General features: G+C 47.8%; 217 protein-coding genes, 3 pseudogenes and 1 other annotated feature (2 of these 221 only partly in view). Of the genes and pseudogenes, 169 read left to right on the forward strand and 51 right to left on the reverse strand.

Annotated elements, in window-relative coordinates:
• The 7 genes in view from HMPREF0980_RS00945 to HMPREF0980_RS00975 are tightly spaced (at most 28 nt apart) and all read left to right on the forward strand, a layout consistent with a single transcriptional unit that may run on beyond the window.
• A protein-coding gene (locus tag HMPREF0980_RS00945) for an ABC transporter permease (RefSeq protein WP_049727293.1) crosses the window boundary here: on the forward strand, positions 1-736 show its 3' portion. It extends 185 nt beyond the left edge of the window; only the last 736 of its 921 coding nucleotides appear in the window; its start codon lies beyond the left edge, outside the window; it ends in the stop codon at positions 734-736.
• Positions 733-1,560 (forward strand): ABC transporter permease, encoded by an 828-nt coding sequence (locus tag HMPREF0980_RS00950; RefSeq protein WP_242847315.1) that lies wholly within the window; start codon positions 733-735, stop codon positions 1,558-1,560. Before HMPREF0980_RS00945 ends, HMPREF0980_RS00950 begins: the two co-directional genes overlap by 4 nt.
• Position 1,561: 1 nt before the next feature.
• Positions 1,562-3,409 carry an ABC transporter ATP-binding protein gene (locus HMPREF0980_RS00955; RefSeq protein WP_049727295.1) on the forward strand — a complete coding sequence of 616 codons (1,848 nt, stop codon included), beginning with the start codon at positions 1,562-1,564 and terminating at the stop codon, positions 3,407-3,409.
• A gap of 11 nt (positions 3,410-3,420) precedes the next feature.
• On the forward strand, positions 3,421-5,043 hold the full coding sequence (locus HMPREF0980_RS00960) for a peptide ABC transporter substrate-binding protein (RefSeq protein WP_049727296.1): 1,623 nt from the start codon (positions 3,421-3,423) through the stop codon (positions 5,041-5,043).
• A 28-nt stretch (positions 5,044-5,071) separates the two neighbouring features.
• Positions 5,072-6,055: a bifunctional adenosylcobinamide kinase/adenosylcobinamide-phosphate guanylyltransferase gene (locus HMPREF0980_RS18430; RefSeq protein ID WP_084002608.1), complete on the forward strand. Its 984-nt coding sequence runs from the start codon at positions 5,072-5,074 to the stop codon at positions 6,053-6,055.
• Positions 6,052-6,711 (forward strand): precorrin-8X methylmutase, encoded by a 660-nt coding sequence (locus HMPREF0980_RS00970; RefSeq protein WP_049727297.1) that lies wholly within the window; start codon positions 6,052-6,054, stop codon positions 6,709-6,711. Before HMPREF0980_RS18430 ends, HMPREF0980_RS00970 begins: the two co-directional genes overlap by 4 nt.
• A complete protein-coding gene (locus tag HMPREF0980_RS00975) occupies positions 6,704-7,174 on the forward strand; it encodes a precorrin-2 dehydrogenase/sirohydrochlorin ferrochelatase family protein (RefSeq protein ID WP_049727298.1) in 471 nt (156 codons plus the stop codon). The genes HMPREF0980_RS00970 and HMPREF0980_RS00975 overlap by 8 nt, the downstream gene beginning before the upstream one ends.
• Here the strand turns inward: HMPREF0980_RS00975 and HMPREF0980_RS00980 are convergent.
• Complete coding sequence (locus tag HMPREF0980_RS00980) at positions 7,171-7,716, reverse strand: methylated-DNA--[protein]-cysteine S-methyltransferase (RefSeq protein ID WP_049727299.1); 546 nt, start codon at positions 7,714-7,716, stop codon at positions 7,171-7,173. The two genes, HMPREF0980_RS00975 and HMPREF0980_RS00980, sit on opposite strands and share 4 nt — an antisense overlap.
• Positions 7,717-7,917: 201 nt before the next feature.
• On the opposite strand from HMPREF0980_RS00980, the gene HMPREF0980_RS00985 reads away from it, so the two are divergent.
• Genes HMPREF0980_RS00985 through HMPREF0980_RS01005 form a run of 5 tightly spaced genes read left to right on the forward strand, consistent with a single transcriptional unit; the run spans position 7,918 to position 12,535 of the window.
• Complete coding sequence (locus tag HMPREF0980_RS00985; RefSeq protein ID WP_147629765.1) at positions 7,918-8,394, forward strand: hypothetical protein; 477 nt, start codon at positions 7,918-7,920, stop codon at positions 8,392-8,394.
• On the forward strand, positions 8,391-9,731 hold the full coding sequence (locus tag HMPREF0980_RS00990; protein WP_049727301.1) for a TrkH family potassium uptake protein: 1,341 nt from the start codon (positions 8,391-8,393) through the stop codon (positions 9,729-9,731). The genes HMPREF0980_RS00985 and HMPREF0980_RS00990 overlap by 4 nt, the downstream gene beginning before the upstream one ends.
• A gap of 16 nt (positions 9,732-9,747) precedes the next feature.
• Positions 9,748-10,401 carry a potassium channel family protein gene (locus HMPREF0980_RS00995; protein ID WP_049727302.1) on the forward strand — a complete coding sequence of 218 codons (654 nt, stop codon included), beginning with the start codon at positions 9,748-9,750 and terminating at the stop codon, positions 10,399-10,401.
• A gap of 17 nt (positions 10,402-10,418) precedes the next feature.
• Positions 10,419-11,846 (forward strand): sensor histidine kinase, encoded by a 1,428-nt coding sequence (locus HMPREF0980_RS01000; protein WP_049727303.1) that lies wholly within the window; start codon positions 10,419-10,421, stop codon positions 11,844-11,846.
• Positions 11,843-12,535, forward strand: a complete 693-nt coding sequence (locus HMPREF0980_RS01005; RefSeq protein WP_049727304.1) for a response regulator — start codon at positions 11,843-11,845, stop codon at positions 12,533-12,535. Before HMPREF0980_RS01000 ends, HMPREF0980_RS01005 begins: the two co-directional genes overlap by 4 nt.
• A 32-nt stretch (positions 12,536-12,567) precedes the next feature.
• Here the strand turns inward: HMPREF0980_RS01005 and HMPREF0980_RS01010 are convergent, their stop codons facing one another.
• The 5 genes from HMPREF0980_RS01010 to HMPREF0980_RS01030 are packed head-to-tail and all read right to left on the reverse strand — an operon-like array spanning position 12,568 to position 15,805.
• A complete protein-coding gene (locus tag HMPREF0980_RS01010; protein ID WP_049727305.1) occupies positions 12,568-13,302 on the reverse strand; it encodes a PHP domain-containing protein in 735 nt (244 codons plus the stop codon).
• On the reverse strand, positions 13,299-13,628 hold the full coding sequence (locus HMPREF0980_RS01015; RefSeq protein WP_049727306.1) for a hypothetical protein: 330 nt from the start codon (positions 13,626-13,628) through the stop codon (positions 13,299-13,301). Before HMPREF0980_RS01015 ends, HMPREF0980_RS01010 begins: the two co-directional genes overlap by 4 nt.
• Before the next feature lie 2 nt (positions 13,629-13,630).
• A complete protein-coding gene (locus tag HMPREF0980_RS01020; protein WP_049727307.1) occupies positions 13,631-15,013 on the reverse strand; it encodes a [Fe-Fe] hydrogenase large subunit C-terminal domain-containing protein in 1,383 nt (460 codons plus the stop codon).
• A 21-nt stretch (positions 15,014-15,034) separates the two neighbouring features.
• Positions 15,035-15,457 (reverse strand): ATP-binding protein, encoded by a 423-nt coding sequence (locus HMPREF0980_RS01025; RefSeq protein WP_049727308.1) that lies wholly within the window; start codon positions 15,455-15,457, stop codon positions 15,035-15,037.
• A gap of 3 nt (positions 15,458-15,460) precedes the next feature.
• Complete coding sequence (locus HMPREF0980_RS01030; protein ID WP_049727309.1) at positions 15,461-15,805, reverse strand: DRTGG domain-containing protein; 345 nt, start codon at positions 15,803-15,805, stop codon at positions 15,461-15,463.
• Between the two features lie 309 nt (positions 15,806-16,114).
• On the opposite strand from HMPREF0980_RS01030, the gene HMPREF0980_RS01035 reads away from it, so the two are divergent.
• The 11 genes from HMPREF0980_RS01035 to guaA all read left to right on the forward strand — a co-directional run bounded on the left by HMPREF0980_RS01035 (position 16,115) and on the right by guaA (position 27,619).
• On the forward strand, positions 16,115-16,609 hold the full coding sequence (locus HMPREF0980_RS01035; protein ID WP_006442449.1) for an NADH-quinone oxidoreductase subunit NuoE family protein: 495 nt from the start codon (positions 16,115-16,117) through the stop codon (positions 16,607-16,609).
• Between the two features lie 2 nt (positions 16,610-16,611).
• Entirely contained in the window at positions 16,612-17,169 is a 558-nt protein-coding gene (locus HMPREF0980_RS01040) for a sensor histidine kinase (RefSeq protein ID WP_049727310.1), read from the forward strand.
• 22 nt (positions 17,170-17,191) lie between these two features.
• Complete coding sequence (locus HMPREF0980_RS01045; protein ID WP_049727311.1) at positions 17,192-17,566, forward strand: (2Fe-2S) ferredoxin domain-containing protein; 375 nt, start codon at positions 17,192-17,194, stop codon at positions 17,564-17,566.
• A gap of 20 nt (positions 17,567-17,586) precedes the next feature.
• The gene (gene nuoF, locus HMPREF0980_RS01050) at positions 17,587-19,374 is read left to right on the forward strand and encodes an NADH-quinone oxidoreductase subunit NuoF (protein ID WP_049727312.1); all 1,788 of its coding nucleotides are present in this window, start codon (positions 17,587-17,589) and stop codon (positions 19,372-19,374) included.
• A gap of 15 nt (positions 19,375-19,389) precedes the next feature.
• A complete protein-coding gene (locus HMPREF0980_RS01055) occupies positions 19,390-21,132 on the forward strand; it encodes an NADH-dependent [FeFe] hydrogenase, group A6 (protein WP_049728278.1) in 1,743 nt (580 codons plus the stop codon).
• A gap of 161 nt (positions 21,133-21,293) precedes the next feature.
• Positions 21,294-22,388: a glycerol dehydrogenase gene (locus HMPREF0980_RS01060; protein ID WP_049727313.1), complete on the forward strand. Its 1,095-nt coding sequence runs from the start codon at positions 21,294-21,296 to the stop codon at positions 22,386-22,388.
• A gap of 19 nt (positions 22,389-22,407) precedes the next feature.
• The gene (locus tag HMPREF0980_RS01065; protein WP_049727314.1) at positions 22,408-23,055 is read left to right on the forward strand and encodes an HAD family hydrolase; all 648 of its coding nucleotides are present in this window, start codon (positions 22,408-22,410) and stop codon (positions 23,053-23,055) included.
• Between the two features lie 146 nt (positions 23,056-23,201).
• Positions 23,202-24,080 (forward strand): helix-turn-helix domain-containing protein, encoded by an 879-nt coding sequence (locus tag HMPREF0980_RS01070; RefSeq protein WP_049727315.1) that lies wholly within the window; start codon positions 23,202-23,204, stop codon positions 24,078-24,080.
• A gap of 352 nt (positions 24,081-24,432) precedes the next feature.
• Entirely contained in the window at positions 24,433-25,629 is a 1,197-nt protein-coding gene (locus HMPREF0980_RS01075; protein WP_049727316.1) for a coenzyme F420-0:L-glutamate ligase, read from the forward strand.
• Positions 25,630-25,679: 50 nt separating this feature from the next.
• Positions 25,680-26,279: a hypothetical protein gene (locus tag HMPREF0980_RS01080; RefSeq protein ID WP_147629766.1), complete on the forward strand. Its 600-nt coding sequence runs from the start codon at positions 25,680-25,682 to the stop codon at positions 26,277-26,279.
• 47 nt (positions 26,280-26,326) lie between these two features.
• Positions 26,327-27,619, forward strand: a complete 1,293-nt coding sequence (gene guaA, locus HMPREF0980_RS01085; RefSeq protein ID WP_049727318.1) for a glutamine-hydrolyzing GMP synthase — start codon at positions 26,327-26,329, stop codon at positions 27,617-27,619.
• A gap of 227 nt (positions 27,620-27,846) precedes the next feature.
• Here the strand turns inward: guaA and HMPREF0980_RS01090 are convergent, their stop codons facing one another.
• Positions 27,847-28,671: a DUF2971 domain-containing protein gene (locus HMPREF0980_RS01090; RefSeq protein WP_049727319.1), complete on the reverse strand. Its 825-nt coding sequence runs from the start codon at positions 28,669-28,671 to the stop codon at positions 27,847-27,849.
• An 11-nt stretch (positions 28,672-28,682) separates the two neighbouring features.
• The gene (locus HMPREF0980_RS01095; protein ID WP_049727320.1) at positions 28,683-29,141 is read right to left on the reverse strand and encodes a helix-turn-helix domain-containing protein; all 459 of its coding nucleotides are present in this window, start codon (positions 29,139-29,141) and stop codon (positions 28,683-28,685) included.
• Positions 29,142-29,320: 179 nt separating this feature from the next.
• On the opposite strand from HMPREF0980_RS01095, the gene HMPREF0980_RS01100 reads away from it, so the two are divergent.
• The 7 genes from HMPREF0980_RS01100 (at position 29,321) to HMPREF0980_RS01135 (ending at position 34,634) form a co-directional block, all read left to right on the forward strand.
• Positions 29,321-29,515, forward strand: a complete 195-nt coding sequence (locus HMPREF0980_RS01100) for a hypothetical protein (protein ID WP_049727321.1) — start codon at positions 29,321-29,323, stop codon at positions 29,513-29,515.
• Positions 29,516-29,517: 2 nt separating this feature from the next.
• Positions 29,518-30,633 (forward strand): site-specific integrase, encoded by a 1,116-nt coding sequence (locus HMPREF0980_RS01105; RefSeq protein ID WP_049727322.1) that lies wholly within the window; start codon positions 29,518-29,520, stop codon positions 30,631-30,633.
• Entirely contained in the window at positions 30,624-30,947 is a 324-nt protein-coding gene (locus HMPREF0980_RS01110) for a plasmid mobilization protein (RefSeq protein ID WP_049727323.1), read from the forward strand. Before HMPREF0980_RS01105 ends, HMPREF0980_RS01110 begins: the two co-directional genes overlap by 10 nt.
• Positions 30,948-31,053: 106 nt before the next feature.
• Positions 31,054-32,067 carry an AAA family ATPase gene (locus tag HMPREF0980_RS01115; RefSeq protein WP_049727324.1) on the forward strand — a complete coding sequence of 338 codons (1,014 nt, stop codon included), beginning with the start codon at positions 31,054-31,056 and terminating at the stop codon, positions 32,065-32,067.
• 390 nt (positions 32,068-32,457) lie between these two features.
• Positions 32,458-32,679: a hypothetical protein gene (locus tag HMPREF0980_RS01125; RefSeq protein ID WP_242847316.1), complete on the forward strand. Its 222-nt coding sequence runs from the start codon at positions 32,458-32,460 to the stop codon at positions 32,677-32,679.
• Between the two features lie 219 nt (positions 32,680-32,898).
• Positions 32,899-34,248 (forward strand): plasmid recombination protein, encoded by a 1,350-nt coding sequence (locus HMPREF0980_RS01130; protein ID WP_049727326.1) that lies wholly within the window; start codon positions 32,899-32,901, stop codon positions 34,246-34,248.
• 8 nt (positions 34,249-34,256) lie between these two features.
• Positions 34,257-34,634, forward strand: coding sequence for a TnpV protein (locus HMPREF0980_RS01135; RefSeq protein WP_049727327.1), 378 nt, complete (start codon positions 34,257-34,259; stop codon positions 34,632-34,634).
• Between the two features lie 63 nt (positions 34,635-34,697).
• Here HMPREF0980_RS01135 and HMPREF0980_RS01140 read toward each other — a convergent pair whose 3' ends face one another.
• The gene (locus tag HMPREF0980_RS01140; protein WP_049727328.1) at positions 34,698-34,979 is read right to left on the reverse strand and encodes a helix-turn-helix domain-containing protein; all 282 of its coding nucleotides are present in this window, start codon (positions 34,977-34,979) and stop codon (positions 34,698-34,700) included.
• A 114-nt stretch (positions 34,980-35,093) separates the two neighbouring features.
• Between HMPREF0980_RS01140 and HMPREF0980_RS01145 the strand changes: the two genes are divergently transcribed.
• The gene (locus HMPREF0980_RS01145) at positions 35,094-35,399 is read left to right on the forward strand and encodes a hypothetical protein (RefSeq protein WP_049727329.1); all 306 of its coding nucleotides are present in this window, start codon (positions 35,094-35,096) and stop codon (positions 35,397-35,399) included.
• Here the strand turns inward: HMPREF0980_RS01145 and HMPREF0980_RS18435 are convergent.
• On the reverse strand, positions 35,363-35,623 hold the full coding sequence (locus HMPREF0980_RS18435) for a helix-turn-helix domain-containing protein (protein ID WP_084002609.1): 261 nt from the start codon (positions 35,621-35,623) through the stop codon (positions 35,363-35,365). The genes HMPREF0980_RS01145 and HMPREF0980_RS18435 overlap by 37 nt on opposite strands.
• Positions 35,624-35,720: 97 nt before the next feature.
• On the opposite strand from HMPREF0980_RS18435, the gene HMPREF0980_RS01150 reads away from it, so the two are divergent.
• The 8 genes from HMPREF0980_RS01150 to HMPREF0980_RS18440 all read left to right on the forward strand — a co-directional run bounded on the left by HMPREF0980_RS01150 (position 35,721) and on the right by HMPREF0980_RS18440 (position 43,976).
• On the forward strand, positions 35,721-36,089 hold the full coding sequence (locus HMPREF0980_RS01150; protein ID WP_049727330.1) for a putative periplasmic lipoprotein: 369 nt from the start codon (positions 35,721-35,723) through the stop codon (positions 36,087-36,089).
• A gap of 229 nt (positions 36,090-36,318) precedes the next feature.
• Positions 36,319-37,578 (forward strand): TRM11 family methyltransferase, encoded by a 1,260-nt coding sequence (locus HMPREF0980_RS01155; RefSeq protein ID WP_049727331.1) that lies wholly within the window; start codon positions 36,319-36,321, stop codon positions 37,576-37,578.
• Between the two features lie 2 nt (positions 37,579-37,580).
• Positions 37,581-39,854, forward strand: a complete 2,274-nt coding sequence (locus HMPREF0980_RS01160; RefSeq protein ID WP_049727332.1) for an ATP-binding protein — start codon at positions 37,581-37,583, stop codon at positions 39,852-39,854.
• Between the two features lie 211 nt (positions 39,855-40,065).
• Entirely contained in the window at positions 40,066-41,145 is a 1,080-nt protein-coding gene (locus tag HMPREF0980_RS01165) for a PDDEXK nuclease domain-containing protein (RefSeq protein WP_049728279.1), read from the forward strand.
• Between the two features lie 285 nt (positions 41,146-41,430).
• A complete protein-coding gene (locus HMPREF0980_RS01170; RefSeq protein WP_049727333.1) occupies positions 41,431-41,904 on the forward strand; it encodes an ATP-binding cassette domain-containing protein in 474 nt (157 codons plus the stop codon).
• The gene (locus tag HMPREF0980_RS19990) at positions 41,835-42,212 is read left to right on the forward strand and encodes an ATP-binding cassette domain-containing protein (RefSeq protein WP_147629767.1); all 378 of its coding nucleotides are present in this window, start codon (positions 41,835-41,837) and stop codon (positions 42,210-42,212) included. Before HMPREF0980_RS01170 ends, HMPREF0980_RS19990 begins: the two co-directional genes overlap by 70 nt.
• A complete protein-coding gene (locus HMPREF0980_RS01180; protein WP_049727335.1) occupies positions 42,176-43,066 on the forward strand; it encodes an ABC transporter permease in 891 nt (296 codons plus the stop codon). The genes HMPREF0980_RS19990 and HMPREF0980_RS01180 overlap by 37 nt, the downstream gene beginning before the upstream one ends.
• 466 nt (positions 43,067-43,532) lie before the next feature.
• Positions 43,533-43,976 carry a hypothetical protein gene (locus tag HMPREF0980_RS18440; protein WP_242847317.1) on the forward strand — a complete coding sequence of 148 codons (444 nt, stop codon included), beginning with the start codon at positions 43,533-43,535 and terminating at the stop codon, positions 43,974-43,976.
• A 153-nt stretch (positions 43,977-44,129) separates the two neighbouring features.
• On the opposite strand, the gene HMPREF0980_RS01185 is transcribed toward HMPREF0980_RS18440, so the two are convergent.
• The gene (locus HMPREF0980_RS01185; RefSeq protein WP_330375796.1) at positions 44,130-44,429 is read right to left on the reverse strand and encodes a hypothetical protein; all 300 of its coding nucleotides are present in this window, start codon (positions 44,427-44,429) and stop codon (positions 44,130-44,132) included.
• Positions 44,416-44,934, reverse strand: a complete 519-nt coding sequence (locus HMPREF0980_RS01190) for a nitroreductase family protein (protein ID WP_049727336.1) — start codon at positions 44,932-44,934, stop codon at positions 44,416-44,418. The genes HMPREF0980_RS01185 and HMPREF0980_RS01190 overlap by 14 nt, the downstream gene beginning before the upstream one ends.
• A gap of 126 nt (positions 44,935-45,060) precedes the next feature.
• Here HMPREF0980_RS01190 and HMPREF0980_RS01195 point away from each other — a divergent pair, with 126 nt between their 5' ends.
• Both HMPREF0980_RS01195 and HMPREF0980_RS01200 read left to right on the forward strand, forming a co-directional pair.
• Entirely contained in the window at positions 45,061-45,390 is a 330-nt protein-coding gene (locus HMPREF0980_RS01195; protein ID WP_049727337.1) for a winged helix-turn-helix transcriptional regulator, read from the forward strand.
• 52 nt (positions 45,391-45,442) lie between these two features.
• Positions 45,443-45,787 carry a hypothetical protein gene (locus HMPREF0980_RS01200; RefSeq protein ID WP_049728280.1) on the forward strand — a complete coding sequence of 115 codons (345 nt, stop codon included), beginning with the start codon at positions 45,443-45,445 and terminating at the stop codon, positions 45,785-45,787.
• 87 nt (positions 45,788-45,874) lie between these two features.
• Here the strand turns inward: HMPREF0980_RS01200 and HMPREF0980_RS01205 are convergent, their stop codons facing one another.
• A complete protein-coding gene (locus HMPREF0980_RS01205; protein ID WP_049727338.1) occupies positions 45,875-46,459 on the reverse strand; it encodes a TetR/AcrR family transcriptional regulator in 585 nt (194 codons plus the stop codon).
• A gap of 197 nt (positions 46,460-46,656) precedes the next feature.
• Between HMPREF0980_RS01205 and HMPREF0980_RS01210 the strand changes: the two genes are divergently transcribed.
• The 7 genes from HMPREF0980_RS01210 (at position 46,657) to HMPREF0980_RS01240 (ending at position 56,163) form a co-directional block, all read left to right on the forward strand.
• On the forward strand, positions 46,657-47,979 hold the full coding sequence (locus HMPREF0980_RS01210) for a GntP family permease (RefSeq protein WP_049727339.1): 1,323 nt from the start codon (positions 46,657-46,659) through the stop codon (positions 47,977-47,979).
• A gap of 17 nt (positions 47,980-47,996) precedes the next feature.
• Positions 47,997-49,946, forward strand: coding sequence for an oxidoreductase (locus HMPREF0980_RS01215; protein WP_049727340.1), 1,950 nt, complete (start codon positions 47,997-47,999; stop codon positions 49,944-49,946).
• A gap of 11 nt (positions 49,947-49,957) precedes the next feature.
• Positions 49,958-51,019 (forward strand): zinc-binding dehydrogenase, encoded by a 1,062-nt coding sequence (locus HMPREF0980_RS01220; protein ID WP_049727341.1) that lies wholly within the window; start codon positions 49,958-49,960, stop codon positions 51,017-51,019.
• Positions 51,020-51,052: 33 nt separating this feature from the next.
• Positions 51,053-52,306: an MFS transporter gene (locus HMPREF0980_RS01225; RefSeq protein ID WP_049727342.1), complete on the forward strand. Its 1,254-nt coding sequence runs from the start codon at positions 51,053-51,055 to the stop codon at positions 52,304-52,306.
• Positions 52,307-52,326: 20 nt separating this feature from the next.
• The gene (locus HMPREF0980_RS01230; RefSeq protein ID WP_049727343.1) at positions 52,327-54,237 is read left to right on the forward strand and encodes an oxidoreductase; all 1,911 of its coding nucleotides are present in this window, start codon (positions 52,327-52,329) and stop codon (positions 54,235-54,237) included.
• A 20-nt stretch (positions 54,238-54,257) separates the two neighbouring features.
• On the forward strand, positions 54,258-55,016 hold the full coding sequence (locus HMPREF0980_RS01235; RefSeq protein ID WP_049727344.1) for an SDR family NAD(P)-dependent oxidoreductase: 759 nt from the start codon (positions 54,258-54,260) through the stop codon (positions 55,014-55,016).
• A gap of 220 nt (positions 55,017-55,236) precedes the next feature.
• Entirely contained in the window at positions 55,237-56,163 is a 927-nt protein-coding gene (locus HMPREF0980_RS01240) for a toll/interleukin-1 receptor domain-containing protein (RefSeq protein ID WP_198146138.1), read from the forward strand.
• Between the two features lie 48 nt (positions 56,164-56,211).
• Here HMPREF0980_RS01240 and HMPREF0980_RS01245 read toward each other — a convergent pair whose 3' ends face one another.
• Positions 56,212-57,093: a MerR family transcriptional regulator gene (locus HMPREF0980_RS01245; RefSeq protein WP_049727346.1), complete on the reverse strand. Its 882-nt coding sequence runs from the start codon at positions 57,091-57,093 to the stop codon at positions 56,212-56,214.
• Between the two features lie 195 nt (positions 57,094-57,288).
• Here HMPREF0980_RS01245 and HMPREF0980_RS01250 point away from each other — a divergent pair, with 195 nt between their 5' ends.
• Positions 57,289-58,140, forward strand: coding sequence for a MerR family transcriptional regulator (locus HMPREF0980_RS01250; protein ID WP_049727347.1), 852 nt, complete (start codon positions 57,289-57,291; stop codon positions 58,138-58,140).
• On the opposite strand, the gene HMPREF0980_RS18835 is transcribed toward HMPREF0980_RS01250, so the two are convergent.
• Positions 58,121-58,456 (reverse strand): hypothetical protein, encoded by a 336-nt coding sequence (locus tag HMPREF0980_RS18835; RefSeq protein ID WP_147629768.1) that lies wholly within the window; start codon positions 58,454-58,456, stop codon positions 58,121-58,123. The genes HMPREF0980_RS01250 and HMPREF0980_RS18835 overlap by 20 nt on opposite strands.
• Positions 58,457-58,650: 194 nt before the next feature.
• Here HMPREF0980_RS18835 and HMPREF0980_RS01260 point away from each other — a divergent pair, with 194 nt between their 5' ends.
• Complete coding sequence (locus HMPREF0980_RS01260; RefSeq protein WP_049727349.1) at positions 58,651-59,193, forward strand: prolyl-tRNA synthetase associated domain-containing protein; 543 nt, start codon at positions 58,651-58,653, stop codon at positions 59,191-59,193.
• A gap of 706 nt (positions 59,194-59,899) precedes the next feature.
• Here HMPREF0980_RS01260 and HMPREF0980_RS01265 read toward each other — a convergent pair.
• Together HMPREF0980_RS01265 and HMPREF0980_RS01270 are read right to left on the reverse strand one after the other, a co-directional pair.
• Positions 59,900-60,823, reverse strand: coding sequence for a PfkB family carbohydrate kinase (locus HMPREF0980_RS01265; RefSeq protein WP_049727350.1), 924 nt, complete (start codon positions 60,821-60,823; stop codon positions 59,900-59,902).
• Positions 60,820-61,821, reverse strand: a complete 1,002-nt coding sequence (locus HMPREF0980_RS01270; protein WP_049727351.1) for a LacI family DNA-binding transcriptional regulator — start codon at positions 61,819-61,821, stop codon at positions 60,820-60,822. Before HMPREF0980_RS01270 ends, HMPREF0980_RS01265 begins: the two co-directional genes overlap by 4 nt.
• 226 nt (positions 61,822-62,047) lie before the next feature.
• On the opposite strand from HMPREF0980_RS01270, the gene kduD reads away from it, so the two are divergent.
• The 27 genes and pseudogenes from kduD (at position 62,048) to HMPREF0980_RS01400 (ending at position 85,787) form a co-directional block, all read left to right on the forward strand.
• Entirely contained in the window at positions 62,048-62,812 is a 765-nt protein-coding gene (gene kduD, locus HMPREF0980_RS01275) for a 2-dehydro-3-deoxy-D-gluconate 5-dehydrogenase KduD (protein ID WP_049727352.1), read from the forward strand.
• 29 nt (positions 62,813-62,841) lie between these two features.
• On the forward strand, positions 62,842-63,852 hold the full coding sequence (locus HMPREF0980_RS01280; RefSeq protein WP_049727353.1) for a tripartite tricarboxylate transporter substrate binding protein: 1,011 nt from the start codon (positions 62,842-62,844) through the stop codon (positions 63,850-63,852).
• Between the two features lie 77 nt (positions 63,853-63,929).
• Entirely contained in the window at positions 63,930-64,385 is a 456-nt protein-coding gene (locus HMPREF0980_RS01285) for a tripartite tricarboxylate transporter TctB family protein (RefSeq protein WP_049727354.1), read from the forward strand.
• A gap of 18 nt (positions 64,386-64,403) precedes the next feature.
• Positions 64,404-65,933: a tripartite tricarboxylate transporter permease gene (locus HMPREF0980_RS01290; RefSeq protein ID WP_049727355.1), complete on the forward strand. Its 1,530-nt coding sequence runs from the start codon at positions 64,404-64,406 to the stop codon at positions 65,931-65,933.
• Positions 65,930-66,358: an HIT family protein gene (locus HMPREF0980_RS01295; RefSeq protein WP_049727356.1), complete on the forward strand. Its 429-nt coding sequence runs from the start codon at positions 65,930-65,932 to the stop codon at positions 66,356-66,358. The genes HMPREF0980_RS01290 and HMPREF0980_RS01295 overlap by 4 nt, the downstream gene beginning before the upstream one ends.
• Positions 66,355-67,260: a sugar phosphate isomerase/epimerase family protein gene (locus HMPREF0980_RS01300; RefSeq protein WP_049727357.1), complete on the forward strand. Its 906-nt coding sequence runs from the start codon at positions 66,355-66,357 to the stop codon at positions 67,258-67,260. Before HMPREF0980_RS01295 ends, HMPREF0980_RS01300 begins: the two co-directional genes overlap by 4 nt.
• A gap of 10 nt (positions 67,261-67,270) precedes the next feature.
• Positions 67,271-68,311 carry a hypothetical protein gene (locus HMPREF0980_RS01305; protein WP_049727358.1) on the forward strand — a complete coding sequence of 347 codons (1,041 nt, stop codon included), beginning with the start codon at positions 67,271-67,273 and terminating at the stop codon, positions 68,309-68,311.
• On the forward strand, positions 68,308-69,219 hold the full coding sequence (locus HMPREF0980_RS01310) for a dihydrodipicolinate synthase family protein (RefSeq protein WP_049727359.1): 912 nt from the start codon (positions 68,308-68,310) through the stop codon (positions 69,217-69,219). The genes HMPREF0980_RS01305 and HMPREF0980_RS01310 overlap by 4 nt, the downstream gene beginning before the upstream one ends.
• Positions 69,220-69,238: 19 nt before the next feature.
• A complete protein-coding gene (locus tag HMPREF0980_RS01315; RefSeq protein WP_049727360.1) occupies positions 69,239-70,219 on the forward strand; it encodes a phosphoglycerate dehydrogenase in 981 nt (326 codons plus the stop codon).
• Positions 70,209-71,057 carry a sugar phosphate isomerase/epimerase family protein gene (locus tag HMPREF0980_RS01320; protein ID WP_049727361.1) on the forward strand — a complete coding sequence of 283 codons (849 nt, stop codon included), beginning with the start codon at positions 70,209-70,211 and terminating at the stop codon, positions 71,055-71,057. Before HMPREF0980_RS01315 ends, HMPREF0980_RS01320 begins: the two co-directional genes overlap by 11 nt.
• Positions 71,058-71,123: 66 nt before the next feature.
• Complete coding sequence (locus tag HMPREF0980_RS01325; protein ID WP_049727362.1) at positions 71,124-71,456, forward strand: MmcQ/YjbR family DNA-binding protein; 333 nt, start codon at positions 71,124-71,126, stop codon at positions 71,454-71,456.
• A gap of 314 nt (positions 71,457-71,770) precedes the next feature.
• A pseudogene (locus HMPREF0980_RS19865) lies at positions 71,771-72,139 on the forward strand (phosphatase PAP2 family protein); the annotation flags it as partial.
• Positions 72,140-72,196: 57 nt separating this feature from the next.
• Positions 72,197-72,568, forward strand: a complete 372-nt coding sequence (locus HMPREF0980_RS19870) for a diacylglycerol kinase family protein (RefSeq protein WP_049728281.1) — start codon at positions 72,197-72,199, stop codon at positions 72,566-72,568.
• A gap of 28 nt (positions 72,569-72,596) precedes the next feature.
• Positions 72,597-72,977, forward strand: a complete 381-nt coding sequence (locus HMPREF0980_RS01335) for a phasin family protein (RefSeq protein ID WP_049727363.1) — start codon at positions 72,597-72,599, stop codon at positions 72,975-72,977.
• The gene (locus tag HMPREF0980_RS01340) at positions 72,970-74,586 is read left to right on the forward strand and encodes an ABC1 kinase family protein (protein ID WP_049728282.1); all 1,617 of its coding nucleotides are present in this window, start codon (positions 72,970-72,972) and stop codon (positions 74,584-74,586) included. Before HMPREF0980_RS01335 ends, HMPREF0980_RS01340 begins: the two co-directional genes overlap by 8 nt.
• 32 nt (positions 74,587-74,618) lie before the next feature.
• Positions 74,619-75,287, forward strand: coding sequence for a response regulator transcription factor (locus tag HMPREF0980_RS01345; protein ID WP_049727364.1), 669 nt, complete (start codon positions 74,619-74,621; stop codon positions 75,285-75,287).
• On the forward strand, positions 75,275-76,201 hold the full coding sequence (locus HMPREF0980_RS01350) for a sensor histidine kinase (protein ID WP_049727365.1): 927 nt from the start codon (positions 75,275-75,277) through the stop codon (positions 76,199-76,201). Before HMPREF0980_RS01345 ends, HMPREF0980_RS01350 begins: the two co-directional genes overlap by 13 nt.
• Positions 76,202-76,308: 107 nt before the next feature.
• On the forward strand, positions 76,309-76,998 hold the full coding sequence (locus HMPREF0980_RS01355) for an ABC transporter ATP-binding protein (RefSeq protein ID WP_049727366.1): 690 nt from the start codon (positions 76,309-76,311) through the stop codon (positions 76,996-76,998).
• Positions 76,991-79,477: an ABC transporter permease gene (locus HMPREF0980_RS01360; protein ID WP_049727367.1), complete on the forward strand. Its 2,487-nt coding sequence runs from the start codon at positions 76,991-76,993 to the stop codon at positions 79,475-79,477. Before HMPREF0980_RS01355 ends, HMPREF0980_RS01360 begins: the two co-directional genes overlap by 8 nt.
• 185 nt (positions 79,478-79,662) lie before the next feature.
• Positions 79,663-80,100 carry a LytTR family DNA-binding domain-containing protein gene (locus HMPREF0980_RS01365; protein WP_049727368.1) on the forward strand — a complete coding sequence of 146 codons (438 nt, stop codon included), beginning with the start codon at positions 79,663-79,665 and terminating at the stop codon, positions 80,098-80,100.
• Between the two features lie 2 nt (positions 80,101-80,102).
• Positions 80,103-80,597, forward strand: a complete 495-nt coding sequence (locus tag HMPREF0980_RS01370) for a hypothetical protein (RefSeq protein ID WP_049727369.1) — start codon at positions 80,103-80,105, stop codon at positions 80,595-80,597.
• Positions 80,581-81,426, forward strand: a complete 846-nt coding sequence (locus HMPREF0980_RS01375) for an ABC transporter ATP-binding protein (protein WP_049727370.1) — start codon at positions 80,581-80,583, stop codon at positions 81,424-81,426. Before HMPREF0980_RS01370 ends, HMPREF0980_RS01375 begins: the two co-directional genes overlap by 17 nt.
• Before the next feature lie 3 nt (positions 81,427-81,429).
• Positions 81,430-82,128, forward strand: a complete 699-nt coding sequence (locus tag HMPREF0980_RS01380; protein ID WP_049727371.1) for an ABC transporter permease — start codon at positions 81,430-81,432, stop codon at positions 82,126-82,128.
• Positions 82,129-82,236: 108 nt separating this feature from the next.
• Positions 82,237-82,890, forward strand: a complete 654-nt coding sequence (locus HMPREF0980_RS01385; RefSeq protein ID WP_049728283.1) for a response regulator transcription factor — start codon at positions 82,237-82,239, stop codon at positions 82,888-82,890.
• 3 nt (positions 82,891-82,893) lie between these two features.
• Positions 82,894-84,090 (forward strand): sensor histidine kinase, encoded by a 1,197-nt coding sequence (locus HMPREF0980_RS01390; RefSeq protein ID WP_049727372.1) that lies wholly within the window; start codon positions 82,894-82,896, stop codon positions 84,088-84,090.
• Positions 84,087-84,896 carry a hypothetical protein gene (locus HMPREF0980_RS01395; RefSeq protein WP_049727373.1) on the forward strand — a complete coding sequence of 270 codons (810 nt, stop codon included), beginning with the start codon at positions 84,087-84,089 and terminating at the stop codon, positions 84,894-84,896. Before HMPREF0980_RS01390 ends, HMPREF0980_RS01395 begins: the two co-directional genes overlap by 4 nt.
• 45 nt (positions 84,897-84,941) lie before the next feature.
• A complete protein-coding gene (locus tag HMPREF0980_RS01400) occupies positions 84,942-85,787 on the forward strand; it encodes a M15 family metallopeptidase (protein WP_084002615.1) in 846 nt (281 codons plus the stop codon).
• A gap of 79 nt (positions 85,788-85,866) precedes the next feature.
• Here the strand turns inward: HMPREF0980_RS01400 and HMPREF0980_RS01405 are convergent, their stop codons facing one another.
• Positions 85,867-87,243 carry a TrpB-like pyridoxal phosphate-dependent enzyme gene (locus tag HMPREF0980_RS01405; RefSeq protein ID WP_330375798.1) on the reverse strand — a complete coding sequence of 459 codons (1,377 nt, stop codon included), beginning with the start codon at positions 87,241-87,243 and terminating at the stop codon, positions 85,867-85,869.
• A gap of 174 nt (positions 87,244-87,417) precedes the next feature.
• Positions 87,418-87,681: a binding site (T-box leader), on the reverse strand.
• 189 nt (positions 87,682-87,870) lie between these two features.
• Between HMPREF0980_RS01405 and HMPREF0980_RS01410 the strand changes: the two genes are divergently transcribed.
• Both HMPREF0980_RS01410 and HMPREF0980_RS01415 read left to right on the forward strand, forming a co-directional pair.
• On the forward strand, positions 87,871-88,539 hold the full coding sequence (locus HMPREF0980_RS01410) for an ABC transporter ATP-binding protein (RefSeq protein WP_049727375.1): 669 nt from the start codon (positions 87,871-87,873) through the stop codon (positions 88,537-88,539).
• A gap of 7 nt (positions 88,540-88,546) precedes the next feature.
• Positions 88,547-91,120: an FtsX-like permease family protein gene (locus HMPREF0980_RS01415; protein ID WP_049727376.1), complete on the forward strand. Its 2,574-nt coding sequence runs from the start codon at positions 88,547-88,549 to the stop codon at positions 91,118-91,120.
• A 131-nt stretch (positions 91,121-91,251) separates the two neighbouring features.
• On the opposite strand, the gene HMPREF0980_RS01420 is transcribed toward HMPREF0980_RS01415, so the two are convergent.
• Positions 91,252-92,580 carry a replication-associated recombination protein A gene (locus tag HMPREF0980_RS01420; RefSeq protein WP_049728284.1) on the reverse strand — a complete coding sequence of 443 codons (1,329 nt, stop codon included), beginning with the start codon at positions 92,578-92,580 and terminating at the stop codon, positions 91,252-91,254.
• A 307-nt stretch (positions 92,581-92,887) separates the two neighbouring features.
• Here HMPREF0980_RS01420 and HMPREF0980_RS19995 point away from each other — a divergent pair.
• From HMPREF0980_RS19995 to HMPREF0980_RS01455, 7 genes and pseudogenes are all read left to right on the forward strand, one after another.
• Positions 92,888-93,079, forward strand: a pseudogene (locus tag HMPREF0980_RS19995) (ribonuclease domain-containing protein); the annotation flags it as partial.
• Positions 93,080-93,122: 43 nt separating this feature from the next.
• Positions 93,123-93,362: a barstar family protein gene (locus tag HMPREF0980_RS01430; RefSeq protein ID WP_049727378.1), complete on the forward strand. Its 240-nt coding sequence runs from the start codon at positions 93,123-93,125 to the stop codon at positions 93,360-93,362.
• A 112-nt stretch (positions 93,363-93,474) separates the two neighbouring features.
• Positions 93,475-93,720, forward strand: coding sequence for a (2Fe-2S) ferredoxin domain-containing protein (locus HMPREF0980_RS01435; RefSeq protein ID WP_049727379.1), 246 nt, complete (start codon positions 93,475-93,477; stop codon positions 93,718-93,720).
• Complete coding sequence (locus HMPREF0980_RS01440; protein WP_049727380.1) at positions 93,717-95,432, forward strand: [Fe-Fe] hydrogenase large subunit C-terminal domain-containing protein; 1,716 nt, start codon at positions 93,717-93,719, stop codon at positions 95,430-95,432. The genes HMPREF0980_RS01435 and HMPREF0980_RS01440 overlap by 4 nt, the downstream gene beginning before the upstream one ends.
• Before the next feature lies 1 nt (position 95,433).
• Complete coding sequence (locus HMPREF0980_RS01445) at positions 95,434-96,606, forward strand: SpoIIE family protein phosphatase (protein WP_049727381.1); 1,173 nt, start codon at positions 95,434-95,436, stop codon at positions 96,604-96,606.
• On the forward strand, positions 96,590-97,234 hold the full coding sequence (locus HMPREF0980_RS01450) for an RNA polymerase sigma factor (RefSeq protein ID WP_049727382.1): 645 nt from the start codon (positions 96,590-96,592) through the stop codon (positions 97,232-97,234). Before HMPREF0980_RS01445 ends, HMPREF0980_RS01450 begins: the two co-directional genes overlap by 17 nt.
• A complete protein-coding gene (locus HMPREF0980_RS01455; RefSeq protein ID WP_049727383.1) occupies positions 97,231-98,415 on the forward strand; it encodes an anti sigma factor C-terminal domain-containing protein in 1,185 nt (394 codons plus the stop codon). Before HMPREF0980_RS01450 ends, HMPREF0980_RS01455 begins: the two co-directional genes overlap by 4 nt.
• Positions 98,416-98,505: 90 nt before the next feature.
• Here HMPREF0980_RS01455 and aroA read toward each other — a convergent pair whose 3' ends face one another.
• Together aroA and HMPREF0980_RS01465 are read right to left on the reverse strand one after the other, a co-directional pair.
• The gene (gene aroA / locus HMPREF0980_RS01460; RefSeq protein ID WP_049727384.1) at positions 98,506-99,804 is read right to left on the reverse strand and encodes a 3-phosphoshikimate 1-carboxyvinyltransferase; all 1,299 of its coding nucleotides are present in this window, start codon (positions 99,802-99,804) and stop codon (positions 98,506-98,508) included.
• On the reverse strand, positions 99,794-100,888 hold the full coding sequence (locus HMPREF0980_RS01465) for a prephenate dehydrogenase (protein WP_049727385.1): 1,095 nt from the start codon (positions 100,886-100,888) through the stop codon (positions 99,794-99,796). The genes aroA and HMPREF0980_RS01465 overlap by 11 nt, the downstream gene beginning before the upstream one ends.
• A gap of 235 nt (positions 100,889-101,123) precedes the next feature.
• Here HMPREF0980_RS01465 and HMPREF0980_RS01470 point away from each other — a divergent pair, with 235 nt between their 5' ends.
• From HMPREF0980_RS01470 to HMPREF0980_RS01490, 5 genes are all read left to right on the forward strand, one after another.
• Positions 101,124-103,202, forward strand: coding sequence for an elongation factor G (locus HMPREF0980_RS01470; protein ID WP_049727386.1), 2,079 nt, complete (start codon positions 101,124-101,126; stop codon positions 103,200-103,202).
• 105 nt (positions 103,203-103,307) lie between these two features.
• Complete coding sequence (gene trkA / locus HMPREF0980_RS01475; protein ID WP_049727387.1) at positions 103,308-104,666, forward strand: Trk system potassium transporter TrkA; 1,359 nt, start codon at positions 103,308-103,310, stop codon at positions 104,664-104,666.
• 18 nt (positions 104,667-104,684) lie between these two features.
• Positions 104,685-106,130 (forward strand): TrkH family potassium uptake protein, encoded by a 1,446-nt coding sequence (locus HMPREF0980_RS01480; RefSeq protein WP_049727388.1) that lies wholly within the window; start codon positions 104,685-104,687, stop codon positions 106,128-106,130.
• A 28-nt stretch (positions 106,131-106,158) separates the two neighbouring features.
• The gene (locus HMPREF0980_RS01485) at positions 106,159-107,790 is read left to right on the forward strand and encodes a hypothetical protein (protein WP_049727389.1); all 1,632 of its coding nucleotides are present in this window, start codon (positions 106,159-106,161) and stop codon (positions 107,788-107,790) included.
• Positions 107,790-108,722 (forward strand): AEC family transporter, encoded by a 933-nt coding sequence (locus HMPREF0980_RS01490; RefSeq protein ID WP_049727390.1) that lies wholly within the window; start codon positions 107,790-107,792, stop codon positions 108,720-108,722. Before HMPREF0980_RS01485 ends, HMPREF0980_RS01490 begins: the two co-directional genes overlap by 1 nt.
• A 63-nt stretch (positions 108,723-108,785) precedes the next feature.
• Here the strand turns inward: HMPREF0980_RS01490 and HMPREF0980_RS01495 are convergent, their stop codons facing one another.
• Positions 108,786-109,958: a CapA family protein gene (locus HMPREF0980_RS01495; RefSeq protein ID WP_049727391.1), complete on the reverse strand. Its 1,173-nt coding sequence runs from the start codon at positions 109,956-109,958 to the stop codon at positions 108,786-108,788.
• Between the two features lie 107 nt (positions 109,959-110,065).
• Positions 110,066-110,488, reverse strand: a complete 423-nt coding sequence (locus tag HMPREF0980_RS01500; protein ID WP_049727392.1) for a hypothetical protein — start codon at positions 110,486-110,488, stop codon at positions 110,066-110,068.
• A gap of 171 nt (positions 110,489-110,659) precedes the next feature.
• On the opposite strand from HMPREF0980_RS01500, the gene leuS reads away from it, so the two are divergent.
• The 12 genes from leuS (at position 110,660) to HMPREF0980_RS01560 (ending at position 124,774) form a co-directional block, all read left to right on the forward strand.
• Positions 110,660-113,083 (forward strand): leucine--tRNA ligase, encoded by a 2,424-nt coding sequence (gene leuS / locus HMPREF0980_RS01505; RefSeq protein WP_049727393.1) that lies wholly within the window; start codon positions 110,660-110,662, stop codon positions 113,081-113,083.
• Between the two features lie 147 nt (positions 113,084-113,230).
• On the forward strand, positions 113,231-114,001 hold the full coding sequence (locus HMPREF0980_RS01510; RefSeq protein ID WP_049727394.1) for a MerR family transcriptional regulator: 771 nt from the start codon (positions 113,231-113,233) through the stop codon (positions 113,999-114,001).
• A 941-nt stretch (positions 114,002-114,942) separates the two neighbouring features.
• Positions 114,943-115,104, forward strand: coding sequence for a hypothetical protein (locus HMPREF0980_RS19065; protein WP_242847318.1), 162 nt, complete (start codon positions 114,943-114,945; stop codon positions 115,102-115,104).
• Positions 115,105-115,184: 80 nt separating this feature from the next.
• Positions 115,185-115,856 carry a hypothetical protein gene (locus tag HMPREF0980_RS01520; RefSeq protein WP_049727396.1) on the forward strand — a complete coding sequence of 224 codons (672 nt, stop codon included), beginning with the start codon at positions 115,185-115,187 and terminating at the stop codon, positions 115,854-115,856.
• 25 nt (positions 115,857-115,881) lie between these two features.
• The gene (locus tag HMPREF0980_RS01525; RefSeq protein ID WP_049727397.1) at positions 115,882-116,685 is read left to right on the forward strand and encodes an ATP-binding cassette domain-containing protein; all 804 of its coding nucleotides are present in this window, start codon (positions 115,882-115,884) and stop codon (positions 116,683-116,685) included.
• Positions 116,669-117,397, forward strand: a complete 729-nt coding sequence (locus tag HMPREF0980_RS01530) for a hypothetical protein (RefSeq protein ID WP_049727398.1) — start codon at positions 116,669-116,671, stop codon at positions 117,395-117,397. The genes HMPREF0980_RS01525 and HMPREF0980_RS01530 overlap by 17 nt, the downstream gene beginning before the upstream one ends.
• Positions 117,398-117,418: 21 nt before the next feature.
• A complete protein-coding gene (locus tag HMPREF0980_RS01535) occupies positions 117,419-118,126 on the forward strand; it encodes a DUF5131 family protein (protein WP_049727399.1) in 708 nt (235 codons plus the stop codon).
• Between the two features lie 153 nt (positions 118,127-118,279).
• Positions 118,280-118,882: a pentapeptide repeat-containing protein gene (locus HMPREF0980_RS01540; RefSeq protein WP_049727400.1), complete on the forward strand. Its 603-nt coding sequence runs from the start codon at positions 118,280-118,282 to the stop codon at positions 118,880-118,882.
• 35 nt (positions 118,883-118,917) lie between these two features.
• Positions 118,918-119,694 (forward strand): pyrroline-5-carboxylate reductase, encoded by a 777-nt coding sequence (proC, locus tag HMPREF0980_RS01545; RefSeq protein ID WP_084002617.1) that lies wholly within the window; start codon positions 118,918-118,920, stop codon positions 119,692-119,694.
• A gap of 42 nt (positions 119,695-119,736) precedes the next feature.
• Positions 119,737-120,906: an exonuclease SbcCD subunit D gene (locus HMPREF0980_RS01550; protein ID WP_049727402.1), complete on the forward strand. Its 1,170-nt coding sequence runs from the start codon at positions 119,737-119,739 to the stop codon at positions 120,904-120,906.
• The gene (locus HMPREF0980_RS01555) at positions 120,903-124,076 is read left to right on the forward strand and encodes an AAA family ATPase (protein WP_049727403.1); all 3,174 of its coding nucleotides are present in this window, start codon (positions 120,903-120,905) and stop codon (positions 124,074-124,076) included. Before HMPREF0980_RS01550 ends, HMPREF0980_RS01555 begins: the two co-directional genes overlap by 4 nt.
• 17 nt (positions 124,077-124,093) lie before the next feature.
• On the forward strand, positions 124,094-124,774 hold the full coding sequence (locus tag HMPREF0980_RS01560; protein ID WP_049727404.1) for a YoaK family protein: 681 nt from the start codon (positions 124,094-124,096) through the stop codon (positions 124,772-124,774).
• Positions 124,775-124,808: 34 nt separating this feature from the next.
• Here HMPREF0980_RS01560 and HMPREF0980_RS01565 read toward each other — a convergent pair whose 3' ends face one another.
• The gene (locus tag HMPREF0980_RS01565) at positions 124,809-126,416 is read right to left on the reverse strand and encodes a CTP synthase (RefSeq protein WP_049727405.1); all 1,608 of its coding nucleotides are present in this window, start codon (positions 126,414-126,416) and stop codon (positions 124,809-124,811) included.
• 101 nt (positions 126,417-126,517) lie between these two features.
• Entirely contained in the window at positions 126,518-128,011 is a 1,494-nt protein-coding gene (locus HMPREF0980_RS01570; RefSeq protein WP_049727406.1) for a DUF1846 domain-containing protein, read from the reverse strand.
• 166 nt (positions 128,012-128,177) lie between these two features.
• Between HMPREF0980_RS01570 and ftsH the strand changes: the two genes are divergently transcribed.
• The 4 genes from ftsH to HMPREF0980_RS01590 all read left to right on the forward strand — a co-directional run bounded on the left by ftsH (position 128,178) and on the right by HMPREF0980_RS01590 (position 134,101).
• Positions 128,178-130,148: an ATP-dependent zinc metalloprotease FtsH gene (gene ftsH / locus HMPREF0980_RS01575; RefSeq protein WP_049727407.1), complete on the forward strand. Its 1,971-nt coding sequence runs from the start codon at positions 128,178-128,180 to the stop codon at positions 130,146-130,148.
• Between the two features lie 187 nt (positions 130,149-130,335).
• Positions 130,336-132,174, forward strand: a complete 1,839-nt coding sequence (gene uvrC, locus HMPREF0980_RS01580) for an excinuclease ABC subunit UvrC (RefSeq protein ID WP_049727408.1) — start codon at positions 130,336-130,338, stop codon at positions 132,172-132,174.
• A gap of 52 nt (positions 132,175-132,226) precedes the next feature.
• Positions 132,227-133,153 (forward strand): HPr(Ser) kinase/phosphatase, encoded by a 927-nt coding sequence (gene hprK / locus HMPREF0980_RS01585; RefSeq protein ID WP_049727409.1) that lies wholly within the window; start codon positions 132,227-132,229, stop codon positions 133,151-133,153.
• 15 nt (positions 133,154-133,168) lie between these two features.
• The gene (locus tag HMPREF0980_RS01590) at positions 133,169-134,101 is read left to right on the forward strand and encodes an ROK family glucokinase (protein ID WP_049727410.1); all 933 of its coding nucleotides are present in this window, start codon (positions 133,169-133,171) and stop codon (positions 134,099-134,101) included.
• A 247-nt stretch (positions 134,102-134,348) separates the two neighbouring features.
• On the opposite strand, the gene HMPREF0980_RS01595 is transcribed toward HMPREF0980_RS01590, so the two are convergent.
• Positions 134,349-136,943: a transglycosylase domain-containing protein gene (locus HMPREF0980_RS01595; RefSeq protein WP_049727411.1), complete on the reverse strand. Its 2,595-nt coding sequence runs from the start codon at positions 136,941-136,943 to the stop codon at positions 134,349-134,351.
• 154 nt (positions 136,944-137,097) lie between these two features.
• Here HMPREF0980_RS01595 and HMPREF0980_RS01600 point away from each other — a divergent pair.
• Positions 137,098-137,771: pseudogene (locus tag HMPREF0980_RS01600) on the forward strand (YigZ family protein).
• A 74-nt stretch (positions 137,772-137,845) separates the two neighbouring features.
• On the opposite strand, the gene hpf reads toward HMPREF0980_RS01600, so the two are convergent.
• The 4 genes from hpf to typA form a co-directional block, all read right to left on the reverse strand.
• Positions 137,846-138,382: a ribosome hibernation-promoting factor, HPF/YfiA family gene (hpf, locus tag HMPREF0980_RS01605; protein WP_049727412.1), complete on the reverse strand. Its 537-nt coding sequence runs from the start codon at positions 138,380-138,382 to the stop codon at positions 137,846-137,848.
• Positions 138,383-138,485: 103 nt separating this feature from the next.
• Positions 138,486-139,097, reverse strand: coding sequence for a transporter (locus HMPREF0980_RS01610; protein ID WP_049727413.1), 612 nt, complete (start codon positions 139,095-139,097; stop codon positions 138,486-138,488).
• A gap of 125 nt (positions 139,098-139,222) precedes the next feature.
• On the reverse strand, positions 139,223-140,116 hold the full coding sequence (locus HMPREF0980_RS01615; RefSeq protein ID WP_049727414.1) for a phosphatase PAP2 family protein: 894 nt from the start codon (positions 140,114-140,116) through the stop codon (positions 139,223-139,225).
• Positions 140,116-141,939, reverse strand: a complete 1,824-nt coding sequence (gene typA / locus HMPREF0980_RS01620) for a translational GTPase TypA (protein WP_049727415.1) — start codon at positions 141,937-141,939, stop codon at positions 140,116-140,118. The genes HMPREF0980_RS01615 and typA overlap by 1 nt, the downstream gene beginning before the upstream one ends.
• 211 nt (positions 141,940-142,150) lie before the next feature.
• On the opposite strand from typA, the gene HMPREF0980_RS01625 reads away from it, so the two are divergent.
• The 14 genes from HMPREF0980_RS01625 to HMPREF0980_RS01690 all read left to right on the forward strand — a co-directional run bounded on the left by HMPREF0980_RS01625 (position 142,151) and on the right by HMPREF0980_RS01690 (position 159,213).
• Entirely contained in the window at positions 142,151-142,780 is a 630-nt protein-coding gene (locus HMPREF0980_RS01625; protein WP_049727416.1) for a single-stranded DNA-binding protein, read from the forward strand.
• A 106-nt stretch (positions 142,781-142,886) separates the two neighbouring features.
• A complete protein-coding gene (gene dapA / locus HMPREF0980_RS01630; RefSeq protein ID WP_049727417.1) occupies positions 142,887-143,783 on the forward strand; it encodes a 4-hydroxy-tetrahydrodipicolinate synthase in 897 nt (298 codons plus the stop codon).
• A 98-nt stretch (positions 143,784-143,881) separates the two neighbouring features.
• The gene (dapB, locus tag HMPREF0980_RS01635) at positions 143,882-144,640 is read left to right on the forward strand and encodes a 4-hydroxy-tetrahydrodipicolinate reductase (RefSeq protein WP_049727418.1); all 759 of its coding nucleotides are present in this window, start codon (positions 143,882-143,884) and stop codon (positions 144,638-144,640) included.
• Between the two features lie 17 nt (positions 144,641-144,657).
• Positions 144,658-146,610 carry a fructose-bisphosphatase class III gene (locus HMPREF0980_RS01640; RefSeq protein WP_049727419.1) on the forward strand — a complete coding sequence of 651 codons (1,953 nt, stop codon included), beginning with the start codon at positions 144,658-144,660 and terminating at the stop codon, positions 146,608-146,610.
• 106 nt (positions 146,611-146,716) lie between these two features.
• A complete protein-coding gene (locus HMPREF0980_RS01645; protein WP_049727420.1) occupies positions 146,717-147,070 on the forward strand; it encodes a hypothetical protein in 354 nt (117 codons plus the stop codon).
• 170 nt (positions 147,071-147,240) lie between these two features.
• Complete coding sequence (gene iorA / locus HMPREF0980_RS01650; protein WP_049727421.1) at positions 147,241-149,046, forward strand: indolepyruvate ferredoxin oxidoreductase subunit alpha; 1,806 nt, start codon at positions 147,241-147,243, stop codon at positions 149,044-149,046.
• Position 149,047: 1 nt separating this feature from the next.
• Positions 149,048-149,632, forward strand: a complete 585-nt coding sequence (locus tag HMPREF0980_RS01655; protein ID WP_049727422.1) for an indolepyruvate oxidoreductase subunit beta — start codon at positions 149,048-149,050, stop codon at positions 149,630-149,632.
• Positions 149,633-149,678: 46 nt separating this feature from the next.
• Positions 149,679-150,911, forward strand: a complete 1,233-nt coding sequence (locus HMPREF0980_RS01660) for a phenylacetate--CoA ligase family protein (RefSeq protein WP_049727423.1) — start codon at positions 149,679-149,681, stop codon at positions 150,909-150,911.
• Between the two features lie 9 nt (positions 150,912-150,920).
• Positions 150,921-151,691, forward strand: a complete 771-nt coding sequence (gene hisA, locus HMPREF0980_RS01665) for a phosphoribosylformimino-5-aminoimidazole carboxamide ribotide isomerase (protein ID WP_049727424.1) — start codon at positions 150,921-150,923, stop codon at positions 151,689-151,691.
• 121 nt (positions 151,692-151,812) lie between these two features.
• The gene (gene secA / locus HMPREF0980_RS01670) at positions 151,813-154,377 is read left to right on the forward strand and encodes a preprotein translocase subunit SecA (protein ID WP_049727425.1); all 2,565 of its coding nucleotides are present in this window, start codon (positions 151,813-151,815) and stop codon (positions 154,375-154,377) included.
• A gap of 34 nt (positions 154,378-154,411) precedes the next feature.
• Positions 154,412-155,519, forward strand: a protein-coding gene (prfB, locus tag HMPREF0980_RS01675; RefSeq protein WP_198146185.1) for a peptide chain release factor 2 whose coding sequence is annotated in 2 segments (ribosomal slippage) — positions 154,412-154,474 and positions 154,476-155,519 — 1,107 coding nt in all. Because the reading frame shifts where the segments join, the coding sequence is not laid out codon by codon here.
• Between the two features lie 12 nt (positions 155,520-155,531).
• Entirely contained in the window at positions 155,532-156,752 is a 1,221-nt protein-coding gene (locus HMPREF0980_RS01680; protein WP_049727427.1) for a homoserine dehydrogenase, read from the forward strand.
• Positions 156,753-156,770: 18 nt separating this feature from the next.
• A complete protein-coding gene (locus tag HMPREF0980_RS01685; protein WP_049727428.1) occupies positions 156,771-157,982 on the forward strand; it encodes a cofactor-independent phosphoglycerate mutase in 1,212 nt (403 codons plus the stop codon).
• 22 nt (positions 157,983-158,004) lie between these two features.
• Complete coding sequence (locus HMPREF0980_RS01690; RefSeq protein ID WP_049727429.1) at positions 158,005-159,213, forward strand: aspartate kinase; 1,209 nt, start codon at positions 158,005-158,007, stop codon at positions 159,211-159,213.
• Here the strand turns inward: HMPREF0980_RS01690 and HMPREF0980_RS01695 are convergent.
• Complete coding sequence (locus HMPREF0980_RS01695) at positions 159,210-159,620, reverse strand: helix-turn-helix domain-containing protein (RefSeq protein ID WP_049727430.1); 411 nt, start codon at positions 159,618-159,620, stop codon at positions 159,210-159,212. The two genes, HMPREF0980_RS01690 and HMPREF0980_RS01695, sit on opposite strands and share 4 nt — an antisense overlap.
• Positions 159,621-159,734: 114 nt before the next feature.
• Positions 159,735-160,178 carry a CYTH domain-containing protein gene (locus HMPREF0980_RS01700; RefSeq protein WP_049727431.1) on the reverse strand — a complete coding sequence of 148 codons (444 nt, stop codon included), beginning with the start codon at positions 160,176-160,178 and terminating at the stop codon, positions 159,735-159,737.
• A 152-nt stretch (positions 160,179-160,330) separates the two neighbouring features.
• Between HMPREF0980_RS01700 and HMPREF0980_RS01705 the strand changes: the two genes are divergently transcribed.
• The 11 genes from HMPREF0980_RS01705 to HMPREF0980_RS01755 all read left to right on the forward strand — a co-directional run bounded on the left by HMPREF0980_RS01705 (position 160,331) and on the right by HMPREF0980_RS01755 (position 172,651).
• Positions 160,331-160,879, forward strand: a complete 549-nt coding sequence (locus HMPREF0980_RS01705) for a DJ-1 family glyoxalase III (protein WP_049727432.1) — start codon at positions 160,331-160,333, stop codon at positions 160,877-160,879.
• Positions 160,872-161,573: a hypothetical protein gene (locus tag HMPREF0980_RS01710; RefSeq protein WP_198146139.1), complete on the forward strand. Its 702-nt coding sequence runs from the start codon at positions 160,872-160,874 to the stop codon at positions 161,571-161,573. Before HMPREF0980_RS01705 ends, HMPREF0980_RS01710 begins: the two co-directional genes overlap by 8 nt.
• 104 nt (positions 161,574-161,677) lie before the next feature.
• Entirely contained in the window at positions 161,678-162,964 is a 1,287-nt protein-coding gene (tig, locus tag HMPREF0980_RS01715) for a trigger factor (protein ID WP_049727433.1), read from the forward strand.
• A 31-nt stretch (positions 162,965-162,995) separates the two neighbouring features.
• Entirely contained in the window at positions 162,996-163,577 is a 582-nt protein-coding gene (clpP, locus tag HMPREF0980_RS01720) for an ATP-dependent Clp endopeptidase proteolytic subunit ClpP (protein ID WP_049727434.1), read from the forward strand.
• Positions 163,578-163,609: 32 nt separating this feature from the next.
• Positions 163,610-164,869, forward strand: a complete 1,260-nt coding sequence (gene clpX / locus HMPREF0980_RS01725; RefSeq protein WP_049728286.1) for an ATP-dependent Clp protease ATP-binding subunit ClpX — start codon at positions 163,610-163,612, stop codon at positions 164,867-164,869.
• 111 nt (positions 164,870-164,980) lie between these two features.
• Entirely contained in the window at positions 164,981-167,314 is a 2,334-nt protein-coding gene (gene lon / locus HMPREF0980_RS01730) for an endopeptidase La (protein ID WP_049727435.1), read from the forward strand.
• Between the two features lie 28 nt (positions 167,315-167,342).
• A complete protein-coding gene (gene yihA / locus HMPREF0980_RS01735; protein ID WP_049727436.1) occupies positions 167,343-167,948 on the forward strand; it encodes a ribosome biogenesis GTP-binding protein YihA/YsxC in 606 nt (201 codons plus the stop codon).
• The gene (gene ytvI, locus HMPREF0980_RS01740; protein ID WP_049727437.1) at positions 167,949-169,094 is read left to right on the forward strand and encodes a sporulation integral membrane protein YtvI; all 1,146 of its coding nucleotides are present in this window, start codon (positions 167,949-167,951) and stop codon (positions 169,092-169,094) included.
• 118 nt (positions 169,095-169,212) lie between these two features.
• Positions 169,213-170,307, forward strand: a complete 1,095-nt coding sequence (locus HMPREF0980_RS01745) for a TFIIB-type zinc ribbon-containing protein (RefSeq protein WP_049727438.1) — start codon at positions 169,213-169,215, stop codon at positions 170,305-170,307.
• A gap of 30 nt (positions 170,308-170,337) precedes the next feature.
• Entirely contained in the window at positions 170,338-171,324 is a 987-nt protein-coding gene (locus HMPREF0980_RS01750; protein ID WP_049727439.1) for a TPM domain-containing protein, read from the forward strand.
• A 19-nt stretch (positions 171,325-171,343) separates the two neighbouring features.
• A complete protein-coding gene (locus HMPREF0980_RS01755) occupies positions 171,344-172,651 on the forward strand; it encodes an SPFH domain-containing protein (RefSeq protein ID WP_049727440.1) in 1,308 nt (435 codons plus the stop codon).
• Positions 172,652-172,657: 6 nt separating this feature from the next.
• On the opposite strand, the gene HMPREF0980_RS01760 is transcribed toward HMPREF0980_RS01755, so the two are convergent.
• Positions 172,658-173,986 carry an MATE family efflux transporter gene (locus HMPREF0980_RS01760; RefSeq protein ID WP_049727441.1) on the reverse strand — a complete coding sequence of 443 codons (1,329 nt, stop codon included), beginning with the start codon at positions 173,984-173,986 and terminating at the stop codon, positions 172,658-172,660.
• Positions 173,987-174,102: 116 nt separating this feature from the next.
• On the opposite strand from HMPREF0980_RS01760, the gene HMPREF0980_RS01765 reads away from it, so the two are divergent.
• Positions 174,103-174,930 (forward strand): MerR family transcriptional regulator, encoded by an 828-nt coding sequence (locus HMPREF0980_RS01765; RefSeq protein WP_049727442.1) that lies wholly within the window; start codon positions 174,103-174,105, stop codon positions 174,928-174,930.
• Between the two features lie 104 nt (positions 174,931-175,034).
• On the opposite strand, the gene carB is transcribed toward HMPREF0980_RS01765, so the two are convergent.
• The gene (gene carB / locus HMPREF0980_RS01770; RefSeq protein WP_049727443.1) at positions 175,035-178,259 is read right to left on the reverse strand and encodes a carbamoyl-phosphate synthase large subunit; all 3,225 of its coding nucleotides are present in this window, start codon (positions 178,257-178,259) and stop codon (positions 175,035-175,037) included.
• A 156-nt stretch (positions 178,260-178,415) separates the two neighbouring features.
• Here carB and HMPREF0980_RS01775 point away from each other — a divergent pair, with 156 nt between their 5' ends.
• Positions 178,416-181,106, forward strand: a complete 2,691-nt coding sequence (locus HMPREF0980_RS01775) for a translation factor GTPase family protein (RefSeq protein WP_049727444.1) — start codon at positions 178,416-178,418, stop codon at positions 181,104-181,106.
• A 24-nt stretch (positions 181,107-181,130) separates the two neighbouring features.
• Positions 181,131-181,880 carry a GNAT family N-acetyltransferase gene (locus tag HMPREF0980_RS01780; RefSeq protein WP_049727445.1) on the forward strand — a complete coding sequence of 250 codons (750 nt, stop codon included), beginning with the start codon at positions 181,131-181,133 and terminating at the stop codon, positions 181,878-181,880.
• 67 nt (positions 181,881-181,947) lie between these two features.
• On the opposite strand, the gene HMPREF0980_RS01785 is transcribed toward HMPREF0980_RS01780, so the two are convergent.
• From HMPREF0980_RS01785 to HMPREF0980_RS01825, 9 genes are all read right to left on the reverse strand, one after another.
• Positions 181,948-182,994 carry an ABC transporter substrate-binding protein gene (locus HMPREF0980_RS01785; RefSeq protein ID WP_049727446.1) on the reverse strand — a complete coding sequence of 349 codons (1,047 nt, stop codon included), beginning with the start codon at positions 182,992-182,994 and terminating at the stop codon, positions 181,948-181,950.
• Positions 182,995-183,047: 53 nt separating this feature from the next.
• The gene (locus HMPREF0980_RS01790) at positions 183,048-184,058 is read right to left on the reverse strand and encodes a D-alanyl-D-alanine carboxypeptidase family protein (RefSeq protein WP_049727447.1); all 1,011 of its coding nucleotides are present in this window, start codon (positions 184,056-184,058) and stop codon (positions 183,048-183,050) included.
• Positions 184,059-184,185: 127 nt separating this feature from the next.
• The gene (locus tag HMPREF0980_RS01795) at positions 184,186-185,358 is read right to left on the reverse strand and encodes a sensor histidine kinase (RefSeq protein ID WP_242847319.1); all 1,173 of its coding nucleotides are present in this window, start codon (positions 185,356-185,358) and stop codon (positions 184,186-184,188) included.
• The gene (gene vanR / locus HMPREF0980_RS01800; protein WP_049727448.1) at positions 185,336-186,031 is read right to left on the reverse strand and encodes a VanR-ABDEGLN family response regulator transcription factor; all 696 of its coding nucleotides are present in this window, start codon (positions 186,029-186,031) and stop codon (positions 185,336-185,338) included. Before vanR ends, HMPREF0980_RS01795 begins: the two co-directional genes overlap by 23 nt.
• A gap of 316 nt (positions 186,032-186,347) precedes the next feature.
• Positions 186,348-187,277 carry an IS3 family transposase gene (locus HMPREF0980_RS01805; protein WP_147629769.1) on the reverse strand — a complete coding sequence of 310 codons (930 nt, stop codon included), beginning with the start codon at positions 187,275-187,277 and terminating at the stop codon, positions 186,348-186,350.
• A gap of 32 nt (positions 187,278-187,309) precedes the next feature.
• Positions 187,310-187,990 carry a helix-turn-helix domain-containing protein gene (locus HMPREF0980_RS01810; RefSeq protein WP_049727450.1) on the reverse strand — a complete coding sequence of 227 codons (681 nt, stop codon included), beginning with the start codon at positions 187,988-187,990 and terminating at the stop codon, positions 187,310-187,312.
• Between the two features lie 147 nt (positions 187,991-188,137).
• Positions 188,138-189,136 carry an asparaginase gene (locus HMPREF0980_RS01815; RefSeq protein ID WP_330375808.1) on the reverse strand — a complete coding sequence of 333 codons (999 nt, stop codon included), beginning with the start codon at positions 189,134-189,136 and terminating at the stop codon, positions 188,138-188,140.
• Between the two features lie 70 nt (positions 189,137-189,206).
• The gene (locus HMPREF0980_RS01820) at positions 189,207-189,683 is read right to left on the reverse strand and encodes a hypothetical protein (protein WP_049727451.1); all 477 of its coding nucleotides are present in this window, start codon (positions 189,681-189,683) and stop codon (positions 189,207-189,209) included.
• 36 nt (positions 189,684-189,719) lie between these two features.
• Complete coding sequence (locus HMPREF0980_RS01825) at positions 189,720-189,935, reverse strand: hypothetical protein (protein ID WP_049727452.1); 216 nt, start codon at positions 189,933-189,935, stop codon at positions 189,720-189,722.
• Positions 189,936-190,172: 237 nt separating this feature from the next.
• Here HMPREF0980_RS01825 and HMPREF0980_RS01830 point away from each other — a divergent pair, with 237 nt between their 5' ends.
• Positions 190,173-190,913 carry a phosphatase gene (locus HMPREF0980_RS01830; protein ID WP_330375809.1) on the forward strand — a complete coding sequence of 247 codons (741 nt, stop codon included), beginning with the start codon at positions 190,173-190,175 and terminating at the stop codon, positions 190,911-190,913.
• A 64-nt stretch (positions 190,914-190,977) separates the two neighbouring features.
• Positions 190,978-191,271 carry a YerC/YecD family TrpR-related protein gene (locus tag HMPREF0980_RS01835; protein ID WP_049727453.1) on the forward strand — a complete coding sequence of 98 codons (294 nt, stop codon included), beginning with the start codon at positions 190,978-190,980 and terminating at the stop codon, positions 191,269-191,271.
• Positions 191,272-191,293: 22 nt separating this feature from the next.
• Here HMPREF0980_RS01835 and HMPREF0980_RS01840 read toward each other — a convergent pair whose 3' ends face one another.
• Entirely contained in the window at positions 191,294-191,908 is a 615-nt protein-coding gene (locus HMPREF0980_RS01840) for a DUF1836 domain-containing protein (RefSeq protein WP_049727454.1), read from the reverse strand.
• 123 nt (positions 191,909-192,031) lie between these two features.
• Between HMPREF0980_RS01840 and HMPREF0980_RS01845 the strand changes: the two genes are divergently transcribed.
• The 7 genes from HMPREF0980_RS01845 (at position 192,032) to HMPREF0980_RS01875 (ending at position 198,741) form a co-directional block, all read left to right on the forward strand.
• The gene (locus HMPREF0980_RS01845; RefSeq protein WP_049727455.1) at positions 192,032-192,610 is read left to right on the forward strand and encodes an SOS response-associated peptidase; all 579 of its coding nucleotides are present in this window, start codon (positions 192,032-192,034) and stop codon (positions 192,608-192,610) included.
• Between the two features lie 87 nt (positions 192,611-192,697).
• A complete protein-coding gene (locus HMPREF0980_RS01850; protein ID WP_049727456.1) occupies positions 192,698-193,966 on the forward strand; it encodes a DNA polymerase Y family protein in 1,269 nt (422 codons plus the stop codon).
• 11 nt (positions 193,967-193,977) lie between these two features.
• Positions 193,978-194,298, forward strand: a complete 321-nt coding sequence (locus HMPREF0980_RS01855; RefSeq protein ID WP_049727457.1) for a hypothetical protein — start codon at positions 193,978-193,980, stop codon at positions 194,296-194,298.
• A 100-nt stretch (positions 194,299-194,398) separates the two neighbouring features.
• Positions 194,399-195,481: a radical SAM/SPASM domain-containing protein gene (locus HMPREF0980_RS01860; RefSeq protein ID WP_049727458.1), complete on the forward strand. Its 1,083-nt coding sequence runs from the start codon at positions 194,399-194,401 to the stop codon at positions 195,479-195,481.
• A gap of 11 nt (positions 195,482-195,492) precedes the next feature.
• On the forward strand, positions 195,493-196,119 hold the full coding sequence (locus HMPREF0980_RS01865; RefSeq protein WP_049727459.1) for a TetR/AcrR family transcriptional regulator: 627 nt from the start codon (positions 195,493-195,495) through the stop codon (positions 196,117-196,119).
• 3 nt (positions 196,120-196,122) lie between these two features.
• A complete protein-coding gene (locus HMPREF0980_RS01870) occupies positions 196,123-197,076 on the forward strand; it encodes an alpha/beta hydrolase (RefSeq protein ID WP_049727460.1) in 954 nt (317 codons plus the stop codon).
• A 249-nt stretch (positions 197,077-197,325) separates the two neighbouring features.
• Entirely contained in the window at positions 197,326-198,741 is a 1,416-nt protein-coding gene (locus HMPREF0980_RS01875; protein ID WP_049727461.1) for an MATE family efflux transporter, read from the forward strand.
• Here HMPREF0980_RS01875 and HMPREF0980_RS01880 read toward each other — a convergent pair.
• On the reverse strand, positions 198,706-199,992 hold the full coding sequence (locus tag HMPREF0980_RS01880) for a polysaccharide deacetylase family protein (protein WP_049727462.1): 1,287 nt from the start codon (positions 199,990-199,992) through the stop codon (positions 198,706-198,708). The genes HMPREF0980_RS01875 and HMPREF0980_RS01880 overlap by 36 nt on opposite strands.
• Before the next feature lie 198 nt (positions 199,993-200,190).
• On the opposite strand from HMPREF0980_RS01880, the gene HMPREF0980_RS01885 reads away from it, so the two are divergent.
• The 6 genes from HMPREF0980_RS01885 to HMPREF0980_RS01910 all read left to right on the forward strand — a co-directional run bounded on the left by HMPREF0980_RS01885 (position 200,191) and on the right by HMPREF0980_RS01910 (position 206,330).
• Positions 200,191-200,583, forward strand: coding sequence for a DUF3783 domain-containing protein (locus HMPREF0980_RS01885; protein ID WP_049727463.1), 393 nt, complete (start codon positions 200,191-200,193; stop codon positions 200,581-200,583).
• On the forward strand, positions 200,580-202,811 hold the full coding sequence (pcrA, locus tag HMPREF0980_RS01890) for a DNA helicase PcrA (RefSeq protein ID WP_049727464.1): 2,232 nt from the start codon (positions 200,580-200,582) through the stop codon (positions 202,809-202,811). Before HMPREF0980_RS01885 ends, pcrA begins: the two co-directional genes overlap by 4 nt.
• A 114-nt stretch (positions 202,812-202,925) precedes the next feature.
• On the forward strand, positions 202,926-203,168 hold the full coding sequence (locus HMPREF0980_RS01895) for a hypothetical protein (protein ID WP_049727465.1): 243 nt from the start codon (positions 202,926-202,928) through the stop codon (positions 203,166-203,168).
• A 142-nt stretch (positions 203,169-203,310) separates the two neighbouring features.
• Complete coding sequence (locus HMPREF0980_RS01900; RefSeq protein WP_049727466.1) at positions 203,311-204,252, forward strand: NYN domain-containing protein; 942 nt, start codon at positions 203,311-203,313, stop codon at positions 204,250-204,252.
• A gap of 25 nt (positions 204,253-204,277) precedes the next feature.
• Entirely contained in the window at positions 204,278-205,927 is a 1,650-nt protein-coding gene (gene rlmD, locus HMPREF0980_RS01905) for a 23S rRNA (uracil(1939)-C(5))-methyltransferase RlmD (RefSeq protein WP_049727467.1), read from the forward strand.
• Positions 205,928-205,958: 31 nt separating this feature from the next.
• Positions 205,959-206,330, forward strand: a complete 372-nt coding sequence (locus HMPREF0980_RS01910) for a TnpV protein (RefSeq protein ID WP_008689726.1) — start codon at positions 205,959-205,961, stop codon at positions 206,328-206,330.
• A gap of 77 nt (positions 206,331-206,407) precedes the next feature.
• On the opposite strand, the gene mobQ is transcribed toward HMPREF0980_RS01910, so the two are convergent.
• The 4 genes from mobQ to HMPREF0980_RS01930 all read right to left on the reverse strand — a co-directional run bounded on the left by mobQ (position 206,408) and on the right by HMPREF0980_RS01930 (position 209,858).
• The gene (gene mobQ, locus HMPREF0980_RS01915) at positions 206,408-208,117 is read right to left on the reverse strand and encodes a MobQ family relaxase (RefSeq protein WP_009243499.1); all 1,710 of its coding nucleotides are present in this window, start codon (positions 208,115-208,117) and stop codon (positions 206,408-206,410) included.
• 148 nt (positions 208,118-208,265) lie between these two features.
• On the reverse strand, positions 208,266-208,487 hold the full coding sequence (locus tag HMPREF0980_RS01920) for a hypothetical protein (RefSeq protein ID WP_008689723.1): 222 nt from the start codon (positions 208,485-208,487) through the stop codon (positions 208,266-208,268).
• A 40-nt stretch (positions 208,488-208,527) separates the two neighbouring features.
• Positions 208,528-209,358, reverse strand: coding sequence for an ATP-binding protein (locus HMPREF0980_RS01925; protein WP_008689722.1), 831 nt, complete (start codon positions 209,356-209,358; stop codon positions 208,528-208,530).
• Complete coding sequence (locus HMPREF0980_RS01930) at positions 209,355-209,858, reverse strand: replication initiator protein A (RefSeq protein ID WP_008689721.1); 504 nt, start codon at positions 209,856-209,858, stop codon at positions 209,355-209,357. The genes HMPREF0980_RS01925 and HMPREF0980_RS01930 overlap by 4 nt, the downstream gene beginning before the upstream one ends.
• 531 nt (positions 209,859-210,389) lie before the next feature.
• Between HMPREF0980_RS01930 and HMPREF0980_RS01935 the strand changes: the two genes are divergently transcribed.
• The 5 genes from HMPREF0980_RS01935 (at position 210,390) to HMPREF0980_RS01955 (ending at position 212,696) form a co-directional block, all read left to right on the forward strand.
• The gene (locus HMPREF0980_RS01935) at positions 210,390-210,941 is read left to right on the forward strand and encodes a DUF3793 family protein (RefSeq protein WP_008689720.1); all 552 of its coding nucleotides are present in this window, start codon (positions 210,390-210,392) and stop codon (positions 210,939-210,941) included.
• Between the two features lie 30 nt (positions 210,942-210,971).
• The gene (locus tag HMPREF0980_RS01940; protein ID WP_008689719.1) at positions 210,972-211,394 is read left to right on the forward strand and encodes a flavodoxin; all 423 of its coding nucleotides are present in this window, start codon (positions 210,972-210,974) and stop codon (positions 211,392-211,394) included.
• 157 nt (positions 211,395-211,551) lie between these two features.
• Positions 211,552-211,833, forward strand: a complete 282-nt coding sequence (locus tag HMPREF0980_RS01945; RefSeq protein WP_008689718.1) for a DUF2325 domain-containing protein — start codon at positions 211,552-211,554, stop codon at positions 211,831-211,833.
• Between the two features lie 61 nt (positions 211,834-211,894).
• A complete protein-coding gene (locus HMPREF0980_RS01950; protein WP_049727468.1) occupies positions 211,895-212,494 on the forward strand; it encodes a class I SAM-dependent methyltransferase in 600 nt (199 codons plus the stop codon).
• 7 nt (positions 212,495-212,501) lie between these two features.
• Complete coding sequence (locus HMPREF0980_RS01955) at positions 212,502-212,696, forward strand: hypothetical protein (RefSeq protein WP_008978798.1); 195 nt, start codon at positions 212,502-212,504, stop codon at positions 212,694-212,696.
• A gap of 97 nt (positions 212,697-212,793) precedes the next feature.
• On the opposite strand, the gene HMPREF0980_RS01960 is transcribed toward HMPREF0980_RS01955, so the two are convergent.
• Positions 212,794-213,153, reverse strand: coding sequence for a metal-dependent transcriptional regulator (locus HMPREF0980_RS01960; protein ID WP_008689715.1), 360 nt, complete (start codon positions 213,151-213,153; stop codon positions 212,794-212,796).
• 237 nt (positions 213,154-213,390) lie between these two features.
• Here HMPREF0980_RS01960 and HMPREF0980_RS01965 point away from each other — a divergent pair, with 237 nt between their 5' ends.
• The 7 genes from HMPREF0980_RS01965 to HMPREF0980_RS01985 all read left to right on the forward strand — a co-directional run bounded on the left by HMPREF0980_RS01965 (position 213,391) and on the right by HMPREF0980_RS01985 (position 219,036).
• Positions 213,391-213,603 carry a FeoA family protein gene (locus HMPREF0980_RS01965; RefSeq protein ID WP_008689714.1) on the forward strand — a complete coding sequence of 71 codons (213 nt, stop codon included), beginning with the start codon at positions 213,391-213,393 and terminating at the stop codon, positions 213,601-213,603.
• 101 nt (positions 213,604-213,704) lie between these two features.
• Positions 213,705-215,711 carry a ferrous iron transporter B gene (gene feoB / locus HMPREF0980_RS01970; RefSeq protein ID WP_008689712.1) on the forward strand — a complete coding sequence of 669 codons (2,007 nt, stop codon included), beginning with the start codon at positions 213,705-213,707 and terminating at the stop codon, positions 215,709-215,711.
• An 82-nt stretch (positions 215,712-215,793) separates the two neighbouring features.
• On the forward strand, positions 215,794-215,946 hold the full coding sequence (locus HMPREF0980_RS19350) for a FeoB-associated Cys-rich membrane protein (protein ID WP_242847320.1): 153 nt from the start codon (positions 215,794-215,796) through the stop codon (positions 215,944-215,946).
• A gap of 41 nt (positions 215,947-215,987) precedes the next feature.
• The gene (locus HMPREF0980_RS19355; RefSeq protein WP_242847348.1) at positions 215,988-216,170 is read left to right on the forward strand and encodes a heavy-metal-associated domain-containing protein; all 183 of its coding nucleotides are present in this window, start codon (positions 215,988-215,990) and stop codon (positions 216,168-216,170) included.
• A 31-nt stretch (positions 216,171-216,201) separates the two neighbouring features.
• The gene (locus HMPREF0980_RS01975) at positions 216,202-216,435 is read left to right on the forward strand and encodes a transcriptional repressor (protein WP_008689709.1); all 234 of its coding nucleotides are present in this window, start codon (positions 216,202-216,204) and stop codon (positions 216,433-216,435) included.
• Between the two features lie 209 nt (positions 216,436-216,644).
• Complete coding sequence (locus HMPREF0980_RS01980; protein WP_008689707.1) at positions 216,645-216,947, forward strand: DUF6110 family protein; 303 nt, start codon at positions 216,645-216,647, stop codon at positions 216,945-216,947.
• A 7-nt stretch (positions 216,948-216,954) separates the two neighbouring features.
• Complete coding sequence (locus HMPREF0980_RS01985) at positions 216,955-219,036, forward strand: heavy metal translocating P-type ATPase (protein WP_008689705.1); 2,082 nt, start codon at positions 216,955-216,957, stop codon at positions 219,034-219,036.
• Between the two features lie 59 nt (positions 219,037-219,095).
• On the opposite strand, the gene HMPREF0980_RS01990 is transcribed toward HMPREF0980_RS01985, so the two are convergent.
• Positions 219,096-221,417 (reverse strand): tetratricopeptide repeat protein, encoded by a 2,322-nt coding sequence (locus HMPREF0980_RS01990; protein WP_008689703.1) that lies wholly within the window; start codon positions 221,415-221,417, stop codon positions 219,096-219,098.
• Positions 221,418-221,617: 200 nt separating this feature from the next.
• Here HMPREF0980_RS01990 and HMPREF0980_RS19070 point away from each other — a divergent pair, with 200 nt between their 5' ends.
• The 6 genes from HMPREF0980_RS19070 to HMPREF0980_RS02015 form a co-directional block, all read left to right on the forward strand.
• Positions 221,618-221,782, forward strand: a complete 165-nt coding sequence (locus HMPREF0980_RS19070) for a hypothetical protein (protein ID WP_008689701.1) — start codon at positions 221,618-221,620, stop codon at positions 221,780-221,782.
• Between the two features lie 138 nt (positions 221,783-221,920).
• Positions 221,921-223,600: a recombinase family protein gene (locus HMPREF0980_RS01995; RefSeq protein ID WP_049727469.1), complete on the forward strand. Its 1,680-nt coding sequence runs from the start codon at positions 221,921-221,923 to the stop codon at positions 223,598-223,600.
• Between the two features lie 290 nt (positions 223,601-223,890).
• Positions 223,891-225,372: a P-loop ATPase, Sll1717 family gene (locus HMPREF0980_RS02000; RefSeq protein WP_049727470.1), complete on the forward strand. Its 1,482-nt coding sequence runs from the start codon at positions 223,891-223,893 to the stop codon at positions 225,370-225,372.
• Positions 225,373-225,887: 515 nt separating this feature from the next.
• On the forward strand, positions 225,888-227,279 hold the full coding sequence (locus tag HMPREF0980_RS02005) for an ATP-binding protein (RefSeq protein WP_049727471.1): 1,392 nt from the start codon (positions 225,888-225,890) through the stop codon (positions 227,277-227,279).
• A gap of 474 nt (positions 227,280-227,753) precedes the next feature.
• On the forward strand, positions 227,754-229,070 hold the full coding sequence (locus HMPREF0980_RS02010) for a reverse transcriptase domain-containing protein (RefSeq protein ID WP_049727472.1): 1,317 nt from the start codon (positions 227,754-227,756) through the stop codon (positions 229,068-229,070).
• Positions 229,071-229,257: 187 nt separating this feature from the next.
• Positions 229,258-230,686 carry the 5' portion of an RNA-directed DNA polymerase gene (locus HMPREF0980_RS02015; RefSeq protein WP_049727473.1) on the forward strand. Its footprint extends 632 nt past the window's final position, so 1,429 of the gene's 2,061 nt are visible here — the first part of the coding sequence; its start codon is at positions 229,258-229,260; its stop codon lies beyond the right edge, outside the window.

Below are 230,686 nucleotides of genomic sequence, written 5' to 3' on the forward strand. Positions count from 1 at the left end.
TGTGGTCTACCTCGGCAACCTCCTCCACGGCGACTTCGGGATGTCTTATAAAAAGCCAGGTGTATCTGTGGCCGAAGTGATCGGCCGGGCATGGCCGGTGACGGCCGTCCTGGGTTTTCTTGCCATACTCCTTGCCGCCGCGCTTGGGACGGCTGCAGGCATATGGCAGGCGGTTACGGACAAGAAGGCGGTTAAGGGCGGGATATTTCTGGGAACCATGCTTGGCGCAGGCGTTCCCAATTTCGCCGTCGCACTTCTGCTCGACCTGCTGTTTGGCGTAAAACTGAAGCTTCTTCCCATAGCCGGGCTCTCAGGTGCGGCGAGCTACGTGCTTCCAGTCGTTTCCCTGGCACTGTACCCGGCTTCAATAATTGCCAGAATGATTCATCATACATTGGGTGATGAATTGGGACGGGGCTATGTAGCGCTGGCAAGAGCGAAAGGACTTGGGCGGCGGCGGATTCTTCTGACACATGTATTGAAGAATGCCTGGCTGCCGATTCTTAATTATATCGGCCCTGCCGCCGCCTTTCTGCTGACAGGCAGCTTTGTCGTTGAGAGCATATTTACCATTCCGGGGCTTGGACGTGAGTTCGTCACATCCATCGGGAACCGGGATTACACGCTCATATTAGGACTTACGGTATTTATGGGTATCGTCGTCATCGGCATCAATATCATTACGGACATACTCGGCGCGTGGCTGGATCCGAGGATAAGGAGGACATGCAGATGAAGATATATATGAGAAAGAATTCCATGTTGGTCTCTGGTATCGTCCTGCTGGCTGTTCTGGTGCTGCTTGCAGTCCTCATACCGGCATTGTCCCCTTACCCGGTTACGGCTCAGAATGCGGAATTAAGGAACGCTCCGTCCTCCTTTTCACACCTTTTTGGCACGGATAAGTTTGGCAGGGATATCTTCGTGCGGGTGTTTGCCGGGACAAGAATCAGCCTTGCAGTCGGCATAGGCAGCGCCCTTATCTGCGGCATGGCAGGCATCCTGTACGGAAGCGCCGCCGGCTATGCGGGAGGAAAGGCGGACATGCTGCTCATGCGCGCGGCGGATGTCATCGACGCGATACCGTCCCTCCTCTATGTCATTTTGATTATGCTTGTCATGGGTGCGGGCATAGGCAGTATTCTGCTCGGCATCTGCATCGGCGGATGGGTGGGACTGGCGCGCGTTGTAAGAGGGGAAATCATGCGGCTGAAATCAGAGGATTTCTGTACGGCTGCCCGCCTCCTTGGTGTGGGAAACGGCAGGCTTCTCTTTATCCATCTCCTGCCCAATGCAGCGGGTCCTATTATTGTAAACGTTACCCAGCTCATACCGAAAGCGATGTTCACGGAAGCGTTTCTGAGCTTTGTAGGAGTCGGCATCTCGGCGCCGGCAGCAAGCCTTGGGACGCTCATACAAGAAGCGAGGAGCCAGATTCAGGTGGCGCCGTCGCAGATGTTATATCCGATGCTCGTATTGTGCATACTGATTCTCTCGGTCAATTTGACAGGCTTGGGCCTTGAGAAGTCCATCGGCCGGGCAGAAGGAGGAGGGTGGTAAGATGGGGCTTTTGCGTATACGTGATCTGAACGTACAGTTTCATGACGGACAGTTTCATGACGGACAGAAGGGTCAGGAAGCAGTACGGCATCTGTCCTTCGATGCAGCCCCCGGTGAGATCGTCGGTATCGTCGGAGAGTCTGGATCTGGGAAGAGCACGGCCATGCAGGCCGTTCTTGGACTGCTGCCGGACCGCGCGGAGATCGTCTGCGGGGGGATGTGGATTGGGGATGCCGACATCACTCCGCCGCTGCCGGGAGAAAGCAGGAAAGATTATGAGCGGAAGATGGATGCTGTCCGGGGAAATAAAATCGCCATGGTGTTCCAGAATCCTCAGACGAGCCTGAACCCGACCGTTAAGATTGGGCGTCAGATTGCAGAGACGATACGTTTGCACAGTCACTGCAGCCGTTCATATGCCAGAAAACGGGCGGCAGAGCTATTGGATATGGCTGGTGTCCATGACGGTGAATCACAGATGGGCAAGTATCCGTTTGAACTGTCCGGCGGCATGTGCCAGCGTGTAGGAATAGCCATAGCCCTGTCCTGTGAGCCGGAACTGCTCATCGCCGATGAGCCGACGACTGCGCTCGATGCGACGGTGCAGAAGCAGATGCTGGAGCTGTTCCGGCGAATCGTACAGGAGACGGGTACCGCCGTTCTCTTTGTGAGCCATGATCTCGGAGTCATCGCCTCGCTCTGTGACAGAGTCCTCGTCATGCACGACGGTACATTGGCGGAAGAAGGCTCGGTGGAAGATGTCTTTTATAACCCACGGCATGTGTACACGAAGACGCTTCTTGCACGGGCAAAGGAACTTCAGAAGCTGTCTGCCTGCAGGGGAGGTAAGAAGAAGCTTCTGGAAGTGTCCCATGTGAGCAGATGCTTTACCGGGACCGGCGGTCCCGGAAGGCAGGCTGCGGCAGAAGTGGTGCGGGACGTCACCTTTCATATACAGAAAGGCGAGACCTTTGGGCTTGTAGGGGAAAGCGGCTGCGGAAAATCCACACTGGCCCGTATGGTTACAGGAATCTTAGCGCCTACCCGTGGCGCCGTCCTATATGAGGGGGAAGCATTGTCCGTACGGCCGGGGAAAGGGAACCGGCGTGTCCAGATGGTTTTTCAGAATCCGTACACTTCCCTGAATCCGCGGATGACGGTGCGGGATATGCTGGAGGAGCCGCTCATCTTGAATATGGACGTCACAGAGCAGGAACGCAGAGAAAAGGTAGACAGTATGCTGAAGCTCGTAGGGCTGGATCCGGATGACGCGCAGAAGTACCCGCGTGCGTTTTCCGGAGGAGAACGGCAGAGGATCGGCATTGCCCGTGCACTTATCCTGGAACCAGGACTGCTCGTGTGCGATGAGCCGGTATCGGCGCTGGATCTGCCCATACAGGAACAGATATTGGAATTTCTGGAGGAACTTCAGAGCAGCCGCAAAATTACATGTCTGTTCATCTCCCATGACCTGAATGTCGTGAAACGAATCAGCAGCAGGATAGGAGTCATGTATGCGGGCTGCATCGTGGAGACGGGCAGTACAAAAGAAGTATACAATGACCCGTGGCATCCGTATACGAAAGCGCTGCTCTCATCCGTCCTCGTTCCAGATCCGGTAAAAGCAAGAAGGAAGAAGGGAATACCGCGCAGGGAGGAGCAGAAGGCGGAAGCCCTCGCTACAGAGGGGTGTCCGTTTGCGCTAAGATGTGGCTATGCGTTAGAGTGCTGCTTTACGGACAGGCCGAAGAGCTGCCGGTTTGGCGGGCGGGAGGTTGCCTGCTTCCTCTACTCGGAACAATATACGGGAAAGAGAAGCAGTGATTACAGGATGACATCACAGATATAAGGAGAACAGCCATGAAGAAAACAGTGAGCGTCCTCACGGCAATATCCCTCATCGGGATATTGCTGCTTGGAGGATGCACGAAGCAGGAGAAAGAGGTAAAAGACAGTACAAAAGAGATAGTCGTAGCAATCAACAGCGAGACAGGGGGGCTTGATCCGGCGGGGATGATAGCGCTTACGTATCTGGCATATTCGGTCTCGGCACTGGATGAACTTCTGACCTTTGATGAAGATGGCGAGGTGGAATACAGGGCAGCGGAGTCTTATGAGGTAAATGAAGAATCAACCGTATGGACATTCCATCTGCGCAAAGAAGCGGTCTGGTCCGACGGTACGCCGGTGACATCCAAAGACTTTTCCAATACGATAGTAAGGGCGCTGAAGCCTGAGAGCGGCAGCGGATATGCCAACTATCTGTTTCCAATCAAGAATGCCGAGGCGGTATATAATGGAGAGACGGATGCCGGAAGTCTGGGCGTAGATACACCGGATGACTATACACTTACATTTACACTTGAAAAGCCGTGCGTATATTTTCTGGATCTGCTCAGGCTGCCGGTGTATACGCCTTCCTGTTCCGCGTATGCCCGTGGCGCGTCGGACGGATGGGATAAGAATCCTGAGACGAGCGTTGCCAACGGTCCATTTTATCTGGATGAATATGTGCCGGAACAGTATTTTGTCCTGAAGAAAAACACAAAATACTGGAATGCAGATGAGATAAAGCTGGACAAGATTACATACCGCTTCTTCGCCGACCAGCAGTCTATGGCGAATGCCTACGAGACCGGTGAGGTGGATGTGGCGACGGGGCTGCAGTCATCGGTCATGGAGCTGTATGAAGGAACAGACGATCTGTATATTACCGATACGATAGCGACGCGATACATATACCCGAATCTGAACGTGAAGCCGCTAGACGACGTGCGGGTGCGTAAAGCGTTAAATCTCGCCATTGACCGGGAAGAACTCTGTAAGATTGTCGGGGATGACACAGAACCTACGGTAAACTTTATCGCAAGGTATATGAAGGACAGGCAGACAGGCGAATACTTCGTGGACGGGGCCAAAAAGCCATTTGAAGAAAATGTGGAGGAGGCGAGACGGCTGCTTGCAGAAGCAGGATACCCGGATGGAAAGGGATTTCCGGAACTCACATATCATTACCCTACCCTTGAAATGGACTCGGATACGGCCCAGGTCATCCAGGAACAGCTGAAGAAGAATCTGAACATAGACATCAAGCTGAATGCGCAGGAACTGCAGGTCAATTATACGGAACGCAGGGCAGGCCGCTTTGACCTGTGCAGGATGAACTGGACAGCCGATTTTGCAGACCCGTATACGTACCTGTCCATGCTCCTGTCCAACAGTACGTATAACTGCAGCGGGATCCGGGACGAGGAATACGACCGTCTGGTGGAACAGTCTGACACGGAGATGGATCCGGTAAAAAGAGCGCAGCTCATGCATGAGGCGGAGCAGCTTGCCGTGGGAGAGAAGTTCTATATCATACCGCTCTACACGATGAAGAGCTGCAACCTGATTCGTCCGGATATAAAAGGGATTGCCCAGATTCCAGCTACAGGCGCGCTGGAATACAGACATGCGTATACCGTAGAAGAGAACAAGTGATACGAAACAGCAGGGGAGGAATGGAGCAATGCTGCACCTTGTGACCGGAGGAAGCGGGAGCGGGAAATCTGCATTTGCAGAAGATCTCATCTGCCGCCTTCACAGTGAGAATGACGAGCAGGCGTCCGGGCCGTTGCTATATATCGCTACGATGATGCCTTATGGAGAAGAGACGGAAAAGAAGATTCTGCGCCACCGCCTGATGCGGCGGGAGAAAGGATTTGAGACAATCGAATGCTATACGGGAATCCATGCACTTGCAAAACAGGGAAGTCCGTTGTATGAAGCGGCTGTCAGAGGTGCCCCATCCAGCGTACTGCTGGAATGTATGTCCAACCTGACGGCAAATGAGCTGTACTGCCCGGATGGAGCGGGCTGCAGTACGGCAGATGAGTTGGTACGAGGAGTCGGGGAACTGTATACGATGTGCCATAATCTTGTGGTCGTGACAAATGACGTCTTTCGTGAAGGAAGGGCAGGCTCTTGCGAGATGCAGGCATACAGGGAGACGCTGGCGGACATCAATACGCGGCTTGCACGTATGGCCGACAGTGTGACGGAGGTGGTATGTGGAATCCCGACAGAGATAAAGGAAAACAGAAATGGGAAAAGGACAGGTGAACATATGATACTGATAACCGGAGGTGCCTGCCAGGGAAAAACGGCATATGCAGAAAGAACATATGGAGTAGACAGCTGGATTGACGGCGGAAGCTGCGGGTTTGATGAGATATATTCATGTGCCGCTATCCGGCACTTTGAACTGCTCGTGCGGCGGATGATGGAGTCGGGGACGTGTACGTCTGACCTTGCCGGCAATCTTGCCGCCAGGAACCCTGATGTAGTCATTATCGTGGATGAGATTGGCTGCGGACTCGTACCGGTGGACGGGTTCGAGCGGGCGTACAGAGAGCAGGCCGGACGCATATGTACAGAACTGGCCCATATAGCCGAACGGGTAGACCGGGCTGTCTGCGGTATTGGAATGTCGATAAAAGGAGGAGAGAGATGACGGAGCTTACTGGACTCGAAAAAGTTCTGCCGGCAGAGATTGAGGCGAGAAGTTTCGAGATTATAACAGAGGAACTAGGCAATACCCCGCTAATCCCGGGGACGGAACCGATAGTGAAAAGATGCATCCACACAAGCGCGGATTTTGACTATGCGCAAAGCCTTGTATTCTCAGACGGAGTAGTAGAACGTGTGCTGGAAGCGCTCAGACAGGGGGCATCCATCGTTACGGACACCGAGATGGGAAGAGCCGGAATCAACAAAAAGAGGCTGGCGGATTACGGAGGGGAAGCACTCTGTTTTATGGCGGATGAGGACGTGGCACTTGCGGCCCGAATCAACGGTACGACCCGGGCCGCTGCAAGCATGGACAAGGCGGCAGCCCTTGACAAGAAGGTGGTATTTGCGATAGGCAACGCGCCGACAGCGCTTGTAAGGATCTATGAGCTGGTCAGGGAAGGTGCGCTGAAACCAGAGGCTGTCATCGCGGTACCGGTCGGATTCGTCAATGTCGTGCGCGCAAAGGAACTTATTCTGGAGCTTAAGGAGACACCGTCCATCGTGGCGAAGGGGAGAAAAGGAGGCAGCAATATAGCGGCATGCATCTGCAATGCGTTTCTGTACATGCTCGGGGAACGGGGGGAGAAGGATGGATAAGGCTTATTTTCCCATGTTTGTAGATATATCGGATAAGGAGATCGTCGTGGTGGGCGGCGGGAGCATTGCGGTGAGGCGCGTAAAGACGCTCCTTCTGTTTTCGGATCATATCACCGTCATCGCTCCCGGACTCCACGAATCCCTTTTGGATCTTGAGGCAAGAGGCAGGATTGCCTGCCTGCACAGAGCATACAGGGAAGGTGACATTTCCAAGGCCCATATTGTACTGGCGGCGACAGACAATAAAGAATTGAACAGGAGCATCGGGGAAGAATGTAACGTGCTCGGGCAGGCATACGGAAGAAAGATCCTGTTTAACACTGCGGATGACAGGACGTTCTGCGACTTCTATTTCCCGGCTGTCGTCCAGAGCGATGATATCGTGATAGGCATCAATTCAGGCGGGAAAAATCCTGCAAAAGTAAAAGAAATCCGCAGACGGCTGGAGTCAGGCCCGTTTTAAAAGGGGCCTGACTCCAGCCGTTCTTTCTTCGGCACAAAAAACGAGGCCATATCTGCTTTTTCTAACGTGAGTAACTGCACTTTTCTATCAATGCCGCCTGCATAACCTGTTAGGCTGCCATTTGTGCCGACAACGCGGTGGCAGGGGATAATCAGCGAGATGGAGTTATGCCCCACTGCACCTCCGACAGCCTGAGCAGACATTTTAGAGCGTCCTTTCTTCCTTGCAATTTTGTCGGCAATCTCACCATAGGTCATTGTCTTGCCGAATGGAATTGCCAGCATAATATCCCACACCATTTTACGGAATGGTGTTGTTTTCATTAAAAGCGGCGGTGTAAAACCGGGAGCCCTGCCGCTGAAATAAATATCCAGCCAGCGGACGGCCTGCTCAAATACCGGCAACGATTTTTCTTCATATTCTTTCGGGAGCGTATCTCCAAAATATTTCTGACCGTCAAACCAAAGACCTGCAAGCTCTGTCCCGTTGCTTGAAAGTGTGATGCCGCCCAAAGGTGAATGATAGTGATATGTATAAGTCATAAGTTTTTCTCCATAATCTCTTGAAATCAAATCCCAATTTTTCTCATTATACCAGCTATAAAAAGATATGGACAGCCTTTTTATCATAAAGGTATGGAGCCTTGTTTCGTCTAAATACAATCTTAATGCGGGCCATATGAATATTATCACTGTCTTAATGAGAAATTGTATATGCTAAATGTAAGAAAAGAAGGTGATGATATGTTGGCTGATATTTTATTGGGAATGATCATATTGGGAGGCATGGCATACGGAATGTACCTGATGTTCCGTGTGGACTGCTGGACAGCAGAAGAGCGGAAGCTTCAGGAGGATGAAGAGACAAGGGAGCCGTTGCCCCAGGCTGTCGTCTTTGGAAGGGGAAGCCGCAGGAAACAGGTGGAAAAGTGGCTGAACGACAGGGCGGTGGAGGCCGTATATATAGAAGATGTCTGTATCAGAGATAACTGGGATAATGTACAGTATGTTATCGCGCTGTCAGAGTCGGATGCCGATAACCTGTCAATCTGTAATCTGATGAGGAAGATGTATGGGACGGCATATCTGTTCAGCATATGTAATGAAGGGGTCAATGAGAGCGTGTACCACAGATTCCATATACGTATTCTGAAAGAAGACGGAAAGATATGGGAACAGCTTGGTGCACTGCTTGCGGGAAAAGAGGTCTCGATAGCATGAGCGTGATGATGAAAAAACTCACCCATACCCAGATGATTGTGCTCGGGTATCTGATAATTATCCTTTGCGGGACGCTGCTTCTGATGATGCCCGCGGCAAGCCGGGACGGTCAGGCTACGCCGATGGTCGATGCCATGTTTACCTCTACCTCGGCGGTCTGCGTGACCGGGCTTGTCATTGCGGATACGTGGCAGAAATGGTCCATGTTCGGTCAGGTGGTAATCCTGTCTATCATTCAGATAGGCGGGCTCGGATTTATGACGATAGGCGTATTCTTTGCCATTTTACTGAGAAGGAAGATAGGGCTGTGGACACGCGGCACATTGCAGGAAAGCGTCAACATCCTTCAGATTGGCGGTGTCGTGCGGCTGGCAAAAAAGATTATCATAGGGACTCTCGTGTTTGAGGGGACAGGGGCGATTATCCTGGCGCTGCGTTTCCAGAAAGAGTTCGGATGGATGAAAGGAATTTACTACGGCATCTTCCATTCCATCTCCGCTTTCTGCAACGCGGGATTCGATCTGATGGGACAGGAGGAGGCTTACTCTTCCTTTACGGGTTATTATGATGACTGGACGGTCAATCTCGTAATCATGCTTCTTATCGTTATCGGAGGAATCGGATTCTTTGTATGGAATGACATTTCTATACATAAGTGGCATATAAGCAGATATTGCCTGCATACAAAGATTGTCCTGTCTGTGACAGCCGTCCTCATTTTCGGCGGGGCCATCCTTCTGTATCTGTTTGAGAAAGATAATACGCTGCAGGGTATGGACGCTTCCGGCAAGTTATTGTGCTCCCTGTTCGGATCGGTGACGGCCAGGACGGCAGGATTCAACACGGTAGACACGGCGGCGCTGACGGACAGCAGCAAACTGCTGACGGTGATACTCATGTTCATAGGGGGCAGCCCCGGATCGACGGCGGGCGGTATCAAGACGACCACATTTGTCGTACTGCTCGTTTATATGAAGGCAAATCTGAGAAACCAGATGTACTGCAACGTATTCGGAAGGAGGCTTGATGACGGCGCTGTCCGCAAGGCCAGCACCGTATTATGCACGAACCTGCTTCTCGTTATGACCGCGGTGCTCGCGATCATAACGATACAGGCAGAACCGGCTATAGACGCTGCATTTGAAGTGGTATCCGCCATAGGCACCGTCGGCATGTCTACCGGCATAACGAGAGGGCTTGCAGACGTATCAAAAATTATCTTGATATTTCTCATGTACTGCGGACGTGTTGGAAGCCTTACGTTTGCATTGTCGCTGCGGGGGCATAAGACGGAAGCTCCGGTGAAGGAACCGGTGGAACGTATCATAATAGGATAGCAAAGGGGAATGGAAAATGAAATCAGTATTAATTATTGGGCTGGGAAGATTCGGGCATCATCTCTGTGAAAATATGATTAAGCTAGGCAACGAAGTGATGATTGTGGATAAAGAAGAAAAAAATGTTGAAGATCTGCTTCCGGTTGCGACGGCCGCCAAGATTGGGGACTGCACGAATGAAGAAGTGCTGAAAAGCCTTGGTGTGGGTAATTTTGACATCTGCTTTGTATGTATCGGCTCTAACTTCCAGAGCAGCCTTGAGATCACAAGCCTTGTGAAAGAGCTTGGAGCCCGGTACGTCGTAAGCAAGGCGAACAGGGACATACATGCAAAATTCCTCTTGAGAAACGGTGCGGATGAAGTCATCTATCCTGACAGGGATATTGCAGAGCGGCTTGCGGTCAAGCATAGTGCGAACCACGTATTCGACTACGTGGAGCTGGCAGAAGGCTATTCCATCTTTGAGATACCTCCCGTGGCGGCATGGGTCGGCAGAAGCATACAGGAACTTGCTATCCGCACGAAATACCATGTGAGCATACTCGGTATCAAGTCAGGCGGACATCTCCAGATTCTGCCGCGGGCGGACAGGAAGCTGGAGGCCGGAGACCATCTGATGGTCGTGGGCCTTAAGAAAGACGTAGATAAAATATTGGCAAATATCAAGTAGGGTGCTATGATAAGTGCATGGAAAAGATAAAAGAAGGAATCAGAAATAAAAAGTTCATATATACGGTTCGGACGATGCTTATCGTGCTGACTGCCAGCGTTGTCTGCATCGTCCTGAAGAACGTGGGCGTGGAGAAGGAAAATGTACTTATGGTGTTCATGGTCGGCGTGCTCATCATCAGCACATGTACACAAGGGTACGAGTATGGGATTGCAGGCGCTGTCGTCAGTGTCATGATGTTCAACTACTTTTTTACGGTACCGGTCCATACTTTTGCCATCATGAACCCGAATGACGTGGCACTCATGGGATTCTTCCTCATCGCGGCAGTCATATCTTCTAGCCTGACCGTGCGGTTCCAGAAGCAGATGCTCATTTCCAAGAAAAATGAGGAGACGGCAAGGCAGCTCTATGAGATGTCTGAGCGGTTCATCAACGTCACAGGCAAGGAAAATATCATAGAGCTCGGTATCCGGTATATCTATGAGCACACAGGCTATGAAAGCGTGGTGGAACTGCTTGGGGAAGAGGCGAAGAGAGAGTCGGCGAAGGAATATATGTCCAAGGATTATGTGATGTTCCCAATCATCGGCATCGTCAAGCAGATAGGGATATTGAAGGTGTTCAACCACAACCAGGGATTTACCGTAGAGCAGGATCTGCTCGTAAAGACGGCGGCAAACCAGATAGGAATTGCCCTGGACAGGGAACTCATCTATGCGGAGCAGGAGCGGACGAAGGTCGAGATGGAGCGGGAACATATGAAGAGCAGCATGCTCAGAAGCATTTCCCATGATTTCCGTACCCCGCTGACAGGAATACTGGGCGACTGCAGCCTTATCCTAGACTCAGACGAGATGGACAGGGAAGAGGAGAAGCAGCTGTTGAAGGATATAATGGAACAGTCTATGTGGCTTATGAAGATGGTAGTCAATATCCTGAATATGACGAAGATTGAGAGTGGCCAGCAGTTTGTGGAGAAAAGCAAAGAAGTGATTGACGATGTCATCAACGGGGCAGAGCGTCACGTCATCGGTCTTGGGCAGAGAGACTTCCGTGTCGTGCTTCCCAAACAGGTCATCATGGCAGAACTAGACGGCAAGATGATAATGCAGGTACTCGTCAATATCCTGGACAATGCCGTGAAGCACACGCAGGAGGGAGGAAAGATCATCCTCACCGCCTCATTCCGCAGGAAACGGGTATATGTGTGCATAGAGGACGACGGCCCCGGCATCGAAGAGGGCATGGAAGAGAAGATATTTGACGAGTTCGTATCTCTGTCCGGGGAAAGCATGGACCAGAAGCGGGGCATCGGGCTTGGCCTTGCTATATGCCGGCAGGTCATCAGCGCCCACGGCGGAGAGATATGGGCGGAAAACAGAAGTGGGGGAGGGGCCAGATTTACATTCTGGCTGCCTGCAGAGCAGGCAGAAGAGCTATGAGTGAAACTATGACAATCATGATAGTAGAGGATGATAAATATATATTGAATTTTATCTCCATGACATTAAAAAAAGAAGGATACGGATATTTCGTCGCAAGGACGGTGGAGGAGGCACAGAGCCTTTTTTACGCGAACAGGCCGGATATGATCCTTCTGGATCTGGGGCTTCCGGACGGGGACGGTATGGAAGTCATCCGGAACGTAAGGGAAGTGTCGGAGATTCCGATTATCGTCGTCTCTGCCAGACAAGAGGAGAGGGAGAAGATAGAAGCGCTGGACGCGGGGGCGGACGACTACGTGACAAAGCCGTTCTATATGGGCGAGCTTATGGCAAGAGTCCGGGTTGGGATGCGCAAGCTCGGCACTATCCGTACCGGAGGCACGGATGCCGTATTTGTAAAAGACGGGCTTACGGTAGACTACGAGAAACGTAAAGTGACAGTGGGGGAAGAGGAAGTACACCTGACTCCCATCGAATACAAGATACTGCTGCTGCTCATCTCCAACCAGGGCAAAGTGCTTACGCACAACTATATCATAAGGGAAATATGGGGCTATTCCGGCGAGATAGATGCAGGGAATCTGCGCGTGTTCATGGCGACCTTAAGAAGGAAGATAGAAAAAAATCCGGCGGATCCAAGCTTCATACTGACAGAAATCGGGGTAGGGTACCGGTTCTGTGAATAAAAATGGGGGGCAGGCCTTTCTGCCGGCCCGTGTTATGTCCCCCCGGCACCTGGCGGCACTTGCAGATAGGCAACTACGTCGTCGGCTTTACGGCCGGAAGGGTGTATCTGATATTCCGCCTCGTGTATGTCAGGAAGGTAGTGGGCGTCGGAGCTGCTTAGCATCCTGCAGTTCAGGAAGTACGGGTGTTCGCGCTGTATCCGGTGCAGATTTCCGAAGTCGCGGATTTCTGCGCAGCAAAAGGTACTGTCCGGCGGCACGAAGCCGAGGTTCGAGAGCAGGCTTGTCGTCGTCTTGTCGATGTGCGCCGGATAGGCAGTGCCGTGATAGGATGCAACGAGCCCGAATACATGGTCGAAGGATATGTCAGTGGCGCTTATGAGCAGACGTTCCACCGTGCCTGCCACTTCATCCTCTTCGTTCATAATCTGCTGCTTTCCGAAGATATCCTCCTTATTCTTGATTGGGAGGATATGCTCATATATATAGCTGTCAAATGCCATGGCATCAGTCAGCGACGGAAAGAGGCAGACGACGTGGACTTCTTCGGATGTCGTAAGTTCCATGCCCGGAATGACGGTCACCCCATAGTTCCTGCCGTGTGTAACTGCCGCGGGGCAGTTTTTACAGGAATTGTGATCTGTGAGAGCGATGACATCCAATCCTTTGATGGCCGCCATGCCGACGATATTGGCAGGCGTCATGTCATCATCCCCGCAGGGGGACAGGCAGGAATGGATGTGGAGGTCGTAGTACAGCCCTTTCATGACAGCAGCTCCTGTATCTTAAGTCCCGCGTCAAATACCGGAAGTTCTGTCGAAAATACTGCAATCTGCTCTTTTACCGCACATGCCAGCTCTTCCTCCTGGAACCGGATGCCTTCTGCCAGGACGATGCAGGAGATGTCCGCCAGCGAAGCGACCGCCAGCGTGTTCTTGTTACCCATGACCGTAACCCAGGCACCATTCTCGGGCGCTTTGCCCATGGCGATGCTGAGAAGGTCGCAGCAGAATACCTTGCTGATTTCTCTGGAAGTGCTTCCGGGCACCTCTACCTTGAACAGGCCGGATTCAATCAATGTCTGTACCGTCATAACTAACGCTCCTTTCGCTCTAATTCCGTTGTCAGCTTCTTGATATAATCTTCCAATATCTTCATCGAATCATCATTGTTGCCGCACGACAGGTTCAGCGACTGGGTCAGGAACCCGATTTCCTTGGACAGGTTGTTGATATATTCATGGAAGGCATAGATGCAGTCATTCCGCGTCGCCTCTCCTCTGACGATATCCTCCGCCAGCGCCCTGCATGTAGGTGCCCCGCATGAGCCGCAGTCCAGCCCCGGAAGCTGTTCCGTAATATCCTCTACCGTACCCATCAGCTCCAGGCTCTCACGGAAAGATTTGCCGAGACGGAATACCGGCTCATATTCCACATAGGCCGACCAGTGATAATCGACACTTTCATAGGAGCTGGCATGCGTCTGCGCCACAGGCAGATAACGGTGCAGCTTTTTCGTCTTGGCTGTGGCGATATATGGGTTCTCCACAGTTAGCGGTCCCCCGACACAGCCCCCGTTACACGCATTGAGCTCTACAAACTTCAGGCCGTAGAACTTTTCATCCTCCAGATCGCTTAGCACCCGGAGCGCGCTCATAATGCCGTCACAGGCCAGATAGTTGTCTGTAATCAGACCGGCCGACTCTCCCCCGGCGTTGCTCCACCCGATGCCGATACGTCCGGAAGCAGCTATAGGCGAGAGCCTGCTCTCGTCGTGTGTCATGTGCTGCAGCAGGACGGGATACACGTCCTTGATGGCTACGACTTTATCAATCTGGCTTTTTTCCACGCCGAGAGGTGAACGCGCGTAGGTAACCTTGGAAGGACATGGGGAGATGAAGAAGATTCCGATATCCTCCGGAGGATAGCCCGTTTTTTCGATTGCTCTTGCCCGGGCAATTTCTGCGGCAATCTCCACCGGCGGCTTCAGCGGCAGCAGGCGGGGCAGCAGGGTGGGATACTTGACCCGTATGATTCTCACGATGGCCGGACAGGCAGTACTGATGAACGGCGCGTCGTCCCGGTGCTCGCTTATGTATTTCCGGGTGGCGTCAGACACGAGTTCAGCAGCTGCGCTTACTTCGAATACATCGTCAAAGCCCATGGAAATAAACGCATTCAATATGATATCCACATTGGTAAGGTTATTGAACTGTGAATATAACGAAGGCGCGGGAAGAGCGACCGTGTACCTGTAGTTCTTGATTTCCTCGAGGGAATCATATAATGCCACCTTTGCATGGTGCGGGCAGTATCGGATGCAGCGTCCGCAGTCCACGCAGAATTCGGGCGTAATCTTGGCTTTGCCATTGTGAACCCGGATAGCCTGCGTGGGACAATATTTGATACAATTGATGCAGCCTTTGCACGCATCTTCGTCCAGATGTACGGAATGAAAAAATTTGTCTGATTTATCCAACCGGAACCCCTCCTTGTCAAGTTACATGTGAATGTCCATCGTTACCGTAGTTCCGACTCCCAGTTCAGAGTCGATCTGCATACAGTCGGTATACTTTTCCATGTTGGGAAGTCCCATACCTGCGCCAAAGCCGAGTGCGCGGACTTCCTCCGGCGCTGTGGAGTATCCTTTCTGCATTGCTTTTTCGACATCCGCAATCCCGGGTCCTTTATCTGCCAGAACGATACGGATATTGTCCTGAGATATGTCGACGGTAATCTCTCCGCCGCCGGCGTGGATGACCATATTAATCTCACCTTCGTACATGGCGATGGCCGTCCTGCGGATAACGTTATTGTCAGCCCCTATCATCTTGAGCTTGTTTTTCAAATCGCTGCTTGCTTCCCCGGCCCTAGTGAAGTCGTCACCGGATATTATGTAATGGAAAGTCAGGTTGTCGCCCATGTATTATGCACCTCCAAGTAGTCCGTTGCTGTATAATAAGCCGCAGGTCGTAAACATGCCACGGGATGTGGCAAGTATAACAATGCCCCTATCCTCCGCCAGCTTCAGCATGTTCGGGTCCGGGTACTTTCCGCGGACAAATACGATACAGAGAATGTCGAGCATCTCCGCTGTCCTGATTACCTGCGGGTTGCACAGGCTAGTGAGAAGCAGGGACTGCTCCTCCGCGTACGCCAGGACATCACTCATCATATCGGATGAAAATGCGTAGTTAACATCTTCGTCCAGATACGCTTCCCCACACAAGACATCTGCTTCCAGTAAGGATTTTATCTTCCTGATTGTCATATCTTCCTCCTGTACACTTCTGATTTTAATACAGGGTAAAATACTTTTTGTACCCAATATCATATAAATATAGTATATCATCGGAAAAAAAGGAAATCAACACGTATTGTGAAAAACAACTAAAAATGAAAGTGATAATTTGTATATTTTTTAACAGGATGTTAGTCAAATATCAAACAAGAATGGTTTTCATTTAACAATATACACAATAAAAAGGTGTAGATTTTTGTATTTTTGTATGTTAGAATGGAATGGTAATTCAACGTAATAGTCACATGACTAAATAAGACAGTAAAGGGAGGTAAAAAAATGCTTTCTAAGAAAACAACAGTTCAGTTCACCGGAACAGAAGAACAAGAGAAAGAACTGTTAGGAGTAATCAATGAATTGAAAGATGAAAAAGGCGCCCTGATGCCTATACTGCAAAGAGCCCAGGATATCTACGGCTATCTGCCCATCGAGGTTCAGAAGATTATTTCTAATGAGACGGGAATTCCGTTAGAAAAGATATACGGAGTTACCACATTCTATTCCCAGTTCAACTTAAGCCCGAAGGGCAGATACCGCATATCGGTCTGTCTGGGCACGGCCTGTTATGTCAAAGGTTCCGGGGACATCTACAACAAACTCATGGAGAAGCTTGGCATCGTCGGCGGAGAATGCACGCCTGACGGTAAGTTTTCGCTGGATGCCTGCCGCTGTGTAGGTGCCTGTGGACTGGCACCGGTCATGATGATCAATGATGAGGTGTACGGAAGGCTTACGGTAGACGATATCGACGATATTCTGGCTAAGTATGAATAGCCATGATGACGGAAATATCACTGAACGTTCTGGATGTGGCGGAGAATTCCATCCGCGCGGGAGCAGATTACATAACAGTCGAGGTGCTCATAAGCAGCGGGGACGATACGCTCACGGTGGTGATTGAAGACAATGGATGCGGTATGGATGAAGAGCAGGTGAAGCAGGTTACGGATCCGTTCTATACGACAAGGACTACACGGAAGGTAGGGCTTGGCATCCCATTTTTCAAGCAGGCAGCCGAAAGTACGGGCGGTAGGTTTGACATTACATCTGGAAAAGGAATTGGCACAAGAGTAGAAGCAGTTTTTGGATTATCCCATATAGATAGAATGCCGCTAGGTGATATCAATACGACAATGCAGACGCTCATCGTATTCAATGAACCTGTCGACTTTCATTATAGATATGCTTATGACGAGAAGGAATTTGTGCTGGATACGAAAGAAATGAAAGAGATATTAGGAGGCGTGTCCTTTAAGGATGCGGAAGTGTCCGGATTCATCAAAGAGTATCTGGATGCGAACAAAGAAGAAACAGACGATGGTAAATCAGTTTAAATAGCAGGAATGGAGGATGCATATGAAGTCTCTGGAAGAACTGAAGGCAATAAGAGAGAAGAATGAAAGTAAAGTCGGCGTGCGGTCTGAGAGTGCATCACAGACGAGAGTCGTCGTCGGTATGGCGACATGCGGGATTGCCAGTGGGGCAAGGCCCGTCCTCACTGCACTTTCCAATGCGGTCCAGGAGGAGCACCTGGCTGAGAAGATCAGCGTGACCCCTACCGGCTGTATCGGGCTGTGCCAGTATGAGCCGATTGTAGAAGTATTGGAACCAGGCAAAGAAAAAGTGACGTATGTAAAGATGACACCTGAGAAGGCTATGGAAGTGTTCAGACTCCATCTGAAAGAAGGCCAGGTAGTCGCGAAATATACATTAGGCGCTGTACAAAAATAGAAAAGGGAGGTATACGAATTATGTATCGTTCACACGTATTGGTTTGTGGTGGAACCGGATGTACTTCCTCAGGCAGCCAGAAAATCAGGGAAAGGCTGGAAGCGGAAATCAAAAGGAACGGGCTGGAAGATGAAGTGGGCGTAGTAAAGACCGGTTGTTTCGGACTGTGTGCGCTCGGCCCGATTATGATTGTCTATCCGGAAGGTTCTTTCTATGCGATGGTCAAAGAAGAAGACATTCCGGAAATCGTATCTGAGCATCTGTTAAAAGGAAGGGTTGTCACCCGGCTTCTCTATGATGAGACTGTAAAGAACGAAGAGATCCTGCCGCTGCAGGAGACGAAGTTCTATAAGAAGCAGCACAGGGTTGCACTGCGTAACTGCGGCGTCATCAATCCTGAGAATATTGAAGAATACATAGGAACACGTGGATATGAGGCATTGGGCACCGTACTTACGAGCATGAAGCCGGAAGAAGTCATCCAGGTTATACTGGACAGCGGCCTTCGCGGGCGTGGCGGGGCCGGTTTCCCTACAGGGCTGAAGTGGAAGTTCGCAGCGGCCAACGCTGCAGATCAGAAATATGTCTGCTGTAATGCCGATGAAGGCGACCCGGGAGCGTTCATGGACCGTTCCGTCCTGGAAGGCGACCCTCACGTCGTGCTGGAGGCGATGGCTATCGCCGGATATGCGATTGGCGCTTCACAGGGCTATATCTATGTGCGTGCAGAATATCCGATTGCAGTTGAACGTCTGAATATCGCTATTAATCAGGCAAGGGAATACGGCCTGCTGGGAAAGAACATTTTTGATACAGGATTTGACTTTGATATTGACATCAGGCTTGGAGCGGGAGCTTTCGTCTGTGGCGAAGAGACGGCGCTTATGACTTCCATCGAAGGAAACAGAGGCGAGCCGCGTCCGCGTCCGCCGTTCCCTGCACTCAAAGGTCTGTTCCAGAAGCCGACGATATTAAATAACGTCGAGACTCTGGCCAACATTCCGCAGATAATCCTCAACGGGGCGGAATGGTTCTCTTCTATGGGAACAGAGAAGTCCAAGGGGACGAAAGTATTTGCCCTCGGAGGCAAAGTCAATAATACGGGTCTTGTAGAGATTCCGATGGGAACGACGCTTCGTGAAATAGTTGAAGAAATCGGCGGCGGCATCCCGAACGGGAAGAAGTTCAAGGCGGCACAGACGGGCGGGCCATCCGGCGGCTGTATCCCTGCAGAGCATTTTGACGTACCGATTGACTATGACAACCTTATCGCCATCGGTTCTATGATGGGCTCCGGCGGTCTGATTGTCATGGATGAAGATAACTGTATGGTTGATATCGCCAAGTTCTTCCTGGAATTCACGGTAGACGAGTCATGCGGCAAATGTACTCCTTGCCGTGTAGGTACAAGGCGGATGCTTGAGATACTGGAGAAGATTACGAACGGACAGGGTACGATGGATGACCTGGATAAGCTGGAAGAGCTGGCAGCCCATCTGAAAACCAACTCTCTTTGTGCCCTTGGGCAGACGGCGCCAAATCCTGTACTGTCGACGATGCGTTATTTCAGAGATGAATATGTGGCACATATCGTAGACAAGAAATGTCCGGCAGGTGTCTGTAAAGCGCTTCTCTCTTACAAGATTGATGCCGACAAGTGTAAGGGATGTACATTATGTGCAAGAACGTGTCCGAATGATGCAATCAGCGGCGCAGTCAAAGAGCCGCACGTCATCAACCAGGATAAATGTGTCAAGTGTGGAGCATGTATGGAAAAATGCCGTTTCGGTGCTATTTACAAAGAGTAATGGAGGATGGAGAATATGGAAAATATTAACCTTAAAATTAATGGACTCGACGTATCCGCTCCTGCCGGTTCTACTATCCTTGAAGCGGCCCGGCTGGCTGGAATCAAGATTCCGACGCTGTGTTTCCTGAAGGAAATCAACGAAATCGGAGCCTGCCGTATGTGTATCGTTGAGGTGAAGGGAGCAAGAAACCTCGTTGCAGCGTGTGTGCATCCAATCAATGAAGGGATGGAAGTATTTACAAATACGCCTCAGCTCATCGCATCGAGAAGAAGAACGCTTCAGCTTCTGCTTTCCAACCATGACCAGCAGTGCCTGTCATGCGTACGAAGCGGAAACTGCGAGCTGCAGCAGCTGTGTAAGGAATATGGCGTGGATGACGCCCACTATTACGAGGGAGAGACGACACACTACGAGCTGGATGAAACTGCAGCACATATGGTGCGTGACAATAATAAATGTATCCTCTGCCGCCGCTGTGTGGCAACGTGTGAGAAAACCCAGGGCATCGGCGTTATCGGCGCCAACAATCGTGGATTTGACACGATGATAGGATCTGCTTTCGAGATGGGACTTGGAGATACGAGCTGCGTATCATGCGGGCAGTGTATCGCAGTCTGTCCTACCGGCGCTTTATACGAGAAGGACTACACGCAGCAGATACTGGATGCCATCGCCGACCCGGATAAATATGTGGTCGTGCAGACCGCTCCATCTGTCCGTGCAGGACTCGGCGAAGAATTCGGCTACCCGATGGGTACAGATGTAGAAGGAAAGATGGCGGCTGCTTTGAGAAGAGTAGGATTTGACAAGGTGTTTGATACTGACTGGGCAGCGGACCTGACAATCATGGAAGAGGCCACAGAGCTTCTCGACAGGGTCAAGAACGGCGGAGTGCTGCCGCTTATCACTTCCTGTTCACCGGGATGGATCAAGTATTGCGAGCACTACTTCCCGGATATGACGGAGCACCTTTCCAGCTGTAAGTCGCCGCAGCAGATGTTCGGCGCCATGCTGAAGACATATTTTGCAGAAAAAGAAGGCATAGACCCGGAGAAGATCGTATCTGTCAGCGTCATGCCGTGTACAGCTAAGAAGTTTGAAATTGGACGTGACGACCAGGATGCGGCAGGTGTGCCGGACGTAGATATCGCCATAACGACAAGAGAGCTGGCAAGGCTGATCAAACGAAGCGGCATTGAATTTACGATGCTGCCGGATGAGAAGTTCGACGACCCGATGGGAGAATCCACAGGTGCTGCCGTAATCTTTGGCGCTACCGGCGGTGTTATGGAAGCTGCCCTTCGTACAGCGGTAGAAGTGCTCACAGGAGAAGAGCTTGCTAATCTGGACTTTACGGATGTCCGGGGAACGGAAGGTGTCAAAGAAGCATCTTACAACGTGGCGGGAATGGATGTGAAAGTGGCTGTCGCATCCGGACTTAACAACGCGAGGACGCTTCTCAACAAGGTGAAGTCAGGGGAAGCAGATTACCACTTTATAGAGATAATGGGATGCCCTGGCGGATGCGTAAACGGAGGCGGACAGCCGCAGGTGTCCGGCGACGTGCGTAACTTCACGGATGTACGTGGAATCCGTGCGAGCGTGCTGTATAATAATGACGCGGCCAAACCAATCCGGAAATCGCATGAGAATCCGGCCATCAAGAAGCTGTATGAAGAATATCTCGGCGAACCAGGAAGCCACAGGGCTCATGAGACATTGCATACAAGCTATGTAAAACGTTCCGTCAATTAAAAATACGAATTCAGCGATACAGAAGATGCCCTTACGGCTATATAAGTCCGGGGCATCTTCTTTTTTCAGTATTATCACAGATGTATGCGGAGATATTGACAAAGGAAGCAGGTGATGTATAATTAAGATGTGTTAAAAAAATAACAATGGAGGCACATACCATGGCACAGATTATAGGAAGTCCCAGCAGATATATACAGGGAAAAGGGGAGCTGAAAAACCTCTGCACATATGCGTCCAACTATGGAAGCAGGTTATTCGTCCTCACGAGCGTATCCGGCAGGAAGCGCGTAGAGCCGTCTATACAGGCCGGAATGCCAGGAACAGGGGTGGAGACGGTATATGAATCTTTTAACGGCGAGTGCAGCATGAACGAGATTGACCGCGTGATAGCGGCGGCAAAGGATGCAGGCTGCGATATGATTGCCGGTGTCGGGGGCGGAAAGATACATGACACAGCTAAGGCTGCAGCACATTATATGGGCAAACCGGTAATCATCGTGCCTACCATCGCGTCTACCGATGCGCCCTGCAGCGCGCTCTCGGTCATATATACGGATGAGGGTGTGTTCGACAGATATCTGTTCCTGCCGGCCAGTCCGAATGCAGTGCTTGTAGATACGGAAGTGGTAAGCAAAGCTCCGGCCAGGCTTCTTGTGGCTGGTATGGGAGATGCCCTTGCAACATACTTCGAGGCAAGAGCGTGCAGACAGTCATCTGCAGTGAACTGCGTAGGGGGGATGAGTACGCTGGCAGCGATGGCCCTGGCCAGACTCTGTTATGAGACGCTTTTGGAGAACGGAGTAAGCGCCGCGCTGGCAGTAACGGAAAATGTATGTACGAAAGCAGTGGAAAATGTCATAGAAGCAAATACATACCTCTCTGGAATCGGGTTTGAGAGCGGAGGGCTGGCTGGCGCACATGCGATTCATAACGGCCTGACCGTGATAGAGGAGACGCATGCCATGTACCACGGGGAGAAAGTAGCCTTTGGCACGCTCGTGCAGCTCGTGCTTGAGAATGCAGATTCTGAGGAGATAGAGGCTGTAGTGGACTTCTGCAACGCGGTCGGACTGCCGACGACGCTTGCGCAGCTCGGGATAAAAGAAGTGAAGGCGGAGCAGTTGATGGAAGTGGCAGAACTTGCCGCTGCAGAAGGAGATACGCTCGGCAATATGCCGTTTCCGATGACACCGGAAGATGTATATGCGGCGATAATGGCAGCCGACGCCATAGGCAGGAACTATGCAGAGTAACAGCAAAGGAGAAGGCTCTATGGATTACAGATATATTTTGTTCGACCTGGACGGGACGGTCACAGATCCGGGTATCGGAATTACAAACTCTGTCATGCACGCCCTGAGAAAGTTCGGCATCACAGAAGATGACAGAACGAAGCTGTACAAATTTATCGGGCCGCCGCTTGCGGAATCATTTCGGGATTTCTATAAGTTTTCCAAGGAGGACGCCCTCCTTGGAATCAAGTACTACCGCGAGTACTTCAGTGAAAGAGGAATATTTGAAAATATGGTGTATGAAGGCATGGAAGAACTGCTGTCCGCATTGGTGGATCAGGGGATGGAGCTGATCATCGCGACGTCAAAGCCGGAGGCATTCGCCAGGCAGATACTGGAGCATTTCCGCCTGGACAGGTATTTTGCTTTTATCGCAGGGGCAACGATGGATGAGAAAAGGGTAAAGAAAGCAGAAGTGATCGCGTATGCACTCGAGAGCCGCGGCATCCGTGACCGGTCCAGAGTGCTCATGATTGGAGACAGGGAACACGATGTCATCGGTGCACATAAAACAGGCGTTGACGTCATGGGCGTATTATATGGCTATGGGAGCCGGGAGGAACTGGAAGAAGCCGGAGCGGATTATATTGCGGAAAATGTTGGAGACATTAAAAAGTTTCTGTCCTGAATTGAAAGAAAACAGTGAAAACCCCGTAAAACCGAGAACGCAAACGCTAGTTGCGGCAGAACTACGCAAACGCAACATGAAATTGGTGGAGGTTTACACCATGCAATCGTATGATAAATCCATAAAAACTGAAGGAGGAAATCAAAATGGGTTTTGCGGAGAATTTACAATTTATGAGACAGAAAAAAGGATATACGCAGGAACAGATAGCAGAGCAGCTTCAAGTGTCGAGGCAGTCGGTATCAAAGTGGGAGTCGGGAGGGAGCTTTCCTGAGATGGATAAGCTCCTCCAGCTGAGCGAACTGTTCCAGTGCAGCATGGATGTGCTCGTTCAGGGGGATGCAAGAGCCTCCTATGTGGAAGAACATGAGGAATACGATAGGCATATGAATGAATACAGCAGGGCGGTCACATCAGGGGTGGGGCTCCTGCTGTTCGGAACGGCGGTGTATGAACTGCTGTCAGGGGTATATGTGGCAGAAAAGCTCTGCGATATGCTCTTTATGTTTTTTGTTGTGGCCGCCGTGCTCATATTTGTCGTCCAAGGTATGAAGCACAGCGCATTCACGAAAAAATACCCGGTCGTAGGAAACGTTTATACGGATAAAGAAACGGATGCGTTTCAAAAGCGGTACATAACCATGTGCGCTGCCGGAATTGGGCTTCTCTTCTGCGGATTCATCTTTGAGCTTGGCATGGACGGCGTAGCCCTGCCGCCCCGGTTCAATGAGGAGGCCGTGCATGGCGTGTTCATGCTCATCGTCACGGCCGCTGTCTCATTGCTCGTGTATGCAGGCATGCAGAAAAAGAAGTACAGCATATATGAATATAATGACGATAATATGCCGGGCGAAGCGAAGAGGCTGATGGGCAGAATCTGCGGTTCCATCATGATGGCTGCTGCTATCGTATTTCTGCTTGGAGGGTTTCTTGCCAATGCATGGAACGTATCATGGGTCGCGTTTCCGGTCGGAGGAATCTTGTGCGGCATCGTGAGCACGCTGCTGGTGAAGGAGAGGAAATAGCTGTCTTATATCTTTTTAAAGATAGGGCGTAACTCAGAGTGTGGATGCCAAACGGCAGAATGACACGGGGGGACATTGATTTCAATGTCCCTCCTTTTTTTGCATACGCTTTTTATGATTCGGATGAGCAGAGCTTTGCTGTCTGTCACATCTACAGCTATTCGATGTCTGAAGCCTTCTGTTATCAATTATGCGTCGGATTTCATATTAAAACTGTATAATAGATGCCTGGCTGTTCTTTGTCAGTAAATGTCGAAAAAGCGGGGAATGTTGAAAATGTGGTATTGAGCGGGAAAAGAAAATAAGGTACAATAAAAAAAGATGTAGAAAACAAAGTAAGGAGAAAATTGGTATGGAAAGAAGAGTTGGTACTGTATCAAGGGGAATCCGCTGTCCCATCATTCGGGAAGGGGACGACCTTGCACATATTATAGTAGAGAATGTTCTGGGTGCCGCGGAAAGCGAAGGCTTCGCCGTGCACGACAGAGACGTGGTCGCGGTTACAGAGTCTGTCGTTGCGAGAGCGCACGGCAACTATGCTTCTGTTGACGCTATTGCGCAGGATGTAGAAAATAAGCTTGGAGGCGGTACGATAGGAGTCATCTTTCCGATACTGTCCAGGAACCGTTTTTCCATCTGCCTGAAAGGGATTGCCCGCGGGGCCAAAAAAATTGTGCTCATGCTCAGCTATCCAAGCGATGAGGTGGGTAATGAGCTCGTATCGCTGGACCAGCTTGACAAGGCGGGTATCAATCCATATAGCGACGTACTTGATGTAAAGCGCTACAGGGAGCTGTTCGGTGAGAACATCCATCCCTTTACCGGGGTGGATTATGTCCGTTACTACAGTGACCTGATAAAGAGCGAAGGGGCGGAGGCCGAGGTTATCTTTGCAAACCATCCAAAAGAGATTCTCGCATATACGAAAAAAGTATTGAACTGCGATATCCACAGCAGGGAAAGGACAAAGAGAATACTGAAAGAAAATGGCGCTGAAGTTGTGTGTGGCATGGATGATATCTTGACGGCCCCGGTGGATGGAAGCGGCTGCAATGAAGATTATGGGCTGCTCGGATCCAATAAATCTACGGAAGAGGCGGTAAAGCTCTTTCCGAGGACGGGCAGATGTATGGATCTTGTTCTGGATATACAGAAGCAGATTCTTGATAAGACAGGAAAGCATGTAGAAGTGATGGTATATGGAGACGGGGCTTTCAAAGACCCTGTCGGAAAGATATGGGAACTGGCAGATCCGTGCGTATCTGTCGCCAATACTGAGGGGCTGGAAGGGACACCGAACGAAGTGAAGCTCAAATATCTGGCGGACAATGATTTCAAGGATTTGTCCGGGCAGGCGCTGAAGGATGCCATATCTGACCGGATTAAGGAGAAGAAGGAGGACCTGGTCGGAGACATGGCGGCACAGGGTACGACGCCGAGACGGCTGACCGACCTGATTGGCTCGCTGTGCGACCTGACAAGCGGTTCAGGAGATAAGGGGACACCGGTCATCCTCGTTCAGGGATATTTTGACAACTATACGTCATAACCCCTGCCGGATAAGAATTTTTAGTATAAGAAAAGGTAAAGGTGAACCGGGTGAAAAGATTAGCTGTCGTTCTATGCGTGCTGATGATGTGTCTGTCTCTTGCAGCCTGCGGAAAAGATTCCGACGAAGGCGGAACAGATGCATCCGGACATAATTCCGCAGAGGGAGAAGGGAATGATTCTGAGGAAGAAGTAAAAGAAGAAAAGAATACAGAAGATAAAGATACAAAAGCCGACAATTCTGTCATATCCGGAACGTCCTGGACAGCGCGTGACGGTTCTTGGATGACATTTACTGATGAGGAGAATTACGCATGGTATCAGGACAGGACTGTCACGGATGATAATTATTACGCCGGTACATATGAATTCTATATGGGAGATGATGCACTAAAGTATCTGACCGTAGATCTGAAAGATTACGGCGTCACGGAAGCCGAGATGCAGCGCGTATTTGACAGCAATGAAGAGTATTCTCTGGATAATCTGGTATGTATGACAGCGAGGAACCGTTCATTTATGCTGGACGGTGCGGAGCAGCTTAATGAGGAGAAAGAAGTATCTTATTATGGGTTCATGCTTCAGGATGGGGGATATCTTGATATCGCCAATATGACGACAGGAACCTATTATGGTTTTACAAAAGAATAGAAAGCAAAAGACTACAATAAGATGAATGTGAGAGAAGGAGACATTAGATGAGACAGGATATGATTGTGATTCTGGATATGGGAAGTACTGAGAATACCGTTCTGGCTCGGGCAATCCGAGACCTTGGCGTGTACAGCGAGATTCATCCGCATGACATTACGATGGAGGAGCTTGCCAGGCTTGAGAATGTGAAAGGTATCATATTGAACGGCGGCGAGAACCGTATCGTGGACGGACAGGCGGTGGAAGTAAGGCCGGAACTGTATGATTGCGGCTGCCCGGTGATGGCGGCAGACCATCCGGCTGCTAAGTGCGAACAGAAGCTCGACGCTCTTCCGGACGAAGAGACGTTAAAAGAATTTGTCTTTGGAAAGTGCAAAGCAGAAGCGAACTGGAATATGAAGAATTTTATCGAAGACCAGGTTGAATTGATTCGCCGCCAGGTCGGGGATAGGAAGGTTCTGCTCGCGCTGTCAGGCGGCGTCGATTCTTCCGTCGTGGCGGCAATGCTGCTGAAAGCTATCGGCAATCAGCTCACCTGTGTTCATGTGAACCACGGGCTGATGCGCAAACATGAATCCGAAGACGTCGTGGAAGTGTTCAAGAATCAGCTTCATGCCAATCTCGTATATGTAGACGCGACAGAAAGATTCCTCGGCAAGTTGGACGGCGTAGCCGACCCGGAGCAGAAGCGGAAAATCATAGGCGGTGAATTTATCCGGGTCTTTGAAGAGGAGGCGAGGAAACTGGACGGCATCGAATTCCTCGGCCAGGGCACTATATATCCAGATATCATCGAGAGCGGCACGAAGACCGCCAAGATGGTCAAATCACATCACAACGTAGGCGGACTGCCGGAGGACCTGCAGTTTGAACTTGTAGAGCCTCTGAAGCAGCTTTTCAAAGACGAAGTCCGCGCCTGCGGCATCGAGCTTGGCCTGCCTGCGGACATGGTATACCGTCAGCCGTTCCCGGGCCCCGGTCTTGGTGTGCGCTGCCTCGGTGCAATTACGAGAGACAGGCTGGAGGCAGTGCGGGAATCTGACGCTATTCTCCGTGAGGAATTTGCCGCAGCCGGCCTGAATGAGAAGGTATGGCAGTATTTTACCGTAGTGCCCGACTTCAAGTCTGTCGGCATGAAGAACCATGAGCGGAGCTTCGACTATATGGTAATCATCCGCGCCATCAATACGATAGACGCCATGACGGCAACAGTGGAGAAGGTGGACTGGGACGTGCTTGAGAAGATAACGGACAGGATACTGGCGGAAGTGGGGAATGTGAACAGAGTGTGCTATGACATGAGCCCGAAGCCGCCGGCGACGATCGAGTTCGAATAGTCGGCAGGGTTCCGGGAACCCGCATAAACACTAGGTTTGTCGAGGTTCATGGCCCTATTTGATAACACTGGCAAAAAGGCATTTATTCTAAGTTTGCCAGTGGTTAGCAAGTAAAAGATATTTAAACCAACGAAAAAGGTCTTACCGAATTGAGTGATATCAATTTGGCAAGACCTTTTTTGCATATTATTTTCAATGTACTTTTAAATTATTTAATATTGCTTACTTTATATCAATTTAATTAGTGCACTGTCAGAAATGATAGCAGAAGGATTATATTTTTCAATTAAGCTTTGAATAATAATTCGATTTCCAGTACTTATACGAGGACTTAATGTTATATGCATATTTTCAAAGGCTTCATCTGACAGGTGCATATCGTAGTATGATAAGGGTTGTTTTTCTGAATCAAGCCTAATTTTATTTGTAGTAATTTCAAAGTTTCTGAATAAATTTTCAATAGGCTGGTTCAAGTCTAAGGGAAGAACATTCAGTATATAACGCCATTCCCTTTGAAAAGCCCAATGCAAATTTTTGTATTTTCCAAGCTCATCTAATGCTATGGAAAATCCTTCTCCCTCATCCTTTAGTAATTGAGGATACAATTTATCTTTATCATCGGTATACTCAACCTTAAAAAGAATATTTTTATTTATTGCTTGGATTGTAAAGAACCCTTTTGAAAACATTTCAGCTAATGGGATTATACTTTGCAAAGGGGAACCATTGGAGGCATCTTGAACAGGATAACTAGTAACTTTTTGCAATTCTTCTGCCCTATTATCATATATCATGAAAGGGTTTTGGGGCAACATAATTCTAATGCCCCGTTCTAATGAAGCATACATATTCCACATTGGTATACTTTCAATCTCATTATCAGTCCAAGAACTTATATAACAAAATTGTCCAATATTTTTCAAGTCAGCAGTTTCCTTTTCCTGAAGATCATCCATTTTGTCAAGAGAGTTGAAACGGATTGTATGATTTCGCAGGATTAAAGCGAGGGTCTCTATATTTGTATAGTGGTAAAGATAATTCATAATTTGCATAAAAACTCCTTTTATTTATTTCTGGTTTCTAACTGAGGATAGGTATAACGCCACTCATCATACTCCTCTTTGGTAATCTCTCCGGTATCGAGTTTTGCAGCCTGTTTTTGCCACGCCTGAAACATATCGAACATAGAAAGATAGTCGCTACCCTTATTCTTATCCAGACGGAGGCAGGGTTCACCGTCAATCTCTCCAATATGCAGACCATAAAGGTCTTCTATGGCAAAAAGCGTATGCATGAGTCCGATATAGCTGTCTATATCGGGAACAGCCAGTGCATGGGGGGATACCTCAAAAATTTCGGCTAATGCGTTCAGATATTTTTCTTTCGGACTGCGGCTGCCCTTCTCATATTGAGCAATACGGACATCTGCCTGTGTATCACTGAAACCAAGCATCTGCCCCAGATATTTCTGTGTAAAACCATGCAGGAGCCGGAAGTGATGGATTCGTTCTCCAATAGCCATAACAATTCTCCTATCTATTCGTTGATGGATTTAGTATAGCATAAATGTATAGGAACAATCAAGACAAACCCATACAAAAAAGTTTAGAAATTTGTTTGCAACCACTTGACCAATACAAAAAAGTATAGTAATATATGACTATACAAAAAAGTATAGAACAGAAGAAAGAGAGGACGTATATGGAAAGAATGTATATGCGGGTGGATGAGGTAATGAAAGCATTAAGTGTTTCTGAATCCTATGCCTATAAACTGATACGCAAATTAAATAAAGAGCTTGCCAAAACAGGCTGTGTTACCATACCCGGACGCATTGACCGTAAATTCTTTTATGAACATTTTTACGGAACACAAAATTGCGAGAGGAGAGATTAGAAATGCCAGTTTACAAAAATGAGAAGAATGGAACTTGGTACGCTATGGTTCGTTATATGGATTGGAAAGGAGAACGGAAACAGAAGTGCCAGCGTGGATTTGCCACAAAGCGGGAGGCTCAGGACTGGGAACGGCAGTTTCAGCTACAGAAAAAAGCAGATATTGATATGACGCTGGAAGGTTTCTGTAAAATGTATGAAGCGGATGTGCGTCCCCGTTTGAAAGAAAACACATGGCTGACAAAGGAAAGTATTATCCAGAGTAAAATCCTTCCCTATTTGGGGAAACGAAAACTTTCGGAGATAACGGCAAAGGATGTGATTGACTGGCAGAATGAGATGCGAAGCCAGAAGGGAAAGACCGGGAAACCTGTTTCGCCTACCTATCTGAAAACCATTCATGGGCAGTTGAGTTCCATTTTCAATCATGCCATCCGTTATTACGATCTGAATATCAATCCGGCGAAGAAAGCAGGCACGATGGGTATGGAGGAAAGTAAGGAAATGCTGTTCTGGACAAAAGAAGAATATTTGAAATTTGCTGAAGCCATGATGGATAAGCCAATTTCATACTATGCCTTTGAAATGCTTTACTGGTGTGGTATTAGGGAAGGGAAAATGCTTGCCCTTACACCCTCAGATTTTGATTTTGAGAATCAGACTGTAATGATTAATAAGTCATATCAGAGGTTAAAGGGCAGGGATGTTATAACCACTCCGAAAACTAAGAAAAGCAACCGGGTAGTTGAAATGCCGCAGTTTCTTTCTGAGGAGATGGAGGATTGCATGAGGCTGTTTTACAGCCTGAAACCTAAAGACCGTATTTTCCCGGTGACAAAGCACTATTTATCCCATGAAATGGACAGGGGATGTAAGGAAACGGGAGTAAAGCGGATTCGGATTCACGATTTGCGCCATAGTCATGTCTCACTTCTTGTTGATATGGGATTTACTGCATTGGCAATCGGGGACAGGGTGGGGCATGAAAGTGAAAAAATCACATACCGTTATGCACATCTGTTCCCATCAAGGCAGACAGAAATGGCAGACCGCTTGAACATTGAGCGGGCAGGAAAGGAAGTAGAAAGCACTAATGGAGGAAAAGAAGTATGTCAGTAAAAGTGTTAGACCAGCAAGGACGTTGGAGAAATAAGACGGTGGCTTTCAGAGTATCACCGGAGGAAGATGAGCAAATTGAAGCGGCAGTCAGGTTGTCGGGGTTGACGAAACAAGACTATATTATTAAGCGTCTGCAAGAAAAGGATGTTGTGGTAGTGGGAAATCCAAGAGTGTACAAGGCTTTGAAAAATGAACTGGCAAGAGTGCTTGATGAATTGCAGAGGATAGATGGAGGAGGTGAGGTGTCCAGAGGTTTGATGGATACAATAGAACTGATTACGCTTACAATGCAGGGGATGAAAGATGAGAAATAAAAAGCCTTTAAGTGTCGGCAAACACCTAAAGGCAGAGACTTGGTGGAATATCCAAATCAATCTCTACAGGTATTCTACCAAAGCCTCCTGACGCTTTCAACTGGAAATGGAGGGAATTTTGGCTAATAAGAGAGCAGAAGTGAGTTTAAAACTGATTAACATGGAAACGGTGGAGGTAGAGCAGGTAGAATGGCTGCTCTATCCATTCATCCCCTATGGAAAGGTTACGATTATACAGGGTGATCCCGGCGAAGGCAAGACTACAATGGTACTTCAGGCTATTGCGAAACTGACCAAAGGGGAAAAAGTATTGCCGGATAATCCGGGGAACGAAGGTGAATTGCCGGAACATGAGACAGAGGCGGTAAATGTGATTTACCAGACCGCAGAGGACGGGTTAGGCGATACGATAAAGCCACGCTTGATTGAAGCAGGGGCAGACTGTTCAAGAGTGCTGGTCATTGATGACGGAGAACAGCCACTAACTATGATGGATAATCGGCTGGAAGAAGCGATTGTACAGACAAAAGCACGTCTAATTGTATTAGACCCCATACAGGGATTTCTTGGGTCGGAAGTGGATATGCACCGGGCGAATGAGATACGCCCATTGATGAAACGTGTGTCCGTACTGGCAGAAAAGTACCATTGTGCCATTATCCTGATTGGGCATATGAATAAAAACAGCACCGGAAAATCCTCTTACCGGGGACTTGGTTCGATTGAGTTTCAGGCTGCGGCCAGAAGCGTCCTCGTGGTTGGACGTATAAAAAATGAGCCGGAGGTCAGAGTCGTATGTCATGTGAAAAGTTCTCTGGCACCGGAGGGAAAGTCTATTGCTTTCCGATTAGATAAGGATAAGGGATTTGATTGGATAGGAGAATATGATATCGGTGCAGATGATTTGTTAAATGGAGGCAGCCGGGGGCAGAAGATAAAAGAGGCAAAGGAGTTCTTGTTAGAGACACTTGCGGAAGGTGCAGTAGAGCAGAATATGGTTGTCCAGGAGGCGGAAAAAAGAGGAATTAAGGGGAAAACCCTCTGGAATGCAAAGAAAGCTCTGAGGGTGCAGTCTATAAAGCCGGGAGGTCATTGGTCATGGAAATTGCCAGAGGAGTAAATGAAGATGGCAAGATTACCATTTTCTTAGGAATAGGTAATCTTGCCATCTTGAAAGGAGCCAAATTTGAAAAATGTACAGATAACTTATGAGTTGTTCGTGGCGTTGGTACAGTATCATCTGATGGGGAATGACGACTGTATAGACACAATTCAGCAAGGGTTAGAGAAAAAATTGGATCCGTTGGTGCTTCATGATCTGTATGCAAGGTCAAAAACAGCGCATACAGGAGAAGAACGTGAAAAAGCCAGACAGGAATATCTGGTTAGGCGTGGTGTGAGAGATAGCTTTCGTTGGTAGTTTTTCCTGATTATGACAGACAGGAACGTGTCACGTTCCTGTAGATAACAGACAAGGAGAAAGGTTGAACTCGATGATTATTCAACCGAAATGGGGAACACGCAATGTAAACCATATTTTTATGAGAGTGAAGCCCGGAGGATTGCCGCACTTAACGAAGTCTTTGGCGATGTAGAACTGACTGCTGCAGAGATGCGGACGCTCGTATGGCTGGTGGGATGGGAGGACAGTATGACGGCAAATCTGCTTTCGGCTATCCGTAAAGTAACGGTGGTGGAAATAAAGCGGATGGGACAGCCGCACCGTCCGTAGGACGGAAAGGCCTCCGTTCCGCTTCGGTCGGTGCAGAACAGACGTCCCCCGGACGTCTTGCACCCCGGCAGGGCGCAAAGGCAGCTTTTGATGGACGGAACGGCTGTCAAAAGTGCTTTTATATTACTTTCGGGAAAGTAACAAAGCCTTGTGCCGTATCCGGCGCTGATTTGATAAATGGAAGGAGGGAAAAGCCTATTGAAAAGGACGATTAGTGTTATGGTAGGAAAAGGTTCTGCCAATCACAACAGTAGAAAATTTCATGCAAAGAATACAGACCCGGAGCGAAGTGATTTAAATATAGAATACTACAATGAGAACATACGGGAGATATACCATGAACTGTTTGACGAAGCCCTTGCCCGGTACAATAACAAGCAGAAACGAAGTGATCGCCTGATTGATGATTACTATGAAAAAATTTTATCCAGTAAGCAGGAAAAGACATTCCATGAAATTATTTTGCAGATAGGCAATAAGGCTGATATGGGTGCAAAGACAGAAGACGGACGGCTTGCTGCAAAGATACTGGACGAATATATGAGCGGTTTCAGGGAACGGAATCCAACACTTAGAGTATTTTCGGCACATCTCCACATGGACGAAGCCACACCCCATCTGCATATTGATTTTGTGCCGTTTACGACAGGGAGCAAGCGGGGACTGGAAACAAGGGTATCACTGAAACAGGCGTTGGCAACCCTTGGGTTTTGGGGCGGTACAAGGAGTGAAACGGAGTGGAATCAATGGGTAGCCGCTGAAAAGAAACAGCTTGCTGCCGTTATGCTGCAGCATGGTATTGAATGGGAGCAGAAGGGAACGCATGAGAAGCATTTGTCTGTTCTTGATTTTGAGAAAAAGGAGCGGGCAAAGGAAGTAGCGGAGTTGGAGGTAAAGAAATCAGAATTGCAGGAAGAAAATGCTGCTTTTGAGGAAATCAATGAAACTATTCAGGAACAGTTGACAGGGATTGATGAAGAAATTCATTCACTGCAGAGTGATTTAGAGCAATCCCGCCAAGAAGCGGAGAAGGCACAGAAGCAAGTGGATAAGTATCAAAAACGTATGAATGAGCTGGCTCCGATGGTAAAGAACATGGAGCGGTTGGCGGCTGAGTTTTCCACTGACCCGGAGCAGGCACTTCCAGAAGTTGCAATCATGGAATCAGCGAAGTCATATCGGGAGAAGAAAGCCAAACCAATCGTGGCAAAACTGGTTCAAATCCTACGGTCTGTATATTCTGCATATTTGGATATTTCCAGTAAATTTGAAAAGTTACAACCAGCTTATTACAGAGAGCGGAGCGGAAACGAGCGGCTTACAAATAGGCTGGAAGAAGTCTTGGGAGAAAACAGCGATTTGCAGATGGCAGCGGCAGATTTGGGGCGTGTAAAAGCGGTATTTGGTTCTCGGCAGGTGGAGGATGCCATTAGCTGGGCAAAACAGCAGGAACAGCCCAAAAAGGAAACAAGCGTCAGGAAACGTCTGGAACAGGCAAAGGAAAATGTGGAAATACGTGAAAACAGGAAACATAATAAGAAGTCAAAAAACAGAGATATGGAAAGGTAGGAAATGTGATGAAAAAGCAAAATTACGATGTAAACAATGGATTGAGTTATACGCTGTATGGGGACTATTATTTGCCAGATTTGGCGTTACCAGAGGAAGAAAAACCTACTTATGGGAAATATGGTATGTTACGCCGGACATTCCTTAAAGAACATAGAAAGGGGCTGTACATGTCGATGTTCCTGCAGGGCAAGATGGTGGAACATTTGAATCAAATAGACCGGGCGGCAACTGAGAGAATGGAACTGTTGGTAGTGAAGATGACAGAGCGGCAAGGCGTGACGGAGCGGTTAAAAGCGGAAGATCAGTTATTGTGGGTAGGGATGATGAATAACATTAGAAGCGCTGCTGAGGAAATAGTGCTAAAGGAACTGATATATGTATAAATAATGGAAAGAAAACTTAGGGAAGACAAAAGGCTCGCTGATTCTATGCAGTGAGCCTTTTGTCTATAAATCGGGATATTTCTTAATATCTTCTTTTGTTGGTATGCCATCAAGCAGATAAGAATAGGATACGCCGAAAAACTCGGAAAAAGCCTTGATTTCAAAATCACTGACATATCGACTATTGGTCTCAATTCTGGTAATGAGGTTTTTGTCTACATTAAAACCTTCCAACTGTAATTTATCGGCTAAATCACGTTGGGAAAAACCACAGAGATTCCTTAATTTTATCAGCCGAGAAGCAATGATATTTTTCTCCTGATCATGTGTGCGAAGTTTCTTCATTTTTCCCCCTTATGCTACAATGATTTGTATCAGTTTTTGCACTTTTTCTTGATTTTACTATTGAAAAGTCTTATAATCGGTTGTAAAAGTGAGACAAGAGGAGGGAAATATGAAATGAAGAAAATGGATAAGGAATTCAAACAGTTGCTCTATGATTTGATGAACGGATCTCTGGACTTGGAGAACAATGCAATAGAGGAGAACAGATACGTTGAGAATGAATTTTCAGAGGGAAAAGTGTGCCAGATTGCATATGCTAAGATTCTGGATGCTTATCAGCGGATATGCGAAAGACTGGGAGTTGGCGAAGAAGATAAAGACATTGAAGTTATTATGAATAACTTTAATACAATTTTGAAACATCTCTGCATGAAAATGTACGATTATGGCTGCTTCTTCTCGCAGCCGTCTATTAAGTAATCATAGGAAACATGGAATATTTCAGTTAAGGCTTTCAGTTCTAAATCAGTTACATATCTTTTGTTTGTTTCTATGCGGGTAATGACATTTTTATCCATATCAAATCCGGCTAATTGTAGTTGGCGGGCAAGGTCACGCTGGGAAAGATGATGTTCTTTCCTTAATTCCTTTAGGTGCAGTCCTATTAGATTTTTCTCTCCGGTTTTAGTGCGTGGTTTTGGCATAAGTGAATCCCCCGTTTCTTGTATCATAATTTGCACTTTAAGTCTATCGTAGAACTGCGCCTTGACTGGTTGTAAAAGTGAGACAAAAGGAGAGCGTATGAAAAGAATTTTGATTGTGGTGCTATTTATAGTGTTGTTGAGTGGTTGTGCGGAGAAGGAGCAGGAAGGAAGTTCTTCTATTGTTGTGACAGCAGGAGGGGAGACGGTTTCGGCATATCGTGATGGGGAGGATGTGACGGACGAGAGGCTGGCGTTGGAGGAACAGACAGAAACGGCGGTTAGTAAGTTCTTGAACCGGGAGAGGGAGGAGCTGGAGTTTGATATGTTTTGTATGCTGGAGCAGGATGGTATGACGATTGAGGTTATAGTGGACGGGGTGTCGTATACGTTTACTTGTAGTATGCAGGGGGATATAATTGGTGTGGGGAGGACGGATGGGGAGCGGTTTGATTTGAGGGGAGAATAAGAAGGTATAAAATATAGTGCAATAAGAAGAGAATATTGTTGATTAATAATGCCTGAAAATGTTATATAAAAGAAAATCATATCTATCACTTTTTAGAGAAAAGTGGTATAATTTGAGCATGTGTATTCAGTACGAATATAAATTAGCCATGTGGTAACATTTATTGTTTTAATTATTCTAATAAGAATTTGAAAAATACTAAAGGCAAGAAATAGTGAGAGGTATTGAAATGGGCATATCGGACATATTGGATTCTTATAGTAAAGAATATTGGGATTTTAAAAATGCGAAAAATGAGGGGATTCATAAAATTGCAAATTATCCAGCGCCAATGGTTGCACCAATGCAACATGAGTTATTACAGTTGTTAGTAAATGAAAACCCCGATTATCGCAGGCTACTCGATCCCTTTCATGGTACAGGGGTGACACTTGTGGAAGGACAAGAAGTAGGGCTGGATGTGTTTGGAATAGATATAAATCCGTATGCTCATATTATTTCATTAGCCAAATTAGAAAAGTATAATCCTATAGAAGTTGAAAAAATAAATGAAAGAGTTTTAAGTCGTATCGTTCAGCTTAAAGCTAGAGGAAATTGGGAGAAGCACTCATTTGAAAATATAAATAAATGGTTTAGGCGAGATGTGATAGAGGATTTAAGCATAATAAGAACCGCTATAAAAAAAGAAACCGATAAAAGTGTTAAACATTACTATTGGTTATGTTTTGGCGAAATAGTAAAAAAGTATAGCAATACACGCACATCCACATTTAAATTGCATGCTAAAGAAGCCGAAAAGATAAATGCGATGGAAAATCATATTTTTGCGGATTTTCAGAACAAAATTTGTGAAACTTATAAGTTAATAGGATATCCTGCATTGGGGGATTTTCAATTAGAATGTGGGGATTCTAATATGATTATGAAAAAAATGGATAGCGAATCTTTTGATATAATATGTACTTCTCCACCATATGGGGATAATGGAACAACGGTAACATATGGGCAGTTTTCAACACTGCAATTATTATGGATTGATAATTCTGATTTTAGATATGATATTTCATGTATTGATAATTTCTCTCGCTTAGATTCTCTCAGTTTAGGGGGAACACTATCGAGAAATAATGCATTTTACTGTTCGCCATTAGTAACTCAATACATAGAAAAGATTTCACCGCACAAGCGTAAAAAAATAATACAATTTTACTCCGATTATGAAAATTCCTTTCGGACTATGGCGAGACTGTTGAAAGGCGGGGGGAGCATGGTTTTAACATTAGGAAATAGAAAAGTTGATGGGATTGAGTTTCCGTTTTCTGGAATAAATATAGACCTTGCAGAACAGTATAACATGAAGGTTGAATATGTGATTACAAGGAATATAATTAATAAAAGAATGCCACGAAGAGTTTCAAGACTTTCAGATGGGCAATCAGTAAGTTCTATGTCGAAAGAAACTACACTATTATTAAAAAAGGGATGCTAAAGATGAGAGAGATAGAAGCAGGTATTTTAGAGGGGAAGTATGAAGATATTTTAGCAGCGGTGCAAAGTCCGGTTATTGCTTTGACAGAATTGATAAAAAATGCAGCAGATTCTTGTCTGAATAAGGAAGATCCAATAACAGTAAAGATAGATTCGGCAAATAAGATTATTGAAATAATTGATACTGGTGAAGGAATTAGTGAATATGAATTACAGAATTTAGGGAGAGCTGGATATTCGTCAAAAATGGTTGGAAATAAAACCACATCACCTATTAATAATCCTTTAACGGGAAGTAAGGGATTAGGTTTGTTGACAGCATTTTTTATATCTGATTCGCTGGAAATAAGAACTTTTTCTACAGTTGACCAAAAAACATATTATGTAAAGTGGGCAAAAGGTGAACAGAAGTATACTTATGAAGAAATTGAGGAAAAAATAGTAGGGACAACAATCCTGTTAAAAAATATAGATGATGAAAAATTAAAGATGATTTTATTACCAGAAGAAAAAGTTAAATTGTTTATGACATCACTTAGATTTTTTACGAACGCGCCCCAATTACCAAAAATACGGTTGATGATTGACGGATTAGAAGAATGCTACTACCCGATTGAAACTTTAGAAGAATTCTATGACAAAAATAGAAGAGATGATTTGGGTTTTATTGCAAAAGCAACATTTACATATAATGCTAATAAAATAGTGTTGTCATATGAAGACAATATATCGGGATTTTATAATTTTGATAATAAAGTAATTGATTTAGAAGATAGAAATAGTGTAAATAAGTTTGCTTTAGACATAAATATGCCGGACAAAGGGATAGTGCCTATAAGAAAGATAGGTGAATCGGAAGTATTTGACGAAGTATTTAGGGATGTTTCTGTACCAGCATTTTCGGGAGTGTTTTATACATGGAGAAATAAGAAAGATGAAAAATTAGAGCAATGGCCAGTGGGGGTGCGAATTTACATTAATGATTATAGTTTATATAGATATCTGGATAAAGATAATGATTGGTTAAATTTATCGGAAATAAGTCAGAATGTAAAAGCTACAAATTATAAATTGAAAAACACATATGGATATTTGGATATTGATGGCTATAATGAAAATCAAGAAAGTTTAAAGATATCTAAGGAACGCAATGATTTTGTTGATTCACTTTCTCAGAGAAAACTCATGAAAATAATGCGGGAAGTAATTATGGTTGCGTTCACTCGAATAGATATGGCAGTAAAAAAACCACCTATTAAATCACTGGCTCTTAGAGATAGTAATGTAACAGTGCGCATGGGAGAAAAAATAGCTTTAGCAAGCCATATAATGTGTAACCACATTGGACTAAATGACATACAAGTATCGTATGATAAAACAGTATTATCTATGGATGAAGATTGGAATATTAGTTGCAAGAAACCTGGTACTTATGAGGTTGACCTATCATATGACGGAAAAGTTGTTAAGATAAAATTAAATTATAAAGAAAAAGTACCAGAATTTGCTCTTACAAAAGATTCTATTGTAGTATATAAAGGAAATACTGTTAATTTGCGAGATTATATTACACGGGACAAATGCAAAGACCTATCAGTTGAAGATATTGAGATTACACCACAAGCACAGTCTACTATAATTACAAATGACTATTTTACTAAAGACAATATGATAGGAAGTCATGTAGTATTATATAGATATGGTGATTTTCAGCGAACAATGAACATTAAGGTGAGGGAGATAGAGAAGCAGCCAGGTGGGGGTGCAAAATCACCACGTATTGATGCCCTTTTTACAAATTTAGATTTACTACAGAGTAAGTCGTTTAAGATACCAGAACTGATTGAGGGTATATCAAAACACTATTTAGAGTCACCTACTTTATGTATGGCGGCTATTCGTATATTAATTGAATCCTCATGTAAGACTTTCTTTCAATTACTAAAAGATGAAGAAAATCATTTTAGCTTTCCGAGTTTGGTTAGTAGAACTATGAATTTGCAAAGTTGTAATAAAGACGCTCCTGATTATAAAACTTATATTGAAGGGAAAGACAAAAAATTTATAGAACAATTTGTAAAGATTTCCAGTCGGTATAATATAAAGTTATCAAAGGATGTTAAAACAAATATAAATAATCATTTGGATGCAATAGATTTAGATATGTTTGTACATAATCCTTTAGCGGTTGCGTCTGATATAACCGTATATAAGTCAATGCAGATTTTTTCGCCGTTATTAAACTATATTTATGAAGTATTGTTGATTGAAGAGTAGTAATACCAGTGAACATATCAAGTTTGAGTGACATTGAATCTATGCAAATTATTAAAGGGTAGCCTTGTAGACAGTAGAGGATGTGTGCGCCTACTTAGTATGATAAGTTTCAATGTAGCAAACACAACGATTAGTGGATGTAGAAAAACGGAACTATAATAAAGAGATAACTATGCGAGGAAGCAAAAAGAAAAATACTGCGGAGGTGATTATGAAAAGAAAAGAGATAGGCTTTGTAGTGACCAACGAATATAAGGAATGGCTTACCGCAATTAAAGAAAAAATCCGAAGCAGTCAGATTAAAGCATCTGTAAAAGTGAATCGGGAATTACTGGGATTATATTGGCATATAGGGGCAGATATTGTAGAACGACAGAAAAATGCTAGATGGGGTGATGGCTTACTCAAGCAGATGAGCGCCGATTTGAAAAAAGCATTTCCAGATATGACCGGATTTTCAGAAACAAACCTAAAAACAATGCGTTTATGGTATCGGTTTTACGCTGATGTTATAAATGGTCAACAGGTTGTAGACGAAATGACTTCCGAGGAGATCATAAAATTAATAACAAGTATTCCATGGGGCCATAATCAGCGTCTTATATTCAAATGCGGAAATGTTAGAGAAGCCATTTTTTATGCGCAGCATACGCTAGAGAATAATTGGAGTCGTGATGTGTTGGTTCATCAGATAGAAGGAAAATTATATGAGCGAAAAGGAAAGGCAATTACAAATTTTAAAGAGAAACTTCCTTCGCCTTCCTCCGATTTGGCCATACAATCACTCAAAAACCCATATAGCTTTGATTTTTTGTCCATGCGAGAGAATTATGACGAAAAAGATTTAGAAGATGCATTAGTAAGTCAGATCACACAATTTCTATTGGAACTTGGGACAGGATTTTCATATGTTGGACGTCAGATACATTTGCAGGTGGGGGAACAAGATTTTTATTTGGATTTACTGTTTTACCATATCAAATTGCATTGTTACGTGGTTGTGGAATTGAAAACGAAGAAGTTTGAGCCGGAATTTGCTGGAAAATTAAATTTTTATGTTACTGCTGTTAATAAGCAGCTAACTGGAGAAGAGGATAACCCAGCTATTGGTTTGTTGATATGTAAAGACAAAGATAATGTGGTTGCGGAATATTCACTTGAAGAGATAGCACAGCCTATTGGCATTGCAGAATATGAACTTGAAATGGTGTTGAAGAAAGAATACCAAAAGAGTTTACCGTCAATAGAGGAATTAGAGTCAGAGGTGGCAAAGATGGGGGACGAAAATTAGTCAACAAGCTGTAGACTAATTTTAAGCGTGATAACATTAAGCTGATAACAAATTGATAACACTAGTTTGAATAGACCATAGGAATAGGACAGTTTAAATAAGATAAAGTCAAATAGAACCAAAACACCCATACAAAATTGTATAGAATCAACTTTGATTTTGCGAGTTCGAATAGTATACAGGTTCATGACGAAACGGATCTGCGGATGATACGGTTTAGAATTGTTTTCACAAAAGGTATGGACGGACTTCTTCATACATATATTGATATTATGGGGTGAAACAATGAACAATTGTATAAACGTAGAAGATCTAAGTAAAATATATAATCAGAAAGAAATTGTGAAATCTATAGGATTTACTGTAGACCAGGGACAGGTGTTTGCTTTTCTCGGTCCAAATGGAGCTGGGAAAAGCACCACCATGAATATGGTGGGAACTTTGCTGCCTAAATCCAAAGGCAGCATTTTTATCGATGGGCTAAATATGGATACGCATAAATCTGAGATTAAAAGAAAGGTCGGAATTGTATTCCAGGAGGATGTGCTGGATGAGGATTTGACAATTGAAAAAAATCTCGTATACCGGGGAGCATTTTACTGGAAGACTGATTTGGAATTGAGGAAACAAGTAGATACAATTGTCCGTAAACTGGGGCTCGGGGATATCCGGTATAAAAAGTACAAAGAATGTTCGGGGGGGGGCAAAAGCGGCTGGCACAAATTGCAAGAGCCATCATACCTAAACCCAGGCTTTTAATCCTTGATGAACCAACCGCAGGGCTGGATCCTGTCACCAGATCACATGTCTGGACGGTGCTGCAGGAATTAAAGAAGGATCAAAATATGACTATATTTTATACAACACATTATCTGGATGAAGCCTCCTATGCAGACACAATCTGCATATTGAAAGAAGGGCAGATACTAGTATGCGGAAATTTAAAGCAAATACAGCAGCAATGGAAAGGCAACCGAAAGGCGCCGACACTGGATGAAATATACTTTAATCTGCTGGAAGGGGACAGTCCATGCGTAATATCCGATATGTTGTGCAAAGAAATATAGATTTATTTTATAATAATAAGTTAAATATATTGTTATCCTTTGCATCGATACCTATTGTAATTGCACTGTATGCATTTTTCTTAAGAGATTTTCTTATAGACATCATAGGGCAGACTGCAGTTCCCCAGGAATATGTTCGTGAATTTACTGATCGGTTCATGTTTGCAGGATTGCTTGTGGTTATCAATACAACGACATGCTTTGGAATTATTCAGATTTTTGTAAATGATGCGGCTTCAGGCATACGCAGGGATTTCCTTGCTGCACCTATTACTATATTTTCACTAATGATGGGATACTGGATATCTGCTGGAATAATATCCGCTGCATTTACCTGTGCGACTGTTCTTGGCGGAGAGATATTCTTTAACATTTTCTATGAGAGTACGCTTTCGCCTGAATTGATTCTGAGAATTCTTTTGATTACTTTTTACTCTTCATGCATAAATGCCGGGATATTGTTATGTCTGGCAAAAAATTTGAAAAGCACCACTACTTTTTCCACATTTGCCAATCTTTATGGGACAGTAATCGGATTCCTTTCGGGATCTTATCTTCCCCATTATTTTTACCCTGAATGGCTTACCCCAATTTTATTCTGGTATCCGCCCACCCAGATTACAAGCATTCTGAGACAGACGTATGTGGATACATTGCTGCCGCTTATGGAAAAAGGGGCTAATGAACAATACTTAAATATGCTTTTAAAAGATTTTGGAATCTACATAACCCATAATGAAGCAGTTCTTACTATTTCTCAGCAATGTTCCATCATATTGATGGCATTGGCGGGTCTTTTTCTGTTCTTATGGGTGGGCTGCAGTGAAGACTGGGAGCATATAATGAAACCGTGAATTATTTCCAATGAATAAGAGCTCATCGAGTTAAAAGGATATATAATTTAGCTTATAGAATGGAAGGTAATTTCCAAAACGTCAGACGCCTGGTCACGGGTTGCGTTCCTGGTAAAAACTATAATAGTCTCATAAATCAAGACATTTTAGGGAGGTTTTATTGAAGTGGCGGTAAAGTATTACTTTCTACACTGCATAAAAATGTTGGATATTTATGTTTTGTACTGGTTAACAACCAGGCATACATTGAAAAATTTTTGAAAACTAGAAAAAGGGTACGCTGATTTTGAATCAAAAAACGGTCTTGAAATCCAATGAAACTAAACAAATATATTTAATAATACCAATAGACAGGCCGAGTTCAAGTGGTCTTGAACTGGTATAGGTTATTATATGTGACAGGTGGTCTTGCAGATTGCCTGTCATTTGCTTTTGCATTTTGTAGCATAAGATGATATAGGTACAAATGTATCTGACTATTTGTAGGAATAATGATTTATTTGTCACTTTGAATAGTGGTGATGCAGTTGTTGGCCGTCCTGGCTCTTTGATTACAGGGCCAAATGGGCGTACCGGAGTATTTGTAGTGATAAATCCTCAAAATTTTGATCAATATTTATCTACCTGCAGCATTGATTCGATTCAGATTAATAATGCAACGTATAATAATGCCATTGTTTATCTGCCAGAGCCGGTTCCCGCTCCGGCAGACTGTTGCGCTGATTGCGAATCAACTATTCGTTCTCTTCTTCCTGTTGGAACGCCTAACGCTACTATAACCACCAGTACTCAACCTCCATCAGTAGGAACGGTTATTAGAAATGAATACGGCATGATCGTTCTTGCTAATGAAGCTGAAAACAATATCACCTTTATATCATCATGTAGTATAGATGTGTTTTTCATCTGAAGCATAAATCGGGTGGACATAGAAGCCCTCCCGTCACACAGTAAAGAGGGTTAGTAAGATCATTAAAATTGTGGCAACTGTTGATAATACCATTAAAGAGCCTTGGCACGCTAATAAGCATTACAGCGTGTTCAAGGCCTTTTTTCCAATTTGCTACAAGTTGCCTTTTAACCCGATTTCCTCTGCCTTTTCTTTTCTGCCCTCAATCTTCTCCCTGATGACATCGTCCAACTCCATCCAAAGCATGTCGCATCCACTGCGGACAACATCCCGGTTGACGCCCGCGGCAATGAATTTATCTTTGAACTTCTTTTTCACCGACTTTACTTCCAGGTCCAGCACGCTTTTAGAAAGACGCATGAGACAGAGGGTATTGATAAGCCCTGTCAGCTCGTCGATAGTAAAGAGCATTACTATCCCAGTTAAGGGGAACTCTGATTTATAGCCTTTCATAAGATACCAGTTCCTCTAAAGGAATCCGGGTGGATGAATGGCGGTCTGGGCTTGCCGGTACTCCATCAGCATATCCGACAGCCAGGATATTGACCGGTTCCAGATGCTCCGGGAGCTGGAATTCTTTCTTGAGCACATCTGGCTTGAAATAGCAGATCCAGACGGAACCGAGGCCCAGGTCCGCTGCCTCCATCATCATATGGTCGGTCAGTATGGAAGCATCGATGTCTGTCGTTCTCATCCCGTCAAAGGGCCGTTCCCATGCCTTTGTCTTGTCTGTGCAGACGATGAGTGCCAGAGGTGCGTGGTAGATGTTGGCGGCCTTTGATATCCGTGACAGCCCGTCTGCTTCCTGGACGGCTATGATGTGCACCGGCTGCAGATTGGCTGCAGTTGGCGCGACATGTGCAGCAGTAAGGATTTTTTGAAGCTTTTCATCCTCCACCGGCTGGTTCGTATAGTTTCTTACAGAATAACGTGATTTTGCAATGTCTAAAAAGTTCATATCTTTCCTCTCCATTTTCCTATTGTGATTCAGGTTAACCTATACTATAATTATATCTAATATATATAAAAGAACAAGAACGCACAATTTAGGTAGATACTACCTAAAAAGAAAGTGAGGCAGCCTATGGCTATAGCATGCAATAGCTTTACCTGTCCGGTCGAGGCGACAATCCGGCTCATTGGCGGGAAGTACAAGGCGGTAATACTCTGGCATCTTATGAACAGTACGCTGCGGTACAGCGAACTGCACAGACGGATGCCGAAAGCTACGGACAAGATGCTGGCCCAGCAGCTCAGGGAGCTGGAGAAGGATGGGCTGATACATCGGAAAGTATATCCTGTGGTGCCCCCCCGAACCGAATATTCGCTTACAGATTTCGGAAAGAGTCTGGCTCCTATTCTGGAAGAGATGTGCAACTGGGGAGAACAGTATCTGAAAGATACTTATGAATGAAACAATCTACATAGAGTGTGGAAACTTAAATCGTGAAGAGGATACGGAAAGAATGAGAATAGCATATTTTATCTGTGCAGGCTTGTCTGCAGGTATTATCGGCGGCTCTTTGATTGGCAGCATTAAGTTGTTTACAAAAAAGAGTTATCCGGAAGAACGCAGAATCAAAATTAAAAAAATGATGGATAAGGCGGCACCTGTGATTAAATTTTTCACAATGCTTTTACTTGCGTTAGGACTCATCTGGTGCATCTATTTTTTAATTCTCGGAGCGGTGGTACCGGAGAAGACGGATTATGCCAATAATATGTCGGAGCTGATTGTAGCAGTTCTGACCGTCATATCTATCATCTTCGCCTTTGTAGAATTTTTGAGACGGAACAATGATAAAAAGTAAGTTACATCTGAATACAGATGCAAAGCCCCCTCGCAGCCGCTGTGAGGGGGCTTTGCGTACGGCGGCGCGTTTAACGGGGCCGCCGCTTTAATTTCTCGTAAGGTTCTCTATCACAATCGGTAGGAACCTTTCTTTTGTGATATCTTTCAATTCAATCGTACCATCCATCTGAAGCCAGTAAGAGACGCACCCCTGGAACAGTGCCTGCATAAGCCAGGCGGCATCTTCGGCGGAATAGTGTATCTTAAACTGCCCGGCTTCAATCCTTTTTTCCAGAAAAGGGGTAAGGCAGCGCACTCCTGAATACTCGTTATATTCATGGTTGCTCATCCAGATGCTGTTGAACTGGTCGTTGATATTCCTGCAGAGGATATGGCCTGCCTCATCCAGGATAGAAGCCTTATAAGTATAATATTCAGACAGGACTTCTACCGGATCTTCATCCAGGGCGCTGTCATCGAGTATCTGATGTCCTTTCGTGCCGAGAGTCTTGGCATAGTCCAGTAGAAAGCTCGCCTTGTTCTTGTAGTAGTGATAGATAGAGCCGACCGGCACCCCGGCCGCTTCGCATATATCACTGATCTTCGTCTTGTCATATCCTTGTTCCTTGAATAACGTGATGGCTACGTCGTAAATATGCTGACGGCGCTCAGCAGAATGTTTGTGCTCCATATAAGACCTCATTTGCTAAATAATACCTTTTTTGCAGTCCAAGTATACTACATCAAAAATAATTAGTCAAATAACCGGCAAACTATTACTTTATGCTTGACTAATGTTTCACAATATGATAGATTCAAATAAATAGAATTAGATTCTAGAATTATATTCTAAATGCAACTATTAACAAATTACAAAGGAGAACAGAGATGACATTAGGTATCATTGGATGTCTGCTTGGCTTTATCGTGATGGGCGTCCTGACTTACAGGGGGTGGCATATTGCAATCGCCTCTATCGCAGGTGCGTTGATTGTCGCTTTACTGAACGGTATGTCTGTTACAAATGCCTATCTGGAAGGCTATCTTCCGGGGATGGGAGGCTTTCTGTCTACTTACTTCGGACAGTTTCTCTTCGGGGCGCTGCTGGCGGAGATATACTCTGCCACCGGCGCGGGCCTGACTGTTGCGCTTGGAATCTCCCGGTTCTTTATCCGTGACAGTCTTACGGAGAGCCAGAAGAGGAGGATGGTCCTCTTCGTGCTGATTATCATCAGCGCGGCGCTTGAATTCGCCGGCGTAGGCGCCTCTTTGATCGTAATGGTCATATATCCTGTGGCGCTGTCCTTATTCCGGCTGGCCGATATCCCTAAGCGTTATATAGTGGCGGCAATACTGGGCGGCTGCCTCGGGTTTGCCAACGACTTGCCGGGAAGCCCGCAGCCGGGCAACACGATACCGATGAAGATACTGGAAACTTCATCCACCGCCGGTCTGGTTCCGGGAATCATAGGTGCTGTCGTGGAGATCATTGCAATGGTCTTGCTGCTGAGCCTGGTCATCAGTCGCGGCATCAAGAGAGGCGAGAGGTTCCATTCGGAGGTTGACATGGACAGGGCTGTTGACGAAGGGAAAAAGCGTCCGCATATGTGGAAGGCGCTGCTTCCCGTGGCAGTATTGTTCGTACTGTTTAATATCATGAAATGGGATATCAATATATCGCTTGCAGCCACCTGTACTTTCAGCGTTATGCTGCTATACCGATATTTCCCAAGCAGAGACATAAAAAGCATGGCAGGAAGAGGCATTGCCCAGGGCGTGACAGCGACCATCAGCATCTGCGCGGTTATCGGATTTTCCACTGTCGTACAGGATACGGCGGCTTTCCAGAGCATCGTGGACAGTCTGGTACACCTGGATATGAACCCGTATGTGCTGCTTATCGTATGCGTGTCATTCATGTGCATGCTCTGCGGCGGATCTGCGACGGGACAGGCCATAGCACTTCCGATTATCAGCCCTGTCATAAAAGCAGCCGGGGTATCTGCGGAAGCAGTCCATCGTATCTCATCCTTTGCAGGAGCGATATTAGATACGATGCCATATGCCGGAACGGTAGTGATGGCTCATGCTTATGCAAAGGTGAAGATTAATGACGGCTACCCGGCCGTGTTCGTGATATCAGTCATAGCGACCGCAATCAGCACGTTTACGGTGACGGCCATATGTGCGCTGTTTCCGGCGCTCGTATAACCAGTAAGGAGGGAAAAATGGAAAATTATGATGTATTGTTTACGCCATATAAGATTGGTGATTTGAAGATACGAAACCGTATCGTCATGTGCCCCATGGGGACGAATGCGGCCTATGGGGACGGCTCGATAGCAGAAAACCGCATTGATTATTATGCACGAAGGGCAAAAGGCGGGGTCGGCATGATAATCCTGGGCTGCCAGTTCATCAGTCCAGAATTGGCGTCCGGCTGTATCGAAGGGACGATAGAGCCCAGCACCTCCCTGCCGCGGCTGTCCGTGCTGTGTGAAAAGGTACATCAGTACGGGACCAAGATCTGTGCACAGCTGTCTTGTGGCGTGGGCCGGAATGCATTCCCGGAACGTTTTAGGCAGCCGATAAGCGCGTCTGCCATCCCTGCCGCGCTGGACTCGTCTATCATCTGCCATGAGATGACGAAGGAAGAGATAGCCCAGATGATGGACGCATTCACAACAGCGGCCCGGCATGCGGCCTCTGTCGGGTTTGATGCAATCGAAGTCCACGCCCATGCCGGTTATCTGGTGGACCAGTTCTTATCGCCGCTTTGGAATAAGCGGACGGATGAGTACGGAGGCTCTGTAGAAAACAGGACCCGGTTTGCCAGAGAGATTATCGCAGCTATCCGGAGGGGGATTCCGCGGAATATGCCGATACTGTTCCGCATCTCCATGGACCACAGAACGGACGGGGGACGTGACATAGCGGACAGCGTGGAGATAATACGCAGGCTGGAGCAGGAGGGAGTGGCGGCGTTTGACGTGGATGCAGGCAGCTATGAGACGATAGATTATATCTTCCCGACCGCTTATCTCGGCGACGCATGCATGGCCTATGCAGCACGGGCGGCCAAAGCGGCGGTATCCGTTCCGGTGCTGAACGCGGGTAATCATACGCCTGAGACGGCAAAGCGTCTGATAGAAGCCGGTGATGCTGATTTCGCCATGATAGGACGTGGGCTGATTGCAGATCCGGATTTGCCGAAGAAGCTCCGGGAGAACAGACGCAGGGATATCCGTCCGTGTATCAGATGTAATGAGGACTGTATCGGACGGACCGCGGCGTTCAAGATGTCGATGCTCAGCTGTGCGGTCAACCCGGAGGCCTGCCAGGAACAGTGGTTCCGGCTTGAAAAGGCGAGGCTGCCCAAGCGGGTCTGCGTCATAGGCGCCGGGCCGGGAGGGCTGGAGGCCGCACGTGTCGCGGCTGAATGCGGCCACACGGTAACCGTATATGAAAAGGAGGGGCAGATTGGCGGACAGCTCACGGCAGCAGCCACTCCGAAGTTCAAAAGCCAGTTAAGAGCGCTGCTGGCATATTATGAGGTACAGCTCGAGAAGCTTGGCGTGCAGGTGCTGCTGAAGCGTGAGGTAAAAGCAAATGACCCTCTGCTTGCCCAGTATGACAGATGGATCGTAGCGACAGGGGCTGTCCCGTTTACTCCGCCTGTAAAAGGAATGGACGGCAGCAATGTAATCAGCGTGCTCGATGCCCACCGCCATAAAGAGCTGGTGAAGGGGGAACGGATTGTCATCTGCGGAGGCGGCCTGTCGGGATGCGACTGTGCGCTGGAGCTTTCCATGGAATATGGGAAACGGCCCGTCATTGTGGAGATGATGGACAAGCTGGCGCCGAACATGATTATGATGAACCGGGCATCCATGCAGCGGATGCTGCAAGAGCAGGATATAGATGTCTACACAGGCTGCCGGGTGGAACAGGTGGAAGAAGGCATGGTACATATAGTGGATAAGGATGATAATTCCCGGATTCTGGAAGCGGATACGGTGATAAGCGCTTTCGGGATGCGTCCCGACCATGCTCTGGCAGATGCCTTGGAGCAAAAGTATGGATGGAAGGTACGCACAGTCGGGGACTGCAGCCGTATCGGACGGGTGGGGCTGGCAGTGCGCGAAGGATATTTTGCAGGGAGCACGTTAGATAATTGAGGAGGAAGAAGATGAAAGGATATGGAATAGCTGTTCCGGGAGAGCGGATGGGATGGATAGAAAAAGACATCCCCGGACCGGGAAGATATGAGGCGCTGGCAAGGCCCGTAGCGCTTGCGCCATGTACCTCGGATGTCCATCTATTTGAGAATCCGATGATGCCGGCAGAGCGGATACTCGGGCATGAAGTGGTAGCGGAAATCGTGGAGGTCGGCGAAGGTGTGACGCATGTAAAGCCGGGCGATATCGTGGCCACAGGTGCCACGACTCCGGACTGGCGGACATGCGAGGTGCAGGATAGCCTGCCCCAGAACAGCGGAGGCACAAATGCGGGTATGATATGGGCATCCAGGACAGATGGCGTATTTGCAGAATATTTTATCATCCGGGACGCGGACATGAATACGGCGGTCATTCCGGAAGGGGTCACAGTGGCTCAGGCCCTGATGACCGGAGATATGGTGACGACCGGTTTCTATGGAGCAGAACTGGGAGAAGTGTCATATGGCGATACCGTAGTCGTGTGCGGAATCGGCCCGGTGGGACAGATGGCAATCGCAGGCTCTGTGCTAAGAGGCGCCGGAAGAGTCATCGCCGTCGGAAACCGGCCCCATACATTTGAGCTCGCCAGATATTACGGGGCGACCGATTGTGTAGATTACAAAGCAGGGGGCATCAAAGAGCAGGTGCAGGAATTGACGAAGGGACATGCCCCTGACTGCTGTATCGTGGCGGGCGGTAATGCGCATACATTTACGCAATGCCTGGATTTGGTTAAGTCCGGAGGGATCCTGTCGAATCTTGTGGCCCAGCCAGAGGGAGTTGCCATTACACCGGCTCAATCCGGCAGATGGTGTTCACATAAGACGGTCAGAGGCGGGCTCTGCCCTGGAGGCCGAAGGCGGCTGGAGCGGCTTCTGGCCATGATAGCCTGCAGTCGGTTAGACCCGGAGAAGCTCGTGACACAGCGGTTTTACGGACTGGAGAAGATTGAGGATGCATTTGCGCTCATGATGCATAAGGATGACAGCGTGGTGAAACCCATCGTGTATGTAAATGGTACGGAATCTTAAGGAATGAGACAAATATAACGGAGGAATACACATATGAAGAAAAAGACAATTTATTATGCAGGCGTAGCCCTTGTCACGACGTGCATCATGCAGCTCGTGTTCACAGGAATGATTTACAATCCGCTCAGCCTGTATACAAGCTCTATCATCGAAGACATGGACCTATCCAGGACAAGCTATGCCCTTACGCTGACGACAATGAGTCTCGTCTGTGCAGTCGCGAACTGGACACTTGGCTGGTTCAAAAAGAAGATTAACCTGCGGGGTATCCTCGTGATGGGCGGCGCAGTCATGTCCGTATCCATGTTCGTCTATTCAAAAGCGAACAGCCTGGGAGTACTTTATCTGGCGGCAGTCCTTACTGGTATCGCATTTGCCTACTTGGCTTCTGCCGTGGGCGGGACGATTATAAATGCCTGGTTTTCAAAACACGCAGGATTTCTCGTTGGCGCTACGATTACGATGGCGGCCATAGGAGGCACCATATTCAGCCCTATGGTAGGCGGCTGGATTGCCGCATATGGCTGGAGGAAGTCATTTTTGATTGCCGCGGTCATCAGTATCATCACCACAGCCATCATCGGGATTTTCTTCCGCTCCGAGCCGTCGTCCGTAGGAGTGCGTCCGGCATTCCAGGAAGGAGCGGACGCAGAGGATGAGAAAGACACGGCAGCGGTGGAGGAAGAGGGGCTGACGCTGAAAGAGGGCATGAAGACGGTAAGCTTCTGGACAACCATCATCGTGTGGCTGCTCATCGGTATCATCGTCTACTCCATCATGAGCATCATCTCCATCTATGTCCAGGACCTGGGCTTTGACGCGGCGGCGGCCGGAAAGGCGCTGGCACCTATGTACACTGCGAATATGATTCTGCCGTTTATCCTCGGATGGCTGGCGGACCGCATTCCGGTTAAATATGTCGTCACAGGAGGGATGATATTATTTACGATAGCGTGTGTTATCCTGCTGACATCGCCCTCCAGCTTGAACATGATATATCTGGTGGCAGTCTTTACCGGTGTGGGCATCGCGACAGGCCGCTCCACGCTTCCGATGCATGTAAGACGCGTCTTCGGCAACAAAGAGTATGCAGCGTTCATCGGTATCTTCGTCGGCGTATTTTCAGGCGGAATTGCAATTGGGAGTACAGTAATCGCGGCATTTTACGATATGACGGGAACCTATGCTTCAGCCATGAAAATATACATACCGCTTATGATTGCCGCGATTGCCGCCATGTTCTTCTTGTCTGACAGAACGGATAAAAAGGGAAATGAAAAGAAATAAAAAGAAAATGAGGTGTATACATGAAACTATTTGAACCGATGAAGATAGGCAAGATGGAAGTAAAGAACCGCATCGTAATGGCGCCGATGGGAACCCAGAATGACGGGGACGGCGGCTATTCCACACGGACGGCAAGATATTTTGAAGAACGGGCGAAAGGGGGGACGGGACTGATCATCACCGGGCGGAATGCGTCTACGACGATATTTGAAGAATATTCCACCACACTTCTGGACAAGGCGCAGCATGTGCCGCGGCTGAATCTTATGATTGAAAAGTGCCATCTGTATGGCGCGAAGGTATGCGTACAGATTGGGCCGGGGCTTGGCCGGATCCAGTGGACTAACCCGTTCGACCCGCCGTATTCGGCGAGCCCGATTCCTGCTTTCTGGTTCCCGGATCTGACCTGCAGGGAGCTGACGGTGGACGACATCCACACGCTGACCGATAAGGTGGGATATTCGGCACAGCTAGCGCAGAAGGCGGACGCAGACGCAGTGGAACTGCATGCTTACGGAAGCTATCTGGCCGACCAGTTTCTGACCCCGCTCTGGAACAAGCGGACAGATGAGTACGGAGGGAGCCTGGAAAACAGAACCCGGTTTCTGATAGAAAATATCCAGGCCATCAAAAAATACTGTGGGGAGGACTTCCCTGTCATCGTGAAGTTCACGCCCGTACACTGCTATGAGGGAGGAAGGGAACTGGAAGAAGGGGTTGAGATAGCGAGGCTGCTCGAAAAAGCGGGGGCAGATGCGCTCCATGTAGACACCGGCTGCTATGAAGTGTGGTACAGGCAGATACCGACCGTCTATGAAAAGCCGGGCTGCCAGCTCTTTGCCGCAGAGGCGGTTAAGAAGGCTGTGGGCATTCCGGTCATCGCCCAGGGCAAGCTGAACCATCCTGACCTGGCAGAAGAGGTGGTAAGGGACAAGAAAGCAGACTTTATCGCCATAGGGCACCAAAGCCTTGCTGACCCGGACTGGGCCAACAAAGTTAAGAACGGAGAACAAGATGAGATTGTTCCGTGCATCGGCTGTAATAACTGCCTGCATATGGGGCATAAGAGCAGATATTATACTTGCTCAGTGAATGTTCACTGCCATCATGAAGAAGACTATCCGGTAACTCATGACGAGCAGAAACGGAAAGTGCTCGTCGTGGGCGGCGGCCCGGGCGGGATGATGGCGGCAATGACAGCCGCCAAACGGGGGATGGAGGTAGAACTGTGGGAGAAGTCGGACAGGCTCGGCGGTCTCCTGCTGGCAGCAGGAGCACCTGATTTCAAGCAGGATGTCATGGACTATGTCAACTATGCATCTAATCAGGTAAGGAAGCTGGGCGTAAATGTGCGGTTGAACTGTGAAGCGGTTCCAGAAGAAATCATCCGTGGCGATTATGACATGGTTGTGCTCGCATGCGGAGCGGAGCCGGTGATTCCGCCGATTTCGGGAGCGGATTCTCATATCGTGAAGAACTCAACGGAAGTGCTCTGCGGGGAAAGGCCGACGGGAAACGTGGTCATCATAGGCGGAGGCCTCGTAGGCTGTGAGACCGCCCTGCACTGTGAAGAGACTGCACAATCCGTAACAATCATCGAGATGATGGATAAGATTCTTGCGACAGTCGATGATTCCGCCAACAATCTGATGAGCCTGCGGGATGCCTTTGCCGCCAGTGATATAAAAATACATGCAGGCGCCACGGTCAGCAGGATTAATGAGGACAGCGTAGAATTCATCAAGGATGGCGGAGCACAGGAGGTTCCGGCAGACCTCGTCGTCATCGCCGCAGGCTACCGTTCCCGTAACCATCTGGAACAGGAGATAGCAGGGAAGGTAAAAGAGTACAAAGTAATCGGTGATGCCGGACAGCCAGGCAAGATTATCAATGCGGTACACGAAGGTTTTCATGCAATCCGTATGATGTAAAGTAAAAAAGGAGAACGATGATGTTTGATTTAAGAGGAAGAGTTGCAGTCGTGACAGGGGCCTCGGCAGGACTGGGCACGGAGATTGCAGACGGTCTGGCTCTGCAGGGAGCCAATCTGGCCATACTTGCAAGGCGGAGAGAGTTGCTGGATGAACAGGCCTGCCTTTTGAGAAAAAGGGGCGTGCGTGTATTACCGGTCGTCTGCGATGTGACAAAGCAAGAAGACGTGGCAAGGGCAGCCGAAACTATCCTGCAGGAATATGGCAGAATAGATATCGCAGTGAACAACGCCGGGGGAGGAAAAGGTGCAAAGGCAGAAGAGATGCCGGCGGAGAACTGGGATTATACGATTAACCTGTCTCTAAACGGGATGTACCATTGCTGCAAAGCATTTGGGAAAGCCATGCTGGAAGCCGGTTACGGAAGGATGATTAATATTGCTTCCATGTATGGGCTGATAGGGAACTTCAGCATCCCGTCTTCCGCATACCATGCAGCAAAAGGCGGAGTCGTCAATTATACACGGGCACTGGCGGCAGAGTGGGGAGGAAGAGGGGTGACTGTCAATGCAATCTGTCCCGGATTCTTCTGCTCTGAGGCTACAGAACGGCTGTGGGATAAGGAATTCTTTGCAGATTATCTGAATACATATTCACCGATGCACCGGGGCGGACGTCCGGGAGAACTGAACTCTGCGGTAGTATTTCTGGCGGCCGAGGAATCTTCCTTCGTCAATGGAGCGATACTTCCGGTAGACGGGGGGATGACCTGCATCTAGAAAAAGAAAAACATGTGCCAGAGGGTATTGCATTACAATATCCCTCTGGTTTTCTGCACCCTTTCTTTATTGGATTGCTGACATTTCACAGGTCTTGCTTATTGAACTGCTAACGTACAATAAGGTATACTTATTGAACTACTAATGTTCAATAAGGTATAATAGCATTATAGATAATACTGGTTCAGGATACGGGATGATAAAAAGGAAGGTGAATGATATGTGGGACTTATTTATATCGCATGCTTCAGAAGATAAAGAAACAGTTGTAAAGCAACTGGCAGACACGTTAAAGAAATATGGATTAAAAGTCTGGTATGATGAATTTGAGCTCAAAATCGGGGACAGCTTGTCAAGATCTATCGACAGGGGCCTTGCAGGCTCCACATTTGGTATCATTATACTGAGCAAAGCATTTTTTGAAAAGGGCTGGACCGATTACGAACTTCGCAGCCTGCTAAGCAGGGAAGTGTCAAAGCGAGATAAGATAATCCTGCCTGTCTGGCATGGGATAAAAGCAGAGGATGTACTGCATTACAGCCCTTACCTGGCAGATAAGTTCGCCTTGTCAACGGATATGGGGATTGATGAGCTGGCATATAAAATTATGGAAACGGTAAAACCCGATGTCATCAATTCCATTGGTATACAGAAGATGTTCCGGAAATTGCTGCCTTACAGTGAGTTAAAAGAGATAGAGCCGGACCATATCTATATGGAAGAGAAGGTGAGGCATAAGACGCTGCCGAATTATTTTGTGATAGCTACGAAGCTGATTTGTGATGTGCTAGGCGACATTACAGATATGGACTACAGGGACGTCTTATATGATTTTGCGAGAGATGCAGATTATGACCACGAGTTTCTCATATGGAATGCCATCGCATGTTCGTACATCAGCTTCATACGTGATAATAAAATAGATTTTAGCGATTTGGACATAAAAAGGGATATATTTTCCTTCTTACTCGGCTATACGACAGGAGCAGTCAAAGATATAGAAGATTGGCAGCAAAGGCACCCCAAGCTGGCAAAAGAGCAATACTATGAATTGATGATTCGCTATGCGCAGAATCATGATTTCATTATGGAGTATTCTAGTGATTCTATGAAATATACATACGGAAAGATACTGGAACAGGTATGAACAGCCGAACCCTGCCATCTGTACGATAGACAGGGCTCGGCTATTTTACTATTTTGAGGGCAGTTCTTTGTGGAAATAGTACTGTAGCGCGTCTGCGATATAGTCAGAAGCGCCTGCCCCATATTTCTTGTCGTATATCTCCCGGACAGCGTCATGGGAACAGCTCTCTATTACGATATCCCAGTACCCGTCCCCCATATCTACGCCAAGACTGTTCTTGGTCACATCTTCTATAATCTCATGGACGATGTCCTGAATCTCACCGGTGGTGACGTCTCTCGTCATATCAGAGGTCAGACGGGTGAAGAGAGCATCGCTTTTCTGCATTAGCTCATCTTTTCTTTCCGCAAGTTCTTCTGATTTCTCCATTAGTTCCGAGAAATGCTCCAGATTGTATTTCATGGCTTCCGTGTATTTCTCAACGCTGCCAAACTGCTTGACCGCAAGTTCCGCTATATGGCCGTCATCGTCCCTTATCTTCTGGATAAATTCGTTGAACTTCTCAACGCTCCCCCAGTATTTGATGACGTCGTCTGCCTTTTCACTTTTAAATGTTTCTAATGCCTCGACATATTCGCTTAAGTCAAATTCTTTAAAGCTCATGCACGGTTCTCCTTTCTCCAGCCTGCCCAAAAGCGCGATAAGCCTATCCAGCCGTTCCCGCTTTAATTCGAGCAGTTCTTTCTGCTTTCTGAAAGCATTGATGCTGTCAAAATCACAATCTTCCAGAATGTCTCTGATTTCTTTTAATTTAAAGTCCAGTTCTTTAAAAAATAGGATCTGCTGCAGCTTCTGCAAGGCCTCGTCGTCATACAGGCGGTAGCCTGATGGGGTAAGCATGGACGGCTTCAGCAGATTGATCTCATCGTAATATTGCAGCGTACGTGTACTGACGCCTGTCAGTTTTGCAACCTGTCTCGTTGTTTTCATCGTAATCAGCCCCTTGTCGTAAAGAGTAAAGAACGCGGCTCGGAAGTCTGCCGGCGTTTGTCCTGCGTTGTTCTTCAGTTATATGGTACACTATCACGCTACGTGTAAGTCAATAATTTTTTGCCAAATAGTGACGATTGATTGACTGTAAACATGGTTGATACCTTATAATGAATGGGAAGAAGGTGATAGTACATGACAATAAAAGAAGTGGAAGAGGTAACGAAGCTGCCCAGATCTAATATCCGTTTTTATGAGAGAGAAGGGCTCGTCGTGCCGGAGCGGAATGTCTCTAACGGCTACCGGGAATATTCTGAAACCGATGTAGATAACATCAGGAAAATAGCATATCTGAGGACATTAGGTATTCCGCTGGAGACCATCCGGGAACTGATGGATGGAAATCAGTCTCTCTATAGAGCGGTCAAGAGCCAGGCAAAGCGGCTGGATGAACAAATGGAAGATTTGGAAAATGCCAGACGGCTGTGTGATGCGATGCTTCAAGACAAAGAGATTCGTTTTAGCAATCTGGACGTGGAACATTATGTGCCTGATCTGCAGGAGCAGTGGAAGGATAACAGAATCATCTGCCAGACAGATTGTGCGGGATTCCTCTACCTGTGGGGAGGCTTGGCCATGTGGTGCGTCTTGTTTGTGGCAAGCATGATTGCAGCGCTGTTGTCCTACCGTCATCTTCCACCCGAGATTCCTATCCAATGGAGCCATGGAGCGGCCAGTTCGCTGGCAGGACGATACGTGATATTCCTCTACACGGCGGCTTGTATTATTATCAGATATGTGCTGCGCCCGTTTATCTGGAGATGGCTGTATACGCATACGGTCTATAGTGACAGCCTGGCGGATTATATCACGAACTCCTTATGCTTTGTCGCAGTATCTGTGGAAATATTTACATTGCTGTATGTACACGGCGCCGCAAAGCATATTACGGTAGTATTGTTTGCAGATATCATCGTTTTGGCGGCTGTATTCCTGGAAGGGCATTTCAGGCGGAATAAGAACTGTGCTAACTCCGATTGTTCTTAAAGAGTTCCGCAAGCGCATATATGACGAGAGCAATGGCTGTGATGACGGAGATCCATATGAGACGGATATCGATAATTATGCCGAGACCAGCCAGAAACCACATGAGCGCAATTCTAAAGGAGATTTTGGCTGCATACCGATAATCGGCATACTGCTCTTCTTTGGGCTGTCTTGCGAGAGCACGTTTTTCTTCCTCAGAAGCGAGCAGATACTTGTTCATGAGTATAGGGCCTCGGCAATGCCAGGCAAATATGCCGTATATAAGGCAGAGTACAGCCAGAAGGGCACATATTACAGTGATAATAAGTTCAGCCATATTCCAATATCCTTTCTGCTATATCATGCTTTACATATAGAAGCGTTCCTGCTCAATGGCAGAGAAAGCTTGTCTTTATTATGAGACACACCATCTGAAAAGGCAACGTTTTTCCAATAATCTGCTTTTCTTCTGCTTCTTTATAGAGTAGAATCATAGTAGCAAAACATAGGATTATACAGGGAGATGACAATATGATATTACAGAATGGACGTCCTGCCTCGGCAGAAGGACGGGAAGAAAAGGAAATGAAAACGTATGACGTGCTGGATGAACTTGGCATCAAGTATTCGAGGACAGACCACGGACCAGTAGGGACAATAGCAGACTGTCTGGAGGTAGATAAGGTACTCGGCCTCACGATATGCAAGAATCTGTTCTTGTGCAACCGGCAGAAGACGGCTTTCTACCTCCTCATGATGCCGGGACATAAAATATTGCAGACGAAAGAACTGTCTGCTCAGATTCCTACGTCCAGATTATCCTTTGCATCAGGAGACGACATGATAAAATATCTGAACGTTGCACCTGGTTCCGCAACCGTGATGGGGTTCATATATGATACGGACAACCAAGTGCAGCTGCTCGTGGATGAAGAAATACTAAGAGAAGAATACGTGGGCTGCCATCCGTGCGTGAATACATCAAGCCTGAAGCTGCGGACGGAGGATGTGTTTGGAAAGTTCCTGGAGGCGGTGCATCATGATTATAAGACGGTGGTGTTGGGAGAGAGATGACTGATGAACTGTGGGTTTAAGTAAAGTGGCTGCGGACCGGGAGCCGGGTGGCATCTGCTCCGATGCGTCCGAGGCTCTGACTATTTCACGTATCCCTAACCCTGCGGAATGCGCGCCGACAGCGGCTTACATCCCGCAGGATAAGGGCTACGGAAAGGATTCGCCGCCTCTTCCGCTTGCACCTGCGCATCTCCCACCCGGCTCCCCGCCCGCTATATACTTCACTTAACAAGGGCGAGTGCGGCTGTGTGGCGTTACTGGCCAGCGGATGGCCGCTGGCTGCGTAAGTTGAGTGATAAAATATAACAAGCTTAATGTGAATAACACAAAGAGCAGATGAATGATAAGAGTTTTTCTAGTCCAGATGAATCAGGCTGGCGAATATATTCGGATTTCTCTTCGGCAAAGGGCTTAGCTTGCTTAGCCCTTTATCACTATGCTGACATAACCAAATCCCTTCCATCAGCTAATAGTGTTACACGGCCACCCCCGCCCATGCCAGTAAAGTAGATAGCCGCTGGGGAGGTATGGGAAGATGCGCAGGTGTAAGCGGAAGGGACGGAGAATCCTCACCAGATTCCTTGGCTTGTGGGGTGAGAGCCGCTATCGGCGAACACCCCACAGGCTTAGGAATCTGTGTGATAGTCGCAGTTTCCGGACGCATCGGAGCATCTGCCCCATACCTCCCCAGCGGCGTCTTAGTTTACTAAACTCCCATCTCTTCTTCTGTAGGAAATGCTGTATACACGCCTACTTTCCCCGCGCATATCATAGCGGCCCTGTGTGCCTTGAGGGCAGCGGCAGACAGCGGAGCTCCTTTTACAAGCTCTGCGGAGAGTACGCCTGTGAAGAAATCAGTAACGCCTGACATGTCTGCAAGCTCAGATCCGGAATAGGCGTCAAGGACAGTGAACTCTTCCTGGGTGGCGACGAGGACGCCCTGATCATCCATTTGGACAAATATAGCCTTCTTTATCTGGTTCAGCAGCAGGTTGGCAGCTACGCGGGCTCCTTTCAGGTTGTCGATAGTCATATCGAGAAGGCTGGACGCTTTTGCATAATTTAAGACGAGATAGTCTATCTTCTTCAACAGATGTTCCTTCATATCGGTGGAAGAGGAAGGGTTCACGACCACGGTCTTTCCATATTTGTTAGCCAGCTCAATCAGCCGCAGGGCCGCAGGATAGGTTGAAAATCCAAGGTGGATTACGACCATCCGGCATGTTTCTATATAGGGTTCAAAGGTATCGATATCCTCCGGTGTCATATCGTAGTTGGCACCGAGAAAGTCGATATAGGTATTCTGCTTCTCCTTCTCAACCATGATAATTCCAAGCCCGGTGTTCGTAGACTTAGCGTCCAGGAGCAGCTGTAAGCTGACACCTTCTTTTTCAAGGGTACTTTTGATTTGTGTGGCAAAGGCATCGTCCCCCAGTTTCCCAAGGATGCCGACAGAGATCCCTCTTCTGGCGATGCCGATGGCCTGGTTGCAGCCGTGGCCTCCTGTGTTCAGGGAGATTTCTTCTCCTATGATTTTCCCGCCTATAATCTTATGGCTCAGTTCCATGACGATATCTACGTTCAGAACGCCTAGTGTCAGTATATCTGGGCTTTCCATATGTTCTGTCATTTGCTTGTCCCCCTTACGATGATATTGGGAAGCAGCATCTGTTCCAGCGTTTTTGTATCACGCAGGAAGTTCTTGCTGTCCTTCTGGATTAAGTTTAGAAGATGATTCGCTCCTGCCATGCCAATCTGGTAGCCGGACGGGGCGGCTGATGTAAGCGCAGGTTCGGTACATTGTGCCAGTGAAGTGTTTCCAAGTCCGGCCATAGAGATATCTCCGGGAACATTTATGCCGTTGGTCTTAAGCCAGTTCAGTATTCCCATTGCCTGGATATCGCTTTCCGTGATAACCCCGTCTGGGAGTTCGGTGGCATATGCCTGTCCAAATACACGGGACGCGTCTCTCTCATTGTCTGCAGAGGTAGCGATACAGTAGCTTCCGCCGGTTTCTTCGGCGGCCTTTTTTATGCCTTCGGCAAATGCATTATCATCTTGCCGGAAAGAACTCAACATGAGCAGCAGCTTTTGCCGTTTCAGGTCATACAGGTGCTTTGCGGCAACGTAAGCAGTATCTTTCCTGGAAAATGACAGGAAGTGGGTATTGTCTGTCTGCAGACCATTCCCGCCTGACAGGAACACCGTATCTGAGTTGGCGGGAAGAGAAGGGGCAAGTTCGTCCAGCGATTTGTGGCAGCAGTAGACGAGAGCACCTGACAATGCCATAGAGCGCATATTCTCAAGGCATTTCTTTTCTACCTGTATATTATTATCCGTATTGTTGAACAAGATGAAGTAGCTGCAGGTCGATAGGACATCATCAATTCCTCTGAGCATATCCGCGAAAAAAGGATTTGAAATGTCTGGCAGTATAACCGCGACCGCATTGATTTTCTCCTGCCGGAGTCCCCGTGCCAGCTCGTTCGAATAATAACCAAGCTCTTCGATTGCCTCCAGCACACGTTGTCTTGACTTGTCCGCAACAGCATCTGAATTGCTCATAACTCTTGAAACGGTGGCGATACTGACCCCGGCCCGTTTCGCGACATCTTTTAATGTAACCATATAAAGGTCTCCTCTTACTTTATTTAGATTTTCTCTGTTTCCATTATATATGCTGAAAATTGAAATGAAAACAGAGGAATGGAAAAAAATGTAAAATGTCGGAACTATTTTGAAATTATCCGTTCAAAAACTATTTGACAGTATTACATTTAAATGATATCATTATTTCATAAAAAAGTAAACGTTTACATTAAAAAGAAAAAAGAAATCAAAAGGAGGAAGCAAAATGACTTACGGGAATTTTGACTTGCAGGGCAAGGTGGCAGTTGTGACAGGGGCCACGAGGGGCATAGGACAGGGAATTGCCCTCGGGCTGGCACAGGCCGGTGCAGATATCGTATGTGTAGGGCGTTCGGACGATTCCGGGACAAAAGCCGAGGTAGAACGGCTGGGGCGCACGTATCTGAACATCCGGGCGGATATGGCATGCAAGGAGTCTCCGGACAGAATCGTCAGACAGACATTGGAGGCATTTGGGAAAATCGACATTCTGGTCAATGCGGCAGGAATTACGAGAAGGTCCATGGCTATCGATGTGACAGAAGAGGACTGGCAGGACGTACTGGATGTCAACCTTACAGCGGTATTTTTTATGTGCCAGCGTGTGGCCCGCCAGTTCATCAAACAAGGAGGAGGCGGCAAGATTATTAACATAGGCTCCATGACTTCCTACCAGGGAGGTATCAAAGTGATACCGTACACGGCTTCTAAGGCGGCGGTCAGGATGATAACGATGCACATGTGCAATGAGTGGGCGGAATATGGCATCCATATCAATGCTATCGCCCCGGGCTACATAGAGACGGATATGACTGCCGCTATGCGCAAAGAGCCGGAGCGTATGGCAGAGACGGCGCCCCGGATACCTATGAAGCGGTGGGGCAGGCCGGAAGATCTGGCTGGTGCGGCAGTCTTTCTCGCATCAGATGCGTCAGATTATGTCAATGGTTTTACGATAGCAGTAGACGGTGGATTTTTAGCAAAATCCTGATATATTCAACAGAACAGAAAGGGAAGATTATGAAGAAAATAATATCATTATTACTCGTTTTGGCAATGATGGGAAGTCTCGCGGCAGGATGCGGGAAAAAAGAAGAAAAAGACGCTTCAACGGATAAGAAAGAAGAAGTAGAGCTGGATTATCCGAAGCAAAACATTAATACGATTATCCAGTTTTCAGCAGGAGGTCCCACTGATTTATCTGTGCGCGCGGCGCTGGATGCAGCCGCTTCGGAACTTCCTTCGGGAGTGAACTTTATGGCTTCCAATGTAACGGGAGGAGCAGGGCTTGTCGGACTGAACCAGGTGGCCACATCTAAGACGGACGGATATACGCTTGGCTGTATCAATGTAGACCTGGCAATCAACTATGCGCTTGGCAGGACTGACATGTCCCCGGAGGACTTCGTACCACTGGCCTGTTCCATCGGTGACCCGTATGCTCTTGTCGTAAAATCAGACGCACCATATGACACGATGGAGGAGTTCGTGGAATATGTAAAGGAACATCCAGGTGAGATATCGATTGGAGATTCCGGAGTTGGCGCGGCTCCATATCTGTCTGCAATTGCGGTAGCCGATTATTTTGATCTGGACTACAAACAGGTATCGTATGACGGCTCTAGCGATGCGGTGACGGCGGTTGTCGGCGGACATATCGACGGTACATATACTCAGCTTTCACCTGCCATGGGACAACTGGAGGCAGGAGGGCTGAAGGCTATCGCCACCTTGTCAAATGACAGAATCGAAGCATGGCCGGACATCCCTACGGTCAAGGAGACATATCCTGACGTTGACTTTGAGATTCTAGGTTGGGTATTTATCTCGGCATATAAAGGCACGGACTCTGAGATCTGCGGCTATCTGGAAGATGTGCTTGGAAAGGCTGTGGAATCGGACAAATTCCAGAGTACGCTGAAAGAGCTGAATATGCAGAACATCCCGATGACGACAGAAGAGGCACAGGAATTTATCGCAGAACAGCTTGAATTCTACAAGGAACTTTGCAAAGATATCCAGGTTGAGTAATCGGTACAGGTGGACGGGCAGGGAGCGGGAATGTTGTTCCCGAACCCTGTCCGTCTGCATCATATGGAGGTAACAGCATGAAGAAATATAATATCGGCATATCGGTTCTCATGTGCATATTGGCGGGAGGCATCTTTTATTTTACGAAAGACTTCCCCAAATACTATGCAGGCGCGCCGGGGAGCGGATTCTGGCCCCGTGTCATAGCGGCCGGCATCTTGATCGTATCAGTGGTACTGCTGGCTGAGACGTTTATAAAAAAGGAAGAGAGAGGAGAGCCTCCAATCATATATACGTCCCAGGGAATCAAGAGAGTGTACATATTATTTGGGCTGATTTTGCTGTTCGGAATCGGGCTTCAGTATCTGGGCCTTGTCATCTCTGCAGTGCTATTCATTCCGGCGGTCATGTTTACGCTCGGAGAGAGAAGAGTCATATGGCTTGTAGCTGGGGGTATCGGAGTGACTGCGGCAATCTATGTAATATTCGCGGTAGGTCTGAATGTAGTCCTGCCGAAAGCATTTTTTATGTAGAAGGAAGGAGGGGAATACATGAGTACATTTGCAGATGTTTTTTTTAATATCATGCAGCCATATCATCTGATGTGTGTTGCCGGAGGGGTGCTGATTGGCATACTCGTAGGTGTCATGCCTGGGCTTTCATCTGTTATGGGGATGTCGGTAACACTGCCGCTCACCTTGTCGCTTGACGGATATGGGGGTATACTTATGATGCTCGGAATTTTCTGTGGGGCCATCTATGGAGGATCCATAACAGCGATACTAATCAATACGCCGGGGACGGCTAATTCTGCCGCCACCTGTCTGGACGGGCATCCGATGGTGACGAAGCTGAAACAGCCGGGACGGGCGCTTGGCATATCTACGACCGCCTCGCTCTGTGGAGGGATTTTTTCGGCGTTTGTCCTGCTGTGGACAGCACCACTGCTGGCGAAAGTTGCACTCAAGTTTAGCGCGCCGGAGTATTTTGCGCTTGGGGTCTTTGGCCTTAGTATCGTAACGAGCGTATCCAGCAAATCCATATGGAAAGGAATTCTGGGAGCATTTCTTGGCCTTTTCCTCTCAACCATTGGAATGGATACAATCAACGGCTCATACCGGTTTACATTTGACCGTATATACCTGACAGGAGGAATCAACTTCGTCCCTGTGCTGATTGGGCTCTTTGCCCTGTCGCAGGGGCTTATCTCTGTTGAAGAACAGTTTGGGAAGGCGAAGGAGAAGGTTAAGGGAAAGCTGGAGCGGGTGCTTCCTACGAAAGCTGACCTGAAAGCGATATGGGCTACCATCTTGAGATCCAGCATTCTCGGATCTGTCATAGGTGCCATACCTGGGACAGGAGGAGACATCGCATCATGGATAGGATACAATGAGGCTAAGAGATGGTCCAAACATCCGGAGAAGTTTGGGGAAGGTGTTCCCGAGGGTATAGCTGCCCCGGAAGCGGCCAACAATGCAGTGTGCGGGGGTGCCCTCATCCCACTTCTGACACTTGGAATCCCGGGGGATGCCTGTACTGCTATCATGCTCGGCGCATTGATGGTCCAGGGAATCGTGCCAGGACCGCTGTTGTTCGTAGAGCAGACAGACAAGGTGTATACGATAATCATAGGCCTGTTCGTCGCGAATATTGCCATGGGTATTCTCGGATATCTTGGTATCCGCGTATTTTCCAAGATTGTAAATGTGCCGAATAAGCTGATGGTGCCGATTATATTTGTGTTCTGCTTTGTGGGTACGTATGCCTTGAATAACAACATTTATGATGTGTTTTTGATGATTATAGCCGGCTTTATCGGATTTTTTCTTCTGAAGCTGGACTTTTCCATACCGCCCATCATATTGGGTATGATTCTAGGTAAGACGATTGAGAATAATTTCAGACGCTCCCTCGTCATATCCAATGGAAACCCGCTGATTTTCTTTCAGCATCCTATATCACTGGCGCTGCTTATAATAGCGTTTGCAGCAGTCTTTTATCCGTTCTTCCAGCCTGCCATCAAAAGAAAACTGGCGGCAGCAAGAAGAAAGAAGGAAGAGGACAAGGAGGGCAGTCTATGAGTTGCGTGTATTGTGAAGAAGAAATCAGCACGGATCTCATCCGGATAGGCAATGTGAAGAAGCATACGCTCTATCTGCACCGTGACCAGACATATCCCGGCCGCTGCATCCTGGCGGCACGGCAGCACATAAAGAAGGTGACGGATCTGTCCGGGGAAGAATATCTGGAATTGTGCGGGGAAGTATATACGGCTGCTGAGATTCTGAACCGTCTGTTCACCCCGGACAAGATTAACTTCGTCATATTGGGAGACTGTTCAGAGCATCTGCATGTACATATCGTCCCCAAGTATGTGGGTAAGAAGAACTGGGGAAAATTATTCGAGATGAATGAGGGCTCCCCTGTCTGCCTGAAGGAAGAGGAATACGAAGCTATGAGACAGAGAATCTTAAAAGAGCTGGAGAAGGAGGGGGCCGTACAGTGAAGCTAAAAGAAAAGTTCTATCCGTCTCTCCTTGCATCCGAATGTTTTTATCCATATATCAGTAATGAGGACATCCTGCTTGATGCCATAGAGAAGATGCTGGATGATGGATACTACAAAAGAGTTGAGGCTGGCACGTTCCATTCTGTAAAGCAGCGGACCAGGCTATCGCATATGGTTGAACGGAACCATATCGGTTACACGCAGTGGATAACGAGCGACATAGCTTCGCTTGGGCTGAATCCTGCTTCAGTCGATAAGGAGACAAGGCAAAAGACGATAGCCAAGATGATTGAGCTGGTGGATATGGCGGCTGAAAGCGGCGCAGACCGCATCGCTATGGTCAGCGGACCGGATCCAGGAGAACGGTTGAGGGAGGAAGCCCGGCTGGGACTTAAGGAAGTGCTCCAGTCTGTATTAGATAGAGTGGAAACGTATCCTCATATGGTCCTGCTGCTTGAACCGCTGGACAGAGAAGCACATAAGATGCATCTTATCGGCCCATCTGATGAGGCGGTACGACTGGCGGCACTGGCGGACGACGGACGCAAACGGTGTCTCCTGTCCTGGGACAGTGCTCATACAGCGTTGAATGGCGAATGCTTCGGCGAATCTCTGCGTGTATCGGCACCATGCCTGGGGCATATACATCTTGCCAATGCGGTTCTGGATCCAGAGCAGTCCGGATACGGCGACTGGCATATGCGGATGGGCAGGCCGGGCTTTCTGGATGTTCCATGCGGTACGGACATACTGACAGAGGCGGCTGCTGTTATGCAGGAGAACGTAATGCTTGGAGTATCCGTCGAGTGCAGATGTCCCGCAGATTGTAATCCATTCCGGATCGAGGCAGAATGTAGAGCGTTCTTGGAACGGATTCTGGAACACGATGTAAGGTTATGAGGAGGCACATATGGAGATTCAGAAAAAACGGATTGCGCATCTGGATAAGGTATATGCAGTAGCGGCAGTTCAGATTGACGGAAGAGATTATTGTATGGCGGCTTCTGAGAACCGGGATGGAACCTGCCTTCTGATTGATATAGAGACAGAGCAGTGTGTTACCGTGTGGGACGGACCTGGAGGAGTGATGTCTCTTGTACCGGTAAGACGTGAGCAGGCTGTCCTGTCCATTGAAGCATTTTACCCGGTGTTCGATTCAAAGGAGTCCGTCATCTGCAGGACAGAGCTGGCGTTTGAGGACGGAAAGCTTAAGGCAGAGAAGAAGAAGCTCTGCAACCTGCCGTACGTACACCGCATCGGTTTGGTGTACGAAGGAGGGAAGACCTTTCTCGTGGCGTCCATGTTATGTGCATACAAGGCTTATACAGAGGACTGGAGTCAACCCGGTTCCATTTTTGCAGGAGAATATAAAAAAGACCGTCCTTTGGAACTTACATGTCTTTATGAGGGGCTTACGAAGAACCATGGAATGTACATTGATGAGACAAAAGGCGGCACGGAGATATATGCGGGGGCCGCGGAGGGAATCCTACATATCAGAAAAGAAGGGGACTGGAAGGTACAATTGTGGAACGTAGGTGAGACGAGTGACATATGTCTGGCCGACGTGGACGGGGACGGAACCGAAGAGATAGCTGTTATCCAGGGATTCCACGGTGAGCATATCCGTCTGCTGAAGCAGCAGGCGGGCGGCTTCTGCTGTATTGGCGAGCTTCCGCTCCAGTTCGGTCATGTCCTCTGGGCGGGAGAGATATTTGGCAGCCTTTATCTTATCGGAGGCAGCCGGGGCGGCGATAAGGAGCTGTCTCTGTACCGCGTAGAGAGAGGGGAGAAGCCAGGCTTTGAGCTTGTCTATCGTGACGTGGGAACCGGAGCTGCTCAGATAGCGGTCTTACGCGGGAAAGACAAGGTCAGGATTCTGGCGGCAAGCCATGGAGAAGATGCAGTTGACATGTATACCTTGACCATCGGAAGGAGGCAAGAAAGATGAAGAGACTATATGGAATCACAGCAGCGATGATTACGCCCTTTACGGAACAGGACGCTGTTGATACGGAAGCTGCAGGGCGGCTGACAAGGCTTCTTATCGGCAAAGGCATAAGCTGCCTGTATCCTTGCGGGACGACAGGAGAGATGCTGCGCATGAGTCCAAAGGAGCGCAGACAGATAGCAGAAGCGGTCGTTACGGCGGCCAAAGGGGAAGTGCCTGTGTTCGTACATTGTGGCAGCATGTGCCAGGATGAGACGATAGAACTCGTGCGGCATGCACAGAAGATTGGCGCGGCCGGGGCCGGGGTCGTGACTCCGCAGTTTTTTATGTCGGACAGAAGGGAACTGTTAGAATACTACAGGACAGTGGCAGGTGCTGCCCCAGATTTTCCTATCTATCTGTATAACATACCACAGTGTGCGGCTAATGATGTCGAGGCAGAACTGGCGGAGCAGATTGCCGGAGACTGTCCGAATGTAGTCGGCATCAAATACAGTTATGCGGATATCAACCGCACGATAGATTACATCAATATAAATGGTGGGAAGTTCTCGGTGCTGCACGGGTGTGACCGGGCTCTGGTAGCGATGCTTGCTCTTGGCTGTGACGGGACAGTATCCGGTACGGCCGGTGTATTTCCGGAGCCATTTGTCAAAGTGTACAAGTCCTATGAGGAAGGCAGGCTCGCAGAGGCACAGAAATTGCAGAAGTTATGCGTCAGATTCTGTGATGTGCTCAGGTGCGGAAGCAATATATCTTATTTTAAAGAAGCCTTGAAATTAAGGGGAATCGATGTGGGATCAATGAGAAGGCCACAGCTTGACCTGGAGCCCAATGAGGTCGCCGCGCTTAGAAAGGAACTGGAGGTGCTCTGCGGTGAAGCGGACATACCTCTGAAACTGGTCTGACATAGAAAGGAAGCAGAAGATGGGGAATATATTAATAACGGCATCCCACTATCCGGCACTGTGCGCTGAGGCGAAGACGCTCCTGGAGTCCAGGGGGCATAAGCTGATTATCAATGAGAGCAGTATGCCATATTATACTTTTCATCAGCTTGCAGAAATCGTGGGAGATGTGGACGCGGCAGTCATAGGTCTGGATGAATGGACAGAAGAAGTGTTCCGTCTGGCACCAAAGCTGAAGGTGATAGCAAAGTTTGGAGTGGGCACAGATAATATCGACTGTGACGCGGCAAAGAATTATGGGATTAAGGTAATTAACGCACCGGGACAGAATTCCAATGCGGTGGCGGAGCTGACGGTCGGCTATATGATACAGCTGTTGCGCAATATATTGCCGCTTCATGAGAAAATGAAAGAGGGTAAATGGGAGCGGTACATAGGAAGAGAAGTTAAAGGAAAGACGGTGGGGCTTCTTGGCTTTGGTATGATAGCCAAACTTGTGGCAAAAAAATTAAGTGGATTTGACGCAGAAATAATAGCCTGCGATTTAAACCCCGATGCGGAATATGCAAAGAAATATGGGGTAAAGCTTGCAGACATGGAAGAGGTCATTAAAAAGAGCGATATCCTGAGCATCCATCTGCCGGCAACAAGTGCAACCTGGCATCTTATGGACAAAGCGATGCTTTCAAAGATGAAACAGGGTGCATATCTGGTCAATACCGCAAGAGGGGCTGTCGTGGATACGGAAGCGCTGACAGAAGCACTGGAAAGCGGGCATCTGTCGGGAGCCGCACTGGACGCCTTTGAGACAGAGCCGCTTCCGATGGATTCACCGCTGCTGGAGCGCGGCAACGTCATATGCACGCCCCACACAGGAGCGGAGACGTATGAAGCTTACAGGAATGTGAGCCTCTGCACGGCGCAGGGAGTGATAGATGTGCTGGAAGGCAGGGAACCATTACATTGGGTAAACAGGCAGGAGGTGCTGCATGAAGAATAAAATAGGATTCTGCGAGTGGGTCATGCCTGTCAAAGGGCCGTCCGTATTCGCCATAGCTGCCGGGCTTGGGGCGGACGGCATACAGGTAGATGACTGGGGGAGCTATTCCCAGAGCTTCCCCATGGCTGAGCAACGGATACAGAACATGTACATAGAAGAAGCAAAAAGATGGGGCATGGAGATTCCATCCATGGGATGCAACGGATTCTCAAGGGCGGGAGGACTGGTAAACCGCCTCGGAACTCCGGAAGGGGATATCTCGCTCCTGGCAATCCGCACGGGGATACGTGCATGTGCAGATATGGGAATCCCCCTCCTTATGCTGCCCTGCTGTTGGGACGGCTTCCTCAGGACGGAAGAAGATATTGAGAATGCGGCAAAGATGCTCCGTACGACCTGTAAAGAAGCAGAAGAGATGAACATTACGGTAGCGGTAGAATCCGTCCTGTCACCGGACAGATGGAAAGACATGGCAGGCTATGTCGGTTCCAAAGCATTCAAGACATACTATGACACCCAGAACAGCCAGTATTTTGCAGGAGCGAATCCGCCGGAGGAACTGAGGCAGCTGGAGGTTACCGATATTGCAGAGGTACATTTTAAAGAAGGGCTTTCAGATACGCAGGGCTGCCGTTGCTTCGGAGAGGGCGGGACGAATTTCTTCGAATCGGCTGATATTCTAAGGGAGAAAGGATATGAAGGCTGGCTCGTCATTGAGAACTTCTACAGAAAGCCGGCATTTCAGTCTGACTGTAAAGATGTCTATGAAGCGATGGGAAAAGACGTCGCGACATTGAGGCAGGTATTTGGCGTCAGACCAGAATCACATTCCGATTGATTTCCCCTCTCTGCCCGGCATCGTTTTCTGCTATAATAAGGACAGACGAAAGAAGGGGGCATCGATATGACAGAGAGAAAAGAAGTGATATCTTATTGTCTGACTTATAAAAATGTATATGAAGACTATCCGTTCCGGGATACGGACTGGTGCGTCATCCGACACAGGAACAGCAGGAAGGTCTTTGCCTGGATCTTTGAAAGAGAAGGCCATGTATGGGTTAATGTAAAGTGCAGCCCCGAATGGACAGAGGTGTGGAGACAGACCTTTGATTCAGTGCTTCCGGCATATCATCTGAATAAAAAGCACTGGAATTCCATCATATTGGACGGGACGGTTCCGGAGGAAGAGATATGCAGGATGATAGGCGAGAGCTATGATCTGACGACAGGAAAATAACGCTTTGTTTTGTCCTTTACGGAAAAGAGTGGTATAATAAGACCAAAGTGAGAAGACATTAAAGGTGGGATACCATGACAGGATACAAGGCCGGAAACAATACATTTCACATATGGAAACTCGCGGTGCTGTTCATCGGGCTGGCAGCTTTCGGCCTGCTCCTGGCCGATGTGGCCGGAAGTTATCGCCTGGAGGCAGTCGACACATTTGTGTACCGCGCCGTCCATGCGCTGCAGTGTCCGTTCCTCACCGGCTTCTTCAAGGTGATGACGAATATGGTACATCCGGTCGTGCTGCTTATCATCAGCATGGCGATGATACACACGCTCCGGCAGAAGCAGTATCTGGTCGCCTTGTTTGCCAACCTCGTTCTGGCCGTACTACTGGACTTGTCCGCCAAGGGATGGGTTATGCGGGAACGGCCTCCTCAGGCGCAGCAGCTTATCGCAGAGACAGGATACAGTTTTCCGAGCGGACACGCGATGCTGGCCGCTACGTTCTACGGTTTTATCTTGTTCCTCATATGGCAGACGAAGAAGAGCAGGACATATAAGGCAGCAGGCACCGTTATCTGTCTGGCAATGATAGCCCTCGTCGCGCTGAGCCGGATATATCTCGGCGTGCATTATGCGACAGATGTTGTGGGAGGTTTTCTTGCCGGGATTATATATCTTATCATATATACATCGATTGCCAGACGCTATTTTGCGAAGGGCATAGCGGTTCACGGACAGCCGGATGTGGAGATCAACCCTCTCTTGAAAAGCTTTGAATATGCATTTTCCGGTATCATAACCGGGCTTAAGACAGAACGGAACATGATGATACACTATTCCGCACTTGGATTGGTCGTAGTATTCGGAATCACGCTGAAACTGTCTGTGACGGAGTGGTGCATCTGTCTTATCCTGTGCGCCCTCGTCATCTCGCTGGAACTGGTCAATACCGCCGTGGAAGCTGTGGTAGATCTGGTGACGAAGGAGCAGAGGCGGCGTGCCAAGCTGGCCAAGGATACGGCTGCCGGAGCAGTGCTGATTGCGGCGATTACAGCGGCAGTCATCGGAGGGATTATCTTTGTCCCGAAGATACTGGCGCTGTTTGCACTAAACTAACATGGCAAAACGAAAGGAGAAAAAGAGGATGGATAACTTAGGGGAAAGCTTGAAAAAGGTAATGCTGGCAGGTGTGGGAGCACTGGCCACGACTGCGGAGAAATCCAAAGAGATTCTGGATGACCTCGTGAAAAAGGGAGAGCTTACGGTAGAGCAGGGCAAAGTGCTCAATGAAGAGCTGAAGCACAATGTAAAAAAGGCGGTAAAGGAAAATGTTACGGTTAAGGTAAAACCATCTTCGCCGGAAGAGCTTGAGGAGCTGCTTGACAAGATGACTCCTGAGCAGATAGACCAGTTGAAGGAAAAGCTGGCCGGGCTTGGGCAGCCGGCACAAGTAGAGCCGGAGGATGACGGGAAGCCGCAGGACGCCCCGGAGGATGAGAAGGGCTGCAAAGAGGCAGATGAGTAAAGAAGCGCCGGCAGCGTATGGGAACAGGTTGAAAGAGATTATGTCTGTCCTGAAAAAGCACAGCATTGCCAGAGGTGTGACGCCGGAAAAACTGCGGCTCATACTTGAGGATCTGGGACCTACTTATATTAAGCTCGGGCAGATTATGTCCATGCATTCCGATGTCCTGCCGAAGAGATACTGTGAGGAATTGATGCGGCTTCGCTCGGATGTGAGCCCCATGCCTTTTTCACAGGTAAAAGAAGTTATCGAAATAGCATATAATTGTCCGCTGACAGAGGTGTTTCAGGAGATTGACGAGACACCTCTTGGTTCTGCGTCCATCGCACAAGTGCACCGGGCAGTGCTGGAGAGCGGTGAGAAGGTAGTCGTCAAGGTGCAGCGGCAGGGCATCTACGGTACGATGTCGAGGGACATCGGCCTTCTGCACCGGGCAGTCAGGTTCCTGCCGCCAGTGAATATGAAGGGTCTGGTAGATTTGGACCTTGTGCTGGACGAGCTGTGGAACGTGGCCCAGGAGGAGATGAACTTTCTCAACGAGGCATCTAATATGGAAGAGTTCGGCAAGCTGAACAGGGACGTAGCATTCGTGGATGTACCCGTCCTGTACCGGGAGTACACGACCGGACAGGTGCTCGTGATGGAGTACATCGACGGATTTGGAATCGATGAGAAGGAAAAGCTCCTGGAGAACGGGTATGACCTGAATGAAGCAGGGGCCAAGCTGGCGGACAATTATATAAAGCAGATCATGGAGGACGGCTTCTTTCACGCAGATCCCCATCCGGGCAATGTGAAGATTCGGGAGGGTAAGATCATATGGATTGATATGGGCATGATGGGACGACTCTCCGCCAGAGATAAGGAACTGATTGCAGGCGCGGTGCAGGGTGTGGCCGATAATGATATCGGACAGATTCTGGAGTCGGTCATGGCACTTGGCGAATTCAAGGAGAAGCCGGATCAAAGCAGGCTTTATACAGATATCGGCAATCTGCTCACAAAGTATGGGACGACAGATATCGGCAAGATAGACATCGCCAGAATCATGGAAGACCTGATGGAGGTTATGAAGGACAACAAGATTATCATGCCTCACGGCCTGACGATGCTGGCAAGAGGCATGTCGCACATGGAAGGGGTAATTGCGGATATCAGCCCAGAGATTAACATGGTGGAGGTGGCTTCTGCGAGGATGGCGGGCAGCCTTCTATCCATAGACAACTGGAAGAAAGAGCTAAAGAGCGGGGGCAGAAGCATATACCGTTCTATCCACAAGGCGCTGGATATCCCGGCACTGGCAGCCGATCTGCTCCGGGGCTTCCTGAAGGGACAGAACCGTATCAACCTGGATGTCCATGCGACAGAGGATCTGAATGAGATGCTGACAAGGCTTATTAAGAAGCTTGTCATGGGCTTCCTCGTGACAGCGCTTCTCATCAGCTCCAGCATATTGTGTACTACGGACATGAAGCCTAAGATATGGGGAATACCCGCACTGGGAGCCTTCGGATATCTGCTGGCGCTCGGACTGGCAATCTGGATATTCCTGAGCCATATCCATACGGGAAAAAATAAAATTTGCAGTACCTTTTGGAGGACGGTATAATATAGCTAAGAAACATGAGTCAGAGGTGTACTATGCAAAAGATATTGATAGTGGAAGATGACATAGAATTGAACCAAAGCATATCCTATTCCCTTAAGCGGGAAGGATATGACACTATATCTGCACATTCACTGGGGGAGGCGGAGAGCCTCTTCCGGCAGGAATGTGCAGATTTGGTTTTGCTCGATGTAAATCTGCCGGATGGCGAAGGGTTCGAACTGTGCAGATGGATGAGGGGCCAGAGGAAAGTACCGGTCGTATTCCTCACGGCTAGAGACATGGAGGAGGATGCGCTCAAAGGATATGAGACAGGAGCGGAGGACTATGTGACCAAGCCGTTTTCCATGAAAATACTTTTGAGGAAGATCCATGTCATCTTAAAACGTGTGGATGCACACAGCAGGAACATATACGATGACGGGTTCCTGAAGATTGACTTTGACATGGCAAAAGCAGAGGCCGGCGGAAGCGATTGTATGATAACACCTACCGAGTTCCGGATGCTCCGTCTGTTTTCGGACAATGCGGGCAGGCTTCTGACGTATTCCGTGCTGCTGGATCAACTCTGGGACAGTGGAGGCCAGTTTGTCGACAAGCATACGCTGGCGGTGAATGTGAACCGGCTTCGCAGAAAGATTGAAGACGAAAGCCACAAATATATATCAAATGTATACGGGATGGGATATCAATGGCTGAAATGATAATTCCTGCGCTCTGTTTTGCCATAGCGGCTGCCTGCATGTGGTACAGGATGCGGATGCTTAAAAGAGACATATACATATTTACGGAAAAACTGGAAGAGAGCCTGGACGCGATGGCGGACGGAGAGGAGCTGGAAGAATGCGGCATTCCTGAAGATACGCTGTGGGGCAAGGTACACGGGAAGCTTGTGAGGGTCAATCACATGTGGCTTCAGAAAAATGAGCAGAACAACAGTGAGAAGAGACAGATGAAAGAGCTTATATCTGATTTGTCTCATCAGACACGGACTCCCATCGCCAATATGAAGCTGTATCTGGAATTGCTGCAGGCCGAAGGCCTGGACTCAGAAAAGGCGGGGGAATTCCTGACAAAGATGGAGGGCCAGACGGAGAAGCTGGATTTTCTGCTCCGGGGTATGGTGAAGATGTCCCGGCTGGAAGCAGGTATCATTGAGATACGGAGCCGGAAAAACTTCATATACGGAACGCTCGTACAGGCTGCCGGGGCTGCGGTGCCTGCTGCCGAGAAAAAAGGGATAAGAATCTGCGTGGACTGTGAGGAAAGCATAGAGGCGGACCATGACAGAAAATGGACAGGAGAAGCGATATATAACATATTGGACAATGCCGTCAAGTATACCGGGCCTGGCGGAACGGTATACATACGGGTTGCGGTGCAGGAATTCTTTACGAAGATAAGTATCGGCGACAATGGGAAAGGTATCGCGCGTGAACGGCAGTCCCTTGTATTCCAGCGGTTCTACCGCGAACCCGAAGTACATGACGAAGAAGGCATAGGCGTAGGTCTCTATCTTGCAAGGGAGATCATTACCCGTCAGAAGGGGTATATAGAAGTACGGTCAGAAGAAGGGAAAGGCGCGGAGTTCTGCGTCTACCTTCCAAATGGGAATTAGACATGATCTGCAGGGAAGAGTCACACGTTTGTGATTCTTCTTTCTTGTGAACGGTTTGTGATTTTTTTCAGATATGCTTGTTGTATAGAAGAAAGGAGACAGAAGAGATGGAGACGTGTATTGTAAAGACAAAAAATCTGAAAAAATATTATAAGCTAGGTGATAATACGGTGAAAGCGCTGGACGGTGTTGACTTTCAGGTGGAAGAAGGTAAATTTACCGCTATCGTAGGGAAATCCGGCAGCGGTAAGAGCACGCTGCTTCACATGATCGGAGGGCTGGACATACCGACGGACGGACAGGTTATCGTGGACGGGAAAGACTTGTCTCGTATGAATAGAGAACAGCTCGCTATATTCAGAAGAAGAAAAGTTGGTTTTGTGTTCCAGAGCTACAATCTCGTGCAGGATCTGAACGTGTATGAAAATATCATCCTTCCTGTAGAGCTTGACGGTGCCCGCGTGGACCAGGAATTTGTAGATGAAATACTGGACCTGCTGAAGTTAGATGCGAAGAGGGAATCGCTTCCATGTACGCTGTCAGGAGGACAGCAGCAGAGGGTCGCCATCGCCAGGGCGCTTGCTGCAAAGCCGTCTATCATTCTGGCGGATGAACCGACCGGTAATCTGGACACCGCGACAAGCCATGACGTGATGGGATTGCTTCGGGTCGTGGCAAGGCAGTACCACCAGACTATCGTTCTCATTACCCATGACCAGGATATCGCGCAGCTCGCGGACAGGATAGTCCGTATCGAGGACGGAAGGATTGTGAGAGGAAGTGAACGCCATGCTTAAGAATAACAACGGCGCTGTCATCACGAAGCTGGCGAAACGTTCCATGTCGGGAAACAAGAGGAGAAATATGGTAATTGCCATGGCTATACTGTTATCCTCCTTTCTTTTGTTTACCATATTGACGGTCGGCATCACCTACATTAAGATGCAGGCACGTCAGAATATGCGTATGAAAGGTGCCGTCTATGACGCGGTTCTCATCGGTGGATTTACAGAACAGCAGAAGCAGATCTGCGAAGAGAACGAAGATATCACTACCATCGGAATAGAGGCCAAAGCCGGCTATCCGGAAGAGACGGATGCAGATGACACGCTCCATACGGTCCTCATATGGAGTGACGACATTTACTGGGATGTACAGAAAGAGCCGGCGATGGATAAAGTGAAGGGAAGGTATCCGACGAAAGACGATGAAGTGATGGCGACGAAGGAGGCCCTTGAAGACTGCGGGAAGGGAGATCTGGGAATCGGAGATTCTTTTACGATGACGTATCAGGACAAAAACGGACCGCATACAAAGGAATTCCGTATAGCGGGCATGTGGGAAGGGTACGGAGATAACAAAGTATTCTACGTATCAAAGTCATTTTTTGATCAGTCGGGCCATGCATTTTCAGACGTGAACTGCGGAATCCTCTATCTTGATTTCAAATCCCAGATTATGACGGAAAAGACACAGACCGAGTTCCGGGATTCTCTGGATTTAGGAAAGCAGCAGAGGCTCTTTTTCACATCCGAGACGGAGCAGTCTGTGCAGCTGCTTGCGGGTCTTGCGGGCCTTGTCATCATGACGTGCCTGAGCGCATATCTGCTCATCTACAACATACTTTATCTGTCGGTAGCAGGTAACATACGCTATTATGGCCTTCTTCAGACAATTGGCATGACGGGTAAGCAGATTCGCAGGCTTATACAGAGACAGATGCTTATCATCGGGACGGCCGGAACGGCCGGAGGCATACTGCTCGGATTTGCAACCTCTTTCTTTCTGATTCCAGTAGTTGTAAAAACGCTCGGTGTACGAGAGGATGTAGACGTCGTATTTCATCCGGCTGTCTTTCTGCTCAGTATTGCCGTCGTTGGAATTACGATTTACCTTGGCAGCCGCAAGCCTACGAGGATCGCCGATTCCGTATCCCCTCTGGAGGCGCTCGGCTATCGTACGGTGTCAGGGAGAAAGGCGTCCCATAAGACGGGGCGTGGAAGCATCCTGTGGAGGATGGCGGGCGAACAGCTCGGCAGGGACAAGAAAAAGACTGGGGTAGTCATACTGTCTCTGGCGGCCTGCCTATCCGTATTCCTCTGCCTCGTTACAATGATTGAGAGCCACGGCGCGCGGACCATGATGTCCAATTATATGAATGCGGACTTGATTATTTCTAATGATACGATGAAAAAAGAGGACGAATCCGAATGGTACCGTATCATAGACAAGAAGCTTCTTTCTGATATGCGAGATATGGAGGGTGTTGAAAAACTGCATCCCATGACGAGCACACAGATAATCATACCGTGGGAACCGGAATTTTCTGATATGTGGATGAAGGAATTTTATGAGACATGGATGGATCACAGCTATGAGGAGGATATCGGGGAATATAAACAGCATCCCGAAAAATTTTATACGTTTATGACAGGGATTGATGAGGAAGAGTTCGACTATGTAAACAGCACGCTTGAAAAGCCTGTGGACAAAGAGCAGTTTCTGGATGGCAGGACATGCCTCATTTACCGCGACGGCCTGTCGCTTCATCTGGCTGACATCCGTGGGAAGAAGGTGTCATTTTCTCAGTATAAAGACCGCACGAAGTCATATACGATGGAGATTGGCGGCTATGTAGACGATGGCTATTATGCGTTCATGCCGGGCATGACTCCGGTGGTGCTTGTAAGCGACGCTTTTGTAGACAGGACGGTGGAGGATCCTTGGGTGTCCAGGGCGAGCGTGCAGTATAAGGAAGAATACGACGGACAGACGGAGACGCAGGTTAAGAAGCGTGCAGAGGAAGGCCCTCATGGAGGAGACTTATCATATGATTCTAAGATAGATAACATGAAATCGATTCAGAAGGCGCAGGGCAACATGATGGGCGTCGGAATCGGGATCACCTTGATTCTCGCGATGATTGGGCTCATGAATTATATCAATACGGTGTCGGGCAACATTCAGAACCGGCAGACAGAACTGTCTGTCATGGAAAGCGTCGGCATGACGGAGAAACAGGTCAAAGGCATGCTGATTCGAGAAGGACTGCTCTTTGCCGGAATCTCACTGTTTTTGACGGCAACGGTGGGGCTCGGAGTCACTTATGCATGCTACCAGTCTCTGAACTACATGGGAATCGCCTTCCATGTGCCGGTGCTTCCGGTACTGGCGATGGCGGCACTTGTTACATTCGTCTGCACGATGATACCTCTGGCTGCATACCGGATGATATCAGGGAAGAAATCGATTGTGGAAAGAATAAGAGAATTATGAACATAGTACCTTAATCAAGATATGTACAGGACAGACAGTACCCGATTCTGGGAGGATATCCTTGGCAAAAGGTAGAAACAGGGCTGGAAACATAGCACTAAAAATGGGCAACTTGCGGAACGCCATATTGTTGGAAGCAAGGTTCTCTGCTATAGTCTAAGTAGTTCAAAGAGGAGGGGGTCAAAGTGAAGATAACAATCAATACTGACCCGGCATTTTCAGGTACGGAGGTTACAGTAAACTGTGCGTACCTGACGCCGGAGCTGGAAAAGATCATCGCCATGCTGAGGATGCTGGAACAGAAGCTGACAGGGAGTAAGGACGGCGAGATACATCTGCTCGATATCGCCGCGATCCTGTATATAGACACGACAGATAAGAAGACATTCCTCTATACGATGGAGGCAGTATATGAGACGGAGCTGCGGTTGTATGAACTGGAGAACCAGCTGGAAGAAAGCGGTTTCCTGCGTATAGCCAAATCCTGTATCGTCAATGTCCGGCATATCGCTTCACTTCGCGCGGACATCGACAGGAAGATACGGGTCACGATGGACAACGGGGAGCAGCTTCTCGTATCGAGGCAGTATACAAAACGTCTGAAGGAAAGGTTGGGAATCTGATTATGGAAGAAAAGAAAACAATATTTAGCTATCTGTCACAGGTACTTGTCATATTTAGCATTACCGTGCTGTGTATGACGATGTTTACACATTTCTTCGGCGAGAGCGCCCGGGAGATATCTGCGCTGTACCGGATGGGCGGGGAGGGCATTCCGCTTGAGATTATACCGGAGCTTTTTCTTCTCTCCATCATCGTCGTCGTGCTGCAGTATCTGTTTGTTACGGACCTTCTGTTTAAGAAGATGCCGGTGCTTGCGCGGATTGTATGCATGGTCGTAAGCATACTGGTTGTGATGTGTGGGTTTATCCTGCTGTTTGACTGGTTTCCGGCAGATATGTGGCAGCCGTGGGTGCTGTTTCTCGTCTGTTTTGCAGTCTGCTTTTTTGTGAGTGCGGGAATATCGGCTTTGAAAACGAGGATTGAGAACAAGAAGCTCATGGAAGGGCTGGAAAATGTAAAAAGGCATTGGGAGGCAGAGTATGAAAAGACAGATTAAGGCAGAACGTGTCCGAATGGAATTCAAGAATAGAGAGGTGCTTAAAGGAATTGACCTGCACGTGTCCGAAGGTGAGATATTCGGGCTGCTTGGCCCCTCCGGGGCAGGCAAGACGACCCTTATCAAGATTCTGACCGGCCAGCTTAAGCAGACCGGCGGGGAAGCGTTTATCATGGGACAGGACAGCCGCCAGCTTGACAGCACGGTATGTGCAAGAATCGGAATGGTCATGGATAACAGCGGATTGTACGAACGCCTTACGTGCGCCGATAATCTGGGAATCTTTGCAGAAATCTACGGCATCTCCAAAAGAGAGATCAAGACCGCGCTTGATAAAGTGGGACTGTCGGAAGCTGTGAAGACACCGGTTCATAAGCTTTCAAAAGGGATGCGGCAGCGCCTTGTCCTTGCCAGGGCAATCATGCACCGGCCTGATGTGCTGTTTCTTGATGAACCCACGAGCGGCCTGGATCCGGCTACGGCTTCCAGCATCCACCGCCTCATCTGTGAGGAGAGGGACAGGGGAGCGGCCGTCATGATGACGACCCATAACATGGAAGAAGCGTCTAAGCTGTGCGGATATATCGCGCTTCTGCATGAAGGAAGCATCGTAGAAGAAGGAGCGCCGGATGACATATGCAGAAGATATAATCATCAGAATAAGATAAAGATATTTTTGAAAAGTGGCAGTACGGTCTTGCTGAACCATGATGTCAGCGAGGCAGCCGCGATTGCGGAATATTTCCGGACGGGCGCTGTAGCCGGCATACATTCGACGGAACCGGATCTTGAAACAGTATTTATGGAACTTACGGGAAGGGGGCTTTGACCCATGAGAGGAAAAAGAATCTATGCGGTTTGGAAGAAGCAGATGAAAGATACGTTAAAGAATAAGGCGGTTCTTATCCAGTTTGTCATGTTTCCCGTACTTTCAGTTATCATGCAGAATTCCATAAAGATAGAAGGGATGTCCGGCCGGTATTTTGTCATCCTGTTCGCAACGATGTATGTTGGGATGGCGCCGCTTACAGCCGTGGCCTCTATTATTTCAGAGGAAAAGGAAAAGAATACGCTCCGGGAGCTTCTGATGGCTAATGTCAAGGCGGCAGAATATCTGCTTGGAATCGGGCTTGGCATCTTCGTGTGCTGCATGCTGGGGGCTGTCGTGTTTGCTCTGGCCGGGCAGTATACAGGAAGAGATATGGCGGATTTCCTTCTTGTCATGGCGGCAGGGATTGTCATATCCCTCCTTCTTGGCGCCGTCATAGGCATATCGTGCAGGAATCAGGTGACGGAAGTATCTGTCAGCGTGCCCGTGATGCTCGTATTTTCGTTCCTTCCTATGCTGGCCTCTTTCAATGAGAAGATAGCGGCTGTTTCTAAATATGCGTTTTCACAGCAGATCAGCAACTATATGAGTGCGGTCGGGGACTCGGCAGCCAAGGACGGGAATCTGGTTGTGATATTGTGTAATGCCGGCATATTTGCGGTATTGTTCGGGGTGGTCTACCGGAAGTGCCGTCTGATTTAGTAGCATTGTTATGAGGCTTTGACGGAATAAGATGCAAAAATGATGCCATAATCATGTATAATATAAATAATATGAGAAAGTTTATGGAATATATGAGGTGGCTGTATGATGAACAAAATATTGATCGTAGAGGATGAGGTGCCCATATCCAACCTTATAAAGGAGAACTTAAGTGATGCGGGGTACCTCTGTTTCTGTGCATTTGACGGGATGCAGGCGGCAGATATGGTCGAGCGTGAACGCTATGACCTGGTGCTTCTGGATATCATGCTTCCTGAGATTGACGGGTATGAGCTTCTCGAATATATAAAACCACTCGGCATCCCTGTCATATTTCTGACTGCAAAGGGGGATGTCCTTGACAAGGTGAAGGGCTTGAAGTCAGGTGCGGAGGACTATATAACAAAGCCGTTTGAAATCGTAGAGCTGCTGGCAAGGGTAGAGACGGTGCTGAGAAGATACGGGAAGACGCAGCGGTATGTCTCGCTGTTCGACATTACAGTGGACACACTTTCACACACGGTCAAGAAGAACGGGGCGGCGGTTGCGCTTACCGCCAAAGAATATGATCTGCTGCTGCTGTTCGCGCAGAATCGGAATATCGCCCTGTACCGCGACTTCCTATATGAGAGAGTATGGGGAGAGACATATCTGGGGGACAGCCGTACCGTGGATCTCCATGTCCAGCGTATGCGTAAGAAGCTTGGGCTGGAGCACAAGATAGTGCCTGTATATAAAGTCGGATACCGTCTGGAGGCGTAGCAGTTGAAGTTTTTTTGGAAAATCTTTTGCAGTACAATTATTATCACCGCATTTACGTGCAGCGCAGGGGGCTATTATCTCATCCGTTCCCAGTTCCATCTGTCGCTGGACCGTGAGATAGCTGCTGCTTATTCTGAAAATGCTATTCTTTGGCAGATTATGGATGAGGAGCTGAAAGACCTGACTTCCATGAAGGAAGAAGTGCCTGATATCGCAGATAATATTACGGTCAATGTGTCAGGTGGCTCTATTCCGTTTGCCGTGATGCTATGCGTCCTTTTTGCCGGAGTCGGGCTTGTGTCTTTTATCGTATCCAGCCTGCTCCTGTCTCCGCTGAAAAAGCTGTCCTCCGCCACGAAGCAGATGGCAGATGGGAGTTTCAGGCAGCAGCTCAATATATCAAGGAATGACGAGGTTGGGGAACTTGCGTCCGATTTTGAACAGATGTCGGTAAAGCTTGAGGAAATGGTGAATGAGCTGAAAGAATATTCACGGCGTCAGAAAGACTTTGTAGATAATTTTTCCCACGAGCTTAAGACGCCACTGACATCTATCATAGGATATGCCGATATGATCCGCTCCAAGGAGATGGAGCCGGAGCGCAGGATGGCATGTGCCGATTATATCTATACAGAGGGGAAGAGGCTGGAGATGCTGTCCCTGAAGCTGATGGACCTTATCGTGCTGGAAAAGCAGGACTTTACATTCCGACCTGTCCATATGCGCGAGTTCCTCGGGCAGGTTGCAGATGCATTTTCCCCAGTGGTCTCAGGCAGCGGCATATCATTTTCAGCCAGGATTCAGGATACTGCATTAAGAGTGGAACCGGATCTTATGAAGACGGTCTGCATGAATCTGCTGGATAATGCACGGAAAGCCGTTGATTATGAAGGCAGCATCGTGCTCACAGGCAGAAAGATTCCGAACGGGGCGTATTGCATATCTGTGGAAGACAATGGAAAGGGTATTCCGAAAGAGGAGATTTCCAGGATTACAGAAGCGTTCTATATGGTAGATAAGTCAAGAGCCCGCGCTCAGGGCGGGGCCGGCATGGGACTTGCACTCTGCTCTAGGATTATAGAACTGCACCGGGGCAGGATGAAGTTCGTGAGCCGGGTAGGCAGGGGGACACGGGTGTCCGTCTATCTCAGGGCCGGCAGAAGAGCACCCGGAGATGCCGGGGAAAGGAGGCAGGGATGAAGAATAGGACATGGCTGGCAGTCCTCCTGCTGGCAGCGGTTCTTGGAGCGTCGGTATATGTGCCTGTCGCTCTGTCCGGATATGAGGAAAAGAAGCTGCTCGCAGATGTGCAGACAGAGCAGCTGAAGGAATCAGCAAAGCCGGAGAAGCCGTCGTCGGATACGCTCGAGAAGCTGTCTGTCATAAACAGGGCGCGCCAGACGGGAAGTGAAGTCATATCAGGCAAAGTCGTATATAGTGCGGCAGATAATAGACCGGCAGAACTGGTGGAAAAAGGGTTTAAAAAGCTGCTGCAGAGTGGCATCTTGACAGGTGAAGGGCTGACCGGAAGTATATCGATTAAGGAAGCGATGCGGATGTACTATACTGAGGCAGATGCAAAGATGTACTATACTGAGGCAGATGCAAATCAGAAGATTCGATGCTTTTACATCGTAGCCGAGTGTAGCGGACTTTTCTTCAGTCTCCTGATTGACGAAGAGACGGAAGCCTTGTATGAGATCAGCATATCTTCATCAGACACAGGAGCTGACATCAGGCTGACAGACAATGTCGGGGAGAAGTGGGCGGAGTATCTCGGCATTACGCTGAAAGAGATGGACAGACAGCCGCTGGATGGGGTATCCATATATGAAACGGGAGATTCGGACGTCCTATACATCATTTACCAGTCAGAGCAGAAAGATGGCGGCTATATCAGCCTGACGGATACTCTGTCGTTAGGGCTGGAGGGAGATCATGCAGCATCGACAGTAGATGATGCAACTTCGACGGGAGATAGCAGGGCAATAGATGCAACTTGGTAATACAATATCGGTGTAATAAAAAATCCTTATGAAAGGGGAGGCTTTATGAACCGATATAGATCAGAAGCTCGTTCCGCCCATTATCGTGTATCCGGGAGGGAGACGGAAAAGCACAGGAAGGCAGGCAGACGGCAGAAAAGAAAGGACAAGGCTGTATTTTATAGTGTTTCATTCATCATCATCTGCCTGCTCGTCTTTATCTGCGGGTTTACATGTGTAGATAAGTACAGAAGCAGACAGGAGCGTACAGTGGAAAGGACGGGTGTCAAAGCGTTTGAGGAAAGCGGTGCCGGAAAGAAAACAGGGACAATGCAGAACGGACAGGCAGATGCGTCCGCATGGAATCTTAGGCTTGTGAATGCGTCACATCCGATTCCCGCAAGTTATCCGATTGATATAACGCTGCTTAAGAACGGACAATCTGTGGATTCGCGTATATACAGAGACCTGCAGGACATGATGGACGCAGCGAGGAACCAAGGTCTTTCTCCCTTGATCTGCTCTTCCTACCGAACCGCAGATAAGCAGAAATCATTGTATGAGGCCAAGGTCTCAACCTGCATGGGCCAGGGCATCTCCAGAAAAGAGGCAGAAAAGCAGGCGGCCGAATGGGTTGCGCCGCCGGGTACGAGCGAACACGAACTCGGTCTGGCTGTCGACATCGTGGCACAGTCGTACCAGCTCCTGGACAAAGGGCAGGAAGAGACGTCGGAACAAAAGTGGCTTATGAAACACTGCAGCGAATATGGCTTCATCCTCCGCTACCCCACCGACAAAAGCGAAATAACAGGAATCGGCTACGAGCCGTGGCATTACCGCTATGTAGGAAAAGAGGCGGCAGAAGAGATAATGCGTCGGGGAATCTGCTTGGAAGAATACGTGCAAATGTGAAAAAACTGTGAACGGGGACGTGATCAAATTTAATTTTGTTACGTCCCCAATTGAGTTTTGACCTGTACCTAAATAGATATTATACTTCCGGCAGTCCAGCAAATCCTTTTGCCAGATCCTCGTCAGATGGGATATAATCGGTCATTTCGCCGTTGTTGAATTTTTCATATGCCATCATATCGAAATAGCCGGTTCCGGTAAGGCCGAAGACGATTGTCTTTTCTTCCCCGGTCTCTTTGCACTTTATAGCCTCATCCATGGCCGCCTTGATGGCGTGGCTACTCTCGGGCGCCGGGAGGATGCCTTCGATGCGGGCAAACTTGGTCGCGGCACCGAAGACTGCCGTCTGCTCGATGGAGATAGCTTCCATGAGCTTGTCATCGTACAACTGTGAGAGTACGGAGCTCATGCCGTGGTAGCGGAGTCCCCCTGCGTGGTTCGGCGACGGGATGAATCCGCTTCCAAGAGTGTACATCTTGGCCAGCGGGCATACCATACCGGTATCGCAGAAGTCGTAGGCATATCTGCCGCGTGTAAGGCTTGGGCAGCTCGCCGGTTCTACAGCTATGATCTGATAATCTTTCTCCCCTCTTAATTTTTCACCCATAAACGGGGATATAAGACCGCCGAGGTTGGAGCCGCCGCCTGCACATCCGATGATGACATCAGGCGTTATACCATATTTGTCAAGTGCTGCTTTCGTCTCTAGTCCTATGACCGACTGATGGAGCAGTACCTGTGACAGGACAGAGCCGAGTACATAGCGGTAGCCGTCTTGTGAGACCGCAGCCTCGACTGCTTCAGAAATGGCACAGCCAAGACTCCCCGAAGTACCCGGGTGCTCTGAGAGAATCTTGCGGCCGACGTTGGTAGTGTCTGACGGAGAGGGAGTCACATTGGCACCATATGTCCGCATCACTTCCCGGCGGAACGGCTTCTGCTCATAGGAGCATTTGACCATGTATACCTGACAGTCCAGCCCGAGATACGCACATGCCATGGACAGGGCCGTCCCCCACTGGCCGGCCCCGGTCTCCGTCGTCACGCCCTTGAGCCCCTGCTTCTTGGCATAATATGCCTGAGCGATGGCAGAGTTCAGCTTGTGGCTTCCGGAAGTGTTATTGCCTTCAAATTTATAATAGATCTTAGCCGGTGTCTGGAGCGACTCCTCCAGGCAGTATGCCCGGACAAGCGGCGATGGCCGATACATTTTGTAAAAATCCTGGATTTCCTGTGGAATATCAAAGTAAGGTGTCGTGTCGTCCAGCTCCTGCCTGACGAGCTCATCGCAGAATACACCGCGCAGCTCCTCAAATGTCATAGGTTCTAAAGTGCCTGGATTCAAAAGCGGTGCAGGCTTATTCTTCATATCGGCGCGTACATTATACCATTTTTTAGGCATCTCACTTTCTTCAAGGTAGATTTTGTAAGGGATCTTCTTCGTTTCTTTCATCATGTTTCCTTCCTTTCAATTGAGATTCATAAATGCTAAGTCCGACAGAGAGGTTTGGCACAGGTGTAAAATGTAAGAGCAAATAAGGTACCTTGGCACATTCTCAGCCTGAGGTTCCTAATTCGATAGAAGGTTTCCCAAAATATTTTATCGAATAAAAAAACTCCCGTCCTAAATCATTAGGACAGGAGTGATTCCTGCGTTGCCACCTAAATTCATTCTTATGGAATAACTAAATAAGAATGCGCTCAGCCATGTACTAACATACATGTTCCATGTGATAACGGTTGGATTCCGTCGCCCCTACTCTGACTTGATACATACCATTTTGGTTTGCCCTCGCAAGTCCATTCGCCAAATCGGATATTATCACGGTTCCACCATCACGTGACTCTCTGTAAATATGCCGTTAAAGCTACTACTCTTGCTCATCGGTTCTTGATTTTGCTTTATTATAATGCAGTAGTAAAGAAATGTCAACATAATTTTAGCTATTTGTAGAAGAAAAGAAGTTGAGATGTATAAGGATAAGCCTTAAAATTATATATAAGTTAATGTCGAAATATCTGATAATATAAAGGAAGAAGATAACGCTTGAAAAAGTGCGTAATATAGAAAAGGAGTATGCAAATGTCAAATGTTTTAGAAGCACAGAATCTTAGTAAAGTTTATAAAACGGGTGAAGTAAAAGTCTCTGCAATCAAAGGAATTCATTTAGCTATTGAGAGAGGACTGTTTTATTCTATTATAGGGAAGAGCGGATCCGGCAAGTCTACACTTTTACATCTGTTAAGCGGCCTTGACAAACCGACCAGCGGAAAAGTGCTGATGGAAGGCGTGGATATACATAAGTTAAAAGACAGCGAGCTGTCAAAATTACGCAGACAGAAGATGGGATTTGTTTTTCAATCCTATAATCTGCTGCCAGAATTTTGCGTGGAAGAAAATGTAAAGATGCCTTTGTATCTTAATAAGAATAATCCTGATAACAGATATATTAAAAAGATTATGGAAATGTTGGATATCGCAGACTTAAGGCTGAAATTCCCAAATCAGCTGTCTGGAGGTGAACAACAAAGAGTAGCTCTTGCCAGAGCGTTAGCTGCCAGGCCGAGCATAATTTTTGCTGACGAACCGACAGGGAATCTGGATGTGGAAACGAGTAAAAAGGTTATTTATCTTCTGAAGGCTATGCAGCGTGAGTTGGACCAGACAGTGCTGCTTGTAACCCATGACATGGAAATTGCAGAACAGGCAGACAAATCAATTCGTTTACAAGATGGAATGATTATAGGATGAAAATACGATGAGAAAAATCGCTTTAAAAAGTATAAGAGGAAAAAAAAGAGAGACGAGGCTGTTGACAGGAATGCTGATACTGATTTATGCTGTCAATTTTATGCTCGTTATATTTGCAGGAAGTTTTGATAAAACTTTGGAAGAGAACCGATATGAGAAATATGGGGAATGGTCCGGAGCAGCCATAGGTGCTGAGATTAATTTAAAGGACACTTTGGAAACTCAGAAAGATGTCTATAGTATAGGCGCAATGGAGACCGGTGGCAATGTACGTGTAGAGGGTAAGGAGTGCGGCAAAGTTGGTACTGTGGACAAGACAGCAAGGGAGCTTGCCCGTATGGAACTGGAAAACGGAAAATGGCTAGAGACAGAGACAGAGGCAGCGTTGCCGGCTTCAATTGTGAAACAGCTTGACGGAACGGTTGATATTGGTGATAAAGTATCTTTGGATTATGCTGAAGGAAGCCGTATGTCTGGGAGAGAGGTCATTATAACCGGTATTATAAAGACATGGGGAACAGACTGGACAGTAGACAGGTCTTTGCTCCCATCGGTGATTCAAGGAAAGAATTCCAAGACAGGTGCCGAAAGTGATAATAGCATCACTTATTTTTTCAAAACTTCAGATATGAATGCAGGCAGTCTTAACAATCTGTCTGCACGGATCGGTCAGAATAGTGAGGCAGAGTTTGTTTTTAATGAAGAGGCGTATCCCGGGAATATGAGCCTGGCAGCTACACTGTCTGAGGATGGGAAACAGGTCATGTTCTTGATTCTTGTCTCTACTATCATTATTGGATATTTATTGACGGTATTTGCAAAAAACGAGAGATACAGCCTGCTGATTCTCCGAGGTTTGGGAGCCGGAAGGGGACAGATATTGCTGCTAACCTTGTGGAAATGTGTATATTTCCTGGGCTTCTCTGTACTTGCAGGAGCCATGATTGGTTCTGCAGGAAGTATTGCTTTATTGAGTATTGTCAAATCAGTGATGGACATATCCGTATTTTATGAAATCAAGTGGCTGAACATATTGCAGATAGGGGGTGCCTGTGCTATTGTCTTCATGATGGGATATCTGGGCATGGCAATGCAGGTCTGTATGATGGAAATCATGTCCTCATATAAGGAAGACAGCGAGAGATACGAAAAAAAGGTATTAGATATTAAAAGAGCTGAATATCATACGATAAAAAGCATGGTGAAGCGAAATAGAAGGTTCTATAGGGACAGGATCGGCTTTAGGGCCGGCATTTCTATAACCGTTATTGTCATTTCAGCAGTCTGCACATACCTGTTTATAAAATCTGAGTCGGATTATCGTTTTTGGAAGGAACAGAAAGGATATAATTATCTGTTTCAAACGCCGGATCTGACAGAAGGGATATCTGATGTGGACATTGATAACATAAAAGATATTCCAGGCATAGATACGGCAGAATACGAAAAGTTTCTCAACTGTTCTGGGAAGGAACAGATGATTACGATTAGCTGGAATGGCTGGAAGGACAGCGAATATGTCAGGACATACCGGCGTTACGCTCAAGTCCACAATAGCACAGAGCCATACGATAAAGAGGGTGATTACTTTACGCTTAATGAAATCCGGGGAGTCAGCCCACAAGAGAAAGAAAGGCTGACCGGCTATCAGGATGCGGTTGCTGACGGTGAGCTGGATGAGGAGGCGTTTAATGAGGGGGAAGAATGCATACTGTTTTTATCTCCATATCAAATCCGGGACGTTGGCACGGACATCATTGATAAAGAGCCGGTTTATATAGACCCGGAAGGCTCGGTTGAGAAAAGACACATATATACATACGAAGAGGATAATTCTATACAGCCGGGAACATATATCGATATATCTTCTCCATGGGGGACGAGAAAGATAAAAGTAGGTGGTATCATATATGCCGCACCAGAGTATGGAGAACAGGTTATAGCCGTTGGGGAAAGATTCCTGGATAAACTTTGTGGAATTGAGGATGAAAACCTTTATAATTCCGTTCGATTTCCATATTCGGAGGATGCGGATTTTGAAGAAATGGACATTGCAATCGCAGATTTTTTCAGCACGATGCATAATGGTGAAGGGCTCGTCAATGAAAGAAACATATATGGGGAGATACGCGGACAGCTCGTTTCTGATATATTCCGCATGGTGGTGATTATTACGGCTGTCTGGCTGCTGTACTTATTGATTATGTATCAGGGCAATGCGGGCCATCTCAATTATGAAAGAAAAAGGATAGGCATACTCCAGACTTTGGGAATAAGTAAATCCGATTTGAAGAAAATGTACTATTATGGATATCTATATGAGTCAGTCATTATTACAGGGGCAGGAGCGCTTATCTGTTCTGCCTGGTTTGCTTACAGATTACGTGTCGCTACAAGTTTTGACAGCATGAAAACTTTTAAGCTTGCTGTAATGAGTAACACGGGAGATCTCTCCGATTTTGCTTTTTCTGTTCTGACAGCGGTTGTAGTATGTGCCGGAATTAGTCTAATTACGATACATGTACTGGTAAAGCGTATACTCAGAAACAGTATCATAACTAATATCAGAAGATTGCATTAGCCATTCATGTGGGTGATAGGAAACAAGAGTATGAATGACGGTGTGCAGAAGTGGAACAGGGCGTGTTGAAGTTGGGAAACACGCCCTGTTTTTGGCATGATGCTGCTTTTAACGGCATTATGGGTACTGCTTCAGAATCCGGGCTCTATTTGATTCCTATAGGTCCGGATCTGCTGCAGCCGTTGTTTGACAGGGGCTTCGGCTCCTTCTTCGGTAGGATGGTAATAGGTCGTGCCTACAAGGCTGCCAGGCATGCACTGCATGTCGGTCAGCTTATCGGCAGTATCATGGGCGTATTGATAGCCGTCTCCGTAGCGCAGGTCTTTCATCAGCGCGGTCGGCGCATTGCGCAGCTGGAGCGGCACCGGCTCCGCCAGACGTTCCTGGGCATCCCCGCGGCATGTCTCATAAGCGACATACAGGGAATTGGACTTCGGAGCCATGGACAGGTAGGTTACGACATGGGTGAGGTGGACATTACACTCCGGCATCCCCAGAAAATGGCAGGCCTGATAGCCCGCCACGGCCAGAGGCAGGGCCTGGCTGTCCGCCATGCCCACGTCCTCGCTGGCAAAGCGCACGAGCCGCCGGGCGACATAGAGCGGATCCTCTCCGGCCTCCAGCATCCGGGCCAGCCAGTATATGGCTGCGTCCGGGTCGCTGTTGCGCATCGATTTGTGGAGGGCCGATATGAGATTATAATGCTCCTCTCCATTCTTATCGTAGAGCAGTGATTTTCTGCTGATACATTGCTCGATGGATGTCTTCGTAACAAGCGTCTTTTCAGGGGTGATTTCCCCGTTGAGGACAGCCATCTCCAGCGTATTCAGAGCAGTGCGCGCATCTCCGTTGGCAAAGCCTGCTATCATACGCAGGGAGTCTTCAGAGATATCAACGTTCAGATTCCCGAATCCGGACGGAGAGGCGAGAGCATGGCGGAGCAGGTGAAGCAGATCGTCCTCTGACAAGGCGTGGAGCACGAACACCTTGCATCTGGACAGGAGAGCGGCATTGATTTCGAAAGAAGGATTTTCCGTCGTTGCCCCGATGAGGATGATGCTGCCCTTCTCCACATACGGCAGAAACGCATCCTGCTGGGCTTTGTTGAAACGATGGATCTCATCCACAAAGACGAGGGTGCGGATGCCGGCATGCCGGTCCTTTTCCGCCTTGGCCATCACTTCCTTGATTTCCTTTATGCAGCTGGTGACAGCGCTGAAATCGATAAAATCCGCTTTCGTCCTTCCTGCGATGATACGGGCCAGCGTCGTCTTACCGACACCCGGAGGTCCCCAGAATATCATGGAAGATATCTGGTCCTTGTCGATGAGCTGCCTCAGCAGCTTTCCGGGGCCGAGCAGATGCTCCTGTCCGGCGAATGCATCAAGGCTCCCGGGGCGGAGGCGGCTGGCAAGCGGGGTGACTGCCCGTTCATTATCAAAAAGTGAAATCTGTTCCATCATACTGGCGGCTCCTTATCTACATGATAAATCTATATTATCTATTATACCAAACATACGTTCAGAATGGAATAGGAATTGGGAAAAAAGATATGGGATGTTTGCAGTTGATACAAAGTCTCTGTATAATAGTAATATCGAACCATAATGAGCAGAAAGGGGAAGCATGAACAGAATGATACGTTATCTGGCAGGTATCGCCGCCCTGCTGCTCTGCCTGCTGGCCGGAGGCTGCGGCAGTCCGGCAACGGGCAGTACGTCCGGCGGCGGAAACGGTCAGGAGACAGGAAGAAGGAATGAGACGGTCACGGTAGAGGAAGCCGGCACATATACTTCAAAAGCAGAGGTTGCGGCTTATATCCATACCTATGGCCGGCTTCCGGATAACTTCATCACGAAGAAGGAGGCTAAAGCGTTTGGATGGGACAGCAAAAAAGGGAATCTGGGCGAAGCTGCACCGGGGAAAAGTATCGGAGGGGATCATTTTGGCAATTATGAAAGCTTTGAGTTATTATACGAAGAAGAATGACAGGAGGGTTAAGATGAAAGAAGTTACACTGGACGCGGGCAGACTCTGCCAGAAGGAAGAGGCTCATGCATACCTGAAAGAGCGGCTTGGGCTCCCGGACTATTACGGTGCAAATCTGGATGCACTCTACGACTGCCTCACAGAATTAGACGGTCTGAGAGTTATCATATATAACAGAACTGACATCGGATGCTACGTATCAAAAATAATAGAAGTAATGCAGGATGCAGATGTAGAAGTCGAATTGCGTTAATACGCCGGTAATGTTATAATGATTGCAAATATTTAAGTGCGGACCGGTCTTGCCATCCAAGCGGAGAGATTAATGGCGGGGCATCTGCACACAGAGCGGAAAGGGGCACATTATGAAAGTCCAGATATGTATCGGAAGTTCCTGCCATCTGCGCGGGTCGGAGGCGATTGTAAAGACATTTGGCAGGCTTCTCAAAGAAGAGCAGATGGATGCACAGGTAGAGTTGTGCGGTTCCTTTTGCATGGGAGCCTGTTCCAAAGGGGTAAGCGTGAAGATTGGAGAAGATATCTACCATGTGAAACCGGAAGATGCAGAAGATTTCTTCCATGAAGTCATTCAGAAGGAGGCGGCCAGGTGAGGGTAATTGATTTTAAAGATGCAAGCTGCAGACACTGTTATAAATGTGTGCGTAACTGCGAGGTAAAAGCCATATCCGTACAGAATGAGCAGGCGCATATAATGAAAGACCACTGCATCAACTGTGGACACTGCCTCGAAGTCTGTCCGCAGAATGCCAAGACATTTGCCAGTGATATGGAACGGGTAAAAGGGTATCTGAAGCAGGGGATGAAGACGGTCATATCCATAGCTCCTTCCTATCTTGGCGTCTTGGAATATGGAAAGCCGGGACAGGTGGTAGACGCACTGCTGAAGCTCGGGTTTTATGAAGTGCGCGAGACGGCTGAAGGGGCAGCCCTTGTGACTCAGGAGTACAGAAAGCTGCTGAAGGACGGTAAGATGAAGAATATCATCACGACGTGCTGTCCGAGCGTGAATGACCTGATCGAGAAGTATTACCCGACTCTGACTTCTCAGATGGCACCGGTCGTGTCACCGATGATTGCCCACGGACGTCTCATCAAAAGCATATACGGGGACGACACGAAGGTCGTATTTCTCGGGCCGTGCATCGCCAAGAAGGAAGAGGCGATTGGGGACAAGAGGGTCATCGGAGCGATTGATGCCATCCTTACATTTGAAGAGATTACAAAGTGGTGGAAGGCCGAGGGCATTGACGTATCAGCATGTGAGAACAGGCCGGTTGGGAATCCGGATCCAAGGGTAAACAAACTCTACCCTGTCGGGGGAGGGATTGTCAAGTCTATACTGGCAGATTCTGTGGAAGACAATTATTATAAGGTGTATGTAGACGGCCTGAAGCCTTGCATGGAGTTGTTTGAGGAGCTTGCCAGAGGTGAGGTGGAAGACTGCTTTTTTGAAGTAAATGTCTGCGAAGGGGGATGCATCAAAGGTCCGGCTTCCGATAAATGGCAGCAGACCGTCATCAAGGCGAAGATGAATGTGGAAGACCAGGTCGGGCACAGAGAGCCCGCGGAAGGGATTGCCTGTAATAGCATTTCCATGGAAAAGGAATTTCATGACCGCCACGTTGCGGACAAGACGCCCGATGGTAACGAGATGCGGGAAGTTCTGAAGGCTATGGGTAAATATACGGCTGAGGATGAGCTGAACTGCGGGGCTTGCGGTTATCCTACATGCCGGGCCAAGGCGGTTGCCGTGTATCAGAGAAAGGCAGAGATAGGAATGTGCCTGCCTCACGCGCTGGAACAGGCGGAGTCTATGTCTAACGTCGTCATGGATGTGACGCCGAGCATGATTCTTATCGTGGATAAGGACATGCGTATAAGGGAATGCAACAAGAAAGCGCAGGAGATGCTTGATGTTTCCCGGGAAGAAGCTCTGGAGCGGTACATATTCGAGTTCCTGGATGACAGGGACATATCAGAAGTGCTCCGAACGAGACGGCAGGTCATACATAAGAAGGTAGGGCTTGAGTCTATCGGAATGACGGTCGTAGAGTCCATCATTTATATCGAGAGCCTGGAATCCGTCCTTGTGACATACCAGGATATCACGAAGGAAGAAAAAGCGAAGGAGCAGCACTATAATTTGAAGATAGAGACGGTGGAGATGGCACAGAGGGTCATTGACAAACAGATGATGGTCGCGCAGGAGATTGCGGGCCTGCTCGGGGAAACGACGGCAGAGACGAAGGTGACGCTTTCCAAGCTAAGGGATTCTATTCTTTTTGAAGAAGAAGGAGAGTAGTATGAATGTAAGTGTAGATGTGGCATGGAAGAGCCTGAACAAGCACGGAGAAGAGCTGTGCGGTGATAAGGTGGAAGTGCTCAAGACCGAAGATTCTGAGATTGTGATTCTGGCCGATGGCATGGGAAGCGGTGTCAAAGCCAATATCCTCGCTACGCTAACATCCAAGATACTGGCCACCATGTATCTGGAGGGTGCGGCGATTGAGGATTGTGTGGAGACGATTGCGAAGACGCTGCCGGTCTGTAAAGTGCGGGAAGTGGCATATGCAACATTCAGCATACTGCAGATATTCCACAATGGAGATGCGTATCTCGTGGAGTTTGACAATCCGTCCTGCGTGTTCGTAAGAGACGGCAAGGTAGTAGACTATCCGTACGAAGAGCGGGTCATTGAAGACAAGGTAATCCATCTGTACAGATTCAAGGTTCAGCTGAACGACTGCTTTGTACTCATGAGCGACGGCGTCATCTATGCCGGCGTGGGGGAGTTGCTGAACTTTGGCTGGACATGGGACAGCATGGCGGAGTACACGCTGAAATGTACGAAAGAGACGCTTTCTGCTTCCCGGCTGGCAGCCATGCTCAGCAAAGCATGCGACGACCTGTACGGACAGAAACCGGGAGATGATACGACAGTTGCCGTAACCCGGGTAATCGAGCGACGTATCTTAAATCTGTTTACCGGCCCGCCGACGCAAAAAGAAGACGATGAGCGGGTGGTGAAGGACTTCATGCGCGGCGAGGGGAAGAAAGTAGTATGCGGCGGGACGAGCGCCAATATCGTTGCAAGAATCCTGCGCAAAGATATCGTCACTTCTTTGAACTACGCAGATCCGAACGTGCCGCCGACGGCAGCCATCGAAGGGCTGGATCTTGTGACGGAAGGGGTGCTGACGCTTGGGAAAGCGCTGAACCTTCTGAGGCGTTACGAACAGGACGAATTTGACGAGGCGTTCTTTGATGAGCTCGATGCGGAGAACGGAGCAGCCAAGCTGGCGAAACTGGTGATAGAAGAGTGTACGGAACTGAACCTGTTTGTAGGTAAAGCGGTCAACACGGCACATCAGAATTCCAACCTGCCGTTTGACCTGAGCATCCGCATGAATCTTGTAGACCAGCTGAAAGAATGTGCAGAGCATATCGGGAAAAATGTAAATGTCAGATATTATTAAGAGTATATGCAGGGACAGGGCGCAGTGGGCGTTCCTGTCCCTGTCTGCATGTGTAACATTTTCCGTATTCATACGTGTATATGTTAAAGGGGGTGATAAAGTGGAAAAAGATCTGCTTGAACAAGTGTATATGAAGTATATGAAACCGGTATATCTCTATCTTTTTTCCCTTTGTCACAGCCGGGAAACAGCCGAAGACCTGACGCAGGAGACGTTCCTGAAGGCCCTTTGCTCCCTCGAACAGGCAGAGCTGGTGCTTCCGTGGCTGCTTAAGGTAGCTAGAAATCTGTATATAGACCTGTGGAGAAGAGACCGCAGATTTGATGCCATAGAGGAGATGGCAATGACTGACGAGGCGGAAGAAGTGCTGGAACTGCTTATACAAAAGGAGCAGAACCGGAGATTATACGAGATGATCCTCCGGCTGGGCAGACGAGAACGGGAAGCGGTCGTGTTATATTACTTTGCCGGCCTTTCACAGGAAGAAATCAGCCGGCAGCTTGGAACAGGACATGGCAATACCCGGGTCATCCTTCACAGGTCCAAGCGAAAGCTTAAGAAGATGCTGGAAGAAACCGACGGGCGGCGTGCAGACGAAACGGATTCAGAAAGAAGGTGTGGCAGGTGAATTATGAAGAACGGTTCAGAAAATATGTAAAAGGAGAGATAGGGGAAGAGGAGAAAGCCCGGATAGAGGAAGACTTGAATAAGACAAGAGTGCTGCTGGAATATCTGGACAGCAGTATGGATGAGACGTTGTATGCTGAAGAAGAGGGGCCTGCCGGAGAGGAAAATAACGGAAGGGCAGAAAAGGGATGGGCTTACAATGAAATGGGCTGCAGGATATCCCGCGCGGTAAACAGAAAGCTGCGGCACTATGCGGTGATGACAGGTGCGGTCGTGCTGCTGCTCGTATTTATGGCTATCCATGCCTTGTCTCCTGTTATGGATGCCATATATTATAACCCATCCAGTCCCAGAGAATCACAGCCCCCTCTTGATTTGAACATGGCGGTATATATGGAACTGATGTGCGGGGACAAAGGGTTCGCCTCCGTCAACGTACGCCCGGAGGGGTACGGAAGGCATTCCCTGGACGTACAGACGCAGATAAACGGCCGGATAAGCCATCATTATCTGGAACTGAATAAGAACCATCTCTACTGGACGGATATGAGCTGGAACCGGCCGGATCTTCCCGAAAATGCATTTACCTACTCTGTGGAAGACAGGGAGACATTCGCCGGAACGACAGCAGAGGAAGCTGCCGTAAAACTTCGCGGCTTGTCAGAATCTATGGTGGTTCGCGCTGCTCTGTCCTTCAAAGAGACAAAAGATACGGAGCAGTTTGCAGCGTTCATGAAAAAATACAGCGGAGAATATCTCTATGTTCCTTTCGAGACATATGAGGATCAGAAAGGAACCATGTCCGGCTACATGGGATACAGGCCGGATGCCGCAGGCTATATAAGGACAGACAGCTATGACCGGAAAAGATACCCATACTTGGATCTGGCACAGTACGAAGAGGAGGGAGAGATAGACGCTGATGTACTGACGCAGCATGTCACCTCTATGCTGGCTTACATGAAAGATAACGAAGCGTTCGGACAGATATTCGCATCAGCCGTACCTGGGGAGAACGTGTTCGACAGACAGCAGTATGAAGGTGCGCTGGATTACGTGCAGAAGAATGGGGTAAACGGATATGGCGTGGTGGTAAATGCCGGCAGGGATGGGCTGCTGCAAATGCTGTCAGATCCAGATGTAGACGGTATATACCTTATAGACGCTCAGCTAAAATTGTGAAAATTATGTGAATAGGGACGTAACCTTTTTGAATTTAGTTACGTCCCCAATTGACTTTTGACCTGTACCCGATTGATAAGGCAGCGGAATTTAGTGAAGACTCTCGATTGTCTCCCAGAAGGTGGGATAGGATACATCTACGCATTGGCTGTTATGAATCTGGGTCTCGCCTTCCGCCGATAAGCCTGCAACGGCAAAGGACATGGCGATGCGGTGGTCCATATGGCTTTCGATGGATGCCCCCTTTAACACGCGTCCCCCTTCTATCACCATGCCGTCTTCTGTCGGGGTGATATGTGCGCCCATGGCGCGAAGATTTTCAGTAACGGTTTGGATACGGTCTGTCTCCTTGACTTTAAGTTCAGCCGCATCGCGGATAACAGTAGTCCCTTCGGCGCATGCAGCCATGACGGCGATGACAGGAATCTCATCGATGAGTGACGGGATAAGATCTCCTTCTATAACGGTTCCATGGAGCCGACTTGGCTTTACAAGGATGTCCGCGCGCGGTTCACCACTCTGTATGGTTTCGTTTTTAAGGGTGATATCTGCCCCCATGTTCTGGCATGCTTTCAGGAAGCCGGCTCTTGTAAAGTTGATCCCCACATTTTTAATTAGTAGTTCGGAGCCTGGTACGGTGAGCCCGGCTGCAATAAAATATGCCGCGGAAGAGATGTCTCCAGGAACATCAATCTGCTGGCCGTACAGCTCCCGGCAAGGCGCTACCGTGGCGGTGGCACGTCCGTCCGGATGCATCGTCGCTGTCAGAGCGGCACCGAAGCTTTGGAGCATTAGTTCCGTATGGTTCCGTGAAAGAGCTGGTTCTGTGACAGAAGTCTCGCTGTCAGCATATAAACCTGCCAGCAGGACAGCGGACTTTACCTGTGCAGATGCCACGGGGGATTCATAGTGGATGCCGTGTATAGTTCCCGGCTCAATTTTCAGCGGCGCACAGCCACTGCCATTCACACTTGTGACCGCGGCGCCCATGTTCCCGAGAGGAGTTATGATACGTCCCATAGGACGAGAATTTAATGATTCATCGCCGGACAAGACGGATGTAAAAGTCTGGCCACAGAGGATACCGGATAGGAGGCGGGTAGTCGTGCCGCTGTTTCCTACATCTAATACCCCATCAGGAGCGCACAGGCCTCTGAGACCTTTTCCATGTACAAGAATGCTTTTGGGCTTTTGTTCAATCTCCACGCCCATTTTCCGGAAGCAACCGATGGTTGCCAGACAATCCGCGCCTTCAAGAAAATGGGTGATTTCCGTCGTTCCAAGTGCTATGGATCCAAGCATGACGGCACGGTGGGAAATGGACTTGTCGCCGGGAACATTTACAGTTCCTCTCAGCCCTGAAGCTTTGCTAATATACTTAACGCTCATATACGATATACCTGAATTTCTGCAGTAAATCCGCCGCTCTTGAGGATGAGACCCCATCGTAGAATTCAATGCGCAGAACCCCTTCTTCAAATTCTCTGTTGTGTACGATTCCTATATTTTTAATATTCAGATTGTTGGAGGCCAGTATGGTAGCGATAGCAGCGATACCGCCGGCCTCATCTATAATGTCGCAATATACGGCGAAAGCCTTCTTGATAGGACCCGCGGAAGATTCAGGTATAGAATTGCGGTAGCTGCGGGAGCTATCGAACAGATGATAAAGCCCTCGCTCATCACCCGCATCCACAATTCTTTTGGCCTCTTGTAGCGTTGCTATATATTCCTCCAGAATTTCGGAGATATTCTCCCTATTCTTCAGACAGATATGCTGCCACATAGTAGGGGAAGATGAAGCTATCCGTGTTATATCTTTGAACCCGCCGGCAGCCAGCTGTTTCATCATCTCCCCTTCCGTATCCGTATCCCTCACAAAGTTTACGAGGCTGGAGGCGATGATGTGTGGCAGATGGCTGATTGTACCGGTGACATAATCGTGTTCTCGATAGCCGAGGATGACCGGAATGGCCTTCAAGGCTTTGACAAATGCCTGGTACCTTTCTATCTTTTCCTCCGGAACCTTTGCGGACGGCGTCAGGACATAGTAAGCATTTTCGATGAGCATGGCTTTGGAGTTCACATAGCCACTTTTTTCAGATCCTGCCATCGGGTGTCCGCCGATAAAGTATTCTTCAAGCCCTAATGCTTCTACCTCCTCATGGATGTTCGTCTTAACGCTGCCTACGTCTGTCAGGATACATCCATCATCCACATATACCGCAATCTGCTTCAGATAAGCAGTATTGCAAGAGACAGGAGCGCACAGAAAAATGTAGCTGCAGCCTTTGAAATTGTCGTCAATCGAAGTCGCAGCCACATGAATCAAAGATTCCTGCGTGGCAAGGGCAAGCGTCTCCCTGTTCTTGTCAAAAGCTATGATCTCATAATCCGGGTAATACTGCCGGACGGCTTTCGCGATAGAGCCGCCGATAAGGCCAAGACCGATAAAACCAATTTTATTATACATAGGTACACACCTTTCTTCATTTAGGTACAGGTCAAAGTTCAATTTGGGACGTAACCATTTTCAAAAAGGTTACGTCCTAAATTCTATCTTTTCTTCCCTCTTTTGTCAATACTATAGTGCTTTAAAGTGGGGAAGTGGTATTTGTTGTAAAGTATGTATAAAAGAGTTGTAAAAACGTACAAGTTTTAGTACAATATATACATGAGATTCTACCAATATAAGGAGGCAGCGAATTATGAAGGTTTACAGAACGGATGAAATTAGAAACGTAGTCCTTTTGGGGCACGGAGGAAGCGGTAAGACGAGTCTTGCAGAGGCTATGGCTTATGTATCAGGAGCAACAAATCGGATGGGAAAGATATCGGATGCCAACACGATTAGTGATTTTGATAAAGAAGAACAGAAACGTAAATTTTCGATTAGTACAACCCTAGTGCCTGTCGAGTGGGAGAAGGCCAAGATTAACGTACTTGACACTCCGGGCTACTTTGACTTCGTAGGTGAAGTGGAAGAGGCGGTGAGTGCGGCGGACGCAGCAGTTATCGTAGTGTCGGGCAAAGCGGGAGTCCAGGTGGGAACGGAAAAGGCATGGCAGATGTGCGATAAATATAATCTGCCGCGCATGGTATATGTCACTGAGATGGATGTGGACGACGCCAGCTTCCGTGAAGTGGTGCAGGAGCTCACGGACAGATACGGAAAGGTGATAGCACCTCATTTTCAGCCAATCCGTGAAAATGAAAAGCTCGTAGGATATGTCAATGTCATCAAGAACGCAGGCAGGCGCTATACAGGAATCGGTGAGCGTGAAGAATGTGAGATTCCTGACTATTGTAAGCCAAACCTTGAAATATACAGGGAAAAGCTGCTAGAGGCCGTTGCCGAGACGAGTGATGAATTCATGGAGCGTTATTTCGCCGGTGAGGAATTCTCCGTGGAAGAGATTCGTGCGGCTATGAGGACAGAAGTCATGGACGGAAGCATCGTGCCGGTATCCATGGGATCCAACATCCAGGCCCAGGGCGTTGCCAATCTGCTGTCAGATATCGTAAGGTTCTTCCCAAGCCCGGCCAACAGAGAATGCGCAGGCATCAACCGCAAGACGAATGAGATATTCGAGGCCAACTATGAATTCTCCAAAGCGAAGTCAGCCTACGTATTTAAGACGATGGTGGATCCGTTCATCGGAAAGTATTCTTTCGTAAAAGTGTGCTCCGGCGTACTGAAGGGCGAAGATGTGCTCTACAATGCGGATTCGGATACGGAAGAGAAACTTGGAAAGATATATACGATGGTTGGGAACAAGCCTGTAGAGGTCACGGAAATGTTTGCAGGTGACATCGGGGCGATTGCCAAGCTTTCGAGCACAAAGACCGGAGATACTCTTTCTGCGAAAGGAACTCCTGTATTGTACGGAAGGACAGAATACTCTAAGCCATTTACATATATGAAGTATATCTGCAAGAATAAAGGAGATGAGGATAAGGTATCCCAGGCCCTCCAGAAGATGATGGCAGAGGATGTCACGCTGAAGGCTGTCAACGACAGCGAAAACCGCCAGACGCTGCTCTACGGCATGGGCGACCAGCATCTCGATATCGCGGCCAGCAAGTTAGCTGCAAGATATAAATGCGAGATCAGCCTGGATACGCCTAAGGTCGCATTCCGCGAGACGATAAAGAAGAAATCCGATGTGGATACGAAATATAAAAAGCAGTCCGGCGGCCACGGGCAATATGGCCACGTCAAGATGACGTTCGAGCCGTCCGGAGATTTGGAGACGCCGTTCGTATTCGCGGAGACGGTTGTCGGCGGAGCCGTGCCGAAGAACTACTTCCCGGCAGTGGAAAAAGGTCTGCAGGATTCTGTCGGCAAGGGCCCCCTCGCCGGTTATCCGGTAGTCGGTGTCAAGGCCACGCTGTATGATGGTTCCTACCACCCGGTAGACTCTTCTGAGATGGCGTTTAAGACGGCCACCGTGCAGGCATTTAAGAAAGGCTTCATGGAGGCCGCCCCGGTACTGCTGGAGCCAATCGCCTCGCTGAAAGTCACGGTTCCGGATGACTACACAGGTGACGTCATGGGAGATTTGAACAAGCGGCGGGGACGAGTGCTTGGCATGAACCCGATAGCCGGGGGCAGGCAGGTAATCGAGGCCGACATTCCGATGACAGGACTGTTCGGCTATTGTACGGTTCTTCGTTCCATGACAGGAGGAAGAGGTACGTATGAGTATGAATTCAGCCGTTACGAACAGGCACCTTCAGACATCCAGGAAGCCGAAGTTGCCAAGAGAGCTGCTGAGAGTGAGTAATAATTATAGAAGAAAAGCCCTTAAGGGCTTTTTTTCTTAAAACAAAAGTGCTATAATCTCTATGCTATATTGAAAACATTAGAGAATATATATGAGGAATAAAAAATGAAAATAGTAATCATAGGTGACGGTAAAGTCGGTCATAAGCTGACGTCTCAGCTGTCTGAAGAGAATTACGACATTGTGCTGATAGACCAGAATGAAGGGAAGCTGAAAGAGGCGCTCAACCAGCTTGACATCTTCTGCATCACAGGAAACGGAGCTGACGTAGAGATTCAGAGGCAGGCCGATGTTCCCCATGCAGATCTTGTCATTGCCTGTGCGTCGACAGACGAGCTCAATATGCTCAGCTGTCTGCTGGCGAAAAGGCTTGGAGCAAAACATACGATTGCCAGGGTCAGGAATCCGGTCTATTACCGGCAGATTGATCTGCTTAAGGAAGACCTTCACCTGAGCATGGCTGTAAACCCGGAACTGGCGGCAGCCAATGAGATAGCGCGGGTACTGCTTTTCCCTGAGACGAGCAAAGTCGAGACATTTATGAAGGGAAGGGTAGAACTCGTCGAATTCCCTGTCCGTGAAGAGAGCCATCTCGTGGGACTGTCACTTGCTGAAATATATCAGAAATATCAAATAAAGATTCTCGTATGTGCGGTAAAAAGAGGAACAGAAGTATTTATACCGGACGGTGACTTTGTACTTGAGAAAGGCGACAAGCTGCATATCGCGGCGGCCCATCAGGAGCTGAAATCATTTTTCTGTGCACTTGGACGGAAGACGACAAAGGTAAGAAAAGTGCTGATCTGCGGCGGCGGGCACGTGTGCTTCTACCTTGCAGGACAGCTATTGCAGGCGGGAATGCAGGTAAAGATTATAGAGAAAAATGAGAAGAGATGTGAGGTGCTCTGCGAGAATCTGCCGCGTGCGACAGTCATTCACGGCGATGCCGCAAGCCATGAGCTGCTGCTTGAAGAGGGCATCCAGAGTGCAGATGCGGTAGTTGCCCTGACCGGTATGGATGAGGAAAATATCATTATGGCGCTCTTTGCCAAGACACAGGGTGTCAGTAAGATAGTAGCAAAGGTGAATGAAGATACGAGGGCACAGATGGTAGAAGGGCTTGGGATAGACAGTATCATTTCAGCCAAAAGCGCGACTGCAGATGCTATACTTGGATACGTGAGGGCGAGAAACAATTCGGCAAGAAGCGTAAACATGGAGACGATGTACCGGCTGATCAACGGCAAGATAGAGGCGCAGGAGTTCATTATAAAAAAAGAAGGCGCGTATACGAACGTGCCGCTGAAAGATCTGCCGACGAAGCCGAATAACCTTATCGCCTGCATCGGTCGTAAAAGAAAGATTATCATTCCGGGCGGGGAAGACCATCTGGAAGTCGGAGACAGCGTGATTATCATTACAAAAGAACATGTCATCAGTGATTTGAGCGATATACTTGCATAGGGAGTCTAAAGGAAAGTTATGAATACTAAAATGATACGTTTTATATTGGCCAAGATGCTTGGTGTGGAGGCGATTCTGCTGCTCCTTCCGGCATTGGTAGGCGCTGTCTACGGGGAAAGAGATGCTCTTTATTTTCTGCCGGTATCGGCGGTTCTGCTTGTCATTTATTTCATCGCAGGGCAGCGGAAGCCTCAGAACCGTACGATTTACGGGAAAGAGGGCATGATAATCGTTGCAAGTGCCTGGATTCTCTGGTCCCTGTTCGGAGCCCTGCCCTTTACGCTGTCCGGCAGCATACCGTATTATCTGGACGCGGTGTTCGAGACGGTATCCGGCTTCACTACGACGGGTTCCTCTATATTGATAGATATAGAGGCTCTTCCCCAGTGCATGCTGTTTTGGCGGAGCTTTACACATTGGGTCGGCGGCATGGGAGTGCTCGTGTTTGTCATGGTGCTCACAAGTCTGGATAAGAACAATACGATGTACCTGATGCGTGCAGAAGTGCCGGGGCCTGAAAAGGATAAGCTCGTGCCGAAGATGATGTCCACGGCACGTATTTTATACGCGATGTATCTTGGTCTTACGCTCATAGAAGTCATACTTCTTTTATGCGGCGGTATGAACATGTTTGACAGTCTTATCCATGCATTCGGCACGGCGGGAACCGGAGGTTTCTCTAACTATGCCGCCAGCGTCGGACATTTTGAAAGTGCATATATTGATGGTGTCATCACTGTATTTATGATATTGTTTGGTATTAACTTCAACCTTTATTTCCTCTTGCTGCTCGGCGAGGCCAAATCAGTATGGAAGAATGAGGAGCTAAGGGTATATCTTGGAATCATAGCAGGTGCGATTGCCATTATAACACTGAATATCAGCGGTCAGTTTCCGAACCCGCTGAAAGCGTTCCGTTATGCTGCGTTCCAGGTAGCCTCCATCATAACGACTACCGGATATGCTACTGCTGACTATAATGGATGGCCGATGCTGTCACAGTGCATATTGCTACTGTTGATGATTATCGGCGCCTGCGCGTCCTCCACCGGGGGCGGAATCAAAGTATCCCGCTTTATGATTGTCATAAAGAGCATCAGGCGGGAAATCAAGCAGATGCTGCACCCGAAGTCTGTTAATATCATTAAGATCAACGGCAAGAAGATAGGGCCGGACGTGCTTCGGGTCGTATATATCTATCTGCTGGCATATATGGGGATTGTCGTGGGTTCCATACTGCTTGTATCCATCGACAACCTGGATTTTGGAACTACATTCAGTTCGGTTATGGCGACGCTGAATAATATCGGACCAGGTATCAATGATGTCGGCCCGGTAGGCAACTTTGCAGAATTTTCACCGCTGTCCAAGATAGTATTCTGTTTTGACATGCTGGCAGGAAGGCTTGAGATATTCCCGTTCCTGATGCTGTTTACACTGTCCGCATGGAGGAGAAAGTTCTAGAGGAGGGAATCAAGAGAAGGAGAAGTTTATGAAAAAGTCTAGGAAACTTATTATCGCAATCATTATCATACTGGCAGCAGGCCTGTATTATTATGTCTCGCTGCCGGCTATTAACATCCATTCTACCGATGTCTGGTTTTTCGTCCTGTTTCTTCTGGCGGCCGCGGCCGTGCTGTATGCAGTGCGTAAAAAGCTTGGAAGAGGGGAGCTGAAGCAGAATAAAGTGATGAAGACGCTTGGATTTCTTGTCCTTGGGGTAGGCGTGATATATCTTATAGGGGCTTTGCTGTCCTCCCCAATCATCAACGCCAAGAAGTATCAGAAGCTGATGAAGGTGGAAGAAGGAGAGTTTGCCGAAGACATAGAAGAGCTGTCCTTTGACAAGATACCACTTCTTGATAAAGATACGGCAGAACTACTCGGCGACAGGAAGATGGGAAGCATGGTAGACATGGTATCCCAGTTCGAGGCCGATGAAATATACAGTCAGATCAACTACAAAGGCAATCCGGTGCGGGTGACCCCTTTGAAATATGCAAGCATAATCAAGTGGTTCACGAACCGATCCAACGGGATACCGGCTTATATCCGTATCAACATGGCAACCCAGACTACAGAGCTGGTCAAGCTGGACGAGGGGATAAAGTACACGACGAGCGAGCATTTCAACCGGAACATATACCGCCATCTGAGGTTTGCCCACCCTACGTATATCTACGATGATTTGAGCTTTGAGATAGATGAAGAGGGGACTCCGTTCTGGATTGCTCCGGTCAAGAAGTTCAACATCGGCCTGTTCGGCGGAGAGACGGTAGGCAAGGTCGTGCTCTGCAATGCGATTACGGGCGAGACGGAGGAGTATGATATCGAAGATGTACCTCAGTGGGTTGACCGCGCCTATTCGGCAGATCTGCTCGTGGATCTGTTCGATTATTACGGAACGCTGAAACACGGTTTCTTTAACAGCGTACTCGGGCAGAAAGACTGCCTGAAGACGACAGACGGCTATAATTATCTGGCGCTGGACGATGATGTGTGGATGTATACAGGCGTCACTTCCGTGAACGGCGACCAGTCCAATGTCGGGTTCGTCCTATCGAACCAACGGACGATGGAGACGAAGTATTATAAGGTAGAAGGCGCCACGGAGACATCCGCCATGTCCTCAGCAGAAGGGCAGGTACAGAATCTGAAATATACATCCACCTTCCCCCTGCTCTTAAATATTTCAGACGAACCGACTTATTTTATGGCGCTGAAGGACGATGCCGGGCTAGTGAAAAAGTATGCCATGGTAAATGTACAGAAGTACCAGATTGTGGCTATCGGAGACAGCGTAAGCCAGTGTGAAGAGAACTATCTCGACCTGCTGCTGAGCAATGGTGTGAAAGAAGTGGAAAAAGACACGAGAGAGGTTATGACTGCCACCGGAAAGATAACGAAGATTGCCCAGGCGGTTATCGAAGGTTCGTCCCACTACTATATTATGCTGGAAGGTTCGGATGAGATATTTGATGTATCGGTAGTCGACTTTATCGACATCGTAAAATATGATGTCGGGCAGGAAGTCACGATAGAATATAAGCAAGGGGAGAAAGCCAACACGGTAATGTCTCTTGCGGAAGGCAAGGAAGAGGATAATACGAAAGCGGAGGAATAATGGAACTTAGTATATTATTGGCGCAACAGATTATCGCCCTGTTTCTGATGATGGCAGCCGGCTATGTGCTGGTGAAAGCCGGCTTGTTTGAGTCAAAGGACAGCAAGGTCCTGTCCAATATTGTAGTATATGTCTGTTCCCCCTGTGTAGTAGTGAATTCCTTTCAGATAACGCTGACAAAAGATAAGATAATGGGGCTCCTGCTGGCAGCAGCAGGAGCTGTTATCGTCCATGCCCTTCTGGTCGGCCTGACGAGGCTTGTTCAGAAGCCCTTGAACTTGAACCCTATTGAGAAGATGTCAGTTATCTATTCCAATTCGGGCAATCTGATTGTCCCGCTCGTTTCTTCCGTACTTGGCCAGGAGTGGGTATTTTATTCGACCGCATATATGGTCGTGCAGACGCTGCTGCTCTGGACACACGGCATCGGAGTCATTGACCGGGAACCGCAGAAAAATTATAAGAAAATACTTCTGAATCCTAACATCATAGCTATATTTGCAGGTGTAACCCTCTTTGCAGGCGGCGTGCGCCTACCGGTTCCGCTGCGTGACTGTATCGGAGGTTTTGCAGATATGATAGGACCGGCCAGCATGCTCGTCATTGGAATGATTATAGGTAATATCGACTTGAAATGGGTATTCCGCCAGAAGAGGCCTTACTTTATCTGCTTCATCAGGCTCGTTGCATTTCCCCTCATATTCATTGCAGTCTTCTGCTTCGCAGGGATGCAGGGGCTTCATAAAGATGCGGAGTACATACTGCTCGTGGTCCTGCTGGCAGGCTCTGCTCCGGCTGCCGCAATGGTGACACAGCTGGCTCAGATATATAATAAAGACGCGATGTACGCAAGCGTCATAAACGTAATGTCAATCATATTCTGTATCATAACGTTGCCGGCCATGACATTATTGTACGAATATTTAGTGTAATTTGTTGAAATTTTGAAAGGGGTCAGACCCCTGCCGCGGCAGGGGTCTGACCCCTTTCAAAATTCAATCAATTGCCTGACTATATTCTTCTATCTTGTTCAATACTCTTTCTTTTTCTGAACCTTCCAGCGGTACCGGACAATAATCGTTGTAACCGTTCGCGGAAGACAGTGAACATGGTATCATGTTTATAGCTTCGTCTTTCTTTACCCCGTCTTTCGTTATGGTGAATGTCTGCTGGAATATCATCGTATCCTTGTCCTCTGGATTAGAATTGCCTCCGAAGCAGAAGTTGCCCAGGCTGTAGGCGATATATCTCCCTTTGTACTTTTCTACGCCCTGCAGCACATGCGGATGATGTCCGATGACTAGGTCGGCCCCTTCGTCGATGGCCAGACGTGCCAATGCCTTCTGTGTGTCGTTCGGGACGTATTCGCGCTCGATGCCCCAGTGGAAGTTGACGATGATAAGCTGCGCGCCGGCTTCCTTCAGGGCTGCGATATTCTCCTTGACCTGCTGCTTCTTCTCCATATGCTCTGCCAGTTCATAGATGCCCGTCAGCCCGACCTTGACCCCTTTGATTTCCATGACATCCGCCCGCTCAAAGCCGAAGGTTGCGATTCCGGCGCCCTCCAGTGCTGTGATGGTATCCGTATAGCTCTTCTCGCCGTAGTCCCGGCTGTGGTTGTTGGCAAGGTTGGCCGCTTCCACCGAACTGCCGGACAGGATTGCGGCATATTCCGGCGGCCCTTTGAATGCGTACGTCTTATCTTCGCGCTGTTCCTCCGTGGTAAGCGTTCCTTCCATATTGACGATGGTCAGATCGTCCTTCTCCAGTATCGGCCGCACGTTCTGGAAAAAATAGTCGGCACCCCGGGCGTTGTAATAGGCGTTCAAGCTCGTATCAGGGTTGAAATTCACGTCCGTTCCGAGCGTACAGTCGCCGATGGAGCTGACGGTTATGGTGGTCGACTTGTCAGAGTCTTTTTTACCCTTTTTCGTATTGATGACAATATTTTTAATCTTTACTTTGGATGTGTCAGGCTTGTCTTTCTCTGCCTCAGTCTTGGCCGTCTTCTTTCTGCTGTCGGACGTACTTTTCGTAAATATGCTCTTTACGCCGGCAACGACCGCAACGCACAATATGACGGTGAAGAGGGCGCCGAGAATCAACGTCAGCTTCCGTTGCTTTCTTCGCCTGTCCCTTTTTCGTTTTGCGTCTTTAATCCCACTCATAATTTTTTTCTCTTGTAAAATGGGCAGTTCAAACCTGAACTGCCCTGCATTCCTCTATTATGTAGTTACAGATAAATATGTCTATGGAACATCAGCGCCTCCATAGGCTAGTTCAATAACGTACAGTCTGCCATGTCTATTCCGGACAGCTCATCCTTCGTAGCACTGAGACTTACGTAGAATTCAATGTCGCATTCTCTGGAAACCTTTTTCAGCCTCTCAATAAATTCCGGTACGTTGTCTAATGAAATATCCGCATGTTTTAGAAGTCCGTCGATAAACACGCATTCAATATCGTGGTTGGAACTATACATGCCATATAAAAATCCGATGTACTCATCAATATTCTCGATAGATTTGAAGTCATCCATACAGATTGTGCGGATATCAAACGCCACGCTTGCTGTATCGCGATGAGTCTTCTTAATAAATACTACATTGCCATTGCAGACTTTCACCTGGCTGTTAGCCTGTTCGATCATCTGCTGTGTCTTTCCGCTGCCTTTAGGGCCAATCAATAAATTTACCATGGGAAACACTCCTTTTTTATGTATTTGACATACGTATTTTCTTGTCTTTTATTATACATTAATTCCGCATGATAGACAACCAGAAAAGTGAAATAAATTGCGGGTAATAACTTGACACAAAAAACGCATGTGGTACAATTAGAAATAGTGTTAAAATAGGAGGAATGAACCATGAGCACACCTTATAATCATAAGGCAATAGAGAAGAAATGGCGCGAGCGATGGGGACAGGCCCCGGTGAATGTCAAAGAAGATGAGAATGGAAAACGCCAGAAGTATTATTGTCTGGACATGTTCCCATACCCGTCAGGAAACGGGCTTCATGTGGGACATTGGAGAGGATATGTGATTTCCGACGTTTGGAGCAGATATAAATTACTACAGGGGTATTATATTGTCCATCCGATGGGTTGGGACGCTTTTGGCCTTCCGGCTGAAAACTATGCTATCAAGATGGGAGTGCACCCTGCCAAATCTACGGCGGAGAATGTGGAGAACATCAAGCGCCAGATTAATGAGATTGCGGCTTTGTACGACTGGGATATGGAAGTGAACACGACAGACCCGGAATTCTATAAGTGGACACAGTGGATATTCGTGAAGATGTTCAAAGAAGGTCTGGCATATGAAAAGGAATTTCCTATCAACTGGTGTCCTTCCTGTAAGACCGGTCTCGCAAATGAAGAAGTTGTCAACGGCCAATGTGAACGTTGCGGCACAGAAGTGACGAAGAAGAATCTGCGCCAGTGGATGCTGAAGATTACAGCTTACGCGGAGCGCCTGCTGAACGACCTCGACAAGCTGGACTGGCCGGAAAAGGTCAAGAAGATGCAGGCAGACTGGATTGGCAAGTCATACGGTGCAGAAGTAGATTTCCCGGTGGATGGACGGGAAGAGAAGATTACCGTATATACGACGAGACCGGATACGCTGTATGGTGCGACGTTCATGGTACTTGCGCCGGAACATGAGCTTGCCGCAAGCCTTGCCACTCCCGAGACAAAAGATGCGGTAGAGAAATATATCTATGAAGCATCGATGAAATCGAATGTGGACCGTATGCAGGATAAGGAAAAGACCGGGGTATTTACCGGCAGCTACGCAGTCAATCCGCTCAATGGAGAGAAGACGCCTATCTGGCTGTCCGACTATGTACTTGCAGATTACGGTACAGGCGCGATCATGTGTGTTCCGGCACATGATGACCGGGACTTTGAGTTTGCGAAGAAATTTGACATACCGATTGTACAGGTCATTGCCAAGGACGGAAAAGAAATTGAGAATATGACGGAAGCCTACACGGAAGCGAATGGAACGATGATCAATTCCGGCGAGTGGAACGGTATGGAGTCCGCCGTACTGAAAAAGGAAGCTCCACATACGATAGAAGAGAGGGGAATCGGAAAAGCTACCGTAAATTACAAGCTGAGAGACTGGGTGTTTTCACGCCAGCGCTACTGGGGCGAACCGATACCTATCATCCATTGTCCGGAATGCGGTGCGGTGCCGGTACCGGAAGATGAACTTCCGCTGACTCTGCCCGACGTAGAGTCGTATGAGCCGACCGGCACGGGCGAGTCTCCGCTTGCCGGCATCGACGAGTGGGTGAACTGCACGTGTCCGGTATGCGGCAAACCGGCGAAGCGTGAGACGAACACGATGCCTCAGTGGGCAGGTTCGTCCTGGTATTTTCTCCGCTATGTGGACAACCACAACAGCGAGGCGCTCGTATCGAGGGAAAAAGCAGATGAGATGCTCCCGGTGGATATGTATATCGGTGGTGTGGAACATGCGGTTCTTCACCTGCTGTACTCCCGTTTCTATACGAAGTTCCTCTGTGACATCGGGGCCATTGATTTTGATGAGCCGTTCAAAAAGCTGTTCAACCAGGGTATGATTACCGGTAAGAACGGTATCAAAATGAGCAAGTCTAAAGGAAATGTAGTATCACCGGACGATCTGGTGAAAGATTACGGATGTGACTCTCTGAGAATGTATGAGCTCTTCGTCGGTCCCCCGGAGCTGGACGCCGAGTGGGACGACCGCGGCATCGACGGGGTGAACCGTTTCCTGAAGCGTGCCTGGAATCTCGTGATGGACAGCAGGGACAAAGACATCAAAGCGACCAGGGAAATGATAAAGGTACGTAATAAGATGGTTTATGATATTACGACGCGTCTGGACAGCTTCAGCCTTAATACTGTGATTTCCGGATTCATGGAACACAACAACAAGCTGATAGACATAGCCAGGAAGGAAGGCGGAGTAGACAAGGAGACACTGTCAACGCTGGCGGTCCTGCTTGCACCGTTCGCCCCTCATATGGGTGAGGAGCTATGGGAGCAGCTCGGACATGAGGGAAGTGTATTCCACGCCGGATGGCCGTCATATGATGCGGATGCCATGAAGGACGATGAAGTGGAAGTTCCGGTTCAGATCAACGGCAAGACAAGGGCCGTGGTCACGGTACCCGCAGATGTGTCCAAGGAAGATGCCATCGCGGCAGGCAAGGCGGCTGTGGCCGACAAGCTGACAGGTACGATTGTCAAGGAAATCTATGTGCCGAAGAAGATTATCAATATCGTACAGAAATAGCAGTTGTAAATCGTTTGGAATAGGGCAATAAAAACAGCGTTGGCAGATTAGACTGCCTGCGCTGTTTTGTCGATAGGAGGAAAATATTTTCTTGACTTTGACGCAGCGTAAACGTGTATGCTGAATTTGACCAGAGGAGGGATTCATATGGAATATAGTATCAGAGAATTGTCGGACCTGGCGGGAGTGAGTGCACGCACCCTGCGGTATTACGGCGAAATCGGGCTTTTACAGCCTTTGTATACCAATGATGCAGGATATCGTTTTTATGGAGAAGATGAAGTTGCAGTGCTGCAGCAGATTCTGTTTTACCGGGAGCGGGGATTTGACTTAAAAAGAATCCGGGATATCCTTTATCATGGTGATTTTGATATTATGAATGCATTGGAAGAACATCTTCTGGACCTGGAAGAAGAGAGGGAACGGATGGATTCCCTGATTCGGACAGTCAGGCAGACGATTTTGTCAATGAAAGGAGAATATAAGATGAGCAACGAGGAAAAATTTGAGGCATTCAAAGAAAAAATGGTCAAAGAGAATGAGGAAAAATATGGAGCAGAAATTCGCGAGAAATGTGGAGATGAGGAGATGGATGCCTCCAACAGGAAGATGCTGAACATGTCCCGGGAAGAGTGGGAACGGATGGAAAGTCTTGGCAGCCAAATCAAAGAACTCCTGAAAGAGGGGGTCTTGACAGGGATGAAGGCAGATAGCGAACAGGCGAAAGCGATTGTAGAGCTTCACAAAGAATGGCTCTGTATGACATGGAGGCAGTATACGCCGGAGGCACATCAGTCATTGGCGCTCACCTATGTGGCGGATGACAGGTTCCGAGCATATTATGACAGCGAGACCACCGGGTGTGCAAAATTGCTGGAACAGGCAATCAGCTACTGGGCAGGCAAGGCTAAAGAGTAACAGCTTCGGGCCAAGTTCCAGATGCTTCCCATTTTTAAAATCGTCCAGGAGATATTTCAGCGGTTCGGCAAGATTGGTTATATCAAAGCACTTTACATTATCATCCTGCACAAGATATAGGGTAAGGCTTGCACCTTCGGGAACGGCGCCGTATGCCGGAAGCCAATTTTGCAAGGTAAGGATTTGGAATCACCAATAAGGCAAATGCCGCAAGATACAATTCCGGGGGTGGGACATCTTTCAACTCCATAGATGCACGGATCAGTTCGTCTAACTCATTTCCATAGTTATTGCTTTCCATTGCCTAATTCCTACAATCTTTTTTTATAAGGCTTCTGCCCTCGAATAACCGGCTTTTTATTGTGCCCGGCGGTTTTTTGACCGTTTGGGCTATCTGATTTACTGGTAACTCAAACAGATATAGAGTGTCAGAGGTATCCGAATTTTTTCAGGCAGGCTCTCTATGATGTTATTCGTTTCCCTAAGAAGGTCCTGCCGTGGTATAAATCCTCTGCATTTTCTTTATCCATACATAGCTTCATGCAGAATCTATAGATATCCGTGCCAAACTCGTCAATGCACTTTTCCAATGTTTTGGATTATTTTGTATTTATCCGATCACAAATATTTGCGTATCTCCATAAACGTTATATATGGTTGCTTGTGCTGCTTGTGGAAATAAATTCTACAAGAAGCGGCATATCTGACATCAACTTACCATTGCTTGCCGGCCAAAGTTTCTGTATTATAGATAGTGAACTCTGATATGGACATGGGAAAGGAAAGGCGGGACGATGGTAGAAATAAATGAACAGGCTAAGGCTTACATGCAGAAGTATGGATGGAGGCATGTCGTGCTGAACATAGAGGACATCACGAGCTGATGTGCACCTCCATATAAGGAGATGTCGGTAAGTTTTACCGACGAGGACAAGGATGTTATGTTTGAAAAGGGGTACGAAGCGGACGAAAGTGAACTGGGCAATGTATATTATCCGAAACAAGGCGTCGTCATCCCGGGTAAGATAACAGTTAGCTATATAGAATATCCGTGGATTTCATGTTTTGAGGTGGACGGAATCGAGATTGAGAAGGAGGCCTGAGGTGAATACGCAGAGAATCCGGCAAGCCCTGGCGCTATTTGATATAGGCGGCTTGATGGAAGAGATATGAGGGTATAATAATGAAGATAGAAGGAAAATGGACGAGCTATCTCGGGCTGGGGCTGCTTTCATTTGCTGCTGTTATGCTTGAGCTGTTCTCCATATTTGTAATTGAGAGGATGCTTCTCCATATAGATATCGCCAATTATACGACGGGGCAGAGAAGCCTCCACAGCGTGATAACAGCCTGTCTCTGGGCAGTAGTCATCCTGTCTGTACTGGTTTACAGCAGAAGGCGTTATCATTATCCTGAAGATACAGAAAAATCAGGAAGGATACCGTCCAAAGACTGGAAAGCTGCTTGGATATGTCTGCTCCTCTGCAAGGTGATGACCTTTATTGACTGGCATACGTTGAAAATTATCGGAGAATCGAGGGGGCAGAGCCTGTCCAGGATTGTCACACAGTATATATATTACATATTTGAAGTCGGTCTTGTCCTGCTTATCATCTTATATGGGCAGAAGGCAGCCGAGGTTCTGCTGGAAAGGGAAAGCAGCGTACCTTTTGGAGGCATACTGCTGGCGCTGACGTGGGGAATGTTCCATTTCATATCCCGTGGCGTGGGCATTGAATGGTGGAACGGGATATCCTGTATAATATTTTCTTTATTAAGTGGCTTGATGTATTTGAAACTAAAAAGAAGGCCCATTTGCAGCTACCTCATGATAGCCGTGGGCTATCTTCTTTGATTCGGTATTTGCGGCAGGGGGGATTATGGAGATAATAAGGTTAGAAAATGTTACGAAAAGATACGGAGACAAGCTTGTACTGGACCGTATAGATAAGGTGTTCCACCGGGGACAATCTGTGGCTTTCGTGGGACATAACGGTTGTGGAAAGAGTACGCTGCTCAGGATAATCGCGGGGCTGACGGTGCCATCTGACGGGAGGGCAGTGCATTCTCGCGGGCTGCTGTTTCATTATATCCCTGAGAAATTTCCGGCAACACCGGTCACTGCAAGGCAGTACCTGTTGAAAATGGGTATGCTTGACGGCATGAGAAAGGATGAGGCCGGAAGAAGGGCAGAATCACTCGGCGACGATTTTTTTCTTGGCGGACTGCTGGATGTCCCCATGAAGTCGCTCTCGAAAGGTACGCTTCAGAAGATAGGGGTTATCCAGGCCCTCATGACGAGGCCCGACATACTGCTGCTGGATGAGCCGGTATCAGGACAGGACAAGGAGTCCCAGAAGGTGCTGATTGAAAAGACGAATGAGCTTCGTAGCGAGGATGTGACGATACTGATGTCGTGCCACGAAGAGCATATTGTGAATGCTATTGCTAAGGACGTATATACCATACGAGGAGGCAGGCTGGAAGCTTATAAGCCTGCTGGTACAAAAGTGTGTACAGTCATATTGGAAAATGCAGGAGGTATGGCGCCTACGGAAGATATGATGGAATATGGGCGCTACTACAGACTGAAGGCGGAAGAACGGGAGTGTGACCGTATATTGCCCGGGCTGCTTTCCTGTGGCTGGAGGCTGAGGGGGATGTATAATGAAGAGGATAGCTGAACTGACCAAATACGGGCTTCACGTCTACTTTAAAGGAAACAAATTTATCATGCCGCTTGTGGTCATTATAATTTATCAGTATACGATGTATACAATCATGCCGGTTGGCATCGTGGACAGCTTTGTAATGGCGTCCTATCTCGTTTTCTTCGTTCTTGTCTGGACTGGGCTCAGTGTGTCGGCGGATGAAAATCCGGTGATGGAGCAGATTCAGCTGCTGCGTGTCAGGAGCAGTTTGTGCTACTATCTAAGCAGGGCGGCAGTCCTGGCAGTTCTCGGTCTGTCAGTGAGCATGATATGTGTGCTGTTTCCCGTGATTCAGAATCTTCTGAACGATAAGGCGCTGTTCTTAAGGCCGCTTACGGCATTCGATGTACTGAACGCTTTTATCCTTGTGGCCGGCTGCTCTTTTACAGGCGGCGCCCTCGGCAGCCTCCTGCATCCGAGGGTGATGGAGGACCGGAAGCTTGCCGTCGTGCTGACGGTGCTGCTCTCCGTTCTGACAGTGGTCAGAACCGGTCTTGTCCAAGAGATACCATTCTTCAAGTATGTGGCATGGATTCTGCCACCTGTGGACAGGATAGCATATATATATGGCAATGCAGACCGGTTCTGTCTCTTTCAGACAGGACTCATATTTGCAGCCCTAGCTGCATATGGAGCAGTTCTTGTCATTATCAGGAGCTGTATATGCCAAAAAAGGAAATTTTAAGGAGAAAGGGGATGAACTATCGTGGCGATGTGGAACCCATGGCGTGGCTGCCACAGATACAGCGAAGGCTGCAAGTACTGTTATATCCATAAAGGAGACGCAAAGAGAGGGATGGACACAGGAGACGTTGTAAAACTGGAAGGCTTCGACGCCCCGGTCAGAAAGGACAAAAAAGGGGAATATAGAATAAAGCCGGGCCAGACCGTCTACGTATGCTTTTCTACCGATTTTTTTATAGAGGAGGCAGACGAATGGAGGAAGGAATGCTGGGAGATGATGAAGGAGCGTGCAGACCTTCACTTCCTTTTCTTGACAAAGCGGATAGAGCGCTTCTGGGATTGCATTCCTGACGACTGGGCGGACGGCTATGAGAATGTGACAATCGGCTGCACGGTAGAGAATCAGTCGAGGGCAGACGAGAGGCTTTCATTTTTTAAGACGCTTCCAATCAGACATAAGAATATTATCTGCCAGCCGCTGATTGGAAGAATCGATATCCGGGAGTACCTGGATGGGGTAGAACTGGTCGTTGTCGGAGGTGAGTCGGACCGGAACGCGAGGCCGCTCGATTATGAATGGGTGCTCGCTGTCAGAGAGCAGTGTATCAGCAAAGGAGTCCATTTTGAGTTCCGGCAGTGTGGTACGCATTTTATAAAAGATGGCAGACATTATACGCTACATGCCCGGGAACTTGGAAGCCAGGCGCGGAAGGCTGATATCAATTGCTGATGCCTTTAACACGGCGGATGGAAGAATGTGGCAGCTGAGCTCCGTGCCGTTCCGGATTGTACGGTTGGCATAACGTGGGTTATGTGGTATCATAATAAAATTGATGGAAGGTACAAGAAATAATATGAATGCTCAGATGGAGGAAGCAGCAATATGCTTGCAGAAGATATAGCGTATGTCCGGACGGATGAGTATCCGCTGCGGGACAGGGAATACAAGGATGAATGTCTGGTGGAAGAAGATGTTCGGAAAATAGAATTCATCCATATAAAATTTATAAGATGCAGGTTTTCCGGCTGTGATTTTAGCGGGGCAGGATTTTACAGTGCCGTGTTTGACAACTGTGATTTTTCCAACTGCCGGTTCAGCGGGAGCTACTGGAAGGACTCCGTTATTAAGGGAAGTAAAGGGAATGGAGCTAAATTCGATATGGCCGTGCTGAAGCACGTGGGTATGGAGGACTGCCGACTGGATCTGGCTAATTTTACCGGATCTTCATGGGACAGATGCAGCTTGCAGGGATGTAGCGTTCAGGAATCTTTCTTTTCAGAAGTCCGGTTTCGTAAGGTTCGTTTTATAAAGACTGATTTTTCAAAGACTGATTTTTTCAGGACGCCTTTGAAGGATATAGATTTCACCGACAGTGTGATAGAAGGAATCACTGTATCGGAAGAACACCGGGAGCTCCTGGGAATGAAGGTCAATATGTTCCAGGCCGCAGAAATCGTTAAGCTGCTCGGTGTAAAAGTCATATGACGTAGTTTGAAAATATGTGTAAGAGGAGATTGGATATGAAAGTTGGATTTATAGGAATGGGAAGCATGGCGCAGGCTATGATAGAAGGGTTCCTCAAATGCGGGGCGCTTGAAGGGCGGGACATATATGCCAGTGGCGGGAATTATGAGAGGCTTCAGAAGAACTGCAGAAGGTTTGGATGCAATCCATGCCGGACGAACGAAGATGTGATTAATAACTCTGATATGGTTGTCATCTCGCTGAAAGCCGATATGGTGGCGGATGTCATTCGTCCGCTCGCAGAGCTGATGAAAGGCAAGATAGTCATTTCCATCGCTGCCGGATATACGTTTGATACGTTCAGCGACATACTGGGCACAGACGTCCACTATATCTGTACGATACCAAATACTCCGGTATCCGTAGGGGAAGGTATTACCGTGTGTGAGGAGAGGCACTCTCTTGAAAAAGAGGAGTATGAGGCATTTTATACGTTGTTTTCTGCCATCGGACTGGTGCAGCCTGTAGAGACGGAACTTGTAGGGACAGCAGGTACCGTGGCGGGCTGCGGCCCTGCATTTGCCAGCATGTTTCTGGAGGCGCTGGGCGACGCGGGGGTCAAATACGGCCTGCCGAGGCGCACGGCATATGAGCTTGCCGCACAGATGCTCTGTGGAACCGGGAAGCTGTATACGGAGAAGAAGCAGCATCCGGGCGAGATGAAGGATGCGGTCTGTTCGCCTGGGGGGACGACGATAAGAGGCGTATCTGCGCTGGAACGCGCCGGTTTCAGGGACGCGGTCATCTGTGCGGTAGACGAGATAGAAGGCTGATTTTGCCGCGATACGGCAAAGCTGGATAAAGGAGTGGTAACGTTGAGATTTTTTCATTTGTCTGATTTACACATCGGCAGGCAGCTGCATCATTATAACTTGATGGAAGACCAGAGGAAAGTGCTCAAAGAAATAGCCTCATATGCGGCGAAGCTGCATCCGGACGCCGTGGTCATCGCAGGGGACATCTATGACAAGTCTGTGCCATCCGCAGAGGCGGTCACGGTATTTGATGAGTTTCTGACAGCATTGTCCGCTGTAGAACCATCCATACCGATATTGATAATAAGCGGCAATCATGACTCGCCGGAACGGCTCAGCTATGCGTCCGGATTTTTAAAGGCACATCATATCTTTGTGGCGGGAACGGCTCCCGAACATGGTGGGGAACATCTTCCCACGGTAACGCTCACGGATGAATTTGGGGAAGTGGATTTTTATCTGCTTCCATTTTTAAAGCCTTCTTATGTCAAGGACGTATGGGAAGAGGATGCGCCGGAAAGCAGCAGCGAAGCAGTACGAATGCTCATTGAGCGGGAGGACATTGATTTTGCGGGACGCAGGAATGTGCTTATATCCCACCAGTTTTATACAGGGGAGGGGATTGAACCCGGCACATGCGATTCTGAGACGGTTGCGGTGGGAGGTATCGACAATGTGGACACCGGTCCGGTAAAGCCGTTTGATTACGTGGCGCTCGGTCATCTGCACGGAGCCCAGATAGTCGGGGAAAACCATATACAATATTGCGGTACTCCTATGAAGTATTCCGTCAGCGAGCATGCACATAATAAATCGCTTGCTATGGTTATTTTGCGGGAGAAAGGAGAAGAGGCAGAGGTTGTCAGACTGCCGCTTCATGCAGTGAGGGATGTTCGGAAAAAGAGGGGGATGCTTCGGGAAATCCTCAGCCAGCCTCAGGAGGATGGCCGGGATGATTACGTGAGCATAACGCTGACGGACGAGACGGAACCGTATAAGCCGAAGGAACAGCTGGAGAAAATATATTCTCATATTCTGGAAGTACGGATCGACAATGAGCGGATAAGGCAGAAGCTGACAGAATTTGATGAAGAGATCATATTAAAAAGCCCTATGGACACATTTGGCGATTTTTACGCGGAGATACAAGGAAGAGAGCTGGGCGATGAAGAAGTAGAGCTTCTGGAGCAGGTAATAGATAGGGCATTAGAAGAGGAGAACTACAGATGAAGCCATTGAGATTAGTGATGTCGGCCTTTGGTTCGTATGCAGGCAGGACGGTGCTTGATTTCACCAAAGTGCAGGCAGGAATTTTTCTGATTACGGGTGACACGGGGGCTGGAAAGACGACCATATTCGATGCGGTCACTTATGCGCTTTATGACCAGACGAGCGGGGGCAGACGGGACGGCAGCATGATGCGCAGCCAATACGCTTCCGAAGATATGGAGACTTATGTAGAGTATACATTTTCTTACCGTGCGGATGTGTATACTGTCCGCAGGAATCCGGAGTATATGCGGCTTGGCAGGCGACGCCATGCCGACGGCTCCCCCCGCCTTGTCAAAGAAGCCCCGAAGGTAGGGCTCACGTTGCCAGACGGTAAAGCATATCATGGCAGGAAGCGGGAGATTGACCAGAAGATTGCGGATATCATCGGCCTGGATGCTGACCAGTTTACCCAGATAGCGATGATAGCACAGGGAGACTTTCTGAAGCTGCTGCATGCAGAATCTAAGGAACGTAAGAAAATATTCACTAAAATATTTCATACGCGGCTTTATTACCGTGTGCAGGAAGAATTGAAGCGGCAGGCGTCAGAGCTGTACAGCGAGCTGGAGGATAATACGAAAAGTGTACGGCGGGAGGCGGAAAGGGCAGAATGTGAGACAGACAGCCTGTACAGTGAAGAATGGACGGCTCTTAAGAACCTTCCTATTCCAGACAGGGAGGAGACGCTTCGTCTGCTCGGCCTTATCATCAAAGAAGGAACCGAGAAAGAGAAGCTTAAGAATAGGGAGGCAGTCCATCTGCAGGAACAGCTTGACATAATCAACGGCGCAATGAAAGAAGGGGAGACGCTGAACCGTCTTTTTCAGGCTTACGAAGAGGCGCGGGAAGAAGAAAGGGTGCTTCTGGATGAGAAAGAGGCTTTCCGTAAGATATCGGCTGATGTGGCGTGTGCCCGTAGGGTGGAAAAAGTACGGCTGAAAGAGACGGAGCTAAAGCGCATAAAAGCCACGGCGGAGGAGTCTGGCCAGAACCTTGTCCGGCTGGAAAGAAAGGGAAAGGAAGCAATAGAGGCGGCACGTATAGCGGCGGAGGAGGAAGAACGGGCGGAGGAAGAGCTCAGGCTGAAAGAACCTGAATTTGCAGAAGTGGTCATGCGGCTGAGAGACGCGATGCAGCAGTACGATGAGCTGGAGCTGTATGAGTCGGAGACGGTACGGCTGTCGGGGCTCCTGGGTGAAACGAGAAGCCGGTGCCTCAGGTTGGAGGAAGAAGCACAAACGCTTGAGGCATACTGTGGCAGCCTTAAGAAAGAGCAGGAAGAGCTGTCTGGCAGTCAGACGGAAAAGGAACGGCTGTCCGCAAAAGAGAAGGGTCTGGCCGATAGGGCGCGGGAGATTGAAGCGCTCGTACAGGCGGCTCAGAATATCCATAAGCTTGTTATGGCATGTGAAGCAAAACAGCGGCATGAGATGGAATGCTCTGCAGCTTACCGGAATATGCTGGAGCTTTATGAACGAAAATACCGGGCGTTTCTGGACGAACAGGCAGGCATATTGGCGGGCAGCCTCGTTAAAGGATGCCCCTGCCCTGTGTGTGGCTCCTGCGAACATCCGGACCCTGCGCTGCTGTCCGAAGCCGCTCCGTCACAGGAAGAGGTCGAGAAGGCAAAGGCATTGAGGGACGAAGCAGAACGGGTACGTCAAAGCGCGGCAAACGGCTTGCAGGAGATGGCAGGAAGGCTTCGGACGGAAAGAGAAGTATTTGCCAGGGCGTATGGGAGGCTGTTCGGTATGGAGGAACCGGCAGACTGCGAGGAGAATCTTCATGATTTGGAGATAAGGATTAAGGCGGCAGGTGAAACGTGCCATAAGGATATGGAAGATATAAAGCAGGCGCTTTTGCGGACAGAAAGGAATGTCAGCCGTTACGCTTTTGTGCACGCAGAATATGAAAAGACAGAGCGTAAGCTTGCACAGATGCAGAGCGAGATAAAAGACATTGCCGGGAGGCTGCGGCAGCTGGAGGGCGAGTATGGCCGTCAGAGCACATTGGCTGAAGAAAGGAAAAAGAAGCTTGACTTCCGCTCAAAGGAAGAGGCTGAAAAAAGGCGAAAGGAAGCCGCTCATCAGCTCGAAGAATTAAGAAGGCGTCTCAATCTGGCACGGGAACACCATCAGAAGATATTGCACGAACTAAAAAGGATCGAAGGTGAACGGGATGGTGAATTAAAGCGCACGGAACAGTTAGATGTGCTGTGCCGAAAAGCGGAAGAGACTTACAGGCATACCCTTGTGGAAGAAGGATTCCCATCGGAAGAAGAGTATGTGAGGAAAAAAGGGCTCTTAGATGTGCAGGAGGAGATGGCAGCTGCCCTCCGACGATACGAAGAGCGGGAGAGAGAGAATAATGCGGCACTTCAGCTTCTCGGGGCACAGGTAGAGGGGAAGAAGAAGGTGGATATGGAAACTCTTAGAGAAGAAGCAGATAAACTCGCCCTTGAGATTGAAGGTCTGAGAGGAGAACAGATGCGGCTCGGCGGGATAAACAGCAAGAACAGGGAGATAAAAGAAGAACTGAGAAAGACGTTTGAAAGGAAGGGCGGGCTGCAGAAACGCTATGAGATGGTCGGAAACCTGAGCCGTACAGCCAACGGGAATCTGAGTGGCTCGGTCAAGCTGGACTTTGAGACGTATGTACAGCGGCAGTATTTCAAACAAATCATCCAGGCGGCGAACAAGAGGCTCGTGCAGATGACGAACAACGGATTCCTATTGCAGTGCAGGGATTTGAAAAATCTCAAGAGCCAGGGACAGGCAGGTTTGGATCTGGACATCCTGCATCTGCTCAGCGGCGCGGTGCGGGACGTGAAGACGCTGTCGGGCGGCGAGTCGTTCATGGCAGCCTTATGTATGGCGCTTGGTCTGGCGGATATTGTACAGAATACGGCTGGAGCAGTCCATCTCGATACGATGTTCGTGGATGAAGGCTTTGGTTCCCTTGATGATACGTCTAGGGAACAGGCAATCAGAGTTCTGAACGAGCTGGCCGGAGACAGCAGGCTCGTCGGAATCATTTCACACGTAAATGAGCTGAAAGAGCAGATTGATCATAAGCTCGTAGTGGCTAAGACAGAAAAAGGCAGCAGCGTACGCTGGTCTTTTGACTAAAAAGAGGAGTGGTGACTATGAAAGGAAGGCAGCCATATACAGCTGCGGTGCCCATTCATGAGACATTCAGGATAGCGGCACTGCTCGCTGTCGTAGGAGGGTTTCTGGACGCATACACCTATATGTTAAGAGGAGGCGTGTTTGCCAACGCACAGACAGGAAACATGGTATTGCTCGGCGTATACGCAGCACAAGGGAGATACCGCCAGGCAGGGTACTGTATCATCCCTATATTGGCATTCGCTCTCGGAGTATTTATAACAGAAGTATTTAAAAAATATTTTACAGAGAAAGAATTTAATATATATGAACACTGGATAATAGCAATAGAAATTATATTATTGACTATCGTAGGATTTGTGCCTGGTACTGTGCCCGACGGCGTGGTAAATGTGACCATCTCGTTCGTCTGCTCTCTTCAGGTCAACAGCTTTCGTAAAATGAAAAATCTGCCGTACGCTTCGACCATGTGTACCGGCAACCTGCGGTCCGGGACAGAGAAAATCTTCCAGTTCATAATCAACAAAGAAAAGAGAGCCGGAACACAGGCAGCACACTACTTTGGAATCATCCTGCTGTTCATACTGGGAGCGGTAGCAGGTACAATCCTTGCACTGCTGTGGGGGATACAGAGCATATGGTGCTGCTGCATACTCCTGAGCATCGTATTCGTGACAATGTGTCTGACAATTCGTTGAATTTTGAAAGGGGTCTGACCCCTTTCAAAATTCATCAATTATTCTGATAATTTAGCGCTGCTTCTATGAAGCCTTTGAACAGTGGATGCGGTCTGTTTGGCCTTGATTTTAATTCCGGGTGTGCCTGGGTTGCGATGAACCATGGATGTCCGGGTATTTCTATCATTTCCACGATGTTGCCGTCTGGCGAGAGGCCGGACAGCTTCATGCCGTGGCTGGTTAGCTCTTCCCGGTAGTCGTTATTCACTTCGTAGCGGTGGCGGTGCCGTTCTTTGATTTCTTCCGTGCCATACAGTCTGTAAGCTTTGGATGTTTTGTCCAATACACACGGATAAGAGCCGAGCCGAAGCGTACCGCCGATATCTTCCACGCCGATTTGGTCGGGCATGATGTGTATGACAGGATGGGTCGTGTCAGGATTGAGCTCTGCACTGTGGGCGTCACGGAAACCGAGCACATTTTGTGCAAACTCTACGATAGACAGCTGCATGCCGAGACAGAGCCCGAGGAAGGGGACATTGTGCGTACGGGCATACCGGATTGCCTCCAGTTTGCCCTCTATCCCACGGTGCCCAAACCCGCCCGGGACGAGGATACCGCTTACATCATGGAAAAGCTCGTCTACATTGTCTGTATGGACTGCCTCGGAATCGATCCATTTGATATCTACCGTTGCACGGCTGAAGATTCCACCGTGCTTCAGCGCCTCTACTACGCTGATATAGGCATCGTGGAGCTGGATATATTTGCCGACTAATGCTATGGTAACTTCTGTGTTGGGATGGCACAGGTAGTCGACCATCTCTTCCCAGTCTTTCAGATCCGGCTCCGGGCACGGGAGATTCAGGCATTCACACACGACATTGGCAAGCCTTTCCTTTTCCATCGCAAGCGGGGCTTCATAGAGATATTCCACGTCCAGGTTCTGGAGCACATGGCTGGCCGGGACATTGCAGAACAGAGCAATCTTATCTTTGATGCCCGCATCGAGCGGATATTCGGAACGGCAGACAATGATATCCGGCTGGATACCCATCCCCTGCAGGTCTTTTACGCTTGCCTGCGTCGGCTTCGTCTTCATCTCCTGAGAGGCACGCAGATAAGGGATGAGGGTGACATGAATCAGTATGACATTTTCTCGCCCTTTCTCGTGCTGAAACTGCCGGATTGCCTCGAGAAAAGGCTGGCTTTCGATGTCACCGACGGTTCCCCCTACTTCTATTATGGCTATCTCCGTACGCTCTGCGGATGGGTTGCGGTAGAAACGCCCCTTTATTTCATTTGTGATGTGCGGGATTACCTGCACAGTGCCTCCGCCAAAGTCGCCGCGGCGTTCCTTCTGGAGTACGGACCAGTAGATTTTACCGGTAGTTACATTGGAATTCTTGCTCAGGCTTTCATCGATGAACCTCTCATAATGCCCGAGGTCAAGATCCGTCTCCGCGCCGTCATCTGTCACGAATACTTCGCCGTGCTGTACCGGGTTCATCGTACCGGGATCTATATTGATATAAGGATCGAATTTCTGCATGGTCACCGTGTAGCCGCGGGCCTTGAGCAGCCGTCCAAGGGAGGCCGCTGTAATCCCCTTGCCGAGTCCTGACACGACTCCGCCTGTAACGAATACGTATTTTACTGCCATATGTTCCTCCTTCTATAAAATGTTTTAGCCTAAGCTAATCTTATCGCAATTGATATCCTTAGCTTAGGCTATGTAATGTTGGTGAAAAAAATACTTATCTATTATATACCTTTCCCATTAAAAAATACAGAACTTTTTTCAAATTTTGCCTCAAAGGTGGCCTGGATAGACAGCTTCTTGAACTGCTTCATGTCAACGGAACCTACCATGACAGACGTATGGGCCTGGCAGCCTTTCAATTTTGGAATCTGGTCAAGAGCAAGCTGGGCAGTCTCGTCATTTGCAGCACTGACCGAAAGTGCAATCAATACTTCATCCGTGTGCAGACGCGGATTACGGCTGCCGAGATACTGAGTTTTCAGCTTCTGGATCGGCTCGATTGCATCCGGCGATATGACATGCAGCTCGTGGTCGATACCGGCCAGCTCCTTCAGCGCATTGAGCAGAAGGGCCGCGGATGCGCCCAACAGGTTAGACGTCTTGCCTGTAATCATACGTCCGTCGTGCAGCTGGAGAGCCGCCGCCGGTGATCCTGTCTCCTGGGCCCGCTGCAATGCGGCGTCCACGACCGGCCGGTCATGGACCGTGATGCCGGCCTGGTTCATGAGCATCTCTATCTTGTAAGCCTCATCATCCGGGCAGACACCGACGAGGAGGCGCCGGAGGGAATCGTAATAACGGCGGATAATCTCCTGGCAGGACGCTGCCTTGCACACATCATCATCGCAGATACAGTTGCCGGCCATATTTACGCCCATGTCGGTCGGGGATTTGTATGGGCTCTTCCCATAAATGCGTTCGAACATGGCGTTCAGCACAGGGAATATCTCTACATCGCGATTATAGTTGACTGTCGTCTTGCCGTATGCTTCCAGATGGAAAGGATCTATCATGTTGACGTCATTAAGGTCTGCGGTAGCTGCCTCGTATGCCAGATTGACCGGGTGCTTCAGCGGTATGTTCCAGATAGGAAATGTCTCAAATTTGGCATAGCCCGCGCTTATCCCACGTTTATGTTCCAGATAGAGCTGGGACAGGCATACCGCCATCTTTCCGCTGCCGGGTCCCGGGGCGGTGACGACGACGAGAGGCCTCGACGTCTCTATAAAATCATTTTTACCATATCCTTCATCGCTGACGATGAACGGTACATTAGAAGGGTAGCCGGATATCACATAATGCCTGTATACTTTTATACCCAGCTTTTCCAGCCGGTTTATAAACAGATCCGCACTGCTCTGCCCACTGTATTTCGTGATGACGACACTGCCTACGTAGAGTCCGTTTTCGCGGTAGGCGTGCATAAGCCGCAGGACGTCGGAATCATAAGTGATGCCAAGGTCGCCGCGGACTTTGTTTTTCTCGATATCCTCAGCGCTGATTACGATGATGATTTCCGCCTGGTCGGAAAGCTGCTTGAGCATGCGCAGCTTACTGTCCGGCTGAAATCCCGGAAGTACGCGGGAGGCATGATAGTCATCGAAAAGTTTTCCTCCAAATTCCAGATACAGCTTGTTGTCAAACTGGTCGATGCGCTCCCGGATATGGGCTGACTGCATTTTCAAGTATTTTTCATTGTCAAAACCTTTTTTCATTCGTAAATTCCCTCTTAATTCCTTTAAATTAGCTATCACATCAGTATAAGCAATCTCATTCCAAGTATACTACAAGATATAGGAAGTTTACAATCTTTTCATAATGTTTTTATTGATTTCTAAGTAGGCTGTCCGTATAATGAAAGAGTGATGCAGGAGGATAAAAATGGACAACCAGAATAATCAGAATAAGAATAATCAGGGGCCCGGCAATAAGAATAACAAGCAGGGTTTTTCCTTCATTATCTTAGTAACATTAATCACTACGATATTAGTGCTGGCGCTGTATCAGTTCCAGGGTTCCGCGGGATCCCAGGAGATCAGTTACGACCAGTTCCTGGAATACGTGGACGATAAAAAGGTGGAAGAAGTCATTATCAGCAGTGACAGAATCACTATAACGATGAACAAAGAGAAAGGTGCGCGTACAGCCAAGCAGTATTATACCGGCGTGGTGAGAGACGATACGCTGGCGGAAAGGCTGGACAAAGCCGGTGTGAAGTTCGGCCAGGAGATTCCGGACACGACATCTGCCGTGATACTGAATGTTCTTCTGACCCTGCTTCCGATAGCGCTCATCGTTGGCATGTTCGTCTGGATGACGAAGCGGATGTCAAAGGGCGGCGGCATGATGGGTGTTGGAAAAAGCAATGCCAAGATGTATGTGGAGAAGGAGACCGGCGTTACGTTCAAAGATGTGGCCGGGCAGGACGAGGCGAAGGAATCCCTGCAGGAAGTGGTGGACTTCCTGCACAATCCGGGCAAATATACACAGATTGGTGCCAAGCTGCCGAAAGGCGCGCTGCTTGTCGGCCCTCCCGGTACAGGAAAGACCCTTCTTGCAAAAGCTGTTGCGGGAGAGGCAAAGGTACCGTTTTTCTCGCTGACAGGCTCTTCCTTTGTGGAAATGTATGTAGGCGTGGGCGCATCAAGGGTGCGTGACCTGTTCAAGCAGGCACAGCAGATGGCGCCGTGTATCATCTTTATCGATGAGATTGACGCCATCGGAAAAAGCCGTGACAACCAGCTCGGAAGCAATGACGAGCGGGAACAGACGTTGAACCAGCTGCTGTCGGAGATGGACGGTTTTGACACGAACAAGGGTCTTGTACTCCTGGCAGCTACCAACCGCCCGGAAATCCTGGACCCGGCGCTCCTGCGGCCAGGACGTTTCGACCGCCGGATTATCGTGGAGAAGCCGGACTTGAAAGGCCGTGTGGATGTACTGAAAGTGCACTCCAAAGATGTAAGAATGGACGAGACCGTTGATCTGGAAGCAATTGCCCTTGCCACATCAGGAGCGGTAGGCTCTGATCTGGCCAACATGATTAATGAGGCGGCAATCAATGCTGTAAAGAATGGGAGAAACGCGGTGTCACAGGGCGACCTGTTCGAAGCGGTGGAAGTCGTTCTGGTCGGAAAAGAGAAGAAAGACCGGATTATGAGCGCGGAGGAGCGGAAAATCGTTTCCTATCATGAGGTCGGCCATGCGTTAGTCAGCGCATTGCAGAAAGACGCGGAACCTGTGCAGAAGATTACGATAGTACCTAGAACGATGGGCGCGCTCGGATATGTAATGCAGACGCCTGAGGAAGAGAAGTTCCTGAACACGAAGAAGGAGCTTGAGGCAATGCTTGTAGGCATGCTGGCGGGCCGTGCGGCAGAGGAAATCGTATTTGACACGGTGACGACCGGCGCTGCCAACGATATAGAAAAAGCAACGAACATAGCGAGAGCGATGATAACCCAGTACGGCATGAGCGAGAAGTTCGGACTCATAGGGCTGGAATCAATCCAGAACCGTTATCTGGACGGCAGAGCTGTAAGCAATTGCGGGGAGGCGACGTCTGCCGAGATAGACAGGGAAGTCATGGGCATGCTCAAGAGTGCATATGCAGAGGCCAAAAGGCTGCTGAGCGAACACAGAGAGTCGCTGGATAAGATAGCGGCATTCCTGATAGAGAAAGAGACGATTACCGGCAAGGAGTTTATGGAAATCTTCCATGATGTCGAAGGCATAGATCCTGAAATTGAGAAAAAGCCGGAAGAGAGGATCACAGTCAGAGAGACAGAGCCGAAAATTGAAGCGAAAGCAGAAGTTAAAGAAACGGCTGAAGCGAAAGAAGCAGAAGAATGATGGATAGGGGCCATGTCCCTTCCAAAAGGGGCCATACCCCTTTCGGAAGGGTCTGGCCCTTTTTTAAACCATTTAACTTTTGGCCGGAATATGGTATGATAATGTAGATTTGGAGCAGAGCCAAAGTGTAATACGGCACGGCTTCTGAATCGTGGACAAGACTGACAGGTAAGGAGACGGCAGACAGATGTTTGATATACAGGAAGAACTGAAAAAACTGCCCGGTAAGCCGGGTGTCTACATCATGCACGATGAAAAAGATGATATTATCTATGTGGGCAAGGCTATCAGCCTGAAAAACAGGGTACGGCAATATTTTCAGAGCAGCCGCAACAAGGGTATCAAGATAGAGCAGATGGTGACCCATATAGCCAGATTTGAATATATTGTGACAGATTCGGAACTGGAAGCACTTGTACTTGAGTGTAATCTGATCAAAGAACACCGCCCGAAATATAATACGATGCTTATGGATGACAAGAGCTATCCATTTATTAAGGTTACGGTGGATGAACCGTTTCCAAGGATAATGCTGGCCAGAAAGATGGTGAAGGACAAGGCGAAATATTTTGGCCCTTATACGAGTGCAGGAGCCGTAAAGGATACGATTGAACTTATCAGGAAGCTCTATAATATCCGCAGCTGCAGCCGGAAGCTTCCACAGGATGTGGGCAGGGAACGCCCGTGCCTGAACTATCACATCCACCAGTGCAAAGCGCCGTGCCAGGGCTACATATCCCAGGAAGAATACCGCAGATCGATAGACGAAGTTATCCGCTTTCTGAACGGCAATTATGACCTGATTCTGAAAGAACTGGAGGAGAAGATGCAGAGTGCGTCCGAGGCTATGGAGTTTGAGAAAGCTATCGAGTACCGGGAACTTCTGAACAGCGTCCACAAGATAGCCCAGAAGCAGAAGATAACTGACACTGCAGGAGACGACCGTGATATTCTGGCGGTTGCCACCGAGGAGGAAGATGCGGTCGTACAGGTATTCTTTATCCGTGGGGGCAGGCTGATTGGCCGGGACCATTTCTATCTGAGGATTACAAAAGGCGAGAAAGAATCGGAGATCCTGTCCAGTTTTATCAAACAGTTTTATGCCGGGACACCGTATATCCCGCCACAGCTTATGCTTCAGGAGGAGATAGAGGACGAGGAGGTCGTGGAAGAGTGGCTGACAAGGAGAAGGGGGCATAAAGTCCATCTGCGTGTGCCAAAGAAAGGCACGAAGGAAAAGCTCGTGGAGCTGGCTCAGAAGAATGCGGCTCTTGTACTGAACACGGACAAAGAACGTCTGAAACGGGAGGAAGGGCGTACCATAGGTGCGGTTAAAGAACTGGAAAAGCTGCTTGGACTGAAGGGCATTGTCCGCATGGAAGCATACGATATATCCAATACAAACGGATTTGCATCCGTCGGATCTATGATCGTCTATGAAAAGGGGAAGCCAAAACGAAATGACTACCGCAAGTTCAAGATAAAAGGCGTGCAGGGCGCGGACGACTATGCCAGCATGGAAGAAGTGCTTACGCGCAGGTTCGTGCATGGCATGAAAGAGATGGAAGAAGGTAAAGAGATGGGGAGCTTTACTGCGTTTCCAGATCTGATTCTCATGGATGGAGGGAAAGGTCAGGTAAATATAGCACTGCAGGTGATGGACAGGCTGCGGCTCAATATACCAGTGTGTGGGATGGTGAAGGATGATAACCACCGGACAAGAGGGCTGTATTATCAGAATATTGAGATACCGATAGAAAGGGATTCAGAAGGATTTAAGCTTATCACGCGGATTCAGGACGAGGCCCACCGGTTTGCAATCACATTCCACAGAAAGTTGAGAAGCCAGGGACAGGTACATTCGATTCTGGATGACATACCTGGTGTAGGTCCCGCGAGGAGAAAAGACCTGATGAGCCATTTCTCCAATCTGGATGCTATTAAAAATGCTACAGTTGAAGAGCTGGGCAGGCTGCCTTCCATGAATGAAAAATCAGCCCGTGACGTGTACAATTTTTTTCACTGATATGATATAATAGTTGCAAAGAAGGAAGACTGAGAAGGAAAAGGAGACTGCCATGGGGAATAAAGTAAAGATGAAGAAAATTGTCGAAAAGATGAATCTCCGGAATCTGACGCCGGATGTCGATTTGACAGAACGGGAAGTGGAGGTTCCGGACATTAACCGTCCCGCGCTTCAGCTGACCGGATTTTTTGAACACTTTGACTCTGACCGTGTCCAGATAATCGGGTATGTGGAATATACATTTCTTGAGACGCTGGATGCGAAGACGAAGGAACATATCTATGACACGCTGCTGTCCTACCAGATACCCGGCATCATCTTCAGCCGCGACCTCGTACCGGAGCCAATGCTTCTGGACAAGGCCAATGCCGCCCAGATTCCGATATTTTCAACAGAGAAGAAGACGTCTGAATTTACGGCGGAAATCATCCGCTGGCTGAATGTGGAGCTGGCTCCGTGTATTTCCATCCATGGCGTCCTGGTGGATGTGTACGGCGTAGGCGTGCTGATTATGGGAGAGAGCGGCATCGGCAAGAGCGAGTCCGCACTGGAACTCATCAAGAGAGGGCACCGTCTCGTCAGCGATGACGTGGTGGAAATCCATAAGGTCAGCGATGAGACGCTCGTGGGGACGGCTCCGGATATCACACGCCATTTTATCGAACTGAGAGGGATTGGCATTGTGGATGTAAAGACACTGTTCGGTGTCCAGAGCGTCCGTGAAACCCAGAATATCGATCTTGTCATTACGCTAGAGGACTGGAACAAAGAAAAGGAATATGACCGCCTAGGCATGGAAGAGGAATATACTGAATTTCTCGGAAACAAAGTCGTATGCCATCAGCTACCTATCCGTCCTGGACGTAATCTTGCCATCATCGTCGAGACTGCGGCCATCAACCACAGGCAGAAGAAGATGGGCTATAACGCGGCTCAGGAGCTTTACAAGCGCGTACAGCAGAATCTTACGAAGAAATAGGAGGGGTAATAAAGGATGCAGTATTGTTTTGGAGTAGATATCGGAGGCACGACTGTCAAGATGGGCCTTTTCAGAACAGAAGGCACGCTCGTGGATAAGTGGGAAATCAAAACCCGTACAGAAAACAGCGGAGAGGCTATCCTTTCTGATGTTGCCGCATCTTTGAAGGCGAAACTGGAGGAAAAGGAGATTGGACATCTGCAGGTTGCAGGAATCGGCATCGGAATACCTGCACCGGTGGATGACTTCGGTATCGTCAGGAATACAGCAAATCTTGGATGGGGCTATAAAGAAGTAAAGCGTGAGATGGGAGAGCTTACCGGCCTGAAGGTTAAGGCGGGAAATGACGCAAATGTAGCAGCACTCGGTGAGATGTGGCTTGGAGCCGGTAAGGGCCAGAAAAATATGATTATGGTTACGCTCGGCACGGGTGTGGGCGGCGGCGTCATCGTAAACGGGAGCCCGATTGTAGGAGAGCACGGAGCCGGCGGCGAGATAGGCCATATATGCGTGAATTATGAAGAGGATGATAAGTGCGGCTGTGGCAGCAGAGGATGTCTGGAACAGTACACATCCGCCACTGGAATCACAAGGCTGGCAAGACGCAGGCTGGCGGAGCAGAGTGGCAGTACGATGCTGAAGATGGAAAACCTGAGTGCGAAATCGGTCTTTGACGCATTGAAGGAAGGGGATAAGGTGGCGGAAGAAATCGTGGAAGAGTTCGGCACTTATCTCGGTCACGCGATGGCGAACCTGGCGGCAATCACTGACCCGGCAGTAATCGTTATCGGAGGCGGCGTATCCAAGGCCGGTGATATCCTGCTGGAATATGTGGAGAAGCATTTTAAGGAACGGGCGTTTTTTTCAAATAAGGAAACGAAGTTCGTCCTTGCGGAACTTGGCAATGACGCAGGAATCTGCGGGGCAGCAAAGCTGATAATCGGATAAGGCCCATTTTATTAATAAGAATTAATGTAGAGAAATAAATATTTAGTTTTCCTGCCAGTAGTATTGTCTACTGGCAGTTTTTCTGCTCTTATTTTTTTCTCAGAGAGAATTCTAATTCAGAGATTCCTTGGCTGCCGGAAATTTTGCTTTCCAGACATAAAAATATGCTCCGCCTTGAAATAAACAGTATTATTCATTTACTGTCTTATTTCAAGGAGAGCATATCAAATCAGTCATTTTTATTAGTTTAAGGGGTCACAGGAGGGGTGGTGCCGCCTCCGTCCCCCCCTCCGTCACCGCCACCGCCACCGGCAGGAGGAGTAGTCCCTCCATCGCCGCCACCGGCAGGAGGAGTAGTCCCTCCATCGCCGCCACCGGCAGGGGGAGTAGTCCCTCCATCGCCGCCACCGGCCGGAGGCGTCGGAGTGTTGTTCCCCCCGTTCGGATCTGTCGGAGTCGTGTTCGTATCCGGATTATCGGTTGTGTTCTCGTCGTCTTCCCCGTCATCCTTTGGTTCACTCGTATCTACATGGCCTGGACAGGACTCTGTCGGAGCCGTATCCTTCGCAAAATATTCAGTTATGCTCGGGCAGCCTGGCGCTGCAAGCTTTCCGGTCCTGGTACATACCGTTTTCTTCTCGATAGAATTCGGCATTTCAAAATCTTTGTATTCCAGATTCTCATGAATCCTGCTCATGATTCCGCGCCATATGCGGAAACGGAAGTTCAAGTCATAGCCGTTTACCTTGTTGTCGTCGTATCCGCCCCATACCGCACATGTGTAATATGGAGTAAAGCCGCAGAACCAGAGGTCTTTGTTCGAGTCTGTCGTACCTGTCTTACCGGCTACCGGCATGTTGCTAAGCCGGCAGGCTGTACCGGTACCACTCTCCACCACCGTCTCCATCGCGCTCGTAAGAAGGGCGGCCGTACTGTCCTTGATGGCAGTATGTGATTCTCCCGCACCTTCCAGCAGCACATTGCCGTCATGGTCAAGAATCTTCGTATATAGAGTCGGAGTGTTGTATACCCCGCCATTAGCAATTGCTGCGTAAGCAGCACAGAGCTGGTAGTTGTATACGCCATTGCTCAGTCCTCCGAGAACGAGCGTATCGTATACATCGTTCTGCGGATCCAGCGACGTGATGCCAAACTTCTCTTTACAGTAGTCATATCCCAGCTTCGGAGTCACCGCCTCAATCGTCTTGACCGCACATACATTGACCGACCATTGGATTGCCTCGCGCATCGTGATATCTCCGCGGTGCGTTGCACTTGCATTTTTAAGAGGCGTACCATCACGGTACGAATAGGGTTCGTCTTTTATAATCGTAGCCAGTGTCTGTCCGGCTGAATCGAGTGCCGGCGCGTAACCTGCCAGTATCTTGAAGGTTGATCCGGGCTGCCTCGGAGAACCGGTATATGCACGGTTCAGGCTCCGGCTCGTCGTCTTGGCACCGCGTCCGCCGACCATGGCCTTGATCTGGCCCGTGTACTGGTCCATGACAGTGACAGATGCCTGGGGCTGGGGAGAGATGTTGATATATTCATCATAAGCATCGCCCTCCTGGGCAATCGTCGCTTTCCATTCCTCAACCATAGCCCGCGCTTCGTCTTCACTCGAGTAGAGAAGCCCCTGCTCTTTGCCGTACGTCTCTTTTACATACTGTTTAATATTCCCGGAGCTGTAGTTTTCAACGGTTCCGTCTGCACGGGTAACGGTCAAAGCGTAGTCAAGCCCATATTCCTTTAATCCCGGGTAATTGGAGTCGTCATTCATCTCCTCGTCACAGATTTGCTGCATGGCAAGGTTCTGCGTGGAGTATATGCTAAGGCCTCCGCTGTATACGGCGTTGTATGCCTGCGTCTCTGTATAGCCGAGCTGGTCAATGAGATCCTGTGTTACCTGTTCGGCGAGCGCGTCGACAAAATAGCTGTAAGGCGTATCGTCCGTCTCAGAGTTGTTGACTGTCTGGATGCGGGAATATACATCATCCGCTTTTGCCTCATCATACGCTGCCTGGTCGATATAGCCCTGGTCGAGCATATTCTTTAATACTTTATCCCGGCGCTTTGCGTTGAGTTCCGGGTTCGTAATCGGGTTATAGTCCGATGGATTCTGTGTAATACCTGCGATTACCGCGCTTTCGGACAGAGTAAGTTCGGATACGTCCTTATTGAAATACCTTTTTGCCGCTGATTGTACACCAAGACAGTTCTGTCCGAGGTTGATCGTGTTCATATAGCTTTCCAGAATCGTATCCTTATCCATCTGCTTTTCGATGGCGACGGCCAGGTACTGCTCCTGGACTTTACGCTCCAGCTTATCCAAGAATGTCTTTTCTTCCGTAAAGTTAGGGAATACATTATTTTTAATCAGCTGCTGTGTAATGGTGCTGGCACCTTCCGAGAAGCTGCCGCTCGTCAGGCCTACTACGGCGGCTCTGGCGATACCCTGAAGGTCGATTCCGTTGTGATCGTAGAAACGCTCGTCCTCTATCGCGACGAACGCATGCTGGAGATCCTTCGGCACTTCGTCTATCTTCTTATATATACGGTTGGAACCCGAAGCGACAAAACGTTCTATCTCAGTCTTGTTATCATCGGCGTATACCATTGTGGTAAAGCCTTTTGGCTGTACATCAGCCGGGGATACGTCCGGGGTGTTGTCTAATATCTTCTTTAAAAACAGTCCGCCGCCGATGGCGCCGACGACCGCTACAACAAGCAGGCAGAGCAGAAATGCTTTAAAAAGTCTTACACCAACTCTTTTACCCTGCATGGTTGATTTGGACGTTATTTTCTTTTGCTTCTGCGAAGCTTTCTTTTTACCATAATTCATGAGTGTCTGCCTCCTTCATACCAAGTCATTATAGCAAATATAGGAATTGAAATAAAGAAAAAAATGAAAACTTCATATTTCAGTAGGAAAAACTTAAGAAATTCGCTATAGTATTAGTTGAACCAGTATGTAATATGAAAGAAAGGTGCAAATTATGACGACAGAGTATAAGACAGTGTATGAAGGCGGGGAAGGGGAAATCGTGGAGAAGAAATCCAGGTTTATTGCAGCAGTCAGGCCTGTCTCTGCGGAAGAAGAGGCTCTGGCCTTTATAGAATCCGTGAGAAAAAAAACTGGAATGCCACCCATAACTGTTTTGCATATGTGATTGGAGAGCGTTCAGAGCTGGCCCGCTGCAGCGATGACGGAGAGCCGAACGGAACGGCCGGCAAACCGATGCTCGATGTACTGCAAGGAGAAGAGCTCCGCAACACTGCCGTAGTAGTTACACGCTATTTCGGAGGTACGCTTCTTGGAACCGGAGGGCTGGTCCGCGCATACGCTCAGGCAGTGAAGGCAGGCCTGGCTTCTTCTGTAATTATAACCAAAATCCGTGGGGTTAAACTTCGTATCGGTACAGATTATACCGGTCTCGGTAAAATTCAGTACATTCTCGGCCAGAAAGGGCTTAGGATTCTCGACTCCGAATATGCGGACAACGTGAAACTGGAAGTGCTTGTGCCGGAGAATGCAGTTGAAGCGGTACGCTCTGACATCACGGAAGGAACAAACGGACAAGCGTCCATGGAAGAAGGAGAAAGGTGCTGGTTTGCGCAGATAGACGGCCAGCCTGTGGTACTGGAAGAATTCACAGACCGAGACAAGTAAAGCAGGCAGCCGATGTGGAAAGCAAAAAAACGGCACAGCCGAAGCTGTGCCGTTCCGTTGTTTTATTCTGCACTTTATTGGAACTCAGGCTCTATAAGGCCGAAGGTTCCGTTTTTCCTTCTGTATACTACATTTACTTCATCTGTCTCCGCATTGCAGAAGACAAAGAAGTCATGTCCAAGTAAATCCATCTGTATGCATGCATCCTCCGGATACATAGGTTTGATGCCAAAGCGTTTGGTACGAACGATTCTTACCTCATCATCATCTTCGGTGGTATATTCGCTTTCGAAAAATTCCTGGCGGAAGTTGCCGCCTTCCTGGTGTCTTGCAACCAGTTTATTCTTATATTTGCGAAGCTGGCGTTCGATTACCTCCTCTACCAGGTCAATAGAGACATACATGTCATTGCTTACCTGTTCAGAACGGATGATATTTCCTTTCACAGGGATAGTTACCTCAATCTTCTGACGTTCTTTTTCGACACTTAAGGTAACGATAATTTCCGTATCGGAAGTAAAATACTTCTCTAATTTCCCCAATTTGTGCTCTACGGTTTCCCTTAAGCCAGGTGTTACATCGATGTTCTTTCCGCTAATAATAAACTTCATGCTGTCCAACTCCTTTTCGACATAATTTCAGATGTTTATAGTCTGACAATTTGGCTTTCAACTAAGAATCTATCTGATATATGTAGTATAACATGTTTGGACACTAATGTATAGAACGTATTACTTCAATTCTTGAAATTTTTCCTTCATGCATCTTGGCAACTCTGAGACCAAAATCCGAAAAGTACACGCATGCGCCGACGCCGGTCTCTATACTATACTCTTCAAACTTCTGTTCGATAACGCTGAGCAGGGTCTCGTTCTGTTCGTGAGGTATGCTGATGCCGAGAATCTTGTTTACCGTCTTCACTCTTGTGCTGGCACGGAAGACAATCTCGTCAGCCACGTCAAATTCGCAGAACAGGTATTTGCGGGTGGCAAAAAGCACCGCAATGGCACAGACGCCGATGAGGCTGCTCCAGATAGAAGAGTGGTCGATGATAATCTGCCTTGCGATGGCAAATAGCAGCACTTCAAATACAGTGTTGGGCGTATGGTAGTACATCATACGTATCAGCTCAACTCCGATGATCAGATTAAAACAAGTCTCGAGCAGATCGTCATAGTTCGGCCACACCTCAAGATTCGGTATGTGCACCATCGATACCGCCATACGCAGGCAGAGCAGGATGATGCCGAGCGCCAGCATGACGGAGATAAAAAATTCCAGTGTTACAGCAAGTCGTTTTAAAAATTTAGCGACGTAATGCTTCATATGTTTCCCCCTTTAGGCCGGTTTTCATCGTACGCAGAGCATACCGGACAGAGTCTCCTGTGCGGTATGCGTACAGTACAAGTATAAATTATCCCGGAGAATTTGCCAAGACCTAATAATTGGGATTATGCCTGACGCCGGCCGAATCTGCTGAACAGATACGGATAGAGGACGAGTACCCATAAGACGAGCACAAAATACTCAGCCATTTTAACGAGGATGGAAGTCCCGAATAGAAGGGAAAAGCCTTCCTTAATGACAAGCGCAAGCAGGAGCCCGGCGATGAGCTTCGCGGCCTGGCTGCTGAGATGGCCTGTGCGGGTGCTGAACTTAAGGCGGGTCCGCTCTATATAGTATCCGAGAGCGAATCCAAGGCCGGCTCCGGCGGCTTTGCAGCAGTCCGCCGCATATTTCATATCAATCGTGCCCCTGCTTTTCAATACAAGTGCATAGGCGGCAACGGCGATGGATATGGCTGCCAGCACACCTGCAATCATCTTCACATGCTGCGTTCCGTCCAGAAATAATCTTTGAAAATGCCAGATTATGCTGGAGACGGCTATGGATAGGAGCATGGACACGATGACATCCTTTGGCGTATGGACGCCCAGGTACATTCTGGAGAAGCCGATCAGCATAAATGCAAGTACGCAGGATACTTTGACCCAGACTCTCTTTGCCTTAAGTGCAAGAGGGAAGAACAGACAGGTGGCTCCCTGCGTGTGCCCGCTCGGAAAAGAATATCCCGTGGCACCGGGGATGGCACTTTCCACGGCTTTGAACTGGGGATCGAGCACCCACGGCCTCGGAACGCGGAACGTGATTTTCAGGCTCTGAACGAGAAGGCCCGCCGTGAAGTAGGTGAAGCCGAGCATATAAGCAAAGCGCTTATCCGCGCACCAGTAAAGGGCGCAGATAACCGCTATGATGATGATTTCCTGTCCAAAATAAGTGATAAACTGCATCAGCCTGTCGAGGAAGGGTGTCCGTATACCTTCCAGAAACGTTAAAAATGCCATTATTTTATTCCTCTTTTTCTCATTTTCGGATCTAAAATCTTCTTACGTATTCTGAGATTCTCAGGAGTGACCTCCAGAAGCTCATCGGTATCGATGAAGTCGAGGGCTTCCTCCAGGCTCAGAATCTTCGGCGATGTCAGACGAAGCGCTTCATCCGCTCCGGAAGAGCGGGTGTTGGTCAGATGCTTCATCCGGCAGACGTTAAGCTCGATGTCTTCCGCCTTGCCGTTCTGTCCGATGACCATACCGGAATATACCTTTTCACCGGGACCGATGAAGAGCGTCCCCCGCTCCTGGGCACTGTAAAGCCCGTAGGTGACGGATTCTCCTGTCTCGAACGCGATGAGCGAGCCCTGCTTTCTATACTGGATATCGCCTTTATACGGCGCATACCCGTCGAAGGACGTATTCAATATGCCGTTGCCCTTCGTATCGGTAAGGAATTCGCCACGGTAGCCGATAAGGCCGCGTGCGGGGATGGAGAATTCCAGGCGGGTGTAGCCTCCGTTTGACGTTCCCATGCCTCGCAGCTCCCCTTTCCTCTGGCCGAGCTTTTCGATGACGACGCCGGTAAATTCATCCGGTACATCAATATATGCGGCTTCCATCGGTTCTAATAACTTGCCGTTCTCCTCTTTTTTATACAGGACCTCCGCTTTGCTCACTGCAAACTCATAGCCCTCGCGGCGCATATTCTCGATAAGGACTGACAGGTGAAGCTCGCCGCGCCCGGATACCTTGAAGCTGTCCGTGCTGTCGGACTCTTCCACGCGAAGGCTTACATCCGTGTTCAGCTCTTTGTATAGCCTGTCTCTGAGATGGCGGGATGTCACGTACTTGCCTTCCTGGCCTGCAAATGGGCTGTCGTTTACGATAAACTGCATGGCGATAGTCGGTTCGGATATCTTCTGGAATGGAATTGCCTGCGGATTATCCGGCGAACAGAGCGTGTCTCCGATCGATATGTTTGAGATGCCGGAGATAGCCACGATAGAGCCTATGGTAGCCTCTTTTACATCCACCTTGTCCAGCCCGTCAAACTCATATAGTTTGCTGATGCGTACCTTCTCTTTCCGTTCCGGGTCATGGGCATTGACGACGACCATGTCCTGGTTGACGCTGATTGTACCATTGTCTACTTTGCCGACTCCAATCCGTCCCACATACTCATTGTAGTCGATCGTGCTGATCAGCACCTGGGTATCTGCATCCGGATCACCTTCCGGTGCAGGAATATAGTCCAGTATCGTCTCGAAGAGGGGAAGCATGTTCTGCGGGCTGTCGTCCAGTTCTACGAGTGCATATCCCGCCTTGGCGGAAGCATAGACGAACGGACAGTCAAGCTGCTCGTCATCTGCGTCCAGGTCGATGAACAGCTCGAGCACTTCATCGATGACTTCCTCCGGGCGCGCCTCCGGACGGTCAATCTTATTGATACATACGATAACCGGAAGCTTTAATTCCAGCGCCTTTCTAAGTACGAACTTCGTCTGAGGCATGGCACCTTCGAAGGCGTCTACTACGAGGACGACACCATTTACCATCTTCAGCACACGTTCCACCTCGCCGCCGAAGTCGGCATGTCCGGGCGTGTCGATGATATTGATCTTCGTCCCTTTATAATAGACGGCGGTATTCTTTGAAAGGATGGTAATTCCACGTTCCCGCTCGATGTCATTCGAGTCCATGACACGCTCTTCTACTTCCTGATTTTCCCGGAACACACCACTTTGTTTCAGCAACTCATCTACCAGAGTTGTCTTGCCATGATCGACATGGGCGATAATGGCTATATTACGTACATCTTCTCGTTTTGTCTTCATAAATAATTCCCTTTTCCTATACGATTTCTACCTATTTATTATATACAACTTTATTAGTTTACCACATTTTGAAGAATTTACAAGTACTCAATCACTTATAGAAAGAATCAATAATCATAAAAAATAAAAAATAGTTCTAAATCAGAATCTCTCTTCATAGACTAAATAGTGACCGTGAAATACGATTCAGAGGAAGGGAGATTGTAAAATTATGTCAGATAAGATTATTGAAAACAACCAGGTAACTATTATGGGAGAGGTAGCAGGAGGATTCACATTCAGCCATGAAGTATTCGGTGAAGGATTCTACATGGTGGATGTGCTCGTAAAGCGCCTCAGCAACTCGGAGGACCGGATTCCGCTCATGATATCAGAACGTCTCATCGACGTGACCCAGGACTATACCGGGGAATTTGTCATGGCAAGCGGACAGTTCCGCTCTTATAACAGACACGATGAACAAAAGAACAGGCTTGTGCTATCCGTATTCGTAAGAGAAGTGTCTTTTATAGAGGAAGAACTGGACGGTGCGAAGACGAACAGCATCTTCCTGGATGGTTACATATGTAAGCTGCCGGTGTACAGAAAGACTCCGCTTGGAAGAGAGATCGCAGACCTCCTGCTGGCGGTGAACAGGCCGTACGGCAAGTCAGATTACATACCATGCATATGCTGGGGCAGGAATGCCAGGTTCGCGTCTACTTTTGAGGTGGGAGAGCACGTGCAGGTCAACGGCAGGATCCAGAGCAGGGAATATGTGAAAAAGCTTTCTGAGACAGAGACTCAGAAACGCATCGCCTACGAGGTGTCGGTCAGCAAATTAGAATGTGTAGACGAATAGGAGCATTCAAGCCGGACAAGAGACTTTCATTGACATATTTTAGTATTAATGATAAAATTTTTATGAATCTTAATAATACATATTGGTGAAGGTCAGGAGGTTTAATATGGCTATATTTAAAGGTGCCGGGGTGGCGGTTGTCACACCGTTCAATGAAGACGGAAGCATCAATTATGATAGACTGGATGAGTTAATTGACTATCACTGTAACAACGGTACAGATAGTATTATAATATGTGGTACTACCGGGGAATCAGCCACGATGACAGAGGAAGAGCATCTGGAGTGCGTGAAGTTCGCGATAGAACGCACAAAGGGCAGGATTCCGGTCATTGCGGGGACGGGCTCCAACTGTACGAGGACAGCGGTAGATATGTCAAAAGATGCAGCCTGTTATGGGGCGGACGGCCTGCTTCTTGTGACGCCTTATTACAACAAGGCTACGCAGGCGGGGCTTATCGCTCATTACAAGGCAGTTGCGGAGGCTGTATCGGGGACACCGATTATTATGTACAGCGTTGCCAGCAGGACGGGATGCAATATCGAGCCGGCCACAGTGGCAGCATTAGTGAAAGAGACAGATAACATCGTGGGCATTAAAGAAGCGTCGGGAAACATATCTCAGATTGCCAAGATCATGTGTGCAACAGACGGCAACATCGACCTGTATTCCGGCAATGACGACCAGATCGTGCCGCTCATGTCACTGGGGGGGATAGGTGTCATCTCGGTACTGTCCAATATCGCCCCACAGCAGACACACGATATCTGTGAGAGATATTTAAGCGGGGACGTTCAGGAAAGCGCGAGGCTTCAGCTGAAAGCAATTCCGCTTGCCGCCGAGCTGTTCAGCGAAGTGAACCCGATTCCGGTGAAGCGGGCGATGAAGCTTATGGGAATGGACTGCGGTCCGGTCCGTATGCCGCTCACGGAGCTTACGCCAGAACACGAGAAGACGCTGGCACAGGCGATGAAGGATTATGGAATCAAAGTAGTTCAGTAAACATAGATAGTAAATGAATGTGAAAAGGATATCATATGTTGAGTTTGCATGACAGATATGATATCCTTTTTTTAATAGTAAGTAAAGGAGATTATAAGATGGTCAGAGCGATAATGCACGGGTGCAACGGCAGGATGGGCCAGGTGATTACAGGACTTGTCCGTGAAGATGAAGGGATTGAAATTGTTGCGGGAATTGATGCATATACCGGGAGGGAAAATGCGTATCCTGTATTCGAGAGCATAGATAGCTGCGATGTGGAGGCAGATGTGGTCATCGACTTTTCCAACGCAGGGGCGACGGACGCGCTGCTTGACTACTGCACCGGCCGGAAGGTGCCGGTCGTGCTCTGTACGACAGGGCTGTCCCAAGAACAGCTTGCGAAGGTGGAAGAAGCGTCTAAGAAGGTAGCGGTGCTCAAATCCGCCAACATGTCTCTGGGCATCAACCTGCTTCTGAAGCTCGTAAAGGATGCGGCAAAGGTTCTTGCAGGCGCCGGTTTTGACGTAGAACTGGTGGAGCGGCACCACAACCAGAAGGTTGACGCTCCGAGTGGGACAGCCATAGCGCTTGCTGATTCTATCAATGAGGCGATGGACGATACGTATACATATGTATACGACAGAAGCCAGGTGCGTAAGAAGAGAGAGAAGAACGAACTTGGGATTTCGGCAGTGAGGGGTGGTTCGATAGTAGGTGACCACGAGATTATCTTTGCCGGCGCAGATGAGGTCGTAGAGTTCAGACATACGGCATACTCCAAAACCATATTTGGCAAAGGCGCGGTAGAAGCCGCCAAGTACCTGGCAGGGAAGCCGGCGGGCCGGTACGATATGTCGGACGTAGTTGTGCTGTAAGGCAGACGGGAGGCGTTATGAAAGAGTTAGAAGAAAGGTATCTGGAAAGGCTTTCGGAACTTTATCCAACCATTGCAAAAGCGTCGACGGAAATTATCAACCTGCAGGCTATCTTGAATCTTCCGAAGGGGACGGAGCATTTTCTGACGGATATCCACGGGGAATATGAGGCGTTTTCCCATGTGCTTAAGAACGGCTCTGGTTCCGTGCGCCGCAAAATTGATGATGTGTTCGGGAATACCATGAGTAGCAGAGATAAGCAGTCTTTTGCTACTCTTATTTATTACCCCGCAGAAAAGATGGAGCGGGTTAAAAAGGAAGAGAGCAACATGGAGGACTGGTACCGGATTACGCTGTACCGTCTCATCGAAGTGTGCAAGCGGGCTGCCAGCAAGTATACACGTTCCAAGGTGCGCAAAGCGCTGCCTCAGGATTTTGCCTATGTCATTGAGGAGCTGATTACGGAGAAGGCGGAAGTGACGGACAAGGAATCTTATTACAATGCAATTGTAAATACGATTATCAGGACGGGCAGGGCCGAGAAGTTTATCGTTGCCATGAGCGAGCTGATACAGAGGCTAACCGTGGATCATCTGCATATCGTCGGGGACATCTATGACCGGGGCCCGGGTCCGCATATCATCATGGACAAACTGATGGACCACCATTCGGTCGACATCCAGTGGGGCAACCATGACGTGCTCTGGATGGGGGCGGCGGCAGGTCAGAGAGGATGCATAGCAAATGTAATCCGCATCTGTGCGAGGTACGGCAATCTGGATATATTGGAAGACGGATATGGAATCAATCTTCTGCCGCTGGCCACATTTGCCCTGAACACATATGAGGACGATGCGTGCGAGTGCTTTAAGCTGAAAGGGGAGCCGAATTATAACCCGAACGAGCTGCTGATGGATATCAAGATGCACAAGGCGATATCTATCATCCAGTTCAAGGTAGAAGGACAGATCGTGAAAAAAAATCCGGGATTCAAGATGGAGGACAGGAACCTTCTGCATCATATCGACTATGATAAGGGAACGATAGAGATAGAAGGCAAGACTTATGAAATGCTCGATAAAAACTTCCCGACCATCGACCCGAAGCGGCCATATGCGCTGACGAAGGAAGAGGAAGATATCATGGAACGGCTTGAACAGGCGTTCCTGCACTGCGAAAAGCTGCAGCGGCACATGCGGTTCCTGCTGAACAAAGGCAGCCTTTATAAAGTGTATAACAACAATCTGCTGTACCATGGCTGCGTACCGCTGAACGAAGACGGCACGCCAAAGCCGGTCCGTATCTTTGGAAGGTCATACAAGGGCAGAAGCCTGTATGAAGTGCTGGAGAGTTATGTGAGAAAAGGGTTCTACGCGCTGGACGAAAAAGAAAAAGAGCGGGGCAGGGATATCATGTGGTATATCTGGCTGCACGAGAATTCCCCGCTGTTCGGCAAGGATAAGATGGCAACCTTCGAGCGGTATTTCCTGGCAGACAAGGAGACGCATAGGGAGAAAAAGAATCCGTATTATTCGATGCTGCAGGATGAGAAAGTGGTAGACCGGATACTGGCAGAGTTCGGCCTCCCTCCGGAAGGCACGCATATCATCAACGGTCATGTGCCCGTTAAGTCAAAGGACGGAGAGAACCCGGTAAAATGCGGGGGAAAAGTACTTGTCATAGACGGAGGGTTTTCCAGAGCCTATCAGAAGGAGACCGGAATAGCCGGATACACGCTGATCTACAACTCATATGGCTTGATTCTCGTGGCCCATGAGCCGTTTGAGTCCACGGACGCGGCGATTGAAAAAGAAAGCGACATCCATTCGGACAGTACGATTGTCAAAAGAGTCGTACAGCGCAAGATTGTCGGCGACACCGATGTAGGCAAGGAGCTGAAAGAACAGATAGCGGATCTGGAAGTGCTGCTGGAGGCATACAGAAGCGGCCGCATCGCTGAAAGAATGTAAAAAAATCCCATCTGCCCTGATGCATATATTTCTATGAACTGCAAATATTACTAGCAACAAGTAATACTTGATTTAATATGAATATACATGAAAGGGAGATTATAACATGAAACAGTTCAAGAAATTATTCGTTATGCTTATGTGCGTAGGCGTAATCATGGGTGTAACAGCATGCGGGAGCGATAAAGACGCGGCAGATAACGGAGCTACTAACAACTCTACGACAGAAAACAATACAGGTGACGCCAATGACACGAACACGAATGACGCGACAGACGGAACTCGTGATGAAGGCGTTGCAGACGAAATCGGAGACGACGTAAAAGATGGCGCGGACGATATCGTGGACGGTCTGGACGGTGACGATGACCGTGACAAGAACACGACAGATAAGAACGCCAACGATAAAGATGTAAAAGGTAACGCGTCAGAGAACAAAGCAGACGACAGCGGCAAGTAAGAAGCTGTATACCAATATGATATGCCAGGGGCGGACCGCCGAAGAGGGGGTCCGCCCCTGGCGTATATATAGGGACAGGCGAAGCGCCGAATCGGTAAAAAACTTTGTTTCCGCCGTGAATTATGATATAATTAAAAATTATAAATACATACCAAAGGAGATACATAATAATGGCGAAAGAATTACTGATGGGTAATGAAGCGATAGGCCTTGGGGCCATCCGCGCCGGCGTAAATCTCGTGTCGGGCTATCCTGGGACGCCGTCTACGGAGATTCTGGAGACCGTCGCAAGACATAACGACGGCGGCAGGATTCATGTGGAGTGGTCCGTCAATGAAAAGGCCGCGCTTGAGGTGGCGGCAGGTGGAGCATACGCAGGGGCGCGGACGATGGTTACGATGAAGCAGGTAGGGCTCAATGTTGCGTCTGATCCGCTTATGAGCCTTGCATATGTCGGTGTAAAGGGGGGGATGGTCATCGTGGCGGCGGACGATCCCGGGCCCATATCCTCACAGACGGAACAAGACACCAGATGCTTTGCGGCATTTGCCAAGCTGCCGGTATTCGATCCGTCATCTCCGGAGGAAGCATACGAGATGGTAGGAGAAGCCTTCGCATATTCAGAGAAATATGGCACTCCTGTCCTGCTGCGTCCAACGACGCGTGTCTGTCACGGCTGTGCCACGGTGGATGTCGATGAAACTGCGGCAGAGATCAAACCGGAAGGGTTTGTCAAGGATACGGGACGATGGGTCATATTTCCCCGCCTGTCCTACCAGAACCATAGGAAGATTGAGGAGAGGAATGCAGAACTGTCAGACTTGTTTTCGGCTTATAAATACAACACGGTAGAGGGAAAGGACGGCCTGAAAAAAGGCGTGGCGGCAGGTGGCATAAGCTATGCCTATGCGAAGGAATCGCTGCCCGGGGAAGTAAAGCTTTTGAAGATCGGCACGCCGCATCCTTTTCCCGAAACGCTGGCCGTGGAGTTTATGAGGGGGCTTGAGGAAGTGCTCGTCCTTGAGGAGCTGGACCCTGTCATTGAAAAAGAGCTGCTGCGAATTGCAGGCAAGTACCACCTTCCGGTAACGATTAGAGGCAAGCTCACCCATGATACGAAAAATGCCGGGGAAAACAGCGTTGAAAGCGTGAGAGGGGATCTGGGAAGGTTCCTGCCTGAATACGAGGAACTGGCGGCAGGAGATGCGGACGGGGCGGAAGAAGCACCAACGCTTCCTGTCAGGCCTCCCGTCCTCTGTGCGGGATGCCCGCACCGCGCGTCCTTCTATGCGGTCAAGCAGGCGGCGAAAGGACGCAAGGCTGTGTTCTCAGGAGATATCGGCTGTTATACGCTGGGCAATTCAAAGCCGTTAGATATGGTAGACACGTGCCTGTGCATGGGAGCGGATGTGACGATTGCACAGGGACTGCATATCATAGAGCCTGACGCAGTAAACTTTGCATTTATCGGAGACTCTACCTTCTTTGCCTCCGGGATAACCGGCGTGGTAAATGCGGTATATAACCAGACAGACATCATCCTTGTCGTCCTGGATAATTCCACTACGGCCATGACGGGCCATCAGCCGCACCCGGGGACTGGAAAGACGATGATGGGCGATGTGGTTTCTAAGATCAGTATCGAAAAGATTCTGGAGGCAGTCGGCGTAGGCCGGATCGTTAATGCGGATCCGCTTCATCTGGCGGATGCAGCCGGCGCGGTGAAGGAAGTGATGGATGAAAAGGGAGTGCGGGCGGTCATCTTCAAGTCTCCGTGCATCGCGGTCACGAAACCGGCAGCACGGTATGAGGTGAAGGATGAAACGTGTACGCTGTGCCGGCAGTGTATCCGTGAGCTCGGCTGTCCGGCAATTGTCAGGGCGGACGGGAAGATATCGATAGAGCCGTCTCTTTGCACCGGCTGCGGCCTCTGTGCCCAGGTGTGCAAGTTCCAGGCGATACAGGAGGTGGAGTAAGATGAATAAGAATTGTCTGCTTTGCGGTGTCGGAGGACAGGGCGTCGTCCTTGCCTCCAAACTGATTGCGTATGCAGCTATGGATAAAGGGTATGACGTGCGGACGACCGAGACGATCGGCATGGCGCAGAGGGGGGGCTCTGTCGTGAGCCATGTGCGTATGGGAAAGCACATCCATTCTCCGCTCATACCGTTTGGGAGCGCGGATGTCATCCTGGCGTTTGAGCCGGCGGAAGCCGTGAGGAATCTTCCTTACCTGAGGGAAGGCGGCTTGGTCATCGTCAATGAGAAGGCGGTGAAGCCGGTGACGGCCACATTGAGTGACAGCGGTTATGACGGGGTAGAGATGCTGAATCACCTGAAAGAGCATGTCAGCCGACTCTGTATCGTGGACGGTACGAAGCTGTGCAATGAAGCCGGCTCGGCAAAAGTGCTCAACGTGGCGCTTCTCGGCGTGGCTGCCGGAAGCGGGGCACTGGAGGTCACTCTGGATGACATGGAAGCGGAGCTGAAGAAACGTGTAAAACCGCAGTATGTTGATATGAATATGAAAGCGCTGTCTCTCGGAGCAGGGGCGGTACAGTAAGATAGAATACATCGAAGGCCGGAATACCGGAGAAAGGGTTTTAGAAATGCAGATGACAGAATTACAGTTCAGGCTCATTAAGGAGAACCTGAAATTATTGACCTCCAAGCCGTGCTTTTATAAAGATAAGCTGGACGGAATCGACATCGGGGAGATACAGTCTCAGGAAGACTTTGAAAAGCTTCCGTTCACATGGAAGGGAGACCTGCGGGAGGCATATCCTCTTGGCCTTCAGGCAGTGCCGGACGAGGAAATCGTAAGGATCCACTCTTCTTCAGGGACGACGGGAACGCCCATAATCATCCCATATACGCAGAAGGATGTGGACGACTGGGCGAAGATGTTTGCCAGATGTTACGAGATGGCGGGTATCACGGCGCTGGACCGCATACATATCACGCCCGGATACGGGCTGTGGACGGCAGGCATCGGCTTCCAGCTCGGCGCGGAATGGCTCGGAGCCATGACGATTCCGATGGGACCCGGCAATACGGATAAGCAGCTCCGTATGATGCGTGATATGAAGTCTACCGTCCTCTGCGCTACTTCCTCATATGCGCTGCTTCTGGCGGAAGAGATTGCAAAAAGAGATATGACAGACAAGATATACCTTAAGAAGGGCGTCATCGGTTCCGAACGGTGGGGCGCGAAGATGAGAAAGCGGATTGCCGATGAGCTCGGCGTGCAGCTCTATGACATATACGGGCTTACGGAAGTGTACGGTCCCGGCATCGCCATGAGCTGCGACTGTGAGTGCGGCATGCATTACTGGGATGATTATGTATATTTTGAGATTGTGGATCCGAAGACCGGTAAGAATGTTCCGGACGGGGAGATAGGAGAGCTCGTCATCACGACGCTGCGCAAGCAGGGGGCGCCGCTCATCCGCTATAGAACCCATGACCTGACGAGGTTCATACCGGGAGACTGTCCGTGCGGCTCCAGATATCCGAGAATCGATACGCTGATCGGACGTACGGACGACATGGTGAAGGTGAAAGGTGTGAATATCTTCCCGAGCCAGATCGAGGATATGCTCAAAGGCGTAAAGGAGGCATCCAGCGAGTATCAGTTTATGCTTGACCATCTGAACGGCAAAGACGTGTGTACGCTGTTCGTGGAAGTGAATCCGGGCGTGGAGCTCAAAGAGGCTGCCAAGGTGATTCAGAAGGAATTTAAAGAGAAGATAGGTATCACTACGAACGTGAAGCCGGTGGCAATCGGCGACCTTCCGCGCAGCGAGAAGAAGTCGACGAGAATATTTGACAACCGGTATTAGGAGGATGAGATGCGTTTTCGACCATGTATCGATATACATAACGGAACAGTAAAGCAGATTATAGGAGGAAGCCTGACTGACGAGCAGGACAGTGCCAAGGAGAACTTCTCCTCCGCATGCGGCGCGGCGCATTATGCAAGGCTGTATCAGAGAGACGGGCTTAAGGGGGGCCATGTCATACTCCTGAACCCCGTGTCGTCTGAGCATTACGATGCGACCCGGGCACAGGCGCTGGAAGCTCTGTCCGCTTATCCGGACGGTCTGCAGATCGGAGGAGGCATCACGGCGAAGAACGCAGAGGATTATATCACGCACGGAGCGAGCCATGTCATCGCTACGTCTTATGTATTCCGGGACGGTGCAGTGCGGTGGGAGCATCTCCGGGAACTGGAGCGTGCGGCAGGCAGGGAACATCTGGTCATTGATCTGAGCTGCCGGAGGAAGGACGGGGCATATTATATTGTGACAGACCGGTGGCAGAAGTTCACGGACGTGGAGCTGACGCCCTGTATTCTGGACGAGATAGCCGGGTACTGCGATGAATTTCTTGTGCATGGAGTGGACGTGGAAGGCCGTGCTTCCGGTATGGAGGAAGGGCTTGTGCGTATGCTTGGAAGGTGGAAGGGAATTCCGGTGACATATGCGGGCGGCATCGGCAGCCTTGAAGATCTGGAACATTTCCGGAAGGTGTCGGGCGGGGGCGTGGACTTTACAATTGGAAGCGCCCTGGATCTGTTCGGCGGAACTGTGCCGTATGACACGGTAAAACAATACAGATGACGAGTAAATTAACAAGTAAATTAACAGTTTGTGAACTCTTTATAAACAGGTTGAATTGGAGTTTGTATAGTGCTAGAATGAGGGATAGAGTAAATTTACGGACAAGGAGTAAACACGCAGTATGGGTTTAATACAGAAAATATTTGGAACGCACAGCGAGAATGAGCTGAAGAGAATCTATCCGATAGCAGACGCTATCGAGGCTCTGGAGCCTGAGATACAAAAGCTTACAGACAGCGAGCTGAAAGATAAGACGCGGGAATTCAAAGAGAGGCTGAAGGAAGGTAAGACGCTTGACGACATACTTCCGGAGGCTTTTGCCGTTGTCAGGGAAGCTGCGGTCAGGACGCTTGGAATGAAGCACTACAGGGTGCAGCTCATCGGCGGCATCATTCTGCATCAGGGGCGTATCGCAGAGATGAAGACCGGTGAAGGCAAGACGCTCGTGTCGACACTGCCTGCATACCTGAATGCTCTGACCGGGGACGGCGTGCACATTGTCACGGTCAATGACTACCTGGCGAAGCGTGACGCTGAATGGATGGGACAGGTGCACGAATTCCTCGGGCTCAAGGTCGGCGTCGTGCTCAACAGCATGGATAATGATGAGCGCCGGGACGCGTATAACTGCGACATCACCTATGTGACGAACAATGAGCTTGGATTTGATTATCTGAGGGACAATATGGTCATCTACAAGGAGCAGCTCGTACAGAGAGGGCTTAAGTTTGCCATTATCGATGAGGTTGACTCCGTATTGATTGACGAGGCAAGGACTCCGCTTATCATATCAGGACAGAGCGGGAAATCCACGAAGCTGTATGAAGCCTGTGATATTCTGGCACGCCAGCTGGAGCGCGGAGAAGCGAGCGGCGAGTTCTCTAAGATGAACGCTATCATGGGAGAGGACATCGAGGAGTCGGGAGACTTCATCGTCAATGAAAAGGAGAAGAATATCAACCTTACCGAAGACGGTGTGAAGAAAGTAGAGAAGTTTTTCCATATCGAGAATCTGGCAGATCCGGAGAACCTGGAGATTCAGCACAATATTATTCTGGCGCTGCGGGCGCATAACCTGATGTTCCGGGATCAGGATTACGTCGTGAAGGAAGACCAGGTATTGATCGTAGATGAATTTACCGGCCGTATCATGCCGGGCCGCCGTTATTCTGACGGACTTCATCAGGCCATCGAGGCGAAGGAGCACGTCAAGGTCAAAAGAGAGAGCAAGACGCTGGCGACCATTACGTTCCAGAACCTGTTCAACAAGTTTGACAAGAAATCAGGTATGACAGGTACTGCGCTCACGGAAGAAAAAGAGTTCCGCGATATATATGGCATGGACGTCGTGGAGATCCCTACGAATGTGGAAGTACAGAGGATGGATCTGGAAGATGCCGTGTACAAGACGCAGAAGGAGAAGTTCCGGGCCGTGTGCGATGAGATAGAAGCGGCACACGCCAAACATCAGCCTGTGCTCGTCGGCACGATTACGATCGAGACATCGGAACTTTTGAGCAGTATGTTGAAAAAACGGGGTATCCCTCACAATGTGCTGAACGCGAAGTACCATGAACAGGAGGCGGAAATCGTCGCACAGGCCGGTATCCATGACGCCGTGACGATAGCCACCAACATGGCGGGACGTGGTACGGACATCAAGCTGGACGACGAGGCAAGGGCAGCCGGCGGCTTGAAGATTATCGGTACGGAGCGGCATGAGGCGAGACGTATCGACAATCAGCTGCGCGGACGTTCCGGTCGTCAGGGCGATCCAGGCGAGTCCAGATTCTATATCTCTCTGGAGGACGATTTGATGCGTCTGTTCGGTTCGGAAAGGCTGATGAACGTATTTACGACGCTTGGCGTGGAAGACGGAGAGCAGATAGAGCACAAGATGCTGTCCAACGCCATCGAGAAGGCGCAGCAGAAGATTGAGAGCAACAACTTCGGTATCCGTAAGAATCTGCTCGAATATGACCAGGTCATGAATGAGCAGAGAGAGATTATATATGAAGAGAGACGCCGCGTCCTGGACGGAGAAAATATGCGTGACTCCATCTTCCACATGATCAACGATTATGTGGAGAACGTGGTGGATATGATAGTCTCTCCGGACGACGAACCGGAAGACTGGAACCTTCAGGAACTGAATATGACGATTCATAATGTGGTTCCGATGGAGCCTGTCACGGAAGACGACATCAAGGATATAAGCCAGAAGGAATTAAAGCATATGCTCAAAGAGCGCGCGGCGAAGTCTTATGAGCTGAAAGAGACGGAATTTCCGGAACCGGAGCACCTGCGTGAAGTGGAGCGTGTCGTGCTGCTGAAGGTAATCGATGCGAAGTGGATGGACCACATCGACGATATGGATCAGCTGCGCCAGGGAATCGGCCTGCAGGCATATGGACAGAGAGATCCGAAAGTCGAGTACAAGATGCTTGGATATGACATGTTCGGAGCCATGACAAAAAGTATTACCGAAGATACGATACGTACCTTGTTCCATGTGAGAATCGAACAGAAGGTAGAGCGGGAGCAGGTGGCCAAGGTGACCGGCACGAACAAGGACGAGAGTGCGGCTCGCGGGCCGAAACGGCGCGCTGAGAAGAAGGTATATCCGAACGATCCGTGCCCGTGCGGAAGCGGCAAGAAATATAAGCAGTGCTGCGGGCGGAAGTAAGAGAAGAAAGATTATGATAGAAAGAGGTGACAGCGTGGTTGAATTAGATGCATTTAAAAGTATTATGAATGCTTATGAAGAACCTCTTGCCGAGATGAGGGATTCACTTTGACGTCTCTGGCAAAGAGAAACGGATTGAAGAACTGGAGAGGAAGATAGAAGAGCCGGCCTTCTGGGACAGACCGGAAGAGTCGCAGCAGGTGATGAAGGAGCTGAAAGACCTGCAGGAGCTCGTGAAGACGATTCATACATTGTATGGCGGATATGAGGATATCAATCTGCTCATCGAGATGTCTTACGAGGAAAACGATGCCTCTGCAGTAAAAGAAATAGAAACAGAGATTCATAATTTTGAAGAACGGTTCGAGGAGCTGCGGATCAGGACGCTTCTTTCTGGCGAGTATGATGCGTGCAACGCGATTGTAACGATTCATGCCGGCGCCGGAGGGACGGAGTCGTGTGACTGGGCGGGCATGCTATACCGTATGTACAGCCGTTTTGCAGAGCGCAGAGGTTATGCCGTGGAAGTGCTTGACTATCTGGATGGCGATATCACAGGCATCAAGACGGTCACATTCGAGGTCAGGGGCGAGAATGCTTACGGGTACCTGAAGTCAGAAAAAGGAGTGCACCGGCTCGTACGGATCTCTCCGTTCAATGCGGCGGGCAAGCGGCAGACTTCCTTCGCTTCTTGTGATGTCGTCCCGGACATTGAGGATGAGATTGACATCGAGATTGCGGACGAGGAGCTTAAGATAGACACATACAGGGCCAGCGGCGCGGGCGGACAGCATGTCAACAAGACGTCCTCCGCCATCCGCATCACCCATCTGCCGACGGGTATCGTCGTCCAGTGCCAGAATGAACGTTCCCAGCATTTTAACAAGGAAAAGGCGATGCAGATGCTGAAAGTCAAGCTGCAGCTTCTGAAGGAGCAGGAACAGGCGGAAAAGGTGTCGGACATAAGGGGAGAGGTAAAAGAGATTGGTTTTGGCAACCAGATACGCTCTTATGTCATGCAGCCATACACTATGGTGAAGGATCACCGCACCAGCGAGGAATGCAGTAATGTTACAGCAGTGCTGGACGGGAGCATCGATATGTTTATCAACGCATATCTGAAGCAGTCGGCCGGCAGCTAAAGGGAGGAATATATGGTAAATATAGCAGTTATGGGTTATGGAACCGTCGGTTCCGGTGTCGTGGAAGTCGTCAATACGAACGGCGCCCGCATCAACCAGAGGATCGGCGACGAGCTGAATATAAAGTATGTGCTGGATTTGAAAGAGTTTCCTGGGGATCCGGTACAGGATAAGATCGTCCATGATTTCGAGACGATTGTCCATGATGATGATATCAAGATCGTCGTGGAGGTCATGGGAGGAATCGAGCCCGCGTATACCTTTGTAAAGCGGTGCCTTCAGGCGGGTAAGAGCGTTGCCACGTCAAACAAGGCGCTTGTTGCAAAGCATGGCGCGGAACTTCTGTCCATTGCGAAGGACCAGGGCATCAACTTTCTCTTTGAGGCGAGCGTGGGAGGAGGCATTCCGATTATCCGTCCTCTGAACTCCTCGCTGACGGCAGATGAGATTGAGGAGATTACAGGCATCCTCAACGGTACGACGAACTATATGATGACGAAGATGTTCTATGAGGGAGCAGATTACGATGAAGTGCTGAAGGAAGCACAGGCGAACGGATTTGCGGAGCGCAACCCGGAAGCGGACGTGGAAGGTTATGACGCGTGCAGGAAGATAGCAATCCTGTCATCGCTTATCTCAGGGCAGCAGGTTGATTTTGAAGATATCTATTGTGAAGGCATCACGGAGATTACGGCAGAGGATATGAAATATGCAAAAGCGATGGGGACGACGATTAAGCTTCTTGCATCCAGCAAACGGAGGGGCAACCGCCTGCATGCAATCGTGGCTCCTTGCATGCTCTATCCGGGGCATCCGCTCTATAACGTGAACGGAGTGTTCAATGCCATCTTCGTGCACGGCAACGTGCTCGGCGATGCGATGTTCTACGGCAGCGGTGCAGGCAAGCTTCCGACTGCCAGTGCGGTGGTGGCCGATGTGGTGGACGCCGCAAAGCATCTGAACCGCAATATCATGACGATGTGGAAGCAGGATAAGCTTAAGCTGGAAGACAAGGCAGACGCAAAACGGCGCTTCTTCATCCGCATGAAGGGAGACGACCGGGATATGCTCGATGACCTCAAAGACTCCTTTGGTGATATAGAGATCATTCATGCAGACGGACTCGACGGTGAATTTGGGTTTATTACCCCTGTCATGATGGAAGGTGATTACGATACGAGGGCAAGAATATATAAAGATGAGATACTGCATATGATACGTATTCAAGAATAGGACTGGCAGGGAGGTAGCATGAAATACATAATCGTGTTGGGTGACGGCATGGCAGGCCGTCCGCTTGAAGAACTGGGAGGAAAGACGACACTTGCCGCCGCTCGTACACCGGTCATGGACCGGCTTGCACGGAAGGCGGAAGTAGGCATGGTATCCATGGTGCCGGAAGGCATGGCACCGGGTAGCGACACGGCCAATCTCGCCGTGATGGGATATGACCCGAAGATATATTATACAGGACGGTCTCCGCTGGAGGCGCTCAGCATCGGTGTAGATATGGAAGATACGGATGTGTCTTTCCGGTGTAATATTGTCACGCTGTCCGAGGAGGACTGTGCATATGAGGAACGGACGATTATCGACCACAGCTCTGATGAAATCAGCACGCAGGATGCGGCGGTACTTCTGGATGCCCTGAGAGACGGACTGGAGAGGGATGGATACCGTTTTTACACCGGTACGAGCTACCGCCATCTGCTCATTTGGGAGCAGGGAGCCGTTGTGGATCTGACGCCTCCCCATGATATCCTGACCAGGAAGATTGGTGCATATCTGCCGGATGATGCGGTCCTTCGGGAGATGATGGCTAAGAGCTATGATATACTGGAAAACCATCCGATTAACGTGGAGCGCAGATGGAAGGGGCTTCATCCTGCCAACTCCGCATGGTTCTGGGGAGCGGGGAAACGCCCGGCACTCAAGTCCTTTGAAGAGATGACGGGATGCAGGGGAGTCATGATATCTGCCGTCGACCTGCTTAAGGGGATCGCGGTAGGAGCCGGGATGGACTGCATAGAGGTAGAAGGAGCTGACGGCGGGCTGAATACGAATTATACCGGAAAGGCCATGGCAGCGGTAGACGCATTGACGAAAGGCGGCTATGATTTCGCCTATATCCATGTAGAGGCTCCGGATGAGATGGGACACCAGGGCATTGTAAAAGATAAAATCACGGCGATAGAGAGGGTAGACGGACTTGTCGCGGGAAAGATTATAGATGGAATGGAACAAGCCGGTGCAGATTTCCGGATACTTGTACTTCCTGACCACCCTACCCCGATTGAGGTCCGCACCCACACGGGAGACCCGGTTCCGTATCTTCTATACGACAGCACCGCACCTGCAGAAGGTGCGGATGCGTATGATGAGATGACGGCCTCTGGAACAGGGATATACTGGCCGGACGGTTACAGATTGATCGGGCATCTGCTTGGCGGGGCACGGTCATAAAAGAGAAATGCGGGAGGAATATATGTTAGTTGTTAAGAAATTCGGCGGCAGTTCTGTTGCCAACAAAGAAAGAATTTTTAATGTGGCGCAGCGCTGTATCGAAGATTACAAAGCAGGAAACGATGTCGTCGTCGTTCTCTCAGCTATGGGAGACACGACAGATAACCTGATCGAGATGGCAGAAAGCATCAATCCGGACGCAAAGAAAAGAGAGATGGATATGCTGCTCACCACAGGTGAGCAGGTGTCGGTGTCGCTGATGGCGATGGCGATGCAGGCACTGGATGTACCGGCGGTGTCGCTCAACGCGTTCCAGGTGATGATGCACTCTACATCGAGATATGGCAATGCCCGTTTCAAACGTGTAGACACGGAGCGTATCCTCCATGAGCTGGATTCGAGAAAGATAGTGATCGTGACCGGCTTCCAGGGCGTGAACAAGTATGATGATATCACGACGCTTGGAAGGGGAGGTTCGGATACGACTGCAGTAGCGCTGGCCGCTGTCCTTCATGCGGATAAGTGTGAGATATATACAGATGTGGATGGCGTGTACACCGCAGATCCAAGGATTGTCAAAAAAGCCAGAAAGCTGGATGTCGTAACGTACGACGAGATGCTGGAGCTGGCCAGCCTTGGGGCTAAGGTGCTTCACAACAGATCTGTAGAAATGGCAAAAAAATATAATGTAGAATTAGTAGTAAGGTCCAGTCTGAACCGTTCAGAGGGAACTGTAGTCAAGGAGGCTTCACATATGGAAAAAATGTTAGTGACCGGCGTAGCTGCCGATAAGAACACAGCGAGAATCTCCGTAATCGGAGTGCAGGATAAGCCGGGAATCGCATTCAATATTTTTGACACGCTGGCTAAGAACAATATCAATGTAGATATCATACTGCAGTCTGTAGGACGTGAGGGGACGAAAGATATTTCATTTACAGTCGCAGACAACGATTTGGAAAATGCAATCAAGGTGCTGGAAGATAATAAAGACAGGCTTACGATACAGCAGATTACATGGGAAGAAGAAGTTGCGAAGCTGTCTATCGTAGGCGCGGGAATGATGAGCAACCCGGGAGTTGCGGCAAAGATGTTTGAATCGCTTTATAATTCCAGAATCAATATCAATATGATTTCTACATCTGAAATAAGGATTACGGTGCTTGTGGATGAGAAAGATATCGACAAGGCCATGGTAGCGGTGCATGACGGATTCGCGGTGAATGATTAGGCGCCGGATTTTACGTTGTCGTTAATAAAACCGGTAATGATCTGTTTGTGTTCCCTGGAAAGTGTACGGAGTTTCGTGATGATATCCAATTCTTCTTCAGTGAGATAAATAGAATTACCGGTATTTTTATCTATAGAAAGCGTATAAGGAATCTTCTGTTCGGCAAATGAACCGGCAGCGGCAGACAGGTCGGCAGAAGGAAGGCAGCCGAGTACGAGGCCGTCCAGATTGACATTATAAAATCCAGCCAGATACAGAAGAGAATCCAGGTCAGGGGTACGCTTGCTCGTCTCATAGTTTGAGTATGCCTGTCTGGATATGTTCAGCATCTCGCTCAGATCCTTCTGAGTCAGATTCTTTTGTTTCCTCAGATACCGTAAATTATTGGCCAGTTGAATGTTTGGCATGACAGCTAACCTCCCAAGTAACTTTACTTGTTAGTATAGCAATTTGTCCAATAAATAGATATCTATGCATCGAAACGTTGCCTGTGGATAGAAAGAAACAGAACGTTGCTCGCATTACAGCCTGCTCAGCGCACTGTTGTGGTATCTGCCGGAAAAAGTGACATCTTCCCCAAACCATTCCGGAGGGGTAAAAGAAGAGGCGGCATCCTCATCCGGAAATTCCACCTCTGCGAGCATGAGCGGAGCAAGGCTGCCTTCAAAAATATCCAGTTCAATCGTGAGGGAGTCTGCATACGGTATCATATAGCGCTTTTTCTGTATGAGACGTCCGTCGATCTTCTCCAGCAGATGTTCATATGCGTCTTTTGTGAGGGGCAGGTTATATTCCTCCCTGACCATCAGGCCCTTTGATTTGTACGTCAGCTCGAATTTGTCGTTGTCACGTCGGATGCGAACGACAGGGTCTGTATTCAGATATCCCTGTTCGATGATACGGCACGGGAATCCGCCCAGACTGCCGGGGAGTTCATCCACTAGAAATTTACGTTCTATTTCCATATATTGCACCACCTTCATTTTTATAGTTATGATAATATAGTTTCAGGAAAATGTAAACGTATTTGCTTTTTTACATGTTGTTTGTTAATATTTATTCATGATGGCTTTATTAGGCCGTGCAGGGGTTTTCAAAATCAGTAAGGAGGAATTTGATGAAGAGAGTAAGCGTTATTTTAGCAGATGGGTTTGAAGAGATTGAAGCACTTACCGTCGTAGATCTGCTCAGGCGGGCAAAAATATATGTGGACACGGTATCTGTTACGGATGAATACATCGTGCACGGGGCGCATGGAATCAATGTCCAGACGGAAGACCTGTTTGATGAGGTGAATTTTGTGGAGTTCGATATGATTGTGCTTCCGGGCGGAATGCCGGGGACACGGAATCTGGAGGAGCACAACGGAGTGCGCCGGACCGTGAAAGACTTTATCGAGGAAGGCAAGACCGTGGCCGCCATCTGCGCCGCGCCGACCATACTCGGCAATCTCGGGCTGCTCAAAGGCAAGCGGGTGACGTGCTACCCTACGATGGAGACGAAGATTCAGGGGGCAGTCCTCACAGGGGCCCCTGTTACAGTGGACGGCAATATCATTACCGGACGCGGAGCAGGAACAGCCATTGATTTCGCCCTTAAGATTATAGAACAGCTGATGGGCAAAGAGAAGGCAAAAGAGATTGCAGAGTCTATCGTCTATGAATAAGATGACAGAGGATTATAATATGAAGAAATGTCTGAAGCCGCTGCTGCTTGTCTTTCTATGCATCGTGCTGGCAGCCGGCAGTACTGGCTGCGGACGCGATTTTGACGCGTCCGGGTATGTGAAAGGTGTGCTGGATTTGAATTTTCAGGGACAGACGGAGAAGGCTCTGGAGATGATAGAAGGCTCTACGGCGGAGTCTTTGAAAGCGCAGTACAAGGAATTTATAGACACGTTTGTTGCCAATAATATCACGAGTGAGATTGATATGGGCGATTTGAAGACGAGCCAGTTCGCGGAGCTCGTGTCGAAGATATTTTCTGTGATGCGCTACAGCGTCGGTGAGGCGGACAAGACCGGGAAGAAAGAGTATGAGGTTCCGGTGGAAATTCAGCCGGCGGACGTATTTATCCGGTTCCAGCAGCTTTTGACCGCGGACTCTTTACAGATTGCCCAGGATGTGAAGGACGGGGTATACAAGGGGACGGACGAAGAGGTTCAGCAGCAGATTCTGAACGATATCATCAACCATGCCTATGAACTGTTGGATGTGGCATCTTCCGAGATGGAGTTCCAGGATGCGAAAACAGTCATAGTAAGGGTAAAAGCAGATAAGAGAAATGAGTATTCCATTGACGAAGATGATATGGACAACCTTGTCATAAAAATACTTAGGCTAGATGAAATTCAAGGCTAGATATTTAGAGAGGTTTGTGTTATACTTCTTTAGTGAATGTAATGTAGCATGCCCATCTTTCCGGCGGTTGAAAGGCGGGACAGAAACAGGAGGAAATAGTAAAAATGAGTCTACAGGTAGAAAAGTTAGAAAAAAACATGGCAAAACTTACCATCGAAGTTCCTGCCGATGATTTAGAGAAAGCGCTTCAAAGTGCATATATGAAGCAGAAGAACAAGATCAACATGCCAGGATTCCGCAAGGGAAAAGTTCCGCGCCAGATGATTGAGAAGATGTACGGAGTGGAGATATTTTACGATGACGCGGCAAACGAGCTGATTCCGAAGGCGTATTCCGACGCATATGAAGAATGCGACCTCAATATCGTATCGCAGCCGGACATCAATGTCGTTCAGATTGAGAAGGGCAAGCCGTTTGTGTTTACGGCTGAAGTGGCTACAAAGCCTGAAGTCAAGCTCGGAGAGTATAAAGGGCTGGAGGTAGACAAGATTTCCACGCGGGTGACACAGAAGGAAGTGGATGCCAAGATTCAGGAAGAGGCAGAGAAGAATGCAAGGACCGTTGCGGTAGAAGACCGTCCGGTACAGGATGGGGATGAGGTTATCCTTGACTTTGAAGGATTTGTAGACGGTACCCCGTTTGAAGGCGGCAAAGGCGAGAACTATCCGCTGACCATCGGTTCCAACTCTTTCATTCCCGGATTTGAGGAGCAGCTTGTAGGCGCGGAGACGGGCAAAGAGATAGATGTCAATGTGACATTTCCGGAAGACTATCACGCAGAAGACTTGAAGGGAAAGGAAGCTGTATTCAAGTGTACGGTGCATGAGATCAAGGCAAAGGAACTTCCGGAGATTGACGATGAATTTGCGGCGGAAGTTTCCGAATTTGATACATTAGAAGAATATAAGGCCGACGTCAAGGCAAAAATCAAAGATGAGAAAGCTGCGGAAGGCAAGACGAAGAAGGAAGATCAGGTTGTCGAGCAGGCAGTTAAGAATGCAGAGATGGAGATTCCGAAGGCTATGATTGAGACGCAGGTAAGGCAGATGGCCGATGATTTTGCGCAGAGAATCCAGTCTCAGGGATTATCTATGGAGCAGTATTTCCAATTTACAGGCATGACAGCAGAGAAGATGCTGGAGGAACTCAGACCTCAGGCAATCAAGCGCATCGAGACCCGTCTCGTTCTGGAAGCAATAGCCAAAGCTGAGAACATCGAAATCAGCGACGAGAAGATCGACGAAGAAGTGGCGAAGATGGCTGAGTCATATAAGATGGAAGTCGATAAGTTGAAAGAATTTATGGGCGAAAATGAAAAGAATCAGATGAAGGAAGATATGGCTGTACAGGAAGCAGTGACATTCCTCGTGGAGAATGCTGTAGAGAAATAGCCGTATCACATAGTCAGGAGGAGACGAATACATGAGTTTAGTACCTTATGTCATTGAACAGACCAGCCGCGGAGAACGCTCCTACGACATCTATTCAAGATTATTAAAAGACAGGATCATATTTTTAGGGGAAGAGGTAACGGACGTATCAGCAAGCGTGGTAGTGGCCCAGTTATTATTCCTGGAAGCAGAAGACCCGGAAAAGGATATCCATCTGTATATCAACAGCCCGGGAGGTTCCGTGTCAGCAGGTCTGGCCATATATGACACGATGCAGTATATCAAGTCCGACATAGAGACAATCTGTATCGGCATGGCCGCAAGCATGGGGTCCTTCCTTCTTGCGGGAGGGACGAAAGGAAAACGGCTTGCTCTGCCGAATGCAGAGATTATGATTCACCAGCCTTCCGGCGGTGCACAGGGACAGGCAACTGAGATTCAGATTGCAGCGGAACATATTTTAAAAACCCGTCAGAGGCTGAATCAGATTCTGGCGGAGAATACGGGACAGCCGCTGGATGTTATCCGCATCGATACAGAGCGTGATAACTTCATGTCTGCGGAGGAAGCGAAGGCTTACGGGCTCATTGATGAAGTGATTAAGAACCGGTAAGGAATAGCGGAATGTCCCAGAGAGGTGAAAGCATGGCAGGAAAGAACGACGATCAGGTAAGATGTTCGTTTTGCAACAAGACACAGTCACAGGTCCGCAAGCTGATTGCAGGTCCGAACGGGGCTTATATCTGTGATGAGTGTATCGACGTATGTGCAGAGATTATTGAAGAAGAATTTGAATATGATGACAGGAGGCACTGGAATCCATTTGCAGACATCAATCTTCTGAAACCAGAAGAAATCAAGGAGTTCCTCGATGAGTATGTCATCGGTCAGGATGAGGCGAAAAAGGTGCTTTCTGTAGCCGTCTACAACCATTATAAACGGATTATGGCGCAGAAGGACCTGGGGGTGGAGCTCAACAAGAGCAATATTCTCATGCTCGGCCCGACTGGGTGCGGCAAGACGCTGCTTGCCCAGACCCTCGCCAAGATATTGAATGTGCCGTTTGCCATCGCTGACGCGACTGCGTTAACTGAGGCAGGATACGTAGGGGAGGATGTGGAAAACATTCTTCTGAAGATTATCCAGGCCGCAGACGGAGACGTTGAACGGGCAGAATACGGCATCATCTATATCGACGAGATTGATAAGATTACGAGAAAGTCCGAGAACCCTTCCATCACAAGAGATGTGTCCGGTGAAGGCGTGCAGCAGGCGCTGCTCAAGATTATCGAAGGCACGGTTGCCAATGTCCCGCCTCAGGGAGGAAGAAAGCATCCGCATCAGGAGCTGATACAGATTGACACGACTAACATCCTTTTCATATGCGGAGGCGCGTTCGAGGGGATTGAAAAGATTGTCGAGAACAGGATAGACAAGAAAGCGATAGGATTTAACGCAGATATAACGGAGAAGCATGAAAATGATGTGGACCGTCTGCTGAACCAGGTGCTGCCGCAGGATCTTGTGAAGTATGGAATCATCCCGGAGCTTGTCGGACGTGTACCGGTGACGGTCGCACTCCAGATGCTTGACAAGGAAGCGCTCATGCGTATACTTACAGAGCCGAGAAGCGCGATAGCCAAGCAGTACCAGAAGCTGCTCGAGCTGGACGGCGTGGATCTTGTGTTCGACGAGGAGGCGCTGGAAGAGATTGCAGAGACATCGCTCAAGCGCAAGACAGGCGCCAGAGGACTTCGTGCAATCATGGAGAATGTCATGATGGATATCATGTACCGCGCTCCGTCAGACGAGACGTTGAAGACATGCCGAATCACGAAAGAAGTTGTAAAAGGAACCGGAGAGCCGGAGTGTGAACACACTGCCGTCAGATCGGAAAGTGCTTAATAAAAAGGCGGGTGCAGAATCAGTTTTGTGCCCGCTTGTTTTAAATTGTCAAAGGGGTCAGACCCCTATGCACCATAGGGGTCTGACCCCTTTCAAAATAGGAGAAATTGTATGACAAATGAAGTGAATAGTTTACCGATGGTTGCCCTGCGCGGTATGGTCGTATTGCCTGGAATGGTTACTCATTTCGACGTCAGCAGGGAGAAGTCAATTGAAGCAATTGAGCATGCGATGCAGGAAAACCAGAAGATTTTTCTGACAGCTCAGAAAGATATTGAGAAGGAGAATCCTGGCTTGGATGATATCTGTGCCGTGGGCTGTATTGCATCGATTAAGCAGATTGTGAAATTACCGAAGAAAATAAGCAGGATTCTGGTGACTGGGGAGACACGTGCCAGGATGGACTGTATGGAATATGATGAGCCGTATCTCCGTGCAAATGTTGTTGCCGTAAGAGATATCGATAACTCGGCGGAGGCGGTAGGCGCTGAGGCGAATCCGCTCAATTTGGAGGCGATGCTGCGGGGATTGAAGGATCTGTTCCGGGAGTATCTCCCGCGAAATCCGAAGCTGTCCAAGGATCTGGCGCTTCAGATGGAGGGTATCAAAGACTTGCGCATGCTCGTAGACGAGGTGGCCGCAAATATGCCGCTTTCATGGGAGCATGCCCAGGAACTGCTGGAGGAGCCGGACGTGCTGAAGCGGTACGACAAGGTCGTAGGCAGGCTCGTCAGCGAGATTCAGATATTCAATATCAAGGAAGAGATTCAGGCGAAGGTAAAAGAACGCGTGGATAAGAACCAGAGAGAATATATACTGCGGGAGGAGATGAAGCTCATCCGCGAGGAGCTTGGCGATGACAATACGATGTCCGACGCGGATGAGTTCCAGGAGGCGGCAGATAAGCTGAAGGCGCCTGCTGAAGTGAAGGAAAAGCTGAACAAGGAAATCAAGCGGTTCAAGAATACGATGGGCAACCCTGCTGAGACAGGTGTCGTCCGCACGTATATCGAGACGCTTCTCGAGATGCCGTGGGACAAAGTCTGCAAGGACCACAGGGACATCGCATATGCAAAAGAAGTGCTGGATGAGGACCACTATGGGCTGGAGAAGGTAAAGGAAAGAGTGTTGGAGTTCCTTGCCGTGCGTGCGCTGACGAAAAAGGGCGACACGCCGATACTCTGCCTTGTAGGCCCTCCGGGCACCGGCAAGACGTCCATTGCGAAATCCCTTGCCAAGGCGCTGAAGAAGCCATATGTGAGAATCTCCCTCGGCGGGGTGCGCGACGAAGCCGAGATACGGGGGCACAGAAGGACATACGTGGGCGCTATGCCGGGAAGAATCGCGACCGGGCTCAAGTCCGCGGGTGTCAAGAATCCGCTCATGCTGCTTGACGAGATAGACAAAGTGAGCAATGATTATAAGGGAGATACATTCTCAGCCCTGCTGGAAGTGCTGGACAGCGAACAGAATGCGAAGTTCCGGGACCATTATATAGAAGTGCCGGTAGACCTGTCGGAAGTGCTGTTCGTGACGACTGCGAATACGCTCCAGACGATACCGAGACCGCTTCTGGACCGTATGGAAGTCATTGAAGTGAGCAGCTACACAGAAAATGAGAAAATGCATATCGCCATGGAGCATCTGCTGCCAAAGCAGTTGAAACGGCACGGATTGAAACCGGAGCAGCTCACCGTAAGCAAAAGGGCAATCTGGAAGATGGCAAGAAATTATACGAAGGAGGCAGGCGTACGGCAGCTGGAGCGTAAGCTCGGCGAGATATGCCGGAAAGCGGCCAGAGAAATCCTCGAGACGAAAAAGGACTCGGTACGTGTCACGGAGAGGAACCTCCATCTCTACCTCGGAAAAGAACTTTACACATACCAGATGGCGAATGCGTCAGATGAAGTGGGCATCGTGCGGGGTCTGGCGTGGACGAGCGTCGGCGGCGATACACTTCAGATAGAAGTAAATATTATGCCGGGAGAGGGCGATATCCTGCTCACAGGGCAGCTCGGTGATGTGATGAAAGAGTCAGCAAGAACCGGTATCAGCTACATCCGTTCCGTCAGCAGCGAGTACGACATAGAAGAGTCTTTCTTTAAAGAGCATGACATACATATCCACATCCCGGAAGGAGCAGTCCCGAAAGATGGGCCGTCCGCCGGTATTACGATGGCGACGGCGATGATTTCCGCGGTGACGGGGCGTAAGGTAAGAGCAGACGCCGCCATGACAGGGGAGATAACGCTCCGGGGCCGCGTGCTTCCGATAGGCGGGCTTAAGGAAAAGCTGCTGGCGGCCAAGAACGCCGGCATCCGGACAGTGGTCATTCCACAAGAGAACCAGGTGGATTTGGAAGATATCTCCAACGAGATTACGAAAGGCCTTGAGATACTGCCGGTATCACATATGAATGAAGTATTGAAAATAGCGTTGGTGTAGCAGCCGATGACAGTAAAGAGGAATAGATATGATTATCAAAAATGTAAATTTAGAGACCGTATGTGGGATTACGAGCGTGCTGCCGGATAACGGACATCCTGAAATTGCTTTTTCAGGGAAGTCGAACGTAGGGAAATCTTCGCTCATCAATGCGCTGATGAACCGGAAATCTTATGCGAGGATATCGGCTACGCCGGGAAAGACGCAGACGATCAATTATTATAACATCAATGATGAGCTGTATCTGGTCGACCTTCCCGGCTATGGATATGCAAAAGTGTCAGAGAAGGAAAAGATGAAGTGGGGACAGCTCGTTGAGCGCTATCTTCACAGTTCCAGACAGCTGAAGGCAATCTTTCTGCTCATCGATATCCGCCATGAACCGTCCGCCAATGACAAGATGATGTACGACTGGATCGTAGGGCAGGGGTATGAACCGATTATCATTGCCACAAAGCTGGATAAGATTAAGCGCAGCCAGATAGATAAGCATATCAAGATGCTGCGGACCGGGCTTAAGCTTCTGCCTGGGACACAGGTCATCCCCTTCTCTTCCATGACGAAGCAGGGAAGAGATGATATATGGAAATTGGTGGAGACAGAATATATCGGCGGGCAAGAGGTGGAGGAATAGATGAAGACGGATTTCAAAGAACAGCTTCATGACGAGAGACCTTACTGGAAAGTGATAGTAAGTCTTGCATTCAGCCTGCTTGGAACAGCGCTGTTCGTGTTTCTCGGCGCCAGGCTGCTCGCATTCTTCATGCCCTTTGTCATAGGCTGGTTTATCGCATATATCGCAAGCCCGGTCGTCAACTGGCTGGAGCGGCGGCTGAAGATTGTAAAAAAGCTCGGCTCTGCCATCATTATCATAGGCGTCCTCGCCGGGCTGGTATTTCTTATTTATTTTGCGGGAAGCAGGCTTTGGCGGGAAATCGTGGCATTGATTCAGAACATGCCTGATTTGTATCAGCAGTTAGAGAGCGGCCTCGGCGATATCGGAAAGACGCTGGACGGTGTATTTTCCGTATTGCCAAAAGGCGTACAGAACGGCTGGCACGCCATGGTCAGCAATCTGGACAGCACGATGGGAGATTTGATCGGAAGATTCAGTGAACCGACCGTCGCTGCGGCTGGTAATTTTGCAAAGAAGATACCGTCCGTACTGATTGCAACTATCGTCACTGTCATATCAGCCTACTTTTTCATCGCTGACAGGGATGCTGTCATCGCATGGTCCAAGAAAATAGCGCCGGATCCGGTCGTCCGCCGGATGAGTATGGTGATAGATAATCTGAAATATGCCGTGGGCGGATATTTCAAGGCTCAGATGAAGATAATGGTCGTCGTGTTCGGGCTTTTGCTGGCAGGATTCGTGCTGCTCGGGGTACATTTCCAGATTCTCCTTGCACTGCTCATTGCATTTCTTGATTTCCTGCCGTTTTTCGGGACAGGAACCGCACTTATACCGTGGGCGCTGTATAAGTTCATGGTCGGCAACTATAAGCTTGCTATCGCGCTGATGGTGCTGTATGCCGTGACGCAGCTCGTCCGTCAGCTTATCCAGCCGAAGCTCGTTGGCGACAGCATGGGACTGAATCCACTCGTAACGCTCGTGCTGCTCTACGTAGGCTATAAGGTGGGAAGCGTGCTCGGCATGATATTCGCTGTGCCGATAGGGATGATTGTCATCAACCTCTTCCAGGCAGGAGCTTTCGATTATATACTGGATGATGTAAAAATACTTCTGGAAGGAATCATGAGCCTGAGAAATGAATAGGTATAACTGGTAATTTACAATAATTGCCAGTTATTTTTTTGACTTCCATATACATTTCAAATCTGTTAAAATAGTCAATAAGAGAAAGTAGATAACGCTGTGAGAAGGAGAGGGGAAGATGAGCGTAAAAGAATTTAAATGCCCGTGCTGTGGCGGGAATCTTGTGTTTCACAGCGAGATTCAGAAGCTGCACTGTCCGTTCTGCGAAAATGATTTTGAACAGAACGTATTTAATGAATATGAAAAAGCTCTGAAACATGCCGGGAAAAAGGACAGTTATGACTGGAAGCATGGGACGGGGGAATGGAAAACAGAAGAGAAAGATGGGGACACGGTATACATATGTCCTTCCTGTGGAGGGGAGATAGAGGCCGGAGATACGACGATTGCGACGGAGTGCCCATACTGTGGCAGTTCTGCCATTCTGCCGGGCCAGGTATCGGGAAAATATAAGCCGGATCTTGTCATTCCGTTCAAAGTGAGCAAAAAAGAGGCACAGGATATCTATAAGAAATTCTGCAAAGGAAAGGGCCTTCTGCCGAAGGATTTTACCGATGAGCAGAAAATCAGCGGGATGAGAGGCGTCTATGTGCCGTATTGGCTGTTCAGCTGTGTGGCGGAAGGATGCGCCAATTATGAGGGGACAAAGGTAAAGAAGTGGAAGAGCGGTAACAAGGAGTACACGCAGACCGACTATTATATGATACAAAGGGAAGGGAAAGTATCCTTTGACCATGTGCCGGTGGACGGTTCTCTGATAATGGATGATACATATATGGAATCTATCGAGCCCTACGACATGGAAGAGGCGGCAGCTTTTGATGAGTCATACCTTTCTGGCTATGATGCCGAGAAGTATGATGTGAGCGAAGAGGAGTGTGAGCCGAGAGCCAATGAACGCATCAAAAGGAGTTTTGAAGACAGTTTCAGAAAGACTGCCGATGACGGCCGGTATGCCACCGTGGTCCCGAAAGACTCCCATGTCGTCTGTCGGGACGGGAAAGTAAAGTACGCGCTGTTTCCAGTATGGGTAATGGATATCCAGTACGGTGGAAAGCGTTACGTGTATATGGTTAACGGTCAGACAGGTAAGATTGCCGGAAACTTTCCTGTATCAACGGGACAGCTCTTCAAGCGTTCCGTGACCGTGTTTGCAGGGAGCGCGGCGGCTATGTTTGCAGTTCTGAATATTGTCAGATTCATATTGTCTTAACTTAGGACGAGAAAAAGAGGAGGAGCAAGTATGAAACGATTATGGCTGGCAGTAATGCTCGTGCTTACATTAGCCTTTGGAACGTTGACCGTCATGGCACAGGAACCAGAAGCGTATCCAAAGCATATTACTGATGATGCAAAGCTGCTTACATCTACGGAGATAGACGGACTGGAGGCAAAAGCGGAGAAGATTGCCGGACAGTACGGGATAGATGTGGCGGTTGTCACAAGAAAGACCATCTATGGGGCAGATGCCCAGAGGGCGGCAGACGATATATTTGACACGGAGGGGTACGGCAGCGGGGAGGGGAAAGACGGAATTCTGCTGCTAGTGAGCATAGAAGACAGGGACTGGTCGCTCACCACCCACGGAGCAGCTATTGATGTATTCATAGATTACCGGCTGGACGAAATCAGCAGCCATATGCTGCCATATCTCAGCGAGGCCGCTTACTACGATGCTTTTGACACATATCTTCATGACGTGGAGTATTATCTGGAGGGCAATGCGTCAAGGAAAGATGAGAGGACGCAGGAGGGCGCGCCACCTTCGGGAGCGCCCGCGGCAAAAGACAATGGCGCGGACGGAGGCGGTACAGAAGCAGCCGGTACAGAAGGCGAAGATGCAGGAGGAACGGGCACTGCGGCATCCGACACAGAGGCGGCGGTGGAACAGGAGCATATTGCGCCTGAAAAAGAAGTAAATCCGTGGCTTAATATGACGAAGATGTCTGTAGGTGTGGGAGTTGTCATCACCGGCATCTATATCGCGGTTCAGATGTGCGGGATGAAAAATGTACGCAGGCAGGAACAGGCGGATAGGTATATGAAGCAGGACAGCTGTGAGCTGACCAAGAAGCAGGATATATTTCTTTATTCCAGAACCATTGAAAAAGAGATTAAAAAAGACTCTCCCCGCAGGGAAGAACCGGTACGGGATTCCCCATATGGCAGGTCCACGACCCATGTGAGCCAGAGCGGCGAGCGGCACGGAGGTAAGAACGGCAAGTTTTAAGATAGGAGGATAAGAGGATATGGGATTGATAAAAGCAGGAATTGGAGCATTAGGCGGGGTGCTGGCCGACCAGTGGAGAGAGTATTTTTACTGTGATTCTCTGGAGGCTGATGTGCTCGCTGCTAAAGGTGTGAAGCGCAGTTCCAAACGTAGCAGCAACAAGAAAGGAAGTGAGAACATCATCACGGACGGATCGATCATCGCGGTCAATGACGGTCAGTGTATGATGATTGTAGAGCAGGGCAAAGTGGTGGAATTTTCCGCGGAGCCAGGTGAGTTCGTCTGGGACAGCTCTACGGAGCCTACGATATTCTACGGTGGGTTTGGAGAAGGTCTCGGGCAGTCGTGGGAAACGTTGAAGAAGCGTTTTACATTTGGCGGAGATACCGGAAAAGACCAGAGGGTATATTTCTTCAATACAAAAGAAGTGATGGGCAACAAGTATGGTACGGCCAATCCGGTACCGTTCCGCGTTGTTGACAGCAATGTGGGACTGGATATGGATATTGCGCTCCGCTGCTGCGGGGAATACTCCTACAGGATAGTCAATCCAATGCTGTTCTATAAAAATGTGTGTGGGAACGTGGATGACGAATATATAAGAGATGAGCTGGACAGCCAGCTGAAAAGCGAGCTGCTGACCGCCCTGCAGCCGGCCTTTGCCCAGATTTCTGCACAGGGGATCCGTTACAGCGCGATTCCGGGGCACACGATGGAGATAGCAGATGCGCTCAATAATATCCTCTCTGCAAAATGGAGGAACATGCGTGGAATAGAGATTGCTTCCTTTGGCGTTACGAGCCTGAAAGCTTCTGAGGAAGATGAGGCAATAATCAAGGAGCTGCAGAGGAATGCAGCATTCAGAGACCCGACGATGGCAGCGGCTCAGCTTGCAAGCGCCCAGGCAGCAGCGATGCAGGCGGCGGCAAGAAACGAAAACGCGGGCCCCGCTATGGCGTTCATGGGAATGGGAATGGCCCAGAATATGGGCGGCATGAATGCACAGGGACTGTATCAGATGGGACAGCAGAATCCCCCGGCCCGACAGAGCGCCCCGGCTCCACAGGACACCCAGAGCCCAGGTATGTCGGGTGCCGTTCAGGGCGTACAGGCACAGGAAAGCACGCCATCAGAGGATGGCTGGACATGTGCGTGTGGACATAAGGGGAATAAAGGGAAGTTCTGTCCGGAGTGCGGCGCAAAGAAACCGGCAGGAACCCCCCTTTACCGCTGTGACAAATGCGGCTGGGAACCGGCGGACCCGAAGAATCCGCCGAAGTTCTGCCCTGAATGTGGAGACCGCTTTGACGAGAATGATGTACAGTAGCCTATGTTAGATATAGCGGTAGTCTTTTCTTTTCCTGTAAAAGAAATAGACGGACAGGAAGACAGTCATGCACTCGGCGGCCGGTACGGACAGCCAGATGCCATTTACACCGATAAGGTACGGTAGCAGCAGTATGTTGGCCACGATGAATACGAAGGTGCGGACAAAAGAGACGGCCGCCGATATCTTCCCGTTGGAAAATGCGGTGAACATCGCGGATGCGAAGATGTTGATACCGGCAAAGATATAGTTGAACGAGAAGAGGAAGAATCCGCTTCTTGCAATCTCGTATGTCTTCGTTCCTGCAGGAGTAAAGATTTCCACGATATACGGAGAAGACAGCAGTGCAAATAATGTTATGATAACGGCGGATATGCAGATGAACGAGATACAAATTCTGTATATCCGCTTTAACAGCTTTTCATTGCCGCTTCCATAATTATAGCTGATGACAGGCGCGACACCCATGGAGAAGCCCATATACATCGCATTGAACAGGAACTGTCCATACAGCACGATTGTGATTGCCGCCACGCCTGGTTCGCCGAGAAACCGGAGCATCATGATATTGAACAGGTAGGTAACTACCGCGGCGGATATATTTGTTACCATTTCGGACGAACCGTTCAGGCAGCTTTCGATGACTACGGCACCCCGGAACTTTGGCCTTGTAATATGCAGGGAACCTTTTACGAAGAAAAAGTATATAATTCCCGATATTGCAGGGATGAGCTGCCCGATACCGGTGGCCAGGGCAGCACCGCCGATGCCCATCTGAAGCGGCCCCATGAAGACATAGTCCAGGACCATGTTCGCCAGTCCCCCTCCGATGGTGAGCAGAAGCCCCAGATTCGGCTTGCCCGCTGTTACAAAGAACGTCTGGAAGAGCAGCTGCAGGATACAGGCGGGTGCGAGAAACAATGACACGCTGAGGTAGCTGACTGCATCTGCAAGCAGTACGTCTGTCGCGCCGAGCATTCTTGCGATGGGCTCTATAAACAGGTTGCCGGCGGCCATGATTATGAATCCCGCCGCGACCCCGACGATAATAATCAGTGAAAAGTCTTCCCGGGCTTCTTCCGCGTTATTTTCACCAAATTTTCTTGCTATGATGGCACTTCCTCCCGAAGCAAGCATGACACCGACTGCTATGACGAGGTTCAGAACCGGATATACAATGTTGGCGGAGGACAGGGCATTCGTTCCGAGCAGCCTGGAAATAAAGATACCGTCTACAATCGTATATAAGGACATGAACACCATCATAATGATAGTGGGAGCTGCAAAGCGAAGCAGAGAGAAAAACTTGAAATCTTTTGCAATTGAATTCGACATATGAATCCTCCTTCCTGATTAATGTGCTGCAGATAAATTATCTGAGTTGTGTTTTTATCCGACAATTGCTATGATAAGGTATAGGGTAACCCGATAGTCAAGAGGAGATTACAAATATGGCAATAATAAAGAAAGAAAGGTATCTGACGACAGGAGAATTTGCAAGACTGACAGGGGTGACGAAACACACACTGTTCCACTACGACGCCATCGGGCTGCTCTGCCCGGAGGTGAAGCTTGACAACGGATACAGATACTATTCATTCTCTCAGCTCGATATATTTCAAATCATATATTCGCTTAAGGAGCTGAACATGCCTCTGCAGGAAATCAAAGCATATGTGGACGGCAGGACTCCTGAGAGCCTTCTGAAGCTGTTTGAGAGGGAGAACCTTATCATCGAAGAACGGATGCAGAAACTCCGCCAGATGCAGCGCTGGATGAAGGAGAAAGCAGACTGTATCCAAAGCGGCATCTCAGCCCCGCTGGAAGTAATCAGCGTCCGGCATGAGGAGAAGAGATATATGGTACTGTCCGGAATCGAAAGCAGTGATGAGATGGGATGGAGCATAGAAATCGGGAATTTCCTCGACTATTGCGAAGAGCATGGAATCAGGAGTCCGTACGGCATCGGCTTCCGGCAGAATCGGGCGGATATCATGTCAGGAACGTATGACAGCTATCGGACGCTGTACCAGCTGCTCTCGGCAAAACCGAAGAAGGTGGCATACGAAGTGCGACCGGAAGGTGACTATGTAACGGCCTACCATAAAGGAAGATGGCAGGACATAGGAGCAGCGTACAGAAGGATTGTACGGTATGCAGAAGAGAACAGGATGGAGCTTTCGGAGTACTTTTACGAAGACTATCTTTTCGATGGCCTGACTGTGCAGCGGGAAGAAGACTACCTGACAAAGATTATCTGCAGGGTCCACCCGGCTTAAGAAGATAACCTTTAACACAGTTATATTTATCCTTATCAGTAAAGTGGGAGGGAGCCGGTTGGGAGATGCATCTCCCAACCGGCTCCCTCCCGCATTCTGTTCTGCTATACCTCCATGATTTCACTGTGCAGCTGCTGGAGCGGTTTGACCTCTCCGTTGCCGTGTTCTTTCACATAGCGGATGCCTTTTGCGGTGGCCCTTGCAGCGGCAATCGTGGTCATATATGGAACCTTGGCTTTTATGGCAGCTTTCCGCAGATAGCTGTCGTCATGGACGCTGTCTTTGCCTACCGGGGAGTTTACGATAAGCTGTATCTTTCCGTTTGTAATCATGTCGAGGATATTCGGGCGCCCTTCATACAGCTTTTTCACCTTTTCTGCCTTGATGCCGGCTTCGCGTATGATGTCGCATGTCGTACCTGTCGCCACGATATCGAATCCGTCTTCTGCAAAGCTTCTTGCAATCTCTGCCACTTCGGTCCTGTCTTTCCGATTTACGGAGATGAGTACCGTGCCGGAAAGCGGCAGCCTTGACTGCGTCGCCTCCTGCGCTTTGTAGAAGGCCTCGCCGTAATGCGCTGACAGGCCGAGCACTTCTCCCGTAGAGCGCATTTCAGGTCCGAGGATAGGGTCTACCTCCTGGAACATGTTGAATGGAAATACGGCTTCTTTTACACCGTAGTATGGGATGATCTGCTGCTTCAACCCGGATACCGGAGACGGGCGTCCTGTAATTTCGGAGGTGATGATATCTGTCGCCAGCGGAACCATCCTGATATTGCACACTTTGGACACGAGGGGAACGGTACGGGATGCACGGGGATTGGCTTCCAGCACGTACACTTTGCCGTTCTCGATGGCATACTGCATGTTCATCAGACCTTTGACGTGCATCTCCTCGGCAATCTTTCTCGTATATTCCTTGATTGTGCGTACATTTTCTTCGGAAATGTGCACGGATGGGATGATACATGCGGAGTCGCCGGAATGTACGCCGGCCAGCTCGATATGCTCCATAACAGCGGGGACAAATGCATGTGTCCCGTCGCTGATAGCGTCTGCCTCGCATTCGGTGGCATGATTCAGGAAGCGGTCTATGAGTATCGGGCGGTCAGGCGTCACACCGACGGCTGCGTTCATATAGCCCGCCATGCTTTCATCATCGTACACGACTTCCATACCGCGTCCGCCCAGCACATAGGAGGGGCGCACCATAACCGGATAGCCGATTCTGTCCGCGATTGCAAGCGCCTCGTCCACGGTCGTCGCCATGCCGGACTCCGGCATCGGGATATCGAGCTTATCCATCATATCGCGGAAAAGGTCACGGTCTTCGGCCAGATCGATGACGGACGGAGACGTGCCGAGTATCCTGACACCGTTTTTCTCAAGCTCTGCCGCGAGATTAAGCGGAGTCTGGCCGCCGAACTGTGCGATAACGCCGAGAGGCTTCTCTTTTTTGTAGATGCTCAGCACGTCTTCCAGCGTAAGCGGTTCAAAATATAATTTGTCTGATGTATCGTAGTCTGTGGATACTGTTTCCGGATTACAGTTTACGATTATCGTCTCAAAACCGAGCTTTTTCAGGGCCAGGGAGGCATGGACGCAGCAGTAGTCGAATTCGATGCCCTGACCGATGCGGTTTGGCCCTCCGCCGAGAATCATTATCTTTGGCCTGCTTCCGTCCACCGGGTTCTTGTCCGTTGCATTGTAAGTAGAGTAGTAGTACGCACTGTCAGGCGTTCCGCTCACATGTACGCCCTCCCATGCTTCATGGACTCCGATGGCCTCTCTGCGGTCTCGCACCGAATCCTCCGGTACATCGAGAATCTGACTCAGATACTTGTCGGAGAAGCCGTCTTTCTTAGCAGAAACGAGCAGATTATTGTCTGGAAGAGAGCCTTTGCAAGCAGCCAGCGCCTCCTCCTCTTCTACAAGCTCTTTCATCTGTTCGATAAAATAAGGCTTTACCTTCGTGATGTCGTGAATCTCCTCGACGGAGGCACCTTTGCGGAGTGCCTCATACATGATGAAGTGGCGTTCACTTGAAGGGGTGATAAGCATCTGAAGAAGCTGTTCCTTGCTCCTCGTATCAAAGTCTCTGGCATGGCCAAGCCCGCAGCGCCCCGTCTCCAGACTGCGGATCGCTTTCTGGAAAGCCTCTTTATAGGTCTTTCCGATACTCATGACTTCGCCGACAGCCCGCATCTGCGTTCCAAGCTTGTCCTCCACGCCTTTGAACTTTTCAAACGCCCACCGGGCAAACTTAATTACGACATAGTCGCCGTCAGGTACGTATCTATCCAGCGTGCCGTATTTTCCGCACGGGATATCCTTAAGCGTAAGTCCGGCAGCGAGCATGGCAGACACGAGCGCGATAGGAAACCCGGTAGCTTTCGATGCAAGTGCAGAGGAACGGGAAGTTCTTGGATTGATTTCAATTACGATAATGCGGTCGCTGACCGGGTCGTGTGCGAACTGTACATTCGTCCCGCCGATAACCTGAACCGATTCCACAATCTTGTACGCCTGCTCCTGGAGACGCTTCTGGCATTCTTCAGAGATGGTGAGCATTGGCGCAGAGCAGAAGGAGTCACCTGTATGTACGCCAAGAGGATCGATATTTTCAATAAAGCATACGGTAATCATGTTATTCTCGGAGTCACGCACGATTTCAAGTTCAAGCTCCTCCCAGCCAAGGATGGATTCCTCTACGAGCACCTGTCCGACAAGGCTCGCCTGCAGCCCTCTGGAGCAGACCGTTTTGAGCTCCTCCCTGTTATAGACGAGACCGCCGCCTGCGCCGCCCATCGTATAAGCAGGGCGGAGCACGACCGGATAGCCGAGATCTTCGGCAATGGACAGTGCTTCTTCTACAGTATAGGCGACTTCGCTTCTGGCCATCTCGATGCCAAGGCTGTCCATAGCCTTTTTAAATTCAATCCTGTCTTCTCCGCGTTCGATGGCGTCTACCTGTACGCCGATGACCTGCACGTTATATTTGTCCAGGACGCCTGCTTTGGCAAGCTCAGAACATAAATTGAGGCCGGACTGTCCGCCAAGATTGGGCAGAAGTGCATCTGGCCGTTCTTTGGCGATAATCTGTTCCAGCCTGTCTACGTTGAGCGGCTCTATATAAGTGACATCAGCCGTCTCAGGGTCCGTCATGATAGTGGCGGGGTTGGAATTGACGAGCACGATCTCGTAGCCGAGATTGCGGAGCGCCTTGCAGGCCTGGGTGCCTGAATAGTCAAATTCACAGGCCTGCCCTATGATGATGGGGCCGGAGCCTATTATCAGTACTTTGTGGATATCAGTTCTCTTAGACATAATTCTCCTCCTGTCAGTAAGTCGATAGAATAAATTCTCTAGTTGTTATTATATAGGAGAATGGAGAAAAAGAAAAGTTGTAATATCTATCTACAGACGTTAAAATAATAGAGATGATAGGTATGCTGATAAGCAGTCAGGAAAGAGTGGAGATAGATGAAAAGAATTGTACTGGGAATACTGGCCCATGCGGACGCAGGAAAGACGACGCTGTCGGAGGGCATGCTGTACATAAGCGGCGCAGTTCGGAAAATGGGGCGTGTGGATCATCAAGATGCGTTTCTGGATACGTACGAGATGGAAAAGGAAAGGGGGATTACCATCTTTTCCAAACAGGCGGTATTCTCTTTTAATGATATAGAGATTACGCTGATGGATACACCGGGCCATGTGGACTTTTCGGCAGAAATGGAGCGGACGCTCCAGATACTGGACTATGCAGTTCTCGTCATAAGCGGGGCAGACGGCGTGCAGGGGCATACGGAGACGTTGTGGAGGCTCCTTGCCCGGTATGGGATACCGGCCTTTCTATTTATTAATAAGATGGATCAGGAGGGGACCGATAAGGAAAGGATACTACAAGAGCTTCAGGTCAGGCTCGGAGAGGAATGCGTGGATTTTAGCCCGGAAAGAGACATGGAACAGTTCCATGAACAGATTGCCATGTGTGATGAGGATCTGCTGGAGCGCTACCTTTCGGGCGTACATGCCGGTGAAGAAGAGATAGCAGGGCTTATCCGGGAGCGGAAGGTATCTCCGTGTTTCTTCGGATCTGCATTGAAGCTGACAGGTGTAGAGGAACTGCTTAGGGGGATCGCTCAGTATACGAGACATCCGGCCTGTCCGGAGGCTTTCGGGGCCAAGGTGTATAAAATTGCCCGAGACAGACAGGGAAGCCGTCTCACTTATATGAAGATTACCGGGGGGAGCCTGAAGGTCAAGGAAGCCATTGAGACGAGAGATGGTGAAGGCAGGGCGGCGGCCAGGGAGAAAGCCGACCAGATACGTATCTATTCCGGAACAAAATATGAAGCGGTGGAGAAGGCGGAGGCCGGGATGGTCTGTGCGGTTACCGGGCTTGCGGGAACATACCCGGGGCAGGGGCTTGGCACGGAATCCGCGTCCGACATGCCGGTGCTGGAACCGGTGCTTCACTACCGGGTCGTGCTGCCGGACGGCGCAGACCCCCATAAGGTGCTTGCTGACCTTAAACAGCTGGAGGAAGAGGAGCCGGAGCTCCATATCATATGGAACGAACGCCTCGGAGAGATACACGTAAAGCTTATGGGGGAGGTCCAGATTGGAATTATAAAAAGAATCATACAGGAAAGGTTCGGCGTGTCCGTACAGTTTGACACGGGACATGTCGTATACAAGGAGACGATCCAAAGGCCGGCCGAGGGGGTCGGACACTTTGAACCGCTGCGTCATTATGCGGAAGTACATCTGCTTCTGGAACCGCTGGAGGAGGGAAGCGGCCTTGTGTTTGACAGTGCAGTGGGTGAAGATGAGCTGGACGGGAACTGGCAGCGTCTCATACTGACCCATCTCGAGGAACGGGACCATCCGGGCGTGCTGACCGGCTCAGTCATCACGGATATGAAGATAACCCTCATCGCCGGGCGGGGACACCTGAAGCATACCGAGGGGGGAGACTTCCGCCAGGCTACTTACCGGGCGGTCCGCCAGGGGCTTAAGAGGGCGGGAAGCATCCTGCTGGAGCCTTACTATAAGTTCCGCATGGAGGTCCCCGCAGAGTCTGTGGGCCGTGCCATGTCTGACATCCGGCGGATGAACGGAGACTTTGAGGCTCCGCAGACTCAGGGGGACATGTCTGTCCTGTCCGGAAACGTGCCGGTTGCATCCATGCAGGGCTACCAGACCGAATTGAATGCCTATACGAGAGGACGGGGAAGGATCTCCTGTATGCCGGGCGGATATCATCCATGTAAAAATGCAGATGAAGTTATAGAAATGACAGGCTATGATTCGGAGAAAGATCTGGAAAATCCGACAGGCTCTGTATTCTGCGCCCATGGTGCCGGCTTTGTCGTCAGCTGGGATAAGGTCGAGGAATATATGCATGTGGACAGTGGATGGCAGGACGAAGATCAGGATGCAGGCAGGAGCGGTCCGGAAGCGGTTTGCGGAAACAGGCCGGATAATACTGAAGGCAGCCCCGCTTATACAGAACAAGAACTGGAAGAGATATTCGTGCGTACTTATGGCCCCGTCAAAAGGAAAAAGATGGTGGAAAGACGCAGGACGGAAGGCGGGAGCATCTCAGCGGCAGAATACAGGCCCCGGAAGAAGCGGGAGCAGGCAGAAGAATATCTGCTTGTGGACGGCTACAATATCATCTTTGCATGGGACGAACTGAAAGAGCTGGCAAAGGTGAATATCATGAGCGCCAGGGACAAGCTTATGGATATCATGAGCAATTATCAGGGATTCCGAAAGATGACGCTTATCCTTGTGTTCGATGCGTACAAAGTAGAAGGAAATCCGGGCTCCATCTCCACATACCACAACATCTATGTCGTGTATACGAAAGAAGCAGAGACGGCAGACCAGTATATTGAAAAGACGGTCCACAGAATCGGAAGGAAGCATAATGTGACTGTGGCTACATCAGATGCACTGGAGCAGGTAATCATTCTCGGACAAGGCGGACGGAGACTGTCGGCCCAGGGGCTGCGGGAAGAGGTGGAACTGGCCATGCAGGAACTGAGGGAGGAGCACCTCAAAGAGAGCAGAAGCCCCCGCAGCTATCTGTTCGATAATCTGCCGGAAGAACTGGCGGACTATATGGAAGATATGCGGATGGGAAAAGATTCTGCAGATTGACACTGACAGGAAGCGAGGATACGGATGAACAAGGAATTTATAAATTTGACGAAAGAGAACCTGTACGATGAGCACTTGTGCTGCATTATCCGCAGCAGGAAGCCCCACAAAGGGATTGACGCGAAGCGGCAATGGCTTCTGGACCGGCTGGATGAAGGACATGTGTTTAGAAAGCTGGATGAAAAAGCGACCGTTTTTATAGAATACGCACCTCTTGAGACTGCCTGGGTTCCCATCATCGGGGACAACTATTACTACGTGTACTGCCTATGGGTGACCGGTCCCCACAAAGGGAAGGGATATGGGAAGATGCTGATGGAGTATTGCATGGCTGATGCCAGAGAGAAGGGGAAATCCGGCATCTGCATGCTCGGGGCAAAAAAGCAGAAAGCCTGGCTTTCTGACCAGTCCTTTTCGAAAAGGTTCGGGTTTGAGGCTGTTGATGCTACCGAGGACGGATACGAGCTGCTTGCGCTTTCCTTTGACGGAACGGTGCCGGAGTTTGCACGAAATGTTAAGAAACCGGCGATTGAAAGCGAAGAGCTGACGGTTTATTATGATATGCAATGCCCCTATGTCTGTCAGAGCATCGAGAGGATAAGGCAGTATTGTGAGGAAAATGACGTCCCCGTATCGCTGATTCAGGTGGATACGCTGCAGAAGGCGAAGGAACTTCCCTGTGTATTCAACAACTGGGGCGTGTTTTATAAAGGAAGATTCCAGACGGTGAATCTATTAGATGCCGCCGGCTTAAAGAGAATACTCAAGAAATAACAGAAACGGTCCGTTAAGAAGGGCTGCCGGGGCGATATACGCTCCCGGCAGCCCTTCATCCATTGTATCATTTTGCCGCTTTCTCGGCGAAGTCGGTCGTCACGAGGTCGTCATACGGCGCCCGGTCGTCAAGCTCGCCTGCATCCTCCAGGATATCCTGGAGCAGTTCGAAGCTCTTCTTTTCGAAGGTGAGGTTATCCTTCCAAGTGTCCTGGTCATAGTATCTTGTCACGATGGTCGTGATAGTGTCCAGGTCCGTCTCCTTGAACTGGGGAGCGATGATGGAAGCAATCTCTTCCGGGGTGTGGGCTTGAACATAGTCCATACCCTTCTGCAGTGCATTCGTAAAGCCCTGGATTATGTCAGGATTCTTGTCGATGTAGCTCTTCTTTGCAGAGAAGGCCGTGTACGGAACATAGCCGCTGTCGGTTCCGAGGGAAGCGACTACATAGCCTTCCTTCTCTTTTTCAAGACTTGTGGCCCCTGGTTCAAACTCGACCGTGAAGTCGCCTTGACCGCCTGAGAATGCTGCCGCGGTGGAACCAAAGTCGATGCTCTGGTCAATCTCCACATCCTTGGCCGGGTCGATATTGTTCTGACGCAGGATATATTCAAATACCATTTCAGGCATGCCGCCTTTACGTCCGCCGAGCACAAGCTTGCCTTTCAAGTCCTCCCACTTAAAGTCAGGCATCTCCTCACGGGCGACGAGGAAGTTTCCGGCCCGCTGCGTGAGCTGCGCGAAGTTCACGACATAGTCTTTGGCCCCTTCGTTGTACGTGTAGATAGAAGCCTCAGAGCCCATGAAGCCGATATCTGCTTCACCGGAGAGTACGGCGGTCATCGTCTTGTCGGCCCCAAATCCTGTCACGAGGTCCAGATTGATGCCTTCCTCCTTGAAATATCCTTCTTCGATGGCGATATACATCGGGGCATAAAAAATGGAATGTGCCACTTCGTTGAGTGTTACATCCACCGTTTTTTGTTCTTTCGTCTCTCCGGCAGTCTCAGCCGTGTCTTTCGTATCCTTATCCTCTTTGGCAGAGGAGCATGCGGCCAGCATGGACAGAGCCATGACGGCCACAAGCAGAACAGCAAGTAATCGCTTTTTCATAAAATACCTCCTTGATTGCTAATGGTATAATATATTCTGAAAATGCAGATACGTTACTGTGAATCATCTGAAGATGCCCCGACCTGGTTATAGACGTCTACGGCGTCCAGAATGTGGAACTGCTCCGTATCATGAGTCCCGTCGGCTTTGGCGGTCACGAGGATGTATTCTTTTCCGTTGATGTTTGCCAGGCTTGCCAGGCACAGTCCGGCTTCTTCCGTATATCCTGTCTTTCCCCCGAGAATCTCTCCGCCGGTAACTTTGGCGCTGGACATATATTCGAACATCGTACTGTAGAACGTGAAGCCGTCCGGGTGCAGGTCCGATGGAAGGGTGCTGTGCTGGCTGCTTGTAAAGGCCTCCCTGAAGTCGGCATTCTTAAGCGCATGCTTTAGGAGAACCGCCATATCTTCTACGGTAGAATAATGATTGTCGTCGTGCAGCCCCGTGGAATTGCAGAAGTGCGTATTATCCATCCCCAGTTCTTTTGCCTTTTCGTTCATCCGCTTCACAAATGCCTCTTCGGAGCCGGAAATCCTTTCGGCAAACGCGAGGCAGCATTCCGCACCGGAAGGGAGCAGGATGCCATATAGCAGGTCTCTAAGCTGTACGCGCTCTCCGGGCTGGAAACCGGCCATGGAAGCTTCTTCCGCATATAGCGTCGGAAAGATACGGGAAGAGAGGGTGACGGTTTCCTCCAGATCATCCGTCTTTTCCACTGCCAGCAATGCGGTCATTATCTTCGTGAGCGAAGCCGGATATATCCTGTCCTGGCTGCCCCGGGCGGCAGCTGCCTTGCCGCTGTCCAGGTCGATAAGGACGGCATGGGGGCTGTACAGGTTGTCTAAATGGACGGACAGGGAAGGAGAAGTGCCGTCATAGGTGATATCCGTATCTGCCTTATGTTCTGACAGCAGAGGATATAATGTCTTCACGGTCAGAAATAGGGTGCATAAAAGGACTGCTGCTGCGGCCATTCCTGCAAAAGCACGGCGTCTGCGCCTTCTGCGCCGCATCTTCCGCCTTTTGTCCGGGAGCGGCCTTTTATGTTGTCTGTTGTTCATTGCATACACCTGCCTTTTCTCGTAATATAACTTTACCCATATTTATTTTACAGGACGCAGCCTGCCGGTACTTTAAGATTCCACTGTTTAAATCCTAAGAAAAGGCTAAGGAGAGGGAGAGATTTTGTTAATGGCAGGAGGGGAGGGAGAGGCAGAAGGTCGTCAGTTCATCTCTGCTCTCTACGGTAATATTTCCGCCGTGTAAAGTGACGATTTCTTTTGCGATGGCAAGTCCCAGTCCTGCTCCGCCTGCATTCGTAGTCCGGGCCTCATCCAGACGGAAGAACTTTTCAAATATCGATTCCAGCTTCTGGGCAGGTATCGTCTTTCCCTTATTGCGGAAAAATATAAGCGTTTCCTCCGCTCTTTCCTCGGCCCATATCTCGATTACCGTATCGGGATAGCTGTAAGCAATCGCATTTTTTAATATGTTGTTGAATACGCGCGCAAGCTTTAAGGCATCGCCGTAAATGGTCATGTCCTCACTGAGGTCAAGATGGGCCGTGTTGCCGTGTGAGATGAGCAGCGGATAGAATTCGTCCGTCATCTGGACGAGCATATAACAGAGGTCTATCGTTTCCTTTTCCAGCGCAATCTGCTGCAGATTATAGCGGGTGATTTCAAAGAATTCATTGGTGAGCTTCTCCAGCCTCTGCGCCTTGTCTAGCGTAATCCTTACATATTTCTCTTTCTGGCTGTCGGGCATATCCGAAGCCTCGTCCAGAAGGCTCAGATATCCGATGACGGAGGTGAGCGGCGTCTTCAGGTCATGTGCCAGATACGTGATCAGGTCATTCTTGCGGGCGGCTTCTTCCTTCAGTATCTGCTCATGGCGCTGCATGGTGGATTTGATTTCAGCCATCTGCACGGAGAGTTCTGCATACTCCTTTGGAAATATTTCCGTAGTTTCCGCGTCGGTCATCATATAGGTACGCAGGATGCGGCTGGTCTCTGTTATCGATTTTCTGACCTTGACCCTCGCGTAGAGGTGAGAGGTCACGAGGACGCTGAGCAGCCAGAATGTGGCGGTAAGGATGAATATGGCAAGAAGCAGAGACTTTAACTTGGACCATACAGGACTGTAGGCAAGCACATACTGTCCCGTTTCCGGAAGATACTCGTCTTGGATGAGCATATAGTTCTTTTCAAACCATTCTACAAAGGCCCCGTTCCATAGGTTGTCTATGAGATAGTAGATGATAAAGCACAAAGCAGGGACGATAGCCACGGCGAAAAGGATTCGGGCATATCGGAACGCGCCTGCCTTTAAAGAGATGTCAGTTTTCAATCTTGTATCCACACCCCCAGACTGTCTTAATATACTTTGGATCCTCGAAGGAATCCCCCATCTTTTCCCGCAGGTGCCGTATATGGACGGTAATCGTATTGTTGCTCTTGCTGAAATATTCGTCATTCCAGATCTTGTGGAACAGTTCTTCGGAACTGACGACCGTCCCCTTCTTCCGGCACAGAATATGCAGAATAGAGAATTCAGTCGGGGTGAGGGACAGGGGCCTTTCATTCAGCGTACATTCATGGGTCTTGACATTGATGACAAGCCCGGAATGGACGATGATATCTTCCTCCGGCCCATCGCCCACGTTGTACCGCTTGTACCTGCGCAGCTGGGCCTTTACCCGCGCTACCAGCTCTAAGGGCAGGAAGGGTTTTGTGATATAGTCGTCGGCACCTAAGGTCAATCCGGTAATCTTGTCGATCTCTCCGTCCTTCGCGGTCAGCATGATGACAGGGTAGCGGTGCTGCTCACGGATCTTCTGGCATAGCTCCAGCCCGTTTATATGAGGCATCATGATGTCGAGAATTGCCAGATCCAGCGTTTCGCTGCAGATACAGTCCAGAGCATCCGGTGCGCTATAATATTTGAATACTTTAAAATTTTCATTTTCAAGGTAGAGCGAGACAAGGTCCGCGATTTCTCGTTCATCATCTACAACTAGTATCTTTTCAGGCATAGTGTTCCAGCTCCTTTCCTTTCTATTTTATCAAGGGAAAATTGAGACTTTATGGAGATTCGCGCAAGATATTATTAAGATTTCCCCAGTTTTGCCGGAAAAGTTGAAGATGATATGGCATGGCAGCGGACCGGCGAGGGGACGGCACATATTTCCATTTCAAGGTGCTCCGTCCGGCGGGTATCCATAACTGCAAAAAGAGCCGGAATCAGATGCGGGGATGTGATCAGCCCTTTGTCAAGTAGACAAGTAAAATATCTAAAATAAGACGATAGGTATCCGCCATATCAAAACGCAGATATGGCGGATATTTATGTTATGCACACCATTTGGCTTTGTAGGCTTCTAGTCGTTTGTTTTCAGCAATCGGGTACTGAATAGCTGTTTCTGAAGACAGTGCCTCCTGCCTTACCTCAGATGGTGTTTTGCAATGAAATCTGTCCTGTCGTCTTTCATTGGCATAAAATTTCATATATCCATGAATGGCCGAACACAGGGATCCTTCATCGGTGATCATATACATACAGTACATTTCAGACTTGATAATTCCCCACAAGCCTTCTGTGGGGCCATTATCGATACAGTGTCCGACACGTGACATGGACTGATCCATTCCCTGTTTTTGAAGTTTTTCCTGGAACACCTTGCTCGTATACTGATAGCCCCTGTCGCTGTGAAAGAGTGGCCTGGCTTCCGGATTCTGTCCTACTGCTTTGTCATATGTATCAAATACAAGCTTGCTGTCATTTCTCCGGCTAATAACATAAGCTACTGGATAACGGTCATAAAGGTCAAATATGGCGCTGAGATACAGCTTCTTTCCGGTTTCGGGAATTTTAAATCCTGTTACATCCGTAGCCCATTTTTCATTAGGCTTTCCTGCATTGAAATCTCTTTTGAGCTTATTTTCAGCAGTAGCTTCCGCCTTGGAAGAATGGTATGCTTTCTTCTTTTTCCTGATAACAGAATGTATTCCAAGCTTCTTCATGATCCTATGAATCCGGTTCTTGCTATAGTTCGTATGATTGAAATGATTTATCCAACTTGTCATTCTCCGGTAGCCTAAGATGTGGCAAAAACGTTCATCGTACTCTTCTATCAGTTCTGCCAGCTTTAAGTTCTCTGCCTCCTGTCCAGGAACTGGGCGGTGCAGCCATTTGTAATAAGCTGCGCGTGAAATTTCCAGCTGTCTGCACATCCAGTTGATGCTCCATTGCTTCTTTTCAATAAAATATTGAATCGCCATATATTTCGATTCGAAGCGTTGTTTTCCAAACCTCACATCCTTTCGAATTCTTTCACTTTTTTTAACAGTTCCACTGCCATATCCTTTTCTTCAAGCTGGCGTTTGAGCCGTATATTTTCCCGGCGCAGCCGTTCCAATTCATCCACTTCGTCATCTGCTTTATGGTGCCCGCGCCTATCAAACAGGCCAGTTCCACCATTCGCATCATATTTTTTTACCCAGGAATAGACCTGGCTGTATGAAACATCATACAAGGAAGCTGTTTCTTTGTAATCACTATCATGGGCAATGCAGTATTTGACAATTTCTTTTCGTTCTTCCAAAGTTGTTTTTCTCCGCGCTTCTGCCATATGGACCTCCCTCTTAGGATTATAATCCTTAAGCTTTCTATTGGCATTATACAACGAAACCCAATGTAACAAAACATCTGCTGTACTAATTTTGTGTTTTGCAGCAAGGCCAACTGCGGAGCCTTTTCCAGAAAGATACTCTTCAACCACTATTGTTTTGAATTCCGCTGTATAAGATTTATTACCTGCCGAACACGAGAGCCCCTCTGCTCCTTGCTCTTGATACTGCCGTACCCATCGTTTAAAGCACCCCGGTGCTGCCTCATATCCTAACTTATGTGCTTTTTCTTCCAAGGAAAAAAGCCCATTCAGATATCCTTCCACAATATTCAATTTTTCTTCAGACGTATATTTCCTATACATAAAATACCCCCTAAGTAGATGTTGGTTATTTACCTTGTCTACTTAAGGGGTATCATATCAATGTTATTTCACATAATATCCCCGCATCTGATTCCGGCTCTTTTTCAAGCAACAGCTCCTTGGCGGTGCCCACATTACTCCACGCCTTTAAACAGTCCGGTCATGATTGATTTCTTTGAAGAACAATCTGCGTATCTCGTCCCGGTCGTCCGTCTGTCCGAGAATCCACATCATCTTTGCCACGATCGCCTCGGTCGTCATATCGCCCGCCTGGAGGATGCCCGGATGTTCACTGTATTTCTTTCCAACCTGGTACACGTCCAGATCGCAGCCCTCCTCCGGCACCTGGGTGGTAACGGCGATGGTCTTTCCGGAATCTACCCATCCAAAGATAGCCTTTTCAAAGGAGTCGTCATATTCGGGAATGCCGCCGATGCCGAACGTTTCCAGGATGATGGCGTCATACCCGCTGTCCAGCAGCCCAAAGAGATCCGCCTTTACTTCCGGCGTGAGCTTCAGGACGAATACACGGTCATTCAGGCGCGTATAAGTGAGGAGATCTTCTTCAGCAGGAAGGATTCCTGCATATTTGCGGACGATACGGTCATCGTGTATGACGGCCAGAAGCGGAAAGTTCATGCTCTCGAACGCGTCAAAGCTCCGGGTCCTCTGCTTGCGGCCTCTCGTCCCGGCGACTGCTTTGCCGTTGAACACGATAGAGACATTGCAGGAGCCGTCGTCAAGAGCATAGAGTATGCTCTGATAGACATTCAGCTTGGCATCGGTATATGGATTGCCCATCGGCTTCTGTGAACCGGTGATGACGATAGGCTTCGGGGTGTTCTGAATGAGATAGGAAAGGGCTGCGGCAGTATATGCCATCGTGTCGGTTCCGTGCAGGATTACAAAACCGTCGTAGCTGCCGTAGTGCTCCATGACGGCGTCGCGGATTTCCATCCACTGGCGCGGGCGCATGTTCGTGCTGTCGATGTTCATGAGCTGAAGGATGTCAAGCTTGCACTTATCCTCGATTCCGGGAACAAAAGAAGCCAGCTCTTCCCCGGTCATAGCCGGGGTCAGGCCGTTGGCTCCTTCTTTGGAGGCTATTGTGCCTCCGGTTGCTATCATAAGTATTTTTTTCATCATTATTCAACCTCTCAATACATAGTCCATTTCTACCTTACCTTCGTTTAGAATATGTGTCAAGAGCCAAAGTCTAACAGAGCACGATAACGCGCCGGGGCGTCGTCTGGGCAGGGATGCTCCTCGTCGAGGCACTGTAGTATACGATCAGAAGGCGGCCGCCCAGGTCACAGTTAAAACGCTGTCCGTTGGAGGTGACGACATCCGTCGCCCCAGTCATGTTCAGCTTAAGAGAGCCATCCTCCGAAGTCAGGTTTTCGTCAAAATAGCCGGCGTACATATTCTCATTCGGATTCTTGCGTCCGATGATGACAGCCCGGTACTGGGGCGGGAAAATAAGCGGTATAGCCAGATTTGCATCATAGAATGCAATCACGTTCATTCCCGGACGCAGACGTACTTCATTGATGACATAAGAGTCGGGACCTACCACAAAGTTGGTGATGCCGTCAGAATTGCGGATAGAGACGAGCAGTTCACAGCAGTTGTCACGCATGGATGTGATATTCTGTACAATCCCCGTTATGGGGACAAGATTCATATCAGCCATAATCAAACACTCCATTTTTGATTAATATATGCTGAGTTATTTCGTTTGTTCGTCTCCCTCTTCTTGTTTCAGGTTAGATGCCTTCCCGTTTGGCGGCAGGAAGTGGTACAGGTCTTCGTACGACTCCAGTTCACCTACCGAGACCGGCTCGGAGGGGATGAGCCCTGTGCAGTCCCAGGAAGAGGCCGCATTGGACAGATAGTCATAAGAGTCGATGAGGTGCTGGTTTTCTAAATCTTTTTTATCTTTCATAGTCAAGGATACCTCCTGTTTTACAATATTTATGGAACGGTTCAGACAAGGACGTGCGTACCTTGCCAACTGACGCTGTCTTTAGAATATGTAGAAAGAGAAATGCACATACTGTATATTATTTCCATGGCAGCGGCGAGTGACTTTATCCTGTATCATTGTAGTAGAAAGAACAGGGAAATTGTGGTAGTATGACATTATATAAAGTTATTATAAACGGACAGGAGTTTTTTTATTATGGAAGAGCAGAATATTCATATAGCGATTGATACACATACCCATACGCTTGCAAGCGGACATGCTTACAACACGCTGCGCGAGATGGCCAAAATGGCGGCGGACAAAGGGCTTTCGGGGCTGGCGGTTACAGAGCACGCGCCAGAGATGCCGGGAACGTGCCACATATTTTATTTCCAGAATATGAGGGTAGTGCCGAGACGTATGTACGGCATAGAGCTTCTGATGGGAGTGGAGCTGAATGTCATGAAGGGGAACGGCGAGGTGGATCTGCCGGAATACCTGATTCGCGAGCTGGACATGGCGATAGCCAGCATCCATGTGCCCTGCTATGAAGGGGAGCTTGACGAGAAGGAGATTACCCAGACATACATCAACGTGATGGAGAAGGACTATATCGACATCATAGGGCACCCGGACGATGGCAGGGTGCCGGTGGATTATGAGGCGCTCGCAAAAGAGGCGAAGCGGACAGGCACGCTGCTGGAGGTGAACAATTCCTCCCTGAGGCCGGGAGGGTTCCGCCAGAATACACGCCACAATGCCGCCCGTATGCTCAGACTGTGTAAGGAATACGGGACGATGGTAGTGCTCGGCTCAGACGCCCACATGGATGTGGACATAGCCAACTGCCGGTATTCCATGGAAGTTCTGAAGGAGGCTGCATTCCCGGAAGAGCTTGTGGCCAATACATCTCTGGAAAAATTCAGGGCTTGTCTAAAACGGAATAAAAAACTATAGACTTTACGAATTTAGTGTGCTAAAATGTAACAGTAATGAATTCTGTTACGAAGGAGATAATAGTATGAGTAAAAAGATCAGGACGGAAGCAGTGGACTATCTGTTTCGTGCTATACTAAGTCTGGAAGATAAAGAAGAGTGCTATACTTTTTTCGAGGATATCTGTACGATCAACGAACTGCTGTCGCTGTCGCAGCGTTTTGAGGTGGCAAAGATGCTGAGGGAACATAAGACATATCTGGAAATCGCCGAAAAGACAGGGGCGTCCACCGCTACGATCAGCCGCGTGAACCGTTCCCTGAACTATGGAAATGACGGTTATGATATGGTGTTCGAGAGGATTAAGGAAGATAGATAAAAAAGAAATAGAGCGGTCCGCTCTATTTCTTTTTGTTCTCATTGTCCGGTTCGGGCAGTTCGTCTATGAGCTTTTCTATAATGAGCTTTTTCACATACACGTCGAAGCTCAGGCTGCATATGAACGAGAAAAGCTGCAGATAATCCCTCTCTCCGCCTTCCTGCGCTTCTGCAAAGCTTTCCGTGGCAGTCTTGTGCACGCGGGCCACCTCTTTCTGAAGGGAATCGATACGTGCCTTCTCGGTCTGGCATATCTCCTCGTAGATAGAAGTAAGGTCGAAACTGCCGCCGTTATCAAAATACTTTCCGGTAATCGGCGCCAGCAGAGTCTCTATATCTTTGATGGACAGGATGTTCTTAAAGTAGTAGATGAAGATAAGGACGAGAATATGCTCTCTTGAATACTTCTTCTTCACCGGCGGCGGGAGAAGGTTATTCTTCGCATAGTTGTTGATCATCGTCTTTGTCAGAATCTTGTCTTCAGGAAAGCGCTTCGTAGAGCTCAGTTCCTTTTCCATGAATGTAGTTACCTGGTCCATATATAATTCTATATTTGGAATGCTGTCAGGTCTCACATAGTCAATCCGCGAGATGCTGGATAATATACTGTTCAGCATATCTTTTGTATCAATCGTCATAATAGTATCACCCCAATATAGTCATTATATAGTATTAAAAACTATATGGCAAGTATTTTCTGGTTTGCCCCTTGACAGCCTGTGCTATGATTTAAATAATAATAGAAAAGGAGCTGTGAGGTTATGTGCGGACGTTATTATGTAGACGACGAGACGGCCAGGGAGATAGAAAAAATTGTCAGGCAGCTGGACCGGAAGCTGCTCATAAAGGGAGAGATATATCCGGGACAGAAGGCTTCGGTCATCGCGCGGGAAGCGGGAGAGGCAGTGCTTCGGCAGATGGACTGGGGATATCCTGCGCCACAGAACAAAGGGCTTGTCATCAATGCCAGAAGCGAGAGCGCCCTGCAGAAGCGGATGTTTTCCGAGAGCGTCATGAGCCGCAGATGCGTCATACCGGCGCGGTCGTTCTACGAGTGGGATAAAGATAAGAACAAGATTACCTTTAAGCCGGAGGGGAAGACGGGGATGTTCCTCGCCGGATTCTGGAAACGCTTTTCAGAAGAGGATCATTTTATCATCCTCACGACAGACGCCAATGCCTCTGTCCGCCCTGTGCACAACAGGATGCCGCTCATTCTGGATGAAGAGAAGAGCAGGGCATGGCTGGAGGATGAGAAGAGATATGAGCAGCTGCTCGGTCTGCAGCCGGATACGCCGCTGGAAAAAGAAGGTTTTATGCAGGAGAGCCTTTCGCTTTAGGATGTGGAGGTCTGCCGGGAAGAAATTACCAGATAAATCGAACGTAAGTTCTGATATACTTACAGTAAAAAGAAAGAGGTGTGAGTCATGTCAGAACAGATTATCTATCATATTGATGTAAACTCCGCCTTCCTTTCGTGGGAGGCGGTTTTTCGTCTTGGCTTTCTGGGAGCGTCCACAGACCTGAGGGACATACCATCAGCTATCGGCGGAGATATAAAGCAGAGGCACGGAATCATTCTTGCCAAATCCATCCCCGCGAAAGCATATGGAATCAAGACAGGGGAATCGATACCGGAGGCAAGGCAGAAATGTCCGGGCCTTTATATCGCCCCACCGAATTACGGTCTGTACGAGAAGTGCTCCCGGGCCTTTACGGATATTCTGAAAGCGTATACGCCGGCCGTGGAGCAGTACAGCATCGATGAGGTATTCATGGATATGTCCGGCATGCAGAAGCTGTTCGGGGATCCTGTGAAAACGGCCTTTGATATCAAGGACCGTATCCGCAGGGAACTAGGGTTTACGGTGAATATCGGCATCTCGTCCAACAAGCTGCTGGCCAAGATGGCCTCGGATTTTAAAAAGCCTGACCGGGTGCACACATTATTTCCGGAAGAGATCAGGACGAAGATGTGGAAGCTGCCGGTAAGCGACCTGTTTTTTGTCGGGCGCGCCACTGCAAAGAAGCTGTATAAGCTTGGCGTATGCACGATAGGACAGCTGGCGGAGGCGGATCCGGAGCTGCTTCGGCTGCATCTGAAATCCCACGGGGACGTGATATGGAACTTTGCCAACGGAAGGGACTTCTCTATCGTGGAGCCGGAGCCCATACCGAACAAAGGATATGGGAACAGCACGACGACACCTTTTGACGTGACGGACGCGGCGGCAGCCAAGCTTGTGCTGCTTGCGCTGGCGGAGACGATCGGGATGCGTCTTCGGAAGGACGGGGTAAAGGTCCAGGTCATAAGCATCGGGATAAAGGACCGGGAATTCCGCCATGTGTCCCATCAGACGGTGCTGCCGAACCCGACCAATATCACGAAAGAGATATATGAAGCGGCCTGCCGGCTGTTCGACGAATTGTGGGATTACGCTCCTATCCGGCATCTCGGTATACACACGGGCCGGGTAAAGGATGAAGGGGAGCTGAGGCAGCTGTCGCTGTTCGACGACAGGGACTACAGGAAACTGGAGCGGTGGGACAGGACGATCGACCGGGTGAGAGGGAGATTCGGAATAGACGCGGTAAGACGCGCGGCCTTCCTGGCCGTACCGGAGATAGACCATCTGTCCGGAGGGGTGTCAAGAGAAAAACGGACAGTAGATTATGAGAAGCTTAAGATAGAGTAGGAGGGAGAGCGATGGCTTTTGGAATCGGTATAAATACAGAAGCCCCGGACCGTGGACCTGTCCGGGGAAAGCAGGAAGACATCGCCTGCGGGTGCTGGTTCACGAGCAGGGGAAATATGTTTCCGAAGTTTATCAAATATGAGGACGAGGACGGGGTAATCCGCTCCATATCGAATATCGAAGTGCTGTATTCGGAGAAGGAGAATTTCTGCGGCATCCCTATGATGTCCTACGCGTGCCGGACGGTGGCGGAGGGGAGAGAATATTTCTTCACGCTGCTGTTCCATCAGACAGAGTGCAGATGGAAGATTGTCTGGAAGGGGACAGAGTAACAAAGAATGACAAATATATTGACAGGCTAATGAGCACTAGCTATAATGAAAGCAGAGAAGCTAGTGTTCATTAGCCTGTTTTGGCAGAGGAGGAAATCATATGCAGGAAAATCAGCTGGAAGAATATTTGAGCAAGGGTGTGGAACGGATTGTGCAGGGAATACTAAGAGCGTCGGGGGACAATCCGAAGGAGAGCCTGTTCCTGGCACGATATGCGTCTTTGGGACGTGAGGCGGGCAGAAGGAGGGCCAGGCTTGAGGCGGCGGGAGAACATATTCCTCCGTTCCTGATTGCCAGCATTACAGACTCATGTAACCTCCACTGCAAGGGGTGTTACGCCAGGGCGAACGTAAGCTGTATGGACAGAGGCAAAGAAGAGCAGATGTCCGAAAAGCGGTGGGGAGAAATATTCTGCCAGGCGGAAGAGGCAGGTGTCGCATTTATCCTGCTTGCAGGTGGAGAGCCGCTCCTGCGCCGGGACGTACTGGAGCAGGCCGGCAGGCACCGCAGGATCCTGTATCCTGTATTCACGAACGGGACGATGCTCGATGAAGCGTATCTGAAGCTGTTCTGCAAGAACCGGAATCTCATACCCGTGCTCAGCATAGAAGGAGAGGAAAGGCTCACGGACGAACGGAGGGGAAGCGGCGTCTACGCTTCCCTGCAAAAGGCGATGGAGAGGATGAAAGAGGGCGGCATCCTGTTTGGCGTCTCGGTGACGGTGACAAGGGAGAACATGCAGGAAGTCCTGTCGGAGGAATTTACAGCACATCTGGTCCGCCAGGGATGTAAAGCCGTCATCTATGTAGAGTATGTACCGGCAGAGAAGGAGACAGAGCATCTGGCGCCGGGAGACGAAGAGCGGGCATATATGGAGCAGCGCTTAAAGATGCTGAGGGAAGCCCAGAAAGAGCTGCTGTTCGTATCCTTCCCGGGAGATGAGAAGAGCTCCGGCGGCTGCCTGGCGGCGGGAAGGGGATTCTTCCATATCAATGCGAAGGGAGGGGCGGAACCGTGCCCGTTCTCCCCTTTCTCGGATACGAGCCTGTTACATACGAGCCTGCGTGAAGCGCTGAAGTCCCCGTTCTTCCTTCGGCTGAGGACAGAGGGGCTGCTGACGAAGGAGCATACCGGCGGATGCGTGCTGTTTGAGCAGGAGCAGTCTGTAAAGGGCTGTCTGTGAGGAGGGAGCATATGGGAACAAAAGAGCGGATCATGGAAGAAGCGCTCACCCTGTTTTCTACAAGGGGTTATGAAGGGACGAGCGTGAAGAATATTGCGGAAGCTGTGGGAATAAAAGATAGCTCACTATACAAACACTATAAGAGTAAGAAAGAAATTTTTGATACGATCGTGCAGGAGATGTCCTCCAGGATGGCACACATGTCGCAGACGCTCGGCCTCCCGGACGAGGGGGATATGGAACAGGCGGTCCGGGTATACGGCAATCTGACGACGGACGGCCTTATAAAGCTGAGCCGGCAGATATTCCTGTTCTACCTGAAAGACGCTTTTGCGTCCCGGTTCCGCCGGATGCTGACGATTGAGCAGTACCGGACGAGAGAGATATATGAGGTCTACCGGAAGATATTTATGGAAGACAGCATCACCTATCAGACGGCTTTATTTGCACAGATGACCCGGTGGGGCGTGCTAAGAGATGCCGATCCGGCTGCCATGGCTATGAACTTCTATGCACCGGTATTCTTCCTGCTGAACAAATATGACCAGGAGCCGGAGAGAGAAGAAGAGGCGCTTGGTGAGCTTAAGCGGCATGTGCGGGAGTTTGCGAGGATATATGCGCGGTCAGAGGAGAGGTAAAGGATGCAGAAAAGACTTAAAACTTCGATGAAGGCTTCTGCCGCCGTAGCCGCAGCCGCCGTGGCCGACCTTGCGGTGATGCGGATATTCCTGAATATAGCGGTAGAGCGCAGATGCCGTTTTCTTAAAGGACAAAGGGACAGGAAGAAGGCGTGCAGGGATGAGATACGGCAGGGCATGGAATGGATGGAGAAGCAGAAAAGCGAAGCGGTCACGATAGAAAGCTTTGACGGGCTTAAGCTGAGAGGGCATTATGTAAAAGCGAAAGAGGCCCGGCGGATCATGGTCATGTTCCACGGGTGGCGTGGGACGTGGAAGCGTGACTTCGGCGCCTGCGCGCGCGAACTGTACGAAGAAGGCTGCAGCCTCCTTCTCCCGGAGCAGCGTGCCCAGGGAGAGAGCGAAGGGACATACATGGGGTTTGGCATACTGGAGCGGCACGACTGCCATGCATGGCTTAACTGGGTGGAAAAGCATAACGGCAGCCATCTGCCGGTGTACCTCTACGGCGTGTCTATGGGAGCATCCACGGTACTCATGGCGGCAGGCAGTGCGCTCCCGGGATGCGTAAAGGGCATTATCGCAGACTGCGGATTCTCCTATCCGGACGATATGGTGCTGAACTTCGGACGGAAGCATTTCCGGCTCGTGGGAGCCCGCACGGTAAAGCGGCTGACACGATGGTGCAGGAGAATGGCAGGATTCGGGTTCGACGACTACTCCGTGCCGGAGGCGCTGAAGGACTGTGACATCCCCGTGCTGTTCATACACGGGAGAGCAGACACGTTCGTGCCGTGCCACATGACGATCCAGAATTATGAGGCGTGCACGGGGAGAAAGCGCCTTCTGCTCGTGGAAGGCGCGGACCACTGCGGCAGCTACCTGAAAGACCGTAAGGCATACATGGAGGCGGTGCGCTGGATCTGGGAGCAAAATGACGGGAATAAGGCAGAATAATGGAGCTGGTTTCAGAAAATGTGACGAAAATGAAACTTCTCCTTACATGAAGGGAGCCGGATCTGTTAAAATACACTTGATTCGGCAGAAACTAAATATTGCGTATATATCGGGCCGCTGACGTCCGATAGGATACAGATGGAAATGGTAGTGAAGATTATGTGGTTGTAATTGTAACGAAAGTTATCAATCATGTCTTCGCTGCTTTTTTTCTGCCCGGATATCAGAAAAGAAAGGAGAATAGGTAAAATGAACCAGAATACAAATGAATATCTTGCACGTGAGCCGGTAGGCAGGCTGATGCTTAAATTTTCCGTTCCGTGCATCCTGTCGCTGCTCGTGTCGGCGCTTTACAATATTGTAGATCAGATTTTTATAGGAAGGGGGGTCGGATATCTCGGCAACGGAGCGACGAACGTCGTATTCCCGATTACGGTGATTGCCCTGGCTCTGGCCCTTCTCATAGGGGATGGCTGTGCCGCATATCTAAGCATCTGTCAGGGAATGAAGAATGAAGAGAGGGCACACAAGAGCGTAGGAAATGCGGTCGTGATGAGTACGGCGGCCGGCCTGCTGCTGACGGCAGCGTTCCTGTTCCTGAAAGAGCCGATGCTGGCCTGGTTCGGGGCCACGGAAAACAACATCGCATATGCAAAGGAGTATTTTGAATATCTTGTCATCGGTATCCCCTTCTTCCTGTTTGCCAATGCAATGAATTCCATCATACGGGCGGACGGCAGCCCGCAGTTCGCCATGCTGTCGACGCTTGCAGGCTGTATCATCAATGTGGTATTGGATCCCATAGCCATATTCGTCCTGCACTGGGGAATGATGGGTGCTGCGGTGGCGACGGTTGCCGGCCAGGCCGTGTCGGCCCTGCTGGCGGTATATTATCTGCTTCATACGAAGTCCTTCCGGCTCAGAAAGTCCAGCTTCCGGCCGAAGGCCGGCCTGTTCAGACATACGCTGCCCCTCGGCGTCAGCAGCTTTCTGACGCAGGTGTCCATTGTGGTTATCATGATCGTCATGAATAATGTGCTTGTCACGTATGGGGCAAGGTCGAAGTACGGCGCGGATATCCCGCTGACGGTCGTGGGCATCGTCATGAAAGTGTTCCAGATCGTCATCTCTGTCGTCGTCGGGATCGCTGCGGGAGCCCAGCCTATTGTAGGTTATAACTATGGCGCGGGACATTATAGGAGGGTAAAAGAGATCTTCAAGAAGATGATGCTGGCAGAGTTCGTGACAGGACTCGTCTCCTGCATAGGATTTGAGTTCTTTCCGCTTAAGATTATCGGGATATTCGGGAGTGAGAACGGGCTGTATAATGAGTTTGCCATGCTGTCTTTCCGGGTGTTCCTCGGGATGATAGTGCTGTGCTGCCTGCAGAAGGCGGTAAGTATCTTCCTGCAGTCGCTCGGAAAGCCGATCCTGTCCATGTCGCTGTCGCTTCTGAGGGAATTTGTACTGAGCGTGCCGCTTGCCCTTATCCTGCCGGACCTGTTTGGCGTGACCGGGGCATTGTATTCTGCCCCGGCTGCGGATATCGTCTCCTTTGCGGCTGCGGTACTCTGCATAGCCCATGTATTCAGGGAGATGAAGACAGAAGAGAAGAAGCTGGAGGAGCCGTTAAAAACTTCCGTATGTCTTTCCATTCTCGAGTGATACGCCCTTCGCAGCAGCCATCTCGCTTACCGTTACGAGCTGCCAGCCCTCTCTGGTCAGTTCGGGAATGACGGCCAGAGCGGCATCTATGCTGAAAGAATGAATATCATGTAGCAGGATGACAGCCCCATCGCCTGCGGAGGAACGGATGGATTCTATCGTCGCCGCCGTGTCCTTCGTCTTCCAGTCAAGGGTGTCTACAGACCAGAGGACCAGGGGCATTCCCGCGTCAGCCCTCACCGCATCATTGATGGCGCCGTAAGGCGGGCGCAGGAGATTGGCCGGCTGTCCGCACGCGTTCTGTATAGCTGCATTCGTATCCTCAATCTGCCTTTTGATCCTCTCCGGCTTCTGCTTCGTGAGGTCGGGGTGGTTGTAAGTATGGTTGCCGAGTTCGCAGCCAATCTCTGACATCTTCTTTACGGCGTCCGGATATTTCGGTACGTTCATCCCCTGCATGAAGAATGTGGCATGTGCGTTGTACCGCTCGAGCACGTCGAGCAGCTCCTGCGTCCGTTCTCCTGGCCCGTCGTCGAAGGTCAGGGCAATCATCGGCCTGTCCGGCTGTACAGAAGCCTCCCCTTTGGACAGAAGCCTGCCATCCTTGTCAAAGGTGCACTGCTTCAGTCCAATCTGGCGCTGTCCGGTCACCATATCCCCGTTTTCATCAAAGTAATATGTATTTCCGCCGGAAGTGAGAAAGTCACCAGTCATGTATTCCCCGCTGTTCAGCCGGAATTTCTTTCCCTCCCATGCGCCGAGCCTGTTCTTGACGACAAGCGTTCCGTCCTGCACGTCAAGCCGGACCTTGGAGGCCCATTTCTCTTTCATCCGCTTCCGGAAATCCTTATTCAAAATAATCTTGACGGGGTACGTACTGTCCACCGATGCGTCTGCATTGTAGGACAGGGTATAATGCTTGCCGGAATTGAGCTCATTGACGAAATCTTTAATCGTGAGCTTTCTCTTTTTGTCCAGCATCTTATCCGGGCTCTTGCCCTTGTAGACCGCGGTTGCCTTAAGGTTCGGCAGTGCTTCCCCCTGCATAATCTCGGCTTTTTCAAGCTTTAATGTGATGTCGATGGGCTGCGTGTATGCCCGGACCGTCAAGAATGCGGTAAACACGAGCAGAACCGCGGCAGTGCAGCCAATCCCTATCTTCATGTTCCGGTGCAGCTTTGCTCTCTTCCTGTGCTGTGAGATTCGCCTGCTTTCGGTGTGCGTAGCTGTATGCTCTATCTGTTGATTCATCTGTATCTTATCCCCTCGTAAAAGCTATATTTATCAAGCTGCCGATGCCAATATCTATAAGAATACTATAGCATATTCTGTCGGATTGTGACGAATGAAAACAGTAAGAATCTATTAATATTTTCTGAATGTCTGCCTTGCACTTCACGGGCAAAGAACTTATAATAGATACAGACTTTTGTGAAGGGAATCTATACGATGAAATCGAGTGTATTATGTTATAATCTGAAAGGTACGAGAAAAGGAAAGCAGATAGCGATGATGTTTGGCTTTCTTGGCTATAAGGTGCGCCACGTGGAGAAGGAAGAATACCACGTTCCGGTCGGAGTGCTGGCAGGCGTCGATAAGATGGAAGGCGGGCTTCCGGCCTATGAAGAGGAGGGGTTCTCCGACGAGATGCTTGTCATGAACGCCGAATCGGAGGAGCTGATGGACAAGGCCCTCTTCCTCATGCGCAAGGAGGGGCTGAAAGTAGGGCTGAAGGCGATGCTTACGCCATCCAACCGGGCGTGGACGTCCATAGCCCTGCACGATGAGATACAGAAGGAACATGAGTATATGAAAGAAATGGAAAGGAACAAGAAAGATTGAGCATCTACGAGACATTAAACGAACAGCAGCAGGAGGCGGTATACCACACAGAGGGGCCGCTTCTCATACTGGCAGGAGCCGGTTCCGGCAAGACCCGGGTCCTCACCCACAGGATTGCTTATCTCATAGAGGAAAAAGGGGTCAACCCATGGAACATCCTGGCAATTACATTTACGAACAAAGCGGCGGGGGAGATGCGGGAACGCGTCGATGATATCGTCGGCTTCGGTGCAGAGAGCATATGGGTGAGTACCTTCCACAGTACGTGCGTGAGGATTCTGCGCCGCCATATCGACAAGCTTGGGTTCGATACGAACTTTACCATCTATGACAGTGATGACCAGAAGACGCTTATGAAAGACGTGTGCAGGCTTCTCCAGGTGGACACGAAGATATACAAGGAGCGCACGCTGCTTAGTGCCATATCGTCCGCAAAAGATGAACTTGTCACGCCGGAAGAGTATCGCATACGGGCGGAAGGCGACTACAACAAGCAGAGGATTGCCCAGGTGTACGAAGAGTATGAGAAGCAGCTGCGCTCCAACAATGCGTTGGACTTCGACGACCTGCTCGTAAAGACAGTGCAGCTGTTCCAGACACAGGCAGACATTCTGGACTATTATCAGGAGCGGTTCCGGTACATCATGGTGGATGAGTACCAGGATACGAATACGGTGCAGTTTGAACTCATACGGCTTCTCGCCTCCAAATACCGGAACCTGTGCGTCGTCGGGGACGATGACCAGTCTATCTATAAGTTCCGCGGCGCGAACATCAAGAATATCCTGAATTTTGAACAGGTGTATGAGGATGCGAAAGTAATCAAGCTGGAGCAGAACTACCGTTCCACGAGCAATATCCTCAACGCGGCCAACGCGGTTATCCGCAACAACTGCGGCAGGAAGGACAAGACGCTCTGGACGGATAACGGCGATGGCGACAAGATTCATTTCCGGCAGTTTGACTCCGCTTACGACGAGGCGGAATACATAGTCGGGGACATCCGGGAGCACGTGGATGACGGAAGCTGTACTTATAACGACAATGCCATCTTGTACCGGACGAATGCCCAGTCACGTATGTTTGAAGAGAAGTTCGTGACAGCCAACATACCGTATAAGGTCGTAGGCGGCGTCAACTTCTATGCGAGAAGGGAGATCAAGGACCTGCTTTCCTACCTGAAGACGGTCGATAACGGGCAGGATGACCTGGCAGTGCGCAGGATTGTCAATGTCCCGAAACGGGGCATCGGGCTTACGAGCATCAACCGGGTCCAGGAATATGCATCCACACGCGAGATAGGCTTCTATGAAGCGCTCCGCGCGGTAGACCTGATTCCGAATATCGGAAGAGGAGCGTCAAAGCTTGAGTCGTTCGTGGCGCTCATCGAACATTTCAAGGCAGACGCCCGGGATATGTCCATCCTAGATCTGATGCAGGAAATTATGGATGAGACGGGCTATATCGAGAGCCTGCAGGCGGAAGACAGTATCGAGGCGGAGACGCGCATCGAAAATATCGATGAGCTGATGAGTAAAATCGCGGCTTATGAAGAATCGTGCGAAGAGGCTAATGAGCCGGCCGCGCTGAGCGGGTTCCTCGAGGAGGTGGCCCTTGTGGCAGATATCGACAGCCTCGACGAGAGCAGCGACTACGTAGTGCTCATGACGCTGCACAGTGCAAAGGGACTGGAATTCCCGCGGGTATATCTGGCAGGGCTGGAGGACGGCATCTTCCCAAGTTATATGACGATAACCGCAGATGACCCGGAGGAAGTGGAGGAAGAAAGACGGCTCTGCTATGTGGGCATCACGAGGGCGAAGGAAGAGCTGACGCTTACCTGTGCCAGAAGGCGCATGATACGCGGAGAGACGCAGTACAACAAGATGTCCCGGTTCCTGAAGGAGATACCGATGGACCTGCTCGCCACGGGAGCCGTGTTCGAGAAGGACGACGAGCCGCCGAAGCAGAGCGCATACGCTCAGGCAAGGCAGACGTTCCGCACCAGGGCCTTTGGAGGCGCCGCAAAGCCGGTCAGGCAGTTTGCCGTCCCCGAGGGAAACGGACCGGGCTACGGCATAGGCGACAGGGTGCGCCATATCAAGTTCGGCGCAGGCACGGTCACGGCCATTACAGAGGGCGGACGGGACTATGAAGTGACGGTTGATTTTGACGGACCGGGCACGAAAAAAATGTTTGCCACATTTGCCAGGCTGGAAAAGATATAAATGGATAAAAGTTGGCAATTTTGGCATAAATATATAGTAATCTCAAATTGATAGTGTTATAATAAGGTCAATAATTGAACTTGCATTGACAAGCAGGAGAAAGGATGTGGGAGCATGAGTAAGGTAGAGGATTTTATTGCAGCAACGAAGCTGAGCGAGCTGGTTAATAAAAAGGATGATGACAAGCACTGTAAGACAGTTCTCTGGGTTCTTGCCATTGTAGGCGCAGTTGCTGCTGTCGCGGGAATCGCATACGCTGTATATTGTTTCTTTACGCCAGATTATCTGGAAGACTTTGAAGAAGATTTTGAGGATGATTTTGATGATAATTTCTTCAATGACGAAGATCAGGTATAGAAGAACAAATTGGAAACTATAAGAGAGAAGCAGGCTGGAGCCATCAGGTTATCCTGCCTGCTTTTTATGTGACAGGGGAAAACCCTGCGTCTGATGGCTGGACCTTTGAGCAGGGGACACTGCCGGAGAAAGGAAATGAATTATGGAAGAACAGTTTTTAGCACTGCTGATCGATGCGGATAATATATCTGCAAAGTACATCAAACCGATACTTACGGAGCTGTCCAAGTACGGAAATATAACATACAAAAGAATATATGGGGACTGGACGAGCACCCAGCAATCGAAATGGAAGGATGAGCTGCTGACCAACTCGATTACGCCGATTCAGCAATTCAGCTATACGCAGGGGAAGAATGCCACGGATTCGGCCATGATCATCGATGCCATGGACATCCTGTACACGAACGATGTGGACGGCTTCTGCATCGTTTCAAGCGACAGTGATTTTACCCGTCTCGTCAGCCGATTAAGGGAGAGCGGCAAGCTCGTGATCGGCATGGGTGAGAATAAGACGCCGGAACCTTTCCGAAAGGCATGTGATAAGTTCACCATATTAGAAAACCTGGTAAATGAGGCGGTGCCGGGCGAGGAGGAAGAGCTGGAAGAGACAGAAGAGCTGCACGGCGGGCTCCGCGTAGAACGGATTGAGGATGAGATTATCAAGATGGTCATCGAGAACCAGGACAATAACAAGCAGACCGGGCTCGGGGAGGTGGGCAGCCGTCTCGTCAGCCTGTATCCGGACTTTGACGTGAGAAGCTACGGATATAACATGCTCTCCCGTTTCCTGGAGGATTTCACAAGAATCCAGCTCGTCAAGAAGGGCAACTTCATGTCCGTCACGCTCAAGGAAGACAAAGGGATGAAAGAAGACATAGACCGCTTCGTGCTGAAGCTTGTAAAAGAAGCGGGAAAGGATGGGATCGAACTGAGCATCCTCGGAAACCGCGTATATGAGAAATATAAGAACTTCAAAATAAGCGATTACGGCTATTCCCAGTTCAGCCAGTATATAAAGAGCCTGCGCAGCGTACAGGTGCAGCAGGACAAGACGATAATGAAAGCAAAATACACAGACTAAGGTAAGACAGAGAGGTAGAAGGAAGATGAAAAAAGGGCAGGTATACGAAGGAACGATAGAATCAGTTGAATTCCCAAACAAGGGGAAGGTATTCCTACCTGATGAAGATAAGACCGTCATAGTGAAAAACGGCATCCCGGGGCAGAAGGTGAAGTTCTCTGTCAACAAGATCCGCAAAGGAAAGGCAGAGGGCAGCATACTGGAAGTGCTCCGTCCGTCCGATGTGGAGATAGAGCCGGCCTGCACGCATTTCGGGCAGTGCGGCGGCTGCACGTACCAGAACCTCCCCTATGAGGAGCAGCTGAAGCTGAAGGAGTCCCAGGTCAAGGCCATGATGGATGAGGCCGTGGACGGGGTCTACGTGTGGGAAGGAATCAAGCCGAGCCCTGCCCTGCAGGAGTACCGCAACAAGATGGAATTCTCCTTTGGGGATGAATATAAAGACGGCCCCCTGGCTCTTGGCATGCACAAAAGGGGCAGCTTTCACGACATTGTAAATGTGGAAGGCTGCAGGATTGTTGATGAAGACTACAGGAAGATACTGGCCTGCACGCTGGAATATGCGAGAAAGTCCGGCCTCCCTTATTACCACCGCATGAGACATACCGGATATTTCCGCCATCTGCTCGTAAGAAAGGCAGTAAAGACGGGGGAGATCCTTATCGATATCGTCACCACTTCGGAATATGACTTTGACGGAAGCTTCCGCGGGGATAAGTGGGCAGACGAGCTGCTGGCCCTTCCGCTGGATGGAAAGATTGCCGGTATCCTCCACACGAAGAATGACAGCGTGGCAGACGTGGTGAAAGACGAAGGGACAGATATCGTGTACGGCCAGGACTGCTTCTATGAAGAGCTTCTGGGGCTGAAATTCAAGATTACGCCGTTCTCCTTTTTCCAGACGAACTCCCTCGGCGCGGAGGTGCTGTACGAGACGGTCCGAGCATATATCGGCGAGACGAAGGACAAGGTGATCTTCGACCTGTACAGCGGAACCGGGACGATAGCCCAGATACTTGCCCCGGTGGCAGAACGGGTGGTCGGCGTAGAGATAGTGGAGGAGGCCGTGGAGGCCGCAAAGGAGAATGCGGCGCTGAATGGCCTTGACAACTGCACGTTCTGGGCGGGGGATGTGTTGAAGGTAATCGACGGCCTTGGGGAAGTGCCGGACCTGATCGTGCTGGATCCGCCAAGGGATGGCGTGCACCCGAAAGCGCTGGAGAAGATTACGAACTTTGGCGTGGAGCGGATGGTGTATATTGCGTGTAAACCGACTAGCCTTGCGAGGGATCTGGAGATGCTGCAGGGGAGAGGGTATAAGGTGGAGCGGATGGCGTGTGTGGATCTGTTTCCGGGGACGGTGCATGTTGAGACGGTTGTTCTTTTGTCCCAACAAAAACCAGATGACACGATAGAGATCGACTTAGACCTGGACGAGCTGGATGCCACCAGTGCCGAGTTGAAAGCAACCTATCAGGAAATCAAAGATTATGTGCTGAAAGAATTTGGCTTGAAGGTTTCAAGTTTATATATTTCTCAGGTAAAACGCAAATGTGGAATTGAAGTGGGAGAAAACTATAATCTTCCAAAATCAGAAAATGCAAGAGTTCCACAATGCCCGAAAGAGAAAGAAGATGCTATCAAGGCTGCCCTGAAATATTATGCGATGATCTAAGGACATCGCTGATTTCAAGGAGGAATAACACATGAAAAGCACATTTGAAAAAATGGGTGGAACCTACACACTTGGCGCAGACGGAATTTACTATCCGAATCTTGTCAGTACAGATGAAGAACCGCATTATGGGAAATACGGAATGTTGCGGAAAACATATCTGAAAGAGCATCGTCCGGCAATGTATTCACTGTATATGTTGGAAGACAGATTGACAGAACATCTGAATGCGGTGGACGATGAAACACAGGAGAAAATGGATATTCTGGTGAGTCAGATGATGGAGAAGCAGGGCATTACGGAAGAATTGAAAGCTCGTGACCAGATGGAATGGGTTAGAGCGGTAAATAATGTCCGGAATGCTGCAGAAGAGATTGTGTTGAAAGAATTGATTTACAGGTAAACAAAGGGCTGAACAGGTAGGACGAAAAATCCTATTTGTTCAGCTCTTGTGTTTATAATGGGCAAAGAAGAACCAAATTATAATTCCATATCATACGACCTTTTCTTAGTTCGAGCAGGCTGATTTCGCCGTATTTCCTGTTTCCTCTGATATTCAAGTTCCCAGGCACGATGGGAAAAAACATCAGGATCTTCCACATTGAGATAATCTACCTCATTGGCTGCAATATCACGGCGGTGATAGTCATAATACTTACCAAAAGTACCTTTGAGCTGTTCGATCAGCTTATCCCGAAAATCAGGACGTATCTGGATTCGGGTGTCCAGCAATTCTGTATACTGTTCTGGTTCAGGACGAAATTTTTCTTCCCGGAAAGCGGCGGCGTCTTTTTCAAGCTGCTTTTTGAGCGAGGTGTCCTGAGAATACAGGATATCCAGATTTTTATTCATCTGGTCATATTTCTTGGATAGATTCGTCATATCTTTATTGGTAGAGCATTCTGCCTGGAAGATTAGCTGCTCTTTCCTTGATTTCAGTTCTTCGATTTCTTCGGTAATAGTGGTAAGCTGCTGATTTAATTTTATATGCCGGATGGGATTCAAAATACTGGTTTTATCCTTTTGCACATTCAGTTCTTTCCGTTCCGTAACTTTAGCTTTGAGTTCCTTTTTAACTGTGTTGTATTTATTCAGTATTGGATTGAAATGATTCATCCAGTCATGGATCACTTCTTTTTGCATCTCATTATGAAGTAAATGATACTGTATAAAAATCATATGATTGCGGATCGCTTCTAACGTTTCAGCTATTATTGGAATAGACTTTTCTACAGCTTCAGCCAGTTTTGCTACCTTTGCTTTTAATTCTCGGAGCATTTTGTTATCCGCACGAATCTGACGGTTGATTTCACAGCGGTCTGCTATCATGCCTTTCTTTTCCATATTCTGGGCAATGTAGCCTTCATGGATGGTTGGCTGTTCGGTGATTCCCTGATCTGCAAAGCTGCGGTGATCAATGGTAGCATTTATCTGATTACGTGCAAGCATTTTATTTACGGCATCTGCCCAGTTTGCCCGCCAGATACAAAGTTGTTCATCACTGTTCCATTGTTGGGAAATAGGATTCTGTCTGCCATATCGGCTGCTCTTGGGGTGTTTATCAATTCGTTCATATCCTTTTTCCTGTGCAACAGAAGAAGTCAGATATTCTTTCTTTTTCCCAACTTTATAGCGATATTGCTTTTCCCATCCCTGTTTCTGAGCAGTTTTAAATTCAGAAGCAGTAAACCCTTTTTCTTCCCCATCTTTGATACAGAGATATTCTTTTTCTGTTTTATACTGCCATGTTCCATTTTCATTTAATGGTCGGACAGTAAGAAGAATGTGTGCATGGGGATTGTGACCATCTGTATCGTGAATGGCAAAATCAGCACACATCCCCATATCTACAAAATTTTTTTTAATAAAATCTTGAAGAAGAGAAATATTGCTGTCTTTATCCAACTCAACGGGGAGTGCGACAACAAATTCTCTTGCAAGTCGGCTGTCTTTGGTCTTTTCGTTTTCTTCCACAGCATTCCAGAGTTGTTCCCGGTCATTCCATTCCAATGGAGCCATTGGAGGAAGCATCACCTCCTGATAGATCAGCCCCTGCTTTCTGGTATAGTCATGCTGGATGCCGTCATAATCATTGTACATGCGGCTACAGCTCATATAAGCAGAAGCAGCAACAGCAGACCGACCGGAACCGCGGCTGACGACTTTGGCTTGCATATGATAAATTGCCATATCTGGCACCTCCTTTCGATGTTGCCTGCAACAGCGGATAAAGCCCTCGGCAGAGCGCACGAGCCCCGAAGGGGATACCACTGCCTGATTTATCAGGTGGTGAGTAAGTGCGCCCTTCGGGATGAGAAATTGCTGGTGTCAACTAGTGTCAGATTCTTTTGAAACGGTTTAACAATTCCTGTCTGATCTGCGACGGCTCCATTGTCTGGAATTCCGGGAAGATGCTCTCCAAAACGGCACCCTCCTGAATCAGCCTGCGTGTCCGGGCATTTCGCTCTTTCACACGGTTCCGTGCCTGTGCTTCCTCTGCTCTGTGTCTTGCCTGTAATAATTCTTTTCTGATTTCTGTTTGTGTTTTTTTATCTGTCATATTGGCCTCCTTTCTTCTATGACCGTTTCCGGTCAGATTTTTAAGCAAGTAGTTTTCGGGCTTCTGACATATTAGCTACAGCGTTCAGTTCCCGGATATTCTGGTTGTTGATCTTTAGTGGGACACAACGCTCCAGAATCCGGTCATAGATCCTGCTGTGTGCTAAATCTTCCGGATGTTTTAATTCTTCCAACGTCAGATTTGTTGTAATGATCATAGGTTTCATACTGCGGTAACGGCTGTCGATTACATGGAAGACCTGTTCTAAAGCAAATTCGGAATTTCGTTCCACACCCAAATCATCAATGATCAGCAGGCTGTACTGATTTAAACTATTGATAAATTCATTCCGATCCTGCGGATATATTCCGGTCAGAGAATTTAAGATTTTGGCGAAGTTCGTCATGAGTACGGGAACCCCTTTATCTAGCAGAGCGTTTGCAACACAGCCTGCAAAAAAGGATTTCCCAGTGCCGACATCACCCCAGAGCAGCAGCCCCATGGCCTTGGATTTTATTTCCTCCCAGTGAGTAACATAATTTTTTGCCTTTTCAATTTCCGGGTTGATACCGTTATCGTGAGCAAAAGTGAATTCTCTTAAAGCCGGGTCTTGCAGACCGCTGGATTTCAGCCGGGAGATGTGTTCTAGAAATTCCTGGTGTTTTCGTTTTGCTTCTTCTTTTTCATATTGTTCCTGCTGGCATTGGCAGCGGATGATCGGAAACATGATTTTTCCTAAAAATTCTATCTTTTTCTGCCGTGGGGTGTGGCACTTGGAACAGTAGATCAGACCGTCCGTTTCGCTGATATATTCATCTTCTAAAGGCTGCCGGGGAGAAAGGTTCGGCAGTAGGTTTTGTGGTTTTATCATAGGCTTTCATCCTCCTTACATTCATAATGGCGTTTTACTGAATCATTATTTTTCTTCTCTTTATTATTAGGGGACAGTTTTCTGACTGTCTGGCGGACAGAATTCTGTCTGTCAAAGGGACGGTTTTCTGACTGTCTAACAGACAGTTTTTCTTCTGTCTGTGTTGAAAAATCAGCCGGGACTTTTACATAAATCCGGTTGGGATTCCCGGTTCCCTGACGAGCACGACAGATAAGGTCTACTTGTTCCAAAGCACTCAGAGATGTTTTGATGGTTGTCTGGCTTTTGCGAAGTGTTGCTGCCATATCTTCAATGGTGAAATAGGAGAACACATGACCTTTTTTATCAATCCAGCCGTCATTTTTTTGTGATAATCTTGCCCGGTTTAAAAGCACCATATAGAGCAGTTTTGTGGTTTCGGAGAAATCACAGTCCAGAAGAAAACTGGGAAATGCCATATATGGCGGTAGAGTACTGTTTGCAGTAAGAAAGGTTGTCATGCACTCACCTCCCCTCAGATGACGAACACTTATCTATTGCAGTATTTTTCATCTGTAACAGGACTTCCTCTTTGTGTTTTCATAAAAATCCTCCTTTCCGATAATCTTTTGTGCGGATGTTTCGCACAGGATTAGTTTATTGAAAAGAAGGGGGAATGGCATTGAGCCGGGATTGAGTGAGAATTGAGTTACAATGAACTTTCAAATATAAACAGGAATAGTTACAACGAAAAAACGGGTGTATAATCAGGTTAGTAAATATTATTTATTAATCACATCTATTTATGGATTGACAACAGTGAAAAAATAAAGTAAACTAAAGTTAGTTAAAGCTAATTAAAAAACGGCTTATGTTTAGATAATGGGATAGGTTTATAAAATTATAGAAACGTACATCTGATGTTTTTAATGAAAGCAAGGTGTGCATATTTTTTTCACATGAATTAGTTAAAACTAACTATTGATAAAGAAAACTTACTGGGTAGAGTAGATTCATTTTCAGAAAAGATGTTTAAGGAGAAGTGAAAGAAAATGTCAGAGGAAATGTTAGTATGCCATTGTTCACCTACGTTAGCAGGACTGAAAACGGGAAGTCTTTTTTCATGCCCTTATAGTTCACAAAAGATGATTATAAAAGAAATACGTGAATTTAATCAAAAACTGACACAGAAAGGGATCCGGATTATCCCGGTTCGCATATCAGACAAACGGATGCTGGTTTATGTCTATCGTCCAGAAAAGTTAAAAGAAGATTTTTCTGATGAGAAAACTCAGATCATATTGAAATGTAAGGGATATGATTGTACGAATCTATCACAGTGCATCTGCAGACTGATTCAAAAACTGCAGAGTGACCCAGACTTTCCGCATGAAATAGGTTTATTCTTAGGGTATCCGGCAGAGGATGTAAAAGGATTTATTGAGAATAAGGCGGCCTGCAGCAAATGTTCTGGGTGTTGGAAGGTGTACGGGGATGAACAGGCCGCGAGGATTCTGTTTAAAAAATATAAAAAATGCACAGAAATTTATTGCAGGAGATGGAAAAGTGGCGTGGCTGTTGAACAGCTTACGATTACTATATAATCACAAACTTCAGAAAGGAAGGTAAAAATCATGAGTAAAATTGCAGTAGTTTATTGGAGTGGCACAGGAAATACAGAAGCCATGGCAAAGGCAGTACTGGAGGGCGCGAAGGAGAAGGGGGCAGAGGTTGTATTATTAACTCCGGATGAATTTGATGTTTCTATGATGGATTCTTATGATGCGATCGCTTTTGGATGCCCGGCAATGGGAGCAGAAGTATTGGAAGAAGAGGAATTTGAACCGATGTTTGCTTCTTGTGAATCAAAACTTTCAGGAAAAAGAATTGCACTGTTTGGCTCTTATGGCTGGGGAGATGGAGAGTGGATGAGAGACTGGGAGACAAGATGCAAAGAGGCGGGAGCTGTCTTGATTTGTGAAAGCGTGATCTGCAATGAAATGCCCGATGATGAGGGGATTCAATCCTGCAAAGCGTTGGGTGAAAATCTGGATTAATAAATATTGGGGAATGCTGCGAGAAAAGATTTTAATCAGTTAATAGCAGCGTTCCCATAATACGATTTAGAACGCAACCGATGATCAAGAACGGATGATTTTGTAGATATCTGCTATCGGAGCGTTTTATGAATATATTAAAAATGGGAGGTTGGGTATGAGTGTTGTTATTATAGGCGGGCATGATAGAATGGTCTGTCAGTACAAAAAAGTTTGTAAAAGTTTTAATTGTAAAGCGAAAGTCTTTACACAGATGTCTGCAACTTTAAGTAAACAGATTGGGAATCCAGATTTGATTGTACTGTTCACGAATACGGTTTCCCATAAGATGGCCAGGTGTGCAGTGGAGGAGGCGGAACGCTGCAATGCGGATGTAGTGAGATGCCATTCAAGTAGCAAAAATGCGTTACAGGAGATTCTTGGAAGTATCTGTATGTAGCGAAATTTTTTTATATATTAAGAATAGATATTGTTTTGGTGAGTTGATAGAGGTATAGGTTATGTCTTTTTTTCAAAATACTTGTAAGCCAAAAGGAATCGGCGGCAAAATTATGGTTCATATGATGAATACTGGTCATTCATCTATGGCTGAATGGGGATTTACACATATGGAAATTCAAAGCGATAATGTATGTCTGGATATTGGATGTGGCGGTGGGGCAAATGTCAGAAAGTTATTAGAAAAAAGTCCGTATGGCAGAGTGGTTGGCATTGATCATTCAGAAATCAGTGTAGAAAAAAGCAAAAAAATCAATAAAGCAGGGATAGAAAGTAAGCGTTGTGAAATCCTGCAGGGGGATGTCATGAAACTCCCTTTCAGAGGTGAAACTTTCGATGTAATTACTGCATTTGAAACAATATATTTCTGGCCGGATATTAGTGAGGCTTTTAAGAAGGTATATAAAATTTTGAAAATCGGCGGAACGTTTATGATCTGCAATGAATCAAACGGTGAAAATCCAAAGGATGAAAAGTGGACGAAGATAATACAGGGGATGAAGATTTACAATTCTGAGCAAATAGAAAAATCTTTGGAGGATGCCGGTTTTAGAGGAGTAAAAGTAGATAAAACAAAAAAGGTTGGATTTGTGTGGTGGTAAAAAAGTTATGAAAAGCAAAAGAAAACGATGGTATTTATTGTGGTTTGTAGGCGCAGTAATATGGCTGACTAACTTTTTTGACAGTTTCAGAAAAGATGGGGTTGATTTTGTGGTAAGCATGCAACTTTTAGCCGCAATACTCTTCTTTGCTGCAGGTATTGTTGGGCATATTCGATATAAGAAGCACGATAAAAATCAATAATGCAATACTAAATATGGAAAATGAAAAGATTTTAGAAACCGGGAAAGTATGAAATTCCCGGTTTTAAAATGCCATTCAATTTATAGTGAGAAGAGAGTTATTTGATATGCTTTTTGAGGGCTTCAAAACTTTCAGAACTAATGACATGTTCTATCCTGCATGCATCTTGTGCGGCAATATCCGGATCAACACCAAGACGTTCTAGCCAGGAAGAAAGAAGAACATGGCGTTCATAAATCTGTGTAGCTATTTCTTTTCCAGATTCAGTTAAATTAATATATCCTTCCGGAGATACCGTTATATGTCCGCTTGTACGCAGTTTCTTCATAGCCACACTTACGCTGGGTTTTTTAAAGTCTAATTCTGTAGCGATGTCCACAGAACGAACAACAGGACGTTTTTTGCTTAATATTAAAATAGTTTCCAGATAGTTTTCACCAGACGAATTTATGTGCATAGCTTGTCACCTCCTATATCATTCGGATTCTTTTATAAAAATTGTATAGTTATTGTATCATGATTCATGGTATTCAGCCAGATATATTTATAAAAGAAAAATAAAAAAGTATTAAATAATTATTGACAACTCACCGGGATTAGAATATACTAACAACGTCAAATGAGAAAAAACATCGAATAGCTGTGAGTAAATTTTAAGTATAATTGTAAAAATGACTATAAGGAGCGAGTGGATATGAATTTAACAGAAGCCAAAGAAGGGGAAGAATATATCATTAAGGAAATTTTGACAGATGATGAAGAACTGACCTCTTTTCTGTTTTCTCTTGGCTGTTACAGTGGTGAACCAATTACAGTGGTTTCTCATCTGAAGGGTGGCTGTGTAGTTTCCATTAAGGATGGGCGTTATAATATTGATACTGATCTGGCGAAAGCCATTTCAATATAATAAAAAAATAGTAGTTTCCACTATTTTTTTTGCACAAAGGTTAGTGCATACTAATAAAGATAAGATGCGTATAATTAAAGACGTCGAAAAGGAGGAGAATTATGAGGATTGCTTTTGCAGGAAATCCCAACAGTGGAAAGACGACCATGTACAATGCACTTACCGGCAGGAATGAACGTGTCGGGAACTGGGCAGGCGTTACGGTCGAAAGAAAAGAAAGTCCGATCAAGAAAGGTTATTATGACGGGACGGAGGAGTTAGTTGCGGTAGATTTGCCGGGCGCTTATTCTATGTCTCCTTTTACATCGGAAGAAAGCATTACCAGCGGATACGTCAAGAATGAGAATCCGGATGTGATCATCAATATCGTGGATGCTACGAATCTGAGCAGAAGCCTGTTTTTTACCACACAGCTTCTGGAACTTGGGATTCCAGTAGTTGTCGCACTGAATAAGAGCGATATCGTTAATAAGAAACAGACAAAAATTGACGAGAAGATTCTGTCTGAAAAGCTGGGCTGTCCGGTAATCAAGACGATTTCCACTTCTTCCGGACATGAAGGACTCAAAGAGACTGTAAATGCTGCGGCTGCATTAAGAGGAAAAGGTCAGAAAGCACCTTATGTGCAGGGGGATATTGATTTCAAAGATAAAACGGCAGTAGAAGCGGCTGACAGAAAGCGTTTTGAGTTTGTGAATGGAATTGTAAAGCAGGTAGAGAAGAGAAAAGTTTTTACAAAGGATAGAAACGTACAGGATAAGATTGACGGTATCATCACACATAAGATTATCGGTATACCGATTTTCGCAGCAGTTATCTTCCTTGTGTTCTACATATCCCAGACAACGCTCGGTACCTGGATCGCAGACTGGCTGGTGGCATGGATCGAGACTTTCCAGGGATGGGTCGGCGGACTGATGGAAAATGCAAACCCGCTTCTGTATGCACTCCTTGTAGATGGTATCATCGGTGGCGTTGGTGCAGTTGTCGGTTTCCTTCCGCTTGTTATGGTCATGTACTTCTTAATTGCATTATTGGAAGATTGTGGATACATGGCAAGAGCTACAGTAGTTCTGGATCCGATTTTTAAGAGAGTAGGGCTTTCCGGTAAATCTGTCATTCCTATGGTCATTGGTACAGGATGTGCGATTCCGGGCGTTATGGCTTGCCGTACAATCCGTAACGAAAGAGAACGTCGTACCACAGCGATGCTTACACCATTTATGCCATGTGGAGCTAAAATCCCAGTGATTGCTCTTTTTGCAGGTGCATTCTTTGCGGACGCATGGTGGGTTTCAGCAACTATGTATCTGGTGGGTATTCTCTTAGTTTTGCTTGGAGCTTTACTTGTGAAAAAGATTACAGGACAAAAATACAGAAAATCTTTCTTTATTATTGAACTTCCGGAATATAAGTTTCCAAGCTTGAAAAGGGCATGCGGCTCTATGCTGGAGCGAGGAAAAGCATATATCGTAAAAGCAGGAACGATCATTCTGGTATGCAATACGGTGGTACAGATCATGCAGAGCTTTAACTGGCAGTTCCAGCTTGTAGAAGAAGGTGCAGAAGGGACATCTATTTTGGCATCCATTGCCCATCCGTTTGCGATTTTGTTCATACCGCTTGGATTTGGAGTGTGGCAGCTTGCAGCAGCGGCAGTGACAGGTTTTATCGCAAAAGAAAACGTAGTTGGGACGCTTGCAGTAGTTTACGGTATCACAAACTTAATAGATACAGATGAACTGGCGTTGGTTGGAAGTGGGAATGAAGTAGCAACTGTTATGGGACTGACAAAGGTAGCAGCTCTTGCTTATTTGATGTTTAACCTTTACACACCACCTTGTTTTGCAGCTCTTGGAGCGATGAATTCAGAAATGAAGAGTGGAAAATGGCTGCTTGGAGGAATCTGTCTCCAACTTGCAACGGGGTATACCGTAGCTTTTGGTGTATATCAGATTGGTACATTGATCACAACAGGATCTTTTGGCACCGCATTTATTCCGGGACTTATCGCGGTTATTGTATTTGCTTTGATTATTCTCTGGAGAATCCGTAAGTCAGATAAAGAGTTTGCTTCAGAATACAGCCTGCATTCTGTAAAATCATAAAGGATAAAAGTTATAGCAGACGGTGGACAGAGAAGAAGTACTTTGTCCACCATTTTTATTAGAAAAGGATGTGAAATGCTCTATGGAAAATATGATAGCAGTTCTTGTTATTGTAATCTTAGTAGGGAGTGCAGCTGCATATCTTATTAAGGCAAAAAGAAGCGGAGTGAAATGTGTTGGATGTCCAGCGGGAGGAAATTGCAGCAGCAAAAATAAAAAGAAAAAAAGAAATTGACGGGTCCGGTCATCGCAAAGAAAACCATGTTTATTACAGGAATGCATTGTGAACATTGTGTACAAAGTGTGACAGATAGCTTGAATCGGATTGATGGAGTCTCCGCCAGAGTAGATCTTAATAAAAGTTGTGCTGAGATATCCCTTGATCGTGAAATAGGGGAAGATATCCTGATCTGCGCAGTAGAAAAAGCAGGGTTTTTAGTTGAGTCTATTCAAAGCTAGACCGTGGTATTTCATATGGGAGAAAGCGGGTATGAACGGTGAAAAAGAAAGTATTATTATAAAACTGAAAGAAAATGGCTGCAGAATTACAAAGCAGCGTAAAATGATTTTAGATATTATCCTGGAAGACAGGTGTTCCAGCTGCAAGGAAATTTATGCCCGGGTGGTGAAACTTGACCAGAGCATTGGGATGGCAACCGTTTACCGTCTGGTAAAGGAATTGGAGAATATCGGGGTGCTTAGCAGAGAAATCGTATATAAGTAGCCTGCAAATGACAAAATTTATCAATAAGGACTGTTAGAATTGACTATCTTAAATGAAAGTTGTTACTATGAAAAAATAAACAGAGTCTTATAGAAAAGGAAGTGATGTGGTTGTGAAACAACATAGGTTTTGGGCGTGGGCGTCCGTCTTTTGCTTTTTGATGGTATTCTATACAGGCTATAAACACAAATAATCAGGAGGTACATAGGATGTTTAGTGATTCTACTTTGAAAAAAATCGGATGTTTTGTAGGAGGAGTCGTATTTGGGACTGCGGGTGTAAAGCTCCTTTCCAGTAAGGACGCAAAAAAAGTATATACAAACTGCACTGCGGCTGTACTGCGGGCAAAAGACTGTGTTATGAAGACTGCTACAACAGTGCAGGAGAACGCAGAGGATATCCTTGCAGAAGCACAACAGATCAATGAAAAGCGTGCACAGGAAGAGGCAATGCAGGTGCAGGAAGATGATGTTCAGGAGGATGGTGCGTCTGAACAGGAAGAAAACGAATAGGTAAAAGATGAGATTTCTTATCAAGCATGAAGTACAGGGCCGTCTCCGTATCCACGTTATCCGAAACCGAATGACATGTACGGAGGCGGATGTTCTTTGCTGGGCTCTTGAAAAACAGAAAAGTGTTATAAAGGTCAAAGTATATGAGCGCACCGCAGATGCTGTGATCTATTATACAGGGGACAGAGAAGAACTGATCCATAAATTAAAAAAGTTTCATTTTGAGAAAGCAGATGTTCCGGATAATGTATTATCAAGTTCAGGGCGTGCTTTAAATTCCGCATACAGGGAAAAGCTGATAGCAAAAACATTGCTCCATTATGGAGGGAAATTGCTCTTGCCAAATTCGGTGAGAAAAATATGGCTTACTTTTAAAGTGGTCCAATATATCGGAAAAGGGATTCGATGTCTGGCCAGACGGAAGATAGAGGTGCCGGTATTAGATGCTACAGCGATTGGCGTGTCCGTGCTGCGAGGAGACTTTAATACTGCCGGTTCTGTCATGTTTCTGCTGGGAATTGGAGAATTGCTGGAGGAATGGACACATAAAAAGTCTGTAGGAGATCTGGCACGCAGCATGTCTTTAAACATAAAGAAAGTATGGCTGAAAAGAGAGGAGCAGGAAATTCTTGTTCCGGCATCCGATATTTTGCCGGGTGACAGAGTGATCGTACACATGGGCAATGTAATCCCATTTGATGGAGAGGTGTCTTGCGGAGAAGGAATGGTGAACCAGGCATCTTTGACCGGAGAATCTCTTCCGGTACGAAGAACTGAGGGTCAGTCCGTATATGCAGGAACCGTTTTGGAGGAAGGAGAGTTGGAAATCATAGTCAGGGCCGTATCAGGTGCTACCCGGTTTGAAAAGATTGTGACTATGATTGAAGACTCAGAAAAGTTGAAATCCAATCTGGAAAGCAAGGCAGAGCATCTGGCGGACCGTCTGGTACCATATACGCTTCTGGGGACAGGGCTTGTCTGGGCTGTCACACGCAATATGACAAAAGCTCTTTCTGTTCTTATGGTGGATTTTTCCTGCGCATTGAAGCTGGCTATGCCGATTTCTGTCCTTTCTGCAATACGGGAAGCCGGACAGAATGGAATTACCGTAAAGGGTGGGAAGTATCTGGAGGCTGTGGCAGAGGCAGATACCATCGTATTTGATAAGACCGGTACGCTGACAAAGGCGAAACCAACTGTAAAAGAAGTCATTGTGTTTGGCGATTATCCTGAACCGGAAGCTCTGCGGATTGCTGCCTGTCTGGAAGAACACTTTCCACATTCCATGGCAAAAGCTGTCGTGGATGCTGCAAAGAGAAGAAGTCTGTATCATGAAGAAATGCATTCAAAAGTGGAGTATATTGTAGCCCATGGTATTTCCTCCTATATAGAAGGAAAGAAGACCATAATAGGGAGCAGTCATTTTGTGTTTGAGGATGAAAAGTGCCGGATACGTCCGGAATATCAGGAACGATTTGATACGCTTCCTGAAGAATACTCTCATTTGTTCCTTGCCATTGACGGAGAATTAGTTGCTGTAATCTGTATTGAAGATCCTCTCAGGGAAGAAGCCGGGGAGATGGTAAGATTTTTGAAAGAAGAAGGTGTTTCCAAGATCGTCATGATGACGGGAGACAGTGAACGTACTGCAGCATCTATTGCGAAACGAGTGGGAGTGGATGAATATTATTCCGAAGTACTTCCGGAAGATAAGGCAGGATTCATTGAAAGAGAGAAAGCGGCAGGAAGAAAAGTAGTGATGATCGGTGACGGAATCAATGATTCGCCAGCGCTTTCAGCAGCAGATGCGGGAATTGCAATCAGTGATGGAGCAGAACTTGCGCGAGAGATCGCAGACATTACGATTGCTGCTGAGGATCTGCGGGAAATCGTAGTACTGAAACGTTTGTCTAATGCGATGATGCACCGTATTCAGGGGAATTACAGGGGGATTGTCGGTATTAATGCAATGCTGATTGCACTAGGAGTGGCAGGAATTATTCAACCAACGACCTCTGCGTTACTACATAATACTTCTACTTTAGCTATCAGTTTGAAGAGTATGGGAAATTTATTGCCGACTAATTAATATAAAATATTCATATTGTTATAAGTTTTAATGTCTGAATAGTTTGATTTGTAGACTATTCAGACATTTTTAGTAGAGCTCAATAATTGTTGTCCAATTTGTATTCCAGCATTGATATACAATTCTTGTATTTGTTGGTATTTATTATCGATAGCTTCCGGTTCAGATTCCCATACTATTTCATAGATTGCCATAGCTTTTTTGAGATGGGAGGTAGCCTGTTCTATATCAGCCTGTACCAGATAGGCAGTTCCCATAGCTTCCTGAATAATGGCATAGTCCAGACACTGATCGGAATTGTATTCTTTTACCAGCCGGGCACATTTGCGTAAGGAGGATAATCCACGAGACGCTTCACCGGTATCTGTAAGGAGAGCTGCATAGTTGCAGATTTGAACAATACTGTCATTCATATAGAGAAGCTGGTATTGTTCTAATAAGCTGATTCCCTGCTCCATAGCCTGTTTTGCCAGTTCGGTATTTCCCTGCTGGTGATATAGTCCACCCAGATTTCCATATAGATTTGCGACGAGGTGGGCGTTTTCAGGTGTAACAGGAGAAAGCAAAGACATCGCTTCTTTTTCCAGCTTTACGGCTTTTCCAATATTTCTTTCAAGGGTAGCTTTATAGTCCAGTAATAATGCCCGGTCAGACACGGTTCCGATAGAAGTGTCTTCCAGCAAAGAAGATAGTTCACGCAGGATTCTTTGCATACCATTTTCTTCGTGGTATTTTTCCATATATGGGAAAACATCTTCTAAGAATAATAAATAACCAGAAATATCATCTTTAGTTGTTTTTGTAATAATGTTTTCAACGGTTTGGAAAACAAGTCTGTAGTAGGAAATATCATTGCCGTGTAAAAGGCAGATGTTTTGCAGACTTTCCAGTAAAGGGAAACAGGTTTTTACAGACGGCTGCATATCTGCAACAGCGATTTCCTGTATCATGGGATGCAGTACAATGGTTCTTCCGGTTTTTGGCTGAATAAATCCCATTTCAATTAAATCATTTACGGCATTCAAATCCGGTAAATTCAGCCATGCAGCAAATCTTCGTGCCGGAATACCGGTTAAAGGAATCAGGCACAGACATCTCATTACATCTTGTTGAGTTTCAGAAAGCTGATATAGAGAGAATAAAGTATGTATGTGTCCATAGTAGGTTTCTTTGCTGCTTTGCCCGTCTTTTATAATATTGATTTTATCAGTTGCATCAAGAGCGACATTTTCTTCCAACAATTTTTTTAAGAGCATTTCTGGTTCCAATATTCCGGTTTCCAGTAAGCGTGATGCCAGTTCTACAGCGAGCGTATGGGCATGGACAGCTTCTATGATCTGTTCTATGACATCAGATTTTTCTTCTGTGTCGGAGAAAAATTTTCCTGCAAGTTGCAGAAGCGTTGTTTTATCGGAAATTTCTTCCAACAGCATACAGGAATGTCCGTCCAGACGGCTTCTGGTAGTAAATAATATCTGACAGCGGTATTTGAGTATGACCGAAAGAAAACTGTCCTGTATGGAAGTGGCGTTGAAATTATCTACAATCATCAAAGTATCTTCTTTGAGAGAACGCAGAAAACGGTTGTGTTTTCGGAAGCGTTCTTCATCAGAATCCTGCGGAAGATCATCCGCAAAATCCATGTCTGTAATATCCTGTTTTAAATCACCGCTGTAGGTGAGATACAGGATATTGGTATATTCTTTCTTATACTGCAGGGCATAAGCCTTTGCCAGTTCACTTTTCCCGATTCCGGCAATTCCAGATAAAAATACTTTACGCTCTTTTTCCAACAGAGAATGCAGCACTTCGATTTCTTCAGAACGTCCACAAAAATGCCTGCATGGACGGGGAACGTCATTTCCCATTACAAAATCTGTTAAGACAGGAGAAAGATTTCCGGCGGCTAATAATTTCTTGGTTCGTGTGTCACGTTTCACAAAATTCCGTTCCATTCCGAAACACAGAACCCTTGTTATGAAAATATGTATGGTGTCTATATCAGCGGGAGAATAAGAACAGATTAGTTCCTGTTTTTTTGGCTCTGAAATAGATGTATCCTGTAATACTAACTCATATAATTCTTTTGCTGCCATAGCAGAATCATACATCAGAGGAATAATATGTCGCTGAATGTTTCCTGCCAATTCTAATTGATGTTCTTTATCTAAAAAGTAGGTTACGATCCGGGGACTTACTTTTGCCTGTCCTGTCATCCAACGGCAGACCTGTCCATTGTCAAAATCAAAGTCTATGGCTTCATCGCTGCACATAAACGTGTCAAATAACAGATAGGTAAAATCTATTTGATTCATTCCTTTATCTTCGCTGATATAACGGCGAATGATCGTCATAATCGAACCAAAATCACATCTTTCCAAATAGAATCCCCTCCTGTTCTGTAAAATACTCAATTTCCGCTCAATCTATGCTCAATGAGTTTCTTATGAAATTCCATTAAACTGACATCAGGCTGAACGGAGTTGGTCTAATAGAAATTATAGCACAAATTCCAGATCAGCTAAAGAGTACCGCCGAAAAATGCGTGGTGACAAGAAATATCGGTTTGGAAGGAGGAGCTATGGCACACACAGTTGAATTTGAACGATGTGTTGATTTTCTTGCCAGAATGATAGAAAAATATGGCAGTGAGCTCCTTCAGGAACTGAATGGATTACCGAAGGAGGACAAAGCAGAAGATAACTGCCAGCAAGAGCAGCAACAGAATACATTGGGAAATGATTAGGGAGAGCATAGATGTTGGCTCTCTTTTTTCTTGCGTGATATTTGTGCATTTTACCTATATTGACGAGTATGTGCAGCTACGGTAAAATATAGTTGGGACAAATAAAAAGTAAACTGTAATTTGGTATGGAGAATATAAATGAAAAAGCGAAGATGTTATATATACACAAGGGTATCTACGTCTATGCAGGTAGAAGGATACAGCTTGGAAGCACAAAAAGAAAGATTGAGAAAATATGCAGATTTTCAGGAAATGGTGATTGTCGGAGAGTATTCGGATGAGGGAAAGTCAGGAAAAAGTATTGAAGGACGGCAGGAATTTATGCAAATGCTTCGGGATATTGAAGAAGGTAAAGATCGTGTAGAGTTTGTCTTGGTATATAAGTTATCCCGTTTTGGAAGAAATGCTGCAGATGTACTTAATTCTTTGCAGAGAATGCAGGATTTTGGAGTAAATTTGATCTGTGTTGAAGATGGTATAGACAGTTCTAAAGACAGCGGTAAGCTGATGATTTCTGTTCTGTCTGCGGTAGCAGAAATTGAACGTGAAAATATTCTGGTACAGACAATGGAGGGGCGCAGACAAAAGGCGAGAGATGGCAAATGGAACGGCGGATTTGCTCCGTACGGATATAAGCTGTTAAATGGAGAACTGGAAATTGCAGAAGATGAGGCAGAAATCATTCGTATTATTTTTGATAAATATATTCATACCAATATGGGAGTAAATGGCATTGCAGCCTATCTGAATGAGCATGGCTACAAGAAGAAAAAGAGACAGAATAATACGTTGGATGCGTTTGCTACTTCTTTTATAAAGGGTGTCCTTGATAATCCTATTTATTGTGGTAAATTGGCATTTGGAAGAAGGAAAACTGAAAGAGTGCCAGGCAAGAGAAATGAATTCCGTATTGTAAAGCAGGATTCTTATATATTAAGTGATGGTATTCACGAAGCCATTATTTCCGAAGATGATTGGAACTTGGCAAAACAGAAACGAAATATAAATGGAGTAAAGCATGAGAAAATCCATAGTTTGGAGCATGAACATATTTTGTCCGGAATTCTTAAATGTCCAATTTGTGGAAAGGGAATGTATGGAAATGTAAACCGTAAGAAGAAAAAAGACGGAACATTTTATAAGGATTATTTTTATTATGCCTGCAAGCATAGGTATTATGTGAATGGTCATAAATGTGATTACCGGAAGCAGTGGAACGAAGAAAAAGTAAATGATGCGGTAGCAGAAGTTATTAAAAAGCTGGTGAATAATCCGAAATTTGAAGCCGCTATACGTGCAAAAATCAATTCTAAGATAGATACCGGAGAATTGGAAACAGAGCATGAGAACTTGAAAAAACAGCTGCGGCAAGTATTGGGAGCTAAAAATAGGTTAGGACAACAGATGGACAATCTGGATATTTCTGATAAAATGTATGACAGGAAGTATCAGGATATGCAGGATCGGTTAAATGGTTTGTATGATGAGATTGAACGACTGGAAAGTCTGATCGATGATATAGTATCCAGAAAAGAGTATATCCGTCAGCAGAAAATTTCTGAGGATGGAGTGTATCAATATCTTTTGTACTTTGACAAACTGTATGATAAATTCACCGATATGGAGAAAAAAGAATTTATGAACAGTTTTGTTGAAAGAGTTGATATTTACGAGGATGAACAGCCGAACGGAAGATTTTTGAAGCATATAAAATTTAAGTTTCCGGTATTTTTTGACGGTGAAGAAATTCAGGAACTTAGTTGGGACAACGAAACAACAGTTGAGACTGTCGTACTTCTGGAGCGGAAAGCCCAGTAAATTAAAGGGTTTCGGGGGTTTTAGTGGAATACGAAGGTGTGCTTTTTGGGTGTTTTGAGCTAGATATGTTTCCTGTTACTGGGACGGGGTAAGGAAAATGAACGTTTTGGCAAAAGGTTTAGATTCTGTAGATGAAGATAATTATTAATGGAATTGATGACTATTATGTTTATAATAGAAGTTGGTAGTTTTTTGTTATAGCAATAATAGATAGTTTGGATTAGAGTGATTAACTCAAAGTGTTTGATTAAATAAAGTTTATATAATACAAAAGAATTGAGGGAGAATTTATGAATTTACTGGAGCAGATAGAAAATTTTGGTGCAATTGATGCAGAAAATGATGAACGACTAATTGAATATTTTTACCATACTGAAATAATTGATGAATTGCTGAATTATAAAAAATCAATAATTATAGGTCGCAAAGGTTCTGGCAAAACGGCCATTTATAAATACATTTTAGATTTTAAGAAAGGATTATGTTGTCCTCTGCTATTTAAAGACTATCCTTGGAAAGCTCATGACAGATATAAAAATAATATTGTTTCAGAAAGGGAAAGTTATGTAAATTCATGGACATTCTTCTTTTATATAGAAATATTTAAAAAGTTAATTGAGTTAAAAAAATCCATACTAAATCCTCAAAAGCGTAAAGCTATTAAAAAATTAGAGAAATGGCTTAAGAAAAATTGGGGTGGAATAGAGTTTGATCATAATGAAATAATGTCTCCTAATAAAACTAAATTTTCTTTCTCATTTGCCCCTCAGATATTAGGGAATAGTTTAGGATCAATATCCAAAGATATACTTGAAAAAGATAACGTTGGTTCTACTCTAACAGAATATAATAAAAAATTTGAAGCAATAACGATGGAATTGTTAAGCGATTTTAGTAGCGAAATAATATTACTATTTGACGAGTTAGACTTAGCATATTCACCAAATGATTTGAATTACAAGAACAGGTTGATTGGTCTTTTACTTACCGTATATAATTTTTACAATAAATTTACAAAAATAAAAGTTTTTGTTTTTTTGAGGAATGATATTTTTAATATTCTAGAATTTCAGGACAAAAATAAGGTAAAAGATAATCTAGTCGAATTTCTTGATTGGGATAGTTTGTCTTCTGATTCGTTGTTGAGTTTAAAGAGTTTAGTCTCGAATAGAATAAAGAATAATATTAATTCTCAGTCTGACAATTTTGAACGGAATTGGAATCAGGTTTTTGAAAGTAACAATATTGGAAAGAATCAACTTAAATGGAATTTCGTTATTGATAGGACATTTTTAAGACCAAGAGACATAATTAAGTTTATGAACTTATCACTACAGCAAGCAAAGTTAAGATTGAAAAATAATCCTGATACGCTAGATAAGATTACAAATGATGATATTCATGCTATAAGATCCCAATATTCTACTTATCTATTTGAAGAATTAAATGATGAAGTTATTAGTAAATATCCAAACTATAATAACTATATAGAGATTCTCAGAGATTTACATAAAATGACATTCACAAGGGAGGAGTTTTCAATAAGTCTTGATAATTTAAAAGATAAGTTATCAATTAAAGATAATATTGATACTATAATGGCACGCTTATATGAGTTTAGTATTATTGGATTTTATAAAGCAGGAGGCGGTGGATATGGAGGGTCAGTATATAGGTTTCAATACAAATCAGATTTCCAGGCTTTTAATACGCGTTCGCAAAAATACAGAGTGCACTACGGATTCAAGGAATACTTAGAATTGATAGAATAATATAATGATATTTTGTATTACAAGAAGTTTTTAAGAAATTGAAATGACTATATACGCTATCATATATTGGTATTAATGAGCTTAGTGATGTAAATTAGCCACTGGGGCAAGTGAAAATAGGATTTCAAATGAAATTTCTAAAGAACTGAAAAAGAATCTACCGACAATTGAAGATATAGAGAAAATGGCTAATCTTTAAAATTTCGAAACGAAGTGTTGTATAGTTGGGATTTGAATTAAGTCAAGGAGGTAAGAATACATTTTTGACATGTAGTATAAAAATCAACTCTCACCGCATGTGGAAACCGTGGTTCTGCTGGAGAAGAATGGCTAGGAAATCAAAGGGTTTCGGGGATTTGAGGAGGATATGTAGGTGTGCTTTTGCGGTTGATTTTGGTGAAATATGTTTCCGATGACCGTGGTGGGGTAAGGGAAATGAACGTTTTGGCAAAAGATGAAGTCTCTATTTTTATTAAAGAACCTATAAAAAAGTTAATATTTTAAAGGAGAAAAGAATGAATTATTCAGAAACAAATTTAAATGAAGAAGAAGTGGCAAAAGTACTTTCATATCAAGAAAATCATTTTCTTGATATGAAAAGTAAGAGGATAAAACCAGCAAAATTGAGTGAAAATGTCTCTTCTTTTGCAAATACTAGTGGTGGAGATATTTATGTAGGTATAGAAGAGAAAAAAATAAAAGAGTTATCTTATTTTTCGTGGGAAGGATTTAACAATATAGAAGAAACAAATGCTATTATACAGATGTTGGAGAATTTAGCTCCACTTGCGAATTTCTATGATATTTCGTTTCTTAAACATCCAAAGTTAGGCAGTTATGTTATGCAAATAACCATATTTAAAACACAGGCAGTTATTTTTAGTACTAGCGGAATGGCATATGTTAGGAAAGGGGCTCAAAAGCTACCTATTAATACGTCCGAGAAATTGAAGCGATTAGAATTGGATAAAGGTATTGTACAATTTGAAAATGAGATTATAAATGAAAGTTCATGTGAAGACATTTTAGAATCGGATATATATATGAAATTTATGGATTCAGTGGTTCCAAATGTTGAGGGTGAAAAATGGTTGAAAAAGCAGAAACTAATACGAGATAATAAAATAATAGTTGCTGGTATATTGCTATTTAACGAAGAACCTCAAGTGCTTTTACCGAAAAGATCGGCTATTAAAATATTTAGATATAAAACTTCAGGTATTGCTGATAGAGATATGCTTGAGGGGCAACCTCTTACAATTGAGGGATGTTTGTATGATCAAATTTATGGTGCAGTAAACACGACTAAAAAAATAATTGAGTCTATGAAAAAGTTGGGGGATAAATTTGAAAATGTTAATTATCCAGAAGAAACATTGCATGAAATAATAACTAATGCAGTTATACATAGAGACTATAGTATTATTACTGATATACAAATCAGAATATTTGATAATAGAATTGAAGTGGAAAGCCCAGGGAAATTACCTGGACACGTAACTGTAAAAAATATTTTGGATGAACAATCGGCGAGAAATCCTAAAATTGTACGTCTTATAAATAAATTTCCCAATGCTCCTAATAAAGATGTTGGCGAAGGTCTGAATACTGCATTTGAGGCAATGACAAAATTACGACTTCGAACTCCTATTATAAATGAGATGAATAACACTGTGATGGTGGAGATAAGACATGAAAGGTTAGCATCACCTGAAGAAATGGTAACAGAGTATATGCAGACGCATGATGAAATTACTAATAGAGAGGGAAGACTTTTGACAGGAATAAAATCTGAAAATACAATGAAAAGAGTTTTTTGGAAATTAAGAGATAGAAAAATGTTAGAGCCTGTTCCAGGGAAACAAGGACCAGCATTTGCATGGCGAACACCAAAAGATATTGATTAGTATAAGATATGTTTATAATGGGATTGAGAATAATGGAATTGATCTGTCACTGGTTTTGCAATTTTGCTATGTGGTATAAGAAATACCTTTCACCGCACGTGGAGACCGCTTGCCTTCTCGTGCGGAAACCTTGATTCCAGGCGGGGTTGCGGGATTTTTAGCGGGAAATGGAGTTGTGTTTTTGTGGATGGTGAGATGGATAAGTTTTCGCAGATAGGGGGACGGGGATAACGCCGGAGAGTTTGAAAATGAGGGTTTTGTCGGGCAAAAGATACAATTCGGCAAAACCCTTACTATTTGGCAAAAGTGGATACAATCTGGCAAAAGATATACTCTGCGGCAAAACGCTTATAAAGTCATTTGAAAGCACATTATCAAAAGGATTAGCTTTGAAATAGTGGTTTATGAATAAGAAGTGTGATAAAATAAAAGCATTATATATTCTGAAATAAATGGACAAAGGAAGAAAATACTATGGAAAAAATAATAGGTCAGATTGTTCGAAATAGTGATTTTCAATTAGGTGAAGATGAAATAAAAGAGAAAGTTAAACATTATATAGATGAAATAAAAGAAAAAAGATATGATTTTTCTAGTTCTTCTAAGGAAATATATACTCAAGGAAAGAAGAAAAGGGTTATCTACAGTTTTAATTCGGATAGTACAGAAAGTGTTATATGTAAGTATTTAAAAAAAAGATTGGATTATACTTTTCATATAAAATATCCAAGCAGGAATAAAATTATCAATTCTTTGTTTTCTATATTGCCAGTTATAAAGGATTTAAATGATTTTGTTATTATACGAGCTGATTTCAAAAGCTTTTTTGATAGTATTATTGCTAAATATATCTATGTTCAGTATTTAGAACAGTCAGCATTATCAAGAAAAGACAAACGACTCTTTGAGGAATATGTAGAAAATTTTAAATATTGCTATGCCGGTTTGTGTTTGTCTAATGTTATGACAGAAATAGTATGTCGGGACTTTGATAAAAATTTAAGAGCGAAATTAGAAACATATGGGGTTGTGTACTGCGAACGATATGTTGATGATATACTAATTATATTGAATAGTTATATTTCAGATGAAGATGTTAAGAAGCTAATATATGAATCAATTAGTGAGATATTTGGGAACTGTCCAGTGAGATTAAATGAAAGAAAGTATAGATATATTTGCAAGCGTGGAATAAGTTCATCGCAGGAATTTGATTTTCTAGGATATAATTTTACAATGAATTATAACACAGCTACGAAGAAATTATCATTTTTATTTGGTATCACTGAGAAGAAAAGACAGAAGTATTATAATAGATTTAAAAAAGTGTTTTGTGAATATGCGAAAGATCACAATCTGGAATTGTTTCGTCAAAGAATAAAAATTTTGTCAACTCGTGTGGTGATTACTAAAGAGTTAGGTAGAGAATCATTTCAATGGGTTACAAAAGGAGTTATAGCAAATTATAATGAATTGAGAAATTATTTGGATTATTTAGATAGCAATACTGAACAATTTTTGAAAAATGTATATTTAAATTTGATAACAGAAACAGGAATAGCTATGCCAGGCTTTTTTGCTGATTCTTTAATAGGTGAAAGTGTTTATAATTTATTTTCTACATTAAAGAGAAATAGAAGCACTATTTATGATAATAGGATTGGCATTAAATTAAACGATTTAGTTAGTATGATAAAGAAGATAAATCCCAGTTATTATTGTGGGACAAAGAATTATTTGCAAATTGTGTACGAGTATTTAGAATTGCTTAAAATAGAACAACGCTATTAGTTAGACTAATAGCGCTATTCCTCAGTGCAACATAACTTTTTCCAAAAGGAAAAGCAACCCTGCAATGCTAACGTGTGCAACATATGGCTCTATCGCATTATGTACGGAGTGCATTTGCAATAGACATATGAAACTTTGGTGTAATACCACCATATAGATATTATGTACAATTTTGGAGGAAAAGTCAATGGGGCTAAACAATATAAAAAGAAATAGTCTGGATTATATTTTGTCAGATTTGCTACCTGTCGAGTTACCAGAATTATATACCCATAAATATTTTTATGAGTATTTGATTCAGCATAATAAAGAGGTTCAGAAAATTATAGAAAAGATGACAGCCAATAAGAATGATATTGCGTCAAGTAAAAAAATGTTTGAAGCTCCAGGATGGATTTCTATGCCATTAAAATATACTATAGCTAAGAACTTAGAGGCTGATAGAGAATTAAATATTATTCAGCCAATAGCTATATTGGAGTTATTTTTGTTTGTAACGATATATCAGAAAGAAATTCTTAATTACATGGAAAAAAATAGTGCTTTTTCCTTACGGTATCATAGAAAAAATAATGATCTATACTATAAACAAAGAACAAAATCGCTTACGAAATATTTTGATGAAACATCCAAAACAGTAGGTAAGTCTGTTTTACAGCAAACAGGGGTATACTTTGACATAGGGCCTTTTCAATCAATTTCATCTTTTACTAAATCTGATTTATGGTTTGCATTAAATAGAAAGTATCAATATTTTGCCAGAACAGATTTTAAATCATGTTTTGATAGTGTATATACCCATACATTTAAGTGGCTAATTGGAAAAGATGTTAATGATACTAAAGATTTTACGAATGTTAATATATTTACGACTATTGATAGAATATTACAAAATATAAATGCACGAACATCCAATGGTATAATAATCGGGCCTGAATTTTCAAGAATGATAGCGGAAATTTTGTTAGAAGGCATAGATACCACAGTTATGAATTCGCTGTATGTAGAAGGATATAAAAAGGATGTAGAATATGTAGTGCTTAGATATGTTGATGATATATTTATATTTGGCGAATCGGAAATGTTAATAGATATTATTTTGAAGCGCTATGAAGAAGTAGCAAGAAAATATATGTTAAGTTTAAATGAGGCAAAGTTAACAAAAGAAAAAATACCATTTGTGCTTGATGTATGGTTAAAGGAAACCAGTCTATTTGTTACTCAAACCAGTAATGTTTTATTTTATACTGAGGATGAAAGAAAGCTATATATAGATAAAAAGAAACAGGAGTTGCAGGAAAATGCTTCACATGAAAATAGTGAGGATACAGTTGTCCCTCATATGTTTAAAGCTAGGGTATTTCGTGGACTAAAACCTACATTGATGACAAAATTTAATGAATTAATATGTTACTATCCTAAAAAGACAAAAACTATAGTGTCTTATACCTTTGGTATGGTGATAAATAAAATTGAGCGAAGTAGGAATAAGTCAAGAATATTCAGGCAAAATGTTTCTCCTAATACTATATATTCTTTTTTGGACTATATTTTTTATGTGTATTCATTTTATACGGATTTTATGAACACACAGAGATTACTATCTGTTATTAGCT

It is taken from the genome of Dorea sp. D27 (assembly GCF_001185345.1).
In the GTDB taxonomy this organism is placed as follows: Bacteria; Bacillota; Clostridia; order Lachnospirales; family Lachnospiraceae; genus Extibacter.

Coding starts and splice junctions, on each gene's coding strand:
- HMPREF0980_RS00950 (WP_242847315.1), top strand. CDS start 733: ATGAAGATATATATGAGAAAGAATTCCATGTTGGTCTCTGGTATCGTC.
- HMPREF0980_RS00955 (WP_049727295.1), top strand. CDS start 1,562: ATGGGGCTTTTGCGTATACGTGATCTGAACGTACAGTTTCATGACGGA.
- HMPREF0980_RS00960 (WP_049727296.1), top strand. CDS start 3,421: ATGAAGAAAACAGTGAGCGTCCTCACGGCAATATCCCTCATCGGGATA.
- HMPREF0980_RS18430 (WP_084002608.1), top strand. CDS start 5,072: ATGCTGCACCTTGTGACCGGAGGAAGCGGGAGCGGGAAATCTGCATTT.
- HMPREF0980_RS00970 (WP_049727297.1), top strand. CDS start 6,052: ATGACGGAGCTTACTGGACTCGAAAAAGTTCTGCCGGCAGAGATTGAG.
- HMPREF0980_RS00975 (WP_049727298.1), top strand. CDS start 6,704: ATGGATAAGGCTTATTTTCCCATGTTTGTAGATATATCGGATAAGGAG.
- HMPREF0980_RS00980 (WP_049727299.1), bottom strand. CDS start 7,716: ATGACTTATACATATCACTATCATTCACCTTTGGGCGGCATCACACTT.
- HMPREF0980_RS00985 (WP_147629765.1), top strand. CDS start 7,918: ATGTTGGCTGATATTTTATTGGGAATGATCATATTGGGAGGCATGGCA.
- HMPREF0980_RS00990 (WP_049727301.1), top strand. CDS start 8,391: ATGAGCGTGATGATGAAAAAACTCACCCATACCCAGATGATTGTGCTC.
- HMPREF0980_RS00995 (WP_049727302.1), top strand. CDS start 9,748: ATGAAATCAGTATTAATTATTGGGCTGGGAAGATTCGGGCATCATCTC.
- HMPREF0980_RS01000 (WP_049727303.1), top strand. CDS start 10,419: ATGGAAAAGATAAAAGAAGGAATCAGAAATAAAAAGTTCATATATACG.
- HMPREF0980_RS01005 (WP_049727304.1), top strand. CDS start 11,843: ATGAGTGAAACTATGACAATCATGATAGTAGAGGATGATAAATATATA.
- HMPREF0980_RS01010 (WP_049727305.1), bottom strand. CDS start 13,302: ATGAAAGGGCTGTACTACGACCTCCACATCCATTCCTGCCTGTCCCCC.
- HMPREF0980_RS01015 (WP_049727306.1), bottom strand. CDS start 13,628: ATGACGGTACAGACATTGATTGAATCCGGCCTGTTCAAGGTAGAGGTG.
- HMPREF0980_RS01025 (WP_049727308.1), bottom strand. CDS start 15,457: ATGGGCGACAACCTGACTTTCCATTACATAATATCCGGTGACGACTTC.
- HMPREF0980_RS01030 (WP_049727309.1), bottom strand. CDS start 15,805: ATGACAATCAGGAAGATAAAATCCTTACTGGAAGCAGATGTCTTGTGT.
- HMPREF0980_RS01035 (WP_006442449.1), top strand. CDS start 16,115: ATGCTTTCTAAGAAAACAACAGTTCAGTTCACCGGAACAGAAGAACAA.
- HMPREF0980_RS01040 (WP_049727310.1), top strand. CDS start 16,612: ATGATGACGGAAATATCACTGAACGTTCTGGATGTGGCGGAGAATTCC.
- HMPREF0980_RS01045 (WP_049727311.1), top strand. CDS start 17,192: ATGAAGTCTCTGGAAGAACTGAAGGCAATAAGAGAGAAGAATGAAAGT.
- nuoF (WP_049727312.1), top strand. CDS start 17,587: ATGTATCGTTCACACGTATTGGTTTGTGGTGGAACCGGATGTACTTCC.
- HMPREF0980_RS01055 (WP_049728278.1), top strand. CDS start 19,390: ATGGAAAATATTAACCTTAAAATTAATGGACTCGACGTATCCGCTCCT.
- HMPREF0980_RS01060 (WP_049727313.1), top strand. CDS start 21,294: ATGGCACAGATTATAGGAAGTCCCAGCAGATATATACAGGGAAAAGGG.
- HMPREF0980_RS01065 (WP_049727314.1), top strand. CDS start 22,408: ATGGATTACAGATATATTTTGTTCGACCTGGACGGGACGGTCACAGAT.
- HMPREF0980_RS01070 (WP_049727315.1), top strand. CDS start 23,202: ATGGGTTTTGCGGAGAATTTACAATTTATGAGACAGAAAAAAGGATAT.
- HMPREF0980_RS01075 (WP_049727316.1), top strand. CDS start 24,433: ATGGAAAGAAGAGTTGGTACTGTATCAAGGGGAATCCGCTGTCCCATC.
- guaA (WP_049727318.1), top strand. CDS start 26,327: ATGAGACAGGATATGATTGTGATTCTGGATATGGGAAGTACTGAGAAT.
- HMPREF0980_RS01090 (WP_049727319.1), bottom strand. CDS start 28,671: ATGCAAATTATGAATTATCTTTACCACTATACAAATATAGAGACCCTC.
- HMPREF0980_RS01095 (WP_049727320.1), bottom strand. CDS start 29,141: ATGGCTATTGGAGAACGAATCCATCACTTCCGGCTCCTGCATGGTTTT.
- HMPREF0980_RS01100 (WP_049727321.1), top strand. CDS start 29,321: ATGGAAAGAATGTATATGCGGGTGGATGAGGTAATGAAAGCATTAAGT.
- HMPREF0980_RS01105 (WP_049727322.1), top strand. CDS start 29,518: ATGCCAGTTTACAAAAATGAGAAGAATGGAACTTGGTACGCTATGGTT.
- HMPREF0980_RS01110 (WP_049727323.1), top strand. CDS start 30,624: ATGTCAGTAAAAGTGTTAGACCAGCAAGGACGTTGGAGAAATAAGACG.
- HMPREF0980_RS01115 (WP_049727324.1), top strand. CDS start 31,054: ATGGAGGGAATTTTGGCTAATAAGAGAGCAGAAGTGAGTTTAAAACTG.
- HMPREF0980_RS01125 (WP_242847316.1), top strand. CDS start 32,458: ATGGGGAACACGCAATGTAAACCATATTTTTATGAGAGTGAAGCCCGG.
- HMPREF0980_RS01130 (WP_049727326.1), top strand. CDS start 32,899: ATGGTAGGAAAAGGTTCTGCCAATCACAACAGTAGAAAATTTCATGCA.
- HMPREF0980_RS01135 (WP_049727327.1), top strand. CDS start 34,257: ATGAAAAAGCAAAATTACGATGTAAACAATGGATTGAGTTATACGCTG.
- HMPREF0980_RS01140 (WP_049727328.1), bottom strand. CDS start 34,979: ATGAAGAAACTTCGCACACATGATCAGGAGAAAAATATCATTGCTTCT.
- HMPREF0980_RS01145 (WP_049727329.1), top strand. CDS start 35,094: ATGAAGAAAATGGATAAGGAATTCAAACAGTTGCTCTATGATTTGATG.
- HMPREF0980_RS18435 (WP_084002609.1), bottom strand. CDS start 35,623: ATGCCAAAACCACGCACTAAAACCGGAGAGAAAAATCTAATAGGACTG.
- HMPREF0980_RS01150 (WP_049727330.1), top strand. CDS start 35,721: ATGAAAAGAATTTTGATTGTGGTGCTATTTATAGTGTTGTTGAGTGGT.
- HMPREF0980_RS01155 (WP_049727331.1), top strand. CDS start 36,319: ATGGGCATATCGGACATATTGGATTCTTATAGTAAAGAATATTGGGAT.
- HMPREF0980_RS01160 (WP_049727332.1), top strand. CDS start 37,581: ATGAGAGAGATAGAAGCAGGTATTTTAGAGGGGAAGTATGAAGATATT.
- HMPREF0980_RS01165 (WP_049728279.1), top strand. CDS start 40,066: ATGAAAAGAAAAGAGATAGGCTTTGTAGTGACCAACGAATATAAGGAA.
- HMPREF0980_RS01170 (WP_049727333.1), top strand. CDS start 41,431: ATGAACAATTGTATAAACGTAGAAGATCTAAGTAAAATATATAATCAG.
- HMPREF0980_RS19990 (WP_147629767.1), top strand. CDS start 41,835: ATGTTCGGGGGGGGGCAAAAGCGGCTGGCACAAATTGCAAGAGCCATC.
- HMPREF0980_RS01180 (WP_049727335.1), top strand. CDS start 42,176: ATGCGTAATATCCGATATGTTGTGCAAAGAAATATAGATTTATTTTAT.
- HMPREF0980_RS18440 (WP_242847317.1), top strand. CDS start 43,533: ATGTATCTGACTATTTGTAGGAATAATGATTTATTTGTCACTTTGAAT.
- HMPREF0980_RS01185 (WP_330375796.1), bottom strand. CDS start 44,429: ATGAAAGGCTATAAATCAGAGTTCCCCTTAACTGGGATAGTAATGCTC.
- HMPREF0980_RS01190 (WP_049727336.1), bottom strand. CDS start 44,934: ATGAACTTTTTAGACATTGCAAAATCACGTTATTCTGTAAGAAACTAT.
- HMPREF0980_RS01195 (WP_049727337.1), top strand. CDS start 45,061: ATGGCTATAGCATGCAATAGCTTTACCTGTCCGGTCGAGGCGACAATC.
- HMPREF0980_RS01200 (WP_049728280.1), top strand. CDS start 45,443: ATGAGAATAGCATATTTTATCTGTGCAGGCTTGTCTGCAGGTATTATC.
- HMPREF0980_RS01205 (WP_049727338.1), bottom strand. CDS start 46,459: ATGGAGCACAAACATTCTGCTGAGCGCCGTCAGCATATTTACGACGTA.
- HMPREF0980_RS01210 (WP_049727339.1), top strand. CDS start 46,657: ATGACATTAGGTATCATTGGATGTCTGCTTGGCTTTATCGTGATGGGC.
- HMPREF0980_RS01215 (WP_049727340.1), top strand. CDS start 47,997: ATGGAAAATTATGATGTATTGTTTACGCCATATAAGATTGGTGATTTG.
- HMPREF0980_RS01220 (WP_049727341.1), top strand. CDS start 49,958: ATGAAAGGATATGGAATAGCTGTTCCGGGAGAGCGGATGGGATGGATA.
- HMPREF0980_RS01225 (WP_049727342.1), top strand. CDS start 51,053: ATGAAGAAAAAGACAATTTATTATGCAGGCGTAGCCCTTGTCACGACG.
- HMPREF0980_RS01230 (WP_049727343.1), top strand. CDS start 52,327: ATGAAACTATTTGAACCGATGAAGATAGGCAAGATGGAAGTAAAGAAC.
- HMPREF0980_RS01235 (WP_049727344.1), top strand. CDS start 54,258: ATGTTTGATTTAAGAGGAAGAGTTGCAGTCGTGACAGGGGCCTCGGCA.
- HMPREF0980_RS01240 (WP_198146138.1), top strand. CDS start 55,237: ATGTGGGACTTATTTATATCGCATGCTTCAGAAGATAAAGAAACAGTT.
- HMPREF0980_RS01245 (WP_049727346.1), bottom strand. CDS start 57,093: ATGAAAACAACGAGACAGGTTGCAAAACTGACAGGCGTCAGTACACGT.
- HMPREF0980_RS01250 (WP_049727347.1), top strand. CDS start 57,289: ATGACAATAAAAGAAGTGGAAGAGGTAACGAAGCTGCCCAGATCTAAT.
- HMPREF0980_RS18835 (WP_147629768.1), bottom strand. CDS start 58,456: ATGGCTGAACTTATTATCACTGTAATATGTGCCCTTCTGGCTGTACTC.
- HMPREF0980_RS01260 (WP_049727349.1), top strand. CDS start 58,651: ATGATATTACAGAATGGACGTCCTGCCTCGGCAGAAGGACGGGAAGAA.
- HMPREF0980_RS01265 (WP_049727350.1), bottom strand. CDS start 60,823: ATGACAGAACATATGGAAAGCCCAGATATACTGACACTAGGCGTTCTG.
- HMPREF0980_RS01270 (WP_049727351.1), bottom strand. CDS start 61,821: ATGGTTACATTAAAAGATGTCGCGAAACGGGCCGGGGTCAGTATCGCC.
- kduD (WP_049727352.1), top strand. CDS start 62,048: ATGACTTACGGGAATTTTGACTTGCAGGGCAAGGTGGCAGTTGTGACA.
- HMPREF0980_RS01280 (WP_049727353.1), top strand. CDS start 62,842: ATGAAGAAAATAATATCATTATTACTCGTTTTGGCAATGATGGGAAGT.
- HMPREF0980_RS01285 (WP_049727354.1), top strand. CDS start 63,930: ATGAAGAAATATAATATCGGCATATCGGTTCTCATGTGCATATTGGCG.
- HMPREF0980_RS01290 (WP_049727355.1), top strand. CDS start 64,404: ATGAGTACATTTGCAGATGTTTTTTTTAATATCATGCAGCCATATCAT.
- HMPREF0980_RS01295 (WP_049727356.1), top strand. CDS start 65,930: ATGAGTTGCGTGTATTGTGAAGAAGAAATCAGCACGGATCTCATCCGG.
- HMPREF0980_RS01305 (WP_049727358.1), top strand. CDS start 67,271: ATGGAGATTCAGAAAAAACGGATTGCGCATCTGGATAAGGTATATGCA.
- HMPREF0980_RS01310 (WP_049727359.1), top strand. CDS start 68,308: ATGAAGAGACTATATGGAATCACAGCAGCGATGATTACGCCCTTTACG.
- HMPREF0980_RS01315 (WP_049727360.1), top strand. CDS start 69,239: ATGGGGAATATATTAATAACGGCATCCCACTATCCGGCACTGTGCGCT.
- HMPREF0980_RS01320 (WP_049727361.1), top strand. CDS start 70,209: ATGAAGAATAAAATAGGATTCTGCGAGTGGGTCATGCCTGTCAAAGGG.
- HMPREF0980_RS01325 (WP_049727362.1), top strand. CDS start 71,124: ATGACAGAGAGAAAAGAAGTGATATCTTATTGTCTGACTTATAAAAAT.
- HMPREF0980_RS01335 (WP_049727363.1), top strand. CDS start 72,597: ATGGATAACTTAGGGGAAAGCTTGAAAAAGGTAATGCTGGCAGGTGTG.
- HMPREF0980_RS01340 (WP_049728282.1), top strand. CDS start 72,970: ATGAGTAAAGAAGCGCCGGCAGCGTATGGGAACAGGTTGAAAGAGATT.
- HMPREF0980_RS01345 (WP_049727364.1), top strand. CDS start 74,619: ATGCAAAAGATATTGATAGTGGAAGATGACATAGAATTGAACCAAAGC.
- HMPREF0980_RS01350 (WP_049727365.1), top strand. CDS start 75,275: ATGGCTGAAATGATAATTCCTGCGCTCTGTTTTGCCATAGCGGCTGCC.
- HMPREF0980_RS01355 (WP_049727366.1), top strand. CDS start 76,309: ATGGAGACGTGTATTGTAAAGACAAAAAATCTGAAAAAATATTATAAG.
- HMPREF0980_RS01360 (WP_049727367.1), top strand. CDS start 76,991: ATGCTTAAGAATAACAACGGCGCTGTCATCACGAAGCTGGCGAAACGT.
- HMPREF0980_RS01370 (WP_049727369.1), top strand. CDS start 80,103: ATGGAAGAAAAGAAAACAATATTTAGCTATCTGTCACAGGTACTTGTC.
- HMPREF0980_RS01375 (WP_049727370.1), top strand. CDS start 80,581: ATGAAAAGACAGATTAAGGCAGAACGTGTCCGAATGGAATTCAAGAAT.
- HMPREF0980_RS01380 (WP_049727371.1), top strand. CDS start 81,430: ATGAGAGGAAAAAGAATCTATGCGGTTTGGAAGAAGCAGATGAAAGAT.
- HMPREF0980_RS01385 (WP_049728283.1), top strand. CDS start 82,237: ATGAACAAAATATTGATCGTAGAGGATGAGGTGCCCATATCCAACCTT.
- HMPREF0980_RS01395 (WP_049727373.1), top strand. CDS start 84,087: ATGAAGAATAGGACATGGCTGGCAGTCCTCCTGCTGGCAGCGGTTCTT.
- HMPREF0980_RS01400 (WP_084002615.1), top strand. CDS start 84,942: ATGAACCGATATAGATCAGAAGCTCGTTCCGCCCATTATCGTGTATCC.
- HMPREF0980_RS01405 (WP_330375798.1), bottom strand. CDS start 87,243: ATGATGAAAGAAACGAAGAAGATCCCTTACAAAATCTACCTTGAAGAA.
- HMPREF0980_RS01410 (WP_049727375.1), top strand. CDS start 87,871: ATGTCAAATGTTTTAGAAGCACAGAATCTTAGTAAAGTTTATAAAACG.
- HMPREF0980_RS01415 (WP_049727376.1), top strand. CDS start 88,547: ATGAGAAAAATCGCTTTAAAAAGTATAAGAGGAAAAAAAAGAGAGACG.
- HMPREF0980_RS01420 (WP_049728284.1), bottom strand. CDS start 92,580: ATGGAACAGATTTCACTTTTTGATAATGAACGGGCAGTCACCCCGCTT.
- HMPREF0980_RS01430 (WP_049727378.1), top strand. CDS start 93,123: ATGAAAGAAGTTACACTGGACGCGGGCAGACTCTGCCAGAAGGAAGAG.
- HMPREF0980_RS01435 (WP_049727379.1), top strand. CDS start 93,475: ATGAAAGTCCAGATATGTATCGGAAGTTCCTGCCATCTGCGCGGGTCG.
- HMPREF0980_RS01445 (WP_049727381.1), top strand. CDS start 95,434: ATGAATGTAAGTGTAGATGTGGCATGGAAGAGCCTGAACAAGCACGGA.
- HMPREF0980_RS01450 (WP_049727382.1), top strand. CDS start 96,590: ATGTCAGATATTATTAAGAGTATATGCAGGGACAGGGCGCAGTGGGCG.
- aroA (WP_049727384.1), bottom strand. CDS start 99,804: ATGAGCGTTAAGTATATTAGCAAAGCTTCAGGGCTGAGAGGAACTGTA.
- HMPREF0980_RS01465 (WP_049727385.1), bottom strand. CDS start 100,888: ATGTATAATAAAATTGGTTTTATCGGTCTTGGCCTTATCGGCGGCTCT.
- HMPREF0980_RS01470 (WP_049727386.1), top strand. CDS start 101,124: ATGAAGGTTTACAGAACGGATGAAATTAGAAACGTAGTCCTTTTGGGG.
- trkA (WP_049727387.1), top strand. CDS start 103,308: ATGAAAATAGTAATCATAGGTGACGGTAAAGTCGGTCATAAGCTGACG.
- HMPREF0980_RS01480 (WP_049727388.1), top strand. CDS start 104,685: ATGAATACTAAAATGATACGTTTTATATTGGCCAAGATGCTTGGTGTG.
- HMPREF0980_RS01485 (WP_049727389.1), top strand. CDS start 106,159: ATGAAAAAGTCTAGGAAACTTATTATCGCAATCATTATCATACTGGCA.
- HMPREF0980_RS01490 (WP_049727390.1), top strand. CDS start 107,790: ATGGAACTTAGTATATTATTGGCGCAACAGATTATCGCCCTGTTTCTG.
- HMPREF0980_RS01495 (WP_049727391.1), bottom strand. CDS start 109,958: ATGAGTGGGATTAAAGACGCAAAACGAAAAAGGGACAGGCGAAGAAAG.
- HMPREF0980_RS01500 (WP_049727392.1), bottom strand. CDS start 110,488: ATGGTAAATTTATTGATTGGCCCTAAAGGCAGCGGAAAGACACAGCAG.
- leuS (WP_049727393.1), top strand. CDS start 110,660: ATGAGCACACCTTATAATCATAAGGCAATAGAGAAGAAATGGCGCGAG.
- HMPREF0980_RS01510 (WP_049727394.1), top strand. CDS start 113,231: ATGGAATATAGTATCAGAGAATTGTCGGACCTGGCGGGAGTGAGTGCA.
- HMPREF0980_RS19065 (WP_242847318.1), top strand. CDS start 114,943: ATGTTTGAAAAGGGGTACGAAGCGGACGAAAGTGAACTGGGCAATGTA.
- HMPREF0980_RS01520 (WP_049727396.1), top strand. CDS start 115,185: ATGAAGATAGAAGGAAAATGGACGAGCTATCTCGGGCTGGGGCTGCTT.
- HMPREF0980_RS01525 (WP_049727397.1), top strand. CDS start 115,882: ATGGAGATAATAAGGTTAGAAAATGTTACGAAAAGATACGGAGACAAG.
- HMPREF0980_RS01530 (WP_049727398.1), top strand. CDS start 116,669: ATGAAGAGGATAGCTGAACTGACCAAATACGGGCTTCACGTCTACTTT.
- HMPREF0980_RS01540 (WP_049727400.1), top strand. CDS start 118,280: ATGCTTGCAGAAGATATAGCGTATGTCCGGACGGATGAGTATCCGCTG.
- proC (WP_084002617.1), top strand. CDS start 118,918: ATGAAAGTTGGATTTATAGGAATGGGAAGCATGGCGCAGGCTATGATA.
- HMPREF0980_RS01555 (WP_049727403.1), top strand. CDS start 120,903: ATGAAGCCATTGAGATTAGTGATGTCGGCCTTTGGTTCGTATGCAGGC.
- HMPREF0980_RS01560 (WP_049727404.1), top strand. CDS start 124,094: ATGAAAGGAAGGCAGCCATATACAGCTGCGGTGCCCATTCATGAGACA.
- HMPREF0980_RS01565 (WP_049727405.1), bottom strand. CDS start 126,416: ATGGCAGTAAAATACGTATTCGTTACAGGCGGAGTCGTGTCAGGACTC.
- HMPREF0980_RS01570 (WP_049727406.1), bottom strand. CDS start 128,011: ATGAAAAAAGGTTTTGACAATGAAAAATACTTGAAAATGCAGTCAGCC.
- ftsH (WP_049727407.1), top strand. CDS start 128,178: ATGGACAACCAGAATAATCAGAATAAGAATAATCAGGGGCCCGGCAAT.
- uvrC (WP_049727408.1), top strand. CDS start 130,336: ATGTTTGATATACAGGAAGAACTGAAAAAACTGCCCGGTAAGCCGGGT.
- hprK (WP_049727409.1), top strand. CDS start 132,227: ATGGGGAATAAAGTAAAGATGAAGAAAATTGTCGAAAAGATGAATCTC.
- HMPREF0980_RS01590 (WP_049727410.1), top strand. CDS start 133,169: ATGCAGTATTGTTTTGGAGTAGATATCGGAGGCACGACTGTCAAGATG.
- HMPREF0980_RS01595 (WP_049727411.1), bottom strand. CDS start 136,943: ATGAATTATGGTAAAAAGAAAGCTTCGCAGAAGCAAAAGAAAATAACG.
- hpf (WP_049727412.1), bottom strand. CDS start 138,382: ATGAAGTTTATTATTAGCGGAAAGAACATCGATGTAACACCTGGCTTA.
- HMPREF0980_RS01610 (WP_049727413.1), bottom strand. CDS start 139,097: ATGAAGCATTACGTCGCTAAATTTTTAAAACGACTTGCTGTAACACTG.
- HMPREF0980_RS01615 (WP_049727414.1), bottom strand. CDS start 140,116: ATGGCATTTTTAACGTTTCTGGAAGGTATACGGACACCCTTCCTCGAC.
- typA (WP_049727415.1), bottom strand. CDS start 141,939: ATGAAGACAAAACGAGAAGATGTACGTAATATAGCCATTATCGCCCAT.
- HMPREF0980_RS01625 (WP_049727416.1), top strand. CDS start 142,151: ATGTCAGATAAGATTATTGAAAACAACCAGGTAACTATTATGGGAGAG.
- dapA (WP_049727417.1), top strand. CDS start 142,887: ATGGCTATATTTAAAGGTGCCGGGGTGGCGGTTGTCACACCGTTCAAT.
- dapB (WP_049727418.1), top strand. CDS start 143,882: ATGGTCAGAGCGATAATGCACGGGTGCAACGGCAGGATGGGCCAGGTG.
- HMPREF0980_RS01640 (WP_049727419.1), top strand. CDS start 144,658: ATGAAAGAGTTAGAAGAAAGGTATCTGGAAAGGCTTTCGGAACTTTAT.
- HMPREF0980_RS01645 (WP_049727420.1), top strand. CDS start 146,717: ATGAAACAGTTCAAGAAATTATTCGTTATGCTTATGTGCGTAGGCGTA.
- iorA (WP_049727421.1), top strand. CDS start 147,241: ATGGCGAAAGAATTACTGATGGGTAATGAAGCGATAGGCCTTGGGGCC.
- HMPREF0980_RS01655 (WP_049727422.1), top strand. CDS start 149,048: ATGAATAAGAATTGTCTGCTTTGCGGTGTCGGAGGACAGGGCGTCGTC.
- HMPREF0980_RS01660 (WP_049727423.1), top strand. CDS start 149,679: ATGCAGATGACAGAATTACAGTTCAGGCTCATTAAGGAGAACCTGAAA.
- hisA (WP_049727424.1), top strand. CDS start 150,921: ATGCGTTTTCGACCATGTATCGATATACATAACGGAACAGTAAAGCAG.
- secA (WP_049727425.1), top strand. CDS start 151,813: ATGGGTTTAATACAGAAAATATTTGGAACGCACAGCGAGAATGAGCTG.
- HMPREF0980_RS01680 (WP_049727427.1), top strand. CDS start 155,532: ATGGTAAATATAGCAGTTATGGGTTATGGAACCGTCGGTTCCGGTGTC.
- HMPREF0980_RS01685 (WP_049727428.1), top strand. CDS start 156,771: ATGAAATACATAATCGTGTTGGGTGACGGCATGGCAGGCCGTCCGCTT.
- HMPREF0980_RS01690 (WP_049727429.1), top strand. CDS start 158,005: ATGTTAGTTGTTAAGAAATTCGGCGGCAGTTCTGTTGCCAACAAAGAA.
- HMPREF0980_RS01695 (WP_049727430.1), bottom strand. CDS start 159,620: ATGCCAAACATTCAACTGGCCAATAATTTACGGTATCTGAGGAAACAA.
- HMPREF0980_RS01700 (WP_049727431.1), bottom strand. CDS start 160,178: ATGGAAATAGAACGTAAATTTCTAGTGGATGAACTCCCCGGCAGTCTG.
- HMPREF0980_RS01705 (WP_049727432.1), top strand. CDS start 160,331: ATGAAGAGAGTAAGCGTTATTTTAGCAGATGGGTTTGAAGAGATTGAA.
- HMPREF0980_RS01710 (WP_198146139.1), top strand. CDS start 160,872: ATGAATAAGATGACAGAGGATTATAATATGAAGAAATGTCTGAAGCCG.
- tig (WP_049727433.1), top strand. CDS start 161,678: ATGAGTCTACAGGTAGAAAAGTTAGAAAAAAACATGGCAAAACTTACC.
- clpP (WP_049727434.1), top strand. CDS start 162,996: ATGAGTTTAGTACCTTATGTCATTGAACAGACCAGCCGCGGAGAACGC.
- clpX (WP_049728286.1), top strand. CDS start 163,610: ATGGCAGGAAAGAACGACGATCAGGTAAGATGTTCGTTTTGCAACAAG.
- lon (WP_049727435.1), top strand. CDS start 164,981: ATGACAAATGAAGTGAATAGTTTACCGATGGTTGCCCTGCGCGGTATG.
- yihA (WP_049727436.1), top strand. CDS start 167,343: ATGATTATCAAAAATGTAAATTTAGAGACCGTATGTGGGATTACGAGC.
- ytvI (WP_049727437.1), top strand. CDS start 167,949: ATGAAGACGGATTTCAAAGAACAGCTTCATGACGAGAGACCTTACTGG.
- HMPREF0980_RS01745 (WP_049727438.1), top strand. CDS start 169,213: ATGAGCGTAAAAGAATTTAAATGCCCGTGCTGTGGCGGGAATCTTGTG.
- HMPREF0980_RS01750 (WP_049727439.1), top strand. CDS start 170,338: ATGAAACGATTATGGCTGGCAGTAATGCTCGTGCTTACATTAGCCTTT.
- HMPREF0980_RS01755 (WP_049727440.1), top strand. CDS start 171,344: ATGGGATTGATAAAAGCAGGAATTGGAGCATTAGGCGGGGTGCTGGCC.
- HMPREF0980_RS01760 (WP_049727441.1), bottom strand. CDS start 173,986: ATGTCGAATTCAATTGCAAAAGATTTCAAGTTTTTCTCTCTGCTTCGC.
- HMPREF0980_RS01765 (WP_049727442.1), top strand. CDS start 174,103: ATGGCAATAATAAAGAAAGAAAGGTATCTGACGACAGGAGAATTTGCA.
- carB (WP_049727443.1), bottom strand. CDS start 178,259: ATGTCTAAGAGAACTGATATCCACAAAGTACTGATAATAGGCTCCGGC.
- HMPREF0980_RS01775 (WP_049727444.1), top strand. CDS start 178,416: ATGAAAAGAATTGTACTGGGAATACTGGCCCATGCGGACGCAGGAAAG.
- HMPREF0980_RS01780 (WP_049727445.1), top strand. CDS start 181,131: ATGAACAAGGAATTTATAAATTTGACGAAAGAGAACCTGTACGATGAG.
- HMPREF0980_RS01785 (WP_049727446.1), bottom strand. CDS start 182,994: ATGAAAAAGCGATTACTTGCTGTTCTGCTTGTGGCCGTCATGGCTCTG.
- HMPREF0980_RS01790 (WP_049727447.1), bottom strand. CDS start 184,058: ATGAACAACAGACAACATAAAAGGCCGCTCCCGGACAAAAGGCGGAAG.
- vanR (WP_049727448.1), bottom strand. CDS start 186,031: ATGCCTGAAAAGATACTAGTTGTAGATGATGAACGAGAAATCGCGGAC.
- HMPREF0980_RS01805 (WP_147629769.1), bottom strand. CDS start 187,277: ATGGCGATTCAATATTTTATTGAAAAGAAGCAATGGAGCATCAACTGG.
- HMPREF0980_RS01810 (WP_049727450.1), bottom strand. CDS start 187,990: ATGTATAGGAAATATACGTCTGAAGAAAAATTGAATATTGTGGAAGGA.
- HMPREF0980_RS01815 (WP_330375808.1), bottom strand. CDS start 189,136: ATGATGAAAAAAATACTTATGATAGCAACCGGAGGCACAATAGCCTCC.
- HMPREF0980_RS01820 (WP_049727451.1), bottom strand. CDS start 189,683: ATGGCTGATATGAATCTTGTCCCCATAACGGGGATTGTACAGAATATC.
- HMPREF0980_RS01825 (WP_049727452.1), bottom strand. CDS start 189,935: ATGAAAGATAAAAAAGATTTAGAAAACCAGCACCTCATCGACTCTTAT.
- HMPREF0980_RS01830 (WP_330375809.1), top strand. CDS start 190,173: ATGGAAGAGCAGAATATTCATATAGCGATTGATACACATACCCATACG.
- HMPREF0980_RS01835 (WP_049727453.1), top strand. CDS start 190,978: ATGAGTAAAAAGATCAGGACGGAAGCAGTGGACTATCTGTTTCGTGCT.
- HMPREF0980_RS01840 (WP_049727454.1), bottom strand. CDS start 191,908: ATGACGATTGATACAAAAGATATGCTGAACAGTATATTATCCAGCATC.
- HMPREF0980_RS01845 (WP_049727455.1), top strand. CDS start 192,032: ATGTGCGGACGTTATTATGTAGACGACGAGACGGCCAGGGAGATAGAA.
- HMPREF0980_RS01850 (WP_049727456.1), top strand. CDS start 192,698: ATGTCAGAACAGATTATCTATCATATTGATGTAAACTCCGCCTTCCTT.
- HMPREF0980_RS01855 (WP_049727457.1), top strand. CDS start 193,978: ATGGCTTTTGGAATCGGTATAAATACAGAAGCCCCGGACCGTGGACCT.
- HMPREF0980_RS01860 (WP_049727458.1), top strand. CDS start 194,399: ATGCAGGAAAATCAGCTGGAAGAATATTTGAGCAAGGGTGTGGAACGG.
- HMPREF0980_RS01865 (WP_049727459.1), top strand. CDS start 195,493: ATGGGAACAAAAGAGCGGATCATGGAAGAAGCGCTCACCCTGTTTTCT.
- HMPREF0980_RS01870 (WP_049727460.1), top strand. CDS start 196,123: ATGCAGAAAAGACTTAAAACTTCGATGAAGGCTTCTGCCGCCGTAGCC.
- HMPREF0980_RS01875 (WP_049727461.1), top strand. CDS start 197,326: ATGAACCAGAATACAAATGAATATCTTGCACGTGAGCCGGTAGGCAGG.
- HMPREF0980_RS01880 (WP_049727462.1), bottom strand. CDS start 199,992: ATGAATCAACAGATAGAGCATACAGCTACGCACACCGAAAGCAGGCGA.
- HMPREF0980_RS01885 (WP_049727463.1), top strand. CDS start 200,191: ATGAAATCGAGTGTATTATGTTATAATCTGAAAGGTACGAGAAAAGGA.
- HMPREF0980_RS01895 (WP_049727465.1), top strand. CDS start 202,926: ATGAGTAAGGTAGAGGATTTTATTGCAGCAACGAAGCTGAGCGAGCTG.
- HMPREF0980_RS01900 (WP_049727466.1), top strand. CDS start 203,311: ATGGAAGAACAGTTTTTAGCACTGCTGATCGATGCGGATAATATATCT.
- rlmD (WP_049727467.1), top strand. CDS start 204,278: ATGAAAAAAGGGCAGGTATACGAAGGAACGATAGAATCAGTTGAATTC.
- HMPREF0980_RS01910 (WP_008689726.1), top strand. CDS start 205,959: ATGAAAAGCACATTTGAAAAAATGGGTGGAACCTACACACTTGGCGCA.
- mobQ (WP_009243499.1), bottom strand. CDS start 208,117: ATGGCAATTTATCATATGCAAGCCAAAGTCGTCAGCCGCGGTTCCGGT.
- HMPREF0980_RS01920 (WP_008689723.1), bottom strand. CDS start 208,487: ATGACAGATAAAAAAACACAAACAGAAATCAGAAAAGAATTATTACAG.
- HMPREF0980_RS01925 (WP_008689722.1), bottom strand. CDS start 209,358: ATGATAAAACCACAAAACCTACTGCCGAACCTTTCTCCCCGGCAGCCT.
- HMPREF0980_RS01930 (WP_008689721.1), bottom strand. CDS start 209,858: ATGACAACCTTTCTTACTGCAAACAGTACTCTACCGCCATATATGGCA.
- HMPREF0980_RS01935 (WP_008689720.1), top strand. CDS start 210,390: ATGTCAGAGGAAATGTTAGTATGCCATTGTTCACCTACGTTAGCAGGA.
- HMPREF0980_RS01940 (WP_008689719.1), top strand. CDS start 210,972: ATGAGTAAAATTGCAGTAGTTTATTGGAGTGGCACAGGAAATACAGAA.
- HMPREF0980_RS01945 (WP_008689718.1), top strand. CDS start 211,552: ATGAGTGTTGTTATTATAGGCGGGCATGATAGAATGGTCTGTCAGTAC.
- HMPREF0980_RS01950 (WP_049727468.1), top strand. CDS start 211,895: ATGTCTTTTTTTCAAAATACTTGTAAGCCAAAAGGAATCGGCGGCAAA.
- HMPREF0980_RS01955 (WP_008978798.1), top strand. CDS start 212,502: ATGAAAAGCAAAAGAAAACGATGGTATTTATTGTGGTTTGTAGGCGCA.
- HMPREF0980_RS01960 (WP_008689715.1), bottom strand. CDS start 213,153: ATGCACATAAATTCGTCTGGTGAAAACTATCTGGAAACTATTTTAATA.
- HMPREF0980_RS01965 (WP_008689714.1), top strand. CDS start 213,391: ATGAATTTAACAGAAGCCAAAGAAGGGGAAGAATATATCATTAAGGAA.
- feoB (WP_008689712.1), top strand. CDS start 213,705: ATGAGGATTGCTTTTGCAGGAAATCCCAACAGTGGAAAGACGACCATG.
- HMPREF0980_RS19350 (WP_242847320.1), top strand. CDS start 215,794: ATGGAAAATATGATAGCAGTTCTTGTTATTGTAATCTTAGTAGGGAGT.
- HMPREF0980_RS19355 (WP_242847348.1), top strand. CDS start 215,988: ATGCATTGTGAACATTGTGTACAAAGTGTGACAGATAGCTTGAATCGG.
- HMPREF0980_RS01975 (WP_008689709.1), top strand. CDS start 216,202: ATGAACGGTGAAAAAGAAAGTATTATTATAAAACTGAAAGAAAATGGC.
- HMPREF0980_RS01980 (WP_008689707.1), top strand. CDS start 216,645: ATGTTTAGTGATTCTACTTTGAAAAAAATCGGATGTTTTGTAGGAGGA.
- HMPREF0980_RS01985 (WP_008689705.1), top strand. CDS start 216,955: ATGAGATTTCTTATCAAGCATGAAGTACAGGGCCGTCTCCGTATCCAC.
- HMPREF0980_RS19070 (WP_008689701.1), top strand. CDS start 221,618: ATGGCACACACAGTTGAATTTGAACGATGTGTTGATTTTCTTGCCAGA.
- HMPREF0980_RS01995 (WP_049727469.1), top strand. CDS start 221,921: ATGAAAAAGCGAAGATGTTATATATACACAAGGGTATCTACGTCTATG.
- HMPREF0980_RS02000 (WP_049727470.1), top strand. CDS start 223,891: ATGAATTTACTGGAGCAGATAGAAAATTTTGGTGCAATTGATGCAGAA.
- HMPREF0980_RS02005 (WP_049727471.1), top strand. CDS start 225,888: ATGAATTATTCAGAAACAAATTTAAATGAAGAAGAAGTGGCAAAAGTA.
- HMPREF0980_RS02010 (WP_049727472.1), top strand. CDS start 227,754: ATGGAAAAAATAATAGGTCAGATTGTTCGAAATAGTGATTTTCAATTA.